This window comes from Brevibacillus parabrevis (assembly GCF_003710905.1).
Taxonomy (GTDB): Bacteria; Bacillota; Bacilli; order Brevibacillales; family Brevibacillaceae; genus Brevibacillus; species Brevibacillus parabrevis.
Genome location: NZ_RHHV01000021.1, coordinates 1 through 230686 on the forward strand (window position 1 = coordinate 1; position 230686 = coordinate 230686).

Sequence of the window (230686 nt, forward strand, 5' to 3'; positions counted from 1 at the left end):
GAACAATCTGGCCAAAGGAGCGGTGGAAGTCGCCACCAACACAGCCGAATATGTAGAGAAAGTGGCTTCGGGCAAAAAATCATGGCAGGACGTAGCCCAAGATGCAGGCGACGCAGCCGTCTCGATCGGGACAGGATTATACAACGATTACATCGACCCTTTTGTAAAAGACGAGAAGTACAAACAGGATAATTTGCACGGCGGTCTGTGGACCCGTTCGGTCGACGAAAGCTACGCAAAAGGGCAAAACGAGTTCAAGAAAGACATGGTCGTAGCGGAAGCCGTGCTGACGGTGTATAGCGTTGGAATGGGCACAGCAGCATTAAAAGGCGGCAAATCGGTGGCGAAGCTGGATGTGGACGCGCCGCATGGCAAGCAACCCCATACAGATGTGGATGCGGACGGCGGAAAAGGGAGAGGCGGTCTCTTGCACGGGTCCGGTGTAGATGACCTGCTGGAAGGCACGCCACTTAAGGACGGGAAACTCAAGACGAAGGCCAAGCTATTTGATGATGTGTTGAAGGATTTTGATTTGCTAACGGAAAAGTATCAGCATAACATGCTGAAACAAATCTTCGAGAAGATCCGAATTAAAGAGGAGGTAATGGTCGATCCGGTTTTTGGGCAAAGCTTTTCGGTTTGGAACATTTCTTTCTTTAAAGACAAAAAAGGTGGACATGGGCTGCAGCATATTGAGACGTCAAAGGGCCATGTCAGTGAGGCTCCTCGTAATAAGGACATTCCACATGAAACAACGCCGCCAAAAGGAGGAAAGGCAAGCGGAGATTCCGGGCATTCTCAGCATGATGAGCCAGTTACTGATAAGAAGGGGAATGATGCTAATAAAAATCAGCCTTATGAGAAGGAAAAGGCAGGGGCTGAGGGGACGGGTGATGTTAATCTAACAGAACCGTCTCTACCTAAAGGTGGAAAACCTAAAGGAAACTATACCAAAGGTGACTCACACGGTATTAAGAAAGAGAGCGAAACAGCCAATCTAATGGCAGATCAAGGATATGACATTGAAATGCTAGATGAAGTAAACGGTGGTAATGGATACGGAATAAAAGAGTCGTCAAATCCAGATTTCGTTATTGAAGGTAAAGTATTTGATTGTTATGCACCAACAATAGAAACAAATGTTGATAACATTCTTAGAAACATAACCAAAAAGACTAAAACACAAGCAGAAAGAATAGTTCTTAATTTAGATCAATTCCCTTCTGAAAAAGTGACCGAAATTATTCAAGGGATTTTAAGAAAAGCAAATCCAAACGGTGATTTAAAGAACTTAAAAGAACTATTTATTGTGAAAGATGGGGAAATTACAAGGGTATTTGGGGGATAGAAATGAATGGACTATGAATTGTTTTTACGATCTAATGTAGGTAATAATTCATTAGGAGAGATGCTAGAAAGATTTACTACCGAGTTTGCGAACAAGAAGGCATCATTTAGTTGTAACGATGAGGAAATAGTTATCGGGTCTGAGCTATTTTCATTGGCTCTTGAAATTGAAGATGTCTCTGATATCGTTTTTGTTAGAAGGCATTATAACTTAGATGTTAATGTATGCATCAGAATTCAATTGTTTGGTAATACATTTTATCAAGGACTAGAGCTTTTGTTTAAAGTTATGGGAAAGCTTATAAGACATATTGATGGAAATCTATTATTTCTAGAAGATGGTTCAGCTCAGTTGCTTAGAATTGAGAATGGTCAGCTATTTGTCAATAACGCTTTAGACCAGTATCAAGCGAAGTATTTAACCACAAGTCTACTTAGTTTACTTGATCGTCCTTATATTGAAAAAGAATTGTCAAACTGAGATGTATATGTGAATAAATCCGTGGGGCCACCTAGTGCCGGATGAGCTCATCATTTAACCAATAACACATCTAACCTATGTAATGCCCGTATGAAGATTTCGCAATTTCATTTGTACGCACATCAAATGCTTTAATTTCATACCCTAAATAACGTACTAGCGTTACATTGAACAGGTTGATTATGGTCAGATACCACCATGATATAACATAATTATTGATACAAAAAAAATGGTGCCTGAGCATATTGAACAACTGATGAAAGCAATTGATGAAGCAGGAATAGCAGATAGAATATTGTGGTACCCTTAAGGAGTGAGAAAATGGAAGAAAGAAATATTCTTAATATGTTTGATTTGCATAAAAAGTGGGTTGAGACAATTGGTAAAGAAGGTGAGATGTTAAAGTTAGATGAAGTGGACTTAAGAAGTTTTGATTTATCCGATACATTTCTTGAACAAGCATATTTAATAGAGTGTACTTTTGATGATCTCAAACTGGAAAATATCGATTTTTACACATCATTATTAGCCTCGTCAACATTTAAAAATGCATATTTAGATAAATGCGATTTTTATAAATCAGATCTTAGATATACAGATTTTTCTAACTGTGTCATTAAAAACAGTAGATTTAGTAAAGGTGATTGTTGGGAAGCAATATTTAGAAATGCATATTTAGTAGATTGTAATTTGATTAATGCATCGTTCTACTTAACGGATTTTAGTTGGGCAAGACTAGAAAATGTAGATATAAGTGTTTCGACATTTAAAGAAACATTGTTAAACGGAGTAACATTAAAAAATATTAAAGGTATAGAAGAAGCCTTTATTGAGAGTATAAATATTGGTACATCGGAGAAACCAATATTGTTGGAATCAGAAAAAGCAAGGGAATGGATGTTAGAAAAATGCGAATAAGCGAATAAGTATGTAGTGATCTGTAAATAATTCCAACAAATGCATATTACTTCGCGATGTAGCTTCTTTTTTCTGATATCACATGCTAAGGCCTTGTTTAAAATTTTGTGTAAACCCGGTTACAACTCCAATAACAAGATCGTACAATACAACCTACAAACAAATGCTAAGCAATGCAAACACTTGATAAACTTTCAAGAGCTCTTTCCACTTGAATTACGAGTAGGAATGAGCTTTTTGGCATGTAGAAAACGATGAATAATCAGATATTATACACTTCATGCCGAACTCAAGCTATACTTCCCTGGCGACGAAGACGACGGCATGGTCATGAACTCCGTGCGCAACACCCCGCAAGGCGACGAAACCGTCCAGAAGCAAGCGAAAAAAATGCAGGACCCAGGAGACCAATCGTTTGGCAACCCTCAAGGCAAAGAGTTTACGCTGGGCGGCTGTTCATTTGTCCGGCACAGAAGGATTGACGGTCAAAACGGGAGGAGATGCCTTGGAGCTAATCGAAGAAGCAAATGCGAGCAGTGAAAACATTCAGCTGGAAGCGAGTGCCCGGCATTCTTGCCCGCAACTGTTAAGTGCGTTTGAGCAAGATGTAGCGGCCAACGGGATTCTCGCTGTCATGACGAAGCGCACCTCGGATAACCAAATCGCCGAGGTGGAAGGGAAGTTTTCGGCTTTTGGGGATACGCTGGCTGGTTTGTGGGGCGCGGCGGTAGATGCGGGCAACCTGGTTGCAACGGGTGTTTTGGGAGGCGATGACGTCAAAAGCTTTTATAAGTTTGTTTGGAGGATGGAAAAATCCAACTACTGGAGAAATAGAAAGAGTACACCCTGTATTAGAGGGAAGAAATTATGGTAATTAGGAGGGTTTATGTTGATAGATAAACAGCCAGTCATTCAAGATTTTTTTCCTTTTTGAAGAGCGATTTACTTGATGTGCCAGAGTGTTTATCCAATGGAGAGCCGTGGCAAGATCATATGATGGGATATGAACTTCCAGAGCATTCTGAGGAGATTGAATTTAAAGAAGGCATAATGATCTTCATTAACACTTCTTCGTATAACGAAATCATTATGAAAAATATAGATTTCTATGATTGCTTGAAAGAAACATGTGTGGAATTTATTAGGGATAACCCGGAACAAAAAGACCAAGTGAATCTACATATTGACAAGATAAAGGTTGTTTTAAATTTGTAAAAACTCCATCCAGTGCTAAATAAACCAACAAAAAAGCCAAGAAAAATAGGCGGGGTTGACATATTACACATAATATCGAGCAAGAACTAATAAATCCGTTCATAAACCAAACCATAAACACAAAACCAAACAACCAACACAAACAAAAACAGGACACTCCCCCAATCCCACCAGAAAGAATGCCCTGCTCCATTACATCTGTACTACCTCCATCCTACACAACCAAACTCAATGCCATAATCAAAATAATCGCCACTACCGACAAAATCGTCTCCATCACCGTCCACGACTTCAGCGTATCTTGCACCGACATGTTGAAATATTCCTTGATCAGCCAGAAGCCGGAATCGTTCACATGAGACAGGATCAGCGAGCCGGAGCCTGTTGCCAGTACCAACAGTTCCGGGCTGGTTCCGGGAACTTGCAGGGCGATAGGCCCGACAATTCCTGCTGCCGTCATCATGGAGACGGTAGCGGACCCGGTAGCTACGCGGATCAAGGCAGCGATCAGCCAGCCCAACAGGATGGGCGAAATCGCGGAGGCTTTGGCCAATTCAGCGATGTAATCGCCGACGCCGCTGTTCAGCAGAACTTTGTTGAACGCGCCACCCGCACCGATGACCAACAGGATTGTCGCGGTAGGAGCGAGGCAGTCGTTTGTGAATTTGAGAATGTCGTCTTTGGTAAAGCCGCGATTGAAGCCGAGTGTCCAGAACGAAATGATGACGGCAATCAACAGGGACGTGATCGGGCTGCCGATAAAATCAGCCCATTGGCGCAAGGCGTCTTCCTTCGGCAATGTTACATCGGCGACAGTCGCGAGCAACATCAAAAACACAGGCAAAAGCACGGTAAAGACAGTGATTCCGAAGCCAGGCAATTCGCGCTCGTCCTTTGGCTCCGCCATTTGCGCTGCAAGCTCAGGCGAGATGCTCGTCTGGATGCGCTTGCCAATCCAGCTGCCGTAGAGCGGCCCGGCGATGATTGCAGCAGGCAGGGCTACGATGATGGACAGCAAAATCGTCTTGCCGACATCGGCCTGGAACAGATCGACCGCTGCCATGGCAGCAGGGTGCGGAGGCACGATGCCATGCACGATGGACAAGCCGGCGATGAGCGGAATCCCGATTTTCAGCAAAGAGACGCCCGTTTGTCTGGCAATCGTAATGACGAGCGGAATCAACAGAACGAAGCCTACTTGAAAGAAGACCGGAATCCCTACGATAAAGGCGACGAACATCATGGCCCAGTGCACGTTTTTTTCACCGAACAGCCGGATCAGGGTGCGGGCGATTCGCTCTGCGCCGCCGGATTCCGCCATCATTTTTCCAAGCATGGTGCCAAGCGCGAGCACGATCGCAATAAAGCCGAGCGTTCCGCCCATCCCGTCTTTGATCGAGTCGACGACTTTGACGAGCGGCATCCCGGAAGCGATTCCGACAAACCCGGCCGCGAGCAACAGCGCGACAAACGGGTTGACTTTGAACCGCGTGATGAGAACGAGGAGGAAGAGAATCGAGATCAACGTAATGAGAAGTGGCATGATAGAACCCTCCGTTTGATGTGTCTAGTTGTTCAACTGTTTTTGGAACTTGGCGATTAGCTTGTACTCCTCCAGGAGGTTGTAGTAAACGCGCTCGTAAATGTAAAACAACTCCAGATACATGCTGGATCGCTCCAGGTCCGGCTCATGCCTGTGCGAAATGTGAATCATCTTTTTCACATCATGCAAATTGTCCAATGCTCCAAGCGCGTGCATCGCTAAAAGGGCGGCGCCAAAGCTGGAGCTTTCGTGACTCTCAGGAATCAGCACCTCGTAGCCGAACATATCGGACATGATTTGCCGCCATTCCTTGGAACGGGCGAAGCCGCCGGATGCGCGAATTTCCTTGGCGCCGCCAGCCAGATCGCGGAGCGCGATGCCAATGCTGTATACGCTGAACAAAATGCCTTCGAGGACGGCGCGGATGAAATGCTCCCGTTTGTGGTGCAGGCCGATGCCGAAAAAAGAACCTCTCGCCTGCGCATTCCAGTAGGGCGCGCGTTCGCCGGACAAGAAGGGGAGGAACAGCAACCCATCTGCGCCGGGGCGTACATGCTCAGCTGCCTGAATCATGACGTCGTAAGGATCGACGCCCAGCTGCTTCGCTTTTTCGACTTCCGGCCAGCTGAACTCGTCGCGGAACCAGCGGAGCATGATCCCGCCATTGTTGGACGGGCCGCCGATGACCCAATGATTCTCCGTCAGCAAGTAGCAGAACGTGCGGCCTTTCGGATCGGTGATCGGCTCGGGCACGACTGTCCGAACAGCTCCGCTCGTCCCAATTGTAATGGCTACCTGACCGTTGTCGATGGCACCGATGCCGAGATTGGCCAGCACGCCATCACTTGCCCCGACCACAAAAGGCGTGTCGGGATCAAGCCCGATCTCTTCCGCATAGCGTACCTTCATTCCCCGCAGGATATGGGTAGTCGGCACTGGCTCGCTCAGGTGTTGCTTCGTGATGCCGGCAACCTGCAGCGCGTCGTCGTCCCAGTCCAGTTTGCGCAAGTTGAACAGTCCCGTAGCCGAAGCGATGGAGTAATCAACCACGTACTGACCGAACAGTCGATAGATCACATATTCCTTGATGGAAATGTACTTCGCTGTCTTCTGGGAAATATCGGGCTGATTCTCTTTGAGCCACATGATTTTGGGAAGCGGCGACATGGGGTGGATCGGCGTTCCGGTCGCCAGGTAGATCGAATGGCCGACACCTTCCTCCTTGAGCCGCTCTGCCTGTGCCGCGCTGCGGTTATCCGCCCAGATGATGCTGTTCGTCAGGGGATTTCCGTGCGCATCTACGGCAATCAGGCTGTGCATCGCGGTGGAGAAGCCGATGCCGCCGATTTCGTTCTGCCCGATGTCCGCTTGTTCAATCGCCTGTTTCAATGCGGCAACGACAGCGGCGAAGATCGTTTCCGGGTCTTGCTCAGCCCACGATGCTTTCGGCACCAGCAGGGGATAGTCGATATTGCCAGTCCCGCGAACGGCTCCAGATGCTGTGAAGACAATCGCTTTCGTACTGGTTGTCCCGATATCAAGACCGATAAAGTAGCTTTGCTTCATGTGCTTTCACCCTTTTTTCGCGAAAAACGTCTCGATGTTTTCCTAAAAGTAAGATCGGACCGCTTGCCGCCTGTTCTTTTGGCTCCGAAGAGAATGGAAACAGTCACGATCATTTGTATACGCTTTCAACCGAGTGGCGTGTTGATAACGAGATTATAGCGAAATTTTTTTCATTTGTTAATATAAAAGAAAAAAATTATTTCATTTTTCATATTCACATCGATAGTATTACCAAAAATAGCCGTTTGGTGGTTTGGGAGGGAAAAAGAAAAACGCCTGATCACAGGCGTTTGAGCGAGATAGCTTCTCGGATATGCTGAATGTTGGAGATCGTATCGTCCTGTCTGCGCAAGGAAACCGCCACGTACAGCAAATCGATCAGGCTGAGCTGGGCGAGGCGGGAAGACAAAGCTTCCGTGCGAAAAACGGTTTCCCGCGAAGTCGTGTACAAGCACATGTCGGCGAGACGGACGAGGGGAGACTTGCCGTAGCTCGTAATGCCAATCGTTTTGGCGCCGCGCTCCTTGGCTACGCGCAGGGCTGCCAAAATATCTTTGTTGGAGCCGGAGTGGGAGAAACCTACGGCTACCGCGCCTTCCGTCAGCAACGAAGCGGACATGACCTGGTAATGGGCATCCGAGTGATGAATACAGGGAATGCCTGTCCGCATGAATTTGTGGTAGGCGTCCTGGGCGATCGCAGCCGAGCCGCCAGAGCCGTAAAATTCAATGCGAGTCGCTTTTTCCAGGCAGGAGACGATTTTGAGCAGCTCATCCTTGTTGATGATTTGCAGGGTGTCCCGCAATGTTTCCAGATTCGCGGTGAAAATTTTTTCGGCAATCGCGCCGATGTCGTCGTCGTCCAGATTGATCTCCTGGTAGATCGTTTGTTTTGGATTGGTCACTTCGCTGGCCAGCGCGATTTTAAACGCCTGGTACCCGCGAAAACCGAGCCGCCGACAAAGCCGAAAGACGGTTGCGTCCGCGCACTGGCACTGATCGGCCAGCTCGGTAATGGAGAAATGAACGATTTGATTGGCATGCTGCAAAATGTAATCGGCAATCTGCTGTTCTTTGCCGCTTAACTGTGTGTAAATGGCGCGTAGCTGCGCAAGCACACTGACAGGCGTGTGCGAAGTTGTATCTGGCATGAAATGCGACCTCCTGAATTGAATTGAATCGTACTGGAATGCCATCTATATTTCAGCAAAAGATATTGCCAAAAAGGCTCGTACAGGACAAATGCAAATGATTTCCTACTTGCTAGTATAGGAGAAACAGACGGTCGTTTCCTAGTTTCGAAAAAATTTTCTTCATTTCTGATGAAAGATGAAAATTTTTGTCTTATAATACAAACTAACAGAGTTCATCCCAAAAGGAGTGACGTACGCGAATGAAACTTGCGATTCTCGGTCTAGGTAAAATGGGGTACAATCTGACACTCAATTTGCTTTCTCATCAGCATGAGGTTGTCGCTTACGACGTAGATAAAAGCCGTGCGGAAGAACTGAGCCGCGAAGGAGCGATTCCGGCTGCTTCTGTCGAGGATGCGGTAGCGAAGCTGGATGCGCCACGCGTCATCTGGCTGATGGTTCCGGCAGGGGAGATTGTCGACCAGCTGGTTGATCAGCTGTCTGCGATTCTCGCTCCCGGCGATATCGTCATCGACGGTGGCAACTCGCATTACAAGCAATCTGTAGAGCGCTACGAACGGTTGAAAGCCAATGGCATTCATTTTCTCGATGCGGGCACAAGCGGCGGAATGGAAGGCGCTCGCCACGGGGCATGTATGATGATCGGCGGGGATCGGGAAGCGTTCGCCCACATCGAACCGATGATTCGCGACATTAACGTGGACAAGGGCTACTTGTACACGGGCGATGCGGGCAGCGGTCACTTTTTGAAAATGATTCACAACGGGATCGAGTACGGAATGATGCAAGCGATCGGGGAAGGCTTCGAGGTGCTGGAAAAAAGCCAGTACAACTACGATTTCGCCGAAGTGGCCCGCGTGTGGGCGAACGGCTCTGTCATCCGCGGTTGGCTGATGGACTTGACGGAGCGTGCCTTCCGCAAAGACGCCAAGCTCGATGACATTCGCGGCGTCATGCACTCTTCCGGCGAAGGAAAATGGACGCTGGAAACGGCGCTCGACCTGCAAGCAGCCACTCCTGTGATCGCGATGTCGCTGCTCATGCGCTATCGCTCGCTGGACGAGGATGCCTTCCACGGCAAAGTTGTCGCTGCGCTGCGCAACGAATTTGGCGGACATGCGGTAGAAAAGAAATAACAGCACCAAAAAGGATGACGATGTCGTCAACGCCCTGGCGAAGAAATAACGACGCAAGAACCTGTGCAAGCAGGTTCTTTTTTTGTGCCTATCGCTAAAAGGAAAGGTGAATCGTAATACTTCTGCCCTGTTCACGTCCAGCCAAATAGAAGAAGATGGAAATACAACAAAGCAAGCTTGGCTGGAAGGAGAGAGAACAGATGGCTATCGTATCATTGCAATCCACCAATCCGGATTTTTCGTTTCTGATCAAAAAAAATCCGGCGACCGGACTATCGCTGCGGTCGGTGCGCAAAGGAATCGCCTACGGGTGGTACTCGGATGCTTCCCGCTACCACGTTTATTTTAAAGATGCCGACAACGAAATATCCTATAAACAGTATGAACACGAGCATTTCGAATACTTGAACCTGTCGCGCTATAACACGCCTTTGTTTCCGCTTCATGCGATTGGCGAATACTTTTCGGCACCGTTGAAATCGCGGGATGAACGGGACGTTGCAGGCTACACGCATACTTTTTTCATCAACATGGTTCATATCGAGCTGGTGCGCTACATTGCCTTTTTTCAAAACCACGTCAAAGACTTTTCCTTCGAAATCGAGCACAGGGCCGACAAAAGCTACGCGTTGACCATTCGGACGCAAAAAAGCTTGCACGACCTGCTGCAAGTGACTAGCGTGCTCTGCCTGTTTTTGGCGACGTTCGGCAAAGAGCACCTCGATATTTCCGACAGCTTGCTCGACAAATACATCAAGAGCATCCAGGCGATGGACGCGCCTTTCTATATTCGCAGCCTGTTCTCGCGAAACTTTTTGCCCAAGCGGGAGCATTATCGCAAATACAAGGCTGCTCTCGAACAGACGGATCGTTACGAGATGCATCTGGAGTATGGCAGCACGGGCATGCAGCGCAGAAACTTTATTGCGGGACAGCTGCCCTTTTCGCGCCCGATTTTGGATGTCGGCTGCGGCGAAGGATTTTACGCCCTTGCTTTTGCCGGGAAGCTGGCGCATTGCTATTACGCGGTCGACATTGACGAAGAGCGGCTGGAACTGGTCAACCGGAAAGCCGTGGCGAAAGAGGTCGACAATATCGTCCTGTTTCCTTCCGTCGATACGTTCTTGCTCGAATACAATGGCGAGCAGGTCGACATCATCTTGACCGAAGTGATCGAGCACATGAGCACGAAAGAGGCGAGAGCGCTGATTTTGCAGCTTTGCCGCGAGGTCGATTTTGCAAGCTTTATCATCACGACACCGAATGCGGATTTCAATCCGTACTACGAATTGTCCGGTTTTCGGCACGACGACCACAAATGGGAGATGGGCGAGCAAGCTTTCCAGACGTGGATGAACGAGATCATGCAAACGGCTGGTGTCGAGGGCGAGTTTGTCAAAATCGGCGATCAGGTCAACGGAATGCCGACGACACAAGGTGTCATTCTCAGAAAAAGGAGGGCGTAACCGATGCGTATATCGACGAACGTCCATACGATTTTCATGCTCGTCGGCCCGACCGAATGCGGGAAGACGACATTTGCCCAGCAAGTGCTGATCCCGCAGCTTGGAATCGCGGATGCGGGGAAACGGCTGCAAGCCAATGTGGCGTACATCTCTTCGGATCAATTGCGCCAGGAACTGCTCGGGTATGCGTACGACAAGTACGATCAGGTCATGCTGGAAGCGAGTGAACAAGCGTTTCGCCTCCTGTTCGAAAAGCTGCGGCTGGTCACGTCTTTCCCGATTAACGCGCCTTTCGTGGTCGTCGACACGACGGGCCTGGCCGAAGATTTTCGCGCGCGTGTCCGGGAGATCGCGAAGGAAAATCATTACAACGTGGAAGTCATCTTATTCGATTACCACAAGCGCGAGGATTATTACGCCTCCGAGCGGTCGAAAAAGCTGATTTCGAGCCACATCCTGCGGCTGAAAAAAGAAGTGCTGCGCGCCTTGTCCAAAGAAGGGTACGCCAAAATACACCGAATCCGGGCCAAAGATTTTGCTGCGGCAGAGCACGGGACAAATGGCGCGACTTCCTATGAGGTGCACATCGAAAACAAGGCAGACTATTTGGCTACGATTCTTGCCCCAGACAAAAAGTACATCATCGTTGGCGATGTGCATGAGTGTGTCCAAGAACTGAAAAGGCTGCTTGTCGCCTACGGATACGAGCTGGAGGACAATCGGCTTGTTCCGACAGACAAAGTCCGCGACACGCAGGTGATACTCGCTGGCGACTGGATTGATAAAGGCAAGCAAACTCGCGAGATCATCGAATTTTTGTACGACAATCAGGAGCATTTTCTGTTCGTGCTGGGCAATCACGAGCATTTTGTCTACCACTTTTTGCAAGGAAAAATCAAGGGCGCGGAGCCGACGTTGTTGGAGACGTACTTCGACTCTGTCGCCGTATTGCGCGCCGATCCGCGATTGCACGAAAAGTTCAACCAGTTGTACGCGATTTCGCAGCCGTTTTACCGCGTCCAGTCGCTTACAGGTCCGTCCTATTACGTGACACATGCGCCATGCGCAAACAAATACATCGGCAAGCTCGACACGATTGCCGCTCGCAATCAGCGCAACATCCGGATTGACCGGACGGATGCGCTCGAACAACAACTGACCTTTTTGGCTGAAGAAGCGGTGAGCAACCACCCGTATCACTTGTTCGGACACGTAGCGGCGAAGCAGGCGTTTCGTTTGAAAAACAAAATTCATCTCGATACGGGATGCGTGCACGGAAATGCGCTGACCTCCGTCATGATCACACACAGACCGCAGTACAAAACAGAGCGCTCCACACATGCGGCGATTACCGAAGCATTGCCGACCTTGTTCCAGGCGAAGCGGGAGGTGTCACTTGCCGAGCTTGCCAGCGAAGAAGTTCGTCGACTTGATTACTGCCTGCAACATAAAATCAATTTCATTTCCGGGACGATGCCCCCGGCAGACAAGGACGAAGCGACAGGCGAGCTGGAGTCGCTGCAAGCGGGACTGCGCTATTTTGCCGAGCGCGGGGTAAAAGAAGTGGTGCTTCAGCCTAAATACATGGGCTCGCGCTGCAATGTGTATTTGCATCGGACGATGGAGCATTGCTTCGCGGTCAGCCGCAACGGCTACAAGATCAAGCAGGTGGATTTAACCCCGATTTATGAACAGCTGCTTGCCAAATTCGCAGCGTATATGGAAGAAAATCAGGTAGAGATGCTGCTGCTTGACGGCGAATTGCTGCCATGGAGGGCAATCGGTGAAGGGCTGATCGAAAAGCAGTTCAAACCGATCGGTGCCGCTCTGCAAAGCGAGCTGACTTACTTGCAGGAGCACGGTTTTGAACAGGCGCTCCACAAGCTGATCGGGGAATACGACGCCAGCGGATTTGCAAAAGAACAGTTTCATCTCCCGAAAAACGCGTTGGCAGCCCAGTACGGCCCGACGTTGTACCAAAACTACAAGCACGTCCGCGAAATCAAAGACAGCTTGGTTCCGCTCGATCAGCATCTGGCTGCCTATGCCACTTATGAAAAGCAGCTCGTCCTGTACGGAGAGTCTGGCGAGCTTGCCTTCAAGCCGTTTGCTGTGCTCAAGCTGATTGATGCCAACGGAGAAGAGCGGCTTCCCGATGGCCGAACTTCTGAGTGGTACCGCTTTGTCAGTGAAGATGCGTGCGCCGTGATTGATCTGGACGACGCAGACAGGGCGTATGAACAAGCCGCCCGTTTTTTCCAAACGACGACACTGGAGCAGCAAATGGAAGGGATCGTCATCAAGCCCGAACTGCCGAACGGCAAGACAGTTCCGGCGATGAAGGTGCGAAATCCCGAATATTTGTCGATCATTTACGGCTACGATTACCGTTTCCCGCACAAATATCGCAAGTTGGTGAAACAGAAGCACATCGGGCAAAAACTGCGCACCGCCCAAAAAGAGCACGAGCTGGGCCAAAGCATGCTGCGCGTCAAGCTGGCGGATATTTCACCAGAGAACAAAGCGTACCAGCAAACCGTGGCGACGATGCTGTTTGAAGTCGCGCAGGAGAAAGAGATCGACCCTCGTCTGTAGGGGGAGGGCGCATACGAAAAGAAGCAAGTCCGCCTTCGAGCAACGAAGGAGCGGCGCCTCATTTTGTGGCAACGACATGGCATGCGGACGAATCAGAGGGAGAGTTGGTTGTCCCCGTTTGGTGGATTTGCCTGAGCGGATACAAAGCTTGAACGAGAAACATGAAAAAGAAGCCTGTCACATGATCAGGCTTCTTTTTGTTAGTGGAAAACGGAAAAGTGGTTAGCTCGCGTGCTCGTTTTTCTTAGCAACAGGAGCGGCTTCCCATGCGTCCGCATTTTCCAGACCAGGGATGCTGTCTTTGTAGAACACAGGGTCTTTGCCTGCTTTTTTCTGTTCCTGATAATCGCGCAAGGCGGCAAAGGCGACTTTGGAGAGCATGAAAATCGCAATCAGGTTGACCACGACCATCAGCCCCATGAACAAGTCAGCCAAGTCCCAAACGAGTTGCACTTTGGCGACCGCTCCGAACAAAACCATTGCCAATACGCTGACACGATAGAGCATGAGCCACAATTTGCTCGTTTTCAAAAACTCGATGTTCGTTTCACCGTAGTAGTAGTTCCCGATCAACGTACTGAAAGCGAACAGGAAGACCATGACAGCGAGAGTAGCCGACGCCCAATCGCCGAGGTGGATGGACAGAGCCGCTTGGGAAAGCTCGATGCCGCTCAGATCGGACTGCTTGTACGCGCCGGAAAGCAAGATGATGAAAGCCGTGCTTGTGCAAATGATCAGCGTGTCTGTCAGAACGCCGAACGCCTGAATCAGACCTTGCTTGACAGGATGGCTCGTCGTAGCCGTAGCTGCGGCGTTCGGTGCGCTACCCATACCTGCTTCGTTGGAGAACAAACCGCGTTTGACCCCGTGCATGAGCGCAGCTCCCAGCGTACCGCCAGCAACCTGCTCCAGGCCAAAGGCACTTTTCACAATCAGGGCAATCATTTCCGGCATTTTCGTAATGTTCATCATGACGATAAACAGGGCAACGCCAATGTACAAAATCGCAAGCACGATGACGATATACTCGGACATTTTCGCGATGCGCTTCACTCCGCCGAAAATGATCGCAGCAAAGGCGATGGTCATGATCAGGCCGATCGTCAGCCGATCTGTTCCGAACGAGTTTTCAAAAGCGAGCGTAATCGTGTTGGACTGCACCGCGTTGAACACCAGACCGAAAGACAAGGTGATCAATACCGCAAACAGGGCACCCATCCACCGCTTGTTCAGTCCTTTTTCCATGTAGTAGGCAGGACCGCCGCGGAAACCGTCTTTGTCCTTGATTTTATACACTTGCGCCAGCGTGCTTTCCACGAAGGCAGAGGCAGAACCGATGATCGCAATGACCCACATCCAGAAAACCGCGCCAGGACCACCGAGCGCTACAGCGATGGCGATTCCCGTAATGTTTCCGGTACCGACACGCGCGGCCATACTGATACAGAAAGCTTGGAAAGGAGAGATGCTGTCGGCAGACCCTTTTTTCCCTTCGCGAATCGCTTGGAGCATGTCTTTGATCATGCGGACTTGCAGGAAACGGCCTTTGAACGAGAAGAACAGACCAAGCACAACCAGCATGACGATCAGAACATAAGACCAGAAAAAATCGTTGATGGACGCTGTTACATCTAACAGAAATTGTTGCATGTTGTCACCTCGATTGGATAGATGGATTAAAAAATGCTGATATCCCACTCATGCACGATCTGCTTCAACAGGGATACACCTGCCACGCTGTTTCCGCATGAGTCGATGGCCGGGCCAAAAATGCCGATGCCGCAGCCGCCGGGAAAAGGGGATTGTGATCTCAGGTTGGGAGGAACGAGTGTCATAATTCCGCCAGACACGCCGCTTTTGGCCGGAAGTCCCACATAGGCAGCAAATTTGCCGGAAGCGTCGTACATGCCGCAAGTGAGCATCAACGCTTTTGCCAAGCGCACGACTTCTTTGGGCAAAACTTGCTCGCCGCGCAACGGGTGATAGCCGTCCAGCGCCAAAACCAGGCCGATCAGCGCGATCTGCTCCGTATTGACCTGAATGGAGCACTGTTTTAAATACACTTCCAGCGCTTCCTCGACTTCGCAATCCAGATACCCTGTGTCTTTCAGGTAATGCGCCAGCGCACGGTTTCGGTGTGAATGCATCCACTCCGAGACGAACACTTCCTCGTTAATGACAGGAGCCGAATCTGTAATCTTTTGGAAAATTGCGTATAAATAGTGCAGTTTTTGTTCCGGCGTACTTCCTGGCAAAAGCGAGGAGACGGTAATGGCGCCCGCATTGATCATCGGGTTGAACGGCTTGCCTGGCTTGTGCATCTCCAGACGGATAATCGAGTTGAACGCATCTCCCGTCGGTTCCACGTCCACGCGATCGAGCACGTAAGCCATGCCGTGGTGGCAGCAGGCTGCGATAAAGCTGACGACCTTGGAAATGCTCTGCATGGTGAAAGGAACTTCCCAGTCACCAGCCGTCACTTTGTTTCCGGAAGGGCCGACCATGCAAATGCCGAGCTGTGTCGGGTCTGCTCGCCGCAAAGCGGGAATGTAACTGGCGCATGCACCCTCTGAAGCTTGCTCGCGATGGTAGGCGACCCACCGTTGCAGATGTTCTGTCACCTGCTGTGCTTCCCATTTGTTTGCCGATGTTGCTGTTTGAAACAAACCCCGTTCCCCCCAAATCCTGTACTGTAAGCCTGTTTGTCAAGGAGCGAAAGCGCTTCCACGCCACGCAAAAATCGTATATTGAACACTTTAAAACCAACCTACAAAATCAAACAAAAACCAACAAAAGCTTTCACGCATTTATATAAATATTTTTTCTATACTTGTCGTTTACGTGTTTTATGGATAAGAATAGTAAGGGGAAAAAAGTGACAAACCCTACAGCAATCCAACAGGGAGGGGGAAGTGGCGCATGCATTCCCCATTAAAAAAGGATGGCTACATCCTGGCACTCATGCTGATCACGGTTCCGCTGGCAGGCGAACTGAAATTTTATCCGGTCAACGAGACGTTTCGGATCAGCTTTGGCGCGCCGACCTTTTTCTTCTTCTTGCTTTTGTTCCAGCGGCTTCCGGCGGTGTTGCCCGGGTTTTTGACCGGACTGTCTGTCGTCGGCTTTCGCTTGCTGCTCGACTCGTACACGCACAGCCCGTTTCATTTGGCTGCTTCGATGCAAGAGCACTATTCGAGCTTTTTTTTCTACTTTTCGTATTCGCTGCTTTTTTATGTGATCCGAATGGAGCGGTTCCGCGAGCGGACATTGATCATCGGCGGAATCGGGATGGTCATTGAGGTCGTAGCCGATCTGGTCGAGCTGCTATCGCAGTATGTGCTGTTTCACATCGTCGTGACCTGGAGTTCGCTGCAAGAGATGTTCGTGATTGCGCTCTCGCACAGCTTCGTCGTGCTCAGCTTTCTGAATATGATCCGACTGTACGAGACGCAAGCCCGGGAAAAACAGACCCGCGCGCAGCACGAGCATATGTTGATGCTCATTTCCAATCTGTACGAAGAGTCGATTCATCTGAAAAAGACGCTGCAAAATGCGGAGAACATCACGGTCAAGTCGTTCGAGCTGTACCAGCGCCTGCAAGCGCAAAAAGACGGGCTTGAACAAGCTTCCGTCGACTCGTTTGCGCGACAGGCGCTGATTATTGCAGGAGAAGTGCATGAAATCAAAAAAGACAACCAGCGAATTTTTGCCGGGCTGCAAAAACTGATTACCCACGAAAATCGGACGGATTTTATGGATATTCATCAGTTGGCAGACATTATCGTGCGCTCCCAGCGGAAGTACGCGAGCCTGCTCGGGAAAAACATCGAGTTTACTTGCCTGATTTCTGGAGAACACCCGCCCTATCACGTGTTTACCTTGATGTCGTTGATCAACAACATCGTAGCCAATGCCGTCGAGGCGATCCAGAAGACGGGGAGCATCTTGATCCAGGTGAACCGGGACAAAGAGTTTGTCGAGATCAAAATTGCCGACGACGGTCCGGGTGTGCCGCCCAGGCGCAAAAAGCTCCTGTTCAAGCCCGGATTCACGACCAAATACGACGACAAAGGAGCACCTTCTACGGGAATCGGTCTTTCTTATGTAAAAGAGATGGTGGACGAGCTACAAGGGGAGCTGGTTGTCGGAGACGGCGCAGCGGGAAAAGGAACGGAATTTGTCATCCGCTTGCCGATCAATCTTGTGAGGGAGAAAGAGGGAGACGATGCACTTTTACTTAATCGATGACGATGAAGCTGTGCGCCTGATGCTGACAGAAATTATCGAGGATGAGAACTTGGGGGAAGTGGTCGGCGAGGCCGAGGACGGAGCGCTCGTTGACGGTCATATGCTGACGATGAAACATGTCGACATCGTCCTGATTGATCTGCTCATGCCCGAGCGCGACGGGATTGAAACGATTCGCCAAATTCGGCCTGTCTTCAAGGGCAAGATCGTGATGATCTCGCAGATGGAGTCAAAAGATTTGATCGCCCAGGCTTACTCGCTCGGCAGCGAATACTACATTATTAAGCCAGTCAACCGGATCGAAGTGGTGACGATATTGCAAAAAGTCATCGAAAAAATCCGGCTGGAAAAATCGATTCAGGATATCCAAAAATCGCTGCATTCGGTCTTGCAACTGGATCAAGGGCTTGGCAGCCAGAACCGGGCGAGCAAAAGCGGCAAACAGTTGCGCGAGGCGGGGCAATTCCTTTTGTCCGAGCTGGGGATTGCCGGAGAGAACGGCAGCAACGATTTGCTTGACATTCTCGACTACTTGAACGAATGGGAGCAGAAGCATACGCTGAAAAGCGGCTTTCCAGCGCTCAAAGAAATTTTTGTCGCGGTTGCCCAAGCCAGACTGGGAACTGCCGCGGATGAAACACAAGTCATGAAAGTCGTCAAAGCGTCCGAGCAGCGGGTCAGAAGAGCGATCTATCAGTCCTTGAATCATTTGGCATCGCTAGGCTTGTCCGATCTGTCGAACTGGAAATTTGAAAATTACGCTTCCCAGTTTTTCGATTTTACGTTTGTGTGGAAAAAAATGGCCGAGCTGAAAAATAAAACGGCCACTGCTTCGGACATTCGCATCAACATGAAAAAATTTATTCAAGTTCTTTATGCCGAAGCCAAACGAATCCAGGCAGAAGCATAGCAAGCGTAAAGACGCAAAGCGACGGCACAAGAAGCCGTACTTGCCGTGACATGTCACGCAAAAAGCCCTGACCACTCGATCAGGGCTTTTTGCTGTCGGACAACCGGACACGCGGACTCCCGTCTCGACTGACTCTTACGTCCCGTCCTTTTCCATCAGCTTTTTCAGCTTGCGGTAGACGGTATTTCTGCCAATTCCGAGAATGCGCGCCGTCTCGGAGATGTTGCCGCCCGTCTGCAAAAATACGTCGACCATGTCGCTCTTGCCAGATTGGGTTCGTTCTTTTTGAGCATCGCTTATTTGTCCCTCGGCGGGCTTGGCAGAAAAGCTGGACAAAATGTAGGCAGGGAAGCGCTCCCGCTCAATTTTGCCTCCCTCCGACAGAAAAGCCGCTTCGCGCAGGGCGGCCGCAAGCTGACGCACGTTTCCCGGCCAACTGTAGCTCTCGATCAGCTTTTTGGCACTGGTTCCAAGCGCAAGCGGCCCTGTGCCCAACTGGGCTTCGATGCCGTGCAGCAGCAACTGGGCGAGCTGTAGCCGATCTGCACGCTCCCGCAACGGCGGCAGTGTGACCTGAACGCCTTGCAGTCGGTAAAACAAGTCAGCGCGGAAGCTGCCTTCCTGCACTTTTTGCCACAAATCGGTGTGCGTAGCCGTAATGATCCGCACATCGACGTGAATCGGCTTCGTTCCGCCTACCCGATAGACGGTGAAATCTTGCAGCACGCGCAAAAGCGCCACTTGCATCTCGGACGGCATCTCGGCTATTTCGTCGAGGAACAGTGTCCCTTGGTGAGCTTGTTCGAATTTTCCCGGCTGTCCGGTCTGTTTGGCTCCGGTAAACGCTCCCGGCTCGTAGCCGAACAGCTCGCTTTCTAGCAAACTTTTCGGAATCGCCCCGCAGTTGATCGCGACAAAAGGCTTGTCCGCACGCTCGCTTGCCAGATGAATCGCCTGGCTGACGACGTCTTTGCCTGAGCCGCTTTCGCCAAACAGCATAACCGTATATTCCGTTTTGGCTGCCCGCTTGGCAAGCCGAATGGCCGCGAGAAAGGCATCGTCTGTGCCGTATAAGTCATCAAAAGAGGTGAGACCTGTCCGATTTGCCCGGAGCGGCCTCGCCTTCGGTTTGGAGGATGGAGGGCTTGCGGCGATCTGCGGTGGACGCGTATCAAGCAGAACGGAAGCCTGCCAGTGATGTTCTCCGCCCCCTTTTGTGAGCAAGGGGAGGGAACGGGGAGTGGAAATGTCTTTTTGCCTGCCTAGCAAAGACTCGATGTCTGCTACTAGCTCTGTCACATGCACCTGTCCCAGCCGCTGTCTGTTTCCGCGCAGCAGTTGGTGCGCTTCGCGGTTGCCGCCCGTGACGATTCCGTCCTGATTGACGGCCAGCAGCGCGTGGTGCTTGGCGTTTTTCTCCGGATAGAGCGAGATGACCATCTGCCGATCGGGACGATGGATGAGCAGCCAATCTTCCACTTTGCGCGCCATCACATCGACCATGCCCAGTAAGGAAGGGTGGTACATCGCCGCATGTCCGCTAATATCGAGCACAGCTACCAGCTCGCCCTGCGGTCCGAAAATCGGGGAGGCGGCGCAATACAACATATGGTTGGAGTCAAGGTAGTGGTCTTTTCCGACGACCGCCAGCGGTTTTTGTTCCACAATGACTGTCCCCGCCGAGTTGGTTCCGCGCACCTGCTCAGACCAGCAGGCGCCGTGATGGACCTGGATTTTTTCCGTGTCCTTGAGGAAGACAGGATCGCCTTTGCTCTCCAGGATGTAGCCCGACGTATCGCAGAGGGCGACGATCGAGTAGGAGCTTTTCAGCCAATAAGCCAATCGCTCCATGGTTGGGTCCATCGTTCTCATAAACTCTTCTTTTTGTTCCCTGTATTGCCGAAACTGGGTTTCTTCCAGTATGGCATCCTTTGCTGTCAACGCATTAACCCCATTGATCCGGCTTCGCTCCCACGACTTTTTCAGCAACGCATTGGTGGGTTCCAGCAAACGATTTCCCCCTCTAACAGAGAAAATAAGACCTTCCTTTCTATATTACCACAATTTTCAAACTACAATGGGCAATGGAGCAATTGTATCGCAAAAATGGAGCAACTGTTCCAAAGCAAGATTGCTAGATTCATAGAAAAGCCGCTGTTTGTAAGCGTTTTCTATTTGGCACAAAACATGCTTCTAGTAAGGGACGAATGCACATAAGCGAAAATGAGGAGGGGCTTACGTGGCGCAAACGGCAAAAATCACATTGGACCCGCGTGTCGAAGCTTTCTTGGCAGGCGGTCCGAAAAAGCTGTTCATTGGTGGGGAGTTTGTAGCGTCAGCATCGGGAAAAACGTTTGACACGATTGATCCGGCTACTGGTGAAGCGATTACGTCTGTTTATGAAGCCGATGCGATCGATGTCGATCTCGCGGTGCAAGCCGCAGAAAAAGCTTTTGCGACAGATTGGGCCAAGGTGACGCCTAGCGAACGCGGGCGGATGCTCTGGAAGCTGGCTGATTTGATGGAAGAGCATGCAGAGGCGCTCGCGCAGCTGGAGACGATCGACAACGGCAAGCCGATCACCCACGCCCGTTTCGCTGACGTAGCATTGGCGATTGATCACTTCCGCTACTATGCAGGCTGGTCGACGAAGCTGGCTGGCGAAGTGATCAACAATTCTGCCGGGCGCAACATGCTGACTTACACGCGCCGCGAGCCGATTGGCGTGGTCGGGCAGATCATTCCGTGGAACTTCCCGCTCTTGTTGGCTGCGTGGAAGCTAGGCGCGGCACTCGCTACAGGCAACGTCGTGATTTTGAAAAGCGCCGAGCAAACGCCACTGTCCGCGATCTATTTGGCGGAATTGATCCAGCAAGCGGGATTCCCCGATGGCGTCGTCAACATTATTACAGGCTACGGGCCGACAGCAGGCGCGGCGATTACGAACCATCCGCGCATTCGCAAAGTGGCTTTTACCGGATCGACGGAGGTCGGCAAGCTGATCATGCAACAAGCGGCGGGCAATTTGAAGCGCGTGTCGCTGGAGCTGGGCGGCAAATCGCCGAACATTATTTTCCCGGACGCCGATTTTTCCAGAGCGATTCCTGGCGCGTTGATGGGCATTTTCTTCAATCAAGGCCAAGTGTGCTGCGCAGGCTCGCGCTTGTTTGTTCATAAAAAAGTGTACGACAACGTTTTGGCTGACATGACGAGCTATGCGGCCAAAATGAAGCAAGGCAACGGCCTGGACGAGTCGACAGAGATCGGGCCGCTCGTATCGAGCGAGCAATTTGAGCGGGTGACAGGCTACTTGCAAAAAGGGCACGAGGAAGGCGCGACTTCATTGACAGGCGGCGCACCGTTGGAAGGGCCGGGCTATTTCGTTCCGCCTACGATTTTTGCCGATGTCAATGAGCGCATGACGATTGCCCGGGAAGAAATTTTTGGCCCGGTTGTCGCAGCGATGCCTTTTGACGACGAGGAGCAAGTCGCAGATGTCATCCGGCGGGCGAATGATACGGAATACGGGCTGGCAGCAGGGGTGTGGACGACCGATCTGCGCAAAGCGCACAAAGTCGCGCATGCCTTGGAAGCAGGCACTGTCTGGGTCAACTGCTACAATGCGCTCGACGCTGCTGTACCGTTTGGCGGCTACAAGCAATCCGGATACGGCCGGGAGATGGGCTCGTACGCCCTGGATTTGTATACGCAGGTGAAGGCGGTCTGGGTCAACCTCGATTAAGACGTGGGCAAAAAAGCAAAAAACAGAGAAAACAAGGGGGAATCAAGCATGAGAGCGGCGCAAATTTTGGAGCAGCGTAAACCTTTGCGTATTGGAGAGGTGCCCGATCCGACACCAGGTCCGAAAGACGTGATCGTCCGGGTCGAAGCGTGCGGCGTTTGCCGAAGCGACTGGCACGCCTGGATGGGAGATTGGGACTGGATCGGACTCAGTCCGCAGCTGCCGATCATTCCGGGGCATGAGTTGGGAGGTGTCGTCGAGGCAGTCGGCAAAGAGGTGAAAAATTTCCGTCCGGGCGATCGCGTGACCACGCCTTTTCATGAAGGGTGCTCACATTGCGCCAATTGCCTCTCCGGCCATTCCAACCGTTGCGACAACTTGGCGATTTTCGGCTTCAGCTACGATGGCGCCTACGCCGAATACGTCCGCGTGCCAAACGGCGACTTCAATCTGATTCGCCTGCCAGACGAGGTAGACTCGCTGACAGCAGCGGCGATCGGTTGCCGTTACATGACAGGCTATCACGGCGTCATACGCGGAAACGTACAGCCGGGTAACTGGCTGGCTGTGCACGGTGCCGGAGGAGTCGGATTGTCCTCGGTTCAGGTGGCGAGCGCAGTCGGCGCGATGGTCATCGCTGTAGACGTCGATGACGCCAAGCTGGCCAAGGCAAAAGAAGAAGGCGCCGTTGCCGTCATTAACGCCAGAAAAGAAAATGTCGTCGAGGCAGTCAAGGAAATTACGAAGGGCGGAGCGCACGCCTCCATCGATGCACTTGGCATCCGCGATACGATTCTCAATTCGGTGTTGAGCCTGAGAAAAGGCGGCAGGCACGTGCAGATTGGCTTGACTACCAAGGAAGAGGGCGGCATGGTCGGATTGCCGATCGATGCGATCACCGCGATGGAACTGGAGATCGTCGGCAGCATCGGCAATCCGCATGCGGCTTACGAAGGATTGCTTACGCTGATCGCCCAAGGCAAGCTGAATCCGTCTTCGCTCGTGTCCAAGGAAGTCGCTCTCGATGACGTGTCGGGCATTTTGGAAGACATGACGAACTACAACACATTCGGCTTTAATGTGATTACGAAATTCAGATAGAACAGATGAACCAGTGCGTCTCTGAGTAGGACGAGAGACACACTGGTTCATTTTTTCTGGGGGCCAGTGTGCTTAAAAAATGTTTCATAAAAAGGAAAATTGGGGTAATTGTCGAAATATTTATCCGAATTGTTGTTCCCTCACTTTTATATCTGGAGGATGGAGATCATGAGTCAGCGGATAGCTCTGGATAGATATGCGAATCTTTCACAAGAAAGAGTCAAACTGGAACAGGAGTGGGAACGATTTGTTTCTGGAGTGAACGAAAAACCGGCCATTCGACCGCTGATGTACGAATCCTGGCAGCGCTGTCAGGAGCAAAATATCCATCCTCTGCGCACGAGAACGACGGTCAGCCTGTCCCGGGCGCAAATCGAGGCGTACTGGGAAGAGGATACGCTCCAGCATATTCTCAAGCCGCTTTTGCTGAAAATGAAAGACGCTTCGCTCGACTCGGGCCATTTGGTCACCTTCTGCAATGCCGCAGGAGACATCGTGCATTTGGACGGTGACTTGTCGCTGATGCTGAAAGCAGAAGACATGAATTTTGTCGTCGGCTCCTCCTGGGCGGAGCATCGGGCAGGGACGAACGCCATCGGAACTTCGCTCGTGACGGGGCGACCGGTACAGGTGTTTGCTGGCGAACATTTTTGCCAGGAGGTGCAAAAATGGACGTGCTCCGCCGCGCCTGTTCGCGATCCTGTCACACAGCAAATGATTGGCGTGTTCAATTTGACAGGCTTGTGGAGGGTCAACCACCCGCACTCTTTGTCAGCTGTTACCTCGGCAAAGCAAATCGTGGAAAAATATTTGCGCGGTCAACTGGAACAGGAGAGGTTCCGCTTGACAGAGCGTTTCTCGCTTCTCGTCTCTTCGGCTGTGACGAGTCCTTTTCTGGTACTCGATCGCGGCGGGAAGGTCATTAATGCGTCCAGTATCCTGTACGAGCAAGGGTGGGTTGATCGCCAGCAAAATTTGATCGGGGCGCCTCCTTCCGCTTTTGCCATTATCTCGAAAATGCAATGGGAGGCCGAACATGTGAGGGGAATATGGCGCTTTGAACTTATTCCGTATATATATGGCGGCAGGCCGATCGGCTCTGTCGTGTACGCAATTCCCCCGAACGACGAGTACGGCGTGCGGGAAGCGACGGCGGCGCAGCCTGTTTTTGCAGGGAGCGGAGGGGCAGATGGCTCCGCACGCGAGCCGTTGGCACCCGACTTTGCCGAAACGGCGAAACCGTTTATCCGCAGCGAGCGATTTTACCGTTCGCTGTTCGAAGACAACCCTTCGGCGATCATCTGTTACGACTTGCAAGGGAACATACTGGAGGCCAATCCGGCCGCCGAGAGATTGATCGGCTATACCGCAGAAGAACTGCAAGCGAGCAACATTATCCAACTAATCTTGCTGGATTGCGCCGAAAAAAAGCTCCATCCGTTCAGCCTGGAAGGAATGGGACGACCGCAGGAGTTTGAAATCGCTGTCAAACATAAAAATGGACACAGCATCGACGTCAGCATCAACAACTTCCCGATGTATGTAGACAACGAGATCAGCGGCTTCTACGCCATCGCCAAAGACATGACTCGCCACAAGCAGATCGAGGCGGATTTGCGTTCGACGAAGGAACAGCTTGATGTGTACCTGCGCAATACGGACGATTCGGTCGTTGTGCTCGACGTCGGCTTCCATATCGTTAAAGTCAACCGGGCGTTCGAGCAGATGTTTGGCTGGAGTGAACAGGAAGTCATCGGGGCCGAGCTGCCGACGATCCCTGACTTTTTGCAAGCGGATTTCCAGCTGCTGCAACAGGAAATTGTCCGAAATCGCCACGTGACATCGTATGAGGCGCTGCGTCAGCGAAAAGACGGGACGCTGCTCGATGTCAGCACCTTCATCTCGCCGCTGTCTGATTCAGAAGGGAACCTCATCGCCTTCGTGGCGATTCAACGGGACATAACCGAGCATAAGCGGATGGAAGCGGCCTTGATTGAAAACGAAAAGCAACTGCGAACGCTGATCAACGCCATGCCGGATTCCGTCTGCTTCAAAGACAGCGAAGGCCGCTGGATCGAGGCGAACGATTGCTGCTTGCGCGTGTTCCGCCTGGAGAACGTGCCGTATCAGGGAAAAACGGACGGGGAGCTGGCTCTGCTTTCCCCGGATTATCGCGAGGCATTGCTGCAATGCGCCGAATCGGACAAGCGGGCATGGGAAGAAGGCAAGCCCGTCCGGCTGGAAGAGGTCGTTTACCTGGACTACGGCGATGTGCGAATTTTTGATGTGAGTAAAATTCCGCTATTCGACCCGGAGGGCAAGCGCACGGGCTTGGTCGTGATCAGCCGGGACATTACGGAGCTGAAAAAGACAGAAGAGCTGTTGCGCAAGTCGGAAAAACTGTCTGTCGTCGGTCAATTGGCTGCGGGAGTCGCGCACGAAATCCGCAATCCGCTGACTTCCATTCGCGGTTTCATTCAATTTATTCAGGAAGGCCATTACAAGCAGGAGTATTTTCAAACGATCTTGTCAGAGCTGGATCGGATTCAATCAGTTGTCAACGAGTTTTTGGTGCTCGCCAAGCCGCAGGTCATCCATTTTACGCCGCGCAATCTGCCGCCTTTGCTGCATCAGGTGGTAGAGCTTTTGCAGACCGAAGCGATCTTAAACAATGTCCAGATTGTGCTGGAGATTGACCCGGTCGCCACGATGGTCAATTGCGAGGAAAATCAGTTAAAACAGGTCTTTATTAATATTTTAAAAAATGCGATCGAGGCCATGCCGTATGGCGGGCAGATCACTATTCAGCTCAAGCAGCAGGGAGAAGCTCTGTCGATTCGGATTTTGGATCAGGGAGAGGGAATAGCCGAGGAGCGAATACCGAAGCTTGGGGAACCTTTTTATACGACCAAGGAAAAGGGCACAGGTCTTGGCCTGATGATTAGCTACAAAATTATTCAAGCCCACCAAGGAACGATGAAAATTAATAGCCAGCGAAACAAGGGGACGACGGTGGAGATTCATTTGCCTGTGTGTGAACCTCTTGAATGAGCGTTTGTGTAAAGCCCGGGGGAGAAGAGATGCCTCTGGGTTTTTTGGTGCGGGCAGCGGCGTGAATAGAACCGTTTTTTCGACAAAAACCAGCAGAAAACATGCGAAAAAAGTAAAAAGACAGAATATTGACAAAGATGATACAGGATGTTAATTTTTGTTTAGGAAAACGTTTACCCGAAATGAGAGAAAGTGAGTGAGAAACCATTTCTGTCACGATAAAAGACATCGCCCAACTCGCCAACGTTTCTATCGCCACTGTCTCGCGTGTCCTGAACAACTCCAAGCCAGTCAGACCGGAGCTGCGGGAAAGAGTCCTGCGGATCGTCCAGGAGACGGGCTTTCAACCGAATGCGATAGCCAGAAGCCTCGTCAGCAAGGAAACCCGCATCATTGGAGTTATGATCCCCGACATCAACAACAACTTTTACTCCAACCTCACCTACGGCATCGACAGCGTGCTTAGCGAGGACGACTACAGCATGTTTTTGGCTATTTCCGACGAGATCGTGGACAAAGAGCTGAAGTATTTGCGGCTGTTCAAAGAAAAGCAGCTGGATGGCGTCATCATCGCGAGCGTGCATTTTTTGGAGAGCAACTTCCAGACGCTGCTCGACATGCAAGTGCCGACGGTCGTAACCGGCCATGATTTGCCCGGCTACCAAATTCCCACGGTCAACGTCAACAACGTACAGGCTGCGTACGATGCGACCGCTTATCTCATCTCGCAGGGCCATCAAAAAATTGCCTGTGTCTCCGGGCCTTTGTGGGACCCGCCGTGCGGACTGGATCGCATGGGAGGGTACCGCAAAGCGATGCGCGCACACGATTTGCCGATTCATGAAGGCTTTGTCGTCGAAGGGGATTTCACTGCCAAAAGCGGCTATGAAGCGATGCGCCGCATCTGCGAGGAGAAGGTGCGTCCCACGGCGGTGTTTGTAGCGACAGACCTGATGGCCGTCGGGGTGCTCAATTACTTGCACGATCACGGGATTCGCGTCCCGGAAGACATTTCGGTCATGGGCTTTGACAATCTGGAGCTGGCCTCCTTTACCAGACCGATGCTGACTACCGTTCACAACGACCCGTTTATGTACGGGAAGGCTGCCGCGGAGCAATTGCTCAAGCAAATCAGAAACGAGCCGGTGGAGAGGATGAGCATCGTTCCACACCACCTCGTCGTCCGGCAAAGTGTAAGCGTGATTTACGAGCGTACACCATGAATGGCCCATAGATGTGATCCAAACAGAGAGCTTGGCTCGAAAAAGGAGGGAAACGCATGAAGCTCGGCGTGTTTACTGTGTTGTTCAGCGACAAATCGTTCGAGGAAATGCTCGACCATGTGAAAGAGGCAGGATTGGAGGCAGTCGAAATCGGGACAGGTTGCTATCCAGGCAATGCGCACTGCCAGCTGGATGAGCTTTTGGAAAGTGCAGGGAAGCGCGAGGCGTACCGAAAGGCCGTAGAAGAACGCGGGCTGGTCATCAGCGCATTGAGCTGCCACGGCAACCCGCTGTCGCCAGACAAAGAATTTGCCCAGCAATCGCATGAGACGTTCGTCAAAACGGTGCAACTGGCCGAACAGCTCGAAGTCCCTGTCGTCAACTGCTTTTCCGGCACGGCAGGCGATCATGAGGGCGCGAAGTATCCGAACTGGCCTGTTGCCCCTTGGCCGAACGAATATCGGGATGTGCTGAACTGGCAGTGGAACGAAAAGCTGGTGCCGTACTGGAAGGAATGGGGCCAATACGCCCACGATCACCAGGTAAAGGTCGCGCTGGAGCTGCACGGAGGCTTTCTCGTCCACACGCCCGGGACGCTGCTGAAGCTGCGCGAACAGGTGGGAGAGGCGATTGGAGCCAATTTTGATCCGAGCCATATGTGGTGGCAAGGCATCGATCCGGTGGCGGCGATCAAAATATTGGGCAAAGAACAAGCGATTTACCATTTCCATGCCAAAGACACTTTTATCGATCAGGAAAAAGTGAACATGTACGGCCTGTTGGACATGAACTCCTATGCGAATCTGAATGAGCGGGCCTGGTACTTCCGCACAGTCGGCTACGGACACGACCAGAAGACGTGGGCAGACATGATGAGCGCCTTGCGCATGAGCGGATACGATTACGTCATCAGCATCGAGCACGAGGATGCCATCATGTCGATCGAGGAAGGCTTCCAGCGCGCCGTACAAAACTTGCAGCAGGTGATTTTGCGCGAGCCGCTCAAAAATATGTGGTGGGTGTAAAAGGAGGGAGCTTGTATGAGCACATGCAAGATCGGATTGATAGGAGCAGGCGGTATTGCCCTGGCGCATCTGGAAGCAGCCAAAGGCGAGCCGAGAGCTGAGATCGTTGCCATTGCAGATGTGTCGAAAGAAACAGCCGCAGAAAAGGCTGAGCAGTACGAAATCCCGCACGTCTTTTCCGATTACCGCCAGATGCTGTCCGAAGCGGCACTGGACGCTGTCATCGTCTGCGTGCCCAACTATTTGCACGCGCAAGCTGCGCTGGATGCATTGGCTGCGGGAAAGCACCTGCTGTGCGAAAAGCCGATGGCGATGAACAGCGGTCAGGCAGAAGCCATGATCGAAGCAGCGAAGCGAGCGGACAAAATTTTGATGGTCGCGCAAAACAACCGCTTCCGCAGCCAGGCCAAGCAGATCAAAAGCTGGCTGGATGAAGGGAAGTTCGGCAACGTGTACCACGCGAAAACAGGCTGGGTGCGCCGCAACGGAATCCCCGGCTGGGGAAGCTGGTTTACGCAAAAAGAATTGGCAGGCGGAGGTCCGCTGATTGACATCGGGGTACATATGCTCGATTTGACCTTGTGGCTGCTTGGTCATCCCAAGCCAGTGTCGGTACTCGGCCAGACGTACGCAGAGTTCGGCCCGAAAAAGCGCGGGCTGTCCGAGTGGGGCCGGATCGATGAGAACGGCGTGTTTGACGTGGAAGACATGGCGGTTGCGATGATTACGTTTGAAAACGGCTTTTCGCTCACGCTTGATGCAAGCTGGGCGTCGCACATCGAAAAAGAAAACGTTTTCCTGCAACTGTACGGGCAAGAAGGGGGCGTATCGCTTGGCTTGCTGGATGAGCAGCTCGCTCTTTACCACGAATGGGGCGGCGTCATGGCAACGACTGAGCTATCGCCCAAACCGTGTCAGGAACGAGTCGCGCTCTTGTCCAACTTCCTCGATGCCATCGAAGGGAAAGCCGAGGCGCTGTGCACGCCGGAGCAAGCTTTGTACATTACCCGTCTGATTGAAGCGATCTATCAGTCGGCTCGCACCGGGGAGGCTGTCCGCTTTTCGTAAACGGTTGAAGTGCCTGCGAAAGCAGGCTTCAGCATTCACCAAAAGAGCATAGGGGGTTAATGGCATGAAAGTTATGAAAAGGCTTACATCAATGGGACTTACCTTGACCGTGGCACTCTCGCTGGCAGCATGCTCCTCCACTCCGCAGCAATCCGCACCCGCACAAGGACAACCTGCATCACCAGAAGCGCCGAAAACAGAACCAACTCCGCAGCCAGCCGCCGAAAAAGTCAAGCTCGTCTACGCTCGCGGCAAAGACGCCACCGATTCCACGAAAAAGCTCGTGGAAGCTTTTCAGAACGCTCACCCGAACATCGAGGTAGAAATCCGCGAGATGCCATCCGACACCGGACAAAGCCACGATCAGTACGTCACCATGTTCAGCGCGCAATCGTCCGAGATCGACGTGTTCGACCTGGATGTAATCTGGCCGGCTGAATTTGCCCAGGCAGGCTATCTGCTTCCGCTCGACCGCTTGATGGAACAAGACGGAATCGAGACGGGCAAATATATCAAAGGCGCGATGGACGCCGGAAATTTCGGCGGTCAGCAATGGACGATGCCCAAATTCATCGATGCCGGACTGCTCTTTTACCGCAAAGATTTGGTCAAAGAACCGCCAAAAACATGGGATGACTTGATCGCGCAAGCAAAAGCCACAAAAGGTCAGGGCGGCACGAAGTTCGGCTACTTGATGCAAGCCAAGCAGTACGAGGGACTGGTGTGCAACTTCGTTGAATTTAGCGCTGCCTACGGCGGAAAAATTCTCGACGAGCAAGGCAACGTGGCGATCAACAACCCCGCGACGATCAAAGGATTGCAAAAAATGATCGAGATCGTCAAATCCGACATCGTCCCAAGCAACATCACTACCTTTATGGAAACCGAATCGCATACCGCATTCCTCGAAGGACAATCGGCCTTCATCCGCAACTGGCCGTATCAGTTCGCCCTCGCGCAAGATCAGGCGCAATCGAAAATCGTCGACAAAGTGGCGATCGCTCCGCTCCCGGCAGGGGATGCAGGCTCTGCCGCAGCACTCGGCGGCTGGATGGGCGGCATCAACAAATTCAGCAAGCATCCGAAAGAATCGTGGGAGTTCCTCAAGTTCATGACCGGAGCCGAAGGACAAAAAATTTCGGCCGTGCACGGCGGTCTGGCTCCAACCTTGCTGCCTGTGTATGAAGACGCTGATGTGCAAAAAGCAAGCCCGCTGTTTGCGAACAAAGACTTCGTCGATGGCGTGAGCGCTGCCGTGTCCCGTCCGACTACGCCGATCTATCCGAAAATCTCCGAAGTCATCCAGATTGAAGTGTCCAAAGCGCTGGCCGGACAACAATCCGCAGAGCAAGCCGTACAAAACATGGAAGCAAAAATGAACGAACTGATGAAAAAGTAACGCGGGTCCAGCGACATAGCGACACGCGCCAACAGGTCCAGGCGGCTTCCGGGAGAGGGGGACTGTCTCTTCCGGAAGCGAATGGGCCGCGGCAAGCAGAAGATGCTCTTGTGATTTTCAATCAGGAAAGAAGGTGGTGAACGGATGAATCGACAAAACAAAGGCTCTCTTTCGGAAAAGCAAATGGGCTATTTGCTGATTTTACCCGCACTGCTGATTATCCTCATCATCGCGATTTGGCCTGTCATGCGCTCATTCTGGATCAGTCTGCACGATATTCGGCTGAATGACCCGACAAAGACCGAAGTTCATTCCTCGTATGGGCTGGATATGGAGCGCTACGTCAGTACCTTTCCCAACCTGCTGCGCTATGTGAAAAAAGAAGCGGAGGCCGCCCAGGGACCTGCAAAAGACAAACTGGAGGCGATTCGGCAAGAGATCGAGCAAATGAATCAAGCGCTCCAGCAATCAGGCGAGATCGCGAGCCGTTACGAAGCCATCGACCAGTTGCTGCTGGAGTTCAAGCCGATTCCGAACGAACTCAAATACGTGACGTTGACAGGGGAAGCGACAGACGCGATCCGGACAACCTTGGCGCAGACGGAATCTACCCTGCTGGAAATGGGGGCAAACAAACAGCTGGCGAAGCCGGAAGGAGCCGTCGGGGTGATGGCCGGGATCACGTCCGCAATCATCGAGCCGAACTATGTAGGTTTTGCTTACTACCAGCATTTTTTGACCGACAGCCGCATGTGGGCCGCCTTGTATAATACATTCTTTTTTACGGTCGTCTCCGTGGTCATCGAGCTTGTGCTTGGCATAGCCATCGCCCTGCTGATCAACCGTCCGTTTCGCGGCCGGGGGCTGGTGCGGGCAACGGTGCTGATTCCATGGGCGATCCCGACCGTTATTTCCGCGATGATGTGGAAATTTTTGTACGACGGCCAAAACGGGATCGTGGCTCATCTGTTCGAAGTGACGGGGCTGGTATCGGATATGGGCGTGCTGCTTTCGACAAAGGCTGGCGCGATGTTTTCCGTCATTTTGGCGGACGTCTGGAAAACGACTCCGTTCATGGCTCTGCTGCTCTTCGCCGGCTTGCAGACCATCCCGCACAGCTTGTACGAAGCGGCTTCCGTCGATGGAGCGAACCGCATGCAGCAATTTTTCCGCATTACGCTGCCGATGCTCAAGTCGACGATTCTCGTGGCGCTGTTGTTCCGTACGCTCGATGCGTTTCGCGTATTCGATCTGATCTACGCGCTGACTGGCGGCGGACCTGCCAACTCCACGGAAACGATCTCGATTTACGCCTATAAAACGATGTTTGCGCAGATGAGCTTTGGCGAAGGCTCGGCGCTCGCAGTCCTTGTGTTCTTGTGCGTCGCGCTCATTTCGATCGGCTACATCAAAATTTTGGGGGCTGACCTCCTCGGTGAGGGAAACGGAAAATAAGGAGGAAAATGTCATGCAAAAAAAGGCGGGTCCTTTGTTTTACATCGGATTGCTGCTGTTTGTCTTCGTCGTGATGTTCCCGTTCTTATGGATTCTCCTCGCCGCGCTGAAGCCGCCAGGGGAGCTGTTCGGGGAGAGGGCCTTTCAGTTCATCATTCAAAATCCGACCTTGGACAACTTCGTCCGGGTATTCACGGAGCGTCCGTTTGCCAGATATTTATGGAACTCCACCGTGGTTGCGACGCTGACGACTCTGTACTCCATCACGATTGCGTCTTTTGCTGCCTATGCGATCGCCTGGCTGTCTTTTCGCGGCAAAACGATCATTCTCGGCATCGTGCTGGCCGTCTCGATGTTCCCGCAGATCGCCACGATTTCCCCGATCTTCATGTTCATGCAATCGATGGGGCTGACCAACAGCTATCTCGGCCTGATCATTCCGTACACGACTTTCGCCTTGCCGCTTGCCATCTGGAATTTGACGATCTTCTTCCGCAAAATCCCGAGCGATTTGGGCGAAGCTGCCAAAGTGGACGGAGCGAGCATTTGGCAGACGATGACGCGAGTGTTTTTTCCGCTGGCCATGCCGGGAGTATTCACGACCGCGATTCTCGTTTTTATCGCCGCCTGGAACGAATTTTTGTTCGCGCTGACGCTCAATACGCAGGAAGCGATGAAGACTGTGCCTGTAGGGATCGTCATGTTTCAAGGGATGTTCACGATTCCGTGGGGAGAGATATCGGCCGCCTCGATTATCGTTACCGTGCCGCTCGTCGTCATGGTGCTGATTTTCCAGCGCCGGATTATTTCCGGTTTGACTTCCGGGGCGGTGAAAGAATAAGCGCTGCGAAAATGCGCCGCCAAAAGCCAAGCGAGCGCCCTTCGTACATGTGGCTGGCAGGATATCTCCCGTGCCGGGGCGAAATCAAACGCCTGACAGCAAGGAATGAGGGGGAGTCCGATGAATTTGTCGCCAGTTGAAATTCGCGTGCAAGCGGAAGCGATCCGCGAGGGGCATGTGAACAACGTCAAGTACATGGAGTTTTTGGAGCAAGCCCGCCAGCCCTGGTATGACTATTTTTTGCACCTGGGCTTCCGCTCTTTTGTCGCCAAGCTGCAAGCGGACTACAAGCAGGAAGCGTTTCTCGGCGACGTCCTCGTCATTCATACGGCGGTAGAGCGAGTGGGAAACACGAGCTTTGTCCTTTCCCAACGGATGTACAACCAGCGGGAAGAGCAGGTGCTGGATGCCGAGGTGACGTTTGTCGCTATCTGCGCCAAAACAGGCGAGAAAATCCGCGTGCCGGATGAGCTGCGGACAAAAGCGTAAGCAGGACGGCAGAGCAGCGCAGGAAGGGGTCCGATCCGAAAAGAATCGGGCTTTTTTGGCGTGGAAAGGGGTTCCCACGAAGCGGCAGGCGAGAAGTGGAGCCAAAAATGAAGCAGTCCGTGACAGGAAGACATGACAAGTTAGTACAAAAGTAGCTGATACGGAAAAAAGAATGTTGAAATTTGTGGAAAATTTGACTAAAATACACTTTGCGTACAAACTTTCCTCACGATTCGCTGTTGGTTTTGCCTCGTTTCGACGAAAATCAAATCTGACGGGAAGGGAGCGCGGCGCCACTACATCATCCAATCGGTGCAGCCGCGATACAAGCTATGTCGAGCACCATCAAAACGAATCAAATATCGCTTCCGAAAGGGGGAGGCGCCATTTCGGGAATGGGCGAAAAATTTCAGCAAAATGAGTTTACCGGAACCTTTTCGTTCAGCATCCCGCTCAGGCTTACTCCCAGCCGGGATTGTTCGCCCGAACTGCATCTTTCCTACAGTTCAGGGGAAGGCAACGGCATTTTTGGCCTTGGTTTCCATCTTTCCCTCCCCACAATATCACGAAAGACAGCAAAAGGCATCCCGCGCTATGACGATTCAGACATTTTTCAGCTCTCCCATGCAGATGACCTGGTTCGCCAGCCTGAACAAGGCGAGCGGCACACGGTCCGCGCAGGAGAAGACACGTATCAAGTTACGAAGTACCGCCCCCGCGTGGTCGACGCCTATGACAAAATCGAGCGCTGGGTAAATATAGCGACAGGAAGCACGCATTGGCGAGTGACCGATCGCGAACAGTTCGTCCAGCTGTTTGGAAAAACCGAACAAGCAAGAATCAGTGATCCCGATGACCCTGCCCGCATTTACCAGTGGCTGCTGGAAGAAGCATTCGACCCAAAAGGCAACCACATTTCCTATGACTACGAGTCCGACATTGTCTCCTCCAAAACCCCCGCGCACCAAGACGAGAAACGTATCCCATCAGCCAACAAGTATATCAGCCGCATACGTTACGGAAACAAAGTCCCTTATCAGGAAGGGGAGTCGCTACCTGACGTCTATCATTTCGAAGTTGTCTTTGACTACAGCTCTTCCGCAGATGCACGCCCTCTGACTTCGTTTGCAAACAGACCACCCGTTGCGTACCGAAGCGATTCCTTTTCCCAGTACCACGCCGGATTTGAAGTTCGGACAAGCCGCCTGTGCCGCAAAATGTGGCTGTTCCATCATTTCGAAGCCTTGGACCGCAGTCCGCTTCCCGTTCAATCCTACACCTTTTCGTATGAGCAAGCATCGACTGTATCGCTGTTGTCCAGTGTCGAGCTGACGGGTTTTCGCTGGGCGAATGGCGAGTATGCGCAAGAAAGCTTGCCGCCGCTTCTGTTGAACTATTCCCGCTTTGAGCCGACAGCGCAAACGTTCCAGTCGCTGCACGCGCTCGATCTGGCTGCTCTTCCCGCAATGGGACACGATTCTTCCGCAGAGCTGATCGATCTGTACGGCGAAGGAATCCCCGGTATTTTGTATCAGGATGAGGTTTCCGCCCTCTACCTGGAGCCGATATTGGCGCAGGACGAACAGGGAAGCGATATCGTCGCGTATGCGCGTCCGAAAGAACTGCCGACTTTCCCTGCGGCGAATCATGTACCGTCGTCCAGTCAGCAGCTGATGGATTTGGCTGGAAACGGGGAGTTGGCACTGGTCGTTGCGACACTTTCGGAAGCGGGGTACTTTGCCAGCGGGCCAAGCAAAACGTGGCGTCCATGGAAGCCGTTTGCTTCGTTTACGAACGCTTTTTTTCAGGATGGACACGCGCTCGTTGATTTGACCGGAGACGGACTGGCTGACTTGGTGCACATCGATCAGGAGACGATTACGTACTATCCGAGCAAGGGAACGGAAGGCTTTGGCGAGCCGGTGCGTGTATGGCGAAGAAGCGATTTGCCTCTGCCCCGACAGGAAACGAAGACAGAGGCAGTCAAGTTTGCCGACATGTTCGGCAGCGGGATGCAGCATCTTGTCAAGGTTGCCAACGGCAGTGTCCAATGCTGGCCGAATTTGGGCTACGGACGCTTCGGTGAGCCTGTAAGCATGGAAAATGCCCCGTATTTTGCCGACGGACTGGACGAATCCCGGTTGTTTCTCGTCGATGTGGACGGTTCAGGTACAGCGGATTTGATCTACGCCTATCCCGATCGGATTGATGTTTACTTGAACCAGAGCGGCCATTCCTTTCGCGAACCGTTCAGTGTCCCGTTGCCAGCCAGCTGGGACAGAATCAATCAGCTACAGTTTGCAGACGTGCATGGAAACGGCACGACTTCGCTCGTTTTCAGCGAAGAATACCCCACGACCAGACACTGGTGCTACGATTTTTGCTCTCGCCAAAAGCCGTACCTTTTGACCCGCATTGAAAACCAGTGCGGAGCAGAGACGCGCATTTCCTACCGCTCCTCCACTTATTTTTACATGAAAGACAAAGAGAATGAGTTTTTCTGGCAGCAGCATTTGCCTTTTCCCGTTCAGGTCGTCGAGAAGGTGGAGAGCATCGACTGGATATCCCAGGCGACGATGTGCACGCGGTACGCGTATCACCACGGCTACTACGACAGCGTGGAGCGGGAGTTTCGCGGCTTTGGCATGGTGGAACGGACAGACGCCGAGACACTTTCGGCAGAGGCGGAACCAACGGATGTGCCCCCTGTCTGGAGCAAAAGCTGGTATCACACGGGAGCGGTTGCCGAATCCGGCGAATTGTCCCGGCAGTTTGCCCGCGAATACTACCAGGGCGACCTGCAAGCTTATCCGCTTCCGGACAGCACACTCGTACAGGCAACAGCAGCAGGACAGCCCCCTCGCGATGTGATTGATGGCGAGACATTCCGGCAAGCCAGCCGCTCGTTGAAAGGCCAGCTTCTGCGCAGGGAAGTGTACGCGCCTGCTGCTGCGGTCGCCTTTGACGATCAGGACCCGGCTGCGCCGTACACCGTGGAGGAGATGAACTACTGCGTCCGTATGCTTCAAGTGCCTGAGCGAAGCGAGTATGGCGTGTTTGCGATCGAACCGCAAGAATCGATCTCGTACCATTACGAGCGCAAGTGTGCCGATCCGCGCATCGAGCACAGCTTCGTTCTGGAAGTCGATGCGTATGGAAATGTCCTCAAGTCGTGCGCGGTTTCGTATGGACGAAGACAGGGCGCCCACACTTTTCCCGAGCAATTGACGGGAAAAGTCGTGTACGAGGAAGCGACGGTGCTAAACAGCATCGGACAAAACGTGTACCTGCCGGGAGTTCCCGTCGAGCATAAAGTGTTCCACCTGAAAAATGTGACGCTCTCCCAAGAGCGGCCCTATGTTGCCAAAAACGAGCTGCTCAGCGCGATTGCCTCCATTCGTCCGTCTGAGGCTACGCCGCTCATCGGATGGGAACGGCATTATTACTGGGACCCGATTCGCCAGGAACGCTATCCGCTGGGGGAAGTATCCGCGCAAAAGCTGCTTTGCCAAACAGAGACAGCCGTTGTAACGGAACAGCAGATCGTGGAGCGATTTGCCGAGGTACTGCCAGCGTCGCAACTGAACGAGTTGCTGCAACAAGAGGGCGGCCTTTTCTCGGACGGTGATTTTTGGTGGAATCCCGGTTTGCTGGAAGTTCATTTGGAGGCGGCAGGATTTTATTTGCCGCAATTCGCCGTAGACCCGTTCGGCAATCGGACGACATATCGCTACGACTCGTCCTACTTGTTCATCGAGCAGACGACAGATGCGCTCGGAAACGCGACGAGCGTGCAAAAGCTGGATTATCAGACGATGAAGCCTGCGCAAGTCCTCGATCCAAACGGCAACTGCACAGAAGTGTTGTTCGACCCGTTCGGACGTGTGATCGCGATGTCGTACTACGGGACTGAAGGGGGAGTGGCGACAGGCTTCCAGCCGCTGTCCGCCTATGTGGAGCGCGGACGTCCCGATCTGGATCGCCTTTTGCACAGCCCGGATGGCGGTCGCTTTTATGTGCAGGGAGCGGCGTGCTTCTTTGCTTACGACGACTTCGCCTGGGCAGAGCGCAAACAACCGATCGTTTCGATCCAGCTCAACGCGCAAGATTATGCATCGAGCGAATCTCGACCTGCTTTTACCCAGTTGACGTACCTCGACGGATTTGGCCGCGAGCACCAGCAGATGGTGAAGGTCGAGCCGGGAGCGGCGTACGGCCCGGACGGAAAACTTTTGCCTGACCCGGTAGAGCCGCGATGGCTGGCGACGGGACGTACTCTCTACAACAACAAGGGCAAGCCGGTAAAAGAGTACGAGCCTTACTATTCGTCCTCGTACGTCTACGTCGACGATCCGGTGCTGCGGACGTTCGGAGTTTCTTCCACGCTCACCTACGATCCGCTCGGGCGCGTCATCCGGGTCGATACGGCCAAAGGCTTTTTTACGCGGGTTCGCTTTACCGCATGGTCCGAATGGCACGAAGACGAAAACGATACGATCCTCGAATCCCGCTATTACCAACAGCATGTGGACGACGAGGACCCTGCTTTTCAACAGGACAGGCTGGCGCTGCAAAAAGCAAGCCTGTTCGCCGGGACTCCAGTCGAAAAACAGCTCAACTGCGACGGCAAAACGATCCGCTTGATTCAAAAAGCAGAAGGAATAGTTGCTCCTGACGATTTTACTGCGCTGGGCTTGTCGATCAGCCAGGCAAAAGAATTGTTCCAGGAGCTGCAAACAAAGCAATTCGTCGATTTTCGCGGGGCTTTGACTTATTTGTTCCAACCTGAACGGGCAGGCTTCACCCTCGGACTCAGCGCTCCATACGCTTCACAGGAAGCGGCTGTGATCAGCAAGCTGTCGTCCGTTCAAAAGACAGGCGCAGAGCTTGCGGCTTGCTACGAATGGGACGTCCGGGGGAACCAGATCAGCGGCGCTGACCCGCGCCTGGCCAAGTCCGGCGAGCGCAACTTCTTCACGCAATACGACCTGGCGGGCAACATTTTGTACAAAAAGAGCGCAGACGCCGGGGAACGCTGGCAGCTTTCAAACATGTTCGGGCACGTCATTTTGACGCGAGATGCGAACAATCAGCTTTTGCGCTACAAATACGATGCGCTAGGGCGGCTGAGCGAAACGATTCGCCAGGATGAAGGGAAGTCTTTTGTCCTGGAACGGATCGTGTACGGAGACAGCCCAGCAGCCCAGCAGGCTTTAGCAGGGGAAGATCCGGCGAAGTTCAACCTGCGCGGGCAAATTTACCAGCAGTACGACCAGGCAGGATTGGTTACGCATCACGTGTACGATCTGGGCGGCTCCATGCTTCGGGCAAGCAGACAGCTGTGCACCAGCTATCGCGAGCAGACCGACTGGGGAAGCGGGCAGGAGCCGAGCACGCTTTTGGAACCAACGGTGTACACGACTTCCTACGAGTACGATGCGTTGGCGCGTTTGACTGTCGCTACCGCTCCCAACGGGCTTGCGCAGCAATACGAATACCATTTGTCGGGGCTGTTGGACAAGCTGCTGGTCAAACAAACTCCAGAATCGCCAGCCGAGCCGTATGTGGCAGGCATTTCCTACGACGCAAAAGGCCAGCGCACCCGCATTCAATACGGAAACGATGTAGTGACCAAATACGAGTACGAGCCTGCGACATTCCGCTTGCTTCGCGCGATCAGCACGCGGCAGGCGGACCGCAAGCTGATGCAGGACATTGTCTACACGTATGATCCCGTTGGCAATATCGCATGCGTAACGGATCAGGCGCTGTCCACTGTTTTTGCCAATCAGCAAGTGGTAAAACCGCAGTCTGTCTACACGTACGATGCTCTCTACCGCTTGATCGAAGGGACAGGCCGTGAGCATCCGGGCATGTCGCCGCAAGCGGAGTCTGCCGGGGCTTTTGCCGATAGCGGCTTTGTCCCGCTGTCAAACGTACCGCTTAACGACCAGCAGCAACTGCGCAACTACACTCGCCGCTTCACGTACGACGCTGCCGGAAACTTGTTCTTGACCAAGCATCTGACCGGGACTGATTCCGGCTCGTGGACACGGCAAATGACCGTTTCGGAACGCTCCAATCGGGCAGTCGAAACCGAACTGTTGTCCGCCAGTGCGACTGGGCTTCCGCTGACAGCCGGGCAAATCGATGACTTTTTCGACCGAAACGGCAATGCCATCCGCATGGTCGGGATCGACGAGATCGCCTGGAACGAACGGAACAACATTCGCCAGGTGACGGTCATCGCGCGGGAATCCGGCTTTTCGGACAGCGAGTATTACGTGTATGACAGCGGCGGAACCCGCATTCGCAAAGTGACAGAGCGCTATGCGAACAACAACACAGTCGTGCACAGAGAAGAAACGATATACATGGGAACTTTTGAAATCAGGCGCACGCTGCAAGGAAGCCAGCTCAAAGAGGAAAAGCACACGCAAAAAATCATGGACGGGCAGCATTGCATCGCCGTCTGCCTCTCCTGGACAGAAGGTCTTCCATCCGACGTGACCAGCAATCCGCAAATCCGCTTCCAACTGGAAAATCATTTAGGCTCGGCCGTGCTGGAGACGGATGCATCCGGCAAAATCATCAGCCTGGAAGAATATTACCCGTACGGCGGCACGTCACTCATCGCAGGCACCAGCCTGCAAGAAGTAAAGCGGAAGCTGTATCGCTACGGCGGAAAAGAAAGAGATTCGCTCACTGGCTTTTATTACTACGGCGCCCGCTACTTTGCGCCGTGGCTGGGCAGGTGGATCAATCCCGATCCGGCGGGGGAAGTCGACGGCTTGAATTTGTTCGTATTCGCCCAAAACAACCCGTTGGTCTTCCGCGATGCAGGGGGCTACGTGTCGATCAAACAGGCCAAAAAGAATGCAAACGGCGGCAAATCGAAACCGAAAAAGAAAAAGCTTTCGGTCAAACGGGACACCGACAAATACTTCCGCTTTTCCGGGCGGCCCGATTTCGACTCGGCGGGGAAAAAGATCAAGCTGAAAAAGGAACAGGATCGCCGCCACGTCATTGGCTACGACGATGTGATCAGACCGTCCTACGAGCGCATCATCAACCTGGTGATCAAAAATGCAGGGAAAGAGAAGTTCATCAAGTGGCAGATGAAACGCTATCAAAAATATAAAATCACCCGCGCTCCCAAAGAATCCGCACCAGTGGAGAAGCATTTGACTTTTGGTTTAACCAAGCTGAACAGTACGCCAGGCAACCTGAATCCAGAAAACGCTCACGAAAACCAGGCGATCGAAAAAGTGCGGGAACAGGCGCTTCTCGTAGAGGAAAGACTGGGGAAAGCTTTTTCGGAGTCCATCCCGACTTTGGACGAAGTGAAAACGATCATGAAGACGGGCTTCAAGCTCAGCGACGGCGGCACGCCAATCAAGGACTATGCCGATTCGGTGCGCAAGTTCGTGCACAAGCGGATTGACGAAGCGACAGATGTGATTCAACTGAGCAGAATCTTGCATGAGACCAAAGTATCGACGGGCGTTGATTTGAATAAAGGAAGCGGCACCAAAGAACAAACTTCCTTCGCCTTGAGCTATATCGAGAAGGTGACGGAAGCGAGCGATCCGAACAGCACGATGACCGATGAGGAACGTCTGGATGTGGTCTGGTCATTGCGGGCTATTCCGAAGAATTAAAAAACAGGGAATGAGGAGAATCGTATGAATGACCAATCGTTTTCCCCCATTGACAGTCCTTCTCTCGCACGCTTTTTTGCACAAAACCCGGATATACACGCAGCGACTTTTCCCTTTCATAAAGAAGAGGCTGTCGCACAGCTGAACTGGGAGGGGATCGACCGGCAGGAAGCCATTCCGGAACTCCGTGCCTATCAGCGGCTGCTGCAAATTTACCCAGATCCACAGGTGGCGAAACTGTTGCTGCAAACAGATGTCACGGATGCGCCGCCACCCGCCCTGCTAAAAAGCGCCGCGGCTGCTTCGGCCCGTTCCGAGCGATTTGATTCTGCGCACAAGATCACTTCGCTCAGCCGGGAGCATTTTCTCGCCAAAGTCGGGCCGCAACTGGGCGAGTCTGGCCCGCAAAAAGCGGGAGAAATCTACGATAACGCAGCGCATATCCGCAATCAGACGATGCACGTGTGGGCGAATCTTGTTCAGCTGCAAGCGCCGCACTATCAGGCGCTTTCCGTGAACGCGACCTCTCCCGATATTTTGGACCATTACACCTCCTTGCCGAGTTACGACGAGCTGTTCGGCAGCTTGAACTATTGCGAGTGCCAGGATTGCCAATCGATTTTTGGGCCTGCCGCCTACTTCGTCGATTTGATGCGGGTGATCGAACAGTACGTGACCAAGCCGAATGCAAAAGAGATCGACAAGGGGATGTCCCTGCTGGAACGTCGAGCCGATTTGGCAAAGATCGAGCTGACGTGCGAGAACACGAACAAGACGATGCCGTACTTGACGATCGTCAACGAGCGTCTGGAGGAAGCGGTACAAGAGGCGTGGGGAGGTCAGGACAAACTGTACCCGTCACTGGCGAAGGCGAGCTATCCGTCCGCGCTGCCTTTCCATTTGCCGCTGGCGAAAATCCGGATTTACTTGCAGCGATTGTCCGTTCAACTGGAAGCTGTGTATCGCACTTTGCCTTCCCAGCCAAAAGATGTCGCAGCCCATACGCTGGGCTTGTCGCCAGAAGAGTGGCAGCTGATTGCTACAAGCGAAAGCGACGTGCAAAAGCTCCAGACGTACTTTGGTGTCAGCGATTTGGCTCAGTTGACAGACGCTTCGGTTTTTTGCAAAAAGACCGGATTGAAAGTGACCGACCTGCGGCAGTTGCTGGAACAAGACCTCTCGGCAGACGAACAGAAAGCCGGGATTGCCAATAACTTTTTTATTAACCGCGATCTCGCAGCACCTGTTGCCCTGGTGCTCGCCGAAGATTCCTCGCAACTGCAAAACCTCGTTCCAAAGGCGCTGGACCGCATTCATCGCTTTTTGCGCCTGACCCGCAAGCTGGGGTGGAGCTACGCCGAGCTGGATTGGGTTTTGCATGTGCTCAACCCGGATACGGTGGCGCTCGATGAGGCGGCCTTGATCGGGATCGCTGCCATCGAGAAGCTGAGAAGAGACACGGGCTTGTCTGTCCTGGCAGCATGCGCTCTGCTCTACGACTTGAAGACATACGGCGATGCTTTATTTGATCAGGTTTACAACGGGAGCGGAATGAGCGTCTACCATCCAAAAGATGCAGGCAGTGAAAACTATCGCTGGAACCAACTGTACAAACAAGACGCAGCGGTATGGAAAATCGGGGCGACGGACGAAGCAAATCGCAAGCAGGCGGGGCGGATTGCGGGCGGTTTGGGGCTTCAGCAGGACGATCTCAGCGCACTGGCAGAAGCTTTGTTTGGAGCAAGCGCGGAAGTAAGCCTGACCGTCGCCAATCTGTCCAAGCTGTACCAGCACGTCAAGCTCGCGGCGCTGCTGAAGCTGCCTGTAGCCCAGTACATCAAGTTCCGCCAGCTGACAGGCACTTCTTTCGCGGAACGGCAATCAGCCGCACAAATTTCTGATTTGCTTGGACAAGCCAGCCAGCTGCGCCGGATGAATCTGCAAGTGTACGAGCTGGACTACGTTATGAACGCGGTCACAAGCCCGTTTGTGCAAGTTGCGTATCAGGACAAAGATGTCGACCCGTGGCTGAAAAATCTGCCTGCTCTGACGGCGAGCACGGCGGAAGATGCCGACCAGCAAAAGAAAGAGCAGGAAGAAAAAATCAGGCAGCAAATCGCTTCTTTCCTCAGTGCGCGAACGGAGCAGATCGATCACTTGCTGCATCTGGCCGGGCGCCAAGAGGTAGCCGATCTTTTCCTGAGCGAGAAGAGCAAAAAGGAAGCTGTGCAACTGTTGCAGCTGCTGTCTCGCTGGCTGTTGCTGACGCGAAAACTGCGACTGACCAACGACGAGCTGGACAATCTCGGTGACGCCAAAGCGGCGTATGGCATTGCCGATGTCAGCGCATTAACGCTGAAAAACATACTCGATCTGGGCAGATGGAAAGAGCTTCGAGCAAGCTTTGCGGATACGACTGGCAATCTGTTTGCCTTCATGAGCGCTGCGAGTGATGAACAACGGGCAAGCGCGCTGGCTGATCTGACGGGACGGCCGTTGGGACAGATTTCCCGCCTTCTCGGTTTGTTTGCTGCGGCAGGCAACCGGGTTGACCAATTGGCAGCAACGAGCCGCGCCATCGACCTTTTGGGAGCAACAGGCGCAGACCCTGAGTTTCTTTTGCACCTGCAAAGTGTTTGCACAAAAGGCGTGGACGAAGCATGGGACGATTATGAAAAGACAGCAGATGACCTGCTTGCGCTGGTGCGAGCGCGACTGGCGGTTGCCAACTGGGACGAATGCTTCGCCCAGATCGACGGGGAAATCCAGGAGCAGAAACGCACCGTGCTGATCGCAACGGCATTGGTGGAGCTTCCGAAAACGCCGGAGCGCGCCTGGATTACCAATTCGCGCAGGCTGTACGAGTATTTGCTGATCGACGTGGAGATGGGCGGGACGACACGCATCTCCTACATCAAAGAGGCGCTGAATGCAGCGCAGCTGTATTTGAGTCGTTGCCGCGAGCTGCTGGAGCCGGGGATTGTCCACTGGAACATCCCCGACCCGTGGTGGGAGTGGCTGCTGAACTATCGGACATGGGAAGCGAACCGCAAAATTTTCCTCTATCCCGAAAATTACCTCGATCCGGCTTATCGCAAAAGCAAAACGAGCCTGTTTGAAGAGCTGGAAAATACGCTCAAGCAGGGCGAGGTGAACGCGCAAACCGTCGAGCAGGCTTTTACGAAATACTTGGATCGCTTTGCCGAACTGGCCAAGCTGAAGTACGTCGATGCGTATTACGGACATATCGTCGGGGCAGACAAGACCGAATCGAACCAACTGTTCCTCGTGGCGCGAACCGAAACGCAGCCGTACAAGTATTACTACCTCATTCGCAATCAGGATACGACCTGGTCAGAGTGGCAGGAGATGGACGTCACGATCAGCGCAGAGACGGTCACGCTCGTCCACGCGTTCAACCGACTGTTCGTCTTTTGGGTCGAGCAAAAGAAGTTTGACAAAAACAACGGCAATGAATCGGCGAAAAAAGCGACAAAAGCCGCAATCAAGTACAGCTTTTACAACTTCAGCGGCAAATGGGTCCAACCCCAGACGCTCGCCGACGACATCATCATCAACGTAGAAGGCAGCGCCTATCAGAAAAAGTATGAGAGCTTGCTGCCCGGCTCGTTGTTTGCGCCCAACCAGATCGCCTGGCAAAAAGTGTACCCGCTCACGATTCAGAAGGATCAGTTCTGGGTACCGGGCGCAGGGACAAATTCGTTTGAAAAAGTCATTCTGCTTTACGGGCCGATGCTCGATTTGGAAGCCAGCCCAGCTCTGAACAAGGTCGATGCACCTGACCGTTCCGATGAAACGACCCAGCAGTTTGAGAGTGAACTGTACCAGACGCTGCGCTACTTCTCTCAGGCAAAATCGCTCTCTTACGACGGCTTGCTTCCGTTGCAGAAGCCGATCGTGATCAACGACGACTTGCAGGTCGGCTTTTTGGCCAATCCGAACGAGTTCCTGCTGTTTGCCAAAGATTCGGACCAAAGCACGCCACAAGTGCGGACCGAAATTGATCGCAGCGCGGGACGACTCAATCTGATCCAGACGAACCAGCTTGTGTACGACAACGATTTGGCCGAGCAAATAACCGTTCCTTCGCCTGTGCTTCGTCCTGTGCGCCTGACGGCAAATTCGTTCGTGTCCAGCGAGGTCGGTATTGAAAGCGCAGGCTCCACCGCGATTTTCAACCAGTTGGTGGCAGAGGGCTACGTGACAAAAGACGGCTCGATCGATCTGTCGATTCCGTTTGATGACGTCGCTTCGTCACTGGAGCAAATACTGGACGGTCAGCCTGGCAAAGAAGACAAGCTGTCGGCTTGCATCAAAGTCGTCGGCAGGGCAGTGGGCACGCCATGGCTGTCTACCGCGATGCGAAACAAAGATTACGGCTTGTTCCCGGTCAAAAATCACCCGTCTGCCTTTGTGTTCCGCGGAGACAAAGAATTTATCCTGCTGTTGGACGGCGAGCAGCAAACGAGTGCCATCAATCGCTCTCTCTTGAACAACGATACGCTGTTTACGCCTGATTCGTTTGTCTCGGCAGCAGTGGGCATTGAGAAAACAGGGGCACAAGCGATCTATCAAGCATTGATTACATCCGGTTTCCTGGATGCGCGCGGTCGCCTGGATGAACAGACAGAGCTTGAGGACTTGACCGAATTTTTGCAGACGCAATTGGCTATTGAAGATCAGATGTACGCCGTGCGCAACATCCTGATGCACCGCCCGGTTTTCAGCAAAGACGACTTCATCGCCGCCGCTCCCATCGATATCCAGCAAAGCGGTTCAGAGCTGATTTTCCAGCAACTGATCGCCGCCGGGTATTTGGACAAGACAGGCCGCCTGGATGCCGATACGGATTTTTACGAGCTGGAAGAGAGCGTCGCCGATATTTTTCAAGGCCAGCTCAATCCGGACAAAAAAACCCGCTATGTGGTCGATACGCTGTATCAACGTTCTTTTCCGACGACGGTCGGGTACCTCAATACCGATCCGGCTATCGGCGGCATATACCGCTTCCGGTTCGAAGCGATCCGCCTGACGACAGCTGCCGTGCATCGGTTGAGCAGCAGGCTGTTTACGGGAGGAGTCGACGCCTTGTTGAGTCTGTCTTCCCAGCAAATTCCGCTGGAGCAAGAGCTGCCTTTTGAACGTTTTCAGTTTTCGGAAAGCTGGGTCGCGGCACCGGAAGCGCTCGACGGCGCGCAAGTGGACTTTTCCGGGGCATACGGTCCGTATTATTGGGAGCTGTTCTTCCACGCGCCTTTGTACATCGCCAATTTGCTGAAGACGAACCAGCAGTTCCAGGAAGCGGCGAAATGGTATCAATTCATTTTCAATCCGACCGTTCCCGTGCAGCCGCTGCAAACCGACTCGTTCCAAAGCTCTACGTTGGGATTGCGCGATTCGCAGCGCATTTACCGGGTGTTAGTCGATCAAAAAATCATTACGGCAGATGGGCAAGTCAGTGCGACGTACAACCGCAAGACCAATCTCGCCAAAATTTTGCCGTTTTTAAAAGACAGCCAGGTGACGACGGTCAAAAACATCTTGTGCAACCATCAGCTAAGCAGTCTCGTCGCCCGCTTCTGGCAGTTCCAGCCGTTCCGCAACCGCACGCTGGAAGCTTTGCGCGAGCAGCTTGGCAATCCGAACGAAATCAAGGCGTACAATGATGATCCGTTTGATCCGCATGCGATTGCCCGACTGCGCAACGGCGCCTATGAAAAAGCGGTGGTCATGCAATACATCGACAACTTGTTGCAGTGGGGAGACTCGCAGTTTGCCCAGTACACGTGGGAATCGATCATTGCAGCTACGATGCATTACGTGTACGCCTACAACCTGCTCGGAGAAAGACCGCAAAATCTCGGGAAATGCCCGGATGCCGCGCCGCTTACCTTTGCGGAAATCTACAGTCGTTACCAGGAAAACATTCCGCAGTTTTTGATTGAGCTGGAGCACGATCAGGACAAGACGGATTCGCTGTTTGCTTTTGCGCCGATCAATGCGCTGGACACGTATTTCTGCGTGCCGGAAAACAAACAATTCAGCGGGTATTGGGACTTGGTGGAGGATCGTTTGTACAAAATTCGCCACGGGCTTAATCTGCAAGGCATTCCGCAGCCGCTCGCCCTGTTTGAACCGCCGCTTGATCCGATGCAGCTCGTGCGTGCGGCCAGTGCCGGACAGGATGTGCTCAGCGCTTTGACGCAGTCCCGGGCGGAAATTCCGTTTTACCGCTTCAGCTATCTGCTAGAGAGAGCGAAAAGCATGACTTCCACGCTGATTCAGCTGGGGAGTACCTTGCTGTCGACGCTGGAGAAAAAAGACGCCGAATCGCTCGCGCTGTTGCGCTCTGCCCAGGAAAAGCAACTGCTCAATCTGACCACGATGATCAAAGAGAAGCAGATCGAGGAGCTGGGCGAAATCATCGCTTCGCTTGAACAGAGCAAAGAAGGAGCGAAAACCCGGTTCGATCATTACTCGCGACTGTTTAATGAAAACCTGAACGCCCTGGAAGTAACCGACCTGACACTGCGCAGCACAGCGATTTACCAGCAAATCGCCGGAGTTGCCCTGAAAGGCTTGAGTATTCCCGGCTTCCTCGCTCCGAAAATTTTCGGACTGGCGAACGGCAACATGCAGTTTGGGGATGCGATCAATGCGGGGGCGCAAGTGGCGGACGGAACGGCGCAAATTCTCGACCATATGGCAGGCTTGATGAGCACGGGCGCGCAATACATGCGGCGCAGGGAAGAGTGGGCGTTGCAGCGCGATGTGGCATCCTACGAAATCGCCCAGATGGACAAGCAAATCGCAGGCTCGAAAATTCGCCAGGACATGCTCCGCCGGGAACTGGAGATCCACCAAAAAGGGATCGAGCAGGCCAAAGATTACGAGGATTACTTGAAGGCGAAATTCACCAACGAAGAGCTGTACCAATGGATGGTGGGACGCCTGTCCTCGGTCTATTTCCAAACGTATCGCATCGCGCTCGATATGGCGATCTCTGCCCAAAAGTCGTTCCAGTACGAATTGAATCGCAACGACCAGTTTTTGCAGTTTGATTATTGGGACAGCCTGCACCGGGGCTTGACCGCAGGCGAAGGCTTGCAGCTCTCGCTTGCGCAAATGGAAAAGGCGTATATGGAGCAAAACTCGCGCGATTACGAGATCGAAAAGACGATTTCGTTGCTCCATCTCGATCCGGAAGCGTTTTTGGCCTTCAAGGATGGCTCGAAAGGCGGCAAGAAAGGCGAGCTGACTTTTACGCTGTCGGAAAAGCTGTTTGATTTCGACTTCCCCGGCCACTACAGCCGCAAAATCAAATCGATTTCCGTGACGATTCCGGCGATTGTCGGTCCGTACCAAAATGTGAACGCCACTTTGACTCAAAACAGCTACCAAATTGTCCGCGATGCGAAGCCAGGTGCCGTCCAGCACTTGATCGATCCGAACCAGCCTGCGCCAACCGACGGCTCGCTTATTTTCGGCACGTCGCCTTACCAGCGAATCGCCCTGTCGCGGGGGATGAACGATCCAGGCTTGTTCATGCTTGACTGGCGGGATGAGCGGTACTTGCCTTTCGAAGGCACCGGAGCCGTATCCAACTGGACGCTGAGCTTGCCGCCCGAGACGAACCGGATTGATTTCGGCAGCATTTCCGACATTTTGCTGAAAATCCAATACACAGCCAAGGACGGCGGTCAAGACTTTGCCAACCAGGTGAAGAGCATGCTTGCGAGCCAACAGCCGCCTTACCCGTATACGCCAGCCAAGATTATCGATTTGAAGCAAGCTTTCCCGGGTGACTGGTCGCGTTTTTGGACAAGTCCGCCGCAAGCGGGCGTCAAGAGCATCCGTTTTGCGCTCGCCGATGCCGTTATTTTGCCGAACTTGAAAGATGTGCGCTTTTTATCGGCGGCTGTCTTTTTGCAAACGCCAGACGGCAAGCTGATCGCGGACAAGGATAGTTCGACGCATTTCTTGCAATTGCAAATCGGCGACGAAGCTGCGAAGCCGATTCCAATCGCGAACAATTACGGTTCAGTCGATCTGTCCGATGTTCCGCTGTCGGCGTCTTCTGCCCAACTTCAATTCCACCTCGCTGAGCTGCCGGATGGCCTTGTTACTAGCGATGCGGCGAGCGGAGAAAGGGAGGTGGATCGAAACAGCTTGCTCGGCATCGTCGTGATTTTTACGTACCAGTCCAATGTTTTTGCAACGAAGTAAGCGAGCGTAACAAGATGTTTTTGCGATGAAAAAGGAGGAAACAAACAGATGGCATGGGAAAATTGTCTGGAAAATTTGCGGGTATCACTGGCTCCGAAACAAGTTTTGGACATGGATACGATCGATTGGAAACAGGTCAATCAAGATGCTTTGGACAACGACGGCTTTAAAAAAGGCGATCCGTACTATCTCGCCTGCCAGGGCCGCCATTGCACGGAGAACGTCAACCAGACTCCTCAGGAGCACGCTTTGTGCCAGTGCAAGGACATCAATGGCAAGCCGTTGCCGGATTGCAAACCGCCAAGCTTTTTGTATCCGTTCAACGCGTCCGTGTGCGTGAACATCGAGACAAAAGAATTTAACTCCAAAAGCGGACGTTCTTGCACGAAGCAAGGAGATAGCTGGTATCAGCTGACGTGCTATTGCTGCTGCTCGTGCTTTGCGTACGGCACACAAATCGGCATCCCGGAAGGCTCCAAGGCAATCGAGCAGTTCAGCATCGGCGATCAGGTGCTGACGGCAAACGTAACGGCTCATGGTGACGGTGTGAATCTGAGCTGGACTCCGGCAACGGTGTCGTTCAGCAGCGGAACCGGGCCGGACGGCTATCAGCCGACGATGGTATTCATCCGCCACGGCGGCGCAGGCTCGATCATCGTGACGCCTGACCATCTGTTCTTGATGCCAAACGGAAAGCTGAAACGCGCGAACCGACTGGTGCCGGGAGTTGATTTCCTCGTTTCCGCGGAAGGCGTGCCTGTGGAAATCAACGAAGTCAGCCTGGGAGAGTACCGCGGAGGCGTCCACCACATCGCGACAGACAAGGAGTTTAGCGGAGAAATCAGCGGTCACCTGCTGATCTCGGAAGGTATCGTTTCCGGCGATTTCAACTTGCAAATTCACGCGGCCGCCTTGAAAGAAGCCTTTTTCGTGGACGATCACGACGAGCTTCCAACGATTGGCCAACCAGAATACGAGCAAACGAACACAGAGCTGTTGAGCGACGAGTACACGAGCTTCCTGCTCATGGCTGGTGACGATGACGAGAAAAAAATCGTTCCGCATACCCGCAAGTTTTATGTACACGGCAAACATACGACAGTCATCCCGAATGACGCGGCATCGTATTTGAGCCAGGCGCAAGCAGTAGACGTCGGCAATCATGCACCGAAGTACGACTTCTCGGAAGTGGGCATCGGCTATGCGACTGTCTCCTATGCCTTGAAGCTGTTCCAAGGCTTCTATCCGGACATCGTCTTCCATCACGATGTGGGCCGCATGGAAACAAACGCGTATGCTTTCGAACAGTACGGCAAACAAGTGGTTGTCATCACAGGCGGAATGACGAGAATCAAGGGGTTTGGGCTGGAAGGAATCGTTACGATTCTCGCGCACATGATCGCCCGTCTGCAAAAAATCCAGCCGCAAGACGAGCTGGGCTACACGTCTGTCGCGATGGCGGATTACTACAGCACCAGCGTGCTGCGCAACGTCTTCTTCGGCAATATGTACGTGACGACTTTCGAGAGCGGAATCAAGCAAATCGCCGAGCTGGTGCTCGACAGCATCGATGAAGAAAATGACGCATACGAGGGAGATCCGTTCGCGCCTACCCGCGAAGTGCGGATCGATTCCATCACAGCCGGAAATACGATGAATTTCCCGCCGGAAGAAGCAGGCGGCCCTGTTCTCGAAGGACTGGAAGTCACGGCGGCAACTGCGGTACTGCCTGTTTTGACACCGCGTCACTTCGTTACGGATGACATCTCCGAGGAGATGGCCGAAGAGGTGTATCAGTCGCTTGTTGCGGCCAAGGTGCTCAGCGAAGAGGGCGAGCTGACAGCCGAAGTATCGGTCGACACGGATTTGTCCGCTTTGTTCAGCGAGCAGTCGGAAGGTTTGAAACGATTGTTGACGGAAGAAGTCCGCTACATTTTGCTGCATGCGACGTCGACGGTTTCCGTTACGTTCAACTTGCCGCTGTCTACCGGAACGGCATTCGATCCGAAGGCGTTTTTGATCAGCCCGGAAGCCAAAGTGAAATTCGTCCGTTTGGGCGAGGATACAAACACACTGCTGATCTCCGCTTCCTTGCAAAAAGAGGTGGAGTACACGATTACGGTTCCACGGATTCTCAAATCGGATAATGGCTCTACGCTGAACCCAGACAAGAAAACGGCGACATTCACTCTGGCCTAACCCGGCATCGAGAATGAAAGAAGACGGAGGAGAGGAATTATGGGAGCAATCGAGGAACTCCGTGAGCACCAGGGAACAGTAGCGGACAAGTGCCGGGAAATGGGCGAACTGCTCGGACTGTCCGAGCCGGTTTCCGAGCTAGTTTTGCAAGCTGCGCTACACGACTCATCGTACGCCCACAACTTGCTGGCGACTCGACGGAACGCTGCCTTTTTGCAATACTTGCTAGCCAATCCTCCTGCTGTGCCCAAGCAGCAGGAGGTGGAAGCGAAGACTTCGCTGCAACTGGTCAAGAAAGCATCGGAGGCTATGTGGAAATGGGCCAAGACCGGCTTTTCCACGGTCGATGAAGCTGTGTTGCAAAAGCGGTACAACACCTGCATGCAATGCCCGAACCTCCAGGATCAAACGGAGCAAATCGTCTACAAAGTCTTTTCCGGCACCAAGCAAGCAGAAGAAAAAATATGTAGTTTATGCGGATGCGTGGTAGCAAACAAAGTGCGCTTGCCCACCGAAGCTTGTCCGGATCGTCATCCGCATTTGCCTGGCGTCAACCGCTGGGAAGAACCGATCGAACAAAGAGGCTAGTTGTTGAAAAAGCGAACAGCGGTAGTCCATTTTGTTGCGATAGCAAGGCGAAAGGAAGCGAAAAGGCACTCTATGCGGAGTGCCTTTTTGATCGTGCGGTTTTCATGCTTTTCTTGTGTTTTTCTCGTGCTTTACGGAATGAGATTGCCCGCTGCTTTGTAGATGCGGTACCATTCTTCTCTGGTCAAGGTCAAGTCTGCGCCTTTGCACGCATCTTTCAGCCTTTGGACATTGGTCGTTCCGAGCACTACCTGAATCTTGGCCGGATGGCGCGTAATCCACGCTACGGCGACAGCGGTATTTGTCACCTCGTATTTTTCTGCAATGTTGTCGATTACTTTGTTCAGTTCAGGGAACCGGATCAGATCGCCGAGAAACGGACCGTCGAACATCCCGTGCTGGAACGGCGACCACGCTTGCATCGTCATGTCGTGCAAGCGGCAGTATTCAAGAATGCTGCTGTCGCGGTTAAGCGATTGGTCTGTCTTCATATTCAGGGAGATGCCCGAATCAATCAAAGGCGTGTGCACGATGCTGAACTGAATCTGGTTGACGACCAGCTTTTGCGGTATGTACTTTTGCAACAGTTGAATTTGCGCAGGATTGTGGTTGGACACTCCGAAGTGTCTTACTTTTCCCTGGGTTTGCAACTGCTCAAACGCTTCTGCGACTTCTTCCGGCTCCATGAGCGGATCAGGACGATGGAGGAGGAGGATATCCAAATATTCCGTTTTCAATCGACGCAAAATGCCGTCGACGGACGCAAGAATATGCTCCTTGGAAAAATCGTAGTAATTTTCTTTGGAACGGATGCCGCATTTGCTCTGCAAAATCATGTTCTCGCGGATCGACGGGTTCATCTGGATCGCTTCGGCAAAATGCTCCTCGCAGCGGCCTTGTCCGTAAATATCTGCGTGGTCAAAAATATTGATGCCTTCTTCAAGCGCTGTGTGGATCAACTTTTCCGCATCGGGGAGGGAAAGCTGCGTCAGCCGCATGTTGCCCATGATCATGCTGGATGCGTGCAGTTCGGTATGTTTGATCGGATAAACCTTCACTCGGATTCCTCCATCCATGTTGTGTTCTTTACTCATTTCGGCAAAGTGCCCTGTTGTACCTACCGCTATTTGATTCCCAGCCCGCGTTTTTTGCGGACAAGCGTAGAGATGTTCACGCCCAGCTTATCGGCACATTCTTGCATCGTACTGGATTCATGCAAAATTCGCTGGATGTACTCCCGCTCAAACCGTTCGACCGCTTCTTTGAGCGGAAGAGCTTCTTCCATTTTGGCGAGATGCAAGGGGAGCGTGCTATGCTGCGCGCTGCGGATCGAGGCGGGAAGCTGGTCGTACGTAATCCGTCCGTTTTCACACATATGGTAGGAACGCTCGACTACGTTTTTCAGCTCCCGGACGTTTCCTGGCCAGTCGTAATCGACCAGCGCTTCGAGCGCATCTGTTTCCAGACGAATTTCCAGTTGGTATTTCCACTCCAGCTTTTTTAAATAGTAGAAAATGAGGGCGGGTATATCCTCTCGCCGTTCCCGCAGGGGAGGGATGGTCAGCGACAGCACGTTCAGCCGGTAATACAAATCTTGGCGAAACGTCTTCTGCTCGACCATCGCCTCCAGATCGCTGTTGGTCGCCGCGATGATCCGCATATTGACCTGCCGCTGTGTTTTCCCTCCAAGTCTCCTGATTTTGCCGTCCTGCAACACGTTGAGCAGCTTGACTTGCAAGGGAAACGGCAAATCCCCGACCTCGTCGAGAAAAATCGTGCCGCTGTGCGCCAGTTCGAACAAACCTTCCTTCGCTTGGCTCGCCCCGGTGAACGCTCCTTTTTCATATCCAAACAACTCTGATTCCAGCAAATGATCGGGAATGGCTCCGCAGTTGATCTTGATAAACTCTCCCGGACGTCCGCTCTCCGCATGAATGTAATTCGCCAGCACATCTTTGCCGACGCCAGACTCGCCGAGCAACAGAACAGGAGAATCGTTCGCCGCAAACCGATTGGCGAGCGAGACAATCCGATGCATCATGCTGCTGCGGTAAATGATTTGCCCGCCAGAGTCGAGATCGCTCTGAATCTGCTCCAGGGCGCGCTGAAAGGAAGAGTTGATTTGCCGCGTTTCCTCCAGCTCCTGTTGCAGCATGTTCAGCTCGGTAATATCGCGGACATTGCCGACGACGAACAGCAGCTCCTGATTTTGATCGAGCAGCGGCGTCGCCGTGTTGATGGCGGTGCGCCCATTTCCGTAGTGGATGACGACGCTGTGCGTCTGCTTGGTTGAGATCGCTCTGGCGGCTGAAGAGTCCGGCACCATGTGCATTTCTTTTTGCTCGATATAGCTGAAGTTGTTCAGGATGTCAGCGGGAATGCCGGTGATGTTCAAATACGCGTCATTGTACAGCAGCACGTAGCCGTTGCGGTCGCATATCGCCAAGCCGTCATGAGACGTTTTGAAAATCGTGGTGATCAGCTGGACAAGCTCTGTGTTGTCGCTTCCCTGAAAAAATTTGGTCTGATACATGGTGATGGTGTTCCCCCTTGGGCGGTGCTTACGGCTTGTATACGAAATAATCAGAATTGATCATCTTTGCGCAAAAATGCATATGCAAAAATGATCATCGGCATCTTTCGGTCTGATGAAACCGCTTTCAGTCACTTGGCACGCAACTTGCTTATACATGATGGTGAACGATGCAGAAAGTGAGGGATGTTTGCATGACTTCATTATATCAGGTATTGGCTCCTACGGGAGAGTTGACGCAAGACATCGAAGGGCGACTGGATGAATCCGTGATGATAAAGATGTATGAAAATATGGTGCTGGTGCGCTTGTTTGACCGCAAGTCGATCAATTTGCAGCGCCAGGGCCGGATGGGGACGTACGCCCCTTTTGAAGGACAAGAAGCTTCGCAGGTCGGAAGCGCGTTGGCACTTACACCGGGCGACTGGCTGTTTCCTACTTATCGCGATCATGCCGCCGCAATCGTGCACGGGCAATCGATGGCGCGCGTGTTTTTGTACTGGATGGGTCATATGGAAGGCAGCATCAGTCCACAAGGCTTGAACGTCATGCCGCCCTGTGTCCCAATCGCCACGCAAATGATTCATGCGGTCGGAACGGCGTGGGCGAGCAAGCTGCAAAACGAGCAGCATGTCAGCCTCGCTTACTTTGGCGATGGAGCGACTTCGGAAGGCGACTTCCATGAGGCGTTGAACTTCGCGGGTGTTTTCAAAACGCCGACGATCTTTTTCTGCCAAAACAACGGCTATGCGATCAGCGTGCCTTTTTCCCAGCAATCGGCTTCGAAAACGATCGCCCAGCGTGCCGCCGCTTACGATATTCCCGGCGTGCGCATCGACGGCAACGATGTGTTCGCCGTCTGGCTGACGATGAAAGAAGCGATGGAACGCGCCCTGAACGGCGAAGGACCGACGTTGATCGAAGCGATCACGTACCGTTACGGCGCTCACACGACTGCAGACGATCCGAAAAAATACCGCGATCAGGAAAAATTGGCGGAGGAGTGGCGCACGGAGCGCGATCCGATCCAGCGTTTGCGTACGTTCCTCGTCCAGCGCGGACTGTGGAGCGATGCACAGGAGGCACAGCTGGTCGCCCGGGCGAATGAGCAGATCGATGCAGCATTGGTGGAAGCAGAGAGCTACCCGAAATCGCGGCCGGAAGACATGTTCAAGCACGTGTACGCAGAGCCGACATGGATGGCGGAAGAGCAGGAGGGCGAGCTTGTGAAGCCAGCGAAAAAGGAGGACATCCCGGCATGATTCGCAAATTGACGATGATTCAAGCGATTACCGAAGCGATGGACCAAAAGCTCGCGGAAGACTCACGCGTCATGCTGCTTGGCGAGGATGTCGGCGTGAATGGCGGCGTTTTTCGCGCGACGGAAGATTTGATTCACAAGTATGGAGCCAATCGGGTCGTGGACACGCCGCTGTCGGAAGCTGGCATTATCGGGGCGGCGATCGGGATGGCGATGAACGGATTGATTCCGATTGTCGAGATTCAGTTTTTGGCTTTTATTTATCCGGGTTTTGAACAAATCGTCTCACACGCTGCCCGCATGCGTTACCGGACGCGCGGACAGTATCATGTGCCGATGGTGATTCGCACCCCGTACGGAGCAGGCATTCGCGGCCCCGAGCTGCACTCGGAAAGCGTCGAGACTTTTTTTGCCCACGTACCGGGTCTGAAAGTCGTTGCGCCGAGCACGCCGTATGATGCAAAAGGACTTTTGATCGCTGCCATCGAAGATCCCGACCCGGTTATTTTTTTGGAGCCGACCAAGCTGTACCGGGCGTTTAAAGAAGAAGTGCCGGAAGAAATGTACCGCGTGCCAATCGGCAAGGCGAAAGTGGTGCGCGAAGGGACAGATATCTCGATTTTTGCCTGGGGAGCCATGCTGCGCGTAGCGGAGGAAGCAGCCAAACAGCTCGAACGGGAGCAAGGAGCGAGCTGTGAAGTCGTCGACCTGCGAACCATCTATCCGCTGGATCGGGATGCGATCGTCGCCTCGCTGAAAAAGACCGGGCGTGCCGTCGTCGTCCATGAGGCGCACAAGACAGCGGGCATGGGGGCAGAGATCATTTCGATCATCAACGATGAAGCGCTGATTTATTTGAAAGCGCCTGTGAAGCGGATTACCGGCTTTGACGTGCCTGTTCCGCAGTTCAGCATCGAGGACGATTATTTGCCGACGCCAGCGCGCGTCAAGAGCGGAATTGTGGAAACGCTTACGTTTTAGCGTAAAGGAGCGAGGGACATGGTGGAGTTTAAGCTCCCGGATGTGGGAGAAGGCATGCATGAAGGCGAAATTTTGAAAGTGCTGGTGCGCGCTGGCGACTCTGTGGTGCATGATCAGCCTGTCATTGAAGTGCAAACGGATAAAGTCAACGCAGAGCTGTCCGCTCCGGCAACCGGAGTCGTCCAGGAAATTCGCATTGCGGAGGGCGATACGGTTGAGGTGGGAACGGTGCTCCTCGTCATCGATACAGGCAGTGCTGCGGGGGAAGTGAAGCAGAAATCGACCGGAAATGCGCCAGCCGCACCGGAGCAAGTTTCGCCCCCTGTCGTACCATCCAGACATCAGGCACGCCGTTCCTTGGCTACGCCATATGTGAGGCAGTTGGCGAGAGAAATGAAAATCGACATCGAACAAGTAGTCGGCACAGGTCCGGCGGGGCGCGTAACGGAAGAAGATTTGCGCTTGTTCGCCAGTGCCGGGCAAAAGCGTGCCTTGCAGGAAGTGTCTGCGACGTCGTTTGCAGTGGCGCCTCCCAAGGGAACAACAGCTCGCGAGGCGGAAGTTGTGGCGACTGCCAGCACTAGCACTACCGATACAGCACCAGCAGCGGAAAAAGGGACTGCACTGGGGAGCAAGGAAGCTTTTGCCGCGATGCCGGGAGAAAGCGCAAACAGCATCGAGCGAATCCCGCTCAAAGGCATTCGCAAAAAAATTGCCGAGCACATGGTCAAATCGGTCACGATCATTCCACACGTCACTTCCGTCGATGAACTGGAAATGGATCAGTTGCTGGCTCTGCGGGAAAAGCTGAAACCGCACGCGGAGAAAAAAGAAGTCAAGCTGACGTTCCTGCCGTTTTTTATCAAGGCACTGGTCATTGCGCTCAAAGAATATCCGGTGATGAATGCTTCCATCGACGATGCCACGAACGAAATTTTGCTGAAGCGCTTTTACCATATCGGCATCGCTACCGATACGCCGGACGGACTGATCGTGCCTGTGATCAAGGACGCGGACAAGAAGTCGATTTTTCAACTGGCAAAAGAAATCAAACACCTCGCCGAACTCGCCCGGGAAGGCAAACTGACGCTTGCGCAAATTACAGGCGGAACGTTTACGATCAGCAATGTCGGACCTGTAGGCGGGCTGCAGGCAACGCCGATTATCAATCATCCGGAAGTGGCGATTTTGGCCTTGCACAAAATGGAGAAGCGCTGGGTCGTGCGCGAGGATGAAGGCGTGATTCGCCAGATGATGAACATGTCGCTGTCTTTTGACCATCGCCTGATCGATGGAGTGACAGCCGTTCGCTTCACGAACCGGATCAAGGAGTTGCTCGAAGACCCAAATTTGTTGTTTGCGGAGATGGTCTAGATGGTAGTCGGAGAAATCGCAATCGAAACAGACGTAGTCGTGATCGGAGGCGGACCGGGCGGGTATGCAGCTGCTATTCGCCTGGGTCAGTTGGGGCAATCGGTCGTGTTGATTGAAAAAGAAGCGTTGGGCGGGGTGTGCCTGAACCGGGGCTGCATTCCCTCGAAAGCACTGATTCACGCCGCAAGCGAATTTCATAAGCTGGCTGGGTTGGGAAAGTTGGGCATCAGGCTGCCGGAAGGAAACGCTTCGTTTCAGTTGGCTGACTGGCATACATGGAAAGAGTCTGTCGTTTCTCAATTGAGCCAGGGTGTGGAGCAGCTTTGCAAAGCGAACGGAGTGACTGTCGTCAAAGGCTCCGCGACTTTTCTCTCAGCGGATCGGATCGGCGTCGAGACGGGGGGAGACTTCGAGACGTACAAATTCCGGCAGGCGATCATCGCGACAGGATCACGGCCGTTTGTACCGCAGTCTTTGGCCACGGATCACGAGTCGATCCTCGATTCCAGCGACCTGTTGAACTTGCAGGAATTGCCGGGGACGCTTGCGATCATCGGCGGCGGCTACATCGGGATGGAGCTGGGCATGGCGTATGCCAAACTGGGAACAAAAGTAACAGTCGTGGAAGCCGCCAACAGCATTTTGCCACAAACGGCTTCGCATCTGACCCAGGAAGTGCGCAAGCAAGCGAAACAGTTGGGAATCACCTTGAAAACGGCGACAAAAGTCGAGAGCATGTCGCGCGGAGATGGTGGTGTGACCGTAGCGCTTTTCTCGGAAGCAAACGGTCGCGAAGAACTGACCGTCGACAAAGCAGGCGTCACCATCGGACGAGTGCCTAATACGGGCGAAATCGGGCTTGGACAGGCAGGCGTCAACGTCGACGAAAGAGGCCATATTCCCGTCGATGCTTTTTGCCGGACGAACCAGCCGCACATTTTTGCCATCGGCGATGTAACTCCTGGGCCTGCTTTGGCGCATCGCGCGTCCAAACAGGGCATCGTCGCTGCCGAGGTGATCGCGGACTTGCCAAGCAGCATGGATTCGCCGTACGTCCCGTATGTCATTTTTACAGACCCGCCGATTGCAGGCGTAGGCTTGACGCGAACAGAGGCGGAAGGATTGGGCCATCGTGTCAAGGCTGCTTCCTTCCCGTATCGGGCAAACGGCAAGGCGCTGACTTTGGGGGAACGGGAAGGCTTTGCAGAGGTGATCGTCGAGGAAGACACGCATTTGTTGTTGGGGATGCACGTAGTAGGGGCCGATGCGCCCAATCTGATCGGGGAAGGCGTCCTGGCGCTAGAGCTGGCAGCGCGAGTCGAGGATTTGGCTTTAACGATTCACCCGCATCCGACTTTGAGCGAGGTGTGGCTGGAAGCAGCAGAAGCCGTCCTCGGGCACGCCATCCATATGGTCAACAAAAAATAGGGGAAGACAACCTCCTTCGCTCAGCAACGGGCGGGGAGGTTTTTTGCTGCTATTCATGGGTTTCCCCCGCTTGGAACAGCTCAACAAGCCAGCTGCCAGGCTGAGAGTGACACTCCCGTCTACTTTTGCGAGGGTCAAAAGTATATGTTTTCCAATCCTAAAGCAGACTAAGGAAGAAACGGTTTTTTCGACTAGCGGAACAGAGGGGGTGACCACAATGGAGAAATGGATGACGATTGGCATCGGCGCAAGCATGGGAGCGTTCCTCGCCCTCGTTTTGTTGGCGATGGTCGCGTTTGCCTGTTCGAGAACGGTGATCAGCTGGGTAGTCGGCCGCTTTACGAAAAGGCTGATGAACGATCGCTACCCGGAAAACATTTGGGAGATCGTTTCCGCGCTGACCAAAATCTCTCCCGCGAAAGTGCTGGAAAACAGTTTGCGCGCATCGGAAGGAATCGCCATCGAAAGGCCGTTCGGCAGCCCGCGAAAGTTTCTGAATTACGACGGTCTCGTTTTTTCTCCGGCGCAATTGGCTGTCCTGCCTGCTCACGAGGATGCACAAGTCGATACGCAGCTTACGATCGGCCCGATGGCAAAGAAGCCGTTGACCTTGCAAATCCCGCTTTTGTCTGGCGGTTTGGGATACGGGGTTGGCGTCTCGGAAAAGGCGAAAATCGCCATCGCCAAGGGCACGGCTGCGGTAGGGACGGTGACCAATACGGGAGAAGGCGGATTCTTACCCGAAGAAAGAGAAAACGCAAAATATTTGATCTATCAATATCACTCGGCGACGTGGTCGAAAAGCCCGGAGATTCTTCGGCAAGCGGATGCCATTGAAATTCGGATGGGCCAAGGCGCTACGGCTGGAGCGGCTACGTTTATCCCCAGTTGGGAGCTGAAAGGCAAGGCCAGTCAAATCATGGAGCTTCCGGATGTAGAATATGCCGTCATTCCGTCCAAACATAAGGAGGTTCAGCAACCACAAGACTTGCGCAAACTCGTCGATCAGCTGCGTTCCTTGACGGAAGGCGTACCGATCGGGGTGAAGATGTGCGCCAGCGCCAAAATGGAAGCCGACCTGGAAGTCGCGATTTCCGCCGGGGTGGATTTTATCAGTCTCGACGGAGGACAAGCCGGATACAAGGGAAATGCGCCGATCCTTCAGGATGATGTTGGCTTGCCGACGATTTATGCCGTGACGCGTGCGGTTCGCTACTTGCAACAGCGCAAGGTCAAGGACAAAATCACGCTATTGAGCGGAGGCGGTTACGCTACGCCGGGGGAGTGCCTTAAAGCGATGGCATTGGGGGTCGACGGGGTTTACTTCGGAACCGCGCTGCTCTGGGCGATGACGCACGATCAAGTGATAAAAGTCGTTCCGTGGGAGCCGCCTACCCAGCTGCTCTTTTATTCCGGCCGTTTTCAAAAGGAGTTCAACGTGCAAGAAGGAGCCAAGTATTTGGAGAACTTTTTCCGTTCTTTTATCGATGAAATGCGGATCGCGACCCTCGCCCTCGGCAAAACGTCGTTTCGTCAGGTGAGCATCGAGGATTTGGCCGCTCTGGACAGCATGACCAGCAAAGTCACACGCATTCCGCTCGCTTGCTACCCGCGTGTCCACCGCAGCCGTTAAATGAGACAAAAATAGTGGCTGAATCCAGTCAACAAGGCTGCAAATTTATGGCAGAGGCCCCCTCACCCGAGCGTAACCAAGGCATAGTATGTAGCAAGGAGGTGAGGCATGATGACCTTTACACTTGCTGACTGGATGATTTATACGATATGGGCCATTTTTGGACTCATGATGATCGATTTTCTCATCGTCCTGTTCCGTTCGTTCTGGGCAGGCTCGGTCAACCCGTCCTTTGTCTTGGGCTATTTGAAGGACATTCTTTATTATGTATTGCCATTAAACATTATCGTTTCCATGATTGTCATCGACCCGAGCGGGTATATTCTTGTCGTTTGGTACTTCATCTGCGGCTTGGCTGTCATTGTGAAGTACCTGCTTGACATTATCAAACGATTTGCATAAGCAACAGGTTGGCCTTCCATCCCGGTGGGCTGTTCGTTCTTTTTGAAACACGACCTTGATAGTGAGAGAAGAGGAGCGTCAAAGAGTACGATCGGTTTCCTTCTGGCTGGATAGACCTCCTTGCGACTTTCCAACAAAAATTCAAAATTTTCCGTAAAGGAAGTAGGTCCATGAGAAACTATCAATGGATCAAGTGGCGGAAAGTCCTCCTCTGGGTAGCAGCCATCGCCTTTTTAACGATCGTGTTGTACACAGGAGGGCCGACTTACTGGTCAATCGCATTGGGCATCCTTGGCTTGCTGTTTCAATTGCTGTTTGCCGTTATGTTCATCATCATCCAGTTTGTTGCCCTGTTCTGGTTTTTGGCGCGTGGGCGGACGTATTGGATTTTGCCAGGGGAAACAGGAGCGACGTGGAATGACTATCGCGGCAATCCGGAAATTGTGGAAAATGCTGAGCGAATCGTTACCTTGCTAAAGGGTGTGAAGGAATTTAAGGAAATGGGGGGCGAAGCGATCCGCGGTCTTTTGCTGTGCGGCCCACCGGGTACGGGCAAATCGTATCTCGCGCAGGTCATTGCCAACGAGGCCCAGGTTCCGTTTGCCTACGCCTCGGCCCCCAGTTTTCAAAACATGTTTTTCGGTGTCGGCAACCTGAAAGTCATGGGATTGTACAGAAAAGCGCGCAAACGCGCCAGGGAGTACGGCGCCTGCATCATCTTCATCGACGAGATCGACGCGATCGGCATGCAGCGCCAAGGGGGAATGGGCGGAGGCGGGATGCTGGGGATGGGCGGCACAGGCTTGTTGAATGAGCTGCTTTTGCAAATGGACCCGCCCAACCTCGACAGCTCGAAAATCGCCAAATTTTTGCGCTCCCTCGGTCTGCGCCGCAAAAAGGCTGAGCGCCCCGCCGTCATGACGATTGCCGCCACAAACTTGCCGGACGTGCTCGATTCCGCGCTGTTGCGGCCCGGCCGTTTTGACAGACAACTGTGGGTCGACACTCCGGACTACAATGGACGGATCGATATTTTCCAATATTATTTGGAAAAGGTGAAGCACGACGAATCTCTCAGCCCGGAACGTGCTGCTTTGGATACAATCGGCTACAGTCCTGCCCAGATCAAGCATATCGTCAATGAATCGGTCGTCATCGCCCACCAGCGTGGAGCGCAAAGCGCCAGCTACGACGACTTCCGGGTCGCCATGGAAACGTACGAGTGGGGATTGAAACAGCCGCTGCGCTCCATGAGTGAGGACGAAAAACGAAACGTAGCGTACCACGAGGCAGGTCATGCCGTCGCGCAATATTTGCTCAAGCCGCACGAACGGGTCTGGAAGGTGACGATCATTCGCCGCGGCGGCGCTCTTGGCCTGGCCGCAACCAAACCGACGCATGAGCGGTACAATCGCAGCGACAGCGAAATTTTGGCTGCGATTCAGGTGTGCCTCGCTGCCAGAGCCGTCGAAGAAGAGTTTCTCGGCAAAAAATTGAACGGAGTCACCTCTGATTTGCAGCAAGCGACCGAGCTGGCAGGCGCTTATCTCGGCATGGTCGGCATGGGCGACGAGTTGTTCAGCTGGCTCGCTACAGGTGCCCGGCAGGAGGCGCTCAAAACACTTCGGCCAAAAATCAACGAACTGCTGCATGAGCAAATGAAACAGGTGAAGCAATTGGTGCGCCAATACGCCGATTTCGTGCACGCCATCGCGGAGGAGCTGTTGAAGCGAGGCGACCTGACCGGAGAAGAAATCGAGGAACTGTACGTGCAGTTGTACGGCGACAAGCGGCCTGCTTTGTCGTAAACTTTCATCCATGTGCCTTCGGGCCGTATCGAACCGCCAGTCACTTCGGTGTCTGGGCGGTTTTTTGTGTTGATCGACAACTGCGAGCATACGTCGGTTTGCTCAGGGGTTGGAAAGTTTTATCACTTTTTTAGGGAAAATGGGAAAGAAAATCGCGGGATGTTCGTTATACTTGGTGAACATGTCAAAAGTCTGGGAAAATTGGCAACCTGCAACCAGCCCGAGCAGTGGGAGAGTCTGGTGAAAAAACAGACAGACGTGTTTGGACCAAAAAGGCACAAGCTGCGCAGCAAGCCTTTTACATGGGAGGAACAGAGGGAAGATGCAAGACGATAACGAGCTCGTTCGTCTGGTGCAGGGCGGAAATCAGCAAGCCTATGCACGACTTGTCGACAAGTATAAAGGAAAAATCTTTGCCCGCCTGTACCGGATGATTGGACAGAAACAGGATGCCCAAGATTTGGCCCAGGAGGTTTTTACAAAAGCGTATTTCCAGTTGGAAAAGCTTGAGCCGGACGGTAATTTTTCCGCATGGCTCTACCGGATTGCCATCAACCATTGCCTGGATGAACTGAGGAAACGGAAGCGAAGCGTCAAGACGTCGGACGAAGAGGTGGAACTGATCGGGTCAGAGACACCGGAGGAAGCTTTCCTGCAAAAAGAGCAGCAGCAAGTTCTGCTTCGTCACATCATGGGGCTGGAAGAGGAATATCGCGCGGTCGTTGTCCTGCGCTACATCGATCAGCTCAGCTACAAAGAGATCAGCGAGATGTTAGTGCTGCCAACGACGACGGTGCAGATGAGACTGCATCGGGCGAAAAAGAAGCACTCGCCGATCCAACGCGGATCGCTCTGATTTTTGATTTTGTCGACAAGGACGGGAAAAAGCTCGCTTGCAGCCTGGATGACATTGATGTGGACTTCACGCTGACAGACGAAACCGGCCAAGACTTGAATCCGGAGGGAGACGGCTGGACATTGGGAGAATACGGGGGCTACATTTTGGTCGAACAGGAAGTGATCGAACTGTTCAACACCGCACAGAAATCCCCGGACACACTGACGGTCGGAGTCCAGTTCAACGATATCAAAGGGAAGGGCGGTTCTTGGAAGCTGGATGTTCCTATCGACATGAAAAAAGCAAAGGAAGTCGCGAAGACCGTCGCAATCAATCGCGAGTACACGTCACCTCAAGGAGTCGTGGTCAAGCTGGATAAACTGACGAACGTTCCAAGCAACAGCTTATTGTCGCTTACGACCAGTTGGAACGAGCAGCGCAAAAAGGAGTATCAAAGCATGGCGGAAAACGCTTCTGGTGAGCTGGGCGACTATTTGAACCGTCACAGTTTGGCATACGAAATTCTTGACGAGAACGGAAAGCTGCTTGCCGGTCGGGATGACACCGTGCTCGATTCGCTGAACGGCATTCGCAAAAATGCGGTAACGATTACCACAAAAGGCGAAGGAGACAGCGATGCGATGATGTGGAGGTGGTGGGACGGATTTACGCCATTTGCCGACCAGAAAAAGGTGACCTTCAAGCTCCACTCGATCTACATGAATGAATTGGCAACTTTCCAGGGCAAGCTTTCGCTGGATGCGTTGAGCAAACAACCCGTCACGGTAGAAAGCAGCGGCAGCCGTTTTACCTTCCACAAGTTTCATCTGAAAACGAACGATCAGCAGGAGAAGATCGCCGGACGGTACGAAGTGAGAAACAAAGGCGGGATCATTGAATTTGAAGCACTGCTGCCAAAAGACATCATCTACATCACGGAATGGAGTGCAACAGACGAGACAGGGAAAACATACAGAGTGAGCATGGACAACGGCGATGGAGAGTACGTCCGCGATCAAGACGGACGGGTGCGGATCAAAAGCGCTCTTTACATCAACGGGTTGGAAAAACAGCCGAAAGAACTGACGATCTCCTACGCGATCCAGGAGCGCCAGTACCGCGATGTGGATATGGAGGTTCCGATTCAGTTGGGCAACTAGGCTGTATGTTTGTGAGAGTTTAATTGGCTTTTTTACAAGCTGGAAGACCGTCAGAGAAATGTTCTGGCGGTTTTTTTTGTGTGCGAACAAGTAAGGCTTTTATTGTTAATGCAACCAATATTTAAGCCAAGGCAATAGCTGAACGGATTGATATACTATCGTATGTTGTTTTTGATAGCTGAGAGATATAGCTGAGGTGGTGGAATACATAATCCTTTTCGTAAAATAGCACGTCGCTGACCCAAATATGCCCTTCATTCATTTCGTTCAAGTTCAAGGAAAGTAGTGAGCAAGAAATGTCCAGCAAGATCATGAAAAGCACAAGTGCAATCCTTCTTTTCCTTCTCTTTTTTCTCGTTTTCGTTCCTCTAGCGAGAGCTTCTGCCGAAGAGAATCCCGCGACAGCGATTCCTCAGATGGATCAAGAGATTTACGGTTTGCTGAACACATTGACTTTCTTTCAAGAGCTTGCCCTGCAAAAAGGCGACAAGAAGCTCGCGAAAAAAATCGAAAAACAATCAGCTGCCTTTTCACAGAAGAACCTCAAGCTGCATCAGACACCGATTGATTCCAACAAGCAAATCCGCCAAGAGAAAATTAACAAGTCTTTGCAAAAACAAGCAGCACACATTTACTCCCTGCAAAAACAACTGGAAGAACAAGTTGATAAATATTGGGAACAGTTAATCCCCGAACTTTCGCTGAAGCAAAAGCCGCAGGAACAGGAGCTTCAACCTAAGCTGGCAAGCAGAACCGCAACCGCTTTTGCCGCTGCTGCTCCTGTCTTGGACCCGTTTGAACCGAACGACGATGTAGACACAAGTTACCCTGTAACAAGTGGAAACTTTTACAATTCGAAGCTGTCTACAGCTAAAGATCTCGATATGTACCGTTTTGATTCAGGGGCGCAATCTGGCGAGCTTACGGTGACATTGCGCGTTCCCGAAGATAAAAACTTCGACCTGGCAGTCATGCAAGCGCCGAACAAAGTAGTGGGCATGAGTACGCGAGGAGGAGTTGGGGTAACGGAAAACGTCACTTTTCAGGTGCAACCGAATACGACCTATTATTTCTCTGTATTTAGCATGAGCCGCGATTTTAGTGAAACGACCTCCTATTTATTGTCATTCAGTAAGATTACGACTGTACTCAATCTGGCTAAACCTATTGATATCAGTCTTCCTACCGGGGAAACCCCTGGCTACCGCTTTACGGCTCCTGTAACTGGTACTTACCGTTTTTATACAAGTCCATACGGAGGATTTGGCGCCCCGTTTGATACGGTTTTGTCCGTGTTTCGTGACGAGCAGTTGCAGCAAGCCCTGAAGTTTAATGATGAGGCAGTCGATGGTTCTCTCTTTTCCGAAATTAAAGTGTCACTGGACGCAGGCGTGACCTATTTTGTTCTGGCTACTTCTTTTGATTCGACAAAAGGACTTCACGCCCGGTTGACAGCTGCTTTGGATGCCAGTGCCAGTGTCGTTTCCGCTGCGCTTCACGAGTCTTCTGCAAACGATGGGACGCTGACAGAAACGCAGACTGTCGTCTTAAAAAATGGCACCTTTACTTCCGATGCAGCCTCTTTTGTGACAGTACACAACGTCCCAACTGGTTTGCAGCCGCTTGTTACACGTGTCAACAGCACACAATTAAGCATTCAATTTACGGGAAAAGCGGTTGAACACGAGCAGAAACACCGCGCAGCGAATCTGTTTGTGACGATTCCGAAGGCAAAAATAGCTGGTGCAGATGCAGATGTGACGACAGACACATTCGCGCTGGAGTTTACCAATACAGACTCGTTCACGCTCGCAGCGCCGCCCGATCTCGATCTTGCCAAAGGCTCCAAAAAAATCTACAAATTTACGGCGCCTTCCTCTGGAGATTTTGAACTCTCAACCACCTATTTTGGGGGAGTGGAAGGGAGCGGGCCAAGCAATACCAAGCTGGCAATCTATGAAGACTTCGGAGAGACCAGGCTGCTTGCCGCCAATGACGACGGGGATCACCCGCCATTTTCCAAAGCGATTGTATCCATGGAAAAAGGCCGGGATTACTATGTTGTCGTCTCTTCCGCTGACAACAATGCCGTTCACGCACGTTTGCTCGCCCGCTATACGGGGGTCGAATACGTGTATAACGCCAAAGGACAACTGACTCAAATCAGGCAAAATGAACAAGTCCTCTCCGAGTTTACGTATGACAGCAACGGAAATCTCAGCAAGAAAACGGACTATTAAGTGAAGAGGAGCATTGGCGCTATGAGAATCAGGTACGGGTGGTCAAAAATGATCACAATCTTGTTGGGGCTTTCTTTGCTGACCCCCAATCTGGCATTGGCGAAGACAGAGGCCGTTCAAGCCAATCCGGAAGCGGCACAACAAGATGAGAATCAGAAGGCGGCGACCAAAAAATGGCTTGCAGCCTATCAAAACGCAAAGCAGCAAGGCAACGCACCCAAACAGCAAAATCCGGACGAGCAACCGATTTTTTTGCAAGAACAAGTGACGAGTAAAGAGTGGGACTCGATCCGCCCCGAAGATGCTTGGAAGCTCTATCAATGGAAGGATAGAAGCGTGTTGCAGCTTGCAGCCTATTTCTATCCTCAATTCGATCGCTTTTTGTCGCATCACGAGCAAGTAGAGAAATATGGATGGTCGGATGATACCGTCAATCAAAAGTTGGACAAGCTGACAAAAGCACAAATGACGAAACTATCAACACTCCTTCCAGCAATCAAGACGTATCAGGAGCGTCGCAACGAACGAGCAGCCGTTCCGCAAGCCAGAGCTTTGGCTGCGCAAGCGACCACGCTTCCAGAAGACGCCATGTTCGAAACGGAAGGCTTGACCTACAAATACCAGCGCACCAATACGGACAATCCGGTGGACGAGCTGTACCGGGCGGCAAACGTGCAGGAAGTGGATGTGCAGCTGGAAGGCAAGCACGGCATGGACTTGACGGTCGAGCGCCGCTACTCGTCGCTGGATGCGATGACGGAAAGGATTTACTTTTCCACATCAGGCAAAAACAAAACAGCTCCGCTGCAAGGGAACAACGATGGGTTGCCGGAAGGCTGGAGCTTTAATTTTCCGCAGTTTCAGGAAGTGTCCAAAGAAAACGCGAAGTGCACGTTCCGGTCGGATGATTCCAAATATACATGCGGTTCGGTCAGTGAGGGAAAGCGCTACATTTTTACGTTGGAAGACGGGACGATTCTTGAGTCTTCTTCCATCAAAGGGGAATGGGTGAATACGCCGTACAAGCCAAATGCCGGCATGTTATCCTACCGCCAGCCTTCCGGGGAGTTTGGCGAGAAGCATATTGTGACGCTCTCCGTAGATGGCAACACGTATGAATTTGGCGAAGATGAAAACTATCGCGGTGATGTCATGTACCGGATTTTCCTGGTCAAAAAGACGAATGCCTACGGAGATACCATCCGCTACCGCATTCCCGAAGACTACCGATTGCCGATTGAAATAACAGACAGTGTCGGCCGCCTGATCGTCATGGAACGAGGCGGGGGTGTCGTTCTCAAAGTTTACCAGGATGCCAGCGAGACAAAGCTGCTGAAACATCTCGAATACGACTCAGATTACGCTACCAACACAGATCGGGTTGTCGAGCATAGCATCACAGGGGGAGAGAGCAAGGTCATTGCCGAGTACAGCTATCTCGATCCGAAAACATACGGAAAAGCCGAGTTCGATCTGCATGCCGGATATGGCTTCCCGGCTCCGAATGGCGTGATCGACTTCAACGACGGCGGCCTGGAATCTACTGCGTACACCGATCTCGACAAGGAACGAAGAAACACCGTCGAATACAAGCTGCTCAAGCAAGTCAACTATCCGGTCGAAGGTTTGTCCATGACGTATACGTACAGCTTGTACCAGCCGGATGCCCCAGGGTTTCTCGACCGGGGCGTGACCCGGATTTATCACGACAAGGAAGCGCTGACGTACACCAGCTATTTGCCTGTCACAGCGGTCAACTTCCGTTTTGCGAAAACGCCGCATCCCGATCAGCCTGGCACAGAATGGTATTCGTATACGAAGTATTATCCGCACATTACAAAAGAAATCTGGAAGTCGCCCAAAGCGCAATCAGTTCGGTTTGCCAAGCAGTCGCTTACCAGAGACGGGGCATTGGTCGTGTCCAGAACGTTGCAGGACGGGCTGCCAAGTGAAGACAAAAGCTACACCCCTAATCAGGATCGCAATTTCGTGCTGCAATCGGTAAAAAACTACGTGGGCAACGGAGGAGACAACGAGACGATTCCGGGAGAGCTTTCCTTCACGGAAGAGGGCAAGACCTATCGCTACAACCCGGTTAGTTACACGAGCTATTTGTACAAGGAACGGGATACAAAACCGTCTTACGTCTACAGCTTCTTAGGGCGTCCAGCCTCCATGACCGCCGATGCAGATGTGTATGCGTTTCTTTTGTCGCCAAGCCTTAATCGATTATCGAAGGTGCAAGCACGTTTGGATCGCTACGCGCAAACGATACAATACAATTACAACGCTTACGGTGATGTCACCAAAGAGATAGATCCGAAAGGCAACATCACAACGAGAGAATATGTAAATCCGCTTCTCCTTTCTGCGCTGCGTATGCCTGCCAGTATAACGAAGACGGCCGCAGACAATCCGGAGCACTACCACAAGGAAACGTATACGTATAATTCCAAAGGGCTTTTGGCAACGGAAAAAATCATCGATTCTTATCCGGATGGCGGATCAGCAAAGGTCATGCAGGTAGACAGAGCTTATACGTATAACGATAACAAACAGCTGACCTCCGCAACGGAAACGAGTACGGGACCAGACGCGAAGACAGTGACGCAAAATATTACCGGGTACGATCCGCTGGGGCTGTATCCTGTTGACATCAACCTGCGAGTCGAAGTGTCGACTGGGCAAATGCAAACTTTGCACCACGGCTTCGCCTACGATGGAATGGGCCGACTGACAAATCGTGTTTACCCGGATGATATGGCTGTCTTGTACGAATATGATTTGCTAGGCCGTCGAACGAAAGAAAGCGTAACGAGCAAGGAACAAACCAGGACAACTACCTACGCCTATGACGATACGGCGCGCAAGGTCACAATGGTACTCCCGAACGGCACCAAGCTGGTCACTCAGTTCACGCCATTCGGAGAAATCGAATATAAAGAGCAAGTTGCAGCAAACGGAACTTCGCGTCCTTTGCTGTACAATACCTACACGCTAGACGGCAACCATCTTTTGTCCAGTGCGCCATACGCCGATCAAGAACGTGCGACCACGTATGTCTACAATACAGACGGAAGCATCTGGCAGAAAAAAGACCCTGTTGGCACCACCGTATACTTGACTGCCAATTCGATCAGCGATGGTACCAGCTTCGCACCCGCACTCACCCGTATGACACTTGCGCCAAACGGGTTGCAAACAGTTCAATATCACGACCGACAAGGCCAGCTCGAAAAAGAAATTCAGCGAGCAGGAGACGGAGCCAAAAACCTGACCGCCGAGCTTGTCCGAAACTCGTTTGATCAAGTGAAGCAGAAGACAGAAAAAGACCAGTCAGGCAAGACACGCGTTTGGGAGTACCGCTACACCAATGACGGCAACCTTACCTATTTGCTGGACCCGGAACAAAACAGCTATCAGTACGAATACGATGCGCTCGGAAATTTGTTGACCGTCACTGAAAATCAGATGCAGACAACCAAAAATCATTACAATGCTCTATCCTGGAAGCTTAGCGAACAGGATGTGCCATCGGGAGCAACTGAATCTTATTCTTTTAGTCAAAATGGCACGCTGAACACCTTTACCGACAAGGCAGGAAATCGCCACGCTTATCGATATACGCCGTTTAACGAGCTGGCAAGCCTGATGACCCGCAATGCTTCCGGTTCCGTGACCAACTTGGAAACCAGAGACTACGTCCCGAACACGTCACTGGTCCAGAAGGAAACAAACAGCAATGGGGCGGACATCAACCCGGCGGCCAACAACTATCGGGAGATCACGTACAGCTACGATGCGTTTCAGCGGTTGAAAAGCCAAACGGTATTTGGCCGCACGTATCAATTGGGATATACGGACAATGACGATGCGAAAGACTCACTGACCTATCCGGACGGAACCGTAATCCACTATGAATATGATCCGGCAGGGCGGTTACAGGAAGTAAACAGCCCGCTGACAGGAAAAATTCAGTACGACTACCATATGAAAGCCAGCGGGGAAAGCTATCAGCTTGCGTATCCGAACGGTTTCAAAGTAGAACGGGATTTGGACTCGTTTGGGCAAGTAGAAAAAATGACGCATCGAAAAGAAAGTCCCGTGTGGAGTGAAAACAACGAGTATTCGTTCGGCAATGTCGTTTCCAGCGAAAAAAATGGAACGCTGTACCGATACGATTATGACAAAGTCGATCGTCTGACCAAAGAAGTTGTTCCAGGAACCACGAACCAGTATACGTATGACGGTCGCGGGAATCGCTCCGCTTTTGCAGGAAAACGACCTGCCGACAAAGGTGTGACCACCTATACGTTTGACGAACGGAATCGACTGCGAAGTGCGACCAACCATACGACCGGATTGGATGCGACCTACACGTATTTCGGGAACGGACTGCGTGCCACCAAGACGGAAAATGGTGTGCAAACAAAATACGTGTACATGGACGGAAACGTCTTGGAGGAGCTGGATGCGAACGGCAATGCGATTGCCCGCAATGTTTGGGGCAATGAGCTGCTGTTCCGCAAAGACTTCCTCACCGATAAAGGCGGATATTACGCGTATAACAGCCATGGGGATGTCGTCTCGATTTTGGACGAATCAGGACAAGAACAAAACAAATACGAGTACGACACGTGGGGCAATGTCATCTCCAAGACAGAGGGAATGTCCAACCCGTTTCAGTACAGCGGAGAAATCTACGACGAGAAGAGCGGCTTTTACTATTTGCGTGCCCGGTATTATGATCCGAGGGTCGGGAGGTTTATTTCGGAGGATACGTATAAGGGTACGGTGGATAATCCGTTGTCGTTGAATCGGTATACGTATGTTCTTAACAATCCATTGATTTTTATTGATCCTACTGGACATGCTGAGATTTCTTTACGAGCAGTTTGGCTTGGAATGACCAAAGCTGGTGACGAATTACCAGGGGCTTTGAAAAAAGCAGGAGTCGAATATGTAGGAGTAGAAAATGTTAACACACTTTCAAACGGGAACTGGGATTCAGATGATGCCTTTGCAGCTGGTAGTGTTGCCATTAATATTGTTCCTGTAGGGAAGTTGCTTAAAACCACTAAAGCAGGAACTAAAACTGCAGTAAATGCATTTAAGAGTTCAAAAGGATTACCACAAAGTATTCGCGATATGATGAAATCCCAGAAGATTGCACCTGACATTTTAGATAAGGGAGTCCATTTTAATGTAGGAAAAATCGAAATAACTGTTGTTCCTACAAATCAAGGAGGTATTGCTTTTAAACCGACTCATCCAGGGATGGCAGCAAAAAATCCTAGTCAATATAATTCTGCTCTTAAACAAGCAGAAGAAGCTATTCAACATCCAGAATTTAGAGAATGGTTATTGAAACATGCTCAAAGAGGATTGGAGTTATCTAAATCGGGAAAACCAGGGAAAGGAGCAGAGTTTAATTTCCTGATAAAAGCATTGGAGGATATGAAGTGAGGATAACAATTGACTTTATGAAATTACTAACAACAGGTAGCCTAGGAAACTTTACAGGAGGAGAAACGGAAGAAGAAATCATAAATTTGATTGGACAACCTGAAATTTATACACCCGAAAGAAAGTCATATCCCGCTTTTGTTATTTATGGGGACTTGGAATTTCGACTCCGTAAAAATAAGATAGAAACAGTAGTGATTACTCTTAATAATGGCACTATAAACATGCCTAATAGTATTGAAATCAAAAACTTCAATGGAGGAAATGAACTAACAATTGATTTCATTAAGGGACTATTAAGCGAGAATGGTGTGTCGTGGACACTAGATAGTGTAATGTCCGATCAATATCAAGCTAATTATGTATCGGACAAAGGTGTTCACTTTGCATTTGATTTAGAAGAGTCAGGAGTTTTAACTAAGATCGGTATCGAGTATAAATTGATGGCTAATTCTTAATCAAGGTATCCCAAACGAGTAATTTACGCTCGTTTGGGGTTCTTTAATTTTTCCTAAAGAAGCAAGGTGAAAATTTATAGTATTCCTGTTTCATGAAGACAGGTGTGTGAACATGTTTAAGCCCGAAACAAAAACAGCCATTCTTCAAGGATACAAAGTAAATACTCAAAAAGCTTATTCAAGAGTTTTTCAACCTAACAATGAAGTTCGAAGTGGAACAAGATAAGGATTTGCTCATAAATCCCTAACGCCAAACCCTCACCGGCAGCCTCACCAGGGCTTGACCAGCAGCGGAAGGTTGCAAATTCGCCTCCAGATCGAAGCCCGGAACAGGTTCAATGCGCGAGAACGCCTTGATGAAGTGGTGAAAAGCTTTGTTTGCTTCCATTCTCGCCAAGGGGGCACCGAGACAGATATGCGGTCCATTGCTGAACGATTGATGCCGATTGTTGTTTTTCCGGTGGATGTTCAAAGCAAAAGGGTCTTCAAACACAGCCTGATCAAAATTGGCTGCGCTCATCCAGGCAATCACGACATCTCCTTTTTTCAACTCAACACCCAAGACATCGTTATCTTCCTTCACCGTGCGATCCATTTTGCTAATGTGAAAACGATAGCGCAGCATCTCCTCGACAAAAAGCGGGACGAGGTCGAGGTCGCTTCTCAGTTCAGCGTAAAGGTTCGGATTGTCGTACAGCAAGGAATAAAACGAGTTGGCCAACAGGAGGCTGGTTGTCTCGATGCCCGCCCCCAAAATAAACATCGTGATGGTAACAATATCTTCATCCGTCAACTTGTCTCCCTCGTATTCTGCCTGAATCAGATCAGAAATGATGTCGTCTGCAAGGTGCGTTCTTTTATCGACCACGAAAGGGTGCAAGTAAGCAAAAAACTCTTTTGCCGCCTGTTCCTTCTGTTGATGAACTTCCTCGTTCTTTTCCTTTTGAATCGGCATGAACAAAAGATCGACCCATTTTTTGAACAGCCATTTGTCTTGATGCGGCACGCCAAGCAGCTCGGCCATGATGATGATAGGCAGCGGAGTGGTAAAATCTTGGACGATATCCACTTCTGTTTTTGCTTCCATTTCGCGAATCAGCTCGTTCACGACTTGTTCGACACGCGGCTCCCACTCTTTTAGGCTGCGCGGCGTGAAAGCAGCCGAGAACAAGGAACGCGCCTTGCGATGTTCGGGAGGATCACTGTCGTGGATATTGAGACGTTCTGGAAAAGAGCCTTCCTTAGTACCAGCCCCGACATTGACAAGCGTCCGTTGGCGTACGCTCGAAAACAGGGCATAGTCGGTCAGCACCCGCTTCACATCTTCATAGCGGAACACATTCCACGTATTCGTGCCCGCATGATAAAAAACGGGCTGCTCTGCAAGCATTTTCTTGTACCATGCCACCGGAAAAAAATGTTCGGATTTCGTTTGGAAATCCGTTATCTCAGACGGTGAATACGCCTGCTTTTCCATCTACATCACCTCTTGAATTTGTCCATTATAGGGTGGATAATAAAGGGAATTTTATGCGCAAAAGCTTTTCAAAAGGGAATGGAGAAGGACAAGGAGAAGAACAAACATGACGTTAAAAATAGCTTTGGACAGCGTAGTGATTCATGAAACACCGCTGGAAGAAATCCACTTTGACACCAATACCATTGCGGTTACATTTGATGACGCAGATGAAAAAAGGTGGAAACTGACGTTTAAACCTTACCAGGCGATCCAAACGACGACAATCGATTGCTACCCGTTTTCCAATCTGGTCATCGACGAGGCGATTGACGAGAACGGATATTTCCAGCGCTATTTGCTGGAAGTGACGGATTCCCAATGGATAAAAGCGTTACAGGATGAACTGAGGTTGATCGACCCGCATGCTACTTTCCTGGAGAAAGCGCATCATTACATTTTCCCATTTCAAGATATTGTCGTGGAAATCATAGCTTGGGGCTATCAGCTGGAGGAAGTGTACTGAGTCTTTTGCACACCTGACCACATTTTTTATCGACAAACAATTCCAATCCGAGCAAAGAGCAAATCCAAACCCAAACCCTCCAGCAGACCAAGGCGTGGTCTAGCTTGCGGGTTTCTTGGGGAGAAGTCGTTCCTACTTGAAAGGAGAGGTCATCATGAAAGTTGCGATCATGCTTTTCGATGGAATCACCGCGCTGGATGCGATCGGCCCATACGACGTTTTTGCTGCTACCTTGCAGTGGGAAGTGAAGTTTGTCGCCAAGCAAAAAGGATTGGTCAAACTGGACTCGAACATGGGCTACCTGCACGCGGATTACGATTTTTCCGAAGTGACTTCCGCCGACATCCTGGTTGTGCCCGGATGCAGCCCGCCTCACTATAAAACGCCGATGAATGACGAAGAAACGTTGGCGTGGATTCGCCGCATCCACGAGACGAGCAAATGGACGACGTCGGTGTGCAACGGCTCCCTGATTTTAAGTGCCGCAGGGCTGTTGAATGGCGTCGTTGCCACCAGCCATTGGGGGTCGTTCGATTTGCTCGCATCACTTGGCGCCATCCCGACGGAAGAGAGAGTCGTTCGCCAGGAGAAAATCGTCACAGCAGCGGGCGTTTCCTCCGGGATCGACATGGCCCTCCAATTGGTCGCATGGGAATTGGGCGAACAGATGGGACAAGCTGTACAGCTGATTTTGGAATACGATCCCAAGCCGCCGTTTGACACAGGTTCACCGCAGAAAGCGCCAGCGCAATTGGTGGAGCAGATCAGAGCAATGCTGCAAGCGTTTGCCGAAAAGGAACCAAGCATGTAAATACAAAGACCAGCCAGAAAAGAAGGAGCATTCAGCGCTCCTTCTTTTTTGATTGCTCGTTAGCTCCGTCTTTCCACATAATAAACTCTTATATGATAAAACCCGATCGGAATGATATTATTTATCGCAGTGATAGAACAGTCGCTTGGCAGCAACCGCAACGAGGAGCTGGCAAAATGGACGATCTGTATGTTTTTGTCATTTTCCCGGGAACCAGGGCTTTCTGTTTTGCATAATACAGGCAGAAAACAAAGGAGGTGGTTCAACTGGATGAGAGTCAATTAGAAGCGTGGGTGGAGGCGTACACGGACCGGCTTGTGCGGCTTGCCTATACATATGTGCGCGATTGGGCGCTTGCCGAGGATCGGGTGCAAGATGCGTTTCTCAAAGCGTACTGCCAATACCACCAATTTCAGCCCGGAAAAGACCCGTTTCCTTGGCTGGCCCGTATTACGATCAACGAATGCAAGATGTCCTGGCGAAGAACGTGGCGCGAAGTCGTGACAGAAATTTTTCCGCCCCGCATGAGCAAAAGCGCCGAGATCATCACGATGGAAAAGCTGGATGCAGCGCTCTGCTACCAGTTTGTGCTAGACCTGGTGGAACCATTTCGCACGCCTATCATCCTCTACTATTTTGAAGATTTGTCCATTGAACAAATCAGTGACATCCTCAGCGTAAGCAAAGGCACTGTCAAATCCCGTTTGGCCCGGGGCAGAGAGAAGCTTTACCGGACCATGGTGAAGGAGGGTAGCCATGGAAAAGCAGTTGAAAAATGCGAAACATCAATATGAGTCACATTCAGTGGACATGGAAGCTTTCAAAAAGAGGTTGAACCAAAAAATACAGAAGGCCGAAAGGGAGGGACTGTCCCGTAAAGGGGATGGGTGGACGTTGAAAAAAATAGCGCTTGTGAGTGCTGCTGTTCTGGCAATCGGATTTTCGGGAAGTGTGGCCGTGTCACCGACTTTTGCCAGCTACATCTCGTCTTTGTGGACGAAGAAGATTGACCCGGGTGTCCAGGAAGCCGTGAACAAAGGGTACGCCAAGCTGGCGAAGGCGAGTGTGACAGACCAGGGCATTACAATTGAAACATCTGAAGTGATCGCCGACCCCGCCCGGCTGATCGTCGCCATTTCGATGAAAAATGCGCAGGGAGAGTTTATTTTCCCTGATCCCGATATCGCCGCGAACGAGAACAAGCTGTTTGTGACAGATGAGAACGGCAACGTGATCGCAGACGACATCCAATCGTATTATAAAGAAGGAGATATCGGGTATTTCCAGTTTGTTTTAAACGATGCTGTCTCCAAAAAGATGCAGCTGCGAATGGACGTGAAACGAATCCGTCTCAGCGGCAACCAATACAAGGAAGGCTCATGGAAGCTGACTGTGCCGATCGACATCGAGCAGAGCATGGCGGCAACCACAACTGTCTCTTTGAATCAGACATACACCACCCCGCAGGGAATCACCGTTGCGGCTAAATCTATTGTATATTCGCCAAGTGCGACAAGACTTACGTTTGAGACAAGCTGGACAAAAGCGGCGCGGGAGAGAATCGAGCGAACTGCAAAAAGCGTGGGAGCAACTGCGCAAGAGCGTGAGCTGCTGCATCATCAAAGCCTGGTTTTCCGGATTCTCGATCAAAATGGAAAAGACATGGTGAAGCTTGACGATCTGCTGGTTGTAAGCGAGGGGGATTCTCCAGCGCCGACCGTGTACGCAAGCCAGAAAATCGTAAAAGAAGGCAGCACAGAAAAAACGATCCATGAATACGTCTTTTTCTCCGGCCAGACTGAGAAACCGTTGACCTTTGTGCTGACTGGCGTGTCGACGTTTGAACCAAACGATTTCCGCCTTGCACTCGATCCGGCAACTTTGAAAACAAAGCCTGTCTCTGGCACGAAGGGAAACCATGCCGTCACCGTTACCGACTTGTCTGTGCAACAAAATCCCGCAACGGGACAAAAAGAGGTCGCTCTGCGAATGAAGGAGCAATCCACCAACTTGCGCATATGGAAGTGGTATTTGACAGACGACAAGGGCCAAGCGTATGAGCTGGTGGAAAATCGCGATGGCGAAGGGGAATGCAGCGCGAGCAAAGGGGCGGATGGCGTCTATGTAGAGCAATGCGACAATCAATACTTTGCCAAAGGAATGACCGCCTTGCCCAAAAAAGCGGCGCTGACGATCCGCTTAGAGCCGGTTCAGCACAGCGATTCCCAGTGGCGAGTCGAGCTGCCTGCTGCCACGCCTGCGAAAAAGTAATCGGCTACGCCTGGCTTGCCTTTTTTCCTTGGACGGAAGCGGAGCATTCTCTCCATTCGAAGTCCACGGCAAGAGGAAAAAGCTCTTTTTCGCAACTGTCGACCAATTCATACTTTACAAATAGGATTTATGTGTTTTAAACTGAAACTATAGAAAACCACTCCATCACATCAATCCATTCGGCCGATCAGTCCACTGAAGGCTCCCGCGTCTGTTTTGTTCAAGCGCGCGGGAGCCGTTTTGTATTCGGAAACATTTTTCGATTCGACAGGGGGACGCACGTGGAATATTATTGTCTGACTTGCCGCCATGTCTTCGCGCCCGGACAAGAGCTGTGCGGACATCTGCAGCAGCTGTTCACATCTGTGCAAGGGGAAAAAATATGGCGGATACGCTTCTTGCATCGGTTTGCGTATGAATTTTACAGCGATGGGCAAATTCAGGAGCTGATTCGCGACCAGCCTCTGATGGTTTCCGAAGTGCTGTGCGTCGATCAGTTTGATACGAGGACGCATACGGGCCTGAACGCGATTGGCCAGCGGGTGTCCATTTTCGAGTAGCTGTTTCCTGTCATTGACAAACAGAAATCACCGCTTTAGTATAGTTTTATGACTATCAAACAATCGAACGAGGATGAAAAGCGCGTCAAAATCTTCAAAGCGTTGGCGGATGTGAAGCGGATTGAGATTGTTCGATTTTTGTATCGCGCAAAAGCAATGCATACGTGCGGTCACATCGGGAATACGCACGGGTTGAACAAGTCCAATACGACGTACCATCTGAAAATTTTGCATGATGCCGAGCTGATTGACATTATCCGCGACGGGCAATTCAAATTAATTCAACTGAGGGAGGAGACATTTCAAGCGTTTTTGCCGGGTTATTTGGACACGCTGTAGTGCCGGATAACCATTTTTTTTGGACGATAGTTAAAGAGTTTTAGAACTATCGCAAAACACGTAAATGCGTGCAAGTACAAAGCGTGCGCATTGTCTGTTCGTCGGTACTTTAGTTTGAGAGTTTTAATACTATAAAATTTTTGGGGTGTCCATGATGCTTGAACAAAAGAAAAGCTTGTATTCGACTTGGCTCGTTTTGACCTTATGCTTTGTGATCATGCTGGCCGTGATCAATGCTGTCCTGTTTAATGTCGCACTCGCGGATATTTCCGGAGAATTGTCAATCGGTCCGTCGCAGGTCAGCTGGATTGTGGTCGGATACTCGATGATGGTCGCGATCGGTTCGATTACGTATGGCAAACTGGCGGATCGCTTTCGCGTCAAAAGCCTGCTGATCTTCGCTCTCGTCTTGTTTCTTGCCGGGTCGCTGATCGGTTTTGGTTTTTCTTCCTTTGCAGCGGTCATCATCGGGCGGATCATTCAGGCAAGCGGCGGCTCCGCGTTTATTTCCTTGTCGATGATCTCGGTAGCGAGATTTTTGCAGCCGGAGAAGCGGCCTGGCGCTTTGGCGATGTTCAGTGCGACGATTGCGCTGGCGGCGGGGATCGGCCCACTGGTTGGGGGAGCCGTTACGCACACGCTGGGATGGCGGTACTTGTTTTTGCTCATGGTCATCGCTATCGTTGCCATCGCTCTTTTGTTCAAGTTCATGCCAAAAGAGGAGCAGCAGTCGTCAACGTCGCTTCCGTTTGATTTTGCCGGAGCAGGGCTGTTGTTTGGCGTCATCGTTTCCGTTTTGTTTGCGGTCAATCTGAACGGACTGTTCTTTCTTTTGGCGCTCGCGTTCGCTTTTGGCTTCAAATGGTGGCTGCCCAGGACTTCTGCGCCATTCGTGGAACGCGACTTGTTTGCCAACCAGGCTTACTTGCGATTGATCGGAATCGGCTTTTTGATGAATGTCGGCGCGATGGCCAACATGTTCCTTGCGCCGCTCTATTTGATCCATGTGCACAAGCTTTCGCCGTTTGTTGTCGGTTTGCTGTTGTTCCTCGGGGGCATTTCGGGCGTTTTGTCCAGCTTTGCCAGCGGAAAGCTGCTGCCGCGAGTCGGAGGGGGAAAAATCATTTTCGCGGCGACCGTGATGATGATGACAGGCTTCCTCGCGATGGGGGTGATTCCGCGGCCAGATATTATCGTCGTCACGATCTTGTTACTGCTGACCATGATGAGCTACTCCGCGATTCAAGTTTCGCTGAACAATCTCGTTCCGCGAACATTGCTGCCAAGCAAAATCGGCGTAGGGCTAGGCTTTTACAACTTGCTGAACTTCGTCGGGATGGCCTTTGGTCCGGCGGCAGCGAGCAGACTTTTTGAGAAAACGGGCAACTACAGCCTGATTTTTCTCGGCATGGCCGTCGTGATTTGCTTGCATTTCCTGTTAGTGGCGAAACCTACGGCAGTACAACAGCAGTCTCATTGACAGGCTTACTGGCGCGATAGCGATTGCAGACGCAGATGCTTCACAACCGCAACAAAAAAGCCGCTCTTTTCCTGCGAAGGAGCGGCTTTTGCTTGGCTTATTTGGCTGGCGTGCTTTCGGCAGGCCCTGGATGTGCTTTGACGTACTCCAGCGCATTGTAGATGATTTCCGCTGCTTCTTGGCGCGTAATCGCATCGCGCGGGTGCATTTTTTGCCCGTCATCCAGCTTGGCGATTCCGAGAACGAGCGCCCGCTGAATCGTGCCCTGGTAGCTTGGGTTCAGTTGCTCCAGATCGGCGAAGTCGCGGGGAGCGATTTTGATCATCGGCAAATCGTAGTGTGTTTCCATCGCCAGCATGAGCTGATGAATAAACTGTTCTTTCGTCCAAATCTGCTCCGGTTCAAGGTCGGCTGGCAGATCGAGTCCGTTGTTTGCGGCGATGATCAACACGTTGGAGTACCAGGCATCGTTATCGGCCTTGGCAAAATAGTCGGTTGCTTTCGGCTCTTTGATAAAGCGAATGTTGTCGATGTTGAGACGGAACGCACTGACGATCAACTGGATGCCTTGGGCAGCCGTAATCGTCGCATCCGGCATAAAGCGATGATCGTCCACGCCCCGTAAAATTCCTTGTTGTTGCAACGCCATGATTTTATCTTTAGCCGCTACATTTTGCAAATCGGTAAACGGAGCGGAGGCGGCAAAGCCTTGTTGGGCCATAGACAGTGTCAGTAAGGCAAAAGTAGAAAAGGCGAGCAGTTTGCGAGTGGCTTTCATGATTATCACCTCGGCTGTTTTTGAAAAGCTTCACCTGTAGGACGACGGTTTTTCGCGAATGTTTCACGGAGTCATTTTGCAGAATAAATAGACTGCCTTTTCTGTTTATTATATAATGTTATAAGACGTACTAATTAACTCACAGGGGGAAACGTGATGAAACTGATTGCGATTGGCGATAATGTGGTGGATTACTACAAAGACCGCGGCGAAATTTTTCCCGGGGGCAATGCGCTGAACGTAGCGGTGCTGGGCAAACGGTATCAGGCAGATGTGTCCTCGTACATTGGCATCATCGGCAACGACCAGGCGGCTGATCATGTCAGACAGACTCTGCTTTTGGAAAAGATCGATATTTCCCGCTTGCGTCAAGCGATCGGCCCGAATGGAGAAGCGATCGTTTCCCTCAACGCCGACGGTGATCGCGTGTTCGTCGGTTCCAACAAAGGCGGTGTGCAAGCGTACATGGGGCTAAGGCTGACCGATGACGACAAGGCGTACATAGCCAGGCATGAGCTGCTGCACACGAGCATTTACAGCAATCTGGAGCACGAGTTGCCCGAATTGCACAAAGCGATCCGCATTTCCTTCGACTTTTCGACGCGCTGGACGCCTGCCTATTTGGAACGGGTATGCCCTTATGTCGACTACGGCTTTTTCTCGGGGAGCGACCTGACAGAAGACGAGTGCCACCAGCTCATCCAGCAAGTGCATCGTCTGGGAACAAAAGTTGTCGGGGTGACGCGCGGCGCGCAAGGAGCGATTTTTTCCGAAGCAGGCAAGCTGTACCGCCAAGAAATTGTTCCGACCGAGGTCGTAGACACGTTGGGTGCGGGAGACTCGTTTATCGCCATGTTTTTAATGAAGTACCATCCAGACGGCGACATGCAAGCGGCGCTGAGGCAGGCGTCAGTAGCGGCGGCCCAGACGTGCGGACATTACGGCGCTTTCGGATACGGCGTTCCCAAAGTTGGTTGATCGGTCAAAAAAAAGAAGCTAGAGACATCTTCTAGCTTCTTTTATCCTTTTATGCCCCCGCTCGTCAGGCCCCTGACGAAGTATTTTTGCATGAACAAAAAGAGCAGGATGATCGGCAGCGCAGAGATGGTCAAGCCAGCGAGCAGCACGCCCCAATCGGTTTGCAGCATGTCCCGGAACGCCATCAAGCCGGAAGGGATCGTCTTCAGCTTGTTATCGTCAATGAAGATGATGGAAAACAAAAACTCGTTCCAGGAAAAGTAAGCCGTCAACAGCGCAGACGTCAGCAGGATCGGGGTGCTGAGCGGCAAAAAAATGCGGGTGAACACGCTGAAGCTGCTACAGCCATCCATGTAAGCCGCTTCCTCGATTTCTTTCGGGATCGTCAGGAAGTGCGCGCGGATCAACAGCACGGTAAAAGGAAGCCGGTAGGCGACGTACGGGATGATCAAAGCCCAGTACGTGTTGAACAGCCCGAGACTCTGGATCAGTTTGTAAAGGGGGATCAGGCTGACTTGCGGAGAGAGCATCAATCCGCCGAGAATCAAAATCAGCACGAGCCGCTTGCCGCGAAACGAAAAGCGGGTTAGGCCATACGCCCCGAGAGCGCTTAACAGCACGGTCAAAAAGCAAGTCAGGCTGGTGACGATGACGCTGTTTAAAAAGTAGGCGGAAATCCCTTGCTCCCAGGCTGTCACGTAATTTTCGAACAGCCATTGTGTCGGAAGCGCCCAGCTGTCGCTGAAAATCTCGGAAGATTCCTTGAGCGAGTTCATCACCATCCAGAACAACGGGTAGGCGATGGCGACGAAGTACAGCAGCAAAATGACCAAAAGGCTGGAACTGCCCCATGTCAAGCCTCGTCTGCTGCGCTGTTTCTTCGCTGTCGGCAGGAGGGGAGCTGCGTTTTGCTGTGAAACCGTTTCCATATTTTGCTGCATGTCGATTACTCCTCTCCAGTCTTGGATAGCTTCATTTGCACGAGTGAAATCAACAGCGTGATAGCCAAAATGACGTTGGCGATCGTCGACGCGTAGCCCATCTGGTCGTGAACGAAGGCGGACTGGTACAAGTAGGTGCCGAGCACCTCGGAAGCGTGACCGGGACCACCGCCCGTGAGTATGTAGACTTCATTGAAAACGGTAAAGGCGCCAGCCAGCGTAATCGTGGAGGTAACAAACGTCATCTCCCGCACTTGCGGAACCGTGACGTGAAAAAACATCCGGATTTTGCTTGCGCCGTCGATTTCGGCGGCTTCGTACAGCTCTTGCGGGATTTTCTGGATCGCGACGATGAACAGCATCATGATGTAGCCGATGCTTTGCCACTGGGAGACGGCAATCGCCGCAAAGATGGCTGTCGCAGAATCTCCAACCCACGCCCGTGTCCAGCTCTCCAGTCCGATGGCGGACAAAAAGCCGTTCAGCAAGCCGACTTGCGGATGGTAGATGAAGTCAAACAGCAGAGCGATGACGGTGATCGAGATGATGACAGGCGTGAAGTAAATCGTGCGAAAGAGCGGGGAGATTTTGCGAAACACTTTGTCTTCCAGAACAGCCGCCAGGACAAGCCCGCCAAAAACTTGAAAGATGAGAGAAATGACGGCGTAGTAGATGTTGTTCACAAGCGCCTGGTAAAAGATCGGGTCGTGAAACAGCTTCGCGTATTGGGCCAGTCCGACGAACGTTTTGTCCGCGGAGAAAGCGCTCCATTCAAACAAGCTGAACTGGATGTTTTGGACAATCGGGAAGTAAATAAAAAGGAGGATCAACAAAAAGCCTGGAAGGACATACAAGTAACCCGCATATTTTCGCTGGAGCATATCGTTCCCCCCTAAGTGTATGAAGAGACAGTGGAGCCGCTCGGGACTCCACTGCCGTGCTTTTTGGGCGCTTACCTTGTTACTTGGACTGTTCCCGCACCTGCTGCGCTGCCTTGCGAACATCTTGCATGATTTCCTCCGGCGATTTTTCCCCGTTGAGCATTTGCTGCGTGCCTGCGAGATAGGCGTCGACAATTTTGATATCGAGATCGGTATCGAGCCACAAAGCCAAGCCTTCTGCTGCGGTCACGCGCTCTACAGCCTCGATGCCGAGCGGAGTGGCGGTATTTGCGTTGACAGCCCCTTTGACGGCGCTATACTTGCCGACATCCTTGACGAATTTTTCGGCTTGCGCTTTCGAGGTCAAAAATTGCAGGAACTTCACGGCTTCTTTTGGATGCTTCGTGGTGGCCGAAATCATGAAGCCCTCGGGAGCGCCTGTCAAAAATTTCGGATTGCCTTTGCCGCCTTCGATCGCTGGGAAGTCGAGGAATCCCCATGGAAACTTCGTCTTCGGTTCTACCAGCCGCACTTCTGCGGTCTCGGCGTAAAAAATCGCCGCTTTCTGGTCGATGAACAGTTGTCTGGCAAACTCATGATCCAGGCCATTGACATCTTTGTTGAAATAGGGGATTAGCTCCTGCATTTTTTTCAGCGCTTCTACATAGCCTGGGTCTTCAAATGTTCCGGTGGCGCGGTTGTAGTCTTTTTCCCGCGTGCTTTCATCGACCATGCGCTGGTTCAGCGTGCCGATGTAGTGGGAAGATGCCCATGGCGCCTTGTTGCCGAAGGTGATCGGAGTATAGCCGTTGTCCTTTAGCGTTTGCAGGGTGGAGAGGAACTCTGACCAGGTGGTTGGGACGGCGAGATTCAGCTTGGCGAAAATGTCTTTGTTGTAGAAAAACGTTTTGCCGTCGATCGTGAGTGGCACGCCGTACAGCTTGTTGTCCAGCGTAAACGGCACGAGCTGGGATTCCATCAGCTGATCATGCCAGGCTTTGTCTTCCTGGGCGTAGCTGGTCAAATCGAGCGCTTTGCCGCCTCGCACAAACTTGTAGGCGTATTCGCCGCTCCACGAAAAGTAAATGTCAGGGGGATTGTCCGTGCCGAGCAGGACGCTGATTTTTTCCTTGTAGGCGTCGTTTAGCACCGCCTCTGTTTCAATCTTGATGTTCGGATTTTCCTGTTCAAACGCTTTGACGACTTGTTCGAAGTAGGTTTTGTCAGGGTCTCTGGGCCAGCGGTGGAAAAAACGCAAGGTGACCTGCTGATCCGCAGCGGGGGAGACTTGATTTCCGCCAGGGTCTGCAGAAGCTTGCTTGGGCGTATCAGCAGTCGAGCAGCCAGTTGCGAGCGAGAAAATAAGCAAAAGACCAGTGGCGAACCGAAGTATCCTTTTCAAGACATTGCCCCCTTTTATCTTGTAGGAATCGTGCAGGAAAATTTTATATCATATTATGACATTATATTATGATATAAAATTAAGAATTGTCAAACAACAAATGTTCTCCGCGTCTTAGTAAGCGACTTTCCACATGTAACGTCTGGTCGAAAGCGGGTGGTTGCGGGCATCTGCGAGTTCATTGGCAAACTGGCGCAAAACGTAATTCAATACGAGCGGAGCGATATAGCCGCGCAGATCGTCGGCGATTTCGGACAGGTCGAACTCTTTGGCATCCAGCGTGATCAGCTTTTCGCCGTACTGCTGATTGAACGTCTGCACGCGCTCTTCCAGCGGGCGAGTCTCGTCCAGCCCAAGCAGTTGAATGACGGGCACGTTTTTGTCGAGAATTTCGAACGGACCATGGAAATATTCTCCGGCGTGGATCGCATGCGAGTGAATCCACTGCATTTCCATCAGGATGCAGATCGCGAAGGAGTAGGCTACGCCGAAATTGGCTCCGCTGGCGATGGTGTAGATGATGTTTTCGTCCTTGTTGGCTTCCCCGAACGCTTTTGCCTGGTCCATAAACTGACTTTTCGCCCGATCATACACGGTTTGCAAGCTTTGCAGGGACTGGATGAAGCGGTGGAATTTGGCGTTTTCTTCTTTGACGTAGAGCAGTCCTGTCACGAGTTGATACATGATCGAGTAGTTGGTTTCAAAAGCGGGCGCGTCCGGGCCATAGCTGTACGTGATGACGTGCTCCGACGCTTCGGCCAATGGGGAGGACGGTTCGTGGGTCAAGGAAACGGTGAGGGCGCCTTTGCTGCGGGCAAATTTGGCTGCTTCGGCCGTCTCAGGCGTATTGCCGGAGTGGGAGCACAAGATGACGAGCGACTTCGCGCCGAGCGTGGCGGGGTTGCGGTGAATAAATTCATTGGAGCTGTACAAGTCCGAGTAGATCGTTTTCGCTTCGCGGTCGAGCCAGTATTTGCTTGGATACATCAAGGCCGATGATCCGCCGCAAGCGACGAGAAAGACGTTTTCGATCGGACGGGAGCTGATTGCATCCAAAGCTTGCTGAACGTAAGGATGTAACATGAGAAGACCTCCTTGAAATGAATGGATTGGTTATATAACAATATATAACATCTTATAAACGGACAATCAACTGATTTTTCGAAAAATTTACCAAGAAGCCGTCCACAACAAAAACACTGGATGCTTCGTCCAGTGTCATTGGCTGCGGTTTTGCCCGGTATTGATGGTAAACGTGACGCGATCGGTCGGGATCAGCGAGCTGGAAGAGTGGAAGGGACTGCCTGTGTTATCGTAAGCTACCTTGTCGATCTGGTAGAGCGGCGTGCCGATGGAACAGCGCAGCAGTTCGGCTTCTTCCTGGGTTGCCATGATCACATTCAGCGTTTTCAGGTTGGAGGCAGGCTCGACCTGGTAGTATTTTTTCAGCACCTGATACGTCGAAATCGACTCGGCAATATACTTTTCCAGTTGGGGGAAGCGCGTCAGCGGATAGTAGACGGTTTCCCAAACAAGCGGGGCGTCGTTGACGTAGTGCAGCCGCTTCAATTGCAGGATCGGCGTCCCGACGGCTATTTGCAAAGGGGACGCGATCGCTTCGTCCGCCTCGATCAGCGCGGTTGAAATAATTTGCGGCTGCGGCAACTGCCCGGTCTGGGTGAGAAACTCGGAAAAGCCGTTGACTGCGATCAGCTCACGCTTCAATTTGGTAGCCGTGACGAACGTGCCTTTTCCTTGCTGGCGCTGCAAAATGCCAGCCTCGACCAGCTCCGTGATGGCTCGGCGGGTCGTAATCCGGCTCACCCCGTACATTTCGCACAGTTCTCCTTCCGGCGGGAGTTGCTGACCTGACTTGTATACACCACGATTGATATCTTCTTTGATGACTTCCTTGAGTTGGAGGTAGAGCGGCTTGTGACTCGCGTTATTTAATTTCATCGCTTTTGTCTCCGATCAAAAAATTTTAAATCGTCTTATAATAATATATCATATTTCGGTCATGCAAGCATTTTCGCAAAAAGGCGCTTCACTGGCATTACGCTTGACGGGACGCTATGATAAACATAATTGTTGGTGGAGAGGACTGGTACATATGGCTCGTGTCTTATTCGTTAACGGCGGCTCGGAAGGACATGTCAACCCGACAGTCGGCGTGGTCCAAGAGCTTGTTTCGCGCGGGGAAGAGGTCGCGTACGTTGCGATTGAAGCTTATCGGGAGCGCTTGGAGCAGGCGGGCGCTACGGTACGAACTTTTGACGGACAAAAATTCATCCAGGCGTTCATCTCAGGGGGCAGAAATTACTTGCTGCAGAGAGTCAACGGACTTTTGCACACAGCGGATATCGTCATCCCGAGCGTTTTGGAGCAGATAAAAGGCGAGCAGTTTGATTATATCATTCACGACTCCATGTTTGGCTGCGGCCGATTGCTTGCCGAGATGCTCCAGCTTCCGGCGATTAGCTCTTGTACTTCTTTTGCCCAGACGAAAGCTTCTTTCGAGGAGACGCTGGAGCAGCTTTCGCGCGAAATGCCTCTAGAGTTGAGGAAAGCGAGCGAAGCTGAATTTCAACGCCTGACAGCCAGCGTGCAGGAAAAGTACGGGGTACAGATTCATTCGCCTTACGAAGTGTTTTGCAATCCGGCACCATTGAGCATTGTTTACACATCAAGGGAGTTTCAACCTTTTGCAGAAGCGTTCGACCATACATACAAATTTGTCGGCCCATCGATCGCTCCGCGCTACTCGCAAGATCGCTTCAATCTAGCGCAAATCAAAGAGAAGCGTCCGATTTACATCTCATTGGGCACCATCGTGAATCATTCGATTGACTTTTATCAGCTTTGCTTTCAGGCATTCGGCAATACAGAGCATACTGTTGTCATGTCCATCGGGAACAAAGTCCAGCTTGCTGATCTGGGAGACATCCCTGAAAACTTCTTGGTGAAAAGCTATGTTCCCCAGCTCGATGTGCTCCAGCATGCCAAACTGTTTATTACGCATGGCGGGATGAACAGTGCGAGCGAGGGGCTTTACTACGGGGTGCCGCTCGTTGTTCTCCCGCAAGGCGCGGATCAGCCCGTCATTGCCGGACAAGTTGCCAAGCTGGGGGCAGGACTTGCTTTGGACATGCAAAACTTGACCGCAAGCGAACTGCGCGAAGCCGCCGAGCAGGTGCTGGAGCAGCCGTCCTTCCGCAAAGCTGCTGCAACGGTCAGCGAATCGTTTCAACGAGCAGGCGGTTATCGGCAAGCGGTGGATGAGATTTTGCAGTGGAGAGGTCGGTAGCGGTTGGAAGGAACTCGCAGACGACCAGAGCTTGTATCGCAATGGACGCCTGAGAGATTGCCACGACATTTTCTCGTCACAAGTTTGTCATTTCTATAAAAAAGTGGAAAAAGATTGAAATTGACTGGCGGATGGATTAAAATTTTTCTAAAGGAATTACGGACGTTAGCAAACATGCGATCATGAGAAGTCAGGGAAGTATTCGTTCGAAAAAGCCCCGTTTGAATCTAATAGCACAGCAACCTGAGTGAATCTATTGAAGCTTAGGCACTTTAGAGGAATGAAGGGGTCATACGGCAATGCAGCGCAGTGGAGTGTATCGGCAGATCGATACATGAAAGGGCGAAGCATTGCCGTTTTTGGTATGTTTGCCATTCAAAAGCGAAAGAAGTTTCAAAGATGATGGAGGAATCGCTAGACATGGAGCAAATCACGTACTATCCACTGACTCATCCGCAAAAAAGAATCTGGTCAATCGAGCAGATTTATCCCGACACTCCTTTGCACAACATTGGCGGAACCGTAATGATAAAAGGCACTGTACAGATGCCCGCGCTTGAAAAAGCGATTCATCTGCTTATGGAAAAACATGAAGCTTTGCGGCTGCGAGTTTTGAACCGCAGCGGCGAGCCGCTGCAATACGTGAGTCCGTTTGCCCCGTTCCCACTGGACTATATCGATTTCTCAACAGGCAAAGAGCCGCGAAAAGATTTTGCCGATTGGGTGCAAGCGGAAGCGAGAAAGCCGTTCGTCATCGAAAACGAGAGGCTTTTTTATTTTGCCTTGTTTCGCATCTCGGACGAGGAACATGGCTACCTGGTCAAGTTGCATCACATGATCGCCGATGGCTGGTCGATCAACATTATGACCGAGCATATTCGGGAACATTACGGCAAGCTTGTGCGCGGAGAGGAAGTCTCTGACCATCAGTCTGCTCCGAGCTACCTGGCTTACATCGACCACGAGCGGGACTATCTTGCGTCGGAGCGCTTCTGGAAAAACCGGACGTTTTGGAACGAGAAATTCCGCGATCTTCCTGACGCGTATGTGGAAAAAAGCTCAGACACGTTGCCGGGAAACCGCATCACGCATGAATGGAGTGCCGAGCTTTCCAATCAAGTAAAAGAGTGGGCAAAAGCAAACAACTGGTCGCTGAATACCATTTTTGTGGCGCTGTACTTGCTGTATGTACACAAGTTTACCGGGCGCGAGGATCTCGTGATTGGCACGCCGGTGCTCAATCGATCCGGGAAGCAGCAAAAGAGCATGTTTGGCATGTTTACCAGCACGATGCCGTTTCGTTTTACCATCGACGATCGCTGTTCTGTCGCGGACATGGTGGCTCGGGTCAACAGGGAGCTTTTGGATTGCTTTTTCCATCAGCGCTATCCGTATGACTTGCTGATTCAGGACGTGGAGCTGAAAAAAAGAGGCTACCATCAGCTGTTTGATGTGTGTATCAATTACTACAACACAGCGCTCCAGACGGTTTGGGACGGCTGCGCGGTCGAGAATGTCGAGTTTTACAGCGGGCACCAAATTTATTCGATGCAGCTCGTCATCAAGGAATGGTCGGACTCCGGTCGCATCAGCATCAGTTTTGACTACAAAACGAGCGACTACGCGGAAGAGCAGATCGAGGATTTGTTTGCTCGTCTGACCGCTTTGACCCGGAAAATCGTGGCCCGGCCCGACGAGCCGATCAAGCAGCTTACGCTTTTCTCCGAGGAAGAGCAGCAAAAACTGGTAGTGGAGTATAACGGGACAGATGCCTTTTATCCGCGCGACCAAACGATCTATCAGCTTTTTGAAGCGCAGGCAGCAAAAACGCCGGACAAGCTCGCCGTCCAATATGGCGAAAAGTTTTTGACCTACCAGCAATTGAACGAGAAAGCCAACCAGCTTGCCAGATATTTAAAAGAACAAGAGGTTGGGCGAGAAACGATCGTAGGCTTGTTGACCACGCACTCTTTGGAAACCGTGATCGGGCTGATTGCCGTCGGAAAAGCGGGCGGCGCCTTCATGCCGATCGATCCTGACAATCCAGCCGAGCGAACTCGCTATTTGCTGCAAAACTCCGGCACCCAGCTTTTGCTGACGAATGTGGACCCGGCGGACGAGTGGGGCTTCACTGGACAGATCATCCGCCTGCCGGACGTCGACTGCACAGCGTATGCATCCACTAACTTGCAGGCTGAAAGCGGGCCTGCCGATCTGGTGTACATGATTTATACATCCGGTTCTACGGGCAGGCCGAAGGGCACGATGGTGGAACACCGCGGGCTGGTCAATTACATTTGCTGGGCGAAAAAGATGTATGTCAAGCAGGATGACGAGGTGTTCCCGCTCTATTCGTCTTTGGCGTTCGACCTGACGATTACCTCCGTGTTTACTCCGCTGATTAGCGGCGGCACGATCATGGTCTACAGCCACACAGAAGACGAGTATGTGCTGTTCCGCATTTTGCGTGAGAACAAAGCGACGATCGTCAAGCTTACGCCTTCGCATTTATCTTTGTTAACAGATCGTGACAATCGGAATTGTTCGGTGAAAAGGTTCATCGTGGGCGGTGAAAATCTGAAGGTCAGCCTTGCCAAAAGCGTCTGCGACAGCTTCGGAGGAAACATCGAGATTCTCAACGAGTACGGCCCAACCGAGACGGTGGTCGGGTGCATGATTCACGCTTTTGATCCCGTGACGGACACAAGAGCCGCTGTGCCCATCGGGAAGCCGGCCGACAATGTCCGCATATACGTACTGGACAAACAGTTGGCTCCTGTCCCGACCTACGCTGTCGGGGAAATGTATATTGCGGGCGACGGAGTGGCGAGAGGGTACTTCCGCAATGAGGAGCTGACCAGAGAGAAATTTATCGACGACCCGTTCGTTCCTGGGGAGCGGATGTACAAGACGGGAGACCTTGGCAGGTTTTTGCCGGATGGCAAGCTGGAGTATTTGGGCAGGGGCGACCAGCAAGTCAAGATCAGAGGCTACCGGGTTGAATTGGGCGAAATCGAAAACCAGTTGCTCCAGCACCCGCTTGTAAAAAAGGCGGTTGTCCTCGACAGGGAAGACAAGCAGCAAACCGTGATGCTGTGCGCCTATTACGTCGCGGCGGGCGAGATCGCCAGTTTTGAGCTGAAACAGCATTTGGCACGGCAACTGCCGGATTACCTTGTCCCGCATCATTTCATCGAGGTAAAAGAAATCCCGCTCACAGCCAACGGCAAGGTCGACACGCGCTCCTTGGCTGAGATCGAGTTGCCAAGCACGGAACACATCGAATATGACGCTTATTCGAGCGAAAAAGAAAAGCAGTTCATTCAGACGGTGGAAGAAGTTCTTGGCGTCTGGCAGATCGGTCGCAAGCACAACTTTTACCATATGGGCGGAGACTCGATCAAAGCTATTCAGATCGCTTCCAGGCTGAGTGGAAAAGGCTACCAGATCAAGGTCAAGGAGATGCTGTCCACCCCCATCATGGAGGAGATGGCCATGCTTGTCGAAGAAGTTCAGCTGACTGTTGTCGAGCAAGGGCTGGCGGAGGGCAGCATTTTGCCTACGCCGATCGTTGCCTGGTTTTTTGCCCGGTCATTCCCCAGCCCGCAGCATTATCATCAGACTGTTTTCGTGGAAATCAGCCCGGCCGTTACGGTAGAAATGCTGGAACGAGCGCTGTTCAAGCTTGTGGAGCACCACGACAGCTTGCGCATGAACGTCAGAGCTGCTCACGGCGATTTGTTCTACAACAATGACCACTTGCTGGCCCCGTATCCAATCGAACAGCGCGAGTTTACGGACATTGCTCATTCCGAGCGCTATGACAGGCTAGAGCAGGTGGCGCATGAACTGGCGGAGCGCACAGACTTGTCCCGCGACCTTTTGCTGAAAGCTTGCCTGATTCATCTCGGAAGCACGCGCCATTTGCTGCTGTCTGCCCATCATCTGCTAGTAGATGGCGTCTCCTGGCGAATCATCCTAGAAGATTTGAACGCGCTGCTCAAGCAAATTTGTCTCGGACAAGCGGTGGAACTTCCTTTGAAGACGCATTCCTATCAAAAATGGGCAGAGTCTTTGGCTGGCTACTGGCGCAGCGAGAGAGAGGCGGGGGCAGAAAAAGAAAAAGCGTACTGGGAAGCGGTCTTGCAAAAGTTTGTGCCGTTTCCGACTGACCATGATTACGGCGCAGACCGTTTGGCTGCCAGCTGCACCCTTTCTGCCGAGCTGAGCAAGCAGGAAACACTGGCACTTTTGACCGAAGCCAATGCTTCCTACAATACGGAGCCTGTCGATCTGCTGTTGACGGCTTTATTCATCGCGATCCGCGAACATACAGGACAGACGGATATCGTAATCGAGACGGAGGGGCATGGGCGAGAACAGCTTGCGGAAAAGCTGGATATCGGCAGAACGGTCGGATGGTTCACGAGTCTCTACCCGTTTGGCCTCTCGCTCACAGACGGAGCTTTGTCCGAGCAGATCAAGCATGTCAAGGAGACGCGAAGAAACGTACCAAACAACGGAGTTGGTTACGGCATTTTGCGCTATTTGGCAAAGACTGTCCCGGACTACGCCCCCCAGACGGTCAGGTTTAATTACTTGGGCGAGTTTGCCCAAACGTTTGACGGCGGCTACGTGAAACTGCTCGGCGGCGCTTTCCAGCAAAACACCAGCCCGGACAACCCGCTCACTTGCCTGATCGATGTGAACTGCTTTGTTCTGGATGGTCAGTTGCAAATACGGCTTGCCTTTAGCCGGAACAAGTTTACGGAAAGCAGCATGCAGCGCTTTTTGGGCAACTTCCAGCGCCATCTGGGCGAGATCATTCTGCATGGCAGCCAGCACGGAGCGAAGGAGTTTACCCCTTCTGATTTTGACACGGTAGAGCTTACGCAAGAAGAGTTGGACAATTTGTTCATTTGACGGCGGAAAATTCGGGATGAGAGGTTAAGTGTATGAGAAAAGGAATCGCGGCATGGCTTGTCCTGCTTTTGCTCACCATGACTTTTCCCTGGAAATTACAGGCGGAAACAGCGGCAACAACCAGTCTGGACGAACAAAAAATCGCAGCCATCGAAGCTTGGATCGAGGAAAAAATGCAGGACGGCAAAATACCGGGGGCATCTGTCGTCATTGTCAAAGGCGAAGAGACGATCTACAACCGCGGGTTTGGCTATGCGGACGTGGCCGCGCAACGCCCGGTGACGACACAAACGCTGTTTGAGCTTGGTTCTACGAGCAAAGCGTTTACTGGCCTGATCATACTGGCGCTGGAAGAACAAGGACTGCTCAGCTTACAAGACCCGGTGCAAAAATATCTCCCGTGGTTTCAGATGAAGGATGCCAGAGGAAATACGCCGCCTATTACGCTGGAACAATTGCTCCACCATACTAGCGGAATCCCGTTCCGCTCGATTGGCGAGATTCCGGCAGGCGAAGAGGCAGACGCGCTGGAGCGGACAGTCAGGGCAGCCGCAGGACAGACGCTCGATTTTTCTCCGGGAGAACGCTTCCTGTATGCGTCGATCAACTACGATGTCCTCGGATTGGTCGTAGAAAAAGTGACGGGGAAGTCTTTTGAACAGGTGGCAAAAGACAACGTGCTGACGCCGCTCGGCATGCAGCATTCCTACCTGTTCCGTCAGGAAGCCGAGCAGCATGAAATGGCCAAAGGCTATAAAATCGGCTTTTTGGGAGCGCGAGAATACGAGGCTCCTGTGTATCGGGGCAATACGCCAGCCGGATACATCATTTCCAATAGCGAGGATATGGCGATTTGGCTGAAAAAGCAGCTCGGCTCGGGAGCAAACGAACAGGTGAGCAGCGAGCTGATTAGAAGGTCCCATCAGCCGGATCGCTCTGTTTTTCCGGGCGGCGACGGCTCCTCGTATGCTGCGGGCTGGTTCGTCTACCAAAAAGGCAGCGGCGAGCTGTCCCACGGCGGAAGCAACCCGAATTACTCTTCCTCGGTCGTCATTCGCCCGGGCGAGCAGCTGGGAGTAGCGGTATTAACCAATATCAACTCGGCTCACACACAGGCGATGGGTCAGGGAATCATGGAAATTTTGCAAGGCAAGCAACCGCCGGAAAACGTTTCCGACCTTTACAGCAGTGTCGACAAGGTGGCGGTTGTCATTTTGTGCATCGCGATCCCGTTGATTGCGGTTACCGCCTGGTTTGCCGCCAAGGCGCTCGGCGAAATCGCCCGAAAACAGCGGCGTCCATCCGCAGGGTTTGTGAAAAACGCGTATCGCTTTGCCGTGCTGCTCGTCTGTTTAGGGCTGTGCGGATACTGTTTTTGGCAAATTCCTTCCGTCTTGTTTGACGGGCTGTCCTGGAGCTTCGTCGACGTCTGGGCGCCTGCAAGCTTTGTGGTCGCCATCCTTAGCTTGTTTGTCGGGATTGTGCTGTTTTCCGTCTATTACTGGATGACGGTTGTGTTTCCAAAAGCGAATGACCGGACCTTTTTTCCGATCATCGTCCTCAGTACCGTCAGTGGATTGGGCAATGCGCTGATTATTTTTATCATCAACGAGGCGCTCAACCATACTGACCGTTTTCAGGGCGGCTTGTTTTCCTTTTTTATCATGGGCATCCTCATCTACGTGTGCGGACAAAGGTTGGTCAGGGCCAAACTGATTACGATCACAAACGAGATGGTGTTCCAAAAAAGAACAGAGTTGATCGACAAAATTCTCAACTCTCCGTACCAAAACATTGAAGCCATCGAAAAAGAGCGCATCTACTCCGTGTTGAACAACGATACGGAAACGATCAGCGGCGTGTCCAACATCTTGATTTTCGGGGTCACCAGTCTGGTTACTTTGCTGTGTTGCTTCATTTATTTAGGCATGGTCAATCTGTATGGCCTGCTCATTTCCATTGTCGTGATTTTGGTCGCCGCCGGGCTTTATTTTCTCGCAGGTCGGTATGCCAATCGCGTGTGGGAAGAGACGAGGGACATACAAAATGCCTTTTTCAAGTTCATCAATCACATGATTGGCGGTTTCAAGGAACTGAGCATCCACAAAGGAAAGAAAGGGCAATTCCAGCAGGAGTTGCAACAAAGCTGCGATACGTACCGGATCAAGCGGATTCAGGGGGATTTAAGTTTCGCCAACGTGTTTGTGATGGGCGAGCTGCTGTTCACCTTCGTGATCGGGGTCGTTGCGTTCATTTTCCCTGTCGTCTTTACGGATATTGCCAGCAGTTCCTTGCGAGCCTACATTTTTGTGTTTCTGTATATGACAGGCCCTGTGCACGGCGTTTTGGATGCGATTCCGAATTTTATTCGCGTCCGGATTAGCTGGAATCGGTTGAATGAACTATCGAGACAGCTGGAAGTCGGTGAGGACAAACAGGAGGGGCAAAAGATAGAGGCACTTCCATCTGGCGAAGACATTCATTTGGAGGCCAGAGCTGTTGAATATCATTATAAAAACGCCGAGGGCGAGCAGTTTACTGTCGGTCCGGTCAACCTGAGCTTCCATTCTGGTCAGGTCACTTTCATTACGGGCGGGAACGGGAGCGGGAAATCGACATTAGGCAAGCTGTTGGTGGGATTGTACAAGCCCGACCGGGGTGAACTGTTGGTGAATGGTCAGCGCCAGGAAGAGTTGGGGCAACATTTTGCTGCCATTTTCAGCGATTTTCACTTGTTCGAGAAGTTGTACGGCATCAACGTCAATCAAAAAGAACAAGAAATTCAAGAATATTTGCTGAAACTCGGCATCGACCATAAGCTGCACATCCAGAATGGCGGCTTCAGCACGGTCAATCTGTCTACGGGCCAAAGAAAACGGTTGGCCTTGTTAGTCAGTTGCATGGAGGATCGACCGGTCTATTTCTTTGACGAATGGGCTGCCGATCAGGACCCTGAGTTTAGAGAATATTTTTACAACACACTTCTGCCTGAGATGAAGCAAAAAGGCAAGTGCGTCATTGCGATTACGCATGACGACAGGTATTTCCATGTAGCCGATCAGCTTTTGAAAATGGAAGTCGGGCAGATCGCTCATGAACATGTGAAACAGCATGCATGAGAATCTCTGGGTAATGCGGGAGAGGAGGGGAGGCGGTAGAGCGCAAAATGAGAGAAGCCACAGGATAGGATGAGTTCGTTACGCTGTCTACTATGAGAAAAGGATGATTGCTGAAAATGAAAACATTCGAATCGATTGGGATTGTCGGAGCCGGGATAATGGGCTCGGATTTGGCTTTGGACCTGGCTAGTCACGGATATCGCGTCATTTTGAAAGATTTGCATCCCGACATTTTGGAAAAAGCGAAGCAGAAGATGCGCGAAGACTTCAAGCTGGTCAAGCTGATGAAAAAAGAGATTCCGGTAAAAGACATAGAGCAGGTGCTCGCCAACGTATTGTTCACCACGACTTACGATGATTTTTCTGCCGTGCCGTTCGTAATTGAAAACATCACCGAAAATTGGGAGGCCAAGAAGCAGGTCTACCTTGAGCTGAAACAATACTGCCCGGAAGACACGATTTATGGCGTCAATACAAGCTGCATCTCCATTACGAAGGTCGGCTCGCTGCTGCCCAAGCCGGAAAATGTCATCGGGATGCACTTCATGAATCCGGTGCCGCTCAAGCAGATGGTGGAGATCATCCGTGGCTACTACACGTCCGAGCAAACGATCGAGAAAATCAAAAGCTTCCTGAAGTCGGTCGACAAAAAGCCTGTACTGGTCAACGACTCGCCCGGCTTTGTCACAAACCGCGTGCTGATGCTGATGATTAATGAATGTATTTGGGCGATTCACGATCAGGTGGCGACGCCGCAGGACCTCGACAAAATATTCCGCTTGGGGTTCAGCCATAAAATGGGTCCGTTGGCAACCGCGGACTTGATCGGGCTCGATACGATTTTGCACTCGATTGAAGTGCTGTACGAGAGCTTCAACGATCCTAAGTATCGCCCGTGCCCGCTGCTGGTCAAAATGGTCGACGCCGGACTGCTTGGCAAGAAAAGCGGGAAAGGGTTTTTCGATTATACGGCGGCGTCTCCATTGGCGCACAGTGCCAGATAAGCCGTGTGCCGGACGAAGCCGATCAAAATTTCATGTAAAGGAACATGCAAATGGAGCTGAAAAACGGGATTAAATGTGTCGTCTGGGATTTGGACAACACGGTCTGGAAGGGCGTTTTGTCGGAAGGAGACGATGTTGCCCTCTATCCGCAAATCAAGGAAATCATGGAACAACTCGATCAGCGCGGCATTTTGCAGTCGGTGGCAAGCAAAAACAATTACGCTGACGCGATGCGCAAGCTGAAAGAGTTTGAGATTGACCACTATTTTTTGTACCCGCAAATTCATTGGGAGCCGAAGTCCAAATCCATCGGGGCGATCCAGCAGGCGATCAACATCGGGATGGACACGCTGTTGTTCGTCGATGACCAGCCTTTTGAACTGGACGAAGTGAAAAGCGTGCACGATTCGATCAACTGCCTGCACGCCGAGCGCTATACCGAGCTGCTGACACATCCTTCGCTGATTCCGGCTTTTATTACGGAGGACTCGAAAAAACGGCGGTTAATGTATTTGCAAGACATGGAGCGTCAGCAGGAGGAAGAGTCTTTCACAGGCACGAGCGAAGAGTTTTTGAAAACGTTGGACATGAAGTTCATAATCAGCGAGGCGCAGGAAGATTGCCTGAAACGCGCGGAGGAGCTTACGGTCCGCACGAATCAGCTGAACTCGACGGGGCGGATATACAGCTACGACGAGCTGAATTATTTCCGCCATTCGCCCGACCACAAGCTGTTCGTGTGCGAGCTGACCGATAAGTATGGCTCGTACGGAAAAATCGGAATCGCCCTGGTCGAAATGAACGAGACGCACTGGCATATCAAATTGCTCATCATGTCTTGCCGGGTGATTTCCAGAGGCGTTGGCACCGTATTGCTGGCACACATCATGCAGCAGGCCAAGCAAGCCGGCAAACGATTGCTGGCCGACTTTAAAAATACGGAAAGAAACAAAATGATGTACGTTTCCTATCGTTTTTCCAACTTTAAGGAAGTTTCCAAAGAAGAAGATGGCTTTGTCATCTTGGAAAACGATTTGACCCAGATTCAAAAATTCCCGCCTTATATCGATGTGCTCGTTTCGTAGGAATGACTATTCAATCAAAAAAAGGAGAGTTTACACATGCAACTTCAAGAACAAATTCGCAACTTTATTCTGGCCAATCTGGTTGTATTCGACGATGAAGTGGAATTTAGCGATGACGACAATATTTTTGAACTGGGCTTCGTCAACTCCTTGTTCGCGATGAAGCTGGTCACGTTTATCGAAAGCGAATTTCAGCTGACGATTGAAAGCGACGAAATGGAAATTTCCAACTTCAATACGATCAACAACATCGTGAATTTTATCCAGTCCAAATCGGTGTACAAATAAGTGAAGCAGATGATTTACACGACGAAAAATACAAGTGCTGATTTCAATTGGACGGAGTATTTTACCACGCTTAACAGCGGAGAGACACCCGGTGTCGATGCAAACCTATATTTTCAAAACGTCCGGGAACTTTTGCGCGAAAATGCTCACTTGCTCGGCTTGGTGCTTGGCGACGTGCTTCGAAAGCTGTTGCGAGACGTTCCGGTCAAGCCCGAGCCGAGAGTGCTGGAGCTTGGCGCAGGCACCGGATTTTTGACGCGGCTTTTGCTGACGATGTACCAAGGAAGCGGGGTTTTGGTCGATAATTGCCAAACCTCCTTCGACGCCTATAACCAAGTCGCGCATAACCATGCGGATCGCATTACGTACTTGCTCGAAGACTTGTTCACGCTGAAGCTGACAGAAACGTTTGATCTTGTTTGCAGTTTTGGTTTGATTGAACATTTTAAAGAGAAGGCCGAAATCTTGTCCATCCACAAACAGTTTTGCAAGGAAGATGGATATTTGATTTTGATCGTTCCGATGGATAGCTTTTTGACGCGTGCTTATTACGAAGTTCACCCAGAAATCAACCTGGGATACCGGGAGCTGCTGACCAAAAAAATCGCTTTGGAGCAGCTCAGAGCCAGTGGTTTGCAGCCGATTCGCGCAGAAGTCAGTCAGGGCTATGTCTACGATTTTTTGACGATTTTATGCAAATAAGCAAAGCGTAGACAGAAGCACATTTTGAATGATGGGGATTGAATAAATATGACAATAACAAGCCCACACAGCATTCTGGAAGAAGTAAAACAGTTTGCAGAAGAAGAAATCAGACCGTTTGCTGCCGAATTTGAACAACAAAAAGCGCTTTCACGCGAGCTGATCAAAAAAATGGGGGAAAAGCGCTACTTGGCTGCAAGCTTTCCAGCACAGTACGGGGGCTTGCAGCTGCACCCCCTCGAATACGGGAACCTGGTTGAAGAGATCGGAAAAGGCGCTCTGTCTGCCGCGATGCTGCTGACGGTTACGACCGGGCTGGTAGGCGAAACGCTCATCCGTTGGGGCAGCGACTACCAAAAAGCACAGTACGTGCTGCCCATCGCAAGGGGCGAGAAGGTCGGGGCTTTTGCTTTAACCGAACCGGGAGTAGGAAGCGGCGCCAAGGATGTGAAAACTTCCTATGAAAAAGCGGGCGACAAGTATCGGATTACCGGGCGCAAAAAATGGATTTCGTTTGGGGAGATCGCCGACTTTTTTATCGTCATTGCTTCCGATCCGACGACGAACGCGATCAGCGCTTTTCTCGTCGACCGCGAGCAAGAGGGTGTCCACATTCGCAAAATCGAAGGGCTGCTTTCCTGCGCAGCTTCCCAGCTTGCCGATATCGAGCTGCACGATGTGGAAGTGGACGCGGACAAGCTGATCGGCAAGGAAGGAATGGGCTTCACGGGCATTGCCAACTTCGCGCTCGACCAGGGGCGGTTTAATGTCGCCTGGATGGGCGTCGGACTGGCGCAGGAAGCCCTGGAAGTGATGGTTACGTATGCGCGCAAAAGAAACCAGTCCGGGCAGAAAATTTTCAACTTTCAACTGATCAAAGGCATCATCGGCGATGCCGTGACGAACGTTCATGCTGCTCGCTCGCTCTGCCGGGAAGCCGCTCGCATGCGAGCCGACAATCATCCGGACGCGATTGTGCAAACGACGATGGCGAAATACTTTTCCTCGGTAGTAGCCAACAAGGTTGCCTCCGATGCCGTTCAGGTGCTTGGCGCGAACGGCTGCTGCAACCTGTATCCAGTCGAACGTCTTTTCCGGGAGGCGAAAATTTTGGAGATCATTGAAGGGTCTTCGCAAATTCAGCAGCAAATCATCGCCATGCACGGCGCGAACCGCTACTATCAGCCAAAAAGGATTACGGAAGTATGAAAAAATTAGATGCCAATCAAGTCAGCGACATCATTTCTCTCAGTCCGATGCAAGAAGGGATGCTGTTTCATTACTTGAAAGAACCAGACAGCTCCCTCTATTTTGAGCAAATCAGCTTGCATGTTTCCTCGGCTGTCCATATCGCTGCATTTCAACAGGCATGGCGGCACGTCGTCTCCGTCAACGAGATGCTGCGTGCCGTTTTTCGATGGGAAGGGGTCAAAACGCCTCTTCTCATCATCCTCAAAGAGCTGCCGGACTTTTTGCGCTATGTGGATGTATCGGCACAGGTGACCGCGGACCGCGACACGTTTGTGGCTAACCTGCTGGACGAAGATCGGGCAAACAAGTTTGATCTGCGGGAAGGTGCGTTTCGCGTCAGTTTGTACAAATTGGGAGACGAGGACTATCAGCTGATCCTGAGTCACCACCATATTTTGTTCGACGGGTGGAGCACGGGCATTCTTTTGGCTGAGTTCATGGAGACGTATCAGCAGTTGCTGGAGCAGCGCCAGCCGACCGTTGCGGCGAAGCGAAAATTCAAAGACTTTATCAAGTCGGTCCAGCAAAAAGACAAGGCAGAGCAAGAAACGTTCTGGAAAACTTATCTGCAAGAAGTAAATCCGCTCTGGTTGCAAGAGATTATCCCAGCCAATCAGTCTCGTGCAAGCAAGCACACCGCGGAGAAAAAACAGGCCCGGCTGGACATCCCGCAGTCGCTTCATGCTGAAATCAAACGCCAAGGAAAACATGCGATCAGTTGCTACCTGTACGGGGCATGGGCGTTGCTCCACTATTTTTATGCAGACAGCAAAGACGTGGTTTTTGGCACGACCGTTTCGGGGAGGGAGGAGTCTCTCGATGGCATAGACAAGATGGTGGGCTTGTTTATCAATACGTTGCCGCTGCGATTGGCGATCGACCCGGACGAATCCCTCCAGGCATTTTTGGAGCGGGTGTTTGCTTCCATGAATGCCCGCAAGCATTATGGCTCCACACCGTTGCGGGATATTAAAAAATACAGTGGACTGCCTTTTGAAAAAGAGCTGTTTGATACGGTGCTCGTCATTGAAAATTATCCGCTTCAACCGCATTCGAAAAATCGGAATTTCGTTATCGATTCCTTTTCATATAGAGAAGAAACCAATTATCCGCTCACGATCTTTATTACGTTGTGGGAGACGATCGAGCTTGTTGTCGACTACGACTGCCGCGTCTATAGCGAAGCGTTCGTGCAGGAGCTGTGCGCGCGCTACAAAATGATTTTGACGTACCTCGTGGAGCAGCCACTGGAAACGATTCGCACGGTTGATTTTCTGTTTCCCGAAGAGAAACAGAAGCTGCTGGGCGAATGGGTCAATACGAAAGTGGCTCTGCCCACGGGGAAAACGATCCATCAGCTATTCGAAGAGCAAGTGGACAAAACGCCTGAGCGCATCGCCCTGACATACGAAGGCCGTTCTTTTACGTATCGGCAAATGAATGAGCAGGCGAACCAGTTGGCGAATTTGTTGCAGGACGCGGGCGTTCAACCGAACCAGGTCGTGGGCTTGTTCATGGATAGGCGGCCGGAGCTGGTGATCGCGCTGCTCGGTATTTTGAAATCCGGTGGCGCTTATTTGCCGTTGGAGCCGACGCTGCCGCTGGAACGCTGCGCGACGATGCTTTCCGACGCTAGTGCCAATGTGGTGGTGTCCGTCCAGAAATTCACGGATGTGTTGGCTGGGCTTAAAACCAAGTGTCCGCTACTCCAAACCGTTGTGTGCATGGATCAGGCAGAAAGCGAAGCAGAGTACAGTCTGCGCGACTTGCAGCAATACGCTCGGGAAGTGGCGGTAACAGTCCCTCAAGCGACTTCCGATGATTTGGCATACGTGATCTATACTTCTGGATCGACCGGAGTGCCCAAGGGTGTCATGATCTCGCATGAAAACGTCGTGAATTTTCTGTACGCAATGGAACGGGAAATCGGTTTTGAACCCGAACATACCGTTCTGGCGCTCGCTGCCTACTCGTTTGATATTTTTGTCCTGGAGTCATTGGCGCCGCTCTGCTGGGGAATGAAAATGACACTGGCGAGCGATGCGGTGCTCAAGGACCCGGATGAAATCATGAAGCTGATCGAAGCTGAGTCGGTGACGATTCTCCAGGCGACGCCATCGCGGATGAAGCTGCTTGTGCAATCGGCGCGAGCGAGCAGTCTGCAGCAGCTGCAAAAGATTTTGATCGGCGGAGAAACGTTATCGGAAGATTTGTACAAATCGTTGCGCGCGATCACAAAGCAGTCTATCTACAATGTGTACGGCCCGACGGAAACGACAGTATGGTCTACGATCCAGCGGCTTGAAGAAACGATTTCTGTCGGCAAGCCGATTGCCAATGTAGGCATCTATCTTTTGTCGAATGAGAGAACGCTGCGCCCGCTTGGCTATCCGGGAGAAGTGTGCATCTTCGGGAAAGGTCTGGGGAAGGGGTACTTGAACCAGCCGCTGCTCACTGCGGAAAAGTTCATAGCCAACCCGTTTCAGCCGGGCGAGCGGTTATATTGTACGGGCGACTACGCCTATTGGCTGCCGGATGGCTCCTTGCAGTTTGTCGGGAGAAAAGACCATCAGGTCAAAATCCGCGGGCACCGCATAGAGATGGCCGAGGTGGAAAGCGCCTTGAAGGATTTTTCCCCGGTCAAAGATGTCGTCGTCATCGAAATAAAAGAAAAGAACGAGTCAGCCCTGGCTGCCTACTTGGTGGTCGACAGCGGTTTCAACTGGACAGCTTGCAAAGCGTTTCTCAAAACGAGGCTGCCGCATTACGCCATTCCGTCTGCTTGCTACCGGATACCGGAAATTCCGTACACCCGCAATTTGAAAGTGGATCGCAAAGCGTTGGTGCAAATGCAAAAAGAGCCGCTGCATTTGTTGGAACATACGATCGAGCCGAAAAGCAAGCTGGAAGCGAAGATTGCTGAGACGTGGAAAAACGTGCTGGAAATCGAGCGGGTGGGCATACACGATCGGTTTTTTGATGTCGGCGGCGACTCGATCAACGTCATCCGCTTGTGCAATGAGTTGAAAGCGGAAATGAACACGGACGTTCCGGTGCAGACCATTTTCACCTATCCGACGATTCATGAATTGGCAAACTACTTCCACGCAAAAGCAACAGGGGAGAGCCGGACGGCCAAGCCTTCAGCCGAAAAGCCCAAAGCGGCCAAGCCCCGCACTGTGGATATTCAAGACACCGATGTTGCGATCATCGGAATGGCAGGCCGATTTCCGGGAGCGGCTGACAAGGAGCAGTTTTGGCGCAATCTCGTCAGCGGCAACGAGGCAATCAAGTTTTACAGCGATGAAGAAATGGAAGCGCTCGGCATCGATCGCGAACTGTGGAACAATCCGCATTATGTCAAGGCGAAAGGAAAGCTCGACGATATCGATTGCTTTGACGCCGAATTTTTTGGCTATACCGTAGCGGAAGCCGAGTGGATGGACCCGCAAATTCGCTTGCTGCATGAGTGCGCGTGGCATGCCCTGGAGGATGCGGGGTACGAGCCGGAAGCGTATCCAGGCTCTATCGGTTTGTACGTCGGCTCTGCCTACAATATTTACTGGGTGCCGGAGACGTTCTCTCCATCGCTTTACGCTTCTGAGCAATACCAAATTTATCACGTCAACAGCAATTCGTTCGCGACGCTGATTGCTTACCGGATGAATTTGCGCGGGCCAGCGATCACTGTCCAGGCAGCCTGCTCGACTTCGCTCGTGGCAGTTGATCGGGCTTACAAGGACTTGCTTTTTGGAGACTGCGACATCGCCGTTGCAGGGGCGGCTGCGGTTACTTTGCTGGATGAAGCCGGATATGTCCATCAGGAGGGGATGGTTTTATCCAAAGACGGACATTGCCGCGCCTTTGACAAGAAAGCGACCGGGACTGTCACCGGAAACGGGGTTGGGCTAGTCGTCTTAAAACGTCTCAAAGATGCGCTGGCAGATGGAGATCATATTTACTCTGTTTTGAAGTCCACGGCTGTCAATAATGACGGAAACCGCAAAGTGGGCTATTCGGCTCCAAGTGCGGAAGGACAAGCGGCCGTGATTCAAAAAGCGATCGAACGGTCCGGGATCGAAGCGGCGCAGATTCACTATGTCGAAGCGCATGGAACGGGAACGGCATTGGGCGATCCTGTTGAAGTGGAAGGGCTCAAACTGGCCTTCGACACGGACAAGAAAAATTACTGCGGGCTCGGCTCCGTCAAAACGAATATCGGGCATCTGGAAGCGGCGGCAGGGATTGCCGGACTGATGAAAACATCGCTCGCGCTCAAAAACCGGATGATCCCGCCGACGATCAATTGCGAAGAGGTCAATGGGCAGATCGATTTCGAAAATTCCCCGTTTTACCTCAATACACAGCTGCTCGATTTGCAAAACGAAGACATGTTTCCGCTGCGGGCAGGCGTCAGTTCATTCGGGCAAGGAGGCAGCAACGCTCATGTGATTTTGGAGGAAGCGCCGCCAGCGATCGAGACGCCAGCGAAAAGGCGGTACCAAATGATCGCGTTGTCCGCTCACAGCGAGGCAGCGTTGAAAGAGATGAAGGGACGGATTGGCGAGCGGTTCAAGCGCGACGACAGCATCCAGCTGGCCGATGCCGCCTATACGCTGAAGGTAGGGCGCAAACGTTTTTCGCACCGCTCTGTCTTGCTTTGCACAGAAGTGCGGGAAGCGATTGAAGTTTTGACGGACAAAAACTCCCGGAAATCATGGGATTTTGTCGCTTCCGAGCAAAGCCCTGCGCTTGTGTTCATGTTTTCGGGGCAAGGTGCGGAATATGTGAATATGGCCTTGGATCTGTACCGTCACGAGCCGCTTTTCCGCGAGAAGCTGGATGAATGCTTCGCGATTTTGCAAAACATCTCGGGTGTCCGCTATCAGGACTATTTGTACCCCGACCAGCCTGACGATCAGATAGCGCGGGAGATACACAGGCAGAGCGTTTCCCAACCGCTGCATTTTGCCATCGAGTATTCGTTGGCCTGGATGCTGATGGAGTGGGGCGCTGCCCCGTCGAACATGATCGGATACAGCATCGGCGAGTATGTTGCCGCGTGCATAGCCGGAGTTTTCTCGCTGGAAGACGCTCTGGTTTTGACTTACCACAGAGGCAGGCTCATGGAAAAACTCCCGGAAGGCGTCATGCTGACGGTTCCTTTGGCGGAGGAAGCTTTGCTTTCCATCTTGCCGCATGAGCTGTCGATTGCAGCCGTGAACGAGGAATCGTGTATTGTCGCTGGAAGCAAGGAGGACATCAGCCGATTCGAAGCCGCGTTGAAGGAGCAAAAGGTCATCAGCATGCGGCTCGCTATTTCCCACGCGGGGCATTCTAACATGCTGGATTCGATGCTGGCAGAATTTGGCGAATACGTACAGAACGTTTCGTTCCAGCCGCCTGTGCTGCCGTTTGTGTCCAGCTTGACGGGCAATCCGATTACGCCAGAGGAAGCGGTCGATCCGGGCTACTGGGTGCGGCATTTGCGCGAGCCTGTCCGCTTTGTGGCAGGGTTGCAAAAGCTGGCGCAGCAGGAGCATACGTTATTTATCGAGATTGGGCCGGGGCGAAATCTTTGCATGCTCGCCCAGCGGTTTTTGCGCCCTGAGCGCAACCAAAAGCTGCTCGATACGATCCGGGTGGAGCGAAAGCAAGTGGCGGACGACGAACAGCTTTTGAAGACGGTGGCGCAATTGTGGCTGTATGGGGTCGACCTGGACTGGAAACGGTTTTACGACGGCGAACGGCGCAGAAGAATTTCTTTGCCGGGATACCCGTTTGCGAAAAAGCGTTACTGGAACCATGCGTTTCGTTTTGACACCAGCCAGTTTGGCAAACGGGCGAAAGGCAAGCGCTTGGCAAGCGCAGCGCTACAGTCCGCGGCGTCGCTCTCGTTTTCGCCTGCGCATTCGCAGGAGCGACTGTCTGGACAGGTGGCCGAATCGGCTCCAGTCGTTCATACGTTTGCAAGTGAAGAGGGAAGCGTGATCTCGCGGTTAGTAGGGGAGATCATCGGCGGTCCGAATGTAGGGGAAGACGAGGACTTGTTTGAAGCGGGATTTGACTCGCTCAAGGTTGTATCGTTTATTTCCAAGCTTGTGGATGCGTTCCAGGTGCAACTGACGATGCACGAGGTGTTCGCGCATCCGACGATCCGCGAGCTGGTGCCGCTCATTCGGCAAAAAGCGCCGCAGGCGGCTGTCGTGATTCCGAAAGCGGCAGAAGCGCCGTACTATCCGGCTTCGTCCCAGCAAAAACGGCTGTATGCGTTGCAGCAGTTTGACGAAACGAGCACGGCGTACAACATTCCGGGCGTATTTTTGCTGCACGGGTCTGTCGACCGGGAGCGGATGCAGGCTGCGTGTGAAGGGGTGCTGCAGCGGCATGAGGCGTTCCGGACTTATTTTGAGCTGGACGGGCAGGAGTTGGTGCAGAGGATTGTTGCGGTTGCTTCGCCCTTTGCGCTTGAATGGCGGGAGATGCCGGGCGCGAGCGTGGAAGAAGCGATGGAAGGCTTCATTCGTCCGTTCTCGCTGCACGAAGCGCCTTTGCTGCGGATTCGCCTGGTGAGCGTAGGCACTGACCGCCACGTCATGCTGATTGACATGCACCACATTATTTCCGACGGACTGTCGATTGAACGGCTGGTCAGCGATTTCCTCGCTTATTACGACGGGCAGACGCTGGCGGAGCCGAAGCGGCAGTACAAAGACTTCGCCGTCTGGCAACAAAGCCGGGATGCAGCCGATTGGCAAAAGGAAGCGGACTTCTGGCTGCAGCAGTACAGGGACGGCTACGAAACGCTCGATTTGCCAACCGATTACCGCCGTCCGCCGATCAAGCATTTTGCTGGCGACCTGAGGCGGTTTGTGTGGACGGACGAGCAAGCGTCTGCGCTCCGCGAATTTTGCCGCGCGCAGCAGTTGACGCCGTACATGCTGCTGTTCGGGTGCTTCTCGATCCTGCTGGCGAAATACAGCGGGCAGCAAGCAATCATGGTCGGGACGCCAGTGGGCGGACGCATCGGCGCGGAGACCGAAGAGACGGTCGGGGCTTTTGTCAATACGCTGGCGCTGCGCAGCTACCCGGCAGGGGAAAAGCGCGTAGTCGACTACTTGCAGGAGTTGAAAGCGTATTGCTTGCAAGCGTTTGAGCACCAGACATACCCGTTTGAAGAGCTGGTGCAGCAGGTGGAAAAAGAGAGAGACCTCAGCCGCAACCCGTTGTTTGACACGATGTTCGCCTGGGAGCAGCGCGATCGCAGCCAATTGCGCATTCGCGGGCTGGACGTGCAACGCCAGGATATCCACAGCGGCATCGCCAAGTTTGACCTGATGCTGCAAGCGTGGGAAGAGCAAGGGCAGATGGGCTTTGCGCTGGAATACGCGACGGCGTTGTTTGCCGCCACCACGGTGGAGCGCATGGGCAAGCATTATACGCAAATCCTTCAAGAAATTTTGCAGGCTCCTGAGCAGCCGATTAAAGAAATTCGCTTGATTTCTGCGGAGGAAGAACAACTGCTGCGGGACGGTTTCAACCAGACGCAAGTGGATGAGGACTGGAGCCGCAGCGTGATGGCGCTCATCGAAGAGCAGGCAAGCGTGCGCGGTGACGAGCAAGCGGTGATATGCGAAGGGCAGAGCCTGACTTATCGCGAGCTGAACGAGCGTGCGAATCAAGTAGCGCGGTTCTTGCTTGAGCAAGGCTGCGAGAAAAATGAGATCGTCGGCATCATGGCAGAGCGCTCCTTGGCGATGATCATCGGGCTGCTGGCGATTGAAAAGGCAGGCGCGGCCTACTTGCCAATCGACCCCGCCACGCCAGCCGAACGGATTCAGTATTTGCTCGAAGACAGCGGCGCTCGTCTCGTATTGACCCAAACAAAGCTGATCGAGCAAATTGCTTTTACAGATTCTGCTGAGATTGCCGTCTACGATCTGGAAGACGAAGTGCAGTACGCCAGCTATGAACGCACCAACCCCGGTGTACCGCTTTTGCCGGATGACCTGGCGTATGTGCTCTACACATCCGGCTCCACAGGCCAGCCAAAAGGAGTCATGCTAACGCACGGCGGCATGTCCAATCGCTTGTGCTGGATGGCGGCGCATTACGGCATGGACGAACAGGAAGTCGTGCTGCAAAAGACGACCTATACGTTTGACGTCTCCGTGTGGGAGCTGTTTTTGCCGCTCATGATCGGAGGGGTACTCTGCTTCGCCAAACCAGGCGGAGAAAAAGACCCCGAGTATCTCTATCGTCTCATCAACGAACAAAAAGTGACAACGCTGCACTTTGTACCGTCCATGCTGGCAGCGTTTCTCCACACCTTGCCGGACAACGCGGATGAAGCTTCCTTTTCTCGCCTCAAGCGCTGCATTTGCAGCGGCGAAGAGCTAAGCATCGAAGTGAAGGACCGCTTCTTCCGAAAAATGCCGGGAGTAGAGCTGCACAACCTGTACGGCCCTACCGAGGCGTCGATTGACGTGACGTTCTATGAAGTGCGGGCAGAAGATCGGCTAATTCCGATCGGCAAGCCAGTAGCGAACACCCGACTGTACATCGTCACCGAAGAAGGCGGCTTGGCGCCGATTGGCGTGCCGGGAGAGCTGTGCATCGCTGGCATCCAGCTGGCAAAAGGCTACCTCAACCGCCCGGAGCTGACCGCAGAAAAGTTCAGGGAACTGCCGCTGCTCCCCGGAGAACGACTGTACTTCACGGGCGACCTGGCCCGTTGGCTGGAAGACGGAAACATTGCCTACTTGGGTAGAAAAGACACGCAAATCAAACTGCGCGGCTTCCGGATTGAACTAGGAGAAATCGAGTCAGCGATCCAGTCCTATACAGACAAGATCGAGACGGTTGTCGTGGTCAGCCAGGGAACACAAGCGGAGAGCAAGGTGCTGTGCGCGTTTTTCAGCGCGACGGAGAAGGTCGACATTGGCAAGCTGAAAGCACATTTGCAGCGGCATCTGCCTGCTTACATGGTTCCGGTGCACTATCAGCAGCTCGCTGCGCTTCCGCATACGTCCAGCGGCAAGATCGACAGAAAAGCTTTGCCACGCATAACGGCGAGCGACGATGTGGACATGGCCGCGTCGGAAATGTTGGCGGGGGAAGATGGGCAGCTTCTTGCTTCTATTTTCAAAGAAACATTGGGCATCGAGAACATCTCCTCTAGCGCTCACTTTTTTGAGTTGGGAGGCAATTCGCTCGCTGCAATTGTGTTGAAAGCGAAAATTTCCGCCGCCTTCCAGGTGCAGCTGACGATGCAAGAGGTGTTCGCGCATCCGACGATCCGGGAGCTGGTGCCGCTCATTCGGCAAAAAGCGCCGCAGGCGGCTGTCGTGATTCCAAAAGCGGCGGAAGCGCCGTACTATCCGGTTTCCTCCCAGCAAAAACGGCTGTATGCGTTGCAGCAGTTTGACGAAACGAGCACGGCGTACAACATTCCGGGCGTATTTTTGCTGCACGGGGCTGTCGACCGGGAGCGGATGCAGGCTGCGTGCGAAGGCTTGCTGCAACGGCATGAGGCGTTGCGGACGTATTTTGAGTTAAACGGGCAAGAGTTGGTGCAAAAGATTGTTGCGGCTGCTCCGAGTGGTTTGGCAGTTTTGGGTACTCCGGCAGTTCCGAGTGCGTTGGCCGCTCCGAGTGCTTCGGCTACTCCGAGTGTTTCGGCAGTTCCGAGTGAGTTGGCTGCTCCGAGTGGTTCGGCAGTTCCAGGTGATTCGGTTGCTCCGAGTGATTCGGCAGTTCCGGGTGCTTCGGCAGTTCTGGGTGCTTCGGTTGCTCCGAGTGGTTTGGCAGTACCGGGTGCTTCGGCTACTCCGAGTGCCCCGGCTGCTCTGACTACTTCTGCTACTCCGCCCTTTGCGCTTGAATGGCGGGAGATGCCGGGCGCGAGCGTGGAAGAAGCAATGGAAGGCTTCATTCGTCCGTTCTCGCTGCACGAAGCGCCTTTGCTGCGGATTCGCCTGGTGAGCATTGCGCCCGACCGCCACGTCATGCTGATCGACATGCACCACATCATTTCCGACGGACTGTCGATTGAACGGCTGGTCAGCGATTTCCTCGCTTATTACGACGGACAGACGCTGGCGGAGCCGAAGCGGCAGTATAAAGACTTCGCTGTCTGGCAACAAAGCCGGGACGCAGCCGATTGGCAAAAGGAAGCGGATTTCTGGCTGCAGCAATATAAGGACGGCTACGAAACGCTCGATTTGCCAACCGATTACCGCCGTCCGCCGATCAAGCATTTTGCTGGCGACCTGAGGCGGTTTGTGTGGACGGACGAGCAAGCGTCTGCGCTCCGCGAATTTTGCCGCGCACAGCAGTTGACGCCGTACATGTTGCTGTTCGGTTGCTTCTCGATCCTGCTGGCGAAATACAGCGGGCAGCAAGCAATCATGGTCGGGACGCCAGTGGGCGGACGCATCGGCGCGGAGACTGAAGAGACGGTCGGGGCTTTTGTCAATACGCTGGCGCTGCGCAGCTACCCGGCAGGGGAAAAGCGCGTAGTCGACTACTTGCAAGAGCTGAAAGCGTATTGCTTGCAAGCGTTTGAGCACCAGACATACCCATTTGAAGAGCTGGTGCAGCAGGTGGAAAAAGAGAGAGACCTCAGCCGCAACCCGTTGTTTGACACGATGTTCGCCTGGGAGCAGCGCGATCGCAGCCAATTGCGCATTCGCGGGCTGGACGTGCAACGCCAGGATATCCACAGCGGCATCGCCAAGTTTGACCTGATGTTGCAAGCGTGGGAAGAGCAAGGGCAGATGGGCTTTGCGCTGGAGTACGCGACGGCGTTGTTTGCCGCCTCTACGGTGGAGCGCATGGGCAAGCATTATACGCAAATTCTTCAAGAAATTTTACAGGCTCCTGAGCAGCCGATTAAAGAAATTCGCTTGATTTCTGCGGAGGAAGAACAACTGCTGCGGGACGGCTTCAACCAGACGCAAGTGGATGAGGACTGGAGCCAAAGCGTGGTGGCGCTCATCGAAGAGCAGGTGAGCAAGCGCGGCGACGAGCAAGCAGTGATATGCGAAGGGGAGAGACTGACTTATCGCGAGCTGAACGAACGCGCGAATCAAGTAGCGCGGTTCTTGCTTGAGCAAGGCTGCGAGAAAAACGAGATCGTCGGCATCATGGCAGAGCGCTCCTTGGCGATGATCATCGGGCTGCTTGCGATTGAAAAGGCAGGCGGAGCCTACTTGCCAATCGACCCCGCCACGCCAGCAGAACGGATTCAGTATTTGCTCGAAGACAGCGGCGCTCGTCTCGTATTGACCCAAACAAAGCTGATCGAGCAAATGACTTTTACAGATTCTGCTGAGATTGCCGTCTACGATTTGGAAGACGAAGCGCAGTACGCCAGCTATGAGCGCACTAACCCGGGTGTACCGCTTTTGCCGGATGACCTGGCGTATGTGCTCTACACATCCGGCTCCACCGGCCAGCCAAAAGGAGTCATGCTAACGCACGGCGGCATGTCCAATCGCTTGTGCTGGATGGCGGCGCATTACGGCATGGACGAAAACGAGATCGTGCTGCAAAAGACGACCTATACGTTTGACGTTTCGGTATGGGAGCTATTTTTGCCGCTCATGATCGGAGGGATACTCTGCTTCGCCAAACCAGGCGGAGAAAAAGACCCCGAGTATCTCTATCGTCTCATCGACGAACAAAAAGTGACAACGCTGCACTTTGTACCGTCCATGCTGGCAGCGTTTCTCCACGCCTTGCCGGAGAACGCGGACGAAGCTTCCTTTTCTCGCCTCAAGCGCTGCATTTGCAGCGGCGAAGAGCTAAGCATCGAAGTGAAGGACCGCTTCTTCCGAAAAATGCCGGAAGTAGAGCTGCACAACTTGTATGGCCCCACCGAGGCGTCGATTGACGTGACGTTCTATGAAGTGCGGGCAGAAGATCGGCTAATTCCGATCGGCAAACCAGTAGCGAATACCCGCCTGTACATCGTCACCGAAGAAGGCGGCTTGGCGCCGATTGGCGTGCCGGGAGAGCTGTGCATCGCTGGCATCCAGCTGGCAAAAGGCTACCTCAACCGCCCGGAGCTGACCGCCGAAAAATTCAGGGAACTGCCGCTGCTTCCCGGAGAACGGCTGTACTTCACGGGCGACCTGGCCCGTTGGCTGGAAGACGGAAACATTGCCTACTTGGGCAGAAAAGACACCCAAATCAAGCTGCGCGGTTTCCGGATTGAACTAGGGGAGATCGAATCGGCGATCCAGTCCTATACAGACAAGATCGAGACGGTTGCCGTGGTCAGCCAGGGAACACAAGCGGAGAGCAAAATGCTTTGCGCGTATTACAGCGCGACAGAACAGATCGATTCAGGCCAGCTACAGGCGTATTTGCAGCGGCACTTGCCTGTTTACATGGTTCCGCTGTACTATCAGCAGCTCCCTGCGCTTCCGCATACGTCCAGTGGAAAAATCGACAGAAAGGCGCTTTCCCGCATGCCATTGAACGTGGAAAAGGAAAGAGCCGTTCTGCCCAAAACCGAGCAGGAAAAACAACTGTCGCTGATCTGGAAAGAAGTGCTGCAAGTCGAGAAGGTCAGCATCCGTGACGACTTTTTCCAGCTCGGAGGAAACTCGCTCAGCGTCATCCACTTGCACAAGCGCTTGACGGAGCAGCTCGATCCAACTATTTCGATCGCCAATCTGTACCGATATCGCACCATCGAATCTTTCCTGGCTTACACGAGTCAGAAGGCGCACGCAGGCAAGTCGCAAACGATGACAGTGCCGGAACGCAAAGAGCGATTGCTGCAAGGCAATGCCAAACGATCACAGCGACTATCAAAAAGAAAAGGGACAAATAGCGATGAGTAAACAAGTAAACGGACTTGAGATTGCCATTATCGGCATGTCGGGAAGATTTCCGGGAGCGCTGGACATCGCAGGCTTTTGGCGCAATCTGGTCAATGGCACAGAAGCGATCGCGTTTTTCTCCCGGGAAGAACTGGAAAAGAGCGGCATCGACCCGGAGCTGCTCGCCCATCCAGACTACGTTCCGGCAAAAGGCTACCTGGAGAACAGCGAATATTTCGACGCCTCCTTTTTCAACTATTCACCGCTTGAAGCAGAGGTCATGGACCCGCAGGTGCGCATTTTTCACGAATGCGTTTGGGAAGCGCTTGAAGATGCGGGTTATTGCACTGACACGTACTCTGGTTTGATCGGTCTGTACGCGGGAGCTGCCAGCAGTCTTTACTGGCAGTCCCTCGCTTTTTTGTCAGAGAGCGCCCAACTGCTCGGTCCGTTTTCGGCCAATCAGCTCGCAAACAAAGATTTTATGTCGATGCAGATTGCCCATCGGCTGAATTTGAAAGGGCCGAGCATGACCGTCAACACAGCCTGCTCGACATCGCTTGTCGCGGTCCATCTCGCCGCGCAGGCATTGCTGAACGGCGAGTGCGACCTTGCTCTGGCTGGGGGTGTCAGCATCTCCTTGCCGTTGAAGTCCGGCTACCAGTATCAGGAGGGCATGATCCTGTCGCCGGACGGGCACTGCAAGCCGTTTGACGCAGATAGTCAAGGCTCCGTGCCAGGCAATGGGGCAGGGGTTGTCGTCTTGAAGCGCTATGAAGAAGCAATCGCGGACGGGGATCACATTTATGCGGTCATCAAAGGTTCCGCGATCAACAACGACGGAGATCGGAAAAGCGCCTACACGGCTCCAAGCGTGGAAGGGCAAGTCGAGGTGATTCAGACGGCCCAGCAATTGGCCGAGGTAGATTTTGCCGACATTCACTTTGTCGAGACGCACGGCACAGGAACCGTACTCGGCGATCCGATTGAGCTGGAAGCATTGCGCACGGCTTTTGCCAGCGAGGAAGGCACGTGCCTGATCGGCTCGGTCAAGTCCAATATCGGCCACCTCGACGCAGCGGCAGGAGTTGCAGGGCTCATCAAGGCAACGCTCAGTTTGCAGCATAAGTTACTGCCGCCGACTTTGCACTTTCAAAAGCTGAATCCGAAAATTGACTTGTCTGACTCGCCCTTTGAGATCAATGCCAGGCTGTTCGATTTGACTGCCATCCAAGACACATTGCGGGCCGGAGTAAGCTCTTTCGGGATCGGCGGCACAAACGCCCATGTCATCCTGGAGGAAGCGCCGCCGCTGCCTAAGTCCGCGAAGGGCAGAGACTCGCAGCTTATCCTGCTTTCGGCGAAAAGTGAAACCGCCCTGGACCAGTCCAGCCTGAATTTGCTCGACTATATCCGTAAAAACCCGGATGTTTCCTTGGCAGATTTGGCGTTTACTCTCCAGGTTGGAAGAAAGGCTTTCGAGCACAGGCGCTTTGTCGTCGCCAGCCATACGGATGAATTGACTGAGGTTTTGCAGTCCGTTGGAAACGAAACAGGAAAGCGCTCGCGGAAGCTGTTTACAAGCGTTGTCGAGCAGGCCGACAAGAAAATCGTCTTCATGTTTCCGGGGCTGGGCAATCAATACGTGGAGATGGGTCTTGGGCTGTACCGATCTGAGCCGTTGTTCCGCAAAGAGCTGGATCAGTGCTTTGCGATACTCGACCGTTACTTGGATGTGCCGAGCAAGGAGTGGTTCTTTCCACAAACGGATCGCGAGCAGGCCATGCAAAAAATCAGGCAGATCGACATTAGCCAGCTTGTGGTCTTCATTTTCGAGTACGCTCTCGGCAAGTATCTGATGGAGCTAGACGTCAAGCCTGATTATATGATCGGCTACAGCTTCGGGGAATTTGCGGCCGCCTGCCTGGCAGGGGTGTTTGCGCTAGAGGACGCCATTCGCGTGATTATCCGAAGAGGCCAGCTCATCAAGCAGACCGAAGAGGGAGCCATGCTGAGCGTCCCGCTGACAGAAGCAGAGCTTTTGCCATTGCTTCCGGAAACGCTCTCCTTGTGCATCGTCAACGGGCCGTCTTGTGTCGTCGGAGGAACGAGAGCAGCGGTGGAGCAGTTTGAGGAACAACTGAAGTCCCAAAAACAGCTAGGCATTCGCCTGGATACTGCCCATGCGCTGCACTCGGCTTTAATGGAGCCGATCAGACAGGCGTTCGAGGAGGAAATGCGGCAGATTCAGCTTCATCCCCCTCATATCTCGTTTATTTCCAATATGACCGGGGAGTGGATCACGGCTGAACAGGCAACAGACCCTGGCTACTGGGCGAGACAGCTGACGGACCCGATCCGCTTTGCTCGCGGTCTGCAACACATTTTGCAAGAAGACGCGCTAACTTTTGTCGAAGTGGGACCAGACCGGAATCTGAGTGCTCTGCTGCGCTATTTTGTTCAACGCGACTCGGCCCATACGATTCTCAATATCATCCGAAATCCGCAGGAAAAAGTAGACGACCTGTATTACTTGTACACCCGTCTGGGCCAACTGTGGGGAGCAGGCCATACTGTCGACTGGACGAAGCTGTACCAGTCCGAGAAGCGAAACAGACTTTCCTTGCCGACTTATCCGTTTGAGCGTGACTATCATTGGCTAGACGGCAATCCGTTTCACATGCTGCACGACAAGCAAGCATCTGCGAAAAAGAACTTGCAAAAGAAGCCGCAGATCGAGGATTGGTTTTATGCCCCTCTTTGGCAGCAAAAAGTGTTGCCGCTTGCCGCTCAGCCGCCAGCTCACCAAACGTATCTCGTCTTCGCCAATCGGGACTCGCTTTGCGACGAGTTGATTCGCCAGCTGTCGTCTGCCGGACAAGTTCCCATCGTCGTTTACAGCGGTGCGGAATTTGCCGCGAGCAGTCAAGGATATGTGGTAAATCCGGCTTCTTCCGCGGATTACGAAAATCTTTTTGCCAGCATGCAAGAGCAAAAGCTGCGAATCGACCATGTGCTGCATTTGTGGAGCGCCGGACAAAAGCCGAGCGCCCCTCTGGATGTGTTTGCCTTGCACAAGACGCAGCAAACAGGCTTTTACAGCGTCATGCATACAGCGCGAGGCTTGCAGCGCCTGGACAGGCACAGAGTCGTCCGCATGGCAGTCGTGACGAATGAAGCCGTGGCTGTGACCGGACAGGAGACGCTGTTTCCCGAGCACTCGCCGCTGATTGGGTTAGGGCACGTCATTCCCCAAGAGATGCACAACATCCGCCAGCTGACCGTTGATATTTCGACCGCCGAGCTCGAAGCCGGGGAAGCTGCCAAACAGATGGCCCAGATGCTGCTGGAAGAGCTTGCGCACGAGTCGGCAGATCGATTGGTCGCGTACCGTCATTTCCAGCGCTGGGTTCCAAGTTATCAGCCTGTCAAGGTGACAGAGCCGAAGACAGAGCCTTTTCGCCAAAACGGCGTTTATGTAATTACCGGGGGCGCAGGCATGATCGGCTGGATGATCGGCAGCTATTTGGCCAAGCATTATCAGGCGACGATTGCCATCATTCAACGATCATTCCCGGTGAAGCAGGAATGGGCAGCATGGCTTGCCGAGCACGGAGAAAAGGACGAGCGAAGTATGCGCATCCGCGAAATGCTCGACGCAGAGCAAGCGGGAGCCACTATCGAAGTTTACCGGGCGCAAGTCGACGACTATTTGCAGATGTCCAATGCGATAGCCGAGATCGAAGCCGCTCACGGGACGATCCATGGCGTCTTCCATTGCGCAGCGAGCATGGGAGATCACTTTTTCCATGCGATTGACCAGCTGGACGAGGGGCTTTGCCAGGCGATTTTTCAGCCGAAAATGGACGGGGTGCTCGTCCTCGATCAAATATTGGAGCAAAAATCACTTGATTTTTGTCTGCTTATGTCCTCGACAGCGGCTGTGCTGGGCGGGTATGGCTTTGCTGCGTATGCGGCGGCGAATGTGTTCATGGATGCCTATACGAACAAGCGAAACAGACAGCGCAGCGTGAAATGGAAAACGATTGACTGGGAAGCATGGCGGAGCCGTGAGAAAGCGGCGGCGAGGTATCAGTCTTCGATCGGCGATCTGGCCATGACGCCGGAAGAAGGGATCGAAGCTCTCCGCAGAGTATTATCAATAGATCGCTTGCACCATCTTGTGCATTCCCCCGGTGATTTGGAAGCGCGGCTGGATCAGTGGATACGGTTCCTGGAGCAGCCCGCAGGAAAAGCCAATGCTGTCGCCATGCCGAAAAGCGCTCGCCAAAAACGGAAAAGCACTTCCGCGATGGTCGACTATGAAAAGCCGTCCAATCACGTCGAACAAAGAATCGCAGAAATTTGGGAGACGTTTTTGGGGATTGAGGAGATCAGCACCAACGACAACTTTTTTGAGTTGGGTGCCACCTCTTTGACATTGATTCGCATCAAATCGCTTCTGGAAGAAGAGTTCCACAAGCCGATCCCGATTGTCGACCTGTTTGCCAATCCGACCATTGCCAGCTTGGCGAAAAGCATCCAGGCAGGTGAAACCGGAACAGGCGATGAAGGCGAGGCAACAAGGCTGAAAGAGCGGGAAGTCGCCGGAAGGGAGCTTTTGGCCAGACAAGCAGAGCTGAGAAAGAGAGAGTGAGAACGAGAACGAGCTAATCCATGGGCATGTAAACGGTCAAGACGTTTTCCCCATTTAACCAAAAAGGTGATTAACTGTGAGCGCAATCTTAGATATCATTCCCCTTCACCACGATTCACGAAACTGCAAAGAGGACACCATCGTTACCGTCGCCACTTGGTGGAAGCGTGACTACGCCTTGATGTTTTTGGAATCGTGGGGATTTGCATTTGATCAAACGCAATGGAAACAATCAGGGAAGCTGTACCAGAGCATTACGTCAGGCATCGGAGACATGTTGAACTTACTCAGGCACCTTCACGGCATCGAAATCTTTGTTAAGGGGAGTGTATCCTTGCAGGACACAGTCGCTTTGGTGGAAAGCGAGCTGCAAGAATCAAGGCCGGTTGCCATCGATTTGGATTCTTATTACTGCCCGTGGAGCCACGGCTATCAGAAGTACCACTCGATTCATACGTGTTTGATCGTAGGAGCAGACAAGGCCAGCCAGACTTATACGCTGGTAGATTGCTTTTACGAAAGGCAAAACGTCACGATTTCGATCGCGGATTGTTTTCGGCAAGAGTGCCGAGGGATCGCGCTTTTCCGCAAGCTGCCAGAACATGAGCAAGCCTTCGACTGGAAACAGACGATCCTGTATGCGCTGAAACAAACGCTGTATCGGGAGCGAGAGGCGACTGCTTTTGAGAAGATGCGAGAGTTTGCCGATGTGTTGCAGCAGTTGCCAACAGTCGCTGGCGAGTTTAACGATTCGCAGCAAGTATGGATGTCGCCGCTCTTGTCCATCTTGCACGCAATCAGCAACGGCAGAAAGCATTTTGCCTCTGCCTTGCAATATGTGCATGACCGCTTTCAAATAGACAGCCTTGCTCCACTGATCCAGGACTTGACTTACTCGGCGGCTCAGTGGAGCACGGTGCTGTCCATGCTGACGAAAGCGTATTATCAATCGGGCGACAGCAAGCTGATTCAGCGGGCGGCCAGCAAAGTCCGGATGGTTGCCGAACTGGAGGAAAAGGTTGCCGATCAACTGCAAAACATCTGCGGAGAGAGGCCCCATCATCTGGCGGACGACAAGCGCGAGCGATCGAAAGCGGGTGCGGGCTACAGCAGGATGACGTTCATCGACCTGGCTGATTCCTGCAATAACAAAGGGTTCAGTCATGTGGCTGCGTCTGCTTGTACCGCCGATTTGACGCTGATGGGCGAGGTTTTCTTGCTAGAGGATGTGCCGGAGCAACCGATCTGGAATGTAAACGGGATGGAGTTTTCTCTGCCCGCGCTTGCGGAAAACAGAAACGATAACATCTCCTGCGCGGGACAAGAGATCAACGTCCCGGAAGGCTACTATTCCAGCCTGCTGATCTTGGGCTGCTCAGAGTGCGGGAGCTACACGGAGAGAATCGAGATTTTGTACGAGGACAACGTCGTCAGATACATTCCGATTCAATTTACCGACTGGTATATGGAGCCGATGTTCGGGGAAACAACCGCATGGGTAGGCAAGGGCGCGGCGCGAAGAGAGGGCCAGGTGGAAATCCTCGATTTTCCGGTCAGACTGCTGGTGCAGCAATACTATTTGAATCCGAGCCGAAAAATGCTGCGGATCAAATTGCCTGATTGCCCCAATATACATATTTTTGCCATGACCTTGATGGCAAAGGGATAAGCATAGCTTGTCAAACCGCCACCCTTGGTGGACAAGCAATTTTGGCTTGATTTGGCCAGCCGCCTGGAAAAGAAACCGGGAGAAAAGGAGGGGAACCATGAACGAGAACGCAAGAACAGGCTTGGAAGTCGCCATCATCGGGATGTCGGGCGCTTTTCCAGGTGCGAAAAATCTGGAGCAGTTTTTTCATAATATGAAAAATGGCGTGGAAAGCATCTCCTTTTTCTCGGACGAAGAATTGGAAGAAGCGGGCGTACCGGCAGCGGTGTACAAGGCGGAAAACTTCGTGAACGCAAAAGGTCACCTGGAAGAGAGCGACTATTTTGACAACAACTTTTTTGGCTATACCCCGAACGAAGCCCAATATATGGACCCGCAGACCCGCTTGCTGCACGAGCATACGTGGAAAGCGCTGGAGGATGCCGGTTATCCGCCAGGTACGACCAATGACGCTGTCGGCGTATATGTGGGAGGGCGCCCGCACTTTCGCTGGGAGGCGTTGTCCTTATCGGTAGGCTCGCATAACGGGGCCGAGGAGTTTGAGATCGCCCACCTGAACGATAAAGATTTGATGAGCACGAGAGTATCCTACAAGCTGCATCTGACAGGGCCGAGCTATACGCTGTTTACCGCCTGCTCCACGTCATTGGTCGCGGTGCATGTAGCCTGCCAAGGCGTGCTCAGCGGGGAATGCGAGCTTGCAGTGGCTGGCGGCGTATCCATCACCAGCCCCTTGAAAAACGGATACGTCTATCAGGACGGGATGATTTTGTCAGCCGACGGTCATTGCCGTGCTTTTGCTGCCGACTCTAGCGGAACGGTGGTGGGCAATGGGATCGGACTGGTCATTTTAAAGCGGCTGGAAGATGCCTTGCGCGACAACGACCATATATACGCGGTCATCAAAGGAACGGCGATCAACAACGATGGCAACCGCAAAGTCGGGTACACCGCTCCAAGCGTAGACGGACAAGTCGAGGTCATTCGTGCCGCTCATCGCGTGGCCAGAGTAGATCCGGCGACGATCAGCTATATCGAGGCTCACGGAACCGGGACAGCTTTGGGTGATCCGATCGAAGTCAAAGCGCTGACCCGGGCTTTTCAGACGGGAAGAAAAAATTACTGCGGGCTAGGCTCGGTCAAAACGAATATCGGACATCTGGACAGTGCGGCGGGGATCGCGGGATTGATCAAGACGGTACTGGCAATCGACAACAAATGCTTGCTGCCTACGCTGCACTTTTCCAAGCCGAACCAAAACCTCGAACTGGAAAATACCCCCTTTTTCCTGGTGGACCAGCCGACAGAGTGGGATCATTCGGCAGGCCCCTTGCGAGCAGGGGTCAGCTCGTTTGGCGTTGGCGGAACGAATGCGCATGTGGTGCTGGAAGAGTCGCCTGTCAGACAAGCAGCCAAGTCAAAAACGCATGAGAGCAAGCTGCTTGTCTTCTCCGCCAAGACCCGGGAAGAGCTGGAGCGTGCGACGGACGACTTTGTGACATTTGTCAAAAGGAACCCAAGTGCCGAGCTTTCCGACATCGCCTACACCTTGCAAATGGGGCGGGCGCATTTTTCCCATCGTCGCTATGTAGTCTGCGCTGCCATGTCAGATGCTTGCGCTGCGCTTGAGCAAAACGAGCCGCAAGCTTTTGGGCTGGTGGCGAAAAAGGCAGTCCCGCCGATTGCTTTTGTGTTTTCCGAGATGGGCGCGAAGGAAGCGTCTTTGCTCTACCAAGCTGGTTTGCAAAGTGCGTATTGCCGGGACGAATTTGAAGCGTTGCTGCTACAGGCAAGCGAAGTGCAAGGAACCGCAGGCTCGCTTCTTCTCGATGCTCCTACGCGGTATGGGCAGATGCTGCCTTTTCTTTTCCAGCTCGCCACGGCCAAATGGTTGCTCCGCATGGGAGTACAGCCTGCTGCTGTCACGGGAGTCGGAAGCGGAGAGTACGTGGCAGGGTGTCTCGCCGACGTGTTTTCCTTTGAGGATGCGTTGCTGCTTGTGGGAAAAAGGGACGAGCTATTGGAAGAATGGAGCGGCAACGAAGGCGATCTGTTCTTGCTGGAAGCTCTCCAGAGCGAGCTGTTTGAAGCTGTTCACACCGTCCCACTCTCGCTGCCATCAATCCCTGTGGTGTCCTACGATGCGGGGAAAACGATTTCTCGCGAAGTGACGCTTCCTGACTACTGGGTGAATCGCTTCGGGGGAGGCAGTGAAGGACAAGGGGCGTTTGTTGCCTGGCAGGAAGCTGCCGAGGAAGTTCAGCATCTGTTGTTTGGCCCAGAGCGGGAAGGCGGAGGAACAGGGCTTACAGCAGGGGGAGCCGAAAGTCAGCCCGCCTTTTTGTCCCTCGTGACTGGCCCTTCCGGTATCGAGCAGCGTCTTCTTGAAGCGATCGGTCATTTGTGGTCAAAAGGTTGCCCGATCAAATGGGCCGAGCTGAACAAGCATCTCGGGCAATTGCGTGTCTCGCTTCCTACCTATCCGTTTACTCGGAAAAATTACGGGATGGACCCCGAGCAGCTGAAACAACTGAACGATTTGCTGCAAGGTCAAGCGCCAGCGCAAACAGCGGGCAAGGCGGAGGAAGTAAAGCAGAGCAGGGAAGACTGGCTGTACATTCCATCATGGACCCGCTCAGATTACGACGAGGCAGCAGGGGAGCTTGCGCCTTGTCTCTTTGTCGTTTTCGCTACCAAAAACTCTAGCGTGATCCGGTGGATCGAGCAGATCGAGACATCAGGTCACACCGTTGTCCGCATCGAAACAGGCGAAGGCTTCTCCAAGCAAGCGGAAGCGACCTATACGGTAAACCCGGACAATCCCGCCGATCTGGTCAAACTGCTCGAAACGCTGGCGCTACCCGCTGACCAGCCCTTGAAATTCGTTCATTTTTGGTGCTACGACCAGCAGGTGGACGCTGACGACGCCAAGCGGGCGGCGCAGCAATGGAATCGGCTTGGCTATCACACTTTATTGAACCTGGCAAAAGCGATCGGACAGCTCCGGCTCCAGCAGAAAATTGCCGTCGATATCGTCGCCAGCGACGTTTTTGAAGTCATTGGAGACGAGGCGGTCGTGCCAGCCAAAGCTACTCTGCTAGGCCCGGTTCGCGTCATTCCCAAAGAGTACGAAAACATCAGTTGCAGGCTGATCGATGCCGACCGCCGCGAAAACCAGCGCGTAGCTCGCTTGCTGCAACAGTGGATGGGGGAGAGCTTCGCTGACGTGCTGGCCATTCGCCATGCGTACATTTGGGAGCCTGCCTTCAAGCAAATTCAGCTGCCCGCTTCTGCCGCTCCGGCTTCCCAGCGTCTCAAGCACGGGGGAGTGTACGTCATTACCGGAGGTCTGGGAGCCATCGGATTGCAAGTAGCGAAATTTTTGGCGGAAAAGTACCACGCGACGCTCGTCCTCATCAATCGCTCGCACTTTTTGCCGGAAGCGGAATGGGACAGGTGGCGTGCGCTCCACGGAGAGGACGATCCGGTCAGCCAAAAAATCGCGTTGCTGCGGGAACTGCAGGCTTCTGCGAAGCAGCTTTTCTTGTATCAGGCGGATATTGCCGACGAGGAGCAGATATTGCGAATTTTCAGCCAGATCATGGAGGACAATCAGTCAATTGACGGGATCTTCCATATTGCTGGCGTTCCCGATGGAGCTGTCATCCAGCGCAGAACAAGCGAGCTGTGCGAAGCCGTGTTTGCGACAAAAGTTTACGGAACGGCGGTCTTGCAAAAAGCGATTGAGCAGTTGGCGCTACCCGTCGACTTCCTGTTGCTCTTTTCCTCCTTAAGCTCGGTCATCGCTCCACCCGCGCAAGTAGCGTACAGCGCTGCGAATGCCTTTTTGGATGCATTTGCCTTGACGAATACGAAAAACGGCGTTTTCACCCAGGCGATCAACTGGGATACGTGGGAAAATACCGGAATGGCCAGCATCTCGGCGACATTCCGTCCGGACAGTTCCGCGCTTCCCGGCATTTCGTACCACAAGTTGGCGCATCCGTTTTTCCAGTACGCCGTGAAAGAAAATACAGGACGCACGACGTTTTTGTCCCATTTTCAGACGAGCAAAGACTGGATTTTGGCTGAGCATCGGGTAGGAGACAGAGCGGTATTGCCGGGAACGAGCTATGTGGAAATGGCCTGCGCCGCCTACGCATCGCTGCATCCCGGCATGGAAGCAGCCATGCGCCTTCAGGACGTGTTCTTTTTGACGCCGCTTCTCCTTGAGGACGGGGCTGCTGTTCATGTGCGCACCGTGCTGCTGCGGGAAAATCAGGGCTATCGTTTTTCGATCGAAAGCTGCCCGGACGTGCAAGAGGCAAGCTGGATTACCCATGCTCGCGGCTATGTCGGTGCGGGGCAGAGCCAACAACGCGATTATCAGCTCGCTGCTGTTCGCGATGTCTGCGCTCAAAGCCAGTACGGCCCAAGCGACTACAACAATCTGCGCGACAGCCAGTTTACATACGGGCCGCGCTGGAACAGCTATTGCTGGGGAACGTTTGCACAAGCGCAAGGACTGTCGCTGATCGAACTGCCAGCGGAGTTTGCGGAGGATACCGCTATTTATCGTTTCCATCCGGCGATCATCGACGTGGCATTGGTCTATATGAATCGCGCTGAAACGGTTGGCGGCCCATACGTACCGTTTTCTTACAAAAACATCACAATCCACGGCAAAGTGCCCTCCAAAGTGTACAGCCATATTCGCTGCCGGACAGCTTCACGGCCGGACAGCAAAATCGTCGAGTTCGACCTGACGATTATGGATGAACAGGGGCGGGGGATCGTCGAAATCGAAGGCTACCAGGTGGCGGCCGTCTCGGCTCATCAGCCGGACAAGGATAGCCATGGGATGCCACAGCCAAAGTCACAACCGCAACCGCAGTTGCCGTTGCAGACGAAATCGGCTTCTTTACAGGCAGAAGATGAGGCGGCGCTCGTCACTTCGGCCCCGTCTTTGACGGTGGAAGAAGGACTGCAGCTGCTCGATACGGCGCTCGCCGCCAGTTACAGTCAACTGCTCGTCTCAACCGTGGATTTGCCTGCGCGGTTTTTGGCGTACAAGCGCCAGCGGGTGAGCGCATTGGCTGAAAGCAGCAAAGAGTCTGCTGCTGAGCCGCTGATGGCCAGCAAGCCGCGCCTGTCGCTTGCGGAGGCGGAAAAGCTCATCGCGAGCATTTGGCAGGCGATCTTGGGCCATGAACACATTTCCCGCGACGACGACTTTTTTGAGCTTGGCGGAGACTCGCTGAAAGTATTGACTGTTGCTGAGCGGATTTACCAGGCCAGCAGCATCAAAATTCCGATCACGGTCTTCTTCCAGTCAACTACCGTCGAGAAGCTGGCCCGCTACATTGCGGATACGCATGATGACGGACAAGCGTACACGGCGATTCCAAAAGCAGCGCCGCAAGCGTACTACCCGTTGTCGTCGGCGCAAAAGCGGCTGTATTTTCAGCAGCAAGTCCAGCCGGATAACGTCGCTTACAACATTCCGGAAATCACCTACATGGAGGGCGATTTCGACCTGGACAAACTGCAACACGCCTTCGAGCAGGTCATTCAACGCCACGCCATTTTGCGTACAGGCTTTGACGTCATCGATGGCGAGATGGTGCAGATCATTGCAGACGAGGTCGAATTTCAAGTGGAGTACCAAGAGCTGGCCGAATCGGACGTGCAGCAGACGGTCGAGCAGTTTATGCAACCGTTTGACTTGCGGCATCCGCCCCTGATGCGGGTAAAAGTCGTCCGCTACGCTGCGCAAAAATACGTGTGGCTCTTTGATATCCACCATATCGTAGCCGACAATATCTCGGTTTCGCTTTTGCAAAACGAGCTGATCCATTTCTACAACAATCAACCGGAAGCGCTTGACCCCGTTTCGTTGGAGTATGCCGATTTTGTCGCGTGGCAAAATGAACGAATTGAGCGCGGAGATTATGACAAACAAACCGAGTATTGGCTCCGGCAACTATCAGGGAAGCTCCCGGAGGCATTGCTTCCGACCGATTTTCCCCGTCCGTCTGTGCTGAGCTATCGCGGCGACATTTATACGTTCCATCTGGAAGAGGAGACGACGGCCAGGCTGAAAGCAGGCATGAAACGCAACACGACCACTTTGTTCATGAACATGCTCGCCATTTTCCATATCTTGCTGCACAAATATACAGGGCAAGAGGAAATGATCATCGGAGCGAGTCTCGCCGGAAGAAACCACGCCGATTTGGCAAAAATGGTCGGAATGTTTGCGAATGTGCTGCCGTTTTATTCGCGACTGGAGCAAACCGCCACGTTTGAAGATTACGTAAGCGGAGTAAAAGAGAAGAGCTTGGAACTGTTCGAGAATCAGGACGTGCAGTTTGAGATTTTGGTGGAGAAGCTGGGGTTGACTCACCAGTTAAGCGCCCATCCGCTGTTTACGGTCATGCTTGTGCTGCCCGATTTCAAGCCTGCCGAGATCGCGATGCAGGGGCTTGTGTTGAAGTCCTATCCTTTCCGCAACCCTTCCGCGAAATTCGATTTGACTCTCTGGGTGTACGATTACGACAGCAAAATCGAAATGCGCATGGAATACTCGACAGATTTGTTTACCCGCAAGACGATCGAGACGATGGCGGGACATTTTCTCGCCATTGCCAAGCAAGTCGTCGACAACCCCGACGTGCTTGTAAAAGAGATTGTGTTGGATACGAGACTTGCCAAAGCAGCAGCAGAAGCGTTGCTGGAAGATGGAAACGATTTTGCCTTTTGAGCAATCGAGAGCATAGGAGTGGTAGCGTATGGGAGGTCATTTCGATACGAACGTGTCGTATTTGAATGACATGTATAAAAAAGAATATGAGTATTGGCAAAACAAGCTGGCAGGCGCAGCAGAGAAAAGCTGCTTTTTTGCCGGAGCGCATGACACAAAAGCAGAGGAACTGCGCATGGAGACGGCAGACTTTGTCCTCCCGAGCCATTGCGCCAATCGACTGGTGCAAATCAGCAACCACTCCGATGGCAGATTGCACGTGCTGCTGCTGGCTTATACAGCCGTGTTGCTGATGAAGCACACGGGGCAGACGGATATCGTGCTCGGAACCAGCATCTACCGTCAGCAAGCGAATGAAGAGTTTATCAATACGGTGCTGCCGATCCGCATTCCGCTCACCAACGAAATGCCGCTGCTTGACGTGATTACGGACGTCAGGCAAACCGTTTCCGAGGCTATCGAGCATCAAAACTACCCGATTGAGCTGATCTTGAAAAATGCGAAGCAGCCTGCGGATTTTCTGGACGTCTCTGTTATTTTGGCGAACATTCAGGAGCTGTCATACTTGGACAGGGCCTCGTCCAACCTCATTCTGGCTTTTGACAGACAGCACGACGAGCTGCGTGTCCGCATCCATTACAATGCCTTGCTTTACCAAAAAGAGCAGGTCGAGCGGCTGGTGGAACAGCTCTCGATTTTGTTGGAACATTCACTCGACAATCCGCGAGTGCCACTGAAAGAGCTGTCGATCCTCACCGCGAGAGAGCAGGAGCTTTTCGCTCGGGTCAATGAGACGGCAGTGCGTTTTCCAGAAAAGGCGACGATCTCGTCGCTTTTTGAGGAAGCTGTGCAGGCGTATCCGCAGCATACAGCTGTTGTGTTTGAACAAAAGCGGCTGTCGTATGACCAGCTCAATCAAAAGGCGAATCAACTGGCCCATTGTTTACGGGAGCGGGGCGTAACCGCCGAATCGATAGTAGCCGTGTTGATGCCGCCGTCCGTGGACATGATCGTCGCCATTTTGGCCGTATTGAAGGCGGGCGGCGCGTATTTGCCGATTGACCCGGATCTTCCCGCGCACAGAGTTGAGTACATGCGACAAGACAGCCAGGCGACCTATGTCGTGACACTGCAAGCGCAATCGTTGGCCAGCGGTTTTGCTGACGTGATCTTTGCCGACGACGAGCGACTCAATCATTATTCTGTTGCCAATCTAGAGCCGATCCACCAACCGAACCAGCTTGCCTACATTATTTACACGTCGGGAACCACGGGCAAGCCCAAAGGAGTCATGATCGAGCACAGAAACGTAGTCCGCTTGTTTTTTCATGACAACAATCGCTTCGCTTTTTCTTGCGACGATACGTGGGTGCTGTTTCACTCGTTCGGCTTCGATTTTTCCGTTTGGGAAATATTCGGGGCTTTGCTGCACGGAGGCAAGCTTTTGCTGCTATCGAACGTGCTGAAGCGGGATTATCGGCAACTCGTACAGCGGTTGCGAGAAGAACAGGTGACCGTCTGGAATCAAACACCTTCCTCTTTTTACCAGTTTATCGAGGAAGAGCTGAAACAGCCGGACAAAAAGCTTTGCTTGCGCTACGTCATTTTTGGCGGGGAAGCTCTGCTGCCTGCGAAGCTCGCCGCCTGGCATGACAAATATCCCGAAACAAAGCTTATCAATATGTATGGAATTACAGAGACGACTGTCCATACGACTTACAAGGAAATTGCCGCAGAGCAGATTCGCTCGAATGAAAAGCGGATTGGCGTGCCGTTTTCCACCGTCCACTTGCACATTTTGAACAGGCAAGGAGACGTCGTGCCCACAGGTGTCGTCGGTGAAATCTGCATTGGCGGCGAAGGAGTCGCGCGTGGCTATTTGAACAAACCGGAATTGACAGCGGAACGGTTTCAGCTATGCCAGCTTGGCGGCCAGATGCAGCGGCTTTATCGCTCCGGCGATTTAGGGCGGTATTCGTCTGACGGAGAAGTGGAATACATCGGGCGCAGGGACAAGCAAGTGAAAATCAGGGGGTATCGCATCGAACTGGATGAGGTGCGCTCCCATCTGTTGACGATGGAAGGCATTCAAGAGGCTGTGGTGATGGCTCGGGAAATCGAGGAAGACGGCAAAATTCTTTGCGCCTATGTCGTGATGAAAGAAGAACAGGCAGAGCGCTTCGATCCGGTGGAAATCAGGCAGTATATGCAAACGCGCGTCGCCGACTATATGATCCCGTCCTTTATCCTTTTGCTCGACAAAATACCGTTAACGATCAATGGAAAAGTGGACGACAACCAATTGCTCCAGGTGGAGTTCAGACAGAGCGGCAAGCGCGATGTTGTTCAACCAGGCACCGAGCTGGAAAAACAGCTCGCAGAGGTTTGGGGCAAGGTTCTCAAAACCGATTCCATCGGCATTCATTCCACGATTTTTGATTTGGGCGGGACTTCTTTTGACGTGCTCAAGATCAGCAAAGAGCTGACGGATCAACTGGGGCGAGAGGTGACTGTCGTGACTTTGTTTACTTATCCGACGATCAGCATGCTGGCAAACGTACTGGAAGCAGAAGTCACTACCCGGAAGCTGCAAGCCGACGCCCGGCTCGACTCGATCGAGGACGGGAAAAAAGCCCGATTGCAAAAATTACGTCTGTTAAAAAAGTAGGGATGATATGGGACACGAATACAATGGCCTGGAAATAGCCGTAATCGGCCTGGCAGGAAGGTTTCCGGGAGCAAGCAATGTCACGGCGTACTGGGAAAACTTGAAAAACGGCGTGCACTCCATCCAGACGTTTTCCGAAGCCGAGCTGATCGAGGCGGGGGTAGACCCGCAAGCCGTCAAAAGTGCAGAGTACGTCAAGGCAAAAGGGTATTTGGAGAGCGGGAATCGCTTCGATGCCCGTTTTTTTGATTATACGCCACTGGAAGCGGAGCTTATGGACCCGCAAATGAAGGTGTTTCACGAGTGCATTTGGGAAGCGCTGGAGGATGCCGGCTATGCCGCGCAGGTCGAGCAGAAGCTGATCGGCTTGTTCGCAGGAGCTTCCCCGAACCATATGTGGGAAGCGCTGATGAGCCTGTCGGGAAAAAGCGAGGCGATCGGCCACTGGGCTGCCACCCAGCTTGTGGACAAGGACTATTTGAGCCTGCGGATCGCGCATAAATTAAACCTGAAAGGCCCTGCCTTAACGATTTATACCGCTTGCTCGACTTCGCTTGTCGCTGTGCACATGGCGGCCCAGTCGCTGTTGAACGGCGAGTGCGATCTGGCATTGGCTGGCGGGGTTACCGTGACGCTGCCAGGAAAAAGCGGCTATGTCTATCAGGAAGGAATGATTTTGTCGCCAGACGGCAAATGCAAGGCGTTTGATGCGAATGGACAGGGCATTGTCGGCGGAGACGGGGCGGGCGTCGTCGTATTGAAGCGGTTGCAGGATGCCATCGATGATCGCGATCAGATTCACGCCGTCATCAAAGGCTCCGCTGTCAACAATGACGGTATGCAAAAAACCGGGTTTACGGCCCCGAGCACAATCGGACAGGCGGAAGTGATTCGCACCGCGCTCAAGGTAGCGGAAGTAGCGCCAGAGAGCGTCGCTTATATCGAGTGTCACGGAACAGGGACACCGCTTGGCGATCCGATTGAACTGGAAGCGCTGGAGCTGGCCTATCAGCCTTCGCAAAAACACTCGTGCGCGCTCGGCTCGGTCAAGACCAACATCGGTCATCTGGACAGCGCAGCCGGGATCGCTTCCTTCATTAAGGCGGTGCTGGCTATCAAGCATCGCCAGCTTCCGCCTTCGCTGCATTTTCAAAGCCCGAATCCGCATTTGGACGTAATTGAGAAAGGCTTTTACATCAATGACAAGCTGACGGAGTGGGAAAAAACGCATGAGCCGCTGCGGGCCGGGATCAGCGCATTCGGAATCGGGGGAACCAATGCCCATGTGATTATCGAAGAAGCGCCTGCCGTGCGGGAAGCAAGCGCTGGCCGAAGCTGGCAACTGATGTTGCTCTCGGCCAAAACAGAGCAAGCCCTGGAGCGATATAAGCAAAATGTTGAGGAATACTTGCATGCTAATCCAGATGCACGTCTTGAAGATGTTGCCTATTCGCTGCAGGTGGGACGAAAGCATTTTCCCGTTCGAGAAATCGCGCTTTGCAACCAGACGCTGGCACAGCCGCTCCGCTTTATCGGGCAAGATTCCAAAGCTGCTTTCGCCAAGGAAAAGCTTTCCGTCGCTTTTGTATTCCCTGACTTTGCCGCAGACAACTGGGAGGAGGGCGAGCTTGCAGAAATCGTCCATCTGTGCCAGGAAGAGCCTGCCGTCCAGCAAGTAATGGCACAAGCGCTGCGCTTGTTGAATCAGCAAGTGTTTGGGCAGGCGGCTGTGTCCATCGCGGAGCAGTTGCGCGCGCCGAAGCACGGGCAAGCTTTGCGCTTTGCGCTCTACTATGCGATTGCCAAACTGTTCAAAGACTGGGGCGTTGAACCGCAAAGCATGTGGGGATACGGCAAAGGAAATCTGCTAGTGGAGTGCCTGGAGGGGCGTCTTGCTTTTGGTGATGCGATTCACGCGCTCGTGGGTCGCGATCGGCTTGACCACTTTGCGCAAACAGAAAGCAATCGCCCTGTTTCCAAACCGGATGGGCTGTGCCTGATCTTTGGCTCGGCACAGGCTGGGGAACCTGGCATGGAACAAGTCGCGGCTTATGGTCACCAGCTCAGGCTGGAGCGCATCCATTCCTACGCCATTTTGGAAGCGCTGGGAACGATGTGGTTGTACGGTCAGGAGATCAATTGGACTGCCTATTATCAACACGAAGAGCGAAATCGTGTGTCTTTGCCAACCTACGCCTTTGACTCGCAGGAATTTCCTGTGGATAAAAGTCTGTTCAACTTCGGGCAGTTCGCCAGCCGTCTTCAGCCCAGCGAGAGCAGCGCGGCGCACAGAAGGGAAGACATCCGTTCATGGTTTTACGTGCCTGCATGGGAAAGCTCTGCTTTGCCAGCCTATGCAGAAAAAGCGATTGCCAGCGAGGCGACCTGGCTCATTTTCCAGGATCAGGCTGGCTTGGGGGAAGCGCTGGCGAGCGAGCTGAAAGAGCGCGGCGCCACGTATATTATCGTCGAGCAGGCCGAGCGCTACCAGCGAGTGACGTCTGCCCACTATCGACTGAATCCGCAAAAGCCGGAAGAGTTGGACAGCTTGCTGGACGATTTGCAGACGGTACCGGATTGCATCAGCTATCTATGGACAGTGACGCCGCCAATCGAACCGGAGCTGGTGGCCGTTGAGCCGAGCCAGCAGCAGTTTTTTTACAGCCTGTTGCAGCTTGCCCGGTACATCGGGAGCAAGGCTGGCAGCAAAAAGATGCACTTGCAGATCGTGACGAACGGACTGTATTCCGTTACCCAGGACGAACCAATCTGCCCGCTGAAAGGGGTCGTGCTCGGGGCAAGCAAGATCATTCCTTACGAATACCCCAACAGCAAAGTTTGCACGGTCGACATCGAGCTTCCAGCGGGCGACAAGCAGACAGGTAACCATATGGCGCTGGCGGCGAATCTGCTTCGGGAATTTCAGTTTGATTTTCCGCACAAGCAAGTGGCGCTCCGTGGCAAAAGCAGGTGGATTGAAGCCGTGCGCGAGCCTGTGCTCGTGAAACAGCCGGAAAAGCTGTCGCTGCTCAAAGAAAAGCTCGTCTGCCTGATTACCGGGGGACTGGGCGGAATGGGCTTCGCCTTGGCCGAGTATTTGGCGAAGAGCTATCAGGCGCGGCTCGTCTTGATCGGACGCTCTGCTTTTCCGCCGCGCGAGCAATGGACGCAATGGATCGAGGACAAGCCCGATCATCACTTGTCCGGCAAAATTCGCACGATCCTGTCGCTGGAACAGGCCGGGGCGATGATCGACGTTTACAGCGTGGATATTTCCGATTATTCCGCCATGCAAAAGGTAGTTCGTGAGGCGGAGACGCGGTTTGGGCCGATTACTGGCGTTTTGCACACGGCCGGGGTTCCTGACTACGCAGGGGTGATCCAGCGCAGGACGAAGGAAATGACCGACCCGATCTTGCTGCCCAAAGTACAGGGAACGATCGTGCTGGATACGCTTTTTGCAGAACGCACACTCGATTTCTTTATCTTGTTTTCCTCCATCGGCAACTACATTTACGGGCGCAAATTCGGTCAAGTCGGCTACAACGCAGCGAATGAGTTTTTGGATGCGTTCGCCGCGTATCGCTTGCAGAAACGGGCTGGCTACACAGCTTCGATCAACTGGAACGACTGGGCAGAGGTAGGGATGTCCGTCACCGCGATGGAAAAAAACCGCAGCATGAATCGGCAAGTCAACGAGCGGCAATTTGCCGAAGAGGCGATCTCGCCGCAGCAAGGGGTAGAAGTGCTGCGCTACCTTTTGGAAAACCAGTTTCACCGGGCCATCGTCTCTGTCCTTGAGCTTCCTGCTTTAATGGAAGAAAGCAATCAGCTCAGCGAAGAGTTCATTTTGGAAAAAGAAGCGGCAGTCGCCGTGCAGACTGAGCTGGTGCCCGCCAAAATCAACCGCGCAACGCTGTCCGAAGCCGAGCTGACAGAGATCATCGCGGACGTATGGCGCAGTGTATTGGGAATCGCAGCGATCAGGAGCGACGAGGACTTCTTCGCTCTAGGCGGAGACTCGCTGAAGGCGATCACGATGATTGCGCTTCTCTATAAAAAGCTGGATGTCAAACTGCCTCTGCCGACCTTTTTCAACAAGCCGACGATTGGCGAGATCGCCTGCTTTATCCGCGGGGCGGACCGGACAGATTTCTCGCAGATTCCCAAGGCGCAAGAAAAAGCGGGCTATCCTTTGACTTCCGGACAAAAACGACTGTATTTCCTCAGCCAAATGGAGGAAGCGAACAAGCAGTATAACAACATCATTGCGTTGCGCGTGAAAGGTTCGCTTTCCTACGAAAAATTGGAGCGATGCCTGAACGAGCTGATTCGCAGACATGAAAGCTTGCGCACCTCGTTCCAGCGCATTGATGGGGAGCTGCTGCAGGTCATTCACGAGCCGTTCCCGTTTCCTGCCGACTACAGAGAACTCAACGAGCCAATCAGCGATGCGCACATCGAAGCGTGGATACAGCCGTTTGATCTCGGCGTTGCTCCTGTATGGAAGGTGGGCATTTTCAAGGAAAGCGAGCAAAGCCACGTGCTCGTCTTCAACATTCACCATATCATCACAGACGGCACCTCCAACTCGATCTTGATTGACGAGTTTACGGCTTTGTACCAGCAGGATGGACAGTCTTCTGGACTTCCCGCTTTGTCTGTTCAATACAAGGATTACGCAGAGTGGCAGCAGGAAAAGACAACGCTCGCCGGACACCAGGCGGACCAGGAGTATTGGACCGGGATGTTTTCCGGCGAAATTCCGCTGCTTGACCTGCCGACGGACTTTTCCCGCCCGCCTTACAAAACGTATCGCGGAGGCATGGAGATGTTTTCCATCCCGCAACGCCAAGCCGACGAAATCAAGCGGATGGCCACGAGCCATGAAGCGACGCTGTACATGGTTTTGCTGGCGGCATGGAACGTTCTTTTGGCGAAGCTCGGCAATCAGGACGAGATTATCGTAGGGATTCCGACTTCGGGACGGAATCACAGCGATATTCAAAATGTGATCGGCATGTTCGTTCAAACGCTTCCGCTCAAAAGCACCGTACGCAGCGACATGACCTTTGCCGAGCTGCTGAACGCGATCAAAGGAAACATGTCCCACGCCCTGGAGCACCAGGACTATCCGTTTGAAGAGCTGGTCAGCCAGATCGAGCTTTCCCGGGACTTCGGGCGCAACCCGTTGTTTGATGTGATGTTCGCGTTTCAAAATGTCAGCCGTCAAGGGAGCGGTGAGAACCATTCGTCTGCCGGGCTGCAAATCGAGCCGTATTCGTTCAAAACAAACACAGCCCGCTTTGACTTGACCTTGGATGGCGAAGAACGGGAAGGCGAGCTGTTTTTTACCGTAGAGTACGCAAGCGATCTGTTTACAAAAGAAACGATTACCCGTTTTATCCGCTATTTCCAAAAGCTTTTGCAAGATGTGATCGCGCAGCCGCAACAAAAAATGAGCCAGCTTTCCTTGCTGGATGCCGACGAGCGGGAGCGGCTAGTCAGCGGGTTCAATCAGACAGCAGGGGAATATCCCGAGCAACTGCTGGTGCATGAGCTTTTTGAAGCCATGGCCGAAAAATGCGCTGATCAGCCTGCGCTAACGTTCCACAACCAGACGATGACGTACCGTGAACTGGATGCGCGGGCCAACCAGCTCGCCCATGCGCTCAAATCGCATGGCGTCGGCGCGGGCCAGGTCGTCGCCCTCATCGCTACCCGATCGTGCGACATGATTGCGGGACTACTGGCGATCGGCAAGGCGGGCGGCGCGTATTTGCCTGTCGATCCGAGTTTGCCAGCCAATCGAGTCGCCTATATGCTTGCGGACAGCCGTGTCCGGGTCATTTTGACCAATACGACCGTGGAGGCAGCAGGCGAGCGGCAGGTCATTGACATGCGCGATCCTTACGTTGCGGCGCAGCCTCAAGAACGGCTGCCGCTGGAAAACAGCAGCACCGATGTGGCGTATTGCATGTATACCTCAGGCACGACCGGATTTCCCAAAGGAATTTTGATCGAGCACCGCGCCTTGATCAATTTCCTTCACGGCATGACCGATGTGCTTTCTTTCGGCGAAAACGAGAAGTTTTTATCCTTGACGACCGTTTCTTTCGATATTTTCTGGCTGGAGAGCATCCTGCCGCTGTTGACAGGCCATCAGGTGGTGATTGCCGATGAAGACTGCCAGCGAGATGTGCTCAAGCTGGCAAGCCTGGTCAGACGTGAAAAAATTACCGTGATGCAGACGACGCCATCGCGCTTGAAGTTGTTGCTGGCGGAGCCGGAATTGGCCGGGCAGCTCAGTCGCCTGCGCTACTTGCTGATCGGGGGAGAAGCTTTGCCGCAGCCGTTGGCAGATGCAGCCGTGCGACTGTTGCCGGAGGGTCGAGTCTACAACCTGTACGGTCCTACCGAAACGACCATTTGGTCCACGATTCAGGAAGTGGCGGCGACGCAGCCTGTGACCATCGGCAGACCGCTCAAAAATACTCAAGTCTATGTTCTAAGTCCAGAGCTGATGCCGCAACCTGTCGGCGTCCCTGGCCTTTTGTATATCGGCGGGCACGGTTTGGCCCGTGGGTATCAGAACAATCCAGAGCTGACCCGAGAGAAGTTTATCGACAACCCGTTTCGACCTGGCGAAAAAATGTACGCGACCGGAGACATGGCAAGGTGGACGCGGGAAGGCTTGCTCGACTATTTGGGACGAACCGATTTTCAGGTGAAAATACGCGGTTACCGGATTGAGCAAAGCGAAATCGAAAATTTGCTCGATGCCCATCCTGCTGTTGAAAAAGCCGTGGTGCATGTCCAGCAGGACGCTCAGCACGAACAGCTGCTGGTCGCGTACTATACGGCTGCCTATCCGGTAACGAGCCAGGAGCTGCGGGACTATTTGCGCCAACAGCTGCCGGAATATATGATTCCGTCCTTGTTCATGCCGCTTGCGCAGATTCCGCTGACCATCAACGGCAAAATCGACCGGAAGTCGCTTCCGGAGGTAACCGGGGTCGCAGCAGAGCAAAAAGAACTGGTCGAGCCGAGGGACGAAGTGGAAGCGAAGCTGTACGACATTTGGCGAAACGTGCTGCGCAGCGAAAGCATGAGCGTCCGCGACCGATTTTTTGAGCTGGGCGGAAACTCGATTCAAATCATGCAGCTCGTGTATGAAATCAACAACAGCTTTGCATGCTCTATGCAGTTCAAAGACTTTATCGAACTGCAAACAATCGAGGCGATTGCCGGTTTTATTCGCGAAGCGATCCACGAAGAGCGCGTAGCCGACTTGCCAACCCTGATACCGGAACCAAGCCAATTGCATGAACCGTTTCCGTTAACGAATGTGCAAATGGCCTATTATTTGGGCAGAAGCAGCAGCTTCGAGCTGGGCGGAGTCTCGACGCATTCGTATCAGGAGATTGTCACCAGGCTCGATATCTTGCGTCTCAATCATTGCCTGAATTTGTTGATCCGCAGGCATCCCGCGCTGCGCACGATCTTTTTGCCCGATGCCCGCCAGCAAATTTTGGCAGACATACCCGAATACGCTATCGACATCCGCGATTTGCAAGGATGCGACAAGGAAGAAAAAGCGGCGATTCTGGCAAAAGAAAGAGAGCGCATGTCCCATGCGATTTTCCGTCCGGGACAATGGCCGCTTTTTGAAATCAAAGCGTTTCGCTTGAACGGGCAAGAAAGTTTGCTGTGCATCAGCTTTGACTTGCTCATCATGGATGCGTACAGCCTGGAGATTTTAGGGAAAGAGCTGCAAAAGCTGTATGAAGGCGCTGCGGACGAGCTGGATGAATTATCGATTTCCTTCCGGGATTACATGATCGGCTACGAGCGACTGAAGACCAGCAGCTTGTATTTGCAGGACAAGGAATACTGGATGGCAAAGCTGGACGATTTTCCGCTGGCACCGGAAATCCCGGTGCAGGTGCAACCGTCCCACGTCAAAAACCCGTACTTCCAAAGAAAGTCGAAGCGATACGCCAAAGAAAGCTGGCAAGTTTTGAAAAAGGCGGCCCAGAAGCACAATTTGACTCCTTCGGCGGTTTTGTGCACGGCATATGCCGAAGTGCTGGCGAATTGGAGCAATCAACTGGACTTTAGCCTGAATTTGACCTTGTTCAATCGTCTGCCGTTGCACCCGGATGTGGATAAGCTGGTCGGAGACTTTACGTCCGTTGCGCTGGTCGAGGTACGGCTGCATCCAGCGGATACGTTCTGGGAGAAGGCAAGAAAAGTTCAGCAATCGCTGATGGAGGCGTTGGCTCATCGCCATTTTGACGGGATCGATGTGATGCGGGAGATCAGCAAGCAGCGAGAGTTGGGGAACAAGGCTGTCTTGCCCATCGTGTTTACGAGTGCCTTGTTTGAAAATGAAGACATTGTCCAGCAAGCGACTGACGATGCGGAGTACACATCCGAATGGGAAAGCGATACAAGCGGCATCACGCAAACTTCCCAAGTCTATCTCGACAATCAGGTGGCGCTCCTTGACGGAAACATCGTCATCAACTGGGACTACATCAGCGAGTTGTTTGACCCTGTAGTGATTGACACGATGTTCGCCCAGTACCTGACCCGGATCGATACGATCTTGAACGACGAGGCTGAAAAGGAGTTGCCTTCGGTATCCGCCAGTGACAGAGCTGCGATTGATGCGTACAACGATACCACCGTGGACATTGCGAGCAAAACGTTGCACGGGCTGTTCGAGGAAACTGTGGCACAAACTCCTTTTGCCGTCGCAATCGAGGACGGCGAGACGCAGATCACGTACGAAGCGCTGAACGAGCGCGCAAACAAAGTCGCGAGCTGCTTGCGGCACATCGGCGTCGCTCCCGGCGATCTGATTGGCGTCATTGCCAAACGGGAAATCGCCACCTTTGCCTATTTGCTCGGCATTTTAAAAAGCGGCGCTGCCTATGTGCCGATTGATCCTGACTACCCGGCGGATCGTGTGGACTACATCCGCAGACACAGCCAATGCAAGCTCGTGCTTGAGTCTGACTTTTACGAGCGGAACGAGCTGGAGCATGCTGCAAAAAAATACGAGGCTGCGGCTGTTCAGCCGGAACAGTTGGCCTACGTGATCTACACCTCGGGAAGCACGGGCAATCCAAAAGGAGTCATGATTCGGCACGTAGCCGCCTGCAATACGATCCAGGATATCAATCAAAAATTCCATGTTGCCGCTCATGATCGGATTTTGGGCGTATCTTCGCTCTGCTTCGACTTGTCCGTCTATGACATTTTTGGCGCGTTTGCCGCCGGAGCGACACTCGTGCTTGTCAAAGACCAAAAGGACATGGCCCAGCTTGCCGACACGATTACGGCGAAAAACATTACGATCTGGAACTCCGTCCCTGCAATCATGGATCGCGTGGCAGCGGAGAAAAAGGAGCGCGGCGGCGAGCAGCGAGATGAGCAGCTTCGTCTGGTCATGCTGAGCGGCGACTGGATTCCGCTCACGCTGCCGCAAGCGATTCGCGAAAGCTTCCCTGGGGCGGAAGTCATCAGTTTGGGCGGGGCTACCGAGGCATCCATCTGGTCGATCTACTACCCGATCGACGAGGTTGGCCCCGAGTGGAAGAGCATTTTTTACGGAAAGCCATTAGCCAACCAGCAGTTTTACGTGCTCAACTCGCGGATGGAGCTTTGCCCGCTTTCTGTACCGGGCGAACTGTATATCGGAGGAAGAGGGGTTGCGGACGGTTACCTGCATGACGCGGAAAAGACCAATCGCTCCTTTGTTCATCATCCGCAATTCGGCTATATATACAGGACAGGGGATTACGGCGTACTGCACCGCAACGGGCTGATTGAGTTTTTGGGCAGAAAGGACCAGCAGGTAAAAATTGGTGGATATAGAATAGAATTAGGAGAGGTAGAATCACGTCTGCTGCAAATCGACACGGTGAGAAATGCGGTCGTGCTGGTGGCGGGAGAAGCAGACAAGCGATTGTATGCGTATCTCGTGCCGGAAACCGAACCGCACGACCGGGATGCTTTTATAAATGAGATCAGGAGCAGGCTTGCCAAAGCTTTGCCCGATTACATGATACCGTATCATTTTATCGTCGTGGAGCAACTGCCGCTGACGGCCAACGGAAAAGTGGATGTACAGGCTCTCTTGAAGCTGAAACCGACTGGCACGAGCACCGGAACGGCATACGTCGCTCCCCGCAATGAAGTGGAAGCGAGCATCGTCGCTGTGTTTCAGGAAGTTCTGGAGACTGATCGTGTAGGTGTGCTCGACAACTTTTTTGAGATGGGCATTCATTCGTTGCAGATCGGAATGATTAACAGCAAGTTGAAAGACGTATTTGCCAGGGAAATCCCGATCCTCGCCATGTTCGAGCACGCCAATATCCATGCGCTGGCTGCCTATTTGACAGCGGAAAACGACGACCAGCCAGACGAAGGACAGGAAGAGACGATCAACGTCCGCAACCAGGGAAGAGAGCGGATCAAGCAAAGAAATGCGAAAAGAAGGAGGAACTCTGAAAGTGAATAAAGCCGAACTGCTGCATTTTTATACGACATTTACTCCCAACACCGATCCCGGTGAATACGGCTATCTCTTTCATGAGTTGCCCCAAGGCTTGCCAGAGCTGTGCCGATTAATCAAGTGCCAATTGATCCATCCCACGATGATCAAAAAAGTGAGGCATTTGCTGACCGATTATACGCGAAATGAAGACGAGAAATTTTACAAGATCACGGAAATGCTGGAGGCTCTGGTCGAACGCAACGCAGATGGCCTCACGTTTGAACGTTTGCCAAGCGAGCGGCTGCTCATTTCTTGCCGCTTTCATTCGCTGCTGCTGATTTCCATGCTGCGCTCCCGGGGACTCCCGGTGCGCAGCCGGGTCGGCTTTGCCAGCTATTTGTCCGAGAACGGCAGGAAATATATCGATCACTGGATTTGCGAAGTGTGGGAAGAAGCCGAAAAACGGTGGATCAGGGTCGATCCCGATTGGGAACTCATCGATATTCAGGGCGATGAGTTCCTGATGGCGGGTGACGCGTGGCTGATGGCACGCGACAAAGAAATCAATCCCCAGCTTTTCGGGGTCAAAAAATCGTGGGGGATGCACTACATCCGCAACAACTTGTGCTATGACCTGAATGCCGTTCTTGGAAACGAGCTGTGCTACTGGGACTATCCTCCGCTTTGCCAAAAAGAGATGGACGAGCTGGACTGGGAAGAGCTGCAACTGCTCGATGAGATCGCTCTTTATTTGCAAGACCCCGATGAAAATTACGCACAACTGCAAGCGTTGTTTTCCGAGCATAAGTTCCTGCACTTCAAAAGATAGGGCAGTTGTTCGATTAAACTCTAAGCGGTGATACGAAGATGGATAAATTGAAGAAGTACATTTACGAGCTGGTCGCAGCCAAGAAGCTATCGGCCAAGGAAGCGACGGAATACATCACGAGCCTGCAAAAAGCAAGCGAAGCCAAGACGGACGAGATCGCGATTATCGGCATCTCGGGACGCTTTCCCAAGGCGAATACGGTACAGCAGTTTTGGGAAAACATTCGCTTGGGAAGAGAATGCCTCGACGACTTTCCTGTCCATCGCCGCGAAGATGGACAGGCGCTGTTTTCCGACCAGCGATTTGCCCATAAACGCTTTAAAAAGGCCGGATATTTGGACGAAATCAGCTTCTTTGATCCAGACATGTTTCGCATCTCGCCGAAAGAAGCGCTGTCCATGGAGCCTTATCAGCGAATCATGCTGGAGCTTGCCTATGAGACTTTGCTCAATGCCGGTTACGAGACGCGGGATATCATCGGCTCGAAGACAGGCGTTTTTATCGGGAAAGACCATGTGACAGGGATCGAGTACCGCCATTACGTCAGCCCGGATATTTTTAGCCTGACTGGCTCCTGGCCGGGGATTTTGGCGAGCAGAATCTCCTATGTCTACAATCTGAAAGGGCCGAGCATCGTCTTCGATACATCGTGCTCCTCCGGTTTGGTAGGGCTTCATTTTGCTTGCGAATCGTTGCGCAGAAATGAATGTGACATGGCATTTGTAGGCGGCATAAGCGGCCTTTTCTATTTTCCGCCAGTCAAGGAAGACGGGTCGCTGGATCAGGTCGAATCCGCCGAAGAGAAGATTCGGGCGTTTGACAAGGAGGCGACAGGCACCGTATGGGGCGAAGGTGGCGGAGGGCTGCTCCTGAAGCCGTTGTCAAAGGCGCTTGCGGACAACGACGTCGTGTACGCGGTCATAAAAGGCAGCGGGATCAACAACAACGGTCTGTCCAAAGGCATTACAGCTCCGAATGGAGAGGCGCAGGAAGAGCTTCTGAAAAGCGTCTGGAAGCAGGCCCAAATCAATCCGGAAACGATTCGTTACATCGAAGCCCACGGGACAGGCACGGTATTGGGCGATTCCATCGAGCTGCAGTCGATTATCAACGCCTTTCAAGCATTTACGTCCAAAAAGCAGTTTTGCGGGGTTGGCTCCGTCAAAACGAACATTGGGCACCTGGTGGGCGCTTCCGGGATTGTCTCTTTAATCAAAGCGGTCATGATGCTCCAGCACGGGGAAATACCGCCTTCGTTGCATTTCCAGTCGCCCAGCCCGTACATGGACTTGGCCAACTCAGCCGTCTTTGTCAATGACGTGCAGACCAAATGGCAGCAGCAGGATCATCCTGTCCGCATCGGAATTAATTCGTTTGGATTCAGTGGGACCAATTGCCATGTTTTGCTGGAGGAGCCGCCAAAGGCTGTCCGGCAAGCCAGTCACGGACAAGGCAGCTACTTGCTGGTTTTATCGGCGAGAAGCGAGCACAAGCTTCAGGAGCTGGCAAAAGAATACCAGCAGTTTTTGCTAACAAACCGGGACGTCGACCTGGGGGATTTGTGCTTTACCGTCAGCTCGTCCCGCAACCATTACTCCCACCGGGCCACGATTAGTTTCGACAGCTACGAGGATTTGCTGGAGAAGCTAAACGAGCTGAAAACGGCGAACAGCGTATCCGCGTGGACGGAAAACCCGGCGATCAGCTACCAAAGGCACGAGGTCGTGCCGGATAACAAACAAGCGGTCGAAGCGTGGGAAATCAGGGAACGAGAGAAAAAATCGTTAGATAGGCAAGCAAACGAAGCGATCAAGGAATGGCTCGGGAAGACTACTGACGGGAAAATGATCCGGGAGCAGGTTGCGTCGTTTTACATAAAGGGAGCGAGTATGGACTGGAAGCTGCTGTACCAAGGCGGCCGCAAGTTGTCATTGCCGGGAAATATACTGGAACGGCAAAAGTTTTGGCCTGTTGGCGTGCAGCCCAAGAAAGCAGAAGCAGAGCTTTTTTATCGTACTGTCTGGAAAGAAGAAGCTCTTGCCGACATGGACAACCAGCAGCCCGCTGCTCGCGATACCGTTCTGCTGATCGTCGATGCGGCAGATACAGCCAGTTGGCGGCCGCTTTTTTCGGAAAAATACCAGGCCAAGCGATTGATTACGGTCGAGCTGGGAGCATGCTCTGCACAAGTGTCGCCGGACTATTTCCAAGTTTCGCGCACGCTTGAAGACATCGTCGCTCTTTGCACGCAGCTTGATTTTTCGTCACTGGAGCAAATTTTATTTATGCCCCCGGCTCTCGCTGAACTGCCGGAATCACGTACGGCGTTTCAAGCGTCCATGAATCAGACAGCAGGGTCGCTTTTGCTTTTCGCCAAAGCGCTGGCGATGACGGGGAAGCTGACAAAAGAACTGGATGTCGTCCTGATGACGCAAAATGCCCAGGCCGTGCAGCCGAGCGATGCGGTCTGCGATCCTTTTCAGCATATGCTGGGCGGACTCGGGAAATCGATTCGCCAGGAAAACTACGGCTTGTCCATGCGCCATATCGACATCAGCCCGGACGGCTTCGAGCCTGAGCCGCTGTTCGCGGAGCTACAGCGGAAGGGTACGGATTACTCCGTAGCGCTGCGCCAGCACCGCCGCTACATCGAGATTATCGAAAGAGCGGCGGAGGCGGGTGCACAGGAAGACGCATTTACTGTCAAAGCGGGCGATGTGTTCCTGATTACGGGCGGCTTGGGCCAATTGGGAACGGAAGTGTGCAAATACCTGAGCCAGAAAAACAAAGTGAAGCTGATCGTGCTCGGCAAGACGATGCTGCCGGACAAAGAGACATGGCCAGCGGCAGTCCGGGAGCAGACAGACAAAAGTTTGGCGGATAAACTCAATGCGGTGCTGGCTGTGGAAGCGCTCGGCTCCACGCTGGACTATCACTGTGTAGACATATGCGACGAAGCAGACATGAAACGAACGATTCAGACGATCCGCCAGACGCACCAGCGCCTTGACGGAATCATTCATTGCGCGGGAGTCGGCGTTGGCGATCTCGAAGATTTGGCGATGAGCGAAACGGAATTTGAGCGCAGACATGCCGTGAAAACATACGGAAGCTGGCTATTGTACACCCTCACGCAGGAGCTCGACACAGGATTTTACCTGTTCTTTTCCTCGGCGGTTTCTGTTACCGGGGGACGCGGGGCAATTGGCTATGCCACTGGCAATGCCTTTTTGGACGGCTGGGCAGAAGTGATCAAGCGGCAAGGCAAAAAAGTGCTTTCGATCAACTGGGCTACGTGGGAAGAGACGGCGGCAAGGCTCTCCATGCAAGAGGACAGGCACGTTTTCCGCTTCCTGCCGACCCATCAGGCGCTGCAAGCGCTCGACTACATTCTCCGCCGCCAACTGTTCAAAACGATCGTCGGCCAGTTCAATCATGCCAACGAGCTTTTGGAGCTTTCGCACATCTGGCCGTTCCGTCTGGCGGATGACGTGAAGAAAGACGTGTTCAAGCATACGGCAAAACCGGGGCGCACAGCTGCTGCCGCACCTGTACCTGTGGCGCTCAAGGAGCAGGACGGATTTACAGCGACGCAAAAAGAGCTGGCGCAATTGTGGGCAGAGGTGCTCGGACTGTCGTCCATCAGTCTGTTCGACACGTTCCATCAATTGGGCGGCGATTCGATCCACGCTGCGCAATTGTACAAGCAATGGAACGAGAAGTACCCGGGCACGCTGCACGTGGCAGACCTTTATTTGTACCCGACCATTTTTGAACTGGCGAATTACTTGGACAGCCAGAAGGCGCCGGAACCTGCCACGCTTACAGTCGAGTCGATCCTGGAAGGGTACAAACAGAGCAAATATTCGCAGGAAGAGACGAAAAGACTGCTGGAACAGTGGACCGCATTCTCAGCAGGCCAGACTGTGCCGTCTGAGCAAAAGGACGAGTACGCCATCATCGGCTATGCCTGCCAATTCCCGCTGGCGGAAAATGCCGAGCAGTTTTGGACCAATCTGACCGCGGGCATCAATGCCATCCGGCCGTTTCCCGCCTCCAGAAGAAAGGACACGGACCGTTATTTGAGCGCAGCCCAATCCTACTGTCAGGGCGGCTACCTGGAAACTATCGATCGGTTTGATTCTAGTTTCTTCCATATTTCGCCCAAAGAGGCCGAGCTGATGGACCCTGAACAGCGCCTGCTTTTGCAAAACGTGTATGAAGCTGTGGAAAACAGCGGGCTTGGCGGGAAAAGCCTGTTCGGGACGAAAACGGGCGTGTACATTGGCAAAGATACGACTGGGCGCAATGAGTACAACAATATGATTGATATTCAGCATCCTTTGAAGGTTACCTCTGGCTCGACAGGGATACTGGCAAGCCGGATCGCGTATTTCCTCAACTTGAAAGGACCTTGCCTGGTCGTGGACACGGCGTGCTCTTCCAGTCTCGCAGCCATGTGCTTGGCTGCACAGGCTTTGAAGGCAGGAGAAATCGATGTGGCGATTGTAGCAGGCGTTTCTTTGGCGTACTTGCCTACCCAGCACAATTCGCTGATTGATTCCGCAGATGAAACGATACGCCCGTTTGATGCGCAGGCGAACGGCACGATGTGGGGAGAAGGAGTAGGCACCGTCGTGTTGAAGCGCATGGATCAGGCCGTGCACGATAACCATCTGATCCACGCTGTCGTCAAAGGCTCGGCCATGAACAACAACGGAGCGTCGAACGGAATTACCGCACCGAATGCGGAAGCGCAGGAAAAAGCATTGATCGAGGCGTGGAAAGCAGCCGACATCAATCCGGAAACGATTTCGTATATCGAAGCGCACGCCACCGGAACGAGATTGGGCGATCCGATCGAGATGAAGGGCATCGCCAACGCCTTCCGCAGATTCACGGACAAAAAGCAATTTTGCGGGGTAGGTACGGTAAAAGCCAATATCGGCCACCTGGTGGGAGCGTCGGGGATGGCTTCGGTCATCAAAATGATTATGGCCTTCAAGCATGGACAATTGCCTCCGGTCGCAAACTTCCAGCAGCCGAATCCATTTATCGAATTTGCGGATTCCCCCGTTTACGTCAACGACAAGCTGCAGGATTGGACCGCAACGGAGTCGCCGCGTCGATGCGGCATCAGCTCGTTTGGGTTCAGCGGGACGAACTGCCATGTTTTGCTGGAAGAGCCGCCTGCCGCCCCTGTGCAGAGCGAGGACAAGCAAGGCTGGCACCTGCTGGCTTTGTCGGCGAGAACAAAAGGCTCCTTGCGTGCGCTAATCAGCCGCTACGCCAACTATCTCAACGATACGACTGCGGTCGATGTGCAAAATTTGTGCTATACAGCCAATGCGACTCGCGGACATTACGAGCATAGGATCGCGATCTTGTTCCGCGACCAGGCCGAGCTGCGGGAAAAATGCCAGTACGCGGATGCGACAGGGCTGGAAAATAGACAGCAGGCCGCCGAGCAAGGGATTTTGTACAAGGTGAGCCGCGTCATCCTTGACCAAAATGATCCGTCCGAGCACGGACTGCTGGAGGAAGAAAAAGTAAAGCGGACGGCGATTGCGGAAAGGACGATCCAGCAATACAAGGAAACCGGGACAGCTTTTGCGCTGGACAGCCTACAAAACATCGCTGCCATGTACACAGACGGGGCAGATATCCAGTGGCAGCGCCTGTATGAAAAAGCGCAGCATCGAATCATCGAATTGCCAGCCTACCCGTACGAGTCGGTTCGGCACTGGATCGGGGCGCAAAACCACGAAGGTGCTACGCGAGCAGATGTAACTTATCGCCTGCAATGGGTGCGCGACGACAAAGCGAAAGCGCCGTTGCGGCAAGCTGGCGCGAAAAAGGGCACGTGGCTGTTTTTGAGCGGAACGGGCAACAGGAGTCATCAGTTGCTCCAGGAGCTGCAAGCGCGGGAAGCGGATGTCATCGAAGTTGCTTTCGGTACTGCTTTTCAAAAAGGCAGCGATCATCGATACGAGGTCGGCTCGGCGGACGATTTTTCGCGCTTGCTGCAAGAGCTTGCGCATCGGGACATTCGCCATATCGTCCACTGCATGGGCGTGACGGAGGAGAAGCTCGCGTGTGCGGACGACTTTCATGAGTGGGAAAACCGGAGCGTCTACAGCTTCTACCAGCTTGTGTGCGAGCTGTTGAAACAGTCGTATCACCAGGAGATCAACCTGTATCTGTTGGGCGACCACGCGTTTTCCGTAACCAGGCAGGAAGCGGTCTTGAAGCCGCAGCATGCCGTTTTGTTTGGCATGGCAAAAGTGATCGCCCAGGAGTACCCGCAATGGAAATGCCGCTGCCTCGATCTCGATAGCGCTACTTCGCCGTCTACACTTTGGCATGAGCTGGTGTCGGAACAGGAAGACTTCCAGGTGGCGTATCGGGAAAATGTCCGGTATGTCGAACGATTGGAAGCGCAGACGCTGCAACAGGCAGAGCGTCAGGACATATCGATCCGGGAAAACGGCGTCTACCTGATTACGGGCGGACTTGGCGACATCGGGCTTGCAGTCGCTCACTATCTCGCTGGGAAGCGGCCAGTACACCTGTGCTTGCTCGGCAGAAGTGCTTTTCCTCCACGCGGACAATGGGCGGAAATCGTCCGGGAACAGCCTGATTCCGCACTAGCGGGCCAGATCGAACAAATCCGCAGCCTTGAGGAAAAGGGAGCCTCTGTAGAGGTGTATACGGTTGATGTGGCTGACGAGCGCAGGCTGGCAGCTGCTTTGGCCATGATTCGCCAGCAGTACGGGGCGATCCATGGCATTTTCCATTGCGCGGGTGTGGCTGGTGAAGGTCTGCTTATCAACAAAGGGCAAGCCCAAATAGCTCACGTGCTCGATCCAAAGGTCGTCGGCACCTGGCTTTTGGATCGTTACACCGAGCAAGACAACCTCGACTTTTTTGTCCTGTTTTCCTCTGTGACCAGCTTGCTTGGCGGGCTTGGACAGGCTGATTATACGGCTGCCAACGCTTACTTGGACGCTTTTAGCGATTACAGGCACGCCAAAGGCCAACGGAGCGTGACGATCAACTGGCCTGCCTGGAACGAGACTGGCATGGCGGGGAGATACCGCATTCAGAAAGAAGCTTCGCCGTTTCACGGCATGCATCCAAACAAAGCGATCGAGATTTTGGATGCCGTTTTAACGAGAAAACTTGCGCGCGTAATCGTCGGCGAGCTGAACGAGGCGCATTTTCAGACGCACAGCTATCACTTGCCGTTTGCGATTTCGCCGGAAATCAGCAGCTTGTTCACACAGACGGTTGCTGCGCAGACGCCGGAAGTCCAGCCGCTTGTGCCGATATTGAGCGGGCGAAACGACCACAGATACAGCGCTGTAGAAACGCAACTGGCCGCTGTTTGGCAAAAAGTATTGGGGATACCGGAAGCGAATGTGTACCAGTCTTTTCAGGAGGCGGGAGGAAACTCCATTCTCGCGACGAGTCTCGTCAAGGAAATCGAGCAGCTGTACCCGGGGCGGATCAACATCGCCACGCTGTTCGCCTATCCTTCGATTGCCAAAATGGCGGAGTATCTCGAAAACAAAGACAAGCCGAATGCACCCGAACCGTCCCGCAAAGTCGGAGAGAGCGAGAGTGTTCCCTTGCAGGACAAGCTGAGCGACTTTATCAAGGGCGATGTTTCGATGGAAAACATATTGGACTACCTAGACAAGAAAGCGTGGGGAGAAGAAGATGAGTAGCCGAAAAGAGATGAATGACAGCATTTTGCAGCTGCTGAAATCGGGACATCTCAATCAGGAAATGGCGATTTCCATGTTGGAAAAGCTGAATCGCAGTCCAGAGCGAAAGCACCGTCAGGACATTGCCGTCATTGGAATGGCCTGCCGCTTCCCCGGAGCAAGCAATCCCCAGCAGTTTTGGCACAATTTGGTCCAGGGGGTAAACAGCATCGGGTATTTTCCGGAAGAGCGGTTGCACGATTTATCCGGCTTCGTTCCAGAGCTGGAAGAGCTTTTGGCAAACGCCAATCATCAAGCTGGCTACCTGGATCAAATTTCCTGCTTCGATCACTCTTTTTTCCATATCGGACACAAAGAAGCGATGGCGATGGAGCCGTATCAGCGACTGTTTCTTGAGACGGCCTACCATGCGATCGAGGATGCCGGGTATGGGGGAGCCAGACTGAAACATTCCAACACGGGCGTATTTGTCGGATTGGAGACGGCCTACCAGTCTCATTACCGCTCCCTGCTGCAAAACGAAGATATTTCGTCGCTTGTCGGTTCCCTGGTAGGACTTTTGTCCAATCGGATCTCGTATTTTCTCGACTTGCGCGGGCCTGCTTTCGTGCTGAACACAGCGTGCTCATCGGGGCTGGTCGCCTTGCATCAGGCGTGCACGGCTCTGGCGAACAACGAGTGTGAAACGGCGCTGGTCGGCGGGGTGAATCTGATGGTCATTCCGCAAGTGACCGGAAAGCTGCACGATTTGGAGACGTCCGATGGAAGAGTGAAGGCTTTTGACAAAAATGCCGATGGAACGATCTGGAGCGAAGGAATCACAGCGCTCATGCTCAAGCCGTTAGCGAAGGCGCGGGAAGATCGCGATCCCGTCTATGCGGTTATCAAAGGAAGCGGCGTCAATGCAGACGGCGCTTCCAACGGCTTGACCGCGCCCAATCCGGATGCCGAGACGCAACTGTTTTTGCGCACGTGGGAAAAAGCCAAAATCGATCCACTGTCCATCTCCTATATCGAAGCGCATGGCACAGGCACGCTGTTGGGCGATTCGATCGAGTTGCAGGCGATCAACGACGCGTTTCAACAAGCTGCGTCCCGGCCTCATGTGTGCGGGGTCGGTTCTGTCAAGACGAATATCGGCCATACCGTTGCCGCATCAGGTCTGGCTTCGCTCATCAAAGTCGTGCTGGCTCTCCGGCACAAAAAAATTCCTGCTACGCTGCACTATCAGTCTGCAAACCCTTTTCTCGATCCGCAAAACGCTGCGGTCGAAATCGTCGCCGAGCTGAGAGACTGGAAAAGAGCGGATGGGGATGCACTGCTTCGTGCCGGGGTCAACTCGTTTGGCTTCAGTGGAACCAATTGCCATGTCGTCGTGGAGGAAGCGCCGGAAAGCGACCGTCTGGAAGCGGAGACAGAAGCAGAGCTTTTGCCGCCAGTTCATCTTTTGACGCTCTCCGCCAAGAGCAAGCCAGCACTGGTTGAATTGCTGAAATCCTACCATTCCTATTTGCATACGCATCCATCAACCAATCTTGAAGATCTTTGCTATACAGCGAACACAGGCAGAGGGCAATACGAGAACCGGATCGCGTTCGTGTTCCAGTCCGAAGAACAATTGCTGCAGCAGTTGCGCCAGGCAGATTTGTCCCAAGCAGAAGCGGCGAGAGACAAAGGAATTTACCTCTATCTGCGTGCCGAATCCAGCCGTGACGGCGGCAATCCCGCCAGCTCTTTTGCTGTCCCGGACGTGTCGGCCACGACCGACCGTGACGGCTGGCAGACGAGAGCGTCACTGGAAAAGCTGGCGGAGCAATACGTCGCGGGAATGTCGATCCCGTGGGAGTTGGTATACCGTCAGCCGCGACAAAAGCTGAACTTGCCTGTGTATCCATTTGACAAAATCAAAATCTGGCCAAAAGCGGACAAACAAGCGAACGGCTCCGTGCCAAATGCAGCGGGAAGCAGCGCGCTTGCGAGCGAAGCGCCATCCGTACTACCCGCAGCCGAGCATGCTCTTTATCAGCGCATCCAGTGGGTCCCTGCCGAGCCTTTCTCCGCACAACCGGAGAGAACAGAGAATGTGCTGGTCATTACCGACTCTACCGATTGGGGCTGCGAGCTGGCTGACGCCATCGCTGCGCGCAGCCAGCATGTCGTTCATGCCCGGCTGACGACGACAGCCTATCGCCAGGAGAACGCCTCCCGGTATGGACTGGCATGCTCGCAAGCCGATTTTGACCAGCTCATTCGCGATACAAGCCAGGCAGCACTCAGCAAAGTCGTCTTCGCTGTCGCCGTCGGAAAAAGACCCGACTATGAACATGCCGATGCCGGGCAGCTTTTGCACGCGCTGTTTTATTTGACGAAAGCATTAGGAAAAACTCGCTCTGCTCCAATCGAGCTCGTCCTGGTCGGGAAAAACGCGCAGCGAGTCCTGGCTGACGATGTCAGCGTCCAGCCGGAATTTGCTGCCTTGTTTGGGCTGGGAAAAGTCATTCGGGAGGAAAACAGCGGACTGCCTTGCAGATGCATCGACTTCGATGATGCTACAACTGTCAGCGATATCGCGGCGGAAGCTTTGGGAAGCACCGGACATTATCAGATCGCGCATCGTGTTGGTCAAAGATACTATCCCCAGCTGGCGCCGTTGGACTTGTCAGCGGTTGACGACAGCGGCCTGCGCTTCAAGGAGCAAGGCGTGTACGTCATTACCGGCGGCACGGGCGGAATCGGCCTGGAGCTTGCCAAGCATATTGCCCTCACGTACAAGGTAAAGCTGGTTCTCATCAGCCGCACCAAATTGCCCGAGCGTGGCTTGTGGGACGAGTTCAGCCAGCACGAGCAATGGGGCAAGTTGCTGCATCAACTGAAAAGCTTGGAGAGCAACGATTCCCAGGTGTATACATACAGCGCCGATGTAGCCAACCGCGATGAGATAGCCTCGGCCATACGCGACATCTACCGCGTCCACGGAAAAATCGACGGCATCATTCACGCCGCAGGCTTGCCGGGAAGCGGCATGCTCGTGGACAAGGACGAAGCGGCATTTTCGGCCGGGCTGGCTGCGAAAATTAGCGGGACAGAGCATCTGCATGCGTTGACGCGCGAAAATCCGCCTGAGTTTCTCGTTTTGTTTTCGTCCATCGCGGCGGTAGTCGGGGGCATTTACTTGGGGGATTACGCGGCGGCCAATAGCTACCTCGATGCTTTTTCCGGAGTCGCAAGCTCGCCTACGCGGATCATCACGATCAACTGGACGACGTGGATGAATACAGGTATGGCAAAACATTCGGGCGCCAGCCTTGATGCTGCTTTTCGCTCCATTTCGCCTCGCCGGGCGATCAAGGCATTCGAGCAAGTCCTGCACAAGAACCTGACAAGCGTCGTCATCGGGGAAATCAATACGGACAATGACTTGTTCTGGAACAACGCGCTGCCGATCGCCTTGGCTCCCGAAATTCGGGCGAAGATCAAATTGCCGGAGGTCGAGATAAACGTAGAGCTGACGGGCAGAGCCGATGACACCTATACCGATCTCGAACAGCAGATTGCACAAATCTGGGGCAACGTCTTCCGCATGCCGACCATCGATATTTACGATCATTTTTACGAACTGGGCGGAACCTCGATCATGGGCATCAAGATTGCCAACCGGATCAACGAGCAATGCCAGGTGACCTTGTCGGTACAGGATGTGTTTACGCATTTGACCATTCCCGATTTGGCCGAGTTTGTCCGGCAGAAGCAGCAGGAACGCAGCGGGGGAGAAGCAGCCAAGCCAAGAGAAGCGGTTCCAGACAAGCGGGTCATGCCGCTGTCGCACGCGCAGAGACGCATCTGGTTTTTGCAAAAAATGACTCCCGAGCTGGTCGCCTACAATCTGCCGTTTATTCGCACGTATGAGATGGCGATTGACGTTGCGCTCCTGGAACGGGCTGTCGCTTATCTCGCTGCCCGACACGTCATGCTGCGCACACGATTTACGCTCAAAGACGGAAGTCCCGTGCAGGAAGCGTTGCCGGAGTACCGTCCGACTATCCAGGTGATGAATCTCACTGAACAGACAGACCAGGCGCTTTTGCTGGAAAAAAGCATCCACGAGCAAAAAATGAAGCCGTTCGACCTGGAGTCGCCTCCGTATCGCATCTATCTTTACCAGCTTGCCAAGGAGAGGTTTTGCCTCTACGTCAATTTTCACCATATTCTTACGGACGGCTGGAGCATCGATATTTTTTACCAGGAGCTGTTCGGCGTTTACCAGTCGTTTTTGCAGCAGCAGTCGCCAAGGCTGGCCGAGGCGAAGCACGATTACTTTGACTGGATTGCCGCACAAAAAGACTGGGAAAACAGCGGGGAGTTCACGGAGCACGAAAGCTACTGGCTGAACGAACTGGCGAAGCCGTTGCCGACGTTGGCGTTGCCTGCTGACAAAAAGCGTCCTTCCGTGCAAACGTACAACGGCAGCTATTACAAGTTCGAGATCGGCGGCGAGCTGTATGAAAAGCTCAAGACCCACACGGAGCAAGAGCAGATTACGTATAGCAATGTTTTGCTGAGCGCCTACTTCCTGTTGCTGCACAAGCTGTCGCAGGACGAAGACATTATCGTCGGTGTGCCTACTGCTGGAAGAAACCAAAAGAAATGGGAAGAAGTAGTGGGGATATTCATCAACACTTTGTGCATTCGCGTTTCTTTCAAGCACATCTCTACGTTTTCACAGCTGCAGCATGTCGTACAGCAAAAGGTTTGGGCGGCGATCGACAAAGCGCAATACCCGTTTGATCTGCTGGTGGAAAAGGTCAATCCGGAGCGTGATTTGGCGAGAAATCCCGTCTACAATGTGCTGTTCCAGTTTTTTGACAAGCTGCATCTGGAAAATGACGGGATCAGTCAGTTTGAACTGAGTTGCCTCGCGAAGGAAAGCGATCAGCGAATCGAGATTTCCTTTGAGTACAATTCGGACTTGTATACGGACAGCACGATCCGGCAGTTTGCCCGCTTTTTCCTGCACATACTCGCACAAGTGACGGAGCGCCCGGAAATCCCGCTCAAAGAAGCGGCCCTGCTGACTGGCCCAGAGGCGGAGGAGCTGCTGCACCGTTTTCAAGGGGCGCAGATGGACTGGCAGGAGCCTCTGCCGATCCACAAGCAGTTTGAAGCCCAGGCGCAAAAAACGCCGCATGCGATCGCGCTAGTATGCGAAGACGAGCAAATGACGTATCAGACACTAAACGAACAGGCCAATCAGCTCGCCTGGCTGCTCATAGACAAGGGCGTCGGCAAAAATGTGCCCGTCGGTATTTTGGTCGACCGAAGCTTCCAGACAGTCGTGGGCATTTTGGCGATTTTGAAAGCGGGTGGCGCCTACGTGCCGCTCGATCCAGGCTATCCCGAGGAGCGCATTGCTTACATTCTCGCGCACAGCGGAGCCAAGCTGTTGCTGACCGAAAATCGCTTGCTGGAAAAAGCGGGGCGAATCGGACAGGAGCAACAGATCGAGCTCGTCAATCTGAGCCTGTTCCAAGAGGACCATGCTGCAAGCGCGATGGATGCCGCTCGCCGGGAGCAAGCACTGTCCACGTCCAATCCGCCGACAACGAGCAGCGGAGCTGACTGGATGTACATCATGTACACTTCTGGTTCAACAGGCAAGCCAAAAGGCGTGCTGGTTACCCATGCCAACGTCCATAATTTTTTGGCGTGGAGCATAGCTGACTTCCGGCTCCGGGCCGACGATGTGTTCATGCTGGTCACCTCGATCAGCTTTGATATCTCGGTCTTTGAACTATTCGGGGCGCTGTTGAGCGGAGGGCGTCTTTGCATCTTGACGCAAGACAGGCTCAAGGATACGGACCGATTGCTGGCGTACATGGAGCAGCAGCAGGTCTCAATCTGGCATTCGGTACCGAGCTTGATGGTGCAGCTCACGACTTATTTGAAAGCCAACAAGGAGCGGCATGGTCATTCCTTCGTGCTGCCATCGATCAGACACGTGCTGCTGGGCGGAGAAGCGTGGAGCTTTGCCTTGGCCAAACAAGTACGGCAAGTGCTGCCGTCCGCTGACATTCGCAACATGTACGGACCGACCGAGACGACGATCTGGGTGTCCAGCTACCAAGTGGAGCCAGAGGCAGACGCAGAGGCTCCGTATGGGGCTGTGCTCATTGGCAAACCGATTGCCAATAATCAAATCATGATCTTGGCGCCGGATGGCAACGTTTGCCCGCCGGGAGTGATCGGTGAAATTTACGTAGCCGGGCAAAATGTGACCAGCGGCTACTTCCAGGACGAGGAACGGACGAGTCAAGCATTCATCCAGCGAGCCAGCGGCCAGCTTTGCTACAAAACAGGCGATCTCGGTCGTTACTTGCCGGATGGCAACATCGAATTTATCGGCAGAAGAGATCAGTTGGTAAAAGTGCGCGGTTACCGTATCGAGCTTGGCGAGATCGAACATGCGCTCCGGGATGCGGCGGCGCTGCAACAGATCGCCGTGACGACGGTAAAAGACGGGGAGACAAGCAAAATCGTTTGCTACTACACAGCAGACAGGCCGCTCCCGATGGGTCAATTGAAGGAGTACGCGCGGAAAAAACTGCCGGAATACATGGTTCCCGCCCAATTTTTCCACGTCGAGCAGTTCTGGTTGACCCCGAACGGCAAAATGGACTGGAAGGCAATGGAGCAGCATTGCCAGTATGCAGAGGCCAGCCCTCTGTTTGCAGAAGCCCGGGATGAGGTCGAGAAAAAGCTCGTGGAAATCTGGAGAAAGCTGCTTGGCGCGCCTAACATCGGGATTCACGAAAACTTTTTTGATATAGGTGGAAACTCCTTGCTGATCGTGCAATTGCAGGAGCTGATCCAGACGGAGCTGTCCCACGACATGTCGATTGTGGAGCTTTTCCAATATACGACGATCGAAAAGATTGCCGAGCAGATCAAAGCAACTGCCGTGAACCGTTCAAGCGTGGAAGCGGGACAAAAAAGAGCAGAACTGCGAAAAAGACGAAGAACCATGCGAAGCTAAGGAGCCGTTTGGGGGAAAGGAAAATCGCGATGGAAAATGCTCATGCGCTCAGCGAGAAAATCGCCATCATCGGCATGGCGGGAAAATTTCCGCAAGCGGAAAACATTCAGCGGTACTGGCACAATCTGGTCGAAGGCGTGGAAGGAATCCGCTTTTTCACAAAAGAGGAGCTGTTGGAGTCGGGCGTAGACCCGGCTCTGCTCGATCGGCCGGACTATGTGCCGGCTTGCGGTCAACTGACAGAGATCGAATGGTTTGATGCAGCCTTTTTCCAATATACGCCGCGAGAAGCGGAAATCATTGATCCCCAGCAGCGCCTGTTTCTGGAAGCTGCCTGGAATGCGCTGGAGGATGCCGGACAAAGCGTGTCGCAGCTTGACGGAGCGGTAGGCGTATTCGCCGGGATCGGGGCGAACAAATATTTGACGCATGTGGTCAGCCGTCCCGACTTGCTGCGCATTTTGGACCATCGCCAAATCGAGGTCGGAAACGACAAAGATTTTTTGACGACACGCGTTTCCTACAAATTGAATTTGACTGGCCCGAGCTTTTCTGTACAGACGGCTTGCTCCTCCTCGTTGGTGAGCGTGCACCTGGCATGCCAGAGCTTGCTGAACGGGGAGTGCGACATGGCCTTGGCGGGAGGCGTGTCTGTCCAGTTTCTCGGCAAGCATGGCTATTTGTACAAGCAAGGGGGCATCGAATCGCCGGATGGACACTGCCGCTGCTTCGATGAAAAAGCGGAAGGAACTGTCTTCGGCGATGGCGTGGGCGTGATTGTGCTCAAAAGGCTGGATGAGGCCATCCAGGACAAGGATCATATTTACGCAGTCATTAGCGGTTCGGCCATTAACAACGACGGCGCAGGCAAAGTGGGATACACCGCTCCCGGGTTCGAGGGCCAGATTCAAGTCATTTCCGAAGCGATGGAAGTGGCCGGAGTGACTCCGCACGAGATTGGCTATGTGGAGGCACACGGCACAGGAACGAAATTGGGGGATCGGGTAGAGATGGCGGCCCTCAAGGAAGTTTTCAAGGAGCGCGATCCGGCCGATCCATGCTACATCGGATCGGTCAAAGCGAATGTGGGACATCTGAACACCGCTTCCGGCATCGCTGGCCTGATCAAAACCGTTCTCGCCATCCACCACGAAACGATCCCGCCGCTCTTGCATCTGCAAAAGCCGAATCCGCAGCTCGAATTGGAGAACAGCCCGTTCCGGTTGAATAACACCCCGGTGAGCTGGCGTGCGGAGGCAAGCAAAAGGGTGGCTGGCGTCAGCTCGTTTGGCATCGGCGGGACCAATGCGCACGTAATTGTCGAAGCGCCTCCAGCGATGCACTTCCGGGAAGAAGCGAACGAGTGGCAACTGCTGACGATTTCGGGGAAAACAAGTGCGGCGAGACAGCGCAACTATGAAAATGTGCTCGCTTTTCTGCGGGAAAATCCGCAAATTAACCTCGCACAAGTAGCCTACACGCTGCAAACAGGCCGGGAGTCGTTCGATTTTCGCGGGATTGTCCTGTGCCATGGGCAAGAGGCGCTTGCCCATCCAGAGAAGCTGCGGTTCGTTTGCAACGAGATAGAGGGGAGCGCGGAAGAGAAGGCGGTCGTTTTTGTCTTTTCACCAGCAGGGAGCGCCACGCATGGCGACTTGTATCAGCAAATCCCTTTCTTGCGGGAGCAGATGAATCAATGCTTCCGGTTCGCGGAACGCATGTTTCGGCTGGATGCCAACGCGATGCTGGACAATGATTCGCCCCATGGCACAATCGCACTGTTCATCCTAGAATACTCGCTGGCGCAGCTATGGCTTCACTGGGGAGTGGCGCCAAAAGCGATGGCGGGGGATTGGCTCGGGGAGTACGTCAGTGCGTGTCTCGCAGGCGTTTTGGCTTGGGAAGACGCTTTGCAGCTGCTGTTTTTCCGCGGGGATTTCCATGCAGACATCGCGCTTGCTCAACCGACGATTCCGTTCTTGTCGAATCGAAGCGGCACGTGGATAACGGAAGAACAGGCGACCTCCTTGGACTATTGGCGGGAGCTGCTCGGCTTTTCCGGTCAAGGGATGGATGTCGCCAGCTTGCCTGCACTTGCCCAGGTGAAAAAGCCCGTGTTTCTCGAAGTCGGTCCAGGGAACAAGCAGCTTGAACGGCTGGCAGCAAGCGAACAGTTCCACTCCGCGCCATTGCTGCCTTCCTTGCCTGCTTCCACGGAAAGCGAATCCGCCTGCAAAACGCTGCTTGGCTCGTTAGGGCGACTGTGGCTGTACAAGGCGAGCATCAACTGGAAAAACGTCCATGCGCCACAGCACCCGCGCCGACTGCCTTTGCCGACGTACGCTTTTGACAGGCAGTATTACTGGATTGAGCGATCGTTCGCAGCGCCTGTGGACACATCTGGCAGCGAAAAGCGGCTGTCTCCATCTGCGCTTCTGATCAAACAGGGCGACCAGTTCATCCGGGACGGACAGGCCAGCTACACGCTAAATGCGCTCCAGATGCGGCAACTGGAAGAACTGCTGGCGAGCTTTTCTACTGACTCTCCCGCAGAAAAGCTCGCACCGCTCGTCAGCGCTTCGGCTCCCGCGCAGCCGCCGCGTCAGCAGCGACAGGAGGACATGGCCGCGTGGCTGTGTACCATTTTAGAGGAACTGCTCGGCAAAAAACCAATCGGCGTCCATGACGACTTTTTTGACCTGGGCGGCGATTCCGTGACGGCCATCCAGTTCGCTTCGCGGTTGAAAGAACAGCAGATTGAGATTGCCTCCGATCTGCTGTTTGATTACTCGACGATGGAGGAATTGGCGAAGCAAATTCGACTGGAAAGCGACAGCCAGCCGTCGACGGAAGCAGTGGCGGGGGAAGACCTGACCATACAGGAGCAGCAGGCGAGGCAGATCAGCCTGGAAAGCAACAGCGAATCATCCGGGAACGCTCTGCCAGATGTCACGCCAGGCACGCTGTTTTTCAGCATCGGTCAGGCCGATCAGGAAATTTTGCGGGGTACAGTGGATGCGCAAGAAGTGGAAAGCGTCTATCCGCTGACCTTCATGCAGCTGCTTGTCTTGAACCACAATATTCTTCACGCCAGACAAGGCACTGTCAACGTGCTCTCGTTCCCGATTGCGGAGGAACTGAGGCTCCACGATTTCCGGATGGCCTGGCAGAGAGTGATCGACCGCCATTCTGTGCTGCGAACCGGGTTTATCTGGAGAAGGATATCCAACCCGGTGCAATTCGTGAAAAGACAAGTAGAGGTTTCTATCGACGTGCTTGATTGGACAAAACTGTCTGAGGCAGAGCAGCAGCGCGCTTTGGGCGAATGGATTGCAGAGGAACGACAACAAAACTTCAAGGTGGATGAAGTTCCGCAGATGCGTTTCCAGCTCATCCAATACAGCAAGGCAAGCTATCAATTTGTCTGGACCTATCAAAATTCCCTGTTTGACGGCTGGAGCATGAATCTCATTTTGCAGGAAGTATGGGCAAACTATCAGCTTGGCGAATCGCTCATCAGCGAGCCGCACATGCAGGCGACTCCTTTCCTCGACTATGTGAAGTGGCAAAAACGGCAGGATGACCAGGAAGCGAAGCGTTTTTGGACAGAGGAGCTAGGCAAGTTCCGCTATCAGGAGCAGTTTGTGCAGACGACACCAAGCCAGCGAAACAGCTACGTGAGTGCTGTGAAAAGTGTTGCCCTTGCGCAAGACGAGGTCTATACTGTAAGAGAATTTTCCAGAAAGAACCAATTAACGATAAATACGGTAGTCTTAGGTGCGTGGGGATTGGCGCAAGCGCGCTTGTTCGCACAGCATGACGTGCTGATCGGGATGATTACATCGGGACGGGTCCCGGAAATCGAGCAAATGGACAAAATGGTCGGATTGTTCACAAACAGTCTGCCAGTCCGGCTGACCTACAGCGACACCGATCAGGTCAAAGCGTGGTTTGTCGCCTTGCAGAAAAAAATCGTGACCATCAGGCGCTACGAGTACATTACGTTGCAGCAAATTGCCCAGTGGTCGCAAATCCCGCTCGATTTTTTGCAAACGGTGATCAACACGCGAAGCCTCGTGTATACGCATTTCCCGTTTCAGGGGCAAGCTGGCGAGCAAAGGCCGTTTCAAGCCGAGAGCAGCGGTCAACTCCATCTTCCGCTGCGCCTGTTTGTCAACCCGGGAGAGGAACACTTTACGATCCGGGCCGAATACGACAGCAACCAATTTGCCCACGACACTGTCGCGCAATTGTTGGACGAAGTGAAACGTCTGCTGGTGGCTATCCCCAGCGCTGACGGAGTCGCCGATTTGTGGGCAGAGGCAAAAAATCAGATAAAGTAGGGCGCATGCCACGTAGGAGAATGATTAACGATATGAAAATTGCCATTGTCAATGGACCGAACATGAATCTGCTCGGATTGCGGGAAACCGGAATTTACGGGACCGTCACCTGGAAGCAAATCGAGGACAGGCTGAACAAACTGGCTGGTGAATGGCAAGTGGACGTCCTCTTTTTTCAATCCAATCACGAAGGGGAAATTGTCGATTTCATTCAACAGCAACTGCATGCCCTGGACGGTGTGGTTATAAATCCGGCGGGTTTCTCCAAGACCGGATACTCAATACTGGACGCGTTGACCGCAGTCGGCATTCCCTATGTCGAGGTGCACATGTCCAATATTTTTGAACGGGGCGGCTGGCATGCTGAATCGATCTTTTTCGCAAACGCTGTGGGACATGTGATCGGCTTGAAGGCCAATGTGTACGAGCTTGGTTTGCGAGGGATCATGCAGCACGTCAAGGAACAGCGAACATCGATCAGTGGGAAGGAATGGAGAACGGGTGCACATTGAAGTCTACAACGCCAAGCTGCATAATCTGAAAAACATTACAACGACGATTCCCAAGCAGCAATTTATCGTGGTCACGGGAGTCAGCGGGTCGGGGAAATCCAGCTTTATTTTTGACACCTTGCATCACGAGGGACAGCGCATTTATTTGGAAGCGCTGGGCATTGCGCACGATGTGCTGCACTACGACTCGTTTGACATGATCCAGGGACTGAGTCCGACGATTGCCGTACAGCAGAGAACGGTCAGCAATCTGAACCCGCGATCGGTCGTCGGCTCCGTCACCCGCATCCTCAACTTGTTGGCGATCATTTATGCCCAGGAGGGACAACGAGCGGGCAAAGAGGCAAGCCCTTACCAACTGGACGAATTTGTGCCGGGGCTGTTCATGTTCAACTCTCCGCACGGCTCATGCCCGGCTTGCGGAGGGCGGGGCAGCGTGGTCGAGGTGAACGTGGAGAAGATTTTGCCGTCTGAGCGCGAAACGATTGAACGCTGGCATCAGTTCGCCTACCAATTCCCCAACGCGAAAAAAGAGGAAAAGGAGTACGTGTACAAGCGGCTGGACAATTTCACCAAGCACTTTCAGTTGAGCGCGGACACGCCTTTTGCCGATTTGCCGAGGGAAGCCAAGGAAACGTTTTTGCATTATCGCCCCAAGCGGACGCAGAGCAAAGGCCACCTGATCTTTTACGGAGTCAGTGTCGTCATTGAAGAAAAGCTGAAAAAGATCAACGTACAGCAAATTCCCGATCTACAGACGACGCGGCCGTGCACGAGATGCCAAGGGTTCCGGCTTGGACCAAAAGCGCTTTCCATCACGATCGAAAACAAGCATATCGGACAGCTTAGCCAAATGAACGTAGGCGACCTGGCAGCGTTCCTCCGGCATTACCAGACGGCGCGGCCGCATACTCCTTTTATTGCCCATTTGCTTGGAGAGATTTTGCGCAAGCTGGATTGTCTGGAGACGGTCGGCTTGTCCTATTTGAACCTGTATCGCGAAATCCCGACGCTGAGCGGAGGGGAGACCCAGCGGCTGCACATCATGTCGCATTTGTCGGCTAAGGTCGATTCGATCATCTACATTTTTGACGAGCCTACAGCCGGATTGCACGAAAAGGAAAAAGAAAAGATCATCGAAAGCTTTCATCGGTTAAAGCAACAGGGAAATACGGTCATTGTCGTAGAGCATGATGAAAGCGTCATCAAGCATGCCGACTACATCATCGACTTTGGCCCTTTGGCTGGCCAGCTTGGCGGTACGATCGTCTATCAGGGGAGCTTCCCCGGCTTTCTCCATTCCCGCAATTCGATCACTGCCCAGTATTTGCGCGAGAAAAAGCATCCTCGCAAAGAATACGCATGCGGTGTGGACGCGTCCGCTGCCAAGCTGTCGATCCGAAACGCGCGAACAAACAACCTGAAAAACATCGATGTCGATATACCGCTGCACGCCATCGTCGGAATCAGCGGACTGTCCGGCAGCGGCAAAAGCTCCTTGGTGATCGATACGCTCATTCCCAAGCTCCAGTCATCGTTCAAGGCAAAAGCGGGCAAGCAAAAACCGCTGGTGGAGGAAGAAGAGGAGCACGACGACGACTTTGCCCATGCGCAAGCCGACGCCAAGCTTTCCGGAGCCGAAAACATTGATGGCTGCATCGTCGTTACGCAAAAGCTGGCACGCCGCCATGAAAATTCTTGCGTAGCCACGTTTTTGGGGGTGTGGGACCACATCCGGCATATTTTTTCCATGCAGGAGGAGGCCATCGCCCTTCAGTTTACGCGCAGCTCTTTTTCGTTCAACTCGACAGGCTCGTGTCCGGTTTGCAACGGAAACGGGCATATCAAAAGATGGCTGGGGCAGCTGACGTTCAGCGATCCGTGCCCTTCCTGCCGAGGCAAGAGATTCAAGCAGGAAGTGATGCAAGTTCGCTACAAAGAGCGCACGATCTCCGACATTCTGGAAATGTCGATTTCCGAAGCGCACGAGTTTTTCCAGGATCACGCCAAAATCAGCAAGATGCTCGGCACAATCGAAGAGCTTGGCATGGGCTATATCCTCATCGGGCAAAGCCTCACTACATTGAGCGGCGGGGAAGCCCAGCGCTTGAAATTGGCGAGAGAGCTGGGGAAAAGCAGCAAAGGAAGCTACTTGTACATTTTGGATGAACCGACTGTCGGACTCAGCTACTATGACACCGAAAAATTGCTGGTGATTCTCGGCAAGCTGATCGCAAGCGGGCACTCTGTCCTGCTCATCGAGCACGATCCGTACGTGCTCTCCTATTGTGACTACTTGATCGAGCTGGGACCAGGCGCGGGCCACAAGGGCGGCGAAATCATCGCCAAAGGAGCGCCCGCAGAAATCAAGAAGCTGGCTGGCTCGATGATCGCTCCCTTTTTGGAATAAAAGGCACAGCTTGCTTGTAGCCATGCACGAAAAATCCTGATTCGAAACGGAAAAGAGGAGATGCTTGTGAAGAGCGTAACGCTGCCAGTCGTCCAGCCGCCCATTTACGGCTATCAATTTTTTGCCTTTCCTCTATGTATCGTCTTGCAGGACAAACGAAGTCTGCCCTGGCTATACAGCAATTTTATCCAGGTGTGCTTCGACAAGCGCCCTGATCCGCCTGTTCCGTTTACCTTTTACATTCACGACTACACGCTGAATCCATGGCTGCACGTCGAGCAATTGCAGCGGGGCACGATGGGCATCGTCAACAGAAACATCGTCGATTTCGTTCGCGATTGCCTCTTGGAAGGCTACTATGTGTACCTGAATGTCGATGAGTTTTACATTCCCGAGCGCGCGGTCTATCAAAAAAGCCATTTCTCCCACGATGTGCTGGTGCACGGAGTCGATCTTCAGAACGAAACCTTTCAATTGCTCGGCTTTACAGACAAACAGATGCTGGCCACGACGAGCGCGTCCTTCCAAGACTTTGCGCTGGCGTATGACAGCATCGCCCAGATTGATCACCAGGCCGTTTGCAATCGTATCTACTTGTACAAGGTGAAGGATGCGGGAGCGTATGAGTTTGATCTGGCATTGGTGCAGGAAACGCTGGAAGAATATTTGAAGTCGAGCAACACGTCCAGGCGATTTCGCATGGTTGCCAATCCGTGGGATCATTGCGCCTACGGATTGGACACCTATCCGTGCCTGCAAGACTATTACGAGCGCTTGCTTGCGGGCAAGGCCAGCCTCGACGTTCGTCACGTCCACAGCTTGTGGGAGCACAAAAGCTTGATGGTAGCCCGGATCAAGTACATGGAGGAACACACCGACTATCTGACCTCGCCCAATCAGCTTCGTGCGGCGTATGGCGAGATTGAGCGCAAAGCGCGGAATACGCGCAATCTCATGCTGAAATTTTACATGCAGCAGGAAGAGGCGACCTTGCATAAAATCATGCGGTATCTCGATGAACTAGCGGAAGCGGAAGCGCTGGCGATCGAGGAGTTTTTGAGCGTGCTGAAAAGGCATCAGCCGCAACTATTGTAGTTTTTCGCGTTTCCTCGGCCGTTTGCCCAAGCAGAGCAAAGTCTTTTCTATTTTCCAAACAATGAACGGAGGATACTTGGATGATAACCAAAAACGAAATTGAAGAAAAATTGGTGCACATCTACATGAGCCAGATGCAAGAGCTGCAAGTAGGTCCAGAACAAGTGCAGCAGAGCGGAATTGATTTCTCTTCCCAGCACATTCGCTTGCAGGATGTCGGGATCAACTCGCTCGGCTTTATTCGCTTGGTGGTAGCGATTGAAAACGAATTTGGGTTTCAATTTGACGATGACATGTTAAATGTCGAACTTTTTGAAACGATCCAGCAGTTGATTGCCTACATCGAGGGCAAAGTGAGCCAGTAAGACGCCAACCGCTCGGCTCTTTTGCCAGAGCATATCATTTCTTTTGAAAGGTGGAAAAACCGATGAAATTTTATGCAGATTTACCGATGTGGCTCCATCACAATGACCAAAATCAGCTCCAGATCATCCATGAGGCCGCGAATTTGCTGGAGGCAAACGGCTTTACCGGGTCCTTGCTGTTTTATCAGCACACGACTCTCGATCCGTGGATTGTGGCGACCAGCACCTTACAGGCTACGAAGGAGCATTTGCCGATCATCGCCTTGCAGCCAAATACGATTCCGCCGTTCACAGCAGCGAAAATGATCCACTCGCTTGTTCATTTGTTCGGGCGCAAGGTGGCGCTAAATATGATCCCCGGTCAATCGCCATCGGAGCTTAGACAAGTCCATGATACGGTTCCGGCCGAAGAGCGGTTTGATCGGCTGGTCGAATATATCGAGATTTTGCGAGCCTTGCTCGACTCGAATGAGCCTTTGACCTACGAAGGCAAATACTTCACCTATCATGACCTGCAAGTGTTTGCCAAGGTCGAGGAAGATTTGAAGCCGATTATTTTTATGCCAGGCGCTTCCACTTTGTTTCAAAAGGCTGCCCACCAGTCGGTCGATGTCGCCATCCAGTTGGCAAGCCCGGTCTCGCAGCTTGTCAAAAGCTTTGACATTCTTTACGACTCCCATGTGGAATTGTGTTGCCGGCTGGGGATTATCGCGCGCCCGACTTCTCAGGAAGCGCTGGAGATTGCCAAAGAGGAAGTTCCGATGCGCTTCATGCAAATTGTGAAAAAGCAGGGGAGAATGGCCGGATTTTATACGGAAGAAGAAGAGCGGATTTATTTTCCTGTCGAGCAAGGCAAGGCGTTCCGCGGACCGTTGCTGGTCGGCTCTTACGACGAGGTGGCGAGCTATTTCCGCCAATACAAAGAGCTGGGAATCAAGCATGTCATTTTAAGCTGCATACGTTCCCAGGAAGATTTGCATCATGTGAGACAGGTGCTTGATCGAGCAGGCGTGATGGACGCGGTTCAGCCTGTTTCCTAAAAACAGCCAACCTTTCCTCGCATTGACAAGGAGGACGGGCATGAGGTAGTATATTCGTAATGGTTTCCATATAAATGCATTTTTGTTATTTTGAACTATACATGATATACGGTGATTTTAGAAAGATAACTTTAGCCAGACAAAAGTTATCTTTCTAAAATTTATTTGTGATAAAACTTGCCCTGCCAGATGAAAGCGAACGAGAGGGAAAGTTTTTTCCTATATCCTCGTCAAAACAACCTGATGTATTTTATTGAAGCTTAGGCACATTAGAGTAACTCAGGGGCCATACGACATGGTGTAGTGTATACAGATTCGATACACGAAATGGCGGAGCTATGCCCGAAAATAGGCTTGATCAATCATGCTTGGCTTGAACAAAGGGGAAAACAAAGTGGAAAATAATAGCGGCTCTATGGATTGCATGAAGTTGTTTTGCTTGCCGTATGCAGGCGGATCGGCCACTGCTTTTAGCAAGTGGAAACGGGGGCTGGACCCAAGAATTGAGCTGGTGCCAGTAGAGCTGGCGGGAAGAGGGCGGCGTTTTCGCGAACCTTTTTATCCTTCCTTGCCAGATGGTGTCAAAGACATTTTTCCGTTTATCAGGGAGCAGAACGGCGATGGCGAATACTCGTTGTTTGGACACAGCATGGGAACGCTGTACATTTGTGAACTGATGAACCAAATCTGCGAGCACGGCTGGAAAAAGCCGCGCCATCTGTTTTTATCCGGGATGTATCCCCCGCATATTCGCGACAAGAAAAAGATTCATCACTTGCCGGATGACGAGTTCATCCAGGAAATCATCCAGCTTGGCGGCACGCCCAAGGAAGTGGCGGAAAACCGGGAGCTGATGCAAATTTTCACGCCTGTTCTGCGGGGCGACTACAAAAACGTCGAAAACTATTTGCTGGAAGCGGCCCCGGAAATGTGGGACATCAATGTGACGGTTTTGACAGGCGATGACGATGACCTCGTGACGGCAGACGATATTAGCCAATGGAGAGCGTACACAAGCGAATCCTGTACGATCGTGACCCTCCACGGCGGACATTTTTTCATCCACGAGGAAGAAGAGAAAGTGATTGAAATTATCAATCGCACCTTAACTGCATAAGACGCGCGTATGCGAGCAGCTAACCCTTGCCAGTGACTGGTGAAGGGTTCGTTTTATTTTGGCTGTAAACAAATTTGAAAAGGGAAATGGGAGTTTACCATGGGGCATAAATACGACGATCAGACGTATACAGGGCTGGAAATCGCTGTCATTGGCATGGATTGCAAATTTCCAAAAGCAAATGATGCCAACCAATTTTGGGACAATCTCAAAAATGGAGTCGAAGGGATCTCGTTTTTTTCCGAGGAGGAAATGCTGCAATCCGGAATCGATCCAGCGCTATGCAACGACCCGAATTATGTAAAAGCAAAAGGGTATCTGGAAGGGATCGACCAGTTTGACTCGGCCTTCTTTGATTATACCCCCCGTGAAGCAACCGTACTGGACCCGCAAATCAGAGTTTTTCACGAAGTGGTCCTAAACGCCCTGGAGCATGCGGGCTACAATCCTGAGGTGTACAAAGGCCAGATCGGCTTGTACGCAGGAAGTACCGAAAATGTAAACTGGCTGCTGAGACAAATGCTCGCTAATGAGAACCCCACTTTCAATGTAAGCTTTCGCGAGTACCTGTGCACATCTATTTCCTACAAGTTAAAGTTGAAAGGTCCAAGCGTCTCCGTGCTGAGCGCTTGCTCGACGTCGCTGGTTGCCGTTCACCTGGCCAGCCAGGCTTTGCTAAACGGCGAGTGCAGTATCGCGGTTGCGGGCGGTGTCCACATCTCCCTCCCGTCGAAAAAAGGCTACTACTATTCCGACGACCTCATTTACTCGCCAGATGGTCATTGCCGCGCCTTTGACGCCTCTTCCGCAGGGACGCTCATCAGTGACGGCGCGGGAGTGGTCGTCTTGAAAACGTTGCAGGACGCGATCAAGGACCAGGATCATATTTACGCCGTCATCAAAGGATCAGCGATCAATAACGACGGCCATCGCAAGGCTGGTTTTTCTGCCCCGAGCATTCAAGGGCAAAAAGAAGTCATCGAAGCAGCGCTCCAGATGGCGGAAGTGGATGCGGAATCCATCACCATGGTAGAAGCCCACGGGACCGGGACGAAAATTGGTGATTCCATCGAAGTCGAAGCGCTCAAACGAGCTTTTCAAACGAATAAAAAGGCGTACTGCGCGATCGGCTCGGTAAAGTCGAGCATTGGGCACCTGAATGAAGCGGCTGGGATTGCAGGCTTGATCAAAACGATTCTTTCGTTGGACAACAAACAAATTCCCCCGTCGCTTCATGTGCTCAATCCGAATCCGAAAATCGAGTTCGAGAATACGCCGTTTTACATCAATCATTCCTTGCGCGACTGGAATCAGGCAGCCACTCCGCGCCGGGCAGCCGTCAGCTCCTTTGGCATCGGCGGGACGAATGCGCATGTCATTTTGGAAGAAGCGCCCATACGCGAAAAGCGAGCAGCCACAGAGGAAGCTCGCTTGTTTGTCTTTTCCGCCAAAACGAAAACGGCTTTGCAGGAGCAAATCAGCCGCTTCAAAAGCCACCTGAAGCAACAGCCCAATATCGACCTGCGCGATGCCGCATATACGCTGCAAGCAGGGAGAATGGCTTTGTCCAATCGTGCTTATTTGATTGCGCGAAGTTATCAGGAGCTGCTTCTGCAATTGGATGCGAAAAGTCTTCCGCTCCGCACCGTGGAAAAGGGGGAAGCGACTGCCCTGTATCTCGTGCCGGAGATTAGCGGGGATGCGCACATCGCGCAACTTGCGCTCGCACTGTACCAAAACTACCGACCGTTTCGAGAGGAAATGACGCAATGTCTGGGCAAAATCGGTTCGCACAGCAAGCTGGATTTGCAACAGTTGTTTGCTCCGGGGGTAAAGGACGCGACACAGCTTCGAGCGATCCACTTCCTGTTTGTATATGCCTTTGCAAAAGTCACGTTCGCTTGCCAGGAGCAGCCTTTCGGAATCGTTGGCTTCCGAAGCGGAAATTTCGTAGCGGTCACGCTGGCAGAGGCAGTAGCGCTTGAGCATGCTTTTGTTGCTTTCCTGGATAACGAGATCACAGCGATTACGGAGAACCCGATTTCCCAACCGCGCATCCCGCTGTTTTCTGCCGGAAACGGCGAAAAGCTGTTCCGCGAGCATTGCCAGGATCGCAGCTTTTGGCATGCAGCGCTGACTGCGCCGCTCTCGTTTGCAGCCGGGCTTGCCGCTCTTTGCCAAACGCCGAAGACGATCGTCGCTTTCCTAGGAAATAACACAGAAACGGCAGGCGATTACGCTGGCTTGCCTGTGCAGGAATGGGTTTCGTTGTCTGTGTGTGAAGCTGCTGTTTGGACATGGATCGGGGAGCTGTGGAGCAGGGGAGCAACTATCCATTGGGAAGCGTTGCATAAACGAGCGGAAAAAGGGCGGATTCCGTTGCCTACGTATCCTTTTGAGCGGAATCGCTACTTTTTGGATGATGACCCGGTAAAGCTGGGGAACGCGTTTTTGCAGCAAATAAAGGAGCAGGCGTCGGCGCAAAAGGATGCCGCCGATTGGTATTACGCACCGACATGGAAACGGGCGGCGTTTTCAGAATCGTCCGCAAAGTCTGCGCCAAAGCTGCGGCGGTCCGCAATCATTTTCCACGATACAAGGCTGGACGAAGCGGTTGTGGAAGCGTGCAAGCGCCATTTTGAGCAGCCCTTTTTTGTAGCCCGGAACGGCGCTCCTGTCGCTGGGGCTGACAACGGATACGGGCTGGCAGATAACAGCAAAGCAGCCTACCAAGATGCTTTGCAAGCGTTTGATCAGAAAGCGCAAGCGGAACCGGATGCGATCCTGTACTTCTCGCTTTCAGAAGAAGACTTCGTGGAAGAGGATCAGGAGCAAGCAGAGCGCATGCTGGAAGCAACCTACGACAGTCTCCTGCATCTCGTACAAGCGCTGGATGAACGGGATGGCTCGACGGCGATTCAACTTGCTGTCGTGGCGAATCGTCTCTTTGATGTGCTCGGCAGCGAAGAGATTAACCCTTGGAAAGCGACGCTGCTTGGCCTCGTTCGCGGCATTCCGTTGGAGTTTCCCGATCGAAGCTGCCAGTTGATCGATATTTCCGGCCAGGAGCAGCTTGTCGCTTCTGGTCTGGTCGATCAGCTTTTGCAAGAGATCGAGGGAAGGCAAGATGAGCTGTTCGCTCTGCGCGGAAAGGCGAAATGGCTTCCCCACTATGATCGGACATCGCCCGTATCCCGTTCGGGGGCAAAGCTCAAAGACGATGGCGTTTATTTGCTTACCGGGGGAATCGGCGGCATCGGACTGGAGCTGGCCGATTACATCGCCAGCCAATGCAAGTCCAGCATCATTCTTGTAGGGCGGTCGTTCTTCCCTGCAAAAGAAGAGTGGGGCAACTGGCTGCGGGATCACGGCAAGCAAGACCCAATCTCGGTTAAAATCGCCCGCATGCAAAAGCTGGAGCAAAAAGGAGCGCGAGTTTTCGTCTATCAGGCGGATGTGTCCGACTTCTCCGCGCTTGCTGCGACACTGCGGCGCGCCCAGCAGGAAGCAGGAGCGATTCAAGGTGTGATCCATGCCGCCGGGCTTCCGGGCAGCAGCTTGATCCAGCAGGCAACCAAGGAGGCGACGCACCGGGTCATTCACTCCAAAGCCACGGGTTGCCTGAATTTGAGCCGGATTCTGCGGGAAAACGACCTGGACTTTTTTGTGCTCTGCTCGTCCATCAGCACGATTTCCCCGATGATCGGGCAGTCCGATTACAATGCGGCCAATGCCTTTTTGGACGCGTATGCCGACTATCGCAACCGGGAAGGCAAAGTGGCTTTCACCAATCTGAAATGGGATATATGGAAAAACGTAGGGATGGCCGTCAAGTCCGGGATCGCGCCAGCTTCGAAGCAAGCGCTGGAGCATCCGCTGTTTGACTACAGCTTTCAGGCGGGGGGCAAAGAGCTGTTTTTTGCCAGACTCAGCTTGCAGCAGCACTGGGTTTTGCAGGATCATCGCACAGAGGAACATGGGGTGCTGTCGGGAACGGCACTGATCGAAATGGTGCGGGAAGCTGCCGGCAAAAGCATGCTGAAAAAGCCTTACGTCCTGCAAAACGTGCATTTCCAGACGCCGATAACGGTACGCGAGCAAGAGGAAAAAGAAGTGCTGCTTCTGTTCACTCCGAATAGTAGTGAAGGCTATTCGTTTACAGTGTACAGCCGTATGCGTCCAGAAGCAGATACATGGCTGCCTCATGTTACCGGGACAGTCGAGACGGTCGAGCAGCCTCTTGAGACCGTCAATCTGGAAGCGCTGAAAGAGCGTTGTGCCGATAAGGATGTGCTGTTTACCGACGCGGATCACAAGAAGCACGGAGGTTATCTGATCTTCGGGGAAAGATGGCGCAATATTCGCCAGGTCATGGCCGGGAAAGCAGAAGGACTAGCGGTGATTGAGCTGCCCGAAAAATATGCAGCCGATCTGGACGACTATCACTTGCACCCGGGGATGCTCGACTCGGCAACGAGCTTTTTGCTCGGCTTTATCGACAAGACAGAAATGTTCATTCCGCTGTCCTACGAATCGCTTGCCGTTTATGGCAAAATGCCGCGGCGCATTTACAGCTACTGCAAGTATTTGGACGTAGAGTTCCCGCAAGACGGCCTGGCGAGCTTCGATATCCAGATCATGGACGAGGCGGGACGTGTGCTCGTTGAGATTCGCAACTACACGATGATCGCCGTATCCGGTTCGGTCGCCGAACGGATCAGCGACGGAAACAGGCAAAGCATCACGCTCGATCTCGCCAAATGGATGACGGCAGGCACATCTGGACATGATCTCGGCCAGGTCGGCATCTTGCCGGAAAAGGGACGTGAAATATTCGGCAAAATGCTCGCGTCTGGCGCTTCTACCGTCATCATTTCCACGACAGACCTCGAAAGCCGTGTGCAGAAAAGGCGCGACAGCAATCAGGACGGATGGGGCAGGAGCGACGAGCAGCAATCGACGAGCGTACGGATTCAGGGAAAAAGGCCGCCGCTATCCGTAGAGTATGTCCCGCCGCAAACTGACTTGCAAAAAGCACTGTGCGCCATTTACGAAAATGATTTAGGCATAGCCCCAATCGGGATAGCGGATGATTTTTTTGAACTGGGCGGCGATTCGCTCAAGGCGATTCACGTCAGCACGAGCATCCGCAAGCAGTTCCATGCCAATATGACGCTGACAGACTTTTTTCAGGAAAAAACGATTGAGCACATCGCGGCATTTATTCAAAACAACCAGCAGGCAAGACAGCAGGCCATAGCGCCAGTTGCTGCCAAGCCTCATTACATGACCTCGCTTGCGCAACAGCGGGTCTTTTTCTTGCAGGGGCTTGTCCCGAATACAGTGGGATACAACGAGTCGACCGCTGTTTTGCTGGAAGGATCGATTGAACCCGAAAAAATCGAACGCATATTTGCGAAAATCATCGAGCGACATGAAAGCTTGCGTACCTCGTTTCAAGCAGTGGACGGCGAGATTGTCCAGATAGTGCACCCGCACGTTGACTTCCGGGTAATCTCGCTGACATCGGATGAGCATTCCGTGGAGCGCGATGTGGAACAGTTTATTCAGCCGTTCGATCTGACTCAGGCACCGCTGTTCCGCGTAGGGCTGATCAAGCTCGGGGAACAAAAAAGCGTTCTGGCACTCGACATCCATCACATCATTTCCGATGGAACGTCCATTAATTTGTTGATAAAAGACTTTGCGGAACTGTACAGCGGCAAGTCGCTTCCGCCATTGGCCGTCCAGTACAAAGATTACGCCGAGTGGCAGCACGCGTTTGCCCAGTCAGCCGCTTACCGGGCACAGAAAGCGTACTGGTTGCAGCAACTGGAAGGGAAATTGCCTGTCCTGCATCTGCCGACAGATTTTCCCCGCCCGGCTTCGCTTAGCTTTGACGGCAACCGGATTATTGTAGAGCTGGATCAACAATTGAGCGAGAACATCAAGAAATTTTCCCAGGAACAACAGGTTACCTGGTTTATGACGATGCTTGCGGCTTATTACGCCTGGCTGGCGAGACTCAGCGGAGAATCGGACATACTGGTAGGCATTCCGCAAGCAGGCCGAAACCACGAGGACGTGAAAGAGATCGTCGGCATGTTCGTCAATTCGCTCGTCCTGCGCAATCGACCGGAGAGGGAAAAAAGCTTCCGCGGCTTCCTCCACGAAGTAAAGGCGAGCCTGCTGGCAGCTTTGGAAAATCAGGACTTCCACATTGAACTGATTTTGGATCAGCTCGACGTGAAGCGCGACCCGAGCCGCACCTTTTTGTACGATACGATCTTCAACTACCAGAGCATGAAAAACCGGGCAGAGGATGCAGGAACGCATGACGGAGACTTGCAGCTCTCTGCGTATCCGGTCACGGCAAAAACAACGAAAGCCGATCTGAATATCCATTTATACGAGACAGGCGCAGGCATTTGTCTGGAATGCTTTTACCGCACAGACTTGTTCAGGCAGGAGACGGTCGAGTACCTGTTTGCCGAGTACCGCAAATTGCTTGCGAGCATCACGCAAAATCCGGACTTGCTGATCGGCGAATTGCCGATTTTGCAACAAAGCGAAGTGCGGGGCAGGGAAAAGGCGGTTGTGCCGTCTTGCGAGTACCAGCCTTTTTCCTTCGACGAGCCTGCTGCAACGGTCGTGTCGCGGTTTGAACAGCAAGTCGCGCAGTACCCCGACCAGATCGCCGTCAAACACGGCTCCGCTGTTCTGGATTACAGACAGCTCAATGCCAGGGCGAATCGCGTTGCCCGGAAAATCGCAGAGCGTACGGCTCAAACAAGCGGACACGCACCTGTTGCCCTGCTCTTTGGCAACACGCTGGACATGGCCGTTGCCTTGATCGGCGCGCTGAAAGCAGGGGTGCCCTTCGTGCCGCTGGATCGAAGCGCTCCAGCAGAGCGGTTGGCTTACATGCTCGGCGATGCGCAATCGGCCATCCTGCTGACCGATTCGCAAAACCTCGCTTTGGCAGCAGAAGTGGCGGGCAAGGCGATGCTCGACATGACCACGATCAATCTGTCGGAAGAAACTGGCGGTGCTTCGGAAGAGAACCTGGAACTGAGCATCAAGGGCGAGGACATCGCCTTTATCCTCTATACGTCAGGCTCCACGGGAAGGCCAAAGGGAGTGATGCAGAGCCATGCAAACGTCTACTACTATCTGGCGCAGCTCAGCAAGGAACTGCGGCTTCATTCGCAAGATCGCATCGCCTTGCTGACTTCGTACAGTCACGCCATTGGCATTCTCGATATTTTGGGCAGCCTGCTGAACGGGGCTGCGCTGCATCTTTACGATTTCAAGCTGGACGGAAGCATGCCGCGATTCGCGCACTGGCTGAATCAGGAGCAGATTACGCTGTTCCATTCCGTCCCTTCCGTCTTCCGCTTTTTCATGAAGAATCTGGACGATGCTGTACAGCTTCCCCATATCCGCATGGTTTTGCTGGGGGGCGAGGTCGTTTCCGGCACCGACTTTGAGTTGTACAGGCAAAAATGCGCGGACGACTGCCTGTTTGTCAATTTCCTGGGTTGCTCCGAATTGATGGTCATTTCCTTTTACATCATGAACAAAAACATGGCCGTCCCGCAGGCCAAAACGCCAGCCGGATATGTCGTGGATGGCATAGAGCTGCGGATTCTCGACGAAAGCGGCCGGGAAGTGAGCATTTTCGAATCGGGCCAGCTTTTTTATCAAAGCGACTACTTGTCTCCGGGCTACTGGAATCGGCCGGAAGAGACGGCCAACGCTTTTGTCGGCGATCCGCGAACAGGGACGGGCAGGCTGTACAGAAGCGGTGACTACGGTCGACTGTTGCCGGACGGCTGCCTGGAATACGACGGCCGAAACGATTCGCAACTGAAAATCCGCGGCTACCGCGTAGACCTGAACGAGATCGAGAGCGTGATCGACGGGCTGGATTGCATGTTGAAAAGCGTTGTCAAAGCGATCGATGACGAGAACGGCGAGCCGGTGATTGTCGCCTACTATGTGCTGAAACAAAGCGAAGCGGAAAAAGCGATCATCGGCCAAGTGAAGCAACTGCTGCCGAGCTATCTCGTTCCGTCCTTTTGGCTGGAACTGCAATCGTTTCCGATGGTCGGCCCGAACAAAATCGACCGCAATGCTTTGCCAGCCGTTGAGACCAACAGACCGAGAAGCTCGCACATCGTTCCTCCGCAAAATCGCATGGAAGAGCTGCTCGTGAGCATCTGGCAAGACATATTGGGAAAAGAGCCTGTCGGCGTAGACGACGGATTTTTTGAGCTGGGCGGACACTCGCTGTTGCTGATGCAAGTGCAAAACCGTTTGGAAAAGGAATGGCAAACGACGATTGAGATGGCCGACTTGTTCAAATATCCGACGATCCGCTCATTGGCTTCGTTTTTACAGGACAAACAGATCAGCAAAACCGATTACTTGCAGCAAAGCACGCAGCGGGGCGAGCTGCGGAAAAGCCTGCGCCAGCAACGGGGAAAACGGTAAAAATCCATCGGGGAGACAGCTGTCCGGAGTGCCTCGCGCTTCCGATGGCTGCTCCCGCTTTGGACAATGACAGGATTAAAGGAGAAGCGTATGCAAAAAAGTGTCGTGTTTGACTTCGATGGAGTGATTATTGATTCGCTTGAGGTGCAGCGCAAGGCGTTCTATGACAGCTTTCAGCTCGTTTCCGACGGTCCGCTCCCTTCCTTTGAGGAGTTTCTTGGACACAGCGGCGATTCTATTCCGAATATTTTCGCCAAAATGAACCTGCCCCAGAGCATGGTCGAGCATTATCGCAAAATCGCCAGCTCCAACATCCACCTGATCGAGATTGTGGCGGGGATGGAAGACGTGCTGCGATACATTCAACAGGAAGGCTGGAAATGCGGATTGTGTACGGGAAAAGATCGCAAGCGCACCATCCACATCCTGGAAGAATTTCGCTTGATCGATTATTTTGATGGGGTGGTCTGTTCCGATGATGTCACCCATCCAAAGCCGCACCCGGAAAGTCTGCTTGTTGCCATTGAGCAATTGCAATCCGGTATTGATCACTCCGTCTTTGTTGGCGACGGGAAAAACGACCTGATCTGTGCCAGGGAGGCGCAAGTGAAAAGCATCGCAGTCGCCTGGGGCCATAATTCGGTAGAGGTGCTCCAGCAGGAAGCTCCTACTTTTTTTGCGTACAGTGTCGACGAACTGAGACAGGCATTGCAAACCCTTTTTCAACACCCGAGAGTGTCATTATAAATAAACGGGAGTGAGTGGAGTGGTGGATGAAGAGTTGATCCATTCAAAAATCGCGATCGTCGGCATATCCTGCCGTGTTCCCGATGGCGATACCCCTTTGGCTTTTTGGCAAAACATCGTCCGCGGTGTGGAATCGATCAAGACGTTTACGGATGAGGAATTGAGAGAGGCAGGTGTTCCTGCTGATCTCCTTCACGACCCGCACTATGTAAAAAGAGGGGCCGTCCTGAACGATACAGCGTATTTCGACGCGGGCTTTTTCCGTTATACAGCCAAGGATGCCGAGATTACCGATCCGCAGCATCGCGTCTTTCTCGAATGCGCCTGGGAAGCGCTTGAGGATGCGGGCTGCGTCCAGGATATCGAGCGTCTTGTCGTGGGCGTGTACGCCAGCTCGTGCATCAGCAGCTACTTTTTGCGTCTGTACGAAGATCAGGAGTTGGTAAAAAGACTTGGGCACGTGCAAATCGGCATCGGCAACGAAAAAGATTTTCTCGCTTCCAAGGTGTCGTTCAAGCTCGGCTTGCGCGGCCCTTCCGTCAATGTGCAGACAGCGTGCTCTTCCTCCTTGGTCGCGGTTCATTTGGCCAGCCAAAGTCTGCTGAATGGCGAGTGTGACATGGCGCTGGCAGGGGGCGTGACGATCCGCAGTGAACAGACAGCAGGCTATGTCTACCAAAAAGAAGGCATGGTTTCTCCGGATGGACATTGCCGTGTCTTTGATGCCGACTCTGCGGGAACGGTTTTTGGCAATGGCATCGGCATCGTGGTCTTGAAGCGGTTGGCAGATGCGATTCGCGATCGCGACAACATTCAGGCGGTCATCTGCGGCACGGCGGTCAACAATGACGGAGAAGAAAAAATCGGGTACACCGCGCCGAGTCCAATCGGTCAGGCGCAGGTCATTCACGAGGCGCTCACCGTCGCCAACGTTTCGCCGCGGGAAATCAGCTATATCGAAACGCATGGAACCGGAACCGAGCTGGGCGACGCGATTGAAATAAAAGCACTCAAAGAGGTTTTCCAGGCCGAGGCGACCTCGCGCCAATTTTGCGCCATCGGGTCTGTCAAACCGAATATCGGCCACCTGGATACGGCAGCGGGCATCATCGGTCTAATCAAGACAGCTCTCGCGCTGAAACATCAAGTGATCCCGCCTTGCATTCACCACGAGCAGCCGAACCCGAAGCTGGCATTGGAGCATAGTCCCTTTTACGTCAACACACGTCCGCGTTCGTGGAAAGACGTCAGCGATTCGCCGAAGGCAGGCGTCAGTTCGTTTGGCATTGGCGGGACAAACGCCCATGTCGTTCTGGAAGCAGCTCCTGTCTATGCTTCCGATGCTTCTGCGAGACAGCAGCATCTGTTTTTGTTCTCAGCCAAAACAGAAAAGGCATTGGCGAATACGTGCCGGAAAATGGCGCAATTTTTCCGTGCCCAGCCTGCGCTTTCCCCTGCGGATGTGTCGTATACGTTGCAGACGGGGCGCGCTCATTTTTCGCATCGGAAAATGGTGGTTTGCTCTTCCGTAGGAGAAGCTGCTCGCTTGCTGGAAGCAGCCGCAATCGGCACGGCAAGCGAAAGCAGGCAGGAGGAGCTTCGCGCGGCTTTTTGGTTTTCAGCGCAAAACCAAGCGCTTTGCACGATGGCGCGCGAGCTGTACCAGACTGAACAGTGCTTTGCCCGCATCTTGGACGGTTATGTCCACGACTTGTCCAAAGCTGCGTTGGCTGCGCCCAGCCTGGATCGCCTTTTGACGGGTGCCGACCTGCTGCATCATGGCGACGCTTTTGACCCGATGTACGGGGAACTGAGCCAGTTTCTTTGCCAAAGTGCCTTGGCCGACTTTTTGGTTTCTCTCGGAATCAAGCCGCAGGTGGCGATTGCGGACGGGGCAGGCTTGTTTGCGGCTGTCTATCAGGCGAAGCTGGCAACCGTGTCCGACCTCGCGAAAATCATCGTCCTGAAACACAAGTGGCTTCGTGCAGCAGAAGAACAACAAAGCCGGATCGAAGCAGAACTGGCTTCGCTGTTGCGGGCAATGCCAGCGGGCAGCGCGGATCACGCTATCTTGTCCGGCGGGACTTCTGTCACGAGCGAGCTGGTTGGTCAGACAAACTTTTGGCTGCACACCATGCAAGCATCCACTTTGCCAGCGACAGCAAAGGCTCCGCTCACGGAGAGCGATGTTCACCTTGTCATTGGGATCGGGATGAAGCAGCCATCCTGGGCGGAATGCAGCCTTCCTGTCATCCATCTGTTGCCTGCGCATGGAGAGATGGAGTCGGCGGAGTGGCGTTTTGCCAACAGCTTGGGCGAGCTTTGGCAGCAGGGGGCTGCGATTGATTGGCAGGAACGGTACTCCGGCGAGAACAGAAGCCGCCTGTCCCTTCCGACGTACGGGTTCGATCGCGACAAGTATTGGTTTGAGAAAAAAGCGCGTACCGCCGCCCCTCAGCCACAGCCTAATCTTTCTCGCAAAAACGAACCGGAGAAGTGGCTGTATCGGCCTGTGTGGAAGCAATACAACGGATCTGGCCGTACCCGTACAGACGACGAGCAGTCTGACACCTACCTGCTGTTTATCGATACGGACGGAATCGGCGAAGCGGTCAAGCAAGCGCTGCAAGCAAAAGGAAAACGCGTGTGCACGGTAAAGGCAGGGCAGCACTTTTCCAAGCTGGACCCGAATGCGTACGAGATTCATCCCGAAGAAACGGAGCAGTATCTCGCGCTGTTGCGGGAAGTGTTTACACCGGGCCAGACCTGGAAAATCGTGCACTTGTGGAGCCTTGCAAACGAGTGCGCAGATGCTGCCCCGGCTGCCGGGCCGTCTGTGTTTTACCGTCTGCTGCACTTGGGCCAATCGTTTGGCATGCTCGATCCGCAGCAGCAAATCCAGCTTTTCGTGATTGCGTCCGCGTCTCAATCGATCACCGGGAACGAAGCTTTGCTGCCACAGCAGGCTATGGCGCTCGGGGCGGCTCAGGTGCTCACGCAAGAATTTGGCAATGTCCGCTCGGCTTTCCTGGAAATCGAGCCGGAACCATTCGTGAAACAAGGGCAGCCTGGCATGACGCTGCTTGTGGAGGAGTTGCTGAAGCAAGAGCCGGAAAACTTGCTCGCGATCCGCAACCGTCATAAATGGGTGCGCACGTTTGAACCGCTTCGCTTGGACCCGCCGACAACTGCACAGCCCGAAGCGGGCGGCGTGCATCTGATTCTCGGCGGCTTGGGCGGAATTGGCTTGACCGCAGCGGGGGCGTTAGCCCAGCACGGTCCAGCTACGATCATTTTGACAGGGCGTTCGCCATTTTTGCCGGAAATGCAGTGGGAGAAATACGTATCCACCACTCCCCCAAGCGACCCGCTGCACCAGAAAATTCGCGAACTGATGCAGTTGCAAGCATGGGGCGCCCAAATTCATCTGTATCAGGTCAATGTAAGCGATGAAGCACAAATGAAGGCTCTTTTGGAAGAGATAGAGGCGACGATCGGACGAATTGACGGAATCATCTTTTCTGCTGGCAGAGTCGTGAGCGATTTCTTTCAGCACGCGATCCCCCATATCCGTCGCGACATGTGTGAAGCGGAGTTTACGGTCAAGCAAACAGGGCTGCTCGTTCTGGAAAAGCTGATCCGGGAAAAAGAGATCGGGTACTGCCTGGTCAATTCCTCGCTGTCCTCGATACTCGGCGGAATCGGACTCGTTGCCTATACAGCGGCTAACCAATTCATGGACAGCTTTGTGCAAAAGATGAACCAAGGGCAGCAGCGAACGCGATGGATGTCTGTCGGTTGGGACGCCTGGAACTTTTCGCTTGCCGATCCAGGCAGCCGCACAGCGACAAGCGAACGGCTGGAGCAATTGATTTCGCCCGCAGAAGGCCGACAGCTGTTTGCGCATTTGTTTTCCCTTCTGCACCAGGAAGAGCATGTCATCGTGTCCACGACAGACCTGGAGCCGCGGCTTGAGCAGTGGGTAAACCGCCCTCGCTACATAAAAGCAGGCAAGCAAGAGAGCCAGAAAGAGATTCCCCTGGAGCAACTGCTGCAGGAGACGATTCAGGACGCGATTGGGAATGCGAACATGGGACTGGACGACAATTTCTTTGATGCAGGCGTCACGTCGCTTGATATTGTCGGGATCAACGATATTCTCCAGAAAACGATTCAGAAGCCTGTTCTGATCTCTTCCTGGTTCGAATACCCGACCATCCGCAAGCTGGCCGGGTACCTGAAAGCGGAAGACAACGATACGGCGGCAAACGATCATGGCTTCGATCGCTCTGAAATTGTCCATAAAGGGATGGATAAATTAAAGCTGCTGCGCCAAAAAGGAAAGGAGGTGCGAAATGGCTGACACGCGAAACTTCAACGGCCTGGAAATCGCCGTGATCGGCTTATCCTGCCGCTTTCCGGGAGCGAACAATCGCCAGCAATTTTGGAACAACCTCAAGGACGGGCTGGAGTCGATCACGTTTTTTAGCGACGACGAGCTTAGAGCAGAAGGAGTACCACAAGAGCTGATCGAGCATGAAAACTACGTCAAGGCTGGTGCGATCATCGATCAGTTTGAATATTTTGACGAACGCTTTTTCGGGTACAGCCCCAAAGACGCTCTGGTCATGGACCCGCAAGTTCGCCTGTTTCACGAGGTAGCCTGGGAAGCTATGGAAGACGCCGGATACGTCCCTGACCATTATCCCGGATTAGTGGGTGTCTTTGCCGGAGCATCGAGCAATTACAGCTGGAATGCCAGAGTGTATTCATATGAAGGGGAGCACCGGGATCTCTTTTCCGAAATCCAGTTGAGCAACAAAGACTTCCTCGCCTCGCGCATTTCCTACAAGTTCAATTTAAAAGGGCCGAGCTTGACGCTCACCACCGCATGCTCGACTTCGTTGACCGCCATTCACGCCGCTTGCCGCAGCTTGCTCAGCGGCGAATGCGACATGGCGATTGCAGGTGGCTGCTCGATTTTGATTCCGCACAAGAGCGGATATATGTACGAAGAAGGGCACTTTCTGTCAAAAAACGGCCAAATTCGCGCTTTTGACGAAGCGGCATCCGGCATTCTGTTTGGGAACGGCGTCGGGGTGGTCGTGTTAAAGCCGCTGGAAAATGCGCTGGCGGACAAAGACCATATATGGGCGATTATCAAAGGCAGCGCCGTCAACAACGACGGCAACCGCAAAGCAGGATACATGGCGCCGAGCGTCGAGGGGCAAAAAGAGGTCATTCAAAGCGCCTTGCAGCTCTCCGATGTAGAGGCGGAAAGCATCTCCTACATTGAAACGCACGGGACTGGAACACAGCTCGGAGATTCCATCGAGTTTACGGCGCTCAAGCAAGTGTTTCGCGAGCGGCAAAGCGAGTGCGTCCTAGGCTCGGTCAAAAACAACATCGGCCATCTCGATGCAGCGTCAGGAGTAGCGGGTTTCGTGAAGACCGTCCTCGCCCTGAAACACCGCCAGATCCCGCCGATGATCAATTTTGCCAGGAGCAACCCGGCTTTGGACATGGAAAACAGCCGCTTTGCGATCAACACCACACTGCGCGAATGGCAGCGTGGAGCGTATCCGTTGCGGGCGGGAATCAGCTCGTTTGGCGTCGGGGGGCAAAATGCGCATCTGATCGTCGAGGAAGCGCCAGAGGTCAGCGAATCGGTGGATACAGAGCAGCAGCCACAGCTCGTTTTGCTGTCCGCGCAAAACAGCGAATCGCTGGAACAAATGGCAGACAATCTGGCAAAGCATCTCGAAGAGCACCCCGAGATCAAGCTGCAAGATGTCGCCTACACCCTGCAAAAGGGCCGGAAGTCATTTGAATACCGCAAGCAAATCGTTTGCAAGAGCCGTACCGAGCTGATCCGCGCCTTGACGGATAAAGGCTCCCGGCAGGCACAAGCTTACCGTGCGGATGGAGAGCCTGGACAGATCGTATTCATGTTCTCCGGCCAAGGCTCGCAATACGTCAATATGGGGCGCGAACTGTATGAACAGGAGCAAATTTTTCGAGAGAGTCTCGATCATTGCTTCTCTCTGCTTCAACGATATTCCCCGGTCGATTACCGTTCCATTTTGTTCCCGCGTGACGAGCAGCAGGAACAGGCCAAGCAGGCACTCGCCAGCCTCGATCACGGGCAAGTGATCTTGTTTGTGTTCGAGTACGCACTGGCCCGGCTTGTGATGGAGTGGGGAGTTCAACCGGATGCCGTGATCGGCTACAGTCTGGGTGAATATATCGCGGCTACCATCGCCGGACTGTTCACGCTCGAACAGGCGCTGCAGCTCGTACTCAAGCGCGGGGAACTGTTTCGCAGGCTGCCTGATGGCAAAATGCTGAGCATTCCGCTCTCTGTGGCGGAAGTGGCTCCGTTTTTGTCTGACTCGCTGGAAATTGCCATCGACAATCAAGCTTCCTGCGTAGTCGGCGGCCCGACACCGCTCATTGTGGAGCTGGAAGAGAAGCTGAAACAGGACAAACGGATGTGCACGCCGCTGCCGTTCCCCAAAGTGATTCATACGTCACGGGTCGAATCGATACTGGACGATTATCAGGCCGCTTTACAGCCGGTAGCCTTTCAGGATATGCAAATTCCTTTTCTCTCCAGCGTGACAGGAGAATGGGCAGAGCAGGCAGACTTGGCAGCCCCTGACTATTGGCTGCGCCAGTTAAAAGACACCGTGCAGTTTACGAAGGCGCTCCAGTTGTTTGCAAACCAGCGCGCCGTATTTATCGAAATCGGGCCAGGACACGATTTGAGTGCGCTGGCAAAACGGACGTTCGACGCTGGAACCGTATCTGTTTCCGGGCAGAACATACTAAACCTGATCCCGTATGCCAACAGCACTGTCTCGGAGCAGCTTCATCTGTACAAGCGGCTCGGCAAGCTGTGGCAGTACGGTGTGAACCTGGACTGGGACAAAGTCAACCCGGATGGAACGCGGGTTCCGTTGCCCACCTATCCTTTTATGCGCAAAAAGTTCTGGCTGGAAGCGGCTTCGTTTCAGCCGCAGGCAGCGAGTTCGCAGCAGTTGGCGAGGAAGCCGATCGAGGACTGGTACTACGTTCCGTCATGGAAGCGGCATACCCCCGTCTTTTCAGCCAAAGACAGTACGTACAAACAGAAGCGGCGGCTGATTTTTGCCGAGCAGTCGAAAGTCAGTGAGCTTTTGACGCAAAAAGTACAGCAGTTGAGCGAGCAGTGTATTGTCGTTTGCAAAAGTGCGCAGCGGCAGCAGATTCGCGGCAACGAATTTGCGATCAATCCGGGCCAGGACGAAGATTACGACTGGCTGTTTCAACAATTAAAAGACAGTTCGTTCACGCCGGATGAGGTCATCCACATGTGGAGCTTAGAAGAGGCTGGGGCGTTGCCGAGCCTGGAGACGACGCTGGACAACGGCTACTACAGCTTGCTCGCGATTGCCAAGGAATTTGGCAAGCATTTTGACGGACATTCGCTGGAGCTAAAAGTTTTGGCAAACGGAGTCTGCTCGGTGGCCGATGTTGGCAAGCTGAACCCGCAAAAGTCGATCATGCTAGGGCCGATCAAAGTTATCCCGCTGGAATACCCGACGATTCGCTGCCATTTGTTTGACAGTGATTTCACATCGGAAGCGAACGCTCTGGACAAGGCGCTCGATTCGTTCGTCCGCCCGCTTTTGTCACAAACCTGGAACGGTATCGTCGCCTATCAAAACAAGCATTTTTGGCTGCCGACGCACGAGGCCGTCTCCTTCGATCCCAGTGACAGCATGGAGCTGAAACCGGGAGGAACGTACTTGATCACGGGCGGTTTGGGCGGAATTGGCCTCGCCATCGCCGACTTTTTGGCACAAAAGGCGCAAGCCACCCTGATTTTGGTGGGCAGGACATTGTTCCCGACTAAGGAAAAATGGCAGGAGCTGCTTGCAGACAACAACGCAGACGACAAGCTCAAGCAGACGATTCGCCGACTGTGCGCAATCGAGCAGGCAGGCGGGAGCATTCACCTCATCCATGCGGACATCAGCGACATGCGCCAAGTGGAAGAGCTGCTGCAAAAAGCAGACCGCCTAGGCGGGGAACTGAATGGAGTGATCCATGCTGCTGGCGTCGCCGATGGGGAAATGATCCAGCGTTCCACAAGAGAAAGCGGCAAAAAGATGCTGGCAGCCAAGGTCGAGGGCACATCGCTGCTTTATGAAGCTGTGCGCGACAGGCCGCTCGACTTTTTTATCCTGTTTTCTTCCTTGAGTGCGTACATCCCCTCCATCGGGCAAGCAGGCTATTGCGCTGCAAACGCGTTCCTCGACTCGTTCGCAAACTATTGCCATGGAAATAATAGTCAGTTTCCCGTTTTGTCGATCAACTGGGAGAGATGGAAAGCGACGGGAATGGCAAAGGAAATCGAGGAGAAGCATCGGCAGTTGACGGGTGAGGAGCTGGCGCATGCGATCACGGAAGCGGAAGGCGTTCACATCTTTTCCAGGGTCGGGGCGATCTCGCTTCCGCAGGTTGCCATCTCTGCCTATGACTTAAACGAGCTGATTACCCGGTACCAGGACGCGCAATTCCCGCTTGTCTCAGAGGGTATCGCCTTTGATTATCCGCAGCCTGACAGCGCTGTTAAATACGAGCGGCCCGATTTGACAACGGAATATGTCGCGCCGCGAGATGAACGGGAACAGCAAATTACAGCGGTATGGGAAGCGCAGTTTGGCATGCAGCCAATCGGTGTTGACGACAGCTTGTTTGAGTTGGGCGGAGACTCGATTATGGCCCTGTCGATTGTGGGAAAAATCCAGAAGCTGTACAACGAACGCATCCCTATGGCTTATTTTCTTCACCATCCCACTGTCGCCGGACTTTCTGCCTATTTGCAGCAGACGAGTCCGAGCCAGGTGGGAGGGGTTCGCGTCGCACCGCGCAAAGACCACTATCCGCTGACGTCCGTTCAGAAGCGAGTGTACTTCCTGCAAAAGATGCACCCGTTGACAACGGTCTACAACAATCCGGGCGTGTACCAATTGGACGGGGAAGTAGAGCCGGGCAAAATCCAGCACATTTTTGAACAGCTCATCGGGCGTCATGAGATTTTCCGCACCTCCTTTGGCTTTGTGGGGCAAGAGGTCGTGCAGACTGTTCATGAGACGGTTCCGTTCGCCAGCGAGGAGCTGGTGCTGCCGGAAGAAGGAATGGCGGCGGCGATCTCCGCTTTTATCCGGCCGTTTGACCTGGAAAAAGCGCCGCTCATTCGCGTTGGTTACGAGCCAAGCAAAAAGCTGCTGCTCATTGACATGCATCACCTCATATCAGATGAGACGTCGTATCAGCTGCTGATCAAAGATTTTCTGGCCTTTTACAAGGGCGAGGAATTGCCCGCATTGCCTGTGCAGTACAAAGATTACGCGGAATGGCATGCAGCCATGCGAGGCACCCCTGCCTTTGAAAAACAGAAACAATACTGGCTGGCGCAATTCGCGAATGGCGAGCACGAAACGAAGCTGCAGTTACCGACCGATTTCAAGCCTCCGCTTGTCCAGAGCTTTGAGGGAGATTTCGTGTCCTTTCATATTGATCGCGAGACAACCGAGCGGTTCAAAAGCATGCTGAAACAGGAAGCGGCTACAGTCAACATGGGACTATTGGCTGTATACGCTGTCCTCTTGTCGAAAATATGCCAGCAAGAGACGGTCATCGTCGGAACCCCCGTATCCGGGCGGAAGCAGACGGAGCTGGAAAATCTCATCGGGGCCTTCGTCGATACGGTTGCCTTGAAACTGAGCGTCGATGCTGCCGACTCCTTCTCGCAGTTGCTGCAAGCCGTCAAGCAAACGATTTCTGCTGCGCTCGACCATCAGGACTATCCGTTCGAAGAGTTAATTAACAATCTGGATATTCAGCGGGATCTGAGCAGAAATCCATTGTTTGAAACGATGTTCAGTTTCCGCGATGTGTACGACAAGACCGACCAAATCGGCGGGGTCCAGGAGATTACTTCGTTTTACAAGCATAAAACAGCCATGTTCAGCATCCGGTTTACCGCTTGGGAGGAAGGGCCGCAAATCGGGTGCGAGATTGAATACTCCACGAAGCTGTTTGCCAAAGAAACGATGGAGCGCATGGCGCGCTACTTCGCGCAGATTATGCAGCAGGCGGTAGCCGAGCCGGAAGCTGCCTTGGCAAAAGTCGAGATCATGCCCGGGCAGGAACAACAGCAGGTGCTGGTCGGCTTTAACCAAACGCGGCAGCAGGTGGACCCAAGCGCTAACGTCTTGTCGCTGTTTGAGCGCCAGGTGGAACAACATCCGGACAAAGCAGCCGTATCGCTGGGAGCAGCGTCCCTGAGCTACCGGGAGTTGGAGCAGGCGGCAAACAAGCTGGCCCGGTACTTGCAAAAACGAGGGGTGACGCGGGAACAGCCCGTAGGCATATACATCGAGCGTTCGCTTGACATGGTGATCGCCATGCTGGCTGTCCTGAAAGCAGAAGGCGCTTATGTTCCGCTCGATGCCAGCATTCCGTTGCAGCGCTTGCAGCAGATTCAAGAAGATGCTGGTGTCAACGTGATGATTTCCACCAGCGATTTGCTCGCAGACGGCAAGCTCCGCTGCCAAAGCCTCGTGCTTTTGGATCAGGAGTGGAGCGAGATTAAGCAAGAGTCTTCCTCGCCGCTGTCCGCCGCAATCGAACCGTCACAGACGGCTTACATCATCTTTACATCCGGTTCTACAGGAAAGCCGAAAGGGGTCATGGTTCCGCATCGCGCTTTGGGCAACTTTTTGCTGTCCATGTCGAGCCAACCGGGCATGACAGCCGCAGATAAGCTGCTGTCCGTGACGACCTTCTCCTTTGACATTTTCGGGCTGGAGCTGTATTTGCCGCTCATCACTGGAGCGACAGTCGTTCTTGCCAGCAAAACGGAGATGGCGGATGGCAGGCAGTTGAGCCGCTTGCTCGAAACGCACGGGATCACCGTGATGCAGGCGACGCCAGCCACGTGGAAAATGTTGCTCATGTCCGGCTGGACAGGCAATCCGCAACTGAAAGCGCTATGCGGTGGAGAAAGCCTGCCGCAAGACTTGGCGCGAGAAATGCTCGGCAAGGTCGGCTCCTTCTGGAACATGTACGGGCCGACTGAAACGACGATCTGGTCGACGATTGCCGAGATTACCGATGCAGAGCAATTGACAATCGGCAAGCCCATCGCCAATACGCAAATTTATATTTTGGACCGGGACAAAAAGCCCGTTCCCGTGGGCGTCTACGGAGAAATGTACATCGGCGGCATGGGTGTGGCATCCGGGTATATCAACAATCCGGCGCTAACGGCCGAGCGGTTTGTTGCCAATCCGTTCGACGGCGAGATGCAGCCTACGATGTACAGGACAGGCGACATCGCGCGTTTTATGGCGGATGGCACGATTCAGTGCGCGGGCAGGATTGACGATCAAGTAAAAATTCGCGGCTTCCGCATCGAACTGGCTGAGATCAAGGCGGTCATTTCCGCGTATCCCGGGATTCGCGACAATGTCGTCGTGCTGGAGTCGCTGGCGGAACGTTCCGGGAAATCCGCTGCGGATGACGAGAAAGGCTTGACGAGCTACCTGGTACTCGCGGCAGAGGCGGCGATCGAGATCGATGAGCTGAAAGGGTTCCTGCTGGAGCAGCTGCCCGCTTATATGATCCCGCAGCAATTTTTCGTGATCGAGCAAATTCCGTTGAACCATAACCAAAAAGTCGACCGCAAGAAGCTGAAGTCGCTGCAGCAAACACAGCTGGTCAGCTCCAAACCGTTCAGGCAGCCGACTACCGAGGTGGAAGAAAAGCTGGCTTCCATCTGGAAAAAGCTGTTGCATCTGGAGCAAATCAGCGCCGCGGATTCGTACTTCGATCTGGGCGGAACATCGCTTACGGTGGTGCTGATGCAGGAGCAGATCAAAGAACAATTTGGACTGCAAATCCACGTAGCGGATATTTTTACCCATCCGACCATTGAGCGGCTGGCTGCGTCCATCGAAGCGGCGATCTTTGCCTCGCAAGGAGCGGGCAAGCGCGGGGTTTCCCTGCCGACTCACTACTTCCTGTCGGCAAGCGATTCCGGCGAAAGCTTGCCTTTGGCGTTGGAGCTGCCCCCTGCCACGGCAAAGGGCTTATTCCAAATCGCCCAGCTTCATGAAATGCGCATCGAGGAAGTCATGCTTGCGCTGCTGTTTTACTTGCTCAAACAGGTGTCGAACGAAGCGAGCATCTCGATCCACCTGTTGAACAAACGCGAGCAGCTCCAGCTGGTTACGCTTGACTTTTCCGGCATGTCTGACTTTGACTCGCTGTTCATGACAGTCAAGGAAAAGATCGCCCAAGCGGAGCAGCACCAATCGTTCCCATCTGTTCCGCCGTATCGGATCGGACGGGAGCAGGACAAAACGATGATTTTGCTGTACCCGTTGGTTCCTGCTGTTTCACAAGCCGTATCGTCTTCTTTCAATGCCGTCTGGGGCTGGGAAGTCGACAGCGAGGAGCGGATCAGGATTCATCTGGAGTACGACAGCCTGCTGTTCAAAGCGGCCGAATTGAAAAAACTGGTGCAGGGCTTTGCCCATTTGGCGAAGCAGCTAGTTTCGCGCGTCGTTCATACGTAAACAGTGCCAGTCGTCGCGCATCCGGGCGACTGGTTTGTCAATTCAATAAACTGGGCGTGCTCCCGCGAAAAGCGCGTCCAGTCCCAAGCTAACCAAAAAAGGGAGGATACAGTTTATGATTAAGATCGCCTTGCTATTTCCAGGTCAAGGAAGCCAGTACAATATGATGGGAAAAGCTCTTATTGAAAGCTCTCCCGAGGTTAGGGACATTTTTCAGCGCACCAACGAGATTCTCGGCTACGATTTGCTCGCGATCATCAACGAGGGCAACCTGGAGCAACTGACGCGCACCGAACATGCGCAGCCTGCGATTTTTGCCTACAGCTATGCCATTTTCCAATCGATCTGGAAGGAGAAGAAATTTTTCCCTTCCTTTATGGCTGGACATAGCCTGGGCGAATTTACGGCTTTGACATGCGCCGAAGTGTTCCGCTATGAGGATGCGCTGCGGCTCGTAATGGAGAGGGCGACAATCATGCAGCAAGCTACCGCAGACGGATTTGGCGGCATGGCTGCCATCAACGGCTTGCACCCGCTGCTCGTCGAAGAGGAATGTGAGCGCGTATCGAACGGCGAGGACAAAATTGTCGTAGCCAATTACAATTCCTCCAACCAGGTAGTGATTTCCGGCGCAAAATCGTTGGTGAAGGTCGCCATGGAAAACTTGGCGAAAATCGGTGCGATTACGATTCCCCTGCAAGTCTCGGCGCCTTTCCACACCCCGTATCTGGAACTGAGCAATCAAATGTTCCAGCGGGCCATCGCGCAGACACCAATGTCCATGCTCAAATGGCCGGTGATCTCCAATGTGGACGCGAAGCCGTACTACCAACCGACAGAAATTCAGGAGCGGCTCAACGTGCAAATGATCAGCGCAGTCAGATGGAAAGAAACGATCGAATACATGCTGCGCCAAGGCGTAAACACTTTTATCGAGCTTGGGCCAAAATCCGCTTTGACCAATTTGCTCAAACGCGACTATTCGCACGTGCGCGCCTATTCCTATGAAGACAACTATCAGGAAATCATGGCGGTCATTGACGAGCAGACAGCGGAAAAGCGTCCATCTGTCGTTTCCCGTTCCTTGGCCATCGCCGTGTGCACAAGAAACCAGAACTGGAATGAAGAGGAGTACCAAAAAGGGGTCATTGAGCCGTACAGAAAGATACAAGCTTTGGGCAACAAGCTGGAGGAAGAGGGACGCGAAGAGTCGATCGAAGAAATCAAGCAGGCGATCGAGATGCTCCGTTCCGTGTTTGTGACGAAAAAAGTGTCGCTGGAAGAGCAGCGCGAGCGGTTCACGCAAATTTTTGACGAGACGAAGAAACGACACCTGTTTGCTGACCTTGCCCCGGTCATGTTTGCCGAAAAGGAAGCTGTCAATGAAAAGTAAGCCGCTGTTCGAGGATATCCAGATCGACCTGGAGGAGGAGAGCGCAGGTACCTGGGAGGACTTGGGGAGGGCGGCAGAGGCTCCGAAGAAAGACGTAGCGATCATCGGAATCGCGGGGAAGCTGGCGGATGCGCACAATGTCGGAGAGTTTTGGCGCAATCTCGCGCTCGGCAAAGATTCGATCCGCCGCATTCCTTTGTCGCGCAAGCACGACTACGAGGAGCTGCTGTCTGCTTTTTTGCAGAAAGAGGTGCGCAAAGAGCAGAGCGAATACGCGGAAAGCGGGTATTTGGAGCAGGTTGATCGGTTTGATTGCGAATACTTTTCTATCTCGCGCAAAGAAGCCAAGCTGATGGACCCGAATCAGCGGCTTGTTTTGCAAAGCTGTGTGGCTGCGATGGAAGATGCGGGGTACGGAAAAGCGCGGTTGCGCGGAACGCAGACAGGCGTTTTTTTAGGGTACAGCAGTGACTTTGGCGGGGAGTACAAACATTTTCTCGCCGGGGAAAACGCTGAGCTGGCGGACTTGGCGATGACGGGGAACATCAAGTCGATCATGGCGGCAAGGCTGGCCTATTTGCTCGATTTGCACGGACCGAGCATGCTGGTCGATACCGCCTGCTCATCCTCGCTGGTTGCCGTGCATCTCGCTTGCCAGTCGATTCGCCGCGGTGAATGCGAGCAGGCTTTTGCCGGAGGGGTGAAAATCCAGTTTCAACCGTTTGAAAAGACCCAGACCGGAATCGGCATCGTATCCCCAACCTTTCGGGCGCGGACTTTTGACAGCGAGGCGGACGGCACCAGTCTGGGCGAAGGCGTCGGAATCATCCTGCTGAAAGATGCGGCAAAGGCGATTCGGGACGGCGACCACATTTACGCCTTGATCAAGGGCAGCGCCATCAATCAGGACGGGCAATCACTCGGGATCACCGCGCCGAACTCCAGGGCGCAGGAAGACCTGATCGTCCGGGCGTGGCAAGATGCAGGCATTCATCCGGAAACGATCTCGCTGATCGAAGCTCACGGCACGGCAACCCGCCTGGGTGATCCGGTAGAGATCGAAGGAATCAAGCGAGCTTTTGACCGATACACCACGAAAAAACAGTTTTGCGCAATCGGCTCGGTCAAAACCAACATCGGACATCTGGATCACGCTGCGGGAATATCCGGCCTGCTCAAATGCATTCTCGCGCTGAAGCACGAAATCATGCCGCCGACGCTGCATTTTCATAGCCCCAACAAGGAAATCGATTTTGTCGACGCGCCAGTCTTTGTGAACGACACAGCCCGTCCGTGGGAACAAGCAGAGCACCCGAAAAGATGCGGCATTAACTCTTTCGGGTTGAGCGGAACGAACTGCCACCTCATCCTGGAGCAATATCAGCAGGCTGAGATGACTTCGCTCGAAAATCGTGGCGAAGGAGAGTGGCACCTGCTTGCGCTGTCAGCCAAAACTCCCGCTGTGCTCGACCAGCTGGTCAGCGCCTACTATCAGGCAGTCAACCAGAGCGGACAGCTCGATCTGGCGAGCTTGTGCTACACAGCGAATGTCGGACGCGATCATTTGGCGCACAGACTGGCAATCGTGTTTAACGACAGGACGGATTTGCTGCAAAAGCTCCAGGCTGTTCGCAAAGCGGGAGTCGAGAAGCTTGCCGTGAAGCATGTGTTTTATAGCGGAACTCCCCGCAAGGACGCAAGCCATGCCAGCCAGGGCGGGAAGGATAACGCACGCTTGCATGAGCTGATTCGTTTGGCGTTGCAGTATGCGGCTGGCGAGACAGTTGCCTGGAAGGAGCTGTACGCGGATCAACGCCATTTAGCGATTAGCTTGCCGACGTACCCTTTTCAGGACATTCGCTGCTGGATCGAGCCGAAAGACTTGGAGAAAAAGTTCGCCCCGCTCGTCGATAAACGGCTTGTTGGCAGCAACGGCATCGATATTTATGAGACGAGGTTTGCGGTCGAGACGCATTGGGTGCTGGCGGAGCACAAAATCGCGGGGCATTGCGTGCTCCCAGGCACGGCCTATCTGGAAATGATGAGCGAGATTGTGCGCAAAAACATGCCTCAGCAAGCCGCGCTCGTGCTGGAAAACGTCATGTTTTTGCAGCCGCTTGAGGTCAAGGAACAAGAACCGAAGAGCGTCCACATAATCTTGCAAAAGCAAAAGTCGTCGCTTGATGTCATGGTGACATCGCCTTCTGGACATTCGGACGATTGGATCGTTCACTGCCGCGCAAAAGTGCTGCTTCAACCTGAGCTGCCCAAGCAAAAGCAACTGTCTCTTTCGGAGCTGCTCAGTGAAGCAAACAGGCAATCGGTAAGCGGCTACAAGCCAGACGCTGATGCCCCTGTGCAAACAGGCCCGCATTGGGAGTGCATGAAGGAAATTTATTTGGAGCAGGACAAAATCGTCGCCTTTTTTGAGCTGCCTGCGCCCTTTACATCTGAACTGCACGCGCATGTTCTGCATCCTTCTTTGCTGGATTGCGCAGTGAACATTCCGATCAGCCAAATTCGCGACGGGCTGTTTTTGCCGTTTGCCTATAAAAAAATCGTTTTTGCCGGACCTATGCCTGGCCGATTTTACAGCGTGCTGCAAAGGACAGACAAAGAGACGGCAGACAGGCAGGAAGCGATCTCCTTTGACATCTTGCTCGTTACGGAAAAAGGGGAAGTTTTTGCCGAGATTCACGATTACACGCTAAAAAGGGTGCCGATGGAAGCCGCACCGTCTGCCGTCTTTTCTCCCAAAGGGCTGTTCCATCAAATCGTCTGGGAAGCCATGCCTTTGCTGGCAGAAAACAGACAGCCGGACACAGCGCAGCCGCTTACGCTTGTTTTCGGCGGCCATGAGCCTGTCACGCAGCAACTGATTGCGGAGCTGAAAAAGAACGGGACTCCTGCGATTGTCGCCACGCTAGGCAAGCAGTTTGCCAAGCTCGCCCATGATCAATACGAGCTAAGTGTCGATCAGCAAGCTTTTGATGCGCTATGGGAGGACATCGGGAACAAGGGCGTGCAGCGCATCGTGCACGGTTTTTCCCTGTCTGATGCTGCCGAAGAAAGGGCAAGCGACGAAGGCTTGTTCAGTCTGTTCCACCTGGCAAAAAGCTTGGTTGCGCAAAACGTGCGACAGCCGATTGATCTGGTCCTGCTAGGCGAACTGGCGCTTCCGGTTACACAGACGGAGCCTGCCGTCCAGCTCCAGCCGATGCACAACGCTTTGTATCACCTTGGCAAAGTGGTCAGCAGCGAATGGTCGCATCTGCGCTGCCGTTGCATCGATCTGGATGCCGCTACCGCGATCCCGGACATCCTCGCTGAACTGGAACATCAGCCAGACAGCTACATCGCAGCCTACCGGAACGGACAAAGATACGGGCAAAAAATGGTGGAACTTGATCGCCAGCTGCCCACAGGCCAAACACTTAACTTGACTGAATCGGGTTGCTATGTGATTACTGGCGGAACAGGCGGCCTGGGCTTGACCATGGCTAGACATTTGGCAGAAAAGCAGCCGGTTCATCTGGTGCTGATCAGCAGGTCAGGCTTTCCCGCTGAAGACGAATGGACAGACATTTTGCAAAAAGGCGAGCAGCAAGAGGTCATGCGAAGGATCGAGATGCTGCAACAGATCACAGCGTCAGGCAGTACATACACCATCTACAAGGCAGATGTCGCCAGCAAGGAGCAGCTTGCGCGCGCGCTTGAGGAAGTGCGGGCAGCACATGGCAGCATCAATGGCGTCATTCACGCGGCTGGAGTCGCCGGGGATCAATTTTTGTTCAACAGGGAAGAGGAACGTTTTCGCGAGGTGCTGCAAGCCAAGACGGCGGGGAGCCTGAATGTGGCGCAGCTGATTACCGAGCCGCTGGAATTTTTCGTCTGCTTTTCATCTGTCGCCACATTGGAAGGGACGCCGGGACAAGGTGATTATGTGGCGGCGAACGCGTTTTTGGACAGCTTCGTCTACAGCCTGCCCGCCCAGCAAAACGGCATGACGCTCAACTGGGCACCGTGGGCTGAGATCGGCATGGCCTACGATTATGGAACGTTTCAAAAAGAACTGATCTTTCACTTGCTGACGCCACAGGTCGCTGTCGCTGCTTTTGATGCTGCGCTTGCCCTTGGCGAAAAACAGGTCGTCATCGGCAAAATCAACAAGGAAGTCGCGAGAAAGCACTTCCGCAGCAACTTCTTTTACGCAGGAAACAGGCTGTTGATCGATTATGTGGACGGGGCGGCGGCAGCACCTGGAGAAAGCCAGCCAGTCCAGCCAGCTACTGGCGTGTTTCACGGCGATCCGCAGCACGCATCCTTGCAAGAAATCAAAGCGTTGATCCGCCAGCTATGGAGCACACTGCTCGAATCCGATTCGATTCAACTGGACGACAATTTTACGTCTCTTGGCGGCAATTCGATCTTTGCGGTTTATTTGCTCCAGGAACTGGAAAAGTATTTTCCGGACCAACTGGGCATCTCGGATATTTTTACGTATCCCACGATTAACAAGATGGCCGAATATGTGCATTCCCGGATGAAAAAAGAGCAACCGTCTTCCTCTGGCAGCGTGAGTCAGGAGGAGGAAGACCAAAATCTCGATCAAATCTTGCAGCGCTTGGCCAATGGTGAACTCGATGTGGAAGAGATTGATCGATTGCTGGGAGAAGAAGAATGAAAGAAACGCGAAAGTACATTTATCAGCAGATCAAGGATCAACAGTTAAGCATTGAAAAGTCCAAGGTCATTTTAAAAGAGATCAAGCAGGCGGGAGCGAAGAAACATAAGGACATCGCGATCATCGGGATGTCCGGCCGCTTTCCTGGCGCTCGCAACCTCGATGAATACTGGAAAAATTTGCTGGCAGAGGTCGATTGCATCACGGATTTTCCGGAGAGCCGACAGGCAGGCGTTGCAGGGTTTGTGAGCAGGCTGCAACAGGAAGCTCCTATGGAGGTCGCCTATGAAAAAGGCGGCTACCTGGATCAAATTGATGATTTTGACGCGGAGTATTTCAAAATATCGAACAAGGAAGCCGTCATGATGGACCCGATGCAGCGCCTGCTTTTGACCACTGTGATGGAAACGGTGGAGGATGCCGGGTATGGCGGAAACCGGATCGTCTCGTCCAAAACGGGCGTTTTTATCGGCAGGGACCACACCGTCGGGAACATGTACACACACCTGCTGGATCAAACAGACGAGCTGGCATTGACTGGCTCGTATACGGGCATTTTGGCGAGCAGAGTTTCCTATTTTCTCGACTTGAAAGGACCTAGCGTCGTCGTGGATTCTGCCTGCTCGTCGGGATTGCTCGCGATTCACAACGCTTGCCAGGCGATCAGGAACAACGAGTGCGACATGGCGATCGCTGGCGGGGTGTGCCTGATTTTTTTCCCGGTGAAAAATCCGGCGTTTGGATTGGTCGAATCGAAGCTGCATCTGGTCAAACCTTTTGACAAGCACGCGGATGGAACGCTGTGGGGCGAAGGGATCGGAGCGTTGCTGCTGAAGCCTTTGGATAAAGCGATTCAGGATCGGGATCACATTCATGCCGTCATCAAAGGTAGCGCGGCCAATAACGACGGGAAATCGAACGGGATCACGGCACCGAATGCAATCGCCCAGGAAGAGGTGTTCACCAGAGCCTGGACGAACGCCGAAATTCCACCCGAGACGATCGGTTTTATTGAAGCGCACGGGACAGGAACGGTACTCGGCGACCCGATTGAAGTCCAGTCGCTCGGCAATGCCTTTAAAAAATATACGTCGCGAAAACAGTTTTGCGGGATCGGCTCCGTCAAGTCCAATATCGGCCATTTAGCCGCAGCGTCTGGAACCGCCTCCGTCTTCAAGGTCATTTTGTCGCTCAAGCATAAAAAGCTGGTCAGCACGCTCCATTTTGACGATCCGAACCCGTTCATCGACTTTACGGGTTCGCCGCTCTACATGGTGGACAGGGTGGAAGAATGGCCACGCGATCAGGACGATACCCCGCGGCGGGCGGGCGTCAGTTCGTTTGGCTTTAGCGGCACCAATTGCCACCTCGTACTGGAGGAAGCGCCAGAAGAACAACCGGGCGCAGCCAGCGCTCGTCCTTGCCATGTTTTCACGGCTTCGGCCAGGGACAAAGAGACGCTGCTTGAACTGCTTTCGCGTTACCGCCATTTTTTGAGCGAGCAGAAAAGTTTGTCTTTGGAAGACCTTTGCTTGACTGCGACAACGGGACGCGGGCATTATTCGTGCCGCCTTGCCCTCCTCGTGCGCAGCTTGCCCGAGCTGCAAGAAAAGCTGAACCAGGTGATGACGGAGCAGCTGCCATCCGGCCAGGAGCATGCCGGAATCTTTTGCAACGAATTTAAGGTCGTTCCCGAGAGCAAGCTGGATAAAGCGGTCGGAGAGATTACCGAATCCGCCTTGCAGCTGCTGCTGGAAAAAGCGCAACAACAGCTCGCCCGCACCTCCACTGATGATGAGCACGGGATGGCGGAGGTTTGCAAGCTGTATGTTCAGGGAGCCGACATCGACTGGCGGCACTTCTACGGAACAGGGGAGCATCGCCGTCTGGCCTTGCCAGTCTATCCTTTTAAAAAGACTTCGTTCTGGCCGCAACCGGATGGCGGGCTGACTCCGCAGCATCAGGAAGTCATCCCGGGACGGAAAGTGTTTGAATCGTATCGGCAGAGCGTCTATGAAATCCCTTTGCGAGTGGAGAAGCAGTGGATGTTGCAGGAGCATCTCATGATGGGCTTTCCGATCGTCCCGGCGACTGCTCTGATCGAATGGGCGAGAAAAGCTGGAGGCAATCATTATGGAGACGCCTCATTCGAGTTGCGGGATTTTCGCTTTATCAGTCCGTTGGTCGTCCCTGAGGGGGAAGAACGGATCGTCCATACGATCATGGAAAGTCAGGAAGACTTACTGCAACTGCGGATTGTCAATCGCAAGGCAGCGGATGACGGTGGAGCGGGGCAGGACTGGCAGTTGAATGTCGAAGGCAAAATCGTTCCTGGCGCGACTGCTGAACCAGCATGGATGGATATTCAGCGCATCAAGCAGGACAGCGCCTGGGAGCAGGTGGATGCGGATTTTGCCACGGTGCGAGGGCGTACGAGATTCGGGCCGCGTTGGAACAACATTCGAGCTTTGGGCAAATGCGAAGACCGTGTGCTGGTCCACGTGCAGTTGGCGGAAGCCTACGCGGACGACTTCGCCTTGTACGGCTTTCATCCGGCCTTGCTCGACACAGGGCTGAATGCCGTGACTATGTTTGTTTTGTCTGACCTCTATCTGCCCTTTTCCTTTAAACGGATGAGCATCTACAACCAGATGCCTGCTTCCTTTTACAGCTACCTGCAAAAAAGAGAGACGCGCGGCGACAGCCGGGAGACGGTGTCCTACGACATCAGCCTGATCGACGAGCAAGGAAACGTGTTTGCCGAAGTCGAGAACTACACACTGAAACGCATCTCTGCCGCTATGGTGGCGCACGATTTGTTTTACCAGATTCGCTGGGTGAAAGCGCCGCTGGAACAGCGCGGAGAGGTCGCGGCGGGCAGCGTGCTGTTGTTTGGCAACAGCGACAGCGAAGGCGGGAGCGGACGTGGAAGTGGAAGTGGAAGTGGAACAACGCGGGAACTGATTCGCCAATGGGAAGCGCGCGGCATCGAGCTGATTCAGGTCGCTTACGGGGATGGCTACCGCAAAGAACAGGAAACGAAGTACGTGGTAGGAGATGCGGAAGCGGATTACCAGCAGCTTTTTGCCGACTTGCAGGAGCGGGGCATCAACCGGATCGTCCACGCTTATGCGCTGGATGAGCAAAAGGGCGTGGACAGCCTCTCCCGCCTGCAAACGACGCAAGCTCGCACGATCCAAAGCCTGTTTTCTATCGTGAAATCGCTCGTGCAAGCCAAGTACAGGCAAGAGATAGAACTGGTTATACTCGGCCGGAATGGCTGGGAAGTGACAGGCACCGAAACAGAGCTGGAGCCGTGCCATACAGCGTTGTTCCAGTTGGGGAAAGTAGTCAATGCGGAGTATCCCCATCTGAAATGCCGCAGCATGGATCTCGACGACGAGACGGACTGCGGCAGTCTTTTGGCGGAAATGTACGGGAAAACTGGCACGTATCAAGTTGCCTATCGCGGCAATCAGCGGTATGTCGAGGAATTTGCTCTCTGCCAGGTCGAAGAGTCTGTCCAGCCGTTGGAGCTGCAAGAGGACGGGCTGTATCTGATCACTGGCGGCACGGGCGGGATCGGGCTGGAAATCGCCAAGCATTTGGCTTCCCGCAAAAACATTCGCCTTGGTCTGCTCAGCCGCAGCGGTCTGCCACCGCGTGCAGACTGGGAGACAATCAAACAGAAGTCGAGCGAAGCGGACAGCAAAACGCTCCGCATCATCGCAGGCGTGGAAGAAATCGAGCGGTCGGGCAGCAGCGTCACGGTTTGCGCGTGCGATATCGCTGACGAACAGCAGGTAGCAGACACTTTGAAGCAGCTTTGCGAGGCATACGGAGCGGTCAAAGGAGTTATCCACGCGGCAGGCGTGGCGGGCAGCGGTTTCCTGTTTACGAAAACATGGGCCGAGTTTGCGAGGGTGACCCAGCCGAAAATCGAAGGCAGCTACTTGCTGTACCGCTTGCTGGAAGAACGTCCCGACTTTTTCGTGCTGTTTTCCTCAACTGCGACGATAGAGGGCAGTCCGGGGCAGAGCGATTACGTAGCGGCGAACGGCTACCTCGACGGCTTTGCTTCCTACCTGCGCCAGCAAGGCATGCGCGCCACGACGATCAACTGGTCGGCGTGGGCAGAAACCGGGATGGCGGCGGACTTTGGCGTGACCACCAGCAACGCTCTGTTCAAACCGTTGCAAACGAATGAAGCGACCGCTGCTTTGGACCAGGCGCTGGCTATGGATCGCAAGCAAGTGGTGATTGCCTCTCTCAATCAAGAATGGCTGCAAACCAGCGGAGAAGACCTGTTTTTGAAAGTAGAGAGCGGGCTGATCGGCAAGAACACGAGCAAGCGTCGCTCCAAAGCTCCGTCTGCTCCTGCCAGCGCGCAGCGTGCTTTTACGCTCACGGGCCGCAAAGATGAAACTTATGACGACGTCGAGCAGACGATTTCCCGCATCTGGGCGGAAACGATGCACTTGTCGACTGTCAACATCTACGACAGCTTTCTCGCACTGGGGGGCGATTCACTGATCGCGACCCAACTGCTGAAAAAGCTGGAAACCGAGTTCCCGGGCGCACTCGACTTGCCTGATCTGTTTACGTATTCGTCTGTGGCGGAACTGGCTGACTACATCAGGCAGGGCCAAAGCAGCGAGCCAAAAAGGCAAGAAGAAGCGAAACAGCAGGACTCCTTCGATTCGTTTGACCAACAGCTACAATCCATTTTGGACAACCTTTCTTCCGGGGAGCAATCTGTAGAAGAGATGGTGGACCTTTTGTCGCAGCGGAGGAATCGAACAGATGAATAACATCGACCAAATCAATGCGCTGATCTTGGAAAGTGTAAAAGAAAATCGCCTGGACAAAGAGCTTGCCCGCAAGCTGCTGCACCAAGTCAATGCAGCTTCGCCCAAGCCCGAAAAGGACGCTGTTGCGGATATCGCCATCATCGGCATTTCTTGCCGGCTTCCTTTTGCCGACAACCTGGAGCAATATTGGACGAATCTGCTTAACGGGACGAATGGCATCACCGATTTTCCGCCCAAGCGGCGCATGGATACCGATCCTTTGCTGCGCAAGCTTTGGGGAGAACCGCACTATGCCAAAGGCAGCTATCTGGAAGAGATAGACCGCTTCGACGCCGAATATTTCCGCATCTCGCCCAGGGAAGCCGAGTTTATGGACCCGCACCAGCGCTTGCTTTTGGAAGTCACGGCAGAAGCGATTGAAGATGCGGGATACATGGGCGAAAAAATCGACGGCACCGATACGGGCGTCTTCATCGGAAGAGATCACCATTCTTCCGGCCTGTACCAGCAATTTATCGATTCGTCGAACGAATTGGCGATGACTGGCAATCTGCCCAGCTTCCTCTCGGGCAGGATTGCCTTTTTCTTTAACCTTTTCGGGCCGAATATGGTGATCGACACGGCGTGCTCCTCCGGGTTGGTGGCGGTGCATCACGCTTGCGAGTCGCTCAGGAAACGAGAATGCCGATTGGCTATCGCTGGAGGCATCAGCTTGAATCTCGTGCCGATGGCTAATTCGTCGTTTAAAATCGTGGAAAACAGCGACGGCATCGTCAGGCCATTCGACAGCCACGCCAAAGGCACCACCTGGGGCGAAGGGCTGTCGGTCATCCTGCTGAAGCCGTTGCACGATGCCTTGCAAGACAAGGACCGGATTTACGCCGTGATCAAAGCCAGTGGCGTAAACAGCGACGGAGCTTCCAATTACATCACCGCTCCCAATCCGCAAGCCCAGGAGCAGCTCTTGACGGACGTGTGGACAAAAGCGGGCATTCACCCGGAAACGATTTCCTACATCGAAACGCACGGCACCGGAACCGTCATCGGCGATCCAATCGAAGTAAAGGCCATGAAGCAAGCTTTTCAACCCTACACGCGCAAAAAACAGTTTTGCGGGATCGGTTCCGTCAAATCGAACATCGGTCATCTCGTAGGAGCTTCGGGGATGGCTTCGCTGTTAAAAGTTGTGTTGTCCTTGAAGCATAAACAACTCGTTCCCACGATCAATTTTGCGGAGCCAAATCCGTATATTCCTTTCTCCGATTCGCCCTTTTACTTGGTTGATCGGCCTCTAGCCTGGGAAACTGGAGGTGTGCCGCGCCGGGCTGGCATCAGTTCTTTCGGCTTTAGCGGCATGAACTGCCATGTGCTGCTGGAGGAATGGAATCAACAGCAGACGGAGAAGAACGAGCAGGAAACGCTTCGGCTGTTTACGCTATCGGCCAAAAGCCGTGCGAATTTGTCGGACTTGCTGCGACGCTACTGCCAATTTTTGCAGGCCAATCAGCAGGTGAACTTCTCTGCTCTCGTCTATACGGCGCAGGTTGGAAGGGAGCATTTTTCCCACCGCTTGGCGATTATCGCCCGGAACACAAGCGAGCTGTTGCAAAAAATCGCGGCGATCATGCCGCTGGATTTGGACAATTTGCCTGAGACGCTTGGGTATTACGGGCAATCCGCCAGCGCCTGGAAAGCGAAAAACCATCTGCTGCATCCAGATACAGTGGACAAAGCAAATCGGCCGCTTCATGAAAAGGCCAATCAACTGCTTTACGCCTGGGCAGAACAAGGCTCGCTGGCCAGCGTCGACTCTCTTCGCGAATTGGCGACATCGTATGTGCAGGGAGCACGCATCCAATGGACAAAGTTGTACGAGGGACAGGCTGTGCAAACGATAGAGCTGCCTGTCTATCCATTCAGCAGAGTGAGGCATTGGCCGACGCCGACGGATGAGAGAACGGCAGACGCGGCAGCAAAAGGGCAACTGCCGGGAGAGTGTGTCCTGTCTACATCCGGGTTGCGCGTATACGCAGCAAAGGCAGCGATGAGCGAGCTGTGGATGCTGCAGGAACACCGCATCCTCGGCAACGGGGTTTTGCCGGGAGCGGCCTATCTGGAGATGGCCGGGGCAGCCAGCAAAGCCTTTTTCGCGCAACAAGGCGTGGTCATCAAAAATGTATCTTTGTCCCACATGCTTTCTTGCTCGCCGGATGAAACGAGAATCGTCCATACGATCGTCCAGGCGGAGCACGGACACGTCCGCTTTACGATTGCCAGCCGAGACGAAAGCGATCCGGAAGCAAGCTGGATCACCCATGCAACAGGAGAAGTACATCCGCTTGCGCCGCGCACAGGCAAGACGCTGCCGATTGCGTCCATCATCCGCGAAATGGAGCAACAGGACGCTGGCAAGTTTGCGCCGCTCTACTCGGGATTGATTCAATACGGTCCGAGATGGAGAGGCATCGAGCAGTTTTATGAAAACGACCGCGCTGCCTTGCTGCATATCCGACTGGCCGATGAGCGGGAACAGGGCACGTACTCGCTGCATCCGGCGTCGCTCGATACGGCATTGAGCTTTTGGCATCTGTTGAGACAGAACGAGGCGGAGCATGAATCGTACTACTTCCCGTTTTATTACCAAGCGCTCCATCTGTACAACGACATGCCTGCCTCCTTTTACAGCTACCTGCGGAAAAGAGAAGCGCGCAGTGACAGCCGGGAGACGGTGTCCTACGACATTAGCCTGATCGACGAGCAAGGAAACGTGTTTGCCGAAGTCGAGAACTACACATTGAAGCGCGTTTCTGCGGCTATGGCTGCCCGCGATTTGTTTTACCAGATTCGCTGGGTGAAAGCTCCGCTGGAACAGCCAGGAGCGGTCGCTGCGGGTAGCGTGCTGTTGTTTGGCAACAGCGACAGCGGAAGCGAGAGTGGAAGTGGAAGCGGAACAACGCGGGAACTGATTCAACAATGGGAAGCGCGCGGCGTCGAGCTGATTCAAGTCGCTTACGGTGACAGCTACCGCAAAGAACAGGAAACGAAGTACGTGGTCGGAGATACAGAAGCGGATTACCAGCAGCTTTTTGCCGACTTGCAGGAGCGGGGCATCAACCGGATCGTCCACGCTTATGCGCTGGATGAGCACAAGGATGCACCCAGCCTCTCCCGCCTGCAAACGACACAGGCACGCACGATCCAAAGCTTGTTTTTTACGGTGAAATCGCTGGTGCAGGCCAAGTACAAGCAGGACTTGGAGCTGGTCGTACTGGGTCGGAACGGCTGGGAGGTCACTGGTGCCGAAAAAGCGCTGGAGCCGTGCCATACAGCGTTGTTCCAACTGGGAAAAGTAGTGAATGCGGAGTACCCGCATGTGAAGTGCCGCAGCATTGACCTCGACGACGAGACGGAGTGCGGCAGCCTTTTGGCGGAAATCTATGGCGAAAGCGCTGCGTACCAAGTTGCCTATCGCGGCGATCAGCGGTATGTCGAGGAGTTTGCTCGCTGCCCGGTCGAAGAGTCTGTGCAGCCGTTGGAGTTGCAAGAGGACGGACTGTATCTCATTACTGGCGGCACGGGCGGAATCGGGCTGGAAATCGCCAAGCATCTCGCTTCCCGCAAAAAAATCCGCCTTGGTCTGCTCAGCCGCAGCGGACTTCCGCCGCGTGCAGACTGGGAGGCAATCAAACAGAAGTCGAGCGAAGCGGACAGCAAAACGCGCCGCATCATCGTAGCCGTGGAAGCAATCGAGCGGTCGGGCAGTAGCGTCACGGTTTGCGCGTGCGATATTGCCGACGAGCAACAAGTAGCGACTACTTTCCAGCAGTTGCGCGAGGCGTACGGAGCGGTCAAAGGAGTCATTCACGCGGCAGGCGTGGCGGGCAGCGGATTCCTGTTTACGAAAACATGGGCCGAGTTTGCCAAAGTGACCCAGCCGAAGATCGAAGGCAGCTACTTGCTGTACCGCTTGCTGGAAGAACGCCCTGACTTTTTCGTGCTGTTTTCCTCGATCGCAACGGTGGAGGGCAGTCCGGGGCAGAGCGATTACGCAGCGGCGAACGGCTACCTCGACGGCTTTGCTTCCTGCCTGCGCCAGCAAGGCATTCGCGCCACGACGATCAACTGGACCGCATGGGCAGAAACCGGGATGGCGGCGGACTACGGCGTGACAAACGGCAACGCTTTGTTCAAGCCGCTGAAAACAGCTCAGGCAGTCCAGGCATTTGCCAGCCTGCCAGACGTTCCGCGCGTAGTCGTGGCGGATATCCGCTTCGAGCAGATCGCTGTGTCGCTGGGCAATCGCTTTCCGTTGCAGCTCGCTTCTGAATTGCGTGGAAAAGTCGCGGAGCGAGCAGCAACGACCGCACCAGGAGAAGCTTTTTCCAGCGCTGTGCCGATTGTCGGAAAACAGCAGGACGAGCTTACCGAGACCGAAAAACAATTAGCGCAAGTATGGGCAAAAACGTTTGGGCTGGCAGAGATCGACCTGCAAAAAAGCTTCTACGAAGTCGGCGGAGACTCGATTATGGCGACGCAAATGGCCAATCTGCTGAACACGCACCTGAACAAGCCGATCACGATTGCGGAAGTTTTTGAATTTCCCACGATTCCGGAGCTGGCGGCTTATTTGGACGAAAACCTGCTGCCCGCACAAGAGACGCCCGCAAGCCAGGAAGCGACAACCGAACAACAAGCCGGGCACGATCTTTCCAAGGCGCAATACCGGATTTGGTTTTTGCAAAACTACGATCCGCACACGACAGCCTATCACTTGCCTGTCATCAAACAGTTGAAGCTGGACATTGATCTGGATGTGCTGCAACAAAGCCTGGACATGCTGACCCGGCGCCACGCCTCGCTGCGCACCGTCATCAACATGGTCGATGGCGTCCCGAAGCAATTCGTTTTGCCGGAGTGGCAAAACGTCATTCAGTTCAGCGATTATCAGCAGGAATCGTCAGGCGCAGCCATGTCGGCCCGGCGATTGGAGGAGCACAATGCGACTCCGTTTGATTTTGAGCAGCCGCTGTTCAGGATGGAACTGCATCGTTTGGCTGATGATGAGCACCGTCTTTGCGTCAGCATGCACCACATCATTTCCGATGGCTGGAGCGTTGGGCTGTTTTTCCGGGAATTGATGGAACTGTATGAGAGCATTCGCTCGAACCATCCTGTCCAGCTGCCAGCTGTATCGTTGCAATATGGCGATTGGGTCGAGCAGGAGAAAAAGTGGTTGGCCTCTGCTGAGTTCCGGAACATGGAGCAGTACTGGATGAGCGAGCTGGCGAAACCGCTGCCAGTGCTGAATTTGCCGACCGATTTTGAACGGCCGCACTCTCTCGTCTACGACGGCAGCTACATCAAATTCACGGTTTCCAAAGAGAAAACCGAACAGTTGCGTTTGCTTGCGAGAAATCGCTCGACGACTCTCTACATGACGGTTCTCGCCGTCTATTTTTTGTTCCTGCACAAAATTAGCCAGGAAGAGGACATCATCGTCGGGTTCCCGGTGTCTGGCAGGGAGCGACAAGAATGGGAAAACGTCATTGGGCTGTTCATGAACATGGTGTGCATTCGCGTCGATTTTCGCGGACTTTCCCGCTTTGACGAGGTTTTGGAGACAATCAAGCACAAATGCGTCAAAGCGTATGCCAACGGCCGCTATCCGTTCAACACGCTCGTAGAAAAGCTGAACCCGGAGCGAGATCAGAGCCGCACGCCTGTTTTCTCCACGATTTTTCAGCTGTACGATAACGTCCCGCAAGACAACGACCGGATCAGTCTGTACGATCTGAGCTGCATTTGCAAAATGGAGCAGGAGCAAATGGAAGTCAGGATGGAGTACAAAACGACTCTGTTCGCCGAGGAGACGATCCGCAAATACGTTGACTATTTTTCATTTTTAATTGACCAGGTGATCGACAATCCGACGGCAATGCTCGGCCGCTATGAGCTGTTGGATGCCAAACACAAGGCAGCCTTGCTCGAAAAAAATCCGCAGCCTGTTGCTCTGGATGCTCCCGGACAAGTACACCGCCTGTTTGCAGCGCAAGCGCAGAAAAATCCTGCGCAGACAGCAGTCGTTTTTGAGGGGCGGAGCTTGACCTACCAGCAGCTGGATGAGCGCTCCAACCAATTGGCTGCCTTGCTCACGAGCACAAGCGGTCAGGAATCACAGGAGCCAATCGGCGTTTACATGCCGCGCGGTATCGAGATGATTGTCGCGCTGCTGGGCATTCTCAAGGCTGGACGTCCATATGTCCCATTGGATGTTGATTTTCCGCATGAGCGCATCGCTTATATGATTCAGCACAGCGAGATCAAAACCGTTTTGGCGGAACAAAGCGTCATGGCGAACTTGGAAACAATCGCAGGGACGCATCTGGAGACAGTAGTGGATTTGTCAGAGGATGCTCTCCAGCCAGAAACGGTGGGGCAAATTCGCTACTACGGCAGCGAGCATATCCGTACACAGTCCGCCGCTCCTGTGACAGCGCCGCCAGCTGAATTGATGTACATCATGTATACATCTGGCTCGACCGGAACGCCAAAAGGCGTCATGGTTACCCAGCAAAATGTGATCCATTATCTTTTGTGGAGTCAGCAGCAATTTCAGCTGGGGCCTGCGCGTAACATGATGCTGGTCACTTCGATCAGCTTTGACATTTCTGTCTTTGAAATTTTTGGCTGCCTGACAAGCGGTGCCACCTTGCACGTCCTGTCGCCTGAGCGGCTGCGTGACCCGGCTTTGCTGTTTTCCTATCTGGAGGAGCAGCGGATCGATGTATGGCATTCTGTGCCGACTTTAATCAGCCAATTCATTCTCGGCCTGTCGCAGCAAGATGAACAACTCTTGGCGTGCTTGCGCCAGTTCGCAACCGTCCTCGTTGGCGGCGAAGCCTGGAGCCCGGCATTGGCAAAAGACATTAGCAGCCATTTCCCAAACGCGAAACTGTACAACCTGTACGGACCGACAGAAGCGACCATCTGGGCTACGTGTTGCGAAGTAAACCAGGAGCTGAAAGGCAAATCGGTCGTTCCGCTTGGCCGACCGCTCGGACAAAACCAGGTCTATATTTTGGACAAGGACGGAAACTTGTGCGGTCCCGGCGTGCCCGGCGAGATTTGCATTAGCGGACCAGGGGTCACTCCCGGGTACTTCCGCGACAGCGAGAAGACCGCGCAAGTATATCGCTTCCATCCGTTTACCGATCAGCTCGTCTACCATACCGGAGATTTGGGCAAATACGGGACAGATGGACAGCTTGAATATATTTCCCGCAATGACGGCCTGGTCAAGGTCAGAGGATACCGGATTGAAACCGGAGAAATCGAGCAGCGGATCGCAAGCGTACCGGGTGTCACGGCTGTTTGCGTCGTGGCAGTCAAAGAAAGCGAATCGAACAAATTGATTGGCTACTATACGTCGACCCGTGACATTGCCGTGCAGGAGTTTCAGGATGCGTTGCGCAAAGCGCTGCCTGCTTACATGATTCCAGCCCGATTTGTGCGTCTGGAAGCGATGCCTGTCACGTCCAACCAAAAACTGGATCGAAAAACGCTGCAAGCCATGTCTCTTCCTGCTGACTCGATGGCGCCAGACACAGAGCAAGGCGAGCTGCATGCTCCGAGCAGCGATGTGGAAAAGTTCCTGCTTCAGCTATGGCGCGATCTGCTCCGTCTCGAACAGATCGGGACTCGGCAAAACTTTTTCGATCTCGGTGGAAACTCGCACCTGATCGTCCAGATGCAAGCCAGAATCGAAGAGAAATACCCGCAAAAAATCAAAGTGATCGATCTGTTCGAATGCAAAACGATCAGTGCCATGGCGCAGCACATCGAAAGAAGCTCGTCAGCTCAAGCACAACCGGGTGTGAAAAAAGCAGGGCAGCCAAGCGACATCGACAATATTTTGCAGCTGTTGGACGATTTTAGCGAGGGAGAGGCATCGGTAGAAGATATCCTGAAAAAATTAGGAGAGTAACGCTTATGGCAAAAAAAGAAGAGATGTACTCCTATATATTGCAGCAGGTCGGCTCCGGGCAATTGGACAAAAACATTGCCGCACACCTGATTCATTATTTGCGACAGGATCAGCAAAAGGAGACGGATAACGACATTGCCATTGTGGGGATCGCCGCCCGGCTAGGCCAGGCCGACACGGATGCCCGGCTGGAGCAGCTTCTGCACCTGGGCATCGACTCCATCCAGGATATCCCGGCAAACAGGCAGGAAAATGCTGCCCTTTTCCTGCCCATGCTTCCCATCGACCAAGCCAAAGCGCAGTTTGACCGAGTTGGATATTTGCCCGAGATCGATCAGTTTGATCCGGGCTTTTTCCAAATATCCCCACGCGAAGCAAGTCTGATGGACCCGAATCAGCGGCTGTTTTTGCAATTGGCCTGGGAAGCGATCGAAGAGGCTGGCTATGGGGGCGCGAAGCTGGCAGGCAGCAAGACAGGGGTGTTTATTGGCTACAGCACGGATTTTGGCGAAGTGTACAAAAAAGGTATCCAGTTGCTGGCACCGGAAGCGATGGGGATCGCGATCCCCGGCAACATCCAATCGATTATCGCCAGCCGCATTTCGTATCTGCTCGATTTGAAGGGGCCAGCCGTCGCCATCGATACGGCTTGCTCCTCCACTTTGGTCGCGATTCATTTTGCCTGCCGCCAGCTCATCGAAGGTTCTTGCGATCTGGCATTGGCAGGCGGAATCAAGCTGCACCTTTTCCCGCTGAAAAGTCATGAGCACGTCAAAATCGGGATTGAGTCCTCAGACGAAAGAACGAAAACGTTCGATGCCAGCTCCGATGGCACCGGAAAAGGCGAGGGCATGGGAGCCGTTCTGTTGAAGCCGCTGAAAAAGGCGCTGGAGGATCGCGACCATATCCATGCGGTGATTAAAGGCAGCGCGATCAACCAGGACGGCAATTCGATCGGCATCACCGCGCCAAACTCGAAAGCGCAGGAAGAAGTCATTTGCGAGGCATGGGAGATAGCTGGCATCGATCCCGAGACGATCAGCTATATCGAAGCGCACGGAACGGGCACAAAGCTAGGCGATCCGATTGAAATAGAAGGAATCTCCCGCGCATTTTCGCGCTATACGAAGAAAAAGCAATTTTGCGCCATCGGTTCGCTCAAAACCAACATCGGCCATCTCGATCATGCCGCCGGAATTGCTGGCTTGGTAAAAGTAATCCACGCCATGAAAAGCAAAAAGCTGTTTCCTTCGCTGCATTTTCAAAAGCCGAATCCAAATATTGATTTCAGCTCGTCCGCGGTTTATGTGAACGATCAGCTGCGCGAATGGAGCACAGCCGGAGCGCTGCGCACGGCAGGGATCAGCTCGTTCGGGTTGAGCGGCACGAATTGCCATATGGTTTTGCAAGAAGCTCCGCCCGCTTTTGCCGAGCGACAGCAAGCAGCTTCGCTTCATTTGCTTCCGCTGTCCGCCAAGGAAGAACAGGTGCTGTTGACACTTGTCGCGGAATATGCCGCTTATGTATCCCGCAATCGGCAAGTTGATCTGGACGATTTGTGCTACACGGCGAGCACAGGGCGCGGTCACTACAGTCATCGGCTGGCGATCGTTTTTACCGACTGCGACGATCTGCTCAGCAAACTGGAACAGCTCAAGAAACACGGTCTTGCCTCGGGAGAAAACGTGCGCTACCAGGTTCACGAAGGGGAAGCGGGCGCCGACACAACCATGGGGCGGGCTGGGGCTGGCGTCTGGCGAAGAGTGACAGAGGAAGAAAAGCAAGTACGGACGCTGCAGGCTGAGCAAAAACTGCAAGACATGAAAAGCGCTTTGCCAAACAGAGAGTTGCCTGCCTATGTGTCCTTGGGAGAGCTGTACGTCGCAGGCGCCGAAATCGACTGGGAGCAACTGTACGCGGGGATCGCTTGCAATCGCATCAGCCTGCCTGTCTATCCTTTTCAAAAAGTTCGCTGCTGGCTCAACCAGGAGGACTTCGCGGCCTACAAACAGTCGCCCGCACGTCCACAAGAGCTGCGGCATCCGCTGCTCACGAGCTTGCCTGCAAGGGAAAGTGTTTCCGGCGAGGTGACGTATACCGTCGGCTTGTCGGTCAAAGACGATTGGGTTTTGAACGAGCATCGCGTGGGCAGCGAGTATGTTTTGCCTGGCACGGCCTACATCGAGCTGCTGCTGGAAGTGGGCAGGCAGCAAGGCGGGCTTGCCGTCATCAAGGACCTCGCCTTTTTGCAACCTTTTTCGCTTCAGGACGGGGAGAACTGCGAACTGCACATCGCGGTGAAAAAAGCGGGCGAAGAAAAGCATTTTTCCATCGCCAGCAAAGATCAGTTGGACGGCTCGTGGCGCAAGCATGCAGAAGGAAAGCTGTGCCACCCGACGCAAGAGCAAAAACGTGTAGACCTGCCGGCTCTCATGCAGAAGCTCCCGGTGGCTGCCCGCGCAGCCGATCTGCAAGCAAGCGGAGCCTACATCGCGACAGGCGCTCGCTGGGACAACTTGCAGGAATTGCGATTGGCAGGTGAAGAATGTCTGGTTGCCATCCAGCTTGCCGAGCCGTATCGCGCAGAAACCGCTCGCTACCACTATCACCCGGCGATGCTGGACAACGCGGCAAATATCGCGATTCGCAGCATCGATGAGCAACTGTATTTGCCGTTTTACTATCAGGAAATTCGCGTCCACGCCCCGATCCCTTCCGCCATTTACAGCTATGTGCGCCAGCGGGAGCAAGGGGACGACAACCAGACGGCGACCTTTGACATCGATATCGTCAATCCTGCTGGCGAGGTGCTTGTGGAAATCGAAGGATACACGATCAAGCAAGTGCGGACACAGTTGACGGCGGCGAGCTATTACGAAAAAGGCTGGATCGTGCAAGAAGCGCAAACGGTATCTCCTTTGCCAGCAAAAGCGGACGAAACGGTCGTCGTGTTCACAGGGGAAGGCGAGCTGGCGGAGCGGCTTCGGCAGCAGCTTGGCGCTGTCTACGGAGACGTGATCGAGGTCGCCTTTGGAAAAGAAACAGAGCAGGTCAAAGATCGCGAGGACTACCATCACTTGTGGCCGCAATGGCAACAGCAGGCGAAAAAGGTCAGGAAGATCATTCATCTGCTGAGCATGACGGACGCCAGCACCACAGCGGCAAAAGGACTCGATGACGCCGAGCAAAGAGGCTTTTACAGTCTGTATTACTTGCTCGACAGTCTGTTTGCCCAGCCGAGTAGCGGCGAGGAATGGGAAATCATCCTCGTCGCCGACTACGCCAACCGCGTGACAGGCGACGAGATCACCCTGCGGCCGGAGCACGGCTGCTTGCTTGGCCTTGGCAAAGTGGCACGAGAAGAGTTCCCGCACGTTCGCATCCGGTTCATCGATGTCGACGCCCATACCGATCCGCATAAGGTCGTGGAGGAATTTGCGGTCGCAGCTGCCCCGTACCAGGTAGCGTACCGCCACAACAAGCGATATGTGGAACGTTTGCAGGAAACCACACTCGCACCAGCAGAAGACAGGGACGCAATCAAAGCAGACGGCGTCTACCTAATTACAGGCGGAATCGGAGGACTGGGCCTGGAAATCGGCAAAGAGATCAGCCGCTTGCATCCGGTAAACCTCCACCTCATCAGTCGCCAAGGCTTGCCTGCGCGCGAGACGTGGACGGAGATCGAAGCGGCAGGAACAGATCAGCAGCGAATCCAGCAGATCGCTTCTATTCGCGAGATGGAAAAACAGGGTGCGAGCGTGCAGATTCACGCGGCAGACATTAGCGTAGAAAGCCAGCTTCGGCAAGTGCTTGAGAACATTCGCAAAGAAGCTGGCGCGATCCATGGCGTGATTCATTGTGCGGGCGTAGCAGGAGATGGGTTGCTTGTGCGCAAGCCGGAAAGCCGCATCCGGGAAGTGCTGGCTGCCAAGGTGCAAGGCACTCGGCTGCTCGATCAGCTCACCGCAGCGGACAATCTCGATTTCTTTGTGATGTTTTCCAGCATGAACACGGTGACTGGCGGTGCAGGCCAGAGCGATTACGTCGCGGCCAACAGCTACCTCGACCTGTACGCCTCGTACATGCGCCAAGCAGGCAAAAAGGCGCTGACGATCAACTGGCCGCTCTGGCGAGATGTAGGAATGGGGCAGGCGTATGATGTGGACAATCGCCACAGTCCTTTCGAGAGCCTTGCGCCCAGACAAGGGGCGGCGATCTTTGCAGAGCTTTTGCACGCCGACCAAAGCCAGATCATCGTCGGTCAATGGAAGCGCCGACTCACGAAAGAGACGATCGGACACAGCCTGGCGCACGATTACGTCCTGAGCGATTCGCTGGCAAGCTTTTTCCGCGGACAGCTCGAAGCTCCACGCGAAGAAAAAGCGGATCGTCCTGGCGAGCAGCAGCCGCTGCGCATTTTGGATCAGGACGAAACGAGCTTGTCTGCGACAGAAAGAGAAGTCGCGAAAATTTGGGCGCAAGTTCTCGGCGTCAAAGAAATCAGCGTTTCCGCCAAGTTCAACAGCATGGGAGGCAATTCTATCCTGGCTGTCTATTTGTTCCGGCTTCTCGAAGAAACGTACGGGCCAATTCTCAATATTTCCGATGTGTTCACTTATTCCACGATCTCGGAGATGGCTGATTACATAGATAGCAAGCAGCAGCCTAGTGCAGGTGCCGCAGATGCCGCCAGCGAAACGACGACGCTGGATTTGCTGCAGCGGCTGGCCAGCCGGGAAATCTCCGTACACGAAGCGCTTGGCGCCTACAAAAACAAAGGGGGAGGTGTGTAATGACGGCAGTAGAACAACTCATTTTCGAACTGGTCGCTTCGCAAAAAATACATCCGACCGATGCTGCCGCGTTGCTTGCGCAGTGTCAAAAGCTGACCGAGCCGATAGCGGACAAAGAAATCGCGATTATCGGCATGGCAGGCAAATTTCCAAAAGGAGAAAACCTCGCCCGCTTTTGGGAGCAACTGAAGCATCAGCAAAATTGCATCGACGAGTTTCCCGATTCACGCGTTCGCGATTGCATCGACGAGCGTTTATGGGGCAAAAACGACAAAAATCAATGGTTTTTTAAAGGCGGGTATTTGGAGCGAATCGATCAGTTTGACCCCGGCTTTTTCCAAATCTCGCCTGTCGAAGCGAAATTCATGGACCCGATGCAACGATTGATGCTGGAAACGTCCTATCAAGCGATCGAAGACGCCGGATACTACTACAAAGAGCTGAGCGGAACGAATACAGGCGTCTACATCGGCACGGATCATACGTGGGGGCAATGGTACCGGGACAATGCGGCGGAAAAAGACCCGCTGCTGTTGTCCGGCACCTGGTCAGCGATCTTGTCGAGCCGGATTTCGTATTGGCTGAATGCAAAAGGGCCAAGCCTGGTCATCGACACCTCGTGCTCATCGGGACTGGTCGCCGTTCATGAAGCGTGCCGGGCGATTCAGTCCGGCGTTTGCGACATGGCGATTGCCGGAGGGATTCACCTCAATTACAGCCCGATCAAAAATCCGATGCTCGGTCTTGTCGAGTCGGAAGATTATCTCATCCGCACCTTCGACAAGCGGGCAAACGGAACGGTTTGGGGAGAAGGAGTCGGCGTCGTCATCCTCAAGCCGTTGCAGCACGCGCTGCGGGATCGGGACCACATTTACGGTGTGATAAAAGGAAGCGCCGTAAATAACGACGGAACATCGGACGGAATCACGGCACCAAACTCGCGCGCGCAGGAAGAAGTCATTTGCCAAGCGTGGCAGGAAGCCGGAGTTGCCGCCGAAGCGATCTCGTACATCGAAGCTCATGGCACCGGAACCAAATTGGGAGACTCCATCGAGGTTGACGGACTGGTCAAAGCGTTTTCCCGCCATACGAAGAAAAAACAGTTTTGCGCGATCGGGACCGTCAAGACGAATATCGGACATACGGTTGGGGCATCGGGGCTGGCATCGTTGCTCAAAGTGATGCTGGCGATCCGCCAGGGCCAGCTTCCGGCGAGCATCAACTTTTTGGAAGCGAATCCGTTCATTGATTTCTTTGCTTCCCCTGTCTATGTCAATGATCGTCTCCAGGAGTGGACGACTGCGGGCGAACCGCGAATCGCCGGGATCAGCTCGTTTGGCTTTAGCGGCACCAATTGCCACATGGTCGTAGGAGAAGTACCCGCCAGGCAGCAAAAGCCGGAGAGTGTCGATCCTTCGCTCTATTTGCTTCCGCTGTCTGCCAAAGACGAAGCGGTGCTGTTCAAGCTCGTCGAGGAATATGTCGCGCATTTATCGCAAAACCGGGAGCTTGATCTGGAAGATTTGTGCTATACGGCGAGCACGGGACGCGGCCATTACAGCCATCGCTTGGCGATCATTTTCACCAGTTACGACGATTTGCTCGCCAAGCTGGGGCACCTGAAACGACACGGTCTTGCTTCCGCTGAGCAGGTGTTGTACCAGGTACACGAGATCGTCGTCAGCGGAGGAGCGACAGAGCAACAGCACGGCGCGAAGAAAAAATGGACCGAGCGGGAGAAGCAGGAGCTGTCCCGGCAAGGAGAGGACTTGCTGACAGCCAAGACTGCGCAAGGAAAAGACGCTTCCTTTTACTTAGCTTTGGGCGAACTGTACGTCTTGGGAGCAGCGATCGACTGGAAACGGATGTACGACCCAGCCAGCTGCAGCCGTCTCAGTCTGCCCGTCTATCCGTTTCAGAAAACGCGTTGCTGGGTGGAAAGCAGCAGCCAAGGCTATCGGCAAGCCGTGCCGCAAACGACAGGGCACCCGCTGCTTCGCGGGACAACGTGCGACAGCCTTGAACAGACCGTGTACACGACCTCTTTTTCTGTGGCGACAGACTGGGTCGTGAGCGAGCATCGAGTGGGCAGCGAGTACGTATTGCCTGGCACAGCCTACATCGAGCTGCTGCTGGAGGTCGGCAGGCAGCAGGGCGGGCTTACCGTCATCAAGGAGCTTGCCTTTTTGCAGCCCTTTTCGCTTCAGGAAGGGCAGAGCCACGAGCTGCAAATCACGCTGAAAAAAGCGGACGGTGAACATCACTTCTACATCGCCAGCAAAGATCAGACAGATGGCTCGTGGCGCAAGCACGCGGAAGGGAAGCTGTGCCGCCCTATGCAGGAGCAAAAGCGCGTAGATTTGGCGGCTCTCCAAAAGGCGTTCCCTGCGGCTCGCGACACGCCGGACTTGCAGACAGATGGGGGCTTTATCACGACAGGAGCGCACTGGAACAACATCAAGGAGCTGCGGGTTGGCGAGAAGGAGTGCCTGGTTGCCATCGAGCTTTCCGAGTCGCAACGCGCAGAAGCAGCGCACTACCACTATCATCCGGCGATGCTGGACAACGCGGCGAACATTGCGATACGCAGCATTGATGAGCAGCTGTATTTGCCGTTTTACTATCAGGAAATTCGCGTCTATGGCCCGATCCCTTCCGCCATTTACAGCTATGTGCGTCAGCGGGAGCTGGGGGAAGGAAATCAGACGGCGACTTTTGACATCGACATCGTCAATCCCGCTGGCGAGGTGCTTGTGGAAATCGAAGGATACACGATCAAGCAAGTGCGCACGCAGTTGACGGCGGCGAGCTATTACGAAAAAGACTGGATCGTCCAAGAGGTGCAAACAGCATCCCCTGCGCCAGAAAAAGCGGACGAAACGGTCGTCGTGTTCACAGGGGAAGGCGAGCTGGCGGAGCGGCTTCGGCAGCAGCTTGGCGCTGTCTACGGAGAAGTAATTGAAGTCGGCTTCGGAAAAGAAGCGGGGCAGGTCAAGGAGCGCGAGGACTACCATCACTTGTGGCCGCAATGGCAACAGCAGGCGAAAAAGGTCAGGAAGATCATTCATCTGCTGAGCATGACGGACGCCAGAGCCACAGAGGCAAAAGGATTCGATGACGCCGAGCAAAGAGGCTTTTACAGTCTGTATTACTTGCTCGATAGCCTGTCTGCTCAGCCGAGTAACGGCGAGGAATGGGAAATCATCCTCGTCGGCGACTACGCCAACCGCGTGACAGGCGATGAGATCACTCTGCGGCCGGAGCATGGCTGCTTGCTCGGTCTTGGCAAAGTGGCACGAGAAGAGTTTCCGCACGTTCGCATCCGGTTCATCGATGTCGACGCCCATACCGATCCGCATAAGGTCGTGGAGGAATTTGCGGTCGCAGCTGCCCCGTATCAGGTAGCGTATCGCCACAACCAGCGGTATGTGGAGCGTTTGCAGGAAACGACACTGGCAGCAGCAGAAGACAGGGACGCAATCAAAGCAAACGGCGTCTACCTAATTACGGGCGGAACCGGAGGACTGGGCCTGGAAATCGGCAAGCAGCTCAGCCGCTTGCATCCGGTAAACCTCCACCTCATCAGCCGCCAAGGATTGCCTGCGCGCGAAACGTGGACGGAGATCGAAGCGGCAGGAGCAGATCAGCAGCGAATCCAGCAGATCGCCTCTATCCGCGAGATGGAAAAACAGGGTGCGAGCGTGCAGATTCACGCGGCAGACATTAGCGAAGAGAGTCAGCTCAGGCAACTGCTGGAAACGATCCGCACCGAGTCTGGCACAATCCATGGCGTGATTCATTGTGCGGGCGTAGCCGGAGAAGGGCTGCTAGTGCGCAAACCGGAAAGCCGCATCCGGGAAGTGCTGGCTGCCAAGGTAAAAGGCACCCGGCTGCTCGATCAGCTCACCGAAGCGGACAATCTCGATTTCTTTGTGATGTTTTCCAGCATGCACACCGTAACAGGCGGCATCGGGCAGAGCGATTACGTTGCGGCCAACAGTTACCTCGACCTGTACGCCGCGTACATGCGCCAAGCAGGCAGAAAGGCGCTGACGATCAACTGGCCGCTCTGGCGAGAAGTGGGGATGGGGCAAGCCTACCAAGCCGACAACCGCCAGAGCCTGTTCGAGAGCCTTACGCCCAGACAAGGGGCGGCGATCTTCACAGAGCTTTTGCACGCAGAGCAATGCCAGATCATCGTCGGCCAGTTGAAGCGCCGACTTGCGAAGGAGACGATCGGGCACAGTCTGGTGCACGATTACGTGCTGGGAGAAACCATCGAGAGGGCCGTCACGCAGGCGATTGGTAGCGGCAGCTATCCGGCAGACTCGTCAGCCACAGAAACTACGATCATTAAAGAAGCAGACCATCAGGAGATTACGGCGTGGGACCAGGAGATCGCGCACATCTTGGCGAGAGTGCTGGGACTTGAAGAGATCAGCATTTTTGCCAACTTCGAGGACTTGGGCGGCAATTCGCTGCTCGCGGTCAGACTGCAAAAGGAGCTGGACGCAGCCTATCCCGGCGTCTTCATGATTTCGAATATTTTTTCGTATCCGACCGTTCACGATATGGCGGCTTATTTGGAGCGAAAGCGCGCCACCCCGGCAAAACGCAGCATGACGATCGAGCAAATCATGAATGATTTGGAGCAAGGCACAATAACGGCGGACGAAGCCGATCTGCTGATCAGAGAGATCAGCGAGCAAGTCTAGCATGATCGCGGAGGTGAGAAGCATTGGAAGCGTTTTCGCTACCCGTTGAGCCATTCAACGGCACATGGGTGAATTGTGTTAACAACAATTTGATTTCGATATTGATGAACCACGACAAAAACTTCGCGTACGCCCCGTGCCTGGCGCAAGCACAGTATCAGCTACATTCCGTCGCAGACGACGGCAGTCAGGAAGCGGCAGAGCACAGCAGCCAGGCGCATGAAGAAGGAAGCCTGCTGCTGGACGTTGTCCGCGCGCTGGATTTTTCTTCTGTGCTGGATTTCCAAACCCACTCCTTGGAACCAGCAGACAGTGTGCACTTGGCCATCAAGCAGTTTTTGCACAGCGGATATTACGTGTTTGTCGATTTGGACCGCTTTCATTACCCTTCTGGCGTGGACGCGGAAAAGCACCGGCAAATTCACCCTGCTTTTCTGTACGGCTACGACGAACAGACGAAATCTTATCTGTTGATCGAGGATTGCATGCAGCCGAGCAAAATGGAACCATACGCGCTTCCTTACGATTGCTTCGACCGGGCCTTTGCAGCCGCGCAGACGTCTTCCCTGATTGTCACGCGCGTAAAGGAGCAAGAAGAGGTGGCGTTTTTTTCCAGGTGCACAAAAGAGCTGATTAGCGCGAATCTCCAGACGCTTCTGCGGGAAGAGTGCAAACCATACAAAACCGATCATGCAGGAAATCCGCTCATTTCCACAACGTACGGACTATCTGCGATCAAGCAATTCGCAGACAGCCTGGAGACGAGATTGTTCGGGATTTCCCTTTCGCAGTTTCAGCGCAAGGCAGTGGCGCTCAAAAACCCGTATTTCTTTCGCAAGTCTACCGTTCATTTGCCTTTGATCTTGCATAAGCAGAACTGGGTGAGCGAGCAAGAATTTCAGCAGCTGAGCAGCGAGTATCAAACGCTGTGCCACGAGTGGGAGTTATTCGGAAACTCGCTGATCAAATGTTATTACAAGAGCTGCTACAGCAAGGCTTCCACCCCGGCGCACCAGCGCGAAATCGAGTCGTTGCGAGAGCTGCTCGGCGGCATGTACGAAAAAGAAAAGCGCGTAGCGTCGCTCACGCTTGAGCTTTTGACATGCTCGACAGCATCGGGACAAACAGGAAATTTTTGATAAAAAGCGGATAAAAAGGAAGGAAAAACCTTTCGCATAAACGAATGAGTCAGAACCAACAGATGACAGATGAAGAGGATGAATGCTTTGGCCGAACAACGTCACATGTCCATAGGGATTGTCGGAGCCGGGTGGATCGCTGAACACGCGCATCTCCCGTGCTTTTTGTCGCTTGATAACGTGTCCGTGCGAGCGATATACGATACAGACGAGGCACGGGCTGCGCGCCTGGCCGAACAGGCGGGAGCGGCGGCGTGCTCACGTCTAAGCGAGATCGGACAGGTCCCTTTGGATGCCGTCATTTTATGTACACCCAATCACACTCACTACGAAATCGCCAAGCACTTCCTGGAAAAAGGCATCCACGTGCTGTGTGAAAAGCCGATGACGACCACAGCGAAAGAAGCGGAGTCATTGCGCCGTCTGGCAGAAGAAACCGGAACTGTTTTGATGATGGGCTTTGTCAACCGTTACCGTGACGATATCCGGGAGCTTCGTTCACGAATCGCAGCCGGGCAAATTGGCGAGGTGCAAATCTGCGAAGTCAGCTGGCGCCGCAAAAGAGGGATTCCCCGACCGGGAAGCTGGTTTACGCAAAAGCAGCTTTCGGGAGGGGGCGTCCTCATCGATTTGGGTAGCCATATGCTCGACCAGATGCTTTTTTTGACGGGTGCCGAGGAGCCTGTTGCTTGCCTGGGCAGCTTCCATTCCCGTCCGGTTTTCACTCAGGAAGGGTACAGCAATTGGCTGGGCAGCTCTGAATCGGAAAAGGTTGAAGTGGAGGATACGGCAGTAGGCATGATTCAGTTTGCCAACGGTATGCTCGGCAAGGTGCAAGTAAGCTGGCAGGACGATGTAGCAGGAGATTTTGTGCAAATCCATCTGAAGGGCGAACGGGGAAGTTTGACGCTGAATACCTTGTTCGGCTTCAGCGATCAAGGATTGTACAAACAGCCGCATTTGCTGCTGACGTTTGCTGGTCAAGAGGTCCAGTATTTTCCCTTGCCTGCAAAGCCAGATCCGCTTGTTGCTTTTCAACGCCAGGCGGAGCAGTTTGTGGCGGGTATCCGCGAAAAAAGCCAGCCCGTTCCCTCTGCACAAGATGGCGAAAAAGTGGTTCGACTGATCGAGCTTCTCTATCAATCGGTGCGCAAAGGACTTGTTGTCACATGAGAGCTGGACTCGTCGCTGTTGATCTTGGCGGTTCCACGGCGAGAATGGCGCTCTTCGCTCTCGATGGCGCCACGATGCTGGAAACTGCCCGGCTGGAATTGGGGCAGGAAATCGAACCGCTGCAAGCCATTTCGCAAGTCATCAGCGTCATCGAAGGCTGGGAACAGAGGGCGCAGATGGAAATACGCAGCATTGTAATCGGGCTGGCTGCTGTGCATGATGCCGCAGGAACCATTGTCACTTGGCCAAATCGTCCGGAATGGAACGGCTTTGCCTTCCGCGATACTTTCGCCGCCTTGGCAGGCAAGCCTGTCGTGCTGTTTGACGATGCCAATCTCGCGGCGCTCGGCGAGTATGCTTTTGGCCTTGAGCACTCGGTCCAACATCTGCTGTATACAGTAGTCGGGACCGGAATTGGCAGCTCGCTTGTATGGCAGGGCAATGTGTATACAGGGGCAAGGGGAGCAAGCGGAGAACTGGGCCATATTACGGTCGATCCTTGGGGAGAAAAATGTCCCTGCGGAGGGTTCGGCTGCTTGCAAATGTACGCGTCTGGCCGGGCGGTGGAACGCATCGCGCAAGCCAAAGGGCTGTCGGTTGCAAAAGCGAGTGACGTATTTCATTTGGCCGCTGCGGGAAACGCAACAGCACAGGCAATCGTCGACGATTCCTTGCGAATGCTGGCGATCGGGATTGCCAACGCTGTGCGCCTGTTCGACCCGGATATGGTTGTCGTCGGCGGCGGCATGGCAAGCAGATTTCCGGAACATTATCGCTCCCTGGAAAAACGCGTTCAACAGTTCCTCGGCACCCTGCCGCAGCAGAATGTCCGCGTAAAACTTTCCGCCCTGGGAGACGATGCGGCACTTTGGGGCGGGATCGCTTACGGTTTGCAAATGTTTGAAAAAAATAAAGAAATGGAAGGTGTTCGCAAATGAGTAACCTGACAGAAAGATTCCCAAGCTGGCCAATGGCAGATGAAAACCAGGAAAAAGAATTGTTGGAAGCGTTGCGCAGCAATCAATGGTGGCGCATGTCCGGCACAAAAGTAAAAGAATTTGAACGAGTATTTGCCCAGATGCACCACGCCAAGCATACGCTGGCCGTTACAAACGGAACACACGCGATCAAGCTGGCTTTGCATAGCCTGGGAGTCAAGCCGGGTGATGAAGTAATCGTTCCGGCTTTTACCTTTATCTCGACGGCGTTGCCAGTCATCAGCTTGGGCGCGATCCCTGTCCCTGTAGACGTCGATCCTGGCACCTTTTGCCTCGATCCGGTAAAAGTGCGGGAAGCGGTTACGCCGCGCACAGTCGGGATGATTCCTGTGCATATGGCGGGACACCTGTGCGATATGGACCAGCTCCAGCAGATTGCCGATGAGTTTCATCTGTTTATTATTGAAGACGCCTGCCACGCGCACGGCGGTGAATGGAAAGGAAAACGCGCAGGCAGCATGGGTGATGCCGGGGTGTTCAGCTTCCAGCAATTTAAACTGATGACGGCGGGAGAAGGCGGCGCGCTCATCACGAATGCTCAAGATTTGTATGACCAGGCTTTCCTGTACCACAATGTGGGCCGTCCAGTTGGCGACAAAAAGTATCAGCACCTTGTCGAAGGTTCCAACTATCGGATTTCCGAATTTCAGGCTGCTGTCCTGCTGCCGCAAACCGCGCGCCTCGCTGAGCAAAACAAGCGCCGCGAGTACAATGCGCAAGTTCTCGATGCGGAAATGAAAGAAATCGATGGCATCATTCCGCAAATCCGTCAAGAAGAGTGTACGATCCATACGCACTACATGTACATGTTCTACTACAATCCGGTCGAATTTGGCGGGATCACAAGAGAGCGGTTTGTGGAAATGCTGAACGAACAAGGCATTCCCGCTTACATTGCCTACACGCAGATTCACGATACGCCAATCTTCAAGCAGTTCGTCGCCGATCTGGGCGATAACTACGCTTTCCCGAACCAGTTGCACTGCCCTGTCTCGAAGAAAATTGCCGAAGAGGTCATCTGGATTCATCATCGGGCACTGTTGGGTGATGCGGAATCGGTCAAAGGGATCGCCCAAACGGTCAGGGAACTGCAAGCGAGCACAAAAGCAAAGCTCGTATAGCCCAGCCAGGGCCGAAAAATTTTCTCGATAGCTGATGTGGAAAAGGACGGGTACCGGAGCACAAGCGCCGGGACCCGTTCCTTTTTATCCAGAAGGGGGAAAGCAGACGATGAACGGAACCACCCAGACGAGGCTTGACGATGTCGAAGAAAGACTGAAAGCGATTTGGCTGGATGTCCTCCAGCGAAGCGACGTGGGCATTGACGACAATTTTTTCGAAGTCGGCGGCCACTCGCTAAAAGCGCTGGAGCTTGAGGTCAGAATCGGCGTGGAGTTTGATAGCGAAATCTCTTTGGAAAACATCTTCAACCATCTCACCATGAGGGAGCTGGCGGCATACATCCGCAGTTCGCAGGACGACGCGATTTCTTTCATAAAGCCTGTCCCGGACAGACCTTACTACCCTGTTTCCTGGACACAAAAAAAGATGTTCTTTGCCTATTTCGACGGGCTTGAAAATGCCGTTATCGACATTCGCAGAGTGGAGCATGAGATCGAGCCGTCTGAGCTGGAGCAAGCTTTTCAATACATAATGAAAAGACACAAATTGCTGCGCACCACAGTCGGCATTCAAGCTGACGCAGTCGTTCAGTTCGTTCACGACGAGTCGCAAGCGGATTCTTTTCGCCTGCTTTACTGGGAAGCCCCGGCGGAAAAAGCGTTGCAGGAGGAGTTCATTCGAAAATGCGTGGCCGAAATCAATCGGCCGTACACACTTGACCAGCTCCCACTCTTTCGGATTGGCCTGGTTCGCTTGCCGGGAGAAGGCAGTCTGTTGATTTTGCATTTTCACCACATTATTTTCGACGCCTCTTCGCTTCGACTGGTGTATCACGAATTGGAGTGCATCAGCAAGGGAGAGCTGCTGCCCAAGATGCAACTGCAATACGTCGATTATTGCGTATGGCAAAACGAATTGGAAAAGTCGGAAGCGTATCAGGAAAAGAAAGCTTTTTGGCTGGATATGTTTGCCGACGAGCTGCCCGTTTTGAATCTGCCGCTTGATCGTCCTCGTAGCAATGGCCTGATCTCGACGTATGGCAACAAAAACTTCTATTTGAGTGAACAGACGACAGAGGCCATTCAGACCGTCGCCAAACAGCATCAAGTCACACCAAGCATTTTGCTGACGGCCGTTTACGGCCTGCTTCTCTCCAAATATTGCGCGCAAACCGATATCACCCTGGGGATGCTGTCTTCACGCCGCTACAGTGGGCTTGAAAACAGCATCGGCGTGTTTTTGCGAACCGTTCCGATCCGGTTTCAGGCTGTTCCGGAACAAGCGCTTCCGGAATATTTGCAACAGGTCAAAAACAGCCTCATCCGTTCGCTGGAGCATCAGGAGTACGACGTCGATGAGCTGGAGGAAAGCATTTGCCGACACCATGGCGTGTCCAAGACAGACCACCCTTTGTATCGCGTCTCGCTGAATATTCACACGGAGATGGATTCTGTGACGGAATCGATCATCGGAGCGGAAGGCGATACATTACAGAGCGGGAACAGTCAAGATATTGCCTGCGGCATCTACTTTCTCGATTCAGGAGCTATCTGCCTGAACATGGAATACAACATGGAATTGTTCGATCCCGGCACGATTCAGCGAATGGGCGAACACTTCACCATTCTGCTGGAAGCGGTCCTCTCGCAGCCAGCGCGCAAGCTGGAAGAGTTCAGCTTGCTGACAGAAGCCGAGCGACACCATATTTTGCACCTTTTTAACAAGGAAACGGCTGATTTGCCTACAGAACAAACGTTGCAAGCGATCTTCGAGCAGCGAGTTGAGCTGTATGCGGACAAGCTTGCCGTTAGTTGCGCAGATCAATCGCTCACATATCGCGAGCTGAACCAAAAGGCCAATCAGCTGGCGAGAGCGCTCGTGGACAAAGGCGTTGGCCCTGGCGTAACGGCAGGCGTCATGCTGGAGCGGTCTGTCGACATGATGGTATCTCTGTTGGCGATTTTGAAGGCGGGCGGCGCGTATTTGCCGATCAGCCCGGACTATCCGCCAGATCGGGTGACGTTTTTGCTGGAGGACAGCCAGGCCAAGGTCGTCCTCGTTGATCGGGACGTGCAGGACAGCAGCCCGCATGTGAAGTCGCTGTACGTGGACGTAAAAGAGCCCGCCTTCTACGCCCAGGACGATTCCAATCTGACGCCGAGAAGCACTCCTGCTGATCTGGCCTATATTATGTACACCTCTGGCTCCACTGGCCAGCCAAAAGGCGTCATGATCGAGCATCGTTCCGTGGTCAACCGGATTGCCTGGATGCACAAACAATTTCCGATCACAGCAGATGACTGCGTTTTGCAAAAAACACCGTTTACCTTCGATGTTTCCGTCTGGGAGCTGTTCGGATGGTATTTCCACGGGGCGCGAGTCTGCTTCCTGGCGCCTGGCATGGAGAAAGATCCCGAAGTCATTCTCGCCACGCTCGCTCGCGAGCGCATCACGCTTATGCACTTCGTTCCCTCCATGCTGAGCAGCTTTCTTTCCTATATAGAGCCGCGCATCGAGCAGGAAACAGAACGGCTGTCCAGTCTTCGCTTCCTGTTTGCGAGTGGGGAAGCGCTGCTCCCGAGTACCGTCAACACCTTCAACCGGATGATCCATGCGCGAACCGGGGCGAGACTCATCAATTTGTACGGCCCGACCGAAACCACTGTCGAGGTGTCGTGGTTCGATTGCTCCGCTGACTACGGAGTGCGTCCTGCGCGGACGATTATTCCTGTGGGCAAGCCCATTGACAATATCCGCCTGTACGTTGTGGATCAAAAAGACGGCCTCCAGCCGATTGGCGTGGCAGGCGAGCTGATGATATCCGGGATCGGGGTAGGAAGAGGGTATTTGAATCAGCCCGAGATCACGGCGCAAAAATTTGTCGACGATCCGTGGAGTCCTGGCAACAGAATGTACCGAAGCGGAGACCTCGTCCGCTGGATGCCGGATGGCAACATCGAGTATCTGGGCCGTATTGATGAGCAGGTCAAAATCAGGGGCGTGCGCATTGAATTGGGCGAAATCGAGAATGCGCTGCTGGAGCTTCCCGAAATTGAGTCAGCCGCAGCCGCGATCAAAACGAGTGCGGCCGAAGAGAAGCTGCTCTGCCTTTATTACGTAGCCCGAGACGAGATCAAGCCGGATGAGGTGAAGAGCTATCTTGCCAAAAGATTGCCGCGCTTCATGGTGCCGGATGCGATTGTGGCGATAGAGGAAATCCCGTTAACGGCCAGCGGAAAAGTAAACAGAAAGCTGCTGCCGACGCCTGTTGTAGAGGTGGAGTTCACTGCGGATGAACTGCCTGAAAGCGAGCTGGAAAAGAAGCTGGCGGACATTTGCCAAAAAGTGCTGCATGTCGAGCAGCTTGGCGTTCGCACCAACTTGTTCTCCGTCGGGGCCAATTCGTTGAAAATCATTTTGATTGCTTCGCAAATTCGCCGGGAGTTAAACATGGATGTTCCCGTTAGCGCCGTTTACACCAAGCCGATGATCGCAGAAATCGCCGCATACCTGCAATCGGAGGCGTCGCCAGCATCAGCAGACGGCAATCACGACCTGGTGTTAATCAACAAAGGCTCTGCCGAAGCCCCGTCCTTGTTTTTGATTCACGATATAAGCGGCAGTATCGACGCTTATTTGGAACTGGTCAACTATCTTGGCGACAGATTTACGTGTTATGGCATTCCGGCAGAGGTAAACCATGACGCGCAAAGTCAGGAAATCAGCATCGAAGCGCTGGCGCAGAACTATCTGGAAAAAGTCAAAAAAGTCCAAGGCGAAGGTCCATACCATCTGGCAGGCTGGAGTCTGGGGGGATTGCTCGCTTTTGAAATCACGAGACAGCTGGAGGCCGACGGAGATGAGGTAGACATGCTCGTCCTGATCGATTCTTCTCCGCCGCTATTGCATCAGCACCTCCAGCAGCCTGACCCGGCGGTCGTGGCCTCAGTCAGACAGCAAATGGCACAAGTAGTGACAGCAGCAGAGTGGAGCGCCCAGCTGGAGCAGGAAACGACGTTGTACGGCTTGTACAAAAAGGTGGCGCAGTACATGGAGCAGCACAACTTGACGCATGAAACACTGGAAGCCGTGATGCCGAAAGAGATCATGCAGGCGATTCCGGGTTATGCCCACGGCCAGCAAGTTGATTTTTACCGTTATGTGCATCTGTTTATCGATTTGCAGCATGCCTATGTCCACTATCAACCGCCGCGAAAAGTGTTTGCCCAGGCTCATTTGGTCAAAGCGCAGAAATCGGCAATCGAGGAAAACAAGTGGAACGCCTTTTTCTATCGTCCCATCGCCTTGCATGAAATCGAGGGAGATCATTTCTCCATTTTCAAAGAGCCTGCTGTTGCGGAAATGGCTTCTTTTTTTGCAGCGATTGCCCCCGAGCGCGGGTGATGTGAATCCTCTTATTTTGATACAAAAGGAGCGCAACTCATGATGCAGAAGCTTGCTGGTGCTGCCAACAGGAACGACCAACGACCAGGAGACGGCGAACAGTCGATGTCTGATTGGCAAGGTACACATGCACTAAATTTGCCGTTGGATTTTGTACGGCCAGCCGTTAAAGGCACGCAGAAAGAAGTCGTCGCGCACAAGACTGGGCTGGAGTTGAAAAGCAAGCTGGAGCTTGCGGCAGAAAAGGAAACGGTATCTGCGGAAGTCTTTCTGCTTGCTGCTTTCATGCTCCTGCTCGCGAAATATACAGGCCAAGAGCATGTCGTCGTGGGCTGGTCGTCTGATTCGCTTCAACAGGCTGGAGGTAGCGAGACAGCCCGCACCGCCGTTGCGACTGGTCATGTGCATCAGGACAGGACATGGCGCGAATTTTTGCTGACAGTCGAGCAGACATGCATGCAGGCTCATGCCGCCAAGCGATTTTTTTACGAAGAACTGCTGGCAACCATGGAGTTGCCCCAAGATCCGAGCAGAAATCCGCTCTTTGATGTACGCATCAAAAAGCGGCATACAGATACAGCCGGGGAAAAGGACGACTTCGCGCTCGCATTCGACTTGGAACAGGACGGCATCTTTTTGCAAGTCGAGTATGATGTCCAGCTCTTTTTGCCCAGTACGATGGAGCGGATGCTGAGCCACTACGTCAATTTGTTGGCACAGCTTGCGCAGGATGCCGACCAGCGCCTGGCGGACGTGGACATGCTTTCTGCCGCCGAGCGCGAGCGGCTTGTCTACGGCTGGAACGAGACAACTACAGCCTATCCGGCAGAGCAGAGCATTGCGCACATGTTGAAGCAGCAGGTCGAGCAGCGCCCGGATGACATCGCTGTCGTGTTTGGCGAGCAAAGCCTGACGTACGCGCAGTTGCACGCCCAATCCAACCAGATTGCCCACGCCCTGCACCATAAAGGAATCGGCAAAGGGGATGTCGTGGTCGTCATGGCGGAACGTTCGCTGGAGCTGGTTACGGGCTTGTTTGGCGTGCTAAAAGCGGGTGCTGCCTATACGCCTGTCGACCCCGGCTATCCGGCGGAGCGGCTGCGCTACTTGCTGCGTCATTCCAAGGCGAAGCTGCTGCTCGTCCAGCGCTCCGTGCAAGATCGCATCACCGATTCAGAAGCCGAGGTCGTCGCGGTGGAAGACCTGCTGGCGGCTGAGTGTGCGTGGCCCAGCGAAGACTTGCCGCTTTCCTACGACCCGGAACAGCTGATGTACGTCCTCTACACGTCCGGATCCACCGGCAATCCGAAAGGCGCCATGATTCGCTCGCATTCGTTTGTCAACTTGCTGCATTGGTACACGCGCGAATTTGCGCTGGGTGAAAACGACCGGATGCTGCTCATCGCTTCTGCCAGCTTTGATCTGGCGCAAAAAAACCTGTACGCGCCGCTCATCACCGGAGGGCGGCTGGTGCTTTTCGAACCTGGTCTCTACGACTACGAGCAAATGTCAGCGACAATCGAGCGCGAAGGGATTACCGCGATCAACTGCACGCCTAGCGCTTTTTACCCGTTGGTAGAAGCCAATGCCGACGACGATTATCAAAAGTTGAAAAGCTTGCGCTGGGTATTTTTGGGCGGCGAACCGATCCATATGAATCAGCTCGCGCCGTGGCTGCGCAGCGCCCAATGCCAGGCGGAAATCGTCAACACATACGGCCCGACCGAATGCACGGATATTGCGTCCTACTACCGCTTACACAGCAAAGACTGGCAAGGAGAAACAAACCTGCCGATCGGCAAACCGATCGACAACGTCCGGCTGTATGTCGTGGACAAGGACATGCGCCTGGTGCCGGAAGGGCTGGAAGGTGAACTGTGCATCGGTGGTGTCGGGGTAGGTTTTGGCTACTATAACGCCCCGGAGTTGACGCAAGAACGGTTCGTGCAGAGCAGGGAGCTGCCTGAGCAGGTCGTGTACAAGACAGGCGACGTCGTGAAAAGGCTGCCGGATGGACAGATCGTCTTCATCGGCAGGGTCGACCATCAGGTGAAAGTTCGCGGCTTCCGCATTGAGATCGAGGAAATCGAGAAAAAGCTGCTCGACCATCCGCGAATCAAGGAAACGGTCGTTACCGCGCTACAGGACGCCGGGGGAGACACGACCTTGCGCGCTTATGTGGTGCCAGCCCAGACCTTGACCACAGAGCAAATTTACGATTATTTGCAGGCTGAACTGCCAAGCTACATGATTCCACAGTTTGTGATCGTGCTGGAGGCTTTGCCGCTGACGCCAAACGGCAAAGTCGACCGCAAAGCGCTGCCTGTACCTTCCGAGGAACTGGCACAAGCGGAAGAACAAGCTGCGGAAGCGGAGCTGCAAGACGAAACCGAGCAACAGCTGCTGAAGCTCTGGCAAGAGGTGCTGGGCATTCGCAAGGCAGGTCGCAAGGACAGCTTCTTTCGCTTGGGTGGTCACTCCTTAAAAGCAGTTGCCCTGCTCTCGCGCATCAAAAAAACATTTGGTGTGGCGATCCCGATCCACACCTTGTTTCGTCAGCCGACGATCCAACAGCTTGCAGAAGTCATCCGCCACTCTCCGAAAACGAGCGTCGCCTCGATTCTGCCAGCAGGAGGGCAGGAGTATTACCGGCTTTCCTCGGAGCAGGAACGGCTTTATGTGCTGGAACAGTTCGAACATGTCGGCACCGCTTACAACGTCCCGTGGGCGGCTCACGTGTCTGGACCGTTCGACGCAGCCCGCTGCCAGCAAGCTTTTGCCGCACTGAGCCTCCGGCACGAGACGCTGCGCACCTGCTTCGAACTGATCGGCGACACCGTGTTGCAAAAAGTGCTGCCAAAAGCAGACGGCTTTTTCACGTATGAGGAAGCGAGCGGAGCAGCGCCCGATCAACTCATCCGCCAATTCGTCCGCCCGTTTGACCTGCGTGTCGGTCCGCTGTTTCGGGTGAAAGTAATCCGACTTGGCGCAGAGGAACACCTGCTTTTGCTCGATATGCACCATATCATTGCCGACGGGATTTCCCTTCAGATTGTGTTGCAAGAGTTTGCCGCGCTATACAACGAAGGCAAGACGCTGGAACCGTTGCCGATGCAGTACAAAGACTATGCAAACTGGCAGTGCAAGCACCGCGAGACATTGCAGAGCCAGGAAAAGTATTGGCTCGATGTGCTGCAAGGGGAGCTTCCGGTGTTGAATCTGCCGCTGGACTATCCACGGCCGCCGCTGCAAAGCTTCGCGGGAGACAAGATAACTGCGCGCCTAGATACTTCTTTGGTCGGCAAACTGAGGCAGGTGGCGGAGGAAACAGACACGACCCTGTACATGGTGTTGCTGGCAGCCTATCATGTGCTGCTGCACAAATATACGGGCCAAACCGATATCATCGTCGGCTCTCCGATCGCAGGCAGACCGCAGGCTGAATTTGAACATCTGGTCGGCATGTTCGTCAACACGCTCGCCTTGCGAAACTTCCCGCATCCAGACAAGCCATTCCGCACCTTTCTGGCCGAAGTCAGGGAGAGTTGCCTGCAAGCGTACGAGCACCAGGAATGGCCGTTTGAAAAGCTGGTCGAGAAGCTCCAGCCTACGCGTGATTTAAGCCGAAATCCGCTGTTTGACACGATGTTCGTCCTGCAAAACATGGAAAACT

Annotated in this window: 97 protein-coding genes and 3 pseudogenes (1 of these 100 cut by a window edge); 85 read left to right on the forward strand and 15 right to left on the reverse strand. The window is 53.3% G+C overall.

The genetic code is table 11. The annotated features are described in order from the left end of the window. The 4 genes from EDM60_RS29285 to EDM60_RS25155 form a co-directional block, all read left to right on the forward strand. Positions 1–1348, forward strand: a 1348-nt coding sequence (locus tag EDM60_RS29285) for a CdiA C-terminal domain-containing protein (protein WP_482758290.1), incomplete at its 5' end; no start/stop codon positions are given. A gap of 6 nt (positions 1349–1354) precedes the next feature. Then, entirely contained in the window at positions 1355–1828 is a 474-nt protein-coding gene (locus EDM60_RS25145) for a hypothetical protein (protein ID WP_122966399.1), read from the forward strand. 321 nt (positions 1829–2149) lie between these two features. After that, positions 2150–2746 carry a pentapeptide repeat-containing protein gene (locus EDM60_RS25150; protein WP_122966400.1) on the forward strand — a complete coding sequence of 199 codons (597 nt, stop codon included), beginning with the start codon at positions 2150–2152 and terminating at the stop codon, positions 2744–2746. Positions 2747–3161: 415 nt separating this feature from the next. Next, positions 3162–3620, forward strand: a complete 459-nt coding sequence (locus EDM60_RS25155) for a hypothetical protein (protein WP_122966401.1) — start codon at positions 3162–3164, stop codon at positions 3618–3620. Between the two features lie 555 nt (positions 3621–4175). Here the strand turns inward: EDM60_RS25155 and EDM60_RS25165 are convergent. The 3 genes from EDM60_RS25165 to EDM60_RS25175 all read right to left on the reverse strand — a co-directional run bounded on the left by EDM60_RS25165 (position 4176) and on the right by EDM60_RS25175 (position 8220). Next, a complete protein-coding gene (locus tag EDM60_RS25165) occupies positions 4176–5504 on the reverse strand; it encodes a GntP family permease (RefSeq protein WP_122966402.1) in 1329 nt (442 codons plus the stop codon). A gap of 24 nt (positions 5505–5528) precedes the next feature. Next, on the reverse strand, positions 5529–7070 hold the full coding sequence (gntK, locus tag EDM60_RS25170; RefSeq protein WP_122966403.1) for a gluconokinase: 1542 nt from the start codon (positions 7068–7070) through the stop codon (positions 5529–5531). A gap of 280 nt (positions 7071–7350) precedes the next feature. Beyond that, entirely contained in the window at positions 7351–8220 is an 870-nt protein-coding gene (locus tag EDM60_RS25175; protein WP_122966404.1) for a MurR/RpiR family transcriptional regulator, read from the reverse strand. Positions 8221–8462: 242 nt separating this feature from the next. Between EDM60_RS25175 and gnd the strand changes: the two genes are divergently transcribed. The 3 genes from gnd (at position 8463) to EDM60_RS25190 (ending at position 13420) form a co-directional block, all read left to right on the forward strand. Then, positions 8463–9359: a phosphogluconate dehydrogenase (NAD(+)-dependent, decarboxylating) gene (gene gnd / locus EDM60_RS25180; RefSeq protein WP_122966405.1), complete on the forward strand. Its 897-nt coding sequence runs from the start codon at positions 8463–8465 to the stop codon at positions 9357–9359. 200 nt (positions 9360–9559) lie between these two features. Then, positions 9560–10825 (forward strand): class I SAM-dependent methyltransferase, encoded by a 1266-nt coding sequence (locus EDM60_RS25185; protein ID WP_122966406.1) that lies wholly within the window; start codon positions 9560–9562, stop codon positions 10823–10825. Positions 10826–10828: 3 nt separating this feature from the next. Then, positions 10829–13420, forward strand: coding sequence for a metallophosphoesterase (locus EDM60_RS25190; RefSeq protein WP_122966407.1), 2592 nt, complete (start codon positions 10829–10831; stop codon positions 13418–13420). A 222-nt stretch (positions 13421–13642) separates the two neighbouring features. Here the strand turns inward: EDM60_RS25190 and EDM60_RS25195 are convergent, their stop codons facing one another. Both EDM60_RS25195 and EDM60_RS25200 read right to left on the reverse strand, forming a co-directional pair. Then, a complete protein-coding gene (locus EDM60_RS25195) occupies positions 13643–15070 on the reverse strand; it encodes an alanine/glycine:cation symporter family protein (protein ID WP_122966408.1) in 1428 nt (475 codons plus the stop codon). Positions 15071–15096: 26 nt separating this feature from the next. Further along, a complete protein-coding gene (locus EDM60_RS25200) occupies positions 15097–16086 on the reverse strand; it encodes a glutaminase (protein WP_122966409.1) in 990 nt (329 codons plus the stop codon). A gap of 253 nt (positions 16087–16339) precedes the next feature. On the opposite strand from EDM60_RS25200, the gene EDM60_RS25205 reads away from it, so the two are divergent. After that, the gene (locus EDM60_RS25205) at positions 16340–17668 is read left to right on the forward strand and encodes a sensor histidine kinase (protein WP_122966410.1); all 1329 of its coding nucleotides are present in this window, start codon (positions 16340–16342) and stop codon (positions 17666–17668) included. After that, positions 17646–18578 (forward strand): response regulator, encoded by a 933-nt coding sequence (locus EDM60_RS25210; RefSeq protein ID WP_122966518.1) that lies wholly within the window; start codon positions 17646–17648, stop codon positions 18576–18578. Before EDM60_RS25205 ends, EDM60_RS25210 begins: the two co-directional genes overlap by 23 nt. A 135-nt stretch (positions 18579–18713) precedes the next feature. Here EDM60_RS25210 and EDM60_RS25215 read toward each other — a convergent pair whose 3' ends face one another. Then, positions 18714–20588, reverse strand: a complete 1875-nt coding sequence (locus tag EDM60_RS25215; protein WP_122966411.1) for a sigma-54-dependent Fis family transcriptional regulator — start codon at positions 20586–20588, stop codon at positions 18714–18716. Positions 20589–20817: 229 nt separating this feature from the next. On the opposite strand from EDM60_RS25215, the gene EDM60_RS25220 reads away from it, so the two are divergent. The 14 genes from EDM60_RS25220 to EDM60_RS25295 all read left to right on the forward strand — a co-directional run bounded on the left by EDM60_RS25220 (position 20818) and on the right by EDM60_RS25295 (position 52667). Further along, positions 20818–22320: an aldehyde dehydrogenase family protein gene (locus EDM60_RS25220; protein ID WP_122966412.1), complete on the forward strand. Its 1503-nt coding sequence runs from the start codon at positions 20818–20820 to the stop codon at positions 22318–22320. A gap of 48 nt (positions 22321–22368) precedes the next feature. Next, positions 22369–23421 (forward strand): zinc-dependent alcohol dehydrogenase family protein, encoded by a 1053-nt coding sequence (locus tag EDM60_RS25225; RefSeq protein ID WP_122966413.1) that lies wholly within the window; start codon positions 22369–22371, stop codon positions 23419–23421. Positions 23422–23589: 168 nt separating this feature from the next. Then, positions 23590–26472, forward strand: coding sequence for a PAS domain S-box protein (locus EDM60_RS28975; protein WP_174769220.1), 2883 nt, complete (start codon positions 23590–23592; stop codon positions 26470–26472). A 227-nt stretch (positions 26473–26699) separates the two neighbouring features. Further along, positions 26700–27695: a LacI family DNA-binding transcriptional regulator gene (locus tag EDM60_RS25245; RefSeq protein WP_122966414.1), complete on the forward strand. Its 996-nt coding sequence runs from the start codon at positions 26700–26702 to the stop codon at positions 27693–27695. A gap of 56 nt (positions 27696–27751) precedes the next feature. Further along, on the forward strand, positions 27752–28720 hold the full coding sequence (locus EDM60_RS25250; protein ID WP_122966415.1) for a sugar phosphate isomerase/epimerase family protein: 969 nt from the start codon (positions 27752–27754) through the stop codon (positions 28718–28720). 15 nt (positions 28721–28735) lie between these two features. After that, complete coding sequence (locus tag EDM60_RS25255; RefSeq protein WP_122966416.1) at positions 28736–29788, forward strand: Gfo/Idh/MocA family protein; 1053 nt, start codon at positions 28736–28738, stop codon at positions 29786–29788. A 64-nt stretch (positions 29789–29852) separates the two neighbouring features. Next, positions 29853–31187 carry an ABC transporter substrate-binding protein gene (locus EDM60_RS25260; RefSeq protein ID WP_122966417.1) on the forward strand — a complete coding sequence of 445 codons (1335 nt, stop codon included), beginning with the start codon at positions 29853–29855 and terminating at the stop codon, positions 31185–31187. Between the two features lie 144 nt (positions 31188–31331). Next, on the forward strand, positions 31332–32642 hold the full coding sequence (locus EDM60_RS25265) for a carbohydrate ABC transporter permease (protein ID WP_122966418.1): 1311 nt from the start codon (positions 31332–31334) through the stop codon (positions 32640–32642). A 13-nt stretch (positions 32643–32655) separates the two neighbouring features. Beyond that, positions 32656–33483, forward strand: coding sequence for a carbohydrate ABC transporter permease (locus tag EDM60_RS25270; protein ID WP_122966419.1), 828 nt, complete (start codon positions 32656–32658; stop codon positions 33481–33483). A 120-nt stretch (positions 33484–33603) separates the two neighbouring features. Next, positions 33604–33972 (forward strand): acyl-CoA thioesterase, encoded by a 369-nt coding sequence (locus EDM60_RS25275; protein WP_122966420.1) that lies wholly within the window; start codon positions 33604–33606, stop codon positions 33970–33972. A gap of 395 nt (positions 33973–34367) precedes the next feature. After that, positions 34368–41633, forward strand: coding sequence for a SpvB/TcaC N-terminal domain-containing protein (locus EDM60_RS25280; RefSeq protein ID WP_167470381.1), 7266 nt, complete (start codon positions 34368–34370; stop codon positions 41631–41633). Between the two features lie 24 nt (positions 41634–41657). Next, positions 41658–49880 (forward strand): Tc toxin subunit A-related protein, encoded by an 8223-nt coding sequence (locus EDM60_RS25285; RefSeq protein ID WP_122966422.1) that lies wholly within the window; start codon positions 41658–41660, stop codon positions 49878–49880. Positions 49881–49928: 48 nt separating this feature from the next. Continuing rightward, positions 49929–52079: a Hint domain-containing protein gene (locus EDM60_RS25290; RefSeq protein ID WP_122966423.1), complete on the forward strand. Its 2151-nt coding sequence runs from the start codon at positions 49929–49931 to the stop codon at positions 52077–52079. Between the two features lie 39 nt (positions 52080–52118). Then, positions 52119–52667, forward strand: a complete 549-nt coding sequence (locus EDM60_RS25295) for a hypothetical protein (RefSeq protein ID WP_122966424.1) — start codon at positions 52119–52121, stop codon at positions 52665–52667. A 131-nt stretch (positions 52668–52798) separates the two neighbouring features. Here EDM60_RS25295 and EDM60_RS25300 read toward each other — a convergent pair whose 3' ends face one another. Next, the gene (locus EDM60_RS25300) at positions 52799–53725 is read right to left on the reverse strand and encodes an aldo/keto reductase (protein ID WP_167470382.1); all 927 of its coding nucleotides are present in this window, start codon (positions 53723–53725) and stop codon (positions 52799–52801) included. Positions 53726–53790: 65 nt separating this feature from the next. Next, positions 53791–55200, reverse strand: a complete 1410-nt coding sequence (locus tag EDM60_RS25305; RefSeq protein WP_122966426.1) for a sigma-54 interaction domain-containing protein — start codon at positions 55198–55200, stop codon at positions 53791–53793. A 194-nt stretch (positions 55201–55394) separates the two neighbouring features. On the opposite strand from EDM60_RS25305, the gene pdhA reads away from it, so the two are divergent. The 12 genes from pdhA to EDM60_RS25365 all read left to right on the forward strand — a co-directional run bounded on the left by pdhA (position 55395) and on the right by EDM60_RS25365 (position 74249). Next, entirely contained in the window at positions 55395–56462 is a 1068-nt protein-coding gene (gene pdhA, locus EDM60_RS25310) for a pyruvate dehydrogenase (acetyl-transferring) E1 component subunit alpha (protein ID WP_122966427.1), read from the forward strand. Continuing rightward, the gene (locus EDM60_RS25315; protein ID WP_122966428.1) at positions 56459–57442 is read left to right on the forward strand and encodes an alpha-ketoacid dehydrogenase subunit beta; all 984 of its coding nucleotides are present in this window, start codon (positions 56459–56461) and stop codon (positions 57440–57442) included. The genes pdhA and EDM60_RS25315 overlap by 4 nt, the downstream gene beginning before the upstream one ends. Positions 57443–57460: 18 nt before the next feature. Continuing rightward, positions 57461–58816: a dihydrolipoamide acetyltransferase family protein gene (locus EDM60_RS25320; RefSeq protein ID WP_122966429.1), complete on the forward strand. Its 1356-nt coding sequence runs from the start codon at positions 57461–57463 to the stop codon at positions 58814–58816. Next, positions 58817–60244: a dihydrolipoyl dehydrogenase gene (gene lpdA / locus EDM60_RS25325; protein WP_122966430.1), complete on the forward strand. Its 1428-nt coding sequence runs from the start codon at positions 58817–58819 to the stop codon at positions 60242–60244. 217 nt (positions 60245–60461) lie between these two features. Beyond that, entirely contained in the window at positions 60462–61877 is a 1416-nt protein-coding gene (locus EDM60_RS25330; RefSeq protein WP_122966431.1) for an FMN-binding glutamate synthase family protein, read from the forward strand. Between the two features lie 108 nt (positions 61878–61985). Further along, the gene (locus EDM60_RS25335; protein WP_122966432.1) at positions 61986–62279 is read left to right on the forward strand and encodes a hypothetical protein; all 294 of its coding nucleotides are present in this window, start codon (positions 61986–61988) and stop codon (positions 62277–62279) included. Positions 62280–62449: 170 nt separating this feature from the next. After that, positions 62450–64087 (forward strand): AAA family ATPase, encoded by a 1638-nt coding sequence (locus tag EDM60_RS25340; RefSeq protein WP_122966433.1) that lies wholly within the window; start codon positions 62450–62452, stop codon positions 64085–64087. A gap of 322 nt (positions 64088–64409) precedes the next feature. Further along, positions 64410–64943 (forward strand): RNA polymerase sigma factor, encoded by a 534-nt coding sequence (locus EDM60_RS25345; protein ID WP_122966434.1) that lies wholly within the window; start codon positions 64410–64412, stop codon positions 64941–64943. Positions 64944–65002: 59 nt separating this feature from the next. Then, positions 65003–66085, forward strand: a complete 1083-nt coding sequence (locus EDM60_RS25350; RefSeq protein ID WP_122966435.1) for a hypothetical protein — start codon at positions 65003–65005, stop codon at positions 66083–66085. A 416-nt stretch (positions 66086–66501) separates the two neighbouring features. Further along, positions 66502–68325, forward strand: coding sequence for an RHS repeat domain-containing protein (locus EDM60_RS25355; RefSeq protein ID WP_167470383.1), 1824 nt, complete (start codon positions 66502–66504; stop codon positions 68323–68325). 48 nt (positions 68326–68373) lie between these two features. After that, entirely contained in the window at positions 68374–73791 is a 5418-nt protein-coding gene (locus EDM60_RS25360; RefSeq protein ID WP_244226812.1) for an RHS repeat domain-containing protein, read from the forward strand. After that, positions 73788–74249, forward strand: coding sequence for a hypothetical protein (locus EDM60_RS25365; protein ID WP_122966438.1), 462 nt, complete (start codon positions 73788–73790; stop codon positions 74247–74249). Before EDM60_RS25360 ends, EDM60_RS25365 begins: the two co-directional genes overlap by 4 nt. A 244-nt stretch (positions 74250–74493) precedes the next feature. Here EDM60_RS25365 and EDM60_RS25370 read toward each other — a convergent pair whose 3' ends face one another. Beyond that, positions 74494–75726, reverse strand: coding sequence for a cytochrome P450 (locus EDM60_RS25370; protein WP_122966439.1), 1233 nt, complete (start codon positions 75724–75726; stop codon positions 74494–74496). A 106-nt stretch (positions 75727–75832) separates the two neighbouring features. Here EDM60_RS25370 and EDM60_RS25375 point away from each other — a divergent pair, with 106 nt between their 5' ends. The 7 genes from EDM60_RS25375 (at position 75833) to EDM60_RS25405 (ending at position 81692) form a co-directional block, all read left to right on the forward strand. Continuing rightward, entirely contained in the window at positions 75833–76231 is a 399-nt protein-coding gene (locus tag EDM60_RS25375; RefSeq protein ID WP_122966440.1) for a hypothetical protein, read from the forward strand. A gap of 154 nt (positions 76232–76385) precedes the next feature. Further along, a complete protein-coding gene (locus EDM60_RS25380; protein WP_122966441.1) occupies positions 76386–77042 on the forward strand; it encodes a DJ-1/PfpI family protein in 657 nt (218 codons plus the stop codon). 257 nt (positions 77043–77299) lie between these two features. Beyond that, the gene (locus EDM60_RS25385) at positions 77300–77836 is read left to right on the forward strand and encodes an RNA polymerase sigma factor (protein ID WP_122966442.1); all 537 of its coding nucleotides are present in this window, start codon (positions 77300–77302) and stop codon (positions 77834–77836) included. A gap of 100 nt (positions 77837–77936) precedes the next feature. Next, entirely contained in the window at positions 77937–79313 is a 1377-nt protein-coding gene (locus EDM60_RS25390; protein ID WP_167470384.1) for a DUF4179 domain-containing protein, read from the forward strand. 281 nt (positions 79314–79594) lie between these two features. Then, positions 79595–79873: a hypothetical protein gene (locus EDM60_RS25395; RefSeq protein ID WP_229049688.1), complete on the forward strand. Its 279-nt coding sequence runs from the start codon at positions 79595–79597 to the stop codon at positions 79871–79873. Between the two features lie 48 nt (positions 79874–79921). Then, entirely contained in the window at positions 79922–80212 is a 291-nt protein-coding gene (locus tag EDM60_RS25400; protein ID WP_063228204.1) for an ArsR/SmtB family transcription factor, read from the forward strand. A gap of 154 nt (positions 80213–80366) precedes the next feature. Next, positions 80367–81692 carry an MFS transporter gene (locus EDM60_RS25405; RefSeq protein WP_122966445.1) on the forward strand — a complete coding sequence of 442 codons (1326 nt, stop codon included), beginning with the start codon at positions 80367–80369 and terminating at the stop codon, positions 81690–81692. A 97-nt stretch (positions 81693–81789) separates the two neighbouring features. Here the strand turns inward: EDM60_RS25405 and EDM60_RS25410 are convergent, their stop codons facing one another. Then, positions 81790–82470, reverse strand: coding sequence for an S-layer homology domain-containing protein (locus tag EDM60_RS25410; RefSeq protein ID WP_122966446.1), 681 nt, complete (start codon positions 82468–82470; stop codon positions 81790–81792). Positions 82471–82626: 156 nt separating this feature from the next. On the opposite strand from EDM60_RS25410, the gene EDM60_RS25415 reads away from it, so the two are divergent. Then, positions 82627–83448: a PfkB family carbohydrate kinase gene (locus tag EDM60_RS25415; protein ID WP_122966447.1), complete on the forward strand. Its 822-nt coding sequence runs from the start codon at positions 82627–82629 to the stop codon at positions 83446–83448. 41 nt (positions 83449–83489) lie between these two features. On the opposite strand, the gene EDM60_RS25420 is transcribed toward EDM60_RS25415, so the two are convergent. The 5 genes from EDM60_RS25420 to EDM60_RS25440 form a co-directional block, all read right to left on the reverse strand. After that, positions 83490–84389 (reverse strand): carbohydrate ABC transporter permease, encoded by a 900-nt coding sequence (locus EDM60_RS25420; protein ID WP_371736970.1) that lies wholly within the window; start codon positions 84387–84389, stop codon positions 83490–83492. Between the two features lie 5 nt (positions 84390–84394). Further along, entirely contained in the window at positions 84395–85270 is an 876-nt protein-coding gene (locus EDM60_RS25425) for a carbohydrate ABC transporter permease (protein WP_122966448.1), read from the reverse strand. 79 nt (positions 85271–85349) lie between these two features. Beyond that, positions 85350–86672: an ABC transporter substrate-binding protein gene (locus EDM60_RS25430; RefSeq protein ID WP_233454198.1), complete on the reverse strand. Its 1323-nt coding sequence runs from the start codon at positions 86670–86672 to the stop codon at positions 85350–85352. Positions 86673–86786: 114 nt separating this feature from the next. Next, positions 86787–87755: an SIS domain-containing protein gene (locus tag EDM60_RS25435; RefSeq protein ID WP_122966450.1), complete on the reverse strand. Its 969-nt coding sequence runs from the start codon at positions 87753–87755 to the stop codon at positions 86787–86789. Between the two features lie 135 nt (positions 87756–87890). Next, positions 87891–88631, reverse strand: a complete 741-nt coding sequence (locus tag EDM60_RS25440; protein WP_122966451.1) for a GntR family transcriptional regulator — start codon at positions 88629–88631, stop codon at positions 87891–87893. 154 nt (positions 88632–88785) lie between these two features. On the opposite strand from EDM60_RS25440, the gene EDM60_RS25445 reads away from it, so the two are divergent. From EDM60_RS25445 to EDM60_RS25645, 42 genes and pseudogenes are all read left to right on the forward strand, one after another. Further along, positions 88786–89979, forward strand: a complete 1194-nt coding sequence (locus EDM60_RS25445; protein WP_122966452.1) for a macrolide family glycosyltransferase — start codon at positions 88786–88788, stop codon at positions 89977–89979. A gap of 420 nt (positions 89980–90399) precedes the next feature. Beyond that, a complete protein-coding gene (locus tag EDM60_RS25450; RefSeq protein ID WP_233454197.1) occupies positions 90400–94902 on the forward strand; it encodes an amino acid adenylation domain-containing protein in 4503 nt (1500 codons plus the stop codon). A gap of 32 nt (positions 94903–94934) precedes the next feature. Beyond that, positions 94935–98021 carry a cyclic peptide export ABC transporter gene (locus EDM60_RS25455; RefSeq protein WP_122966453.1) on the forward strand — a complete coding sequence of 1029 codons (3087 nt, stop codon included), beginning with the start codon at positions 94935–94937 and terminating at the stop codon, positions 98019–98021. Between the two features lie 116 nt (positions 98022–98137). Continuing rightward, the gene (locus EDM60_RS25460; RefSeq protein ID WP_122966454.1) at positions 98138–99025 is read left to right on the forward strand and encodes a 3-hydroxyacyl-CoA dehydrogenase family protein; all 888 of its coding nucleotides are present in this window, start codon (positions 98138–98140) and stop codon (positions 99023–99025) included. Positions 99026–99081: 56 nt separating this feature from the next. Further along, positions 99082–100110: an HAD-IIIC family phosphatase gene (locus EDM60_RS25465; RefSeq protein WP_173598188.1), complete on the forward strand. Its 1029-nt coding sequence runs from the start codon at positions 99082–99084 to the stop codon at positions 100108–100110. 36 nt (positions 100111–100146) lie between these two features. After that, on the forward strand, positions 100147–100398 hold the full coding sequence (locus tag EDM60_RS25470) for an acyl carrier protein (protein ID WP_122966456.1): 252 nt from the start codon (positions 100147–100149) through the stop codon (positions 100396–100398). 9 nt (positions 100399–100407) lie between these two features. After that, entirely contained in the window at positions 100408–101100 is a 693-nt protein-coding gene (locus tag EDM60_RS25475) for an SAM-dependent methyltransferase (RefSeq protein ID WP_229049952.1), read from the forward strand. A gap of 48 nt (positions 101101–101148) precedes the next feature. Next, on the forward strand, positions 101149–102309 hold the full coding sequence (locus EDM60_RS25480) for an acyl-CoA dehydrogenase family protein (RefSeq protein WP_122966458.1): 1161 nt from the start codon (positions 101149–101151) through the stop codon (positions 102307–102309). Beyond that, the gene (locus tag EDM60_RS25485; protein WP_122966459.1) at positions 102306–115205 is read left to right on the forward strand and encodes a non-ribosomal peptide synthetase/type I polyketide synthase; all 12900 of its coding nucleotides are present in this window, start codon (positions 102306–102308) and stop codon (positions 115203–115205) included. Before EDM60_RS25480 ends, EDM60_RS25485 begins: the two co-directional genes overlap by 4 nt. Further along, positions 115198–119841 (forward strand): type I polyketide synthase, encoded by a 4644-nt coding sequence (locus EDM60_RS25490; RefSeq protein WP_167470385.1) that lies wholly within the window; start codon positions 115198–115200, stop codon positions 119839–119841. Before EDM60_RS25485 ends, EDM60_RS25490 begins: the two co-directional genes overlap by 8 nt. A gap of 76 nt (positions 119842–119917) precedes the next feature. Further along, complete coding sequence (locus EDM60_RS25495) at positions 119918–121510, forward strand: BtrH N-terminal domain-containing protein (RefSeq protein WP_141254230.1); 1593 nt, start codon at positions 119918–119920, stop codon at positions 121508–121510. Positions 121511–121607: 97 nt separating this feature from the next. Next, on the forward strand, positions 121608–128273 hold the full coding sequence (locus EDM60_RS25500) for an SDR family NAD(P)-dependent oxidoreductase (protein ID WP_122966462.1): 6666 nt from the start codon (positions 121608–121610) through the stop codon (positions 128271–128273). Between the two features lie 28 nt (positions 128274–128301). After that, on the forward strand, positions 128302–130941 hold the full coding sequence (locus EDM60_RS25505; RefSeq protein WP_122966463.1) for a non-ribosomal peptide synthetase: 2640 nt from the start codon (positions 128302–128304) through the stop codon (positions 130939–130941). A gap of 7 nt (positions 130942–130948) precedes the next feature. Continuing rightward, positions 130949–139558: pseudogene (locus tag EDM60_RS25510) on the forward strand (amino acid adenylation domain-containing protein); the annotation flags it as partial. A gap of 168 nt (positions 139559–139726) precedes the next feature. After that, positions 139727–141058 (forward strand): annotated as a pseudogene (locus EDM60_RS29625) (amino acid adenylation domain-containing protein); the annotation flags it as partial. A 114-nt stretch (positions 141059–141172) separates the two neighbouring features. Then, positions 141173–141472: pseudogene (locus EDM60_RS29630) on the forward strand (phosphopantetheine-binding protein); the annotation flags it as partial. After that, positions 141465–142277: a transglutaminase family protein gene (locus tag EDM60_RS25515; RefSeq protein ID WP_122966465.1), complete on the forward strand. Its 813-nt coding sequence runs from the start codon at positions 141465–141467 to the stop codon at positions 142275–142277. The pseudogene EDM60_RS29630 and the gene EDM60_RS25515, both read left to right, overlap by 8 nt. Before the next feature lie 38 nt (positions 142278–142315). Then, positions 142316–150007 carry an SDR family oxidoreductase gene (locus tag EDM60_RS25520; RefSeq protein WP_122966466.1) on the forward strand — a complete coding sequence of 2564 codons (7692 nt, stop codon included), beginning with the start codon at positions 142316–142318 and terminating at the stop codon, positions 150005–150007. Then, entirely contained in the window at positions 150000–157037 is a 7038-nt protein-coding gene (locus EDM60_RS25525; protein WP_122966467.1) for a non-ribosomal peptide synthetase, read from the forward strand. The genes EDM60_RS25520 and EDM60_RS25525 overlap by 8 nt, the downstream gene beginning before the upstream one ends. 29 nt (positions 157038–157066) lie before the next feature. After that, positions 157067–161380: a beta-ketoacyl synthase N-terminal-like domain-containing protein gene (locus EDM60_RS25530; RefSeq protein WP_122966468.1), complete on the forward strand. Its 4314-nt coding sequence runs from the start codon at positions 157067–157069 to the stop codon at positions 161378–161380. Positions 161381–161412: 32 nt separating this feature from the next. Next, positions 161413–161892 carry a type II 3-dehydroquinate dehydratase gene (locus EDM60_RS25535; RefSeq protein ID WP_122966469.1) on the forward strand — a complete coding sequence of 160 codons (480 nt, stop codon included), beginning with the start codon at positions 161413–161415 and terminating at the stop codon, positions 161890–161892. Further along, a complete protein-coding gene (locus EDM60_RS25540) occupies positions 161882–164302 on the forward strand; it encodes an ATP-binding cassette domain-containing protein (protein WP_122966470.1) in 2421 nt (806 codons plus the stop codon). The genes EDM60_RS25535 and EDM60_RS25540 overlap by 11 nt, the downstream gene beginning before the upstream one ends. A gap of 60 nt (positions 164303–164362) precedes the next feature. After that, the gene (locus EDM60_RS25545) at positions 164363–165397 is read left to right on the forward strand and encodes a BtrH N-terminal domain-containing protein (RefSeq protein ID WP_233454163.1); all 1035 of its coding nucleotides are present in this window, start codon (positions 164363–164365) and stop codon (positions 165395–165397) included. An 80-nt stretch (positions 165398–165477) separates the two neighbouring features. Further along, positions 165478–165762 (forward strand): acyl carrier protein, encoded by a 285-nt coding sequence (locus EDM60_RS25550; RefSeq protein ID WP_122966472.1) that lies wholly within the window; start codon positions 165478–165480, stop codon positions 165760–165762. Positions 165763–165824: 62 nt separating this feature from the next. After that, positions 165825–166802 (forward strand): LLM class flavin-dependent oxidoreductase, encoded by a 978-nt coding sequence (locus EDM60_RS25555; RefSeq protein ID WP_122966473.1) that lies wholly within the window; start codon positions 165825–165827, stop codon positions 166800–166802. A gap of 394 nt (positions 166803–167196) precedes the next feature. Next, complete coding sequence (locus EDM60_RS25560; RefSeq protein WP_122966522.1) at positions 167197–167919, forward strand: thioesterase II family protein; 723 nt, start codon at positions 167197–167199, stop codon at positions 167917–167919. A 99-nt stretch (positions 167920–168018) separates the two neighbouring features. Next, the gene (locus EDM60_RS25565) at positions 168019–176415 is read left to right on the forward strand and encodes a non-ribosomal peptide synthetase (protein ID WP_122966474.1); all 8397 of its coding nucleotides are present in this window, start codon (positions 168019–168021) and stop codon (positions 176413–176415) included. A gap of 90 nt (positions 176416–176505) precedes the next feature. Beyond that, on the forward strand, positions 176506–177162 hold the full coding sequence (locus EDM60_RS25570) for an HAD family hydrolase (protein WP_122966475.1): 657 nt from the start codon (positions 176506–176508) through the stop codon (positions 177160–177162). 22 nt (positions 177163–177184) lie between these two features. Continuing rightward, a complete protein-coding gene (locus EDM60_RS25575; RefSeq protein WP_167470386.1) occupies positions 177185–181525 on the forward strand; it encodes an SDR family NAD(P)-dependent oxidoreductase in 4341 nt (1446 codons plus the stop codon). Then, on the forward strand, positions 181518–189794 hold the full coding sequence (locus EDM60_RS25580; RefSeq protein ID WP_122966477.1) for a non-ribosomal peptide synthetase/type I polyketide synthase: 8277 nt from the start codon (positions 181518–181520) through the stop codon (positions 189792–189794). The genes EDM60_RS25575 and EDM60_RS25580 overlap by 8 nt, the downstream gene beginning before the upstream one ends. A gap of 115 nt (positions 189795–189909) precedes the next feature. Then, on the forward strand, positions 189910–191187 hold the full coding sequence (gene fabD, locus EDM60_RS25585; RefSeq protein ID WP_122966478.1) for an ACP S-malonyltransferase: 1278 nt from the start codon (positions 189910–189912) through the stop codon (positions 191185–191187). After that, positions 191177–195871 (forward strand): type I polyketide synthase, encoded by a 4695-nt coding sequence (locus EDM60_RS25590; protein ID WP_122966479.1) that lies wholly within the window; start codon positions 191177–191179, stop codon positions 195869–195871. The genes fabD and EDM60_RS25590 overlap by 11 nt, the downstream gene beginning before the upstream one ends. Beyond that, positions 195868–200682: an SDR family NAD(P)-dependent oxidoreductase gene (locus EDM60_RS25595; RefSeq protein ID WP_122966480.1), complete on the forward strand. Its 4815-nt coding sequence runs from the start codon at positions 195868–195870 to the stop codon at positions 200680–200682. Before EDM60_RS25590 ends, EDM60_RS25595 begins: the two co-directional genes overlap by 4 nt. Then, positions 200675–208666, forward strand: coding sequence for a non-ribosomal peptide synthetase (locus tag EDM60_RS25600; RefSeq protein WP_122966481.1), 7992 nt, complete (start codon positions 200675–200677; stop codon positions 208664–208666). Before EDM60_RS25595 ends, EDM60_RS25600 begins: the two co-directional genes overlap by 8 nt. Before the next feature lie 5 nt (positions 208667–208671). Continuing rightward, positions 208672–213462, forward strand: coding sequence for a type I polyketide synthase (locus EDM60_RS29290; RefSeq protein ID WP_244226813.1), 4791 nt, complete (start codon positions 208672–208674; stop codon positions 213460–213462). Further along, complete coding sequence (locus EDM60_RS25615; protein WP_122966482.1) at positions 213462–218177, forward strand: type I polyketide synthase; 4716 nt, start codon at positions 213462–213464, stop codon at positions 218175–218177. The genes EDM60_RS29290 and EDM60_RS25615 overlap by 1 nt, the downstream gene beginning before the upstream one ends. A gap of 23 nt (positions 218178–218200) precedes the next feature. After that, the gene (locus EDM60_RS25620) at positions 218201–219316 is read left to right on the forward strand and encodes a hypothetical protein (RefSeq protein WP_122966483.1); all 1116 of its coding nucleotides are present in this window, start codon (positions 218201–218203) and stop codon (positions 219314–219316) included. Between the two features lie 87 nt (positions 219317–219403). Beyond that, positions 219404–220489, forward strand: a complete 1086-nt coding sequence (locus EDM60_RS25625; RefSeq protein WP_167470387.1) for a Gfo/Idh/MocA family protein — start codon at positions 219404–219406, stop codon at positions 220487–220489. After that, on the forward strand, positions 220486–221427 hold the full coding sequence (locus EDM60_RS25630; RefSeq protein WP_122966485.1) for an ROK family protein: 942 nt from the start codon (positions 220486–220488) through the stop codon (positions 221425–221427). Before EDM60_RS25625 ends, EDM60_RS25630 begins: the two co-directional genes overlap by 4 nt. Continuing rightward, positions 221424–222608 (forward strand): DegT/DnrJ/EryC1/StrS family aminotransferase, encoded by a 1185-nt coding sequence (locus EDM60_RS25635; RefSeq protein ID WP_229049681.1) that lies wholly within the window; start codon positions 221424–221426, stop codon positions 222606–222608. Before EDM60_RS25630 ends, EDM60_RS25635 begins: the two co-directional genes overlap by 4 nt. Positions 222609–222717: 109 nt before the next feature. After that, on the forward strand, positions 222718–227013 hold the full coding sequence (locus EDM60_RS25640) for a non-ribosomal peptide synthetase (RefSeq protein ID WP_122966486.1): 4296 nt from the start codon (positions 222718–222720) through the stop codon (positions 227011–227013). 39 nt (positions 227014–227052) lie between these two features. After that, positions 227053–230686: the 5' portion of a non-ribosomal peptide synthetase gene (locus tag EDM60_RS25645; RefSeq protein WP_122966487.1), read on the forward strand. Its footprint extends 4838 nt past the window's final position; only the first 3634 of its 8472 coding nucleotides appear in the window; it begins with the start codon at positions 227053–227055; its stop codon lies off the right edge, out of view.

Excerpts from the sequence above, each read along its gene's own strand:
- EDM60_RS29290 (WP_244226813.1), top strand. The coding sequence starts at position 208,672 with ATGGCAAAAAAAGAAGAGATGTACTCCTATATATTGCAGCAGGTCGGC.
- EDM60_RS25530 (WP_122966468.1), top strand. The coding sequence starts at position 157,067 with ATGGAAAATGCTCATGCGCTCAGCGAGAAAATCGCCATCATCGGCATG.
- EDM60_RS25380 (WP_122966441.1), top strand. The coding sequence starts at position 76,386 with ATGAAAGTTGCGATCATGCTTTTCGATGGAATCACCGCGCTGGATGCG.
- EDM60_RS25195 (WP_122966408.1), bottom strand. The coding sequence starts at position 15,070 with ATGCAACAATTTCTGTTAGATGTAACAGCGTCCATCAACGATTTTTTC.
- EDM60_RS25410 (WP_122966446.1), bottom strand. The coding sequence starts at position 82,470 with ATGAAAGCCACTCGCAAACTGCTCGCCTTTTCTACTTTTGCCTTACTG.
- EDM60_RS25175 (WP_122966404.1), bottom strand. The coding sequence starts at position 8,220 with ATGCCAGATACAACTTCGCACACGCCTGTCAGTGTGCTTGCGCAGCTA.
- EDM60_RS25475 (WP_229049952.1), top strand. The coding sequence starts at position 100,408 with ATGATTTACACGACGAAAAATACAAGTGCTGATTTCAATTGGACGGAG.
- EDM60_RS25455 (WP_122966453.1), top strand. The coding sequence starts at position 94,935 with ATGAGAAAAGGAATCGCGGCATGGCTTGTCCTGCTTTTGCTCACCATG.
- EDM60_RS25415 (WP_122966447.1), top strand. The coding sequence starts at position 82,627 with ATGAAACTGATTGCGATTGGCGATAATGTGGTGGATTACTACAAAGAC.
- EDM60_RS25440 (WP_122966451.1), bottom strand. The coding sequence starts at position 88,631 with ATGAAATTAAATAACGCGAGTCACAAGCCGCTCTACCTCCAACTCAAG.
- gnd (WP_122966405.1), top strand. The coding sequence starts at position 8,463 with ATGAAACTTGCGATTCTCGGTCTAGGTAAAATGGGGTACAATCTGACA.
- EDM60_RS25340 (WP_122966433.1), top strand. The coding sequence starts at position 62,450 with ATGAGAAACTATCAATGGATCAAGTGGCGGAAAGTCCTCCTCTGGGTA.
- EDM60_RS25480 (WP_122966458.1), top strand. The coding sequence starts at position 101,149 with ATGACAATAACAAGCCCACACAGCATTCTGGAAGAAGTAAAACAGTTT.
- EDM60_RS28975 (WP_174769220.1), top strand. The coding sequence starts at position 23,590 with ATGAGTCAGCGGATAGCTCTGGATAGATATGCGAATCTTTCACAAGAA.
- EDM60_RS25470 (WP_122966456.1), top strand. The coding sequence starts at position 100,147 with ATGCAACTTCAAGAACAAATTCGCAACTTTATTCTGGCCAATCTGGTT.
- EDM60_RS25190 (WP_122966407.1), top strand. The coding sequence starts at position 10,829 with ATGCGTATATCGACGAACGTCCATACGATTTTCATGCTCGTCGGCCCG.
- EDM60_RS25545 (WP_233454163.1), top strand. The coding sequence starts at position 164,363 with ATGCTTGTGAAGAGCGTAACGCTGCCAGTCGTCCAGCCGCCCATTTAC.
- EDM60_RS25185 (WP_122966406.1), top strand. The coding sequence starts at position 9,560 with ATGGCTATCGTATCATTGCAATCCACCAATCCGGATTTTTCGTTTCTG.
- EDM60_RS25255 (WP_122966416.1), top strand. The coding sequence starts at position 28,736 with ATGAGCACATGCAAGATCGGATTGATAGGAGCAGGCGGTATTGCCCTG.
- EDM60_RS25445 (WP_122966452.1), top strand. The coding sequence starts at position 88,786 with ATGGCTCGTGTCTTATTCGTTAACGGCGGCTCGGAAGGACATGTCAAC.
- EDM60_RS25210 (WP_122966518.1), top strand. The coding sequence starts at position 17,646 with ATGCACTTTTACTTAATCGATGACGATGAAGCTGTGCGCCTGATGCTG.
- EDM60_RS25640 (WP_122966486.1), top strand. The coding sequence starts at position 222,718 with ATGAACGGAACCACCCAGACGAGGCTTGACGATGTCGAAGAAAGACTG.
- EDM60_RS25360 (WP_244226812.1), top strand. The coding sequence starts at position 68,374 with ATGATCACAATCTTGTTGGGGCTTTCTTTGCTGACCCCCAATCTGGCA.
- EDM60_RS25270 (WP_122966419.1), top strand. The coding sequence starts at position 32,656 with ATGCAAAAAAAGGCGGGTCCTTTGTTTTACATCGGATTGCTGCTGTTT.
- EDM60_RS25450 (WP_233454197.1), top strand. The coding sequence starts at position 90,400 with ATGGAGCAAATCACGTACTATCCACTGACTCATCCGCAAAAAAGAATC.
- EDM60_RS25580 (WP_122966477.1), top strand. The coding sequence starts at position 181,518 with ATGGCTGACACGCGAAACTTCAACGGCCTGGAAATCGCCGTGATCGGC.
- EDM60_RS25600 (WP_122966481.1), top strand. The coding sequence starts at position 200,675 with ATGAATAACATCGACCAAATCAATGCGCTGATCTTGGAAAGTGTAAAA.
- EDM60_RS25315 (WP_122966428.1), top strand. The coding sequence starts at position 56,459 with ATGATTCGCAAATTGACGATGATTCAAGCGATTACCGAAGCGATGGAC.
- EDM60_RS25535 (WP_122966469.1), top strand. The coding sequence starts at position 161,413 with ATGAAAATTGCCATTGTCAATGGACCGAACATGAATCTGCTCGGATTG.
- EDM60_RS25595 (WP_122966480.1), top strand. The coding sequence starts at position 195,868 with ATGAAAGAAACGCGAAAGTACATTTATCAGCAGATCAAGGATCAACAG.
- EDM60_RS25305 (WP_122966426.1), bottom strand. The coding sequence starts at position 55,200 with ATGTATCAGACCAAATTTTTTCAGGGAAGCGACAACACAGAGCTTGTC.
- EDM60_RS25420 (WP_371736970.1), bottom strand. The coding sequence starts at position 84,389 with ATGCAGCAAAATATGGAAACGGTTTCACAGCAAAACGCAGCTCCCCTC.
- EDM60_RS25335 (WP_122966432.1), top strand. The coding sequence starts at position 61,986 with ATGATGACCTTTACACTTGCTGACTGGATGATTTATACGATATGGGCC.
- EDM60_RS25355 (WP_167470383.1), top strand. The coding sequence starts at position 66,502 with ATGGATCAAGAGATTTACGGTTTGCTGAACACATTGACTTTCTTTCAA.
- EDM60_RS25485 (WP_122966459.1), top strand. The coding sequence starts at position 102,306 with ATGAAAAAATTAGATGCCAATCAAGTCAGCGACATCATTTCTCTCAGT.
- lpdA (WP_122966430.1), top strand. The coding sequence starts at position 58,817 with ATGGTAGTCGGAGAAATCGCAATCGAAACAGACGTAGTCGTGATCGGA.
- EDM60_RS25400 (WP_063228204.1), top strand. The coding sequence starts at position 79,922 with ATGACTATCAAACAATCGAACGAGGATGAAAAGCGCGTCAAAATCTTC.
- EDM60_RS25260 (WP_122966417.1), top strand. The coding sequence starts at position 29,853 with ATGAAAGTTATGAAAAGGCTTACATCAATGGGACTTACCTTGACCGTG.
- EDM60_RS25525 (WP_122966467.1), top strand. The coding sequence starts at position 150,000 with ATGAGTAGCCGAAAAGAGATGAATGACAGCATTTTGCAGCTGCTGAAA.
- EDM60_RS25490 (WP_167470385.1), top strand. The coding sequence starts at position 115,198 with ATGAGTAAACAAGTAAACGGACTTGAGATTGCCATTATCGGCATGTCG.
- EDM60_RS25145 (WP_122966399.1), top strand. The coding sequence starts at position 1,355 with ATGGACTATGAATTGTTTTTACGATCTAATGTAGGTAATAATTCATTA.
- EDM60_RS25425 (WP_122966448.1), bottom strand. The coding sequence starts at position 85,270 with ATGCTCCAGCGAAAATATGCGGGTTACTTGTATGTCCTTCCAGGCTTT.
- EDM60_RS25165 (WP_122966402.1), bottom strand. The coding sequence starts at position 5,504 with ATGCCACTTCTCATTACGTTGATCTCGATTCTCTTCCTCCTCGTTCTC.
- EDM60_RS25405 (WP_122966445.1), top strand. The coding sequence starts at position 80,367 with ATGCTTGAACAAAAGAAAAGCTTGTATTCGACTTGGCTCGTTTTGACC.
- EDM60_RS25435 (WP_122966450.1), bottom strand. The coding sequence starts at position 87,755 with ATGTTACATCCTTACGTTCAGCAAGCTTTGGATGCAATCAGCTCCCGT.
- EDM60_RS25150 (WP_122966400.1), top strand. The coding sequence starts at position 2,150 with ATGGAAGAAAGAAATATTCTTAATATGTTTGATTTGCATAAAAAGTGG.
- EDM60_RS25520 (WP_122966466.1), top strand. The coding sequence starts at position 142,316 with ATGGATAAATTGAAGAAGTACATTTACGAGCTGGTCGCAGCCAAGAAG.
- EDM60_RS25555 (WP_122966473.1), top strand. The coding sequence starts at position 165,825 with ATGAAATTTTATGCAGATTTACCGATGTGGCTCCATCACAATGACCAA.
- EDM60_RS25320 (WP_122966429.1), top strand. The coding sequence starts at position 57,461 with ATGGTGGAGTTTAAGCTCCCGGATGTGGGAGAAGGCATGCATGAAGGC.
- gntK (WP_122966403.1), bottom strand. The coding sequence starts at position 7,070 with ATGAAGCAAAGCTACTTTATCGGTCTTGATATCGGGACAACCAGTACG.
- EDM60_RS25225 (WP_122966413.1), top strand. The coding sequence starts at position 22,369 with ATGAGAGCGGCGCAAATTTTGGAGCAGCGTAAACCTTTGCGTATTGGA.
- EDM60_RS25570 (WP_122966475.1), top strand. The coding sequence starts at position 176,506 with ATGCAAAAAAGTGTCGTGTTTGACTTCGATGGAGTGATTATTGATTCG.
- EDM60_RS25295 (WP_122966424.1), top strand. The coding sequence starts at position 52,119 with ATGGGAGCAATCGAGGAACTCCGTGAGCACCAGGGAACAGTAGCGGAC.
- EDM60_RS25505 (WP_122966463.1), top strand. The coding sequence starts at position 128,302 with ATGGGAGGTCATTTCGATACGAACGTGTCGTATTTGAATGACATGTAT.
- EDM60_RS25500 (WP_122966462.1), top strand. The coding sequence starts at position 121,608 with ATGAACGAGAACGCAAGAACAGGCTTGGAAGTCGCCATCATCGGGATG.
- EDM60_RS25460 (WP_122966454.1), top strand. The coding sequence starts at position 98,138 with ATGAAAACATTCGAATCGATTGGGATTGTCGGAGCCGGGATAATGGGC.
- EDM60_RS25635 (WP_229049681.1), top strand. The coding sequence starts at position 221,424 with ATGAGTAACCTGACAGAAAGATTCCCAAGCTGGCCAATGGCAGATGAA.
- EDM60_RS25615 (WP_122966482.1), top strand. The coding sequence starts at position 213,462 with ATGACGGCAGTAGAACAACTCATTTTCGAACTGGTCGCTTCGCAAAAA.
- EDM60_RS25280 (WP_167470381.1), top strand. The coding sequence starts at position 34,368 with ATGGGCGAAAAATTTCAGCAAAATGAGTTTACCGGAACCTTTTCGTTC.
- EDM60_RS25565 (WP_122966474.1), top strand. The coding sequence starts at position 168,019 with ATGGGGCATAAATACGACGATCAGACGTATACAGGGCTGGAAATCGCT.
- EDM60_RS25265 (WP_122966418.1), top strand. The coding sequence starts at position 31,332 with ATGAATCGACAAAACAAAGGCTCTCTTTCGGAAAAGCAAATGGGCTAT.
- EDM60_RS25275 (WP_122966420.1), top strand. The coding sequence starts at position 33,604 with ATGAATTTGTCGCCAGTTGAAATTCGCGTGCAAGCGGAAGCGATCCGC.
- pdhA (WP_122966427.1), top strand. The coding sequence starts at position 55,395 with ATGACTTCATTATATCAGGTATTGGCTCCTACGGGAGAGTTGACGCAA.
- EDM60_RS25375 (WP_122966440.1), top strand. The coding sequence starts at position 75,833 with ATGACGTTAAAAATAGCTTTGGACAGCGTAGTGATTCATGAAACACCG.
- EDM60_RS25590 (WP_122966479.1), top strand. The coding sequence starts at position 191,177 with ATGAAAAGTAAGCCGCTGTTCGAGGATATCCAGATCGACCTGGAGGAG.
- EDM60_RS25330 (WP_122966431.1), top strand. The coding sequence starts at position 60,462 with ATGGAGAAATGGATGACGATTGGCATCGGCGCAAGCATGGGAGCGTTC.
- EDM60_RS25250 (WP_122966415.1), top strand. The coding sequence starts at position 27,752 with ATGAAGCTCGGCGTGTTTACTGTGTTGTTCAGCGACAAATCGTTCGAG.
- EDM60_RS25370 (WP_122966439.1), bottom strand. The coding sequence starts at position 75,726 with ATGGAAAAGCAGGCGTATTCACCGTCTGAGATAACGGATTTCCAAACG.
- EDM60_RS25205 (WP_122966410.1), top strand. The coding sequence starts at position 16,340 with ATGCATTCCCCATTAAAAAAGGATGGCTACATCCTGGCACTCATGCTG.
- fabD (WP_122966478.1), top strand. The coding sequence starts at position 189,910 with ATGATTAAGATCGCCTTGCTATTTCCAGGTCAAGGAAGCCAGTACAAT.
- EDM60_RS25345 (WP_122966434.1), top strand. The coding sequence starts at position 64,410 with ATGCAAGACGATAACGAGCTCGTTCGTCTGGTGCAGGGCGGAAATCAG.
- EDM60_RS25285 (WP_122966422.1), top strand. The coding sequence starts at position 41,658 with ATGAATGACCAATCGTTTTCCCCCATTGACAGTCCTTCTCTCGCACGC.
- EDM60_RS25290 (WP_122966423.1), top strand. The coding sequence starts at position 49,929 with ATGGCATGGGAAAATTGTCTGGAAAATTTGCGGGTATCACTGGCTCCG.
- EDM60_RS25550 (WP_122966472.1), top strand. The coding sequence starts at position 165,478 with ATGATAACCAAAAACGAAATTGAAGAAAAATTGGTGCACATCTACATG.
- EDM60_RS25630 (WP_122966485.1), top strand. The coding sequence starts at position 220,486 with ATGAGAGCTGGACTCGTCGCTGTTGATCTTGGCGGTTCCACGGCGAGA.